Origin of the sequence: Natronorubrum texcoconense, from assembly GCF_900100335.1 — an archaeon.
In the GTDB taxonomy this organism is placed as follows: Archaea; Halobacteriota; Halobacteria; order Halobacteriales; family Natrialbaceae; genus Natronorubrum; species Natronorubrum texcoconense.
Genome location: NZ_FNFE01000001.1, coordinates 507,008 through 733,936 on the forward strand (window position 1 = coordinate 507,008; position 226,929 = coordinate 733,936).

The 226,929-nt window shown below is 64.1% G+C and carries 214 protein-coding genes, 1 tRNA gene and 2 pseudogenes (2 of these 217 only partly in view); 109 read left to right on the forward strand and 108 right to left on the reverse strand.

Features of this window, described 5'->3' with window-relative positions:
- The 3 genes from aspS to BLT08_RS02420 form a co-directional block, all read right to left on the reverse strand.
- Nucleotides 1-154, reverse strand: the 5' end (the start) of a protein-coding gene (gene aspS / locus BLT08_RS02410; RefSeq protein WP_090303187.1) for an aspartate--tRNA(Asn) ligase. Its footprint begins 1,151 nt before the window's first position; only the first 154 of its 1,305 coding nucleotides appear in the window; the start codon lies at nt 152-154; its stop codon lies off the left edge, out of view.
- 66 nt (nt 155-220) lie between these two features.
- Nucleotides 221-592 carry a type II toxin-antitoxin system VapC family toxin gene (locus tag BLT08_RS02415; RefSeq protein WP_006090448.1) on the reverse strand — a complete coding sequence of 124 codons (372 nt, stop codon included), beginning with the start codon at nt 590-592 and terminating at the stop codon, nt 221-223.
- On the reverse strand, nt 593-841 hold the full coding sequence (locus tag BLT08_RS02420; RefSeq protein WP_090303188.1) for an antitoxin VapB family protein: 249 nt from the start codon (nt 839-841) through the stop codon (nt 593-595). It lies immediately after the preceding gene.
- 93 nt (nt 842-934) lie between these two features.
- Here BLT08_RS02420 and BLT08_RS02425 point away from each other — a divergent pair, with 93 nt between their 5' ends.
- Nucleotides 935-1,720 (forward strand): SIR2 family NAD-dependent protein deacylase, encoded by a 786-nt coding sequence (locus BLT08_RS02425; protein ID WP_090303189.1) that lies wholly within the window; start codon nt 935-937, stop codon nt 1,718-1,720.
- A 9-nt stretch (nt 1,721-1,729) separates the two neighbouring features.
- On the opposite strand, the gene BLT08_RS02430 is transcribed toward BLT08_RS02425, so the two are convergent.
- Nucleotides 1,730-2,434 (reverse strand): phosphoglycerol geranylgeranyltransferase, encoded by a 705-nt coding sequence (locus tag BLT08_RS02430; RefSeq protein WP_090303190.1) that lies wholly within the window; start codon nt 2,432-2,434, stop codon nt 1,730-1,732.
- A 498-nt stretch (nt 2,435-2,932) separates the two neighbouring features.
- On the reverse strand, nt 2,933-3,862 hold the full coding sequence (locus tag BLT08_RS02435; RefSeq protein ID WP_090303191.1) for a branched-chain amino acid transaminase: 930 nt from the start codon (nt 3,860-3,862) through the stop codon (nt 2,933-2,935).
- 241 nt (nt 3,863-4,103) lie between these two features.
- On the opposite strand from BLT08_RS02435, the gene BLT08_RS02440 reads away from it, so the two are divergent.
- Together BLT08_RS02440 and BLT08_RS02445 are read left to right on the forward strand one after the other, a co-directional pair.
- Nucleotides 4,104-5,333 carry a beta-propeller fold lactonase family protein gene (locus BLT08_RS02440; protein ID WP_090303912.1) on the forward strand — a complete coding sequence of 410 codons (1,230 nt, stop codon included), beginning with the start codon at nt 4,104-4,106 and terminating at the stop codon, nt 5,331-5,333.
- Between the two features lie 3 nt (nt 5,334-5,336).
- Nucleotides 5,337-7,379 carry a copper resistance CopC/CopD family protein gene (locus BLT08_RS02445; RefSeq protein ID WP_090303192.1) on the forward strand — a complete coding sequence of 681 codons (2,043 nt, stop codon included), beginning with the start codon at nt 5,337-5,339 and terminating at the stop codon, nt 7,377-7,379.
- Between the two features lie 105 nt (nt 7,380-7,484).
- Here BLT08_RS02445 and BLT08_RS02450 read toward each other — a convergent pair whose 3' ends face one another.
- Complete coding sequence (locus BLT08_RS02450; RefSeq protein WP_090303193.1) at nt 7,485-8,018, reverse strand: winged helix-turn-helix transcriptional regulator; 534 nt, start codon at nt 8,016-8,018, stop codon at nt 7,485-7,487.
- Between the two features lie 214 nt (nt 8,019-8,232).
- Between BLT08_RS02450 and BLT08_RS02455 the strand changes: the two genes are divergently transcribed.
- The gene (locus BLT08_RS02455; RefSeq protein WP_090303194.1) at nt 8,233-8,601 is read left to right on the forward strand and encodes a DUF7471 family protein; all 369 of its coding nucleotides are present in this window, start codon (nt 8,233-8,235) and stop codon (nt 8,599-8,601) included.
- 24 nt (nt 8,602-8,625) lie between these two features.
- Here the strand turns inward: BLT08_RS02455 and ribB are convergent, their stop codons facing one another.
- The 4 genes from ribB to BLT08_RS02475 form a co-directional block, all read right to left on the reverse strand.
- Nucleotides 8,626-9,339, reverse strand: coding sequence for a 3,4-dihydroxy-2-butanone-4-phosphate synthase (ribB, locus tag BLT08_RS02460; protein ID WP_090303195.1), 714 nt, complete (start codon nt 9,337-9,339; stop codon nt 8,626-8,628).
- A complete protein-coding gene (locus BLT08_RS02465) occupies nt 9,336-10,043 on the reverse strand; it encodes a DUF120 domain-containing protein (RefSeq protein WP_090303196.1) in 708 nt (235 codons plus the stop codon). Before BLT08_RS02465 ends, ribB begins: the two co-directional genes overlap by 4 nt.
- Before the next feature lie 176 nt (nt 10,044-10,219).
- Nucleotides 10,220-11,524 (reverse strand): acyl-CoA thioester hydrolase/BAAT C-terminal domain-containing protein, encoded by a 1,305-nt coding sequence (locus tag BLT08_RS02470; protein WP_090303197.1) that lies wholly within the window; start codon nt 11,522-11,524, stop codon nt 10,220-10,222.
- Between the two features lie 90 nt (nt 11,525-11,614).
- Nucleotides 11,615-12,409: a histidine kinase gene (locus BLT08_RS02475; RefSeq protein ID WP_090303198.1), complete on the reverse strand. Its 795-nt coding sequence runs from the start codon at nt 12,407-12,409 to the stop codon at nt 11,615-11,617.
- Between the two features lie 287 nt (nt 12,410-12,696).
- On the opposite strand from BLT08_RS02475, the gene BLT08_RS02480 reads away from it, so the two are divergent.
- On the forward strand, nt 12,697-13,809 hold the full coding sequence (locus tag BLT08_RS02480) for a glutamate-cysteine ligase family protein (RefSeq protein WP_090303199.1): 1,113 nt from the start codon (nt 12,697-12,699) through the stop codon (nt 13,807-13,809).
- Between the two features lie 59 nt (nt 13,810-13,868).
- Here BLT08_RS02480 and twy1 read toward each other — a convergent pair whose 3' ends face one another.
- The 6 genes from twy1 to BLT08_RS02510 form a co-directional block, all read right to left on the reverse strand.
- Nucleotides 13,869-14,900, reverse strand: coding sequence for a 4-demethylwyosine synthase TYW1 (twy1, locus tag BLT08_RS02485; protein WP_090303200.1), 1,032 nt, complete (start codon nt 14,898-14,900; stop codon nt 13,869-13,871).
- Nucleotides 14,901-14,983: 83 nt separating this feature from the next.
- Nucleotides 14,984-16,204 (reverse strand): outer membrane protein assembly factor BamB family protein, encoded by a 1,221-nt coding sequence (locus tag BLT08_RS02490; protein ID WP_090303201.1) that lies wholly within the window; start codon nt 16,202-16,204, stop codon nt 14,984-14,986.
- A 136-nt stretch (nt 16,205-16,340) separates the two neighbouring features.
- Nucleotides 16,341-16,628, reverse strand: coding sequence for a hypothetical protein (locus BLT08_RS02495; protein WP_090303202.1), 288 nt, complete (start codon nt 16,626-16,628; stop codon nt 16,341-16,343).
- Between the two features lie 122 nt (nt 16,629-16,750).
- A complete protein-coding gene (locus tag BLT08_RS02500; protein ID WP_090303203.1) occupies nt 16,751-17,437 on the reverse strand; it encodes an HAD-IIB family hydrolase in 687 nt (228 codons plus the stop codon).
- Between the two features lie 123 nt (nt 17,438-17,560).
- On the reverse strand, nt 17,561-17,761 hold the full coding sequence (locus BLT08_RS02505) for a hypothetical protein (protein WP_090303204.1): 201 nt from the start codon (nt 17,759-17,761) through the stop codon (nt 17,561-17,563).
- A gap of 156 nt (nt 17,762-17,917) precedes the next feature.
- Nucleotides 17,918-18,343 (reverse strand): hypothetical protein, encoded by a 426-nt coding sequence (locus tag BLT08_RS02510; protein WP_090303205.1) that lies wholly within the window; start codon nt 18,341-18,343, stop codon nt 17,918-17,920.
- A gap of 181 nt (nt 18,344-18,524) precedes the next feature.
- Between BLT08_RS02510 and BLT08_RS02515 the strand changes: the two genes are divergently transcribed.
- A complete protein-coding gene (locus BLT08_RS02515) occupies nt 18,525-19,085 on the forward strand; it encodes a universal stress protein (RefSeq protein WP_090303206.1) in 561 nt (186 codons plus the stop codon).
- A gap of 138 nt (nt 19,086-19,223) precedes the next feature.
- Here the strand turns inward: BLT08_RS02515 and BLT08_RS02520 are convergent, their stop codons facing one another.
- Both BLT08_RS02520 and glpK read right to left on the reverse strand, forming a co-directional pair.
- On the reverse strand, nt 19,224-20,186 hold the full coding sequence (locus BLT08_RS02520) for a DUF7973 family transport facilitator (protein WP_090303207.1): 963 nt from the start codon (nt 20,184-20,186) through the stop codon (nt 19,224-19,226).
- Entirely contained in the window at nt 20,187-21,731 is a 1,545-nt protein-coding gene (glpK, locus tag BLT08_RS02525; protein WP_090303208.1) for a glycerol kinase GlpK, read from the reverse strand.
- Nucleotides 21,732-22,037: 306 nt separating this feature from the next.
- Here glpK and glpA point away from each other — a divergent pair, with 306 nt between their 5' ends.
- From glpA to BLT08_RS02545, 4 genes are all read left to right on the forward strand, one after another.
- Nucleotides 22,038-23,786, forward strand: coding sequence for an anaerobic glycerol-3-phosphate dehydrogenase subunit GlpA (gene glpA / locus BLT08_RS02530; RefSeq protein ID WP_090303209.1), 1,749 nt, complete (start codon nt 22,038-22,040; stop codon nt 23,784-23,786).
- 1 nt (nt 23,787) lies between these two features.
- Nucleotides 23,788-25,086 (forward strand): glycerol-3-phosphate dehydrogenase subunit GlpB, encoded by a 1,299-nt coding sequence (gene glpB / locus BLT08_RS02535; protein ID WP_090303210.1) that lies wholly within the window; start codon nt 23,788-23,790, stop codon nt 25,084-25,086.
- A 136-nt stretch (nt 25,087-25,222) separates the two neighbouring features.
- Nucleotides 25,223-26,563 carry an anaerobic glycerol-3-phosphate dehydrogenase subunit C gene (locus BLT08_RS02540; protein ID WP_175529241.1) on the forward strand — a complete coding sequence of 447 codons (1,341 nt, stop codon included), beginning with the start codon at nt 25,223-25,225 and terminating at the stop codon, nt 26,561-26,563.
- A gap of 2 nt (nt 26,564-26,565) precedes the next feature.
- Nucleotides 26,566-27,786, forward strand: a complete 1,221-nt coding sequence (locus BLT08_RS02545) for a Cdc6/Cdc18 family protein (RefSeq protein ID WP_090303212.1) — start codon at nt 26,566-26,568, stop codon at nt 27,784-27,786.
- Between the two features lie 451 nt (nt 27,787-28,237).
- Here BLT08_RS02545 and BLT08_RS02550 read toward each other — a convergent pair whose 3' ends face one another.
- On the reverse strand, nt 28,238-31,210 hold the full coding sequence (locus BLT08_RS02550; protein WP_090303213.1) for an oligosaccharyl transferase, archaeosortase A system-associated: 2,973 nt from the start codon (nt 31,208-31,210) through the stop codon (nt 28,238-28,240).
- A 183-nt stretch (nt 31,211-31,393) separates the two neighbouring features.
- Between BLT08_RS02550 and aglG the strand changes: the two genes are divergently transcribed.
- Together aglG and BLT08_RS02560 are read left to right on the forward strand one after the other, a co-directional pair.
- The gene (gene aglG, locus BLT08_RS02555; protein ID WP_090303214.1) at nt 31,394-32,353 is read left to right on the forward strand and encodes a glucosyl-dolichyl phosphate glucuronosyltransferase; all 960 of its coding nucleotides are present in this window, start codon (nt 31,394-31,396) and stop codon (nt 32,351-32,353) included.
- A gap of 140 nt (nt 32,354-32,493) precedes the next feature.
- The gene (locus BLT08_RS02560) at nt 32,494-33,441 is read left to right on the forward strand and encodes a glycosyltransferase (RefSeq protein WP_090303215.1); all 948 of its coding nucleotides are present in this window, start codon (nt 32,494-32,496) and stop codon (nt 33,439-33,441) included.
- Between the two features lie 11 nt (nt 33,442-33,452).
- Here the strand turns inward: BLT08_RS02560 and BLT08_RS02565 are convergent, their stop codons facing one another.
- From BLT08_RS02565 to BLT08_RS22425, 3 genes are all read right to left on the reverse strand, one after another.
- Nucleotides 33,453-34,571: a glycosyltransferase gene (locus BLT08_RS02565; protein WP_090303216.1), complete on the reverse strand. Its 1,119-nt coding sequence runs from the start codon at nt 34,569-34,571 to the stop codon at nt 33,453-33,455.
- Nucleotides 34,572-34,616: 45 nt separating this feature from the next.
- Nucleotides 34,617-35,546 (reverse strand): hypothetical protein, encoded by a 930-nt coding sequence (locus BLT08_RS02570; protein ID WP_139171255.1) that lies wholly within the window; start codon nt 35,544-35,546, stop codon nt 34,617-34,619.
- Nucleotides 35,547-35,883: 337 nt separating this feature from the next.
- Entirely contained in the window at nt 35,884-36,669 is a 786-nt protein-coding gene (locus BLT08_RS22425; protein ID WP_139171256.1) for a hypothetical protein, read from the reverse strand.
- A 309-nt stretch (nt 36,670-36,978) separates the two neighbouring features.
- Between BLT08_RS22425 and BLT08_RS02575 the strand changes: the two genes are divergently transcribed.
- From BLT08_RS02575 to BLT08_RS02590, 4 genes are all read left to right on the forward strand, one after another.
- Nucleotides 36,979-38,106: an alkaline phosphatase family protein gene (locus tag BLT08_RS02575; protein WP_139171257.1), complete on the forward strand. Its 1,128-nt coding sequence runs from the start codon at nt 36,979-36,981 to the stop codon at nt 38,104-38,106.
- Between the two features lie 116 nt (nt 38,107-38,222).
- A complete protein-coding gene (locus BLT08_RS02580) occupies nt 38,223-39,665 on the forward strand; it encodes a flippase (RefSeq protein WP_090303219.1) in 1,443 nt (480 codons plus the stop codon).
- Nucleotides 39,666-39,732: 67 nt separating this feature from the next.
- Nucleotides 39,733-40,467: a UTP--glucose-1-phosphate uridylyltransferase AglF gene (aglF, locus tag BLT08_RS02585; RefSeq protein WP_090303220.1), complete on the forward strand. Its 735-nt coding sequence runs from the start codon at nt 39,733-39,735 to the stop codon at nt 40,465-40,467.
- A 60-nt stretch (nt 40,468-40,527) separates the two neighbouring features.
- Nucleotides 40,528-41,511 (forward strand): GDP-mannose 4,6-dehydratase, encoded by a 984-nt coding sequence (locus BLT08_RS02590; RefSeq protein WP_090303221.1) that lies wholly within the window; start codon nt 40,528-40,530, stop codon nt 41,509-41,511.
- Nucleotides 41,512-41,552: 41 nt separating this feature from the next.
- On the opposite strand, the gene BLT08_RS02595 is transcribed toward BLT08_RS02590, so the two are convergent.
- The gene (locus BLT08_RS02595) at nt 41,553-42,098 is read right to left on the reverse strand and encodes a CDP-2,3-bis-(O-geranylgeranyl)-sn-glycerol synthase (RefSeq protein ID WP_090303222.1); all 546 of its coding nucleotides are present in this window, start codon (nt 42,096-42,098) and stop codon (nt 41,553-41,555) included.
- Nucleotides 42,099-42,336: 238 nt separating this feature from the next.
- On the opposite strand from BLT08_RS02595, the gene BLT08_RS02600 reads away from it, so the two are divergent.
- Together BLT08_RS02600 and gdhB are read left to right on the forward strand one after the other, a co-directional pair.
- Nucleotides 42,337-43,515 (forward strand): M24 family metallopeptidase, encoded by a 1,179-nt coding sequence (locus tag BLT08_RS02600; RefSeq protein WP_090303223.1) that lies wholly within the window; start codon nt 42,337-42,339, stop codon nt 43,513-43,515.
- Nucleotides 43,516-43,544: 29 nt separating this feature from the next.
- A complete protein-coding gene (gdhB, locus tag BLT08_RS02605) occupies nt 43,545-44,831 on the forward strand; it encodes a glutamate dehydrogenase GdhB (protein ID WP_090303224.1) in 1,287 nt (428 codons plus the stop codon).
- Nucleotides 44,832-44,899: 68 nt separating this feature from the next.
- On the opposite strand, the gene BLT08_RS02610 is transcribed toward gdhB, so the two are convergent.
- The 3 genes from BLT08_RS02610 to BLT08_RS02620 all read right to left on the reverse strand — a co-directional run bounded on the left by BLT08_RS02610 (nt 44,900) and on the right by BLT08_RS02620 (nt 49,605).
- Entirely contained in the window at nt 44,900-45,280 is a 381-nt protein-coding gene (locus BLT08_RS02610; protein WP_090303225.1) for a VOC family protein, read from the reverse strand.
- 123 nt (nt 45,281-45,403) lie between these two features.
- Nucleotides 45,404-48,619 carry an FAD-binding and (Fe-S)-binding domain-containing protein gene (locus BLT08_RS02615; protein ID WP_090303226.1) on the reverse strand — a complete coding sequence of 1,072 codons (3,216 nt, stop codon included), beginning with the start codon at nt 48,617-48,619 and terminating at the stop codon, nt 45,404-45,406.
- An 8-nt stretch (nt 48,620-48,627) separates the two neighbouring features.
- Nucleotides 48,628-49,605 (reverse strand): NAD(P)-dependent oxidoreductase, encoded by a 978-nt coding sequence (locus tag BLT08_RS02620; protein WP_090303227.1) that lies wholly within the window; start codon nt 49,603-49,605, stop codon nt 48,628-48,630.
- A 148-nt stretch (nt 49,606-49,753) separates the two neighbouring features.
- Here BLT08_RS02620 and BLT08_RS02625 point away from each other — a divergent pair, with 148 nt between their 5' ends.
- Together BLT08_RS02625 and ilvA are read left to right on the forward strand one after the other, a co-directional pair.
- Complete coding sequence (locus BLT08_RS02625; protein ID WP_090303228.1) at nt 49,754-51,112, forward strand: amidohydrolase; 1,359 nt, start codon at nt 49,754-49,756, stop codon at nt 51,110-51,112.
- Entirely contained in the window at nt 51,109-52,365 is a 1,257-nt protein-coding gene (ilvA, locus tag BLT08_RS02630) for a threonine ammonia-lyase (protein ID WP_090303229.1), read from the forward strand. The genes BLT08_RS02625 and ilvA overlap by 4 nt, the downstream gene beginning before the upstream one ends.
- 84 nt (nt 52,366-52,449) lie before the next feature.
- Here ilvA and BLT08_RS02635 read toward each other — a convergent pair whose 3' ends face one another.
- The 8 genes from BLT08_RS02635 to BLT08_RS02670 form a co-directional block, all read right to left on the reverse strand.
- Nucleotides 52,450-52,878, reverse strand: a complete 429-nt coding sequence (locus BLT08_RS02635; RefSeq protein WP_245724135.1) for an ester cyclase — start codon at nt 52,876-52,878, stop codon at nt 52,450-52,452.
- Between the two features lie 123 nt (nt 52,879-53,001).
- Complete coding sequence (locus BLT08_RS02640) at nt 53,002-54,360, reverse strand: aminotransferase class III-fold pyridoxal phosphate-dependent enzyme (RefSeq protein WP_090303231.1); 1,359 nt, start codon at nt 54,358-54,360, stop codon at nt 53,002-53,004.
- 212 nt (nt 54,361-54,572) lie between these two features.
- Nucleotides 54,573-55,433, reverse strand: a complete 861-nt coding sequence (locus BLT08_RS02645; protein WP_139171258.1) for a hypothetical protein — start codon at nt 55,431-55,433, stop codon at nt 54,573-54,575.
- A 248-nt stretch (nt 55,434-55,681) separates the two neighbouring features.
- The gene (locus BLT08_RS02650) at nt 55,682-57,364 is read right to left on the reverse strand and encodes a BCCT family transporter (RefSeq protein WP_090303233.1); all 1,683 of its coding nucleotides are present in this window, start codon (nt 57,362-57,364) and stop codon (nt 55,682-55,684) included.
- A 510-nt stretch (nt 57,365-57,874) separates the two neighbouring features.
- Nucleotides 57,875-58,522: a DUF8102 family protein gene (locus BLT08_RS02655; RefSeq protein ID WP_090303234.1), complete on the reverse strand. Its 648-nt coding sequence runs from the start codon at nt 58,520-58,522 to the stop codon at nt 57,875-57,877.
- Nucleotides 58,523-58,782: 260 nt separating this feature from the next.
- On the reverse strand, nt 58,783-60,063 hold the full coding sequence (locus BLT08_RS02660; RefSeq protein ID WP_090303235.1) for an amidohydrolase: 1,281 nt from the start codon (nt 60,061-60,063) through the stop codon (nt 58,783-58,785).
- Between the two features lie 272 nt (nt 60,064-60,335).
- The gene (locus BLT08_RS02665; protein WP_090303236.1) at nt 60,336-60,725 is read right to left on the reverse strand and encodes a Rid family detoxifying hydrolase; all 390 of its coding nucleotides are present in this window, start codon (nt 60,723-60,725) and stop codon (nt 60,336-60,338) included.
- Nucleotides 60,726-60,783: 58 nt separating this feature from the next.
- Complete coding sequence (locus BLT08_RS02670; protein WP_090303237.1) at nt 60,784-62,154, reverse strand: aspartate aminotransferase family protein; 1,371 nt, start codon at nt 62,152-62,154, stop codon at nt 60,784-60,786.
- 173 nt (nt 62,155-62,327) lie between these two features.
- On the opposite strand from BLT08_RS02670, the gene BLT08_RS02675 reads away from it, so the two are divergent.
- The 4 genes from BLT08_RS02675 (at nt 62,328) to BLT08_RS02690 (ending at nt 65,040) form a co-directional block, all read left to right on the forward strand.
- Nucleotides 62,328-63,176, forward strand: a complete 849-nt coding sequence (locus BLT08_RS02675; RefSeq protein WP_090303238.1) for a proline dehydrogenase family protein — start codon at nt 62,328-62,330, stop codon at nt 63,174-63,176.
- A 39-nt stretch (nt 63,177-63,215) separates the two neighbouring features.
- The gene (locus tag BLT08_RS02680; RefSeq protein ID WP_090303239.1) at nt 63,216-63,950 is read left to right on the forward strand and encodes a DUF502 domain-containing protein; all 735 of its coding nucleotides are present in this window, start codon (nt 63,216-63,218) and stop codon (nt 63,948-63,950) included.
- Nucleotides 63,951-64,022: 72 nt separating this feature from the next.
- A complete protein-coding gene (locus BLT08_RS02685) occupies nt 64,023-64,331 on the forward strand; it encodes a hypothetical protein (RefSeq protein WP_175529219.1) in 309 nt (102 codons plus the stop codon).
- A gap of 154 nt (nt 64,332-64,485) precedes the next feature.
- Nucleotides 64,486-65,040, forward strand: a complete 555-nt coding sequence (locus BLT08_RS02690) for a dihydrofolate reductase family protein (RefSeq protein WP_090303241.1) — start codon at nt 64,486-64,488, stop codon at nt 65,038-65,040.
- A 207-nt stretch (nt 65,041-65,247) separates the two neighbouring features.
- Here BLT08_RS02690 and BLT08_RS02695 read toward each other — a convergent pair whose 3' ends face one another.
- The 4 genes from BLT08_RS02695 to BLT08_RS02710 all read right to left on the reverse strand — a co-directional run bounded on the left by BLT08_RS02695 (nt 65,248) and on the right by BLT08_RS02710 (nt 67,655).
- Nucleotides 65,248-65,730, reverse strand: a complete 483-nt coding sequence (locus BLT08_RS02695) for a hypothetical protein (protein WP_245724136.1) — start codon at nt 65,728-65,730, stop codon at nt 65,248-65,250.
- 116 nt (nt 65,731-65,846) lie between these two features.
- Nucleotides 65,847-67,040 (reverse strand): threonine synthase, encoded by a 1,194-nt coding sequence (locus tag BLT08_RS02700; protein WP_090303242.1) that lies wholly within the window; start codon nt 67,038-67,040, stop codon nt 65,847-65,849.
- Nucleotides 67,041-67,254: 214 nt separating this feature from the next.
- Nucleotides 67,255-67,431, reverse strand: coding sequence for a 50S ribosomal protein L37e (locus BLT08_RS02705; RefSeq protein WP_006090391.1), 177 nt, complete (start codon nt 67,429-67,431; stop codon nt 67,255-67,257).
- Nucleotides 67,428-67,655, reverse strand: a complete 228-nt coding sequence (locus tag BLT08_RS02710; RefSeq protein ID WP_006090390.1) for an LSM domain-containing protein — start codon at nt 67,653-67,655, stop codon at nt 67,428-67,430. Before BLT08_RS02710 ends, BLT08_RS02705 begins: the two co-directional genes overlap by 4 nt.
- Before the next feature lie 199 nt (nt 67,656-67,854).
- On the opposite strand from BLT08_RS02710, the gene BLT08_RS02715 reads away from it, so the two are divergent.
- Nucleotides 67,855-68,157 (forward strand): hypothetical protein, encoded by a 303-nt coding sequence (locus BLT08_RS02715; protein ID WP_090303243.1) that lies wholly within the window; start codon nt 67,855-67,857, stop codon nt 68,155-68,157.
- Nucleotides 68,158-68,223: 66 nt separating this feature from the next.
- Nucleotides 68,224-69,186: a zinc-dependent metalloprotease gene (locus BLT08_RS02720; protein ID WP_090303914.1), complete on the forward strand. Its 963-nt coding sequence runs from the start codon at nt 68,224-68,226 to the stop codon at nt 69,184-69,186.
- A gap of 147 nt (nt 69,187-69,333) precedes the next feature.
- Here the strand turns inward: BLT08_RS02720 and BLT08_RS02725 are convergent, their stop codons facing one another.
- Both BLT08_RS02725 and BLT08_RS02730 read right to left on the reverse strand, forming a co-directional pair.
- Nucleotides 69,334-69,600, reverse strand: a complete 267-nt coding sequence (locus tag BLT08_RS02725; RefSeq protein ID WP_090303244.1) for a hypothetical protein — start codon at nt 69,598-69,600, stop codon at nt 69,334-69,336.
- The gene (locus BLT08_RS02730; RefSeq protein ID WP_090303915.1) at nt 69,597-70,001 is read right to left on the reverse strand and encodes a nuclear transport factor 2 family protein; all 405 of its coding nucleotides are present in this window, start codon (nt 69,999-70,001) and stop codon (nt 69,597-69,599) included. Before BLT08_RS02730 ends, BLT08_RS02725 begins: the two co-directional genes overlap by 4 nt.
- Before the next feature lie 232 nt (nt 70,002-70,233).
- Between BLT08_RS02730 and BLT08_RS02735 the strand changes: the two genes are divergently transcribed.
- A complete protein-coding gene (locus tag BLT08_RS02735) occupies nt 70,234-71,016 on the forward strand; it encodes an SRPBCC family protein (protein WP_090303916.1) in 783 nt (260 codons plus the stop codon).
- A gap of 84 nt (nt 71,017-71,100) precedes the next feature.
- Here the strand turns inward: BLT08_RS02735 and BLT08_RS02740 are convergent, their stop codons facing one another.
- Nucleotides 71,101-72,222 (reverse strand): mechanosensitive ion channel family protein, encoded by a 1,122-nt coding sequence (locus BLT08_RS02740; RefSeq protein WP_090303245.1) that lies wholly within the window; start codon nt 72,220-72,222, stop codon nt 71,101-71,103.
- A gap of 92 nt (nt 72,223-72,314) precedes the next feature.
- Nucleotides 72,315-72,866 (reverse strand): hypothetical protein, encoded by a 552-nt coding sequence (locus BLT08_RS02745; RefSeq protein WP_090303246.1) that lies wholly within the window; start codon nt 72,864-72,866, stop codon nt 72,315-72,317.
- Between the two features lie 148 nt (nt 72,867-73,014).
- Between BLT08_RS02745 and BLT08_RS02750 the strand changes: the two genes are divergently transcribed.
- A complete protein-coding gene (locus BLT08_RS02750) occupies nt 73,015-73,290 on the forward strand; it encodes a hypothetical protein (protein WP_090303247.1) in 276 nt (91 codons plus the stop codon).
- Nucleotides 73,291-73,318: 28 nt separating this feature from the next.
- On the opposite strand, the gene BLT08_RS02755 is transcribed toward BLT08_RS02750, so the two are convergent.
- Nucleotides 73,319-73,894, reverse strand: coding sequence for an SPW repeat domain-containing protein (locus tag BLT08_RS02755; protein WP_090303248.1), 576 nt, complete (start codon nt 73,892-73,894; stop codon nt 73,319-73,321).
- Nucleotides 73,895-74,098: 204 nt separating this feature from the next.
- Between BLT08_RS02755 and BLT08_RS02760 the strand changes: the two genes are divergently transcribed.
- Complete coding sequence (locus tag BLT08_RS02760) at nt 74,099-76,843, forward strand: AAA domain-containing protein (RefSeq protein ID WP_090303249.1); 2,745 nt, start codon at nt 74,099-74,101, stop codon at nt 76,841-76,843.
- Nucleotides 76,844-76,925: 82 nt separating this feature from the next.
- Nucleotides 76,926-77,768: a phosphatase PAP2 family protein gene (locus BLT08_RS02765; protein WP_090303250.1), complete on the forward strand. Its 843-nt coding sequence runs from the start codon at nt 76,926-76,928 to the stop codon at nt 77,766-77,768.
- A gap of 191 nt (nt 77,769-77,959) precedes the next feature.
- On the opposite strand, the gene BLT08_RS02770 is transcribed toward BLT08_RS02765, so the two are convergent.
- Together BLT08_RS02770 and BLT08_RS02775 are read right to left on the reverse strand one after the other, a co-directional pair.
- A complete protein-coding gene (locus BLT08_RS02770) occupies nt 77,960-78,946 on the reverse strand; it encodes an AIR synthase family protein (protein WP_090303251.1) in 987 nt (328 codons plus the stop codon).
- A gap of 331 nt (nt 78,947-79,277) precedes the next feature.
- Nucleotides 79,278-79,934: a ribonuclease HI family protein gene (locus BLT08_RS02775; RefSeq protein WP_090303917.1), complete on the reverse strand. Its 657-nt coding sequence runs from the start codon at nt 79,932-79,934 to the stop codon at nt 79,278-79,280.
- A 256-nt stretch (nt 79,935-80,190) separates the two neighbouring features.
- Between BLT08_RS02775 and BLT08_RS22430 the strand changes: the two genes are divergently transcribed.
- Nucleotides 80,191-80,439, forward strand: a complete 249-nt coding sequence (locus BLT08_RS22430) for a hypothetical protein (RefSeq protein WP_139171259.1) — start codon at nt 80,191-80,193, stop codon at nt 80,437-80,439.
- 339 nt (nt 80,440-80,778) lie between these two features.
- Here BLT08_RS22430 and BLT08_RS02780 read toward each other — a convergent pair whose 3' ends face one another.
- Both BLT08_RS02780 and BLT08_RS02785 read right to left on the reverse strand, forming a co-directional pair.
- On the reverse strand, nt 80,779-81,783 hold the full coding sequence (locus BLT08_RS02780; protein WP_090303252.1) for a TIGR04024 family LLM class F420-dependent oxidoreductase: 1,005 nt from the start codon (nt 81,781-81,783) through the stop codon (nt 80,779-80,781).
- 93 nt (nt 81,784-81,876) lie between these two features.
- A complete protein-coding gene (locus BLT08_RS02785; RefSeq protein WP_090303253.1) occupies nt 81,877-82,653 on the reverse strand; it encodes an SDR family NAD(P)-dependent oxidoreductase in 777 nt (258 codons plus the stop codon).
- Between the two features lie 197 nt (nt 82,654-82,850).
- Here BLT08_RS02785 and BLT08_RS02790 point away from each other — a divergent pair, with 197 nt between their 5' ends.
- The 3 genes from BLT08_RS02790 (at nt 82,851) to BLT08_RS02800 (ending at nt 85,523) form a co-directional block, all read left to right on the forward strand.
- Nucleotides 82,851-84,068 carry a lactate 2-monooxygenase gene (locus tag BLT08_RS02790; protein WP_090303254.1) on the forward strand — a complete coding sequence of 406 codons (1,218 nt, stop codon included), beginning with the start codon at nt 82,851-82,853 and terminating at the stop codon, nt 84,066-84,068.
- The gene (locus BLT08_RS02795) at nt 84,065-84,802 is read left to right on the forward strand and encodes an HAD family hydrolase (protein ID WP_090303255.1); all 738 of its coding nucleotides are present in this window, start codon (nt 84,065-84,067) and stop codon (nt 84,800-84,802) included. The genes BLT08_RS02790 and BLT08_RS02795 overlap by 4 nt, the downstream gene beginning before the upstream one ends.
- Nucleotides 84,803-84,890: 88 nt before the next feature.
- Nucleotides 84,891-85,523 carry a TetR/AcrR family transcriptional regulator gene (locus tag BLT08_RS02800; protein ID WP_090303256.1) on the forward strand — a complete coding sequence of 211 codons (633 nt, stop codon included), beginning with the start codon at nt 84,891-84,893 and terminating at the stop codon, nt 85,521-85,523.
- An 81-nt stretch (nt 85,524-85,604) separates the two neighbouring features.
- Here the strand turns inward: BLT08_RS02800 and BLT08_RS02805 are convergent, their stop codons facing one another.
- Both BLT08_RS02805 and BLT08_RS02810 read right to left on the reverse strand, forming a co-directional pair.
- Nucleotides 85,605-86,465 (reverse strand): M14 family metallopeptidase, encoded by an 861-nt coding sequence (locus tag BLT08_RS02805; protein ID WP_090303257.1) that lies wholly within the window; start codon nt 86,463-86,465, stop codon nt 85,605-85,607.
- Between the two features lie 91 nt (nt 86,466-86,556).
- Nucleotides 86,557-87,855, reverse strand: a complete 1,299-nt coding sequence (locus BLT08_RS02810) for an MFS transporter (protein ID WP_175529242.1) — start codon at nt 87,853-87,855, stop codon at nt 86,557-86,559.
- Between the two features lie 519 nt (nt 87,856-88,374).
- On the opposite strand from BLT08_RS02810, the gene BLT08_RS02815 reads away from it, so the two are divergent.
- Entirely contained in the window at nt 88,375-89,436 is a 1,062-nt protein-coding gene (locus BLT08_RS02815) for a phosphotransferase family protein (protein WP_090303258.1), read from the forward strand.
- A gap of 704 nt (nt 89,437-90,140) precedes the next feature.
- Here BLT08_RS02815 and BLT08_RS23315 read toward each other — a convergent pair.
- Nucleotides 90,141-90,340: pseudogene (locus BLT08_RS23315) on the reverse strand (IS5/IS1182 family transposase); the annotation flags it as partial.
- Nucleotides 90,341-90,691: 351 nt separating this feature from the next.
- On the opposite strand from BLT08_RS23315, the gene BLT08_RS02830 reads away from it, so the two are divergent.
- Both BLT08_RS02830 and BLT08_RS02835 read left to right on the forward strand, forming a co-directional pair.
- On the forward strand, nt 90,692-92,650 hold the full coding sequence (locus BLT08_RS02830) for a 3-hydroxyacyl-CoA dehydrogenase/enoyl-CoA hydratase family protein (RefSeq protein WP_090303260.1): 1,959 nt from the start codon (nt 90,692-90,694) through the stop codon (nt 92,648-92,650).
- Nucleotides 92,651-93,127 carry a PaaI family thioesterase gene (locus BLT08_RS02835; RefSeq protein ID WP_090303261.1) on the forward strand — a complete coding sequence of 159 codons (477 nt, stop codon included), beginning with the start codon at nt 92,651-92,653 and terminating at the stop codon, nt 93,125-93,127. It abuts the gene before it with no gap.
- A 58-nt stretch (nt 93,128-93,185) separates the two neighbouring features.
- Here BLT08_RS02835 and BLT08_RS02840 read toward each other — a convergent pair whose 3' ends face one another.
- The 5 genes from BLT08_RS02840 to BLT08_RS02860 form a co-directional block, all read right to left on the reverse strand.
- On the reverse strand, nt 93,186-93,710 hold the full coding sequence (locus BLT08_RS02840; RefSeq protein ID WP_090303262.1) for a winged helix-turn-helix domain-containing protein: 525 nt from the start codon (nt 93,708-93,710) through the stop codon (nt 93,186-93,188).
- 834 nt (nt 93,711-94,544) lie between these two features.
- Nucleotides 94,545-95,003 carry a MaoC family dehydratase gene (locus tag BLT08_RS02845; RefSeq protein ID WP_090303263.1) on the reverse strand — a complete coding sequence of 153 codons (459 nt, stop codon included), beginning with the start codon at nt 95,001-95,003 and terminating at the stop codon, nt 94,545-94,547.
- A gap of 127 nt (nt 95,004-95,130) precedes the next feature.
- A complete protein-coding gene (gene paaK, locus BLT08_RS02850; RefSeq protein WP_090303264.1) occupies nt 95,131-96,417 on the reverse strand; it encodes a phenylacetate--CoA ligase PaaK in 1,287 nt (428 codons plus the stop codon).
- Nucleotides 96,418-96,642: 225 nt separating this feature from the next.
- On the reverse strand, nt 96,643-97,233 hold the full coding sequence (locus BLT08_RS02855) for a GNAT family N-acetyltransferase (protein ID WP_090303265.1): 591 nt from the start codon (nt 97,231-97,233) through the stop codon (nt 96,643-96,645).
- A gap of 149 nt (nt 97,234-97,382) precedes the next feature.
- Entirely contained in the window at nt 97,383-97,778 is a 396-nt protein-coding gene (locus BLT08_RS02860; protein ID WP_090303266.1) for a universal stress protein, read from the reverse strand.
- Between the two features lie 497 nt (nt 97,779-98,275).
- On the opposite strand from BLT08_RS02860, the pseudogene BLT08_RS02865 reads away from it, so the two are divergent.
- The 4 genes and pseudogenes from BLT08_RS02865 (at nt 98,276) to BLT08_RS02880 (ending at nt 102,939) form a co-directional block, all read left to right on the forward strand.
- A pseudogene (locus tag BLT08_RS02865) lies at nt 98,276-99,427 on the forward strand (ABC transporter substrate-binding protein).
- A 31-nt stretch (nt 99,428-99,458) separates the two neighbouring features.
- Nucleotides 99,459-101,420, forward strand: coding sequence for an ABC transporter permease (locus BLT08_RS02870; RefSeq protein ID WP_090303267.1), 1,962 nt, complete (start codon nt 99,459-99,461; stop codon nt 101,418-101,420).
- Nucleotides 101,420-102,220 carry an ABC transporter ATP-binding protein gene (locus BLT08_RS02875; protein ID WP_090303268.1) on the forward strand — a complete coding sequence of 267 codons (801 nt, stop codon included), beginning with the start codon at nt 101,420-101,422 and terminating at the stop codon, nt 102,218-102,220. The genes BLT08_RS02870 and BLT08_RS02875 overlap by 1 nt, the downstream gene beginning before the upstream one ends.
- Nucleotides 102,217-102,939, forward strand: coding sequence for an ABC transporter ATP-binding protein (locus tag BLT08_RS02880; RefSeq protein WP_090303269.1), 723 nt, complete (start codon nt 102,217-102,219; stop codon nt 102,937-102,939). Before BLT08_RS02875 ends, BLT08_RS02880 begins: the two co-directional genes overlap by 4 nt.
- Nucleotides 102,940-102,961: 22 nt before the next feature.
- Here BLT08_RS02880 and BLT08_RS02885 read toward each other — a convergent pair whose 3' ends face one another.
- Together BLT08_RS02885 and BLT08_RS02890 are read right to left on the reverse strand one after the other, a co-directional pair.
- Complete coding sequence (locus BLT08_RS02885; RefSeq protein WP_090303270.1) at nt 102,962-103,354, reverse strand: PaaI family thioesterase; 393 nt, start codon at nt 103,352-103,354, stop codon at nt 102,962-102,964.
- Between the two features lie 48 nt (nt 103,355-103,402).
- Nucleotides 103,403-104,041 (reverse strand): helix-turn-helix domain-containing protein, encoded by a 639-nt coding sequence (locus BLT08_RS02890; RefSeq protein ID WP_090303271.1) that lies wholly within the window; start codon nt 104,039-104,041, stop codon nt 103,403-103,405.
- Nucleotides 104,042-104,141: 100 nt separating this feature from the next.
- Between BLT08_RS02890 and paaA the strand changes: the two genes are divergently transcribed.
- The 10 genes from paaA to BLT08_RS02930 all read left to right on the forward strand — a co-directional run bounded on the left by paaA (nt 104,142) and on the right by BLT08_RS02930 (nt 111,496).
- Nucleotides 104,142-105,083, forward strand: coding sequence for a 1,2-phenylacetyl-CoA epoxidase subunit PaaA (paaA, locus tag BLT08_RS02895; RefSeq protein WP_090303272.1), 942 nt, complete (start codon nt 104,142-104,144; stop codon nt 105,081-105,083).
- A 2-nt stretch (nt 105,084-105,085) separates the two neighbouring features.
- Nucleotides 105,086-105,403: a 1,2-phenylacetyl-CoA epoxidase subunit PaaB gene (paaB, locus tag BLT08_RS02900; protein ID WP_090303273.1), complete on the forward strand. Its 318-nt coding sequence runs from the start codon at nt 105,086-105,088 to the stop codon at nt 105,401-105,403.
- On the forward strand, nt 105,403-106,275 hold the full coding sequence (gene paaC, locus BLT08_RS02905) for a 1,2-phenylacetyl-CoA epoxidase subunit PaaC (RefSeq protein ID WP_090303274.1): 873 nt from the start codon (nt 105,403-105,405) through the stop codon (nt 106,273-106,275). Before paaB ends, paaC begins: the two co-directional genes overlap by 1 nt.
- 5 nt (nt 106,276-106,280) lie before the next feature.
- Nucleotides 106,281-106,697 carry a 1,2-phenylacetyl-CoA epoxidase subunit PaaD gene (gene paaD / locus BLT08_RS02910; RefSeq protein ID WP_090303275.1) on the forward strand — a complete coding sequence of 139 codons (417 nt, stop codon included), beginning with the start codon at nt 106,281-106,283 and terminating at the stop codon, nt 106,695-106,697.
- Entirely contained in the window at nt 106,694-106,864 is a 171-nt protein-coding gene (paaE, locus tag BLT08_RS22830) for a 1,2-phenylacetyl-CoA epoxidase subunit PaaE (RefSeq protein WP_175529220.1), read from the forward strand. Before paaD ends, paaE begins: the two co-directional genes overlap by 4 nt.
- 225 nt (nt 106,865-107,089) lie before the next feature.
- Nucleotides 107,090-108,370 carry a phenylacetate--CoA ligase PaaK gene (gene paaK / locus BLT08_RS02915; protein WP_090303919.1) on the forward strand — a complete coding sequence of 427 codons (1,281 nt, stop codon included), beginning with the start codon at nt 107,090-107,092 and terminating at the stop codon, nt 108,368-108,370.
- A gap of 77 nt (nt 108,371-108,447) precedes the next feature.
- Nucleotides 108,448-108,834 carry a PaaI family thioesterase gene (locus BLT08_RS02920; protein ID WP_090303276.1) on the forward strand — a complete coding sequence of 129 codons (387 nt, stop codon included), beginning with the start codon at nt 108,448-108,450 and terminating at the stop codon, nt 108,832-108,834.
- Between the two features lie 194 nt (nt 108,835-109,028).
- Nucleotides 109,029-109,190 (forward strand): hypothetical protein, encoded by a 162-nt coding sequence (locus BLT08_RS22835; RefSeq protein WP_175529221.1) that lies wholly within the window; start codon nt 109,029-109,031, stop codon nt 109,188-109,190.
- Nucleotides 109,191-109,280: 90 nt separating this feature from the next.
- On the forward strand, nt 109,281-110,429 hold the full coding sequence (gene pdhA / locus BLT08_RS02925) for a pyruvate dehydrogenase (acetyl-transferring) E1 component subunit alpha (RefSeq protein ID WP_090303277.1): 1,149 nt from the start codon (nt 109,281-109,283) through the stop codon (nt 110,427-110,429).
- Complete coding sequence (locus tag BLT08_RS02930) at nt 110,426-111,496, forward strand: alpha-ketoacid dehydrogenase subunit beta (protein WP_090303278.1); 1,071 nt, start codon at nt 110,426-110,428, stop codon at nt 111,494-111,496. Before pdhA ends, BLT08_RS02930 begins: the two co-directional genes overlap by 4 nt.
- Nucleotides 111,497-111,545: 49 nt before the next feature.
- On the opposite strand, the gene BLT08_RS02935 is transcribed toward BLT08_RS02930, so the two are convergent.
- Together BLT08_RS02935 and BLT08_RS02940 are read right to left on the reverse strand one after the other, a co-directional pair.
- Nucleotides 111,546-112,562: an LLM class flavin-dependent oxidoreductase gene (locus BLT08_RS02935; protein WP_090303279.1), complete on the reverse strand. Its 1,017-nt coding sequence runs from the start codon at nt 112,560-112,562 to the stop codon at nt 111,546-111,548.
- A gap of 399 nt (nt 112,563-112,961) precedes the next feature.
- Nucleotides 112,962-114,236, reverse strand: coding sequence for a M24 family metallopeptidase (locus BLT08_RS02940; protein ID WP_090303280.1), 1,275 nt, complete (start codon nt 114,234-114,236; stop codon nt 112,962-112,964).
- Nucleotides 114,237-114,332: 96 nt separating this feature from the next.
- On the opposite strand from BLT08_RS02940, the gene BLT08_RS22840 reads away from it, so the two are divergent.
- Nucleotides 114,333-114,509 (forward strand): DUF8027 family protein, encoded by a 177-nt coding sequence (locus BLT08_RS22840; protein ID WP_175529222.1) that lies wholly within the window; start codon nt 114,333-114,335, stop codon nt 114,507-114,509.
- 268 nt (nt 114,510-114,777) lie between these two features.
- Here BLT08_RS22840 and BLT08_RS02945 read toward each other — a convergent pair whose 3' ends face one another.
- The 4 genes from BLT08_RS02945 to BLT08_RS02960 form a co-directional block, all read right to left on the reverse strand.
- A complete protein-coding gene (locus tag BLT08_RS02945) occupies nt 114,778-116,808 on the reverse strand; it encodes a primary-amine oxidase (protein WP_090303281.1) in 2,031 nt (676 codons plus the stop codon).
- A gap of 116 nt (nt 116,809-116,924) precedes the next feature.
- Complete coding sequence (locus tag BLT08_RS02950; protein ID WP_090303282.1) at nt 116,925-117,890, reverse strand: NAD-dependent epimerase/dehydratase family protein; 966 nt, start codon at nt 117,888-117,890, stop codon at nt 116,925-116,927.
- A 95-nt stretch (nt 117,891-117,985) separates the two neighbouring features.
- A complete protein-coding gene (locus BLT08_RS02955) occupies nt 117,986-119,683 on the reverse strand; it encodes a thiamine pyrophosphate-binding protein (protein WP_090303283.1) in 1,698 nt (565 codons plus the stop codon).
- Nucleotides 119,680-120,006, reverse strand: a complete 327-nt coding sequence (locus BLT08_RS02960; protein WP_090303284.1) for an EthD family reductase — start codon at nt 120,004-120,006, stop codon at nt 119,680-119,682. Before BLT08_RS02960 ends, BLT08_RS02955 begins: the two co-directional genes overlap by 4 nt.
- 118 nt (nt 120,007-120,124) lie before the next feature.
- On the opposite strand from BLT08_RS02960, the gene BLT08_RS02965 reads away from it, so the two are divergent.
- From BLT08_RS02965 to BLT08_RS02980, 4 genes are all read left to right on the forward strand, one after another.
- Entirely contained in the window at nt 120,125-120,598 is a 474-nt protein-coding gene (locus BLT08_RS02965) for a VOC family protein (RefSeq protein WP_090303285.1), read from the forward strand.
- 113 nt (nt 120,599-120,711) lie between these two features.
- Nucleotides 120,712-121,428 (forward strand): EthD domain-containing protein, encoded by a 717-nt coding sequence (locus BLT08_RS02970; RefSeq protein WP_090303286.1) that lies wholly within the window; start codon nt 120,712-120,714, stop codon nt 121,426-121,428.
- A 5-nt stretch (nt 121,429-121,433) separates the two neighbouring features.
- The gene (locus BLT08_RS02975; RefSeq protein ID WP_090303287.1) at nt 121,434-122,033 is read left to right on the forward strand and encodes an HD domain-containing protein; all 600 of its coding nucleotides are present in this window, start codon (nt 121,434-121,436) and stop codon (nt 122,031-122,033) included.
- A 119-nt stretch (nt 122,034-122,152) separates the two neighbouring features.
- Nucleotides 122,153-122,920 (forward strand): IclR family transcriptional regulator, encoded by a 768-nt coding sequence (locus BLT08_RS02980; RefSeq protein WP_090303288.1) that lies wholly within the window; start codon nt 122,153-122,155, stop codon nt 122,918-122,920.
- A gap of 353 nt (nt 122,921-123,273) precedes the next feature.
- Here the strand turns inward: BLT08_RS02980 and BLT08_RS02985 are convergent, their stop codons facing one another.
- Together BLT08_RS02985 and BLT08_RS02990 are read right to left on the reverse strand one after the other, a co-directional pair.
- On the reverse strand, nt 123,274-124,143 hold the full coding sequence (locus BLT08_RS02985) for an amidohydrolase family protein (RefSeq protein ID WP_090303289.1): 870 nt from the start codon (nt 124,141-124,143) through the stop codon (nt 123,274-123,276).
- Between the two features lie 554 nt (nt 124,144-124,697).
- Nucleotides 124,698-127,511 (reverse strand): ATP-dependent helicase, encoded by a 2,814-nt coding sequence (locus tag BLT08_RS02990; protein WP_090303290.1) that lies wholly within the window; start codon nt 127,509-127,511, stop codon nt 124,698-124,700.
- Nucleotides 127,512-127,794: 283 nt separating this feature from the next.
- On the opposite strand from BLT08_RS02990, the gene BLT08_RS02995 reads away from it, so the two are divergent.
- Nucleotides 127,795-128,664 (forward strand): hypothetical protein, encoded by an 870-nt coding sequence (locus BLT08_RS02995; protein ID WP_245724137.1) that lies wholly within the window; start codon nt 127,795-127,797, stop codon nt 128,662-128,664.
- 6 nt (nt 128,665-128,670) lie between these two features.
- On the opposite strand, the gene BLT08_RS03000 is transcribed toward BLT08_RS02995, so the two are convergent.
- Nucleotides 128,671-129,747, reverse strand: a complete 1,077-nt coding sequence (locus tag BLT08_RS03000) for a zinc-dependent alcohol dehydrogenase family protein (protein ID WP_090303291.1) — start codon at nt 129,745-129,747, stop codon at nt 128,671-128,673.
- 113 nt (nt 129,748-129,860) lie between these two features.
- Here BLT08_RS03000 and BLT08_RS03005 point away from each other — a divergent pair, with 113 nt between their 5' ends.
- From BLT08_RS03005 to BLT08_RS03015, 3 genes are all read left to right on the forward strand, one after another.
- A complete protein-coding gene (locus BLT08_RS03005) occupies nt 129,861-130,595 on the forward strand; it encodes an MBL fold metallo-hydrolase (RefSeq protein WP_090303292.1) in 735 nt (244 codons plus the stop codon).
- A gap of 222 nt (nt 130,596-130,817) precedes the next feature.
- A complete protein-coding gene (locus BLT08_RS03010; protein ID WP_090303293.1) occupies nt 130,818-133,925 on the forward strand; it encodes an efflux RND transporter permease subunit in 3,108 nt (1,035 codons plus the stop codon).
- A 6-nt stretch (nt 133,926-133,931) separates the two neighbouring features.
- Complete coding sequence (locus BLT08_RS03015) at nt 133,932-134,693, forward strand: TrmB family transcriptional regulator (RefSeq protein ID WP_090303294.1); 762 nt, start codon at nt 133,932-133,934, stop codon at nt 134,691-134,693.
- 21 nt (nt 134,694-134,714) lie between these two features.
- Here BLT08_RS03015 and BLT08_RS03020 read toward each other — a convergent pair whose 3' ends face one another.
- Both BLT08_RS03020 and BLT08_RS03025 read right to left on the reverse strand, forming a co-directional pair.
- Entirely contained in the window at nt 134,715-135,782 is a 1,068-nt protein-coding gene (locus tag BLT08_RS03020) for an mRNA surveillance protein pelota (protein WP_090303295.1), read from the reverse strand.
- A 102-nt stretch (nt 135,783-135,884) separates the two neighbouring features.
- Nucleotides 135,885-136,856, reverse strand: coding sequence for an N-acetylmuramoyl-L-alanine amidase (locus BLT08_RS03025; RefSeq protein ID WP_090303296.1), 972 nt, complete (start codon nt 136,854-136,856; stop codon nt 135,885-135,887).
- A gap of 251 nt (nt 136,857-137,107) precedes the next feature.
- On the opposite strand from BLT08_RS03025, the gene BLT08_RS03030 reads away from it, so the two are divergent.
- Nucleotides 137,108-137,647, forward strand: a complete 540-nt coding sequence (locus BLT08_RS03030; RefSeq protein ID WP_090303920.1) for a hypothetical protein — start codon at nt 137,108-137,110, stop codon at nt 137,645-137,647.
- A gap of 93 nt (nt 137,648-137,740) precedes the next feature.
- Here the strand turns inward: BLT08_RS03030 and BLT08_RS03035 are convergent, their stop codons facing one another.
- Complete coding sequence (locus tag BLT08_RS03035) at nt 137,741-138,034, reverse strand: hypothetical protein (RefSeq protein WP_090303297.1); 294 nt, start codon at nt 138,032-138,034, stop codon at nt 137,741-137,743.
- A 324-nt stretch (nt 138,035-138,358) separates the two neighbouring features.
- On the opposite strand from BLT08_RS03035, the gene BLT08_RS03040 reads away from it, so the two are divergent.
- The 3 genes from BLT08_RS03040 to BLT08_RS03050 all read left to right on the forward strand — a co-directional run bounded on the left by BLT08_RS03040 (nt 138,359) and on the right by BLT08_RS03050 (nt 140,968).
- A complete protein-coding gene (locus tag BLT08_RS03040; RefSeq protein WP_090303298.1) occupies nt 138,359-138,673 on the forward strand; it encodes a DUF8134 family protein in 315 nt (104 codons plus the stop codon).
- 105 nt (nt 138,674-138,778) lie between these two features.
- Entirely contained in the window at nt 138,779-140,557 is a 1,779-nt protein-coding gene (locus BLT08_RS03045) for a nitrite/sulfite reductase (RefSeq protein ID WP_090303299.1), read from the forward strand.
- Nucleotides 140,558-140,686: 129 nt separating this feature from the next.
- The gene (locus BLT08_RS03050) at nt 140,687-140,968 is read left to right on the forward strand and encodes a DUF6360 family protein (protein ID WP_090303300.1); all 282 of its coding nucleotides are present in this window, start codon (nt 140,687-140,689) and stop codon (nt 140,966-140,968) included.
- A 107-nt stretch (nt 140,969-141,075) separates the two neighbouring features.
- Here BLT08_RS03050 and BLT08_RS03055 read toward each other — a convergent pair whose 3' ends face one another.
- Complete coding sequence (locus BLT08_RS03055; RefSeq protein WP_090303301.1) at nt 141,076-141,897, reverse strand: class I SAM-dependent methyltransferase; 822 nt, start codon at nt 141,895-141,897, stop codon at nt 141,076-141,078.
- 273 nt (nt 141,898-142,170) lie between these two features.
- The gene (rqcH, locus tag BLT08_RS03060) at nt 142,171-144,348 is read right to left on the reverse strand and encodes a ribosome rescue protein RqcH (protein ID WP_090303302.1); all 2,178 of its coding nucleotides are present in this window, start codon (nt 144,346-144,348) and stop codon (nt 142,171-142,173) included.
- Between the two features lie 198 nt (nt 144,349-144,546).
- Between rqcH and BLT08_RS03065 the strand changes: the two genes are divergently transcribed.
- Entirely contained in the window at nt 144,547-145,185 is a 639-nt protein-coding gene (locus BLT08_RS03065) for a hypothetical protein (RefSeq protein ID WP_090303303.1), read from the forward strand.
- Between the two features lie 68 nt (nt 145,186-145,253).
- Here BLT08_RS03065 and BLT08_RS03070 read toward each other — a convergent pair whose 3' ends face one another.
- The 4 genes from BLT08_RS03070 to BLT08_RS03085 all read right to left on the reverse strand — a co-directional run bounded on the left by BLT08_RS03070 (nt 145,254) and on the right by BLT08_RS03085 (nt 149,501).
- The gene (locus BLT08_RS03070; protein WP_090303304.1) at nt 145,254-145,676 is read right to left on the reverse strand and encodes a nucleoside 2-deoxyribosyltransferase; all 423 of its coding nucleotides are present in this window, start codon (nt 145,674-145,676) and stop codon (nt 145,254-145,256) included.
- Between the two features lie 178 nt (nt 145,677-145,854).
- Nucleotides 145,855-146,622 (reverse strand): TenA family protein, encoded by a 768-nt coding sequence (locus BLT08_RS03075; RefSeq protein WP_090303305.1) that lies wholly within the window; start codon nt 146,620-146,622, stop codon nt 145,855-145,857.
- Nucleotides 146,619-147,278, reverse strand: a complete 660-nt coding sequence (tenA, locus tag BLT08_RS03080; RefSeq protein ID WP_090303306.1) for a thiaminase II — start codon at nt 147,276-147,278, stop codon at nt 146,619-146,621. The genes BLT08_RS03075 and tenA overlap by 4 nt, the downstream gene beginning before the upstream one ends.
- A gap of 555 nt (nt 147,279-147,833) precedes the next feature.
- On the reverse strand, nt 147,834-149,501 hold the full coding sequence (locus BLT08_RS03085) for a tRNA uridine(34) 5-carboxymethylaminomethyl modification radical SAM/GNAT enzyme Elp3 (RefSeq protein ID WP_090303921.1): 1,668 nt from the start codon (nt 149,499-149,501) through the stop codon (nt 147,834-147,836).
- 171 nt (nt 149,502-149,672) lie between these two features.
- On the opposite strand from BLT08_RS03085, the gene BLT08_RS03090 reads away from it, so the two are divergent.
- Nucleotides 149,673-150,107 carry a hypothetical protein gene (locus BLT08_RS03090; RefSeq protein WP_090303922.1) on the forward strand — a complete coding sequence of 145 codons (435 nt, stop codon included), beginning with the start codon at nt 149,673-149,675 and terminating at the stop codon, nt 150,105-150,107.
- 42 nt (nt 150,108-150,149) lie between these two features.
- On the opposite strand, the gene BLT08_RS03095 is transcribed toward BLT08_RS03090, so the two are convergent.
- The 4 genes from BLT08_RS03095 to BLT08_RS03110 form a co-directional block, all read right to left on the reverse strand.
- Nucleotides 150,150-150,641 (reverse strand): DUF411 domain-containing protein, encoded by a 492-nt coding sequence (locus BLT08_RS03095; RefSeq protein WP_090303307.1) that lies wholly within the window; start codon nt 150,639-150,641, stop codon nt 150,150-150,152.
- A gap of 43 nt (nt 150,642-150,684) precedes the next feature.
- Nucleotides 150,685-151,179, reverse strand: coding sequence for an SHOCT domain-containing protein (locus BLT08_RS03100; RefSeq protein ID WP_090303308.1), 495 nt, complete (start codon nt 151,177-151,179; stop codon nt 150,685-150,687).
- Nucleotides 151,180-151,289: 110 nt separating this feature from the next.
- The gene (locus tag BLT08_RS03105; RefSeq protein WP_090303309.1) at nt 151,290-153,500 is read right to left on the reverse strand and encodes a DHH family phosphoesterase; all 2,211 of its coding nucleotides are present in this window, start codon (nt 153,498-153,500) and stop codon (nt 151,290-151,292) included.
- A gap of 80 nt (nt 153,501-153,580) precedes the next feature.
- Complete coding sequence (locus tag BLT08_RS03110; protein ID WP_090303310.1) at nt 153,581-153,844, reverse strand: hypothetical protein; 264 nt, start codon at nt 153,842-153,844, stop codon at nt 153,581-153,583.
- 152 nt (nt 153,845-153,996) lie between these two features.
- Here BLT08_RS03110 and BLT08_RS03115 point away from each other — a divergent pair, with 152 nt between their 5' ends.
- The gene (locus tag BLT08_RS03115) at nt 153,997-154,725 is read left to right on the forward strand and encodes a metal-dependent hydrolase (RefSeq protein ID WP_090303311.1); all 729 of its coding nucleotides are present in this window, start codon (nt 153,997-153,999) and stop codon (nt 154,723-154,725) included.
- A gap of 88 nt (nt 154,726-154,813) precedes the next feature.
- On the opposite strand, the gene BLT08_RS03120 is transcribed toward BLT08_RS03115, so the two are convergent.
- A complete protein-coding gene (locus BLT08_RS03120; RefSeq protein ID WP_090303312.1) occupies nt 154,814-155,317 on the reverse strand; it encodes a response regulator in 504 nt (167 codons plus the stop codon).
- A 311-nt stretch (nt 155,318-155,628) separates the two neighbouring features.
- On the opposite strand from BLT08_RS03120, the gene BLT08_RS03125 reads away from it, so the two are divergent.
- From BLT08_RS03125 to BLT08_RS03155, 6 genes are all read left to right on the forward strand, one after another.
- Nucleotides 155,629-156,024 carry an OsmC family protein gene (locus tag BLT08_RS03125; protein ID WP_090303313.1) on the forward strand — a complete coding sequence of 132 codons (396 nt, stop codon included), beginning with the start codon at nt 155,629-155,631 and terminating at the stop codon, nt 156,022-156,024.
- A 127-nt stretch (nt 156,025-156,151) separates the two neighbouring features.
- A complete protein-coding gene (locus tag BLT08_RS03130) occupies nt 156,152-157,201 on the forward strand; it encodes a ComEC/Rec2 family competence protein (RefSeq protein WP_090303314.1) in 1,050 nt (349 codons plus the stop codon).
- Nucleotides 157,198-157,470: a DUF3006 family protein gene (locus BLT08_RS03135; RefSeq protein WP_090303315.1), complete on the forward strand. Its 273-nt coding sequence runs from the start codon at nt 157,198-157,200 to the stop codon at nt 157,468-157,470. The genes BLT08_RS03130 and BLT08_RS03135 overlap by 4 nt, the downstream gene beginning before the upstream one ends.
- Before the next feature lie 354 nt (nt 157,471-157,824).
- Entirely contained in the window at nt 157,825-158,325 is a 501-nt protein-coding gene (locus tag BLT08_RS03145) for a gamma carbonic anhydrase family protein (RefSeq protein WP_090303317.1), read from the forward strand.
- Nucleotides 158,326-158,397: 72 nt separating this feature from the next.
- A complete protein-coding gene (locus BLT08_RS03150) occupies nt 158,398-158,862 on the forward strand; it encodes a DUF5799 family protein (RefSeq protein ID WP_090303318.1) in 465 nt (154 codons plus the stop codon).
- A gap of 126 nt (nt 158,863-158,988) precedes the next feature.
- Complete coding sequence (locus BLT08_RS03155) at nt 158,989-159,279, forward strand: DUF7545 family protein (protein WP_090303319.1); 291 nt, start codon at nt 158,989-158,991, stop codon at nt 159,277-159,279.
- Between the two features lie 121 nt (nt 159,280-159,400).
- On the opposite strand, the gene BLT08_RS03160 is transcribed toward BLT08_RS03155, so the two are convergent.
- The gene (locus tag BLT08_RS03160) at nt 159,401-163,558 is read right to left on the reverse strand and encodes a DUF7282 domain-containing protein (protein ID WP_090303320.1); all 4,158 of its coding nucleotides are present in this window, start codon (nt 163,556-163,558) and stop codon (nt 159,401-159,403) included.
- Between the two features lie 515 nt (nt 163,559-164,073).
- Between BLT08_RS03160 and BLT08_RS03165 the strand changes: the two genes are divergently transcribed.
- From BLT08_RS03165 to BLT08_RS03175, 3 genes are read left to right on the forward strand one after another with little or no spacing between them, the layout of a single operon-like run.
- Nucleotides 164,074-164,661 (forward strand): biotin transporter BioY, encoded by a 588-nt coding sequence (locus tag BLT08_RS03165; protein WP_090303321.1) that lies wholly within the window; start codon nt 164,074-164,076, stop codon nt 164,659-164,661.
- Nucleotides 164,662-164,674: 13 nt separating this feature from the next.
- Complete coding sequence (locus BLT08_RS03170; protein WP_090303322.1) at nt 164,675-165,379, forward strand: energy-coupling factor ABC transporter ATP-binding protein; 705 nt, start codon at nt 164,675-164,677, stop codon at nt 165,377-165,379.
- A 36-nt stretch (nt 165,380-165,415) separates the two neighbouring features.
- Nucleotides 165,416-166,120, forward strand: coding sequence for an energy-coupling factor transporter transmembrane component T family protein (locus BLT08_RS03175; RefSeq protein ID WP_090303323.1), 705 nt, complete (start codon nt 165,416-165,418; stop codon nt 166,118-166,120).
- A 21-nt stretch (nt 166,121-166,141) separates the two neighbouring features.
- Here BLT08_RS03175 and BLT08_RS03180 read toward each other — a convergent pair whose 3' ends face one another.
- The 3 genes from BLT08_RS03180 to BLT08_RS03190 form a co-directional block, all read right to left on the reverse strand.
- The gene (locus BLT08_RS03180) at nt 166,142-167,590 is read right to left on the reverse strand and encodes an FAD-dependent oxidoreductase (protein WP_090303324.1); all 1,449 of its coding nucleotides are present in this window, start codon (nt 167,588-167,590) and stop codon (nt 166,142-166,144) included.
- Nucleotides 167,591-167,609: 19 nt separating this feature from the next.
- Nucleotides 167,610-167,867 (reverse strand): MarR family transcriptional regulator, encoded by a 258-nt coding sequence (locus BLT08_RS03185; RefSeq protein WP_090303325.1) that lies wholly within the window; start codon nt 167,865-167,867, stop codon nt 167,610-167,612.
- Nucleotides 167,868-168,081: 214 nt separating this feature from the next.
- A complete protein-coding gene (locus BLT08_RS03190) occupies nt 168,082-168,780 on the reverse strand; it encodes a class I SAM-dependent methyltransferase (RefSeq protein WP_090303326.1) in 699 nt (232 codons plus the stop codon).
- A 185-nt stretch (nt 168,781-168,965) separates the two neighbouring features.
- Here BLT08_RS03190 and BLT08_RS03195 point away from each other — a divergent pair, with 185 nt between their 5' ends.
- Nucleotides 168,966-169,745: a 4-phosphopantoate--beta-alanine ligase gene (locus BLT08_RS03195; protein WP_090303327.1), complete on the forward strand. Its 780-nt coding sequence runs from the start codon at nt 168,966-168,968 to the stop codon at nt 169,743-169,745.
- Nucleotides 169,746-169,762: 17 nt separating this feature from the next.
- Here BLT08_RS03195 and BLT08_RS03200 read toward each other — a convergent pair whose 3' ends face one another.
- Complete coding sequence (locus tag BLT08_RS03200; protein WP_090303328.1) at nt 169,763-170,419, reverse strand: hypothetical protein; 657 nt, start codon at nt 170,417-170,419, stop codon at nt 169,763-169,765.
- Between the two features lie 130 nt (nt 170,420-170,549).
- On the opposite strand from BLT08_RS03200, the gene BLT08_RS03205 reads away from it, so the two are divergent.
- The 4 genes from BLT08_RS03205 (at nt 170,550) to BLT08_RS03220 (ending at nt 174,430) form a co-directional block, all read left to right on the forward strand.
- On the forward strand, nt 170,550-170,837 hold the full coding sequence (locus tag BLT08_RS03205) for a HalOD1 output domain-containing protein (RefSeq protein ID WP_090303329.1): 288 nt from the start codon (nt 170,550-170,552) through the stop codon (nt 170,835-170,837).
- An 89-nt stretch (nt 170,838-170,926) separates the two neighbouring features.
- Nucleotides 170,927-171,907: a tyrosine--tRNA ligase gene (locus BLT08_RS03210; protein WP_090303330.1), complete on the forward strand. Its 981-nt coding sequence runs from the start codon at nt 170,927-170,929 to the stop codon at nt 171,905-171,907.
- Between the two features lie 158 nt (nt 171,908-172,065).
- A complete protein-coding gene (locus BLT08_RS03215; protein WP_090303331.1) occupies nt 172,066-173,205 on the forward strand; it encodes an acyl-CoA dehydrogenase family protein in 1,140 nt (379 codons plus the stop codon).
- Between the two features lie 280 nt (nt 173,206-173,485).
- Nucleotides 173,486-174,430 (forward strand): biotin--[acetyl-CoA-carboxylase] ligase, encoded by a 945-nt coding sequence (locus BLT08_RS03220; RefSeq protein WP_090303332.1) that lies wholly within the window; start codon nt 173,486-173,488, stop codon nt 174,428-174,430.
- Between the two features lie 31 nt (nt 174,431-174,461).
- Here the strand turns inward: BLT08_RS03220 and BLT08_RS03225 are convergent, their stop codons facing one another.
- A complete protein-coding gene (locus BLT08_RS03225; protein ID WP_090303333.1) occupies nt 174,462-174,938 on the reverse strand; it encodes a universal stress protein in 477 nt (158 codons plus the stop codon).
- Nucleotides 174,939-175,045: 107 nt separating this feature from the next.
- The gene (locus tag BLT08_RS03230; RefSeq protein WP_090303334.1) at nt 175,046-176,068 is read right to left on the reverse strand and encodes an amidohydrolase family protein; all 1,023 of its coding nucleotides are present in this window, start codon (nt 176,066-176,068) and stop codon (nt 175,046-175,048) included.
- 142 nt (nt 176,069-176,210) lie between these two features.
- Here BLT08_RS03230 and BLT08_RS03235 point away from each other — a divergent pair, with 142 nt between their 5' ends.
- Complete coding sequence (locus BLT08_RS03235) at nt 176,211-176,672, forward strand: SRPBCC domain-containing protein (RefSeq protein ID WP_090303335.1); 462 nt, start codon at nt 176,211-176,213, stop codon at nt 176,670-176,672.
- A gap of 3 nt (nt 176,673-176,675) precedes the next feature.
- Here BLT08_RS03235 and BLT08_RS03240 read toward each other — a convergent pair whose 3' ends face one another.
- Nucleotides 176,676-177,329 (reverse strand): HAD family hydrolase, encoded by a 654-nt coding sequence (locus BLT08_RS03240; protein WP_090303336.1) that lies wholly within the window; start codon nt 177,327-177,329, stop codon nt 176,676-176,678.
- 497 nt (nt 177,330-177,826) lie between these two features.
- Here BLT08_RS03240 and BLT08_RS03245 point away from each other — a divergent pair, with 497 nt between their 5' ends.
- Complete coding sequence (locus BLT08_RS03245; RefSeq protein WP_090303337.1) at nt 177,827-178,432, forward strand: DUF6735 family protein; 606 nt, start codon at nt 177,827-177,829, stop codon at nt 178,430-178,432.
- Here BLT08_RS03245 and BLT08_RS03250 read toward each other — a convergent pair whose 3' ends face one another.
- Nucleotides 178,433-180,214 (reverse strand): MutS-related protein, encoded by a 1,782-nt coding sequence (locus tag BLT08_RS03250; RefSeq protein ID WP_090303923.1) that lies wholly within the window; start codon nt 180,212-180,214, stop codon nt 178,433-178,435.
- A gap of 381 nt (nt 180,215-180,595) precedes the next feature.
- Between BLT08_RS03250 and purF the strand changes: the two genes are divergently transcribed.
- Nucleotides 180,596-182,068 (forward strand): amidophosphoribosyltransferase, encoded by a 1,473-nt coding sequence (gene purF, locus BLT08_RS03255; RefSeq protein ID WP_090303338.1) that lies wholly within the window; start codon nt 180,596-180,598, stop codon nt 182,066-182,068.
- A 143-nt stretch (nt 182,069-182,211) separates the two neighbouring features.
- Here the strand turns inward: purF and BLT08_RS03260 are convergent, their stop codons facing one another.
- On the reverse strand, nt 182,212-182,775 hold the full coding sequence (locus BLT08_RS03260; RefSeq protein ID WP_090303339.1) for a DUF420 domain-containing protein: 564 nt from the start codon (nt 182,773-182,775) through the stop codon (nt 182,212-182,214).
- A 233-nt stretch (nt 182,776-183,008) separates the two neighbouring features.
- Nucleotides 183,009-183,093, reverse strand: a tRNA-Leu gene (locus BLT08_RS03265).
- A 147-nt stretch (nt 183,094-183,240) separates the two neighbouring features.
- On the opposite strand from BLT08_RS03265, the gene BLT08_RS03270 reads away from it, so the two are divergent.
- The 4 genes from BLT08_RS03270 to BLT08_RS03285 all read left to right on the forward strand — a co-directional run bounded on the left by BLT08_RS03270 (nt 183,241) and on the right by BLT08_RS03285 (nt 188,794).
- A complete protein-coding gene (locus tag BLT08_RS03270) occupies nt 183,241-183,774 on the forward strand; it encodes a helix-turn-helix domain-containing protein (RefSeq protein ID WP_090303340.1) in 534 nt (177 codons plus the stop codon).
- Between the two features lie 163 nt (nt 183,775-183,937).
- Entirely contained in the window at nt 183,938-185,185 is a 1,248-nt protein-coding gene (locus BLT08_RS03275) for an alanyl-tRNA editing protein (RefSeq protein WP_090303341.1), read from the forward strand.
- Between the two features lie 81 nt (nt 185,186-185,266).
- Entirely contained in the window at nt 185,267-186,499 is a 1,233-nt protein-coding gene (locus tag BLT08_RS03280; RefSeq protein ID WP_090303342.1) for a mandelate racemase/muconate lactonizing enzyme family protein, read from the forward strand.
- 177 nt (nt 186,500-186,676) lie between these two features.
- The gene (locus tag BLT08_RS03285) at nt 186,677-188,794 is read left to right on the forward strand and encodes an alpha-amylase family glycosyl hydrolase (protein ID WP_090303343.1); all 2,118 of its coding nucleotides are present in this window, start codon (nt 186,677-186,679) and stop codon (nt 188,792-188,794) included.
- A 103-nt stretch (nt 188,795-188,897) separates the two neighbouring features.
- Here BLT08_RS03285 and BLT08_RS03290 read toward each other — a convergent pair whose 3' ends face one another.
- From BLT08_RS03290 to BLT08_RS03300, 3 genes are read right to left on the reverse strand one after another with little or no spacing between them, the layout of a single operon-like run.
- The gene (locus BLT08_RS03290) at nt 188,898-189,791 is read right to left on the reverse strand and encodes a sugar ABC transporter permease (RefSeq protein WP_090303344.1); all 894 of its coding nucleotides are present in this window, start codon (nt 189,789-189,791) and stop codon (nt 188,898-188,900) included.
- 2 nt (nt 189,792-189,793) lie between these two features.
- Nucleotides 189,794-190,816 (reverse strand): carbohydrate ABC transporter permease, encoded by a 1,023-nt coding sequence (locus BLT08_RS03295; RefSeq protein ID WP_090303345.1) that lies wholly within the window; start codon nt 190,814-190,816, stop codon nt 189,794-189,796.
- A gap of 9 nt (nt 190,817-190,825) precedes the next feature.
- On the reverse strand, nt 190,826-192,028 hold the full coding sequence (locus BLT08_RS03300) for a substrate-binding domain-containing protein (protein WP_090303346.1): 1,203 nt from the start codon (nt 192,026-192,028) through the stop codon (nt 190,826-190,828).
- Between the two features lie 317 nt (nt 192,029-192,345).
- Between BLT08_RS03300 and BLT08_RS03305 the strand changes: the two genes are divergently transcribed.
- The gene (locus BLT08_RS03305; RefSeq protein WP_090303347.1) at nt 192,346-193,485 is read left to right on the forward strand and encodes an ABC transporter ATP-binding protein; all 1,140 of its coding nucleotides are present in this window, start codon (nt 192,346-192,348) and stop codon (nt 193,483-193,485) included.
- Nucleotides 193,486-193,658: 173 nt separating this feature from the next.
- On the opposite strand, the gene BLT08_RS03310 is transcribed toward BLT08_RS03305, so the two are convergent.
- Nucleotides 193,659-195,701 carry a DUF7997 domain-containing protein gene (locus BLT08_RS03310; protein ID WP_090303348.1) on the reverse strand — a complete coding sequence of 681 codons (2,043 nt, stop codon included), beginning with the start codon at nt 195,699-195,701 and terminating at the stop codon, nt 193,659-193,661.
- A gap of 215 nt (nt 195,702-195,916) precedes the next feature.
- Between BLT08_RS03310 and BLT08_RS03315 the strand changes: the two genes are divergently transcribed.
- The 6 genes from BLT08_RS03315 to BLT08_RS03340 all read left to right on the forward strand — a co-directional run bounded on the left by BLT08_RS03315 (nt 195,917) and on the right by BLT08_RS03340 (nt 203,799).
- On the forward strand, nt 195,917-196,975 hold the full coding sequence (locus BLT08_RS03315) for a TrmB family transcriptional regulator (RefSeq protein WP_090303349.1): 1,059 nt from the start codon (nt 195,917-195,919) through the stop codon (nt 196,973-196,975).
- A 107-nt stretch (nt 196,976-197,082) separates the two neighbouring features.
- On the forward strand, nt 197,083-197,736 hold the full coding sequence (locus BLT08_RS03320) for a bifunctional 4-hydroxy-2-oxoglutarate aldolase/2-dehydro-3-deoxy-phosphogluconate aldolase (protein ID WP_090303350.1): 654 nt from the start codon (nt 197,083-197,085) through the stop codon (nt 197,734-197,736).
- Between the two features lie 235 nt (nt 197,737-197,971).
- Nucleotides 197,972-199,039, forward strand: a complete 1,068-nt coding sequence (locus tag BLT08_RS03325) for a glucose 1-dehydrogenase (RefSeq protein WP_090303351.1) — start codon at nt 197,972-197,974, stop codon at nt 199,037-199,039.
- 108 nt (nt 199,040-199,147) lie between these two features.
- Nucleotides 199,148-200,386, forward strand: coding sequence for a mandelate racemase/muconate lactonizing enzyme family protein (locus BLT08_RS03330; protein WP_090303352.1), 1,239 nt, complete (start codon nt 199,148-199,150; stop codon nt 200,384-200,386).
- A 224-nt stretch (nt 200,387-200,610) separates the two neighbouring features.
- A complete protein-coding gene (locus tag BLT08_RS03335; protein WP_090303353.1) occupies nt 200,611-201,729 on the forward strand; it encodes a S1C family serine protease in 1,119 nt (372 codons plus the stop codon).
- 114 nt (nt 201,730-201,843) lie between these two features.
- Complete coding sequence (locus BLT08_RS03340; protein WP_090303354.1) at nt 201,844-203,799, forward strand: MEDS domain-containing protein; 1,956 nt, start codon at nt 201,844-201,846, stop codon at nt 203,797-203,799.
- 212 nt (nt 203,800-204,011) lie between these two features.
- Here the strand turns inward: BLT08_RS03340 and BLT08_RS03345 are convergent, their stop codons facing one another.
- Nucleotides 204,012-204,215: a hypothetical protein gene (locus tag BLT08_RS03345; RefSeq protein WP_090303924.1), complete on the reverse strand. Its 204-nt coding sequence runs from the start codon at nt 204,213-204,215 to the stop codon at nt 204,012-204,014.
- A gap of 127 nt (nt 204,216-204,342) precedes the next feature.
- Here BLT08_RS03345 and BLT08_RS03350 point away from each other — a divergent pair, with 127 nt between their 5' ends.
- A complete protein-coding gene (locus BLT08_RS03350) occupies nt 204,343-204,516 on the forward strand; it encodes a protein translocase SEC61 complex subunit gamma (RefSeq protein ID WP_006090494.1) in 174 nt (57 codons plus the stop codon).
- Nucleotides 204,516-204,953 carry a transcription elongation factor Spt5 gene (locus BLT08_RS03355; RefSeq protein WP_004217006.1) on the forward strand — a complete coding sequence of 146 codons (438 nt, stop codon included), beginning with the start codon at nt 204,516-204,518 and terminating at the stop codon, nt 204,951-204,953. Before BLT08_RS03350 ends, BLT08_RS03355 begins: the two co-directional genes overlap by 1 nt.
- An 851-nt stretch (nt 204,954-205,804) precedes the next feature.
- Here the strand turns inward: BLT08_RS03355 and BLT08_RS03365 are convergent.
- Nucleotides 205,805-206,092, reverse strand: coding sequence for a DUF7565 family protein (locus BLT08_RS03365; protein WP_090303356.1), 288 nt, complete (start codon nt 206,090-206,092; stop codon nt 205,805-205,807).
- 122 nt (nt 206,093-206,214) lie between these two features.
- Here BLT08_RS03365 and BLT08_RS22845 point away from each other — a divergent pair, with 122 nt between their 5' ends.
- Together BLT08_RS22845 and BLT08_RS03375 are read left to right on the forward strand one after the other, a co-directional pair.
- Complete coding sequence (locus tag BLT08_RS22845) at nt 206,215-206,643, forward strand: hypothetical protein (RefSeq protein WP_175529224.1); 429 nt, start codon at nt 206,215-206,217, stop codon at nt 206,641-206,643.
- Between the two features lie 25 nt (nt 206,644-206,668).
- The gene (locus tag BLT08_RS03375) at nt 206,669-207,439 is read left to right on the forward strand and encodes a PHP-associated domain-containing protein (protein ID WP_090303357.1); all 771 of its coding nucleotides are present in this window, start codon (nt 206,669-206,671) and stop codon (nt 207,437-207,439) included.
- Nucleotides 207,440-207,534: 95 nt separating this feature from the next.
- Here the strand turns inward: BLT08_RS03375 and BLT08_RS22850 are convergent, their stop codons facing one another.
- Nucleotides 207,535-207,693, reverse strand: a complete 159-nt coding sequence (locus BLT08_RS22850) for a hypothetical protein (protein ID WP_175529225.1) — start codon at nt 207,691-207,693, stop codon at nt 207,535-207,537.
- A gap of 140 nt (nt 207,694-207,833) precedes the next feature.
- On the opposite strand from BLT08_RS22850, the gene BLT08_RS03380 reads away from it, so the two are divergent.
- Nucleotides 207,834-208,040, forward strand: coding sequence for a dodecin family protein (locus BLT08_RS03380; RefSeq protein ID WP_090303358.1), 207 nt, complete (start codon nt 207,834-207,836; stop codon nt 208,038-208,040).
- Nucleotides 208,041-208,069: 29 nt separating this feature from the next.
- On the opposite strand, the gene BLT08_RS03385 is transcribed toward BLT08_RS03380, so the two are convergent.
- From BLT08_RS03385 to BLT08_RS03395, 3 genes are read right to left on the reverse strand one after another with little or no spacing between them, the layout of a single operon-like run.
- On the reverse strand, nt 208,070-208,549 hold the full coding sequence (locus BLT08_RS03385; RefSeq protein ID WP_090303359.1) for a Mut7-C RNAse domain-containing protein: 480 nt from the start codon (nt 208,547-208,549) through the stop codon (nt 208,070-208,072).
- Between the two features lie 32 nt (nt 208,550-208,581).
- Nucleotides 208,582-210,333 (reverse strand): DNA polymerase/3'-5' exonuclease PolX, encoded by a 1,752-nt coding sequence (polX, locus tag BLT08_RS03390; protein ID WP_090303360.1) that lies wholly within the window; start codon nt 210,331-210,333, stop codon nt 208,582-208,584.
- Nucleotides 210,333-210,770, reverse strand: a complete 438-nt coding sequence (locus BLT08_RS03395) for a DUF5788 family protein (protein ID WP_090303361.1) — start codon at nt 210,768-210,770, stop codon at nt 210,333-210,335. The genes polX and BLT08_RS03395 overlap by 1 nt, the downstream gene beginning before the upstream one ends.
- A 276-nt stretch (nt 210,771-211,046) precedes the next feature.
- Here BLT08_RS03395 and BLT08_RS03400 point away from each other — a divergent pair, with 276 nt between their 5' ends.
- Together BLT08_RS03400 and BLT08_RS03405 are read left to right on the forward strand one after the other, a co-directional pair.
- The gene (locus BLT08_RS03400) at nt 211,047-211,976 is read left to right on the forward strand and encodes a rhomboid family intramembrane serine protease (RefSeq protein ID WP_090303362.1); all 930 of its coding nucleotides are present in this window, start codon (nt 211,047-211,049) and stop codon (nt 211,974-211,976) included.
- A gap of 83 nt (nt 211,977-212,059) precedes the next feature.
- A complete protein-coding gene (locus tag BLT08_RS03405) occupies nt 212,060-212,857 on the forward strand; it encodes an endonuclease V (RefSeq protein ID WP_090303363.1) in 798 nt (265 codons plus the stop codon).
- A 34-nt stretch (nt 212,858-212,891) separates the two neighbouring features.
- Here the strand turns inward: BLT08_RS03405 and BLT08_RS03410 are convergent, their stop codons facing one another.
- Nucleotides 212,892-213,788, reverse strand: a complete 897-nt coding sequence (locus BLT08_RS03410) for a universal stress protein (RefSeq protein WP_090303364.1) — start codon at nt 213,786-213,788, stop codon at nt 212,892-212,894.
- A 322-nt stretch (nt 213,789-214,110) separates the two neighbouring features.
- On the opposite strand from BLT08_RS03410, the gene BLT08_RS03415 reads away from it, so the two are divergent.
- Together BLT08_RS03415 and BLT08_RS03420 are read left to right on the forward strand one after the other, a co-directional pair.
- On the forward strand, nt 214,111-215,160 hold the full coding sequence (locus BLT08_RS03415; protein ID WP_090303365.1) for an SDR family oxidoreductase: 1,050 nt from the start codon (nt 214,111-214,113) through the stop codon (nt 215,158-215,160).
- A 60-nt stretch (nt 215,161-215,220) separates the two neighbouring features.
- Entirely contained in the window at nt 215,221-215,781 is a 561-nt protein-coding gene (locus tag BLT08_RS03420) for a DUF8108 domain-containing protein (RefSeq protein WP_090303366.1), read from the forward strand.
- Between the two features lie 91 nt (nt 215,782-215,872).
- Here BLT08_RS03420 and BLT08_RS03425 read toward each other — a convergent pair whose 3' ends face one another.
- A complete protein-coding gene (locus BLT08_RS03425) occupies nt 215,873-216,145 on the reverse strand; it encodes an Lrp/AsnC family transcriptional regulator (protein WP_090303367.1) in 273 nt (90 codons plus the stop codon).
- Between the two features lie 196 nt (nt 216,146-216,341).
- Nucleotides 216,342-218,249 carry an SLC13 family permease gene (locus BLT08_RS03430; RefSeq protein WP_090303368.1) on the reverse strand — a complete coding sequence of 636 codons (1,908 nt, stop codon included), beginning with the start codon at nt 218,247-218,249 and terminating at the stop codon, nt 216,342-216,344.
- Between the two features lie 224 nt (nt 218,250-218,473).
- Between BLT08_RS03430 and BLT08_RS03435 the strand changes: the two genes are divergently transcribed.
- The 3 genes from BLT08_RS03435 to BLT08_RS03445 all read left to right on the forward strand — a co-directional run bounded on the left by BLT08_RS03435 (nt 218,474) and on the right by BLT08_RS03445 (nt 220,724).
- Nucleotides 218,474-218,848, forward strand: coding sequence for a tautomerase family protein (locus tag BLT08_RS03435; RefSeq protein ID WP_090303369.1), 375 nt, complete (start codon nt 218,474-218,476; stop codon nt 218,846-218,848).
- Nucleotides 218,849-218,956: 108 nt separating this feature from the next.
- Nucleotides 218,957-220,153: an MFS transporter gene (locus BLT08_RS03440; RefSeq protein WP_090303370.1), complete on the forward strand. Its 1,197-nt coding sequence runs from the start codon at nt 218,957-218,959 to the stop codon at nt 220,151-220,153.
- 103 nt (nt 220,154-220,256) lie between these two features.
- On the forward strand, nt 220,257-220,724 hold the full coding sequence (locus BLT08_RS03445) for a universal stress protein (protein WP_090303371.1): 468 nt from the start codon (nt 220,257-220,259) through the stop codon (nt 220,722-220,724).
- A 32-nt stretch (nt 220,725-220,756) separates the two neighbouring features.
- Here the strand turns inward: BLT08_RS03445 and BLT08_RS03450 are convergent, their stop codons facing one another.
- Nucleotides 220,757-221,518, reverse strand: coding sequence for a DUF7847 domain-containing protein (locus tag BLT08_RS03450; RefSeq protein ID WP_090303372.1), 762 nt, complete (start codon nt 221,516-221,518; stop codon nt 220,757-220,759).
- A 157-nt stretch (nt 221,519-221,675) separates the two neighbouring features.
- Here BLT08_RS03450 and BLT08_RS03455 point away from each other — a divergent pair, with 157 nt between their 5' ends.
- The gene (locus BLT08_RS03455; RefSeq protein WP_245724138.1) at nt 221,676-222,710 is read left to right on the forward strand and encodes an O-antigen ligase family protein; all 1,035 of its coding nucleotides are present in this window, start codon (nt 221,676-221,678) and stop codon (nt 222,708-222,710) included.
- Entirely contained in the window at nt 222,707-223,063 is a 357-nt protein-coding gene (locus BLT08_RS23320) for a hypothetical protein (RefSeq protein ID WP_245724139.1), read from the forward strand. Before BLT08_RS03455 ends, BLT08_RS23320 begins: the two co-directional genes overlap by 4 nt.
- Before the next feature lie 26 nt (nt 223,064-223,089).
- Here the strand turns inward: BLT08_RS23320 and BLT08_RS03460 are convergent, their stop codons facing one another.
- The 3 genes from BLT08_RS03460 to BLT08_RS03470 all read right to left on the reverse strand — a co-directional run.
- Entirely contained in the window at nt 223,090-224,319 is a 1,230-nt protein-coding gene (locus BLT08_RS03460; RefSeq protein WP_090303373.1) for an ArsA family ATPase, read from the reverse strand.
- 64 nt (nt 224,320-224,383) lie between these two features.
- A complete protein-coding gene (locus BLT08_RS03465) occupies nt 224,384-225,799 on the reverse strand; it encodes a glycosyltransferase family 2 protein (protein WP_090303374.1) in 1,416 nt (471 codons plus the stop codon).
- Between the two features lie 472 nt (nt 225,800-226,271).
- On the reverse strand, nt 226,272-226,929 hold the 3' portion of the coding sequence (locus tag BLT08_RS03470) for a pyridoxal phosphate-dependent aminotransferase (protein WP_090303375.1). The gene runs 443 nt beyond the window's last position; 658 of the gene's 1,101 nt are visible here — the last part of the coding sequence; the start codon falls outside the window, past its right edge; it ends in the stop codon at nt 226,272-226,274.

A 226,929-nucleotide genomic window follows, 5' to 3' on the forward strand; every position in this document is an offset into this window, starting at 1 on the left:
TGTCGTCTTTCTCGAACTTGACCTGGATCTTGCCGGAGTTGTCTCGGAGAATCAGGAAGGCAATTCCGCCAAGGTCTCGGATCTCGTGAACCCAGCCGGCGACGGTCGCGTCGTCGCCCGGCTCGGCGTCGGCAGTGTAAATTCTGTCCTGCATACCCACCGATTCCGGTCGCCGGAACTTAAGCGCAATCGTTCGAGTCCGACTGAACGCTAGCGGAATTCAGTAGGGTGTTACCGAGGCACTCGTCCGCTGAAACTCGTCGACGTTCCTCGTGACGACGGCTTTATTCGCCTCGAGCGCTGTCGCTGCAATCATTACGTCGATGGCACCGATCTGTTCTCCCTGTTTGCGGAGCACTCGTTGTTCTTTCATTGCTCGCCGTGACTCGGTAAGCCCGTATGGAAGAACGTCCACTCGTTGAACGATCGTCTCGAACCGTTCTCGATCGGTGTTCGAGAGTCCGAACCCAACTTCCGAAACGGTAAGCGTAGATACCGACGCCTCTTGCCAACTGAATTCGTCCAGTTTTGCGATCGCAGCGGCGTCTTCTGCAAAGAGATCTATGAGAAAACAGCTGTCCAACAGAACCATTTACTGGTCCTCGTCAGCTCGTTCGCCGCTACCGAACCGGTTATTCACATCTTCTCGGAACTCGTTCGAACGTGTCCGAACGTTCTCGAGTTCGTCTTCATCGACGAGTCCGATTAGCTCTCGAAGCGGATTCGTATCGTCCTCAACGAGCAGACGGTCGATTGCATCACTGAAGCTTTCGCCGTCCCGCTTTTCTCTGTTGAGCCGCCGGTACGTTTCGTCCTTGAGGCTCACTGTCTTACTCCCCATCTGTGTATCTACATTTTTCATTCTATGCATATGTGTTTTTCGCAGATCATCACCACCATAACGAGTTTTGAGCCTGCAGTCCGACCATCCGATATGGACGACCTCGAGCGACTCGCCGACGATATCCGCGATGCAGAGACCGTCGTCGCCTTCACCGGTGCGGGGATCTCCGAACCGTCCGGCGTCCCGACGTTTCGCGGCGACGACGGCGTCTGGGACAAGTTCGACGAGGGCCAGTTCACCTACGGCCGGTTCCGGCGCGATCCGGAGGGGTTCTGGAACGATCGCGTCGAACTTCAACGGGTGATGTTCGACGGGGAGTACGAGCCCAACGCGGCCCACGAGGCGCTGGCCGCGATGGGACGGGACGGCTATCTCGAGGCGATCCTTACCCAGAACACGGACGGATTACACGGTGAGGCTGCGGAATCGGTGGGCGATGAGTCCGCCGCCGAGGAGGCGGACGAAACGACCATCCTCGAACTCCACGGCAACTCCCAGCGAGTACGCTGCATCGACTGTGGAAAACGCGTGGACGGCGATCCGATCTTCGAGCGCGCAGCCGACGGGGAACGCCCGCCGACCTGCGACTGCGGCGGCGTCTACAAACCCGACGTCGTCCTCTTCGGCGAGCAACTGCCCGGCGCGGTCATTCAGCGCGCCCGATCGCTCGCCCGCGAGAGCGACGTCTTCCTCGCCATCGGCTCTTCGCTGGTGGTAGAACCCGCCGCGTCGCTGCCCCGACTCGCCGCGTCGTCGGGCGCAACCGTCGGGATCGTCAACCTCGAGTCGACGCCGGTCGACGGTTCGGCGGACGTGATCGTCCGCGAGGACGTAACGGACGTGCTGCCGGCGATTCGGGACCTCGTCGAGAAGTAACGCCCGTCCTCAGGCGTCGTTCGCCGCCGCGACCGTCTCGCGGACGGCCTCGACGCCCTCGTCGTGGGCGAGATCGCCGACGACGATCACGTCGGCGTACTGGGCCATCGTCGCGGCCGAGTCGTAGTCGTGGATGCCGCCGCCGTAGAACAGCGTCGCCTCCTCGGTCGCTTCGCCTGCCGCCTCGACGATTTTCTCATCGCCGAACATCCCGGAGTACTCGACGTAGACGATCTCCTGGCCGAACATCCGTTCGGCGATCTGGGCGTAGGCGGCGACGTCGTCGGCGTCGAGATCGCAGTCGGCCTCGGTGTACGTCGCGACGTCGGCGTCGGGGTTCATCACGATGTAGGCCTCGGTCCAGGTTCGATCCCAGTCGAGACCGTTATCGAGTCGGACCCACTCCTTGTGTGCGCCCGTGATCCAGAACGGCGAGCCGGCGTTGAAGACGGACGGGATGAGATACCCCTCGAGCGCCCGGTTGTCGATGACGACGTCGGGACTCGAAGGTTCCTGGTAGAGCGGCACGTCGTGTTCGGCGCAGGCGTCGACGACGGCCTCCATGTTCTCCTCGGTGATGCCCATGGTGCCGCCGACTTCGATCGCGTCGGTGCCGGTCGCACAGAGATCGCCGTAGGTGACGCCCTCGGGGAGTTCCTTGTCGGGATCGATCTTGAGAATGTGGTTCCAATCGTCCCAGGGGCAGGTAGTCATACCCGTCGTTTCCCGACAACCGGCAAAAACGCTACGAAAGCGACGGGTAGCTGAAATCGGGTTCGTGGATGGAATCAGGTGCGACTCGAGAGTGCGACGATGAGAGTTCCAGCGGACAGTAGAGTGGCCCTCTGTACCACAAGAGTTATCCATATTTGTTGGTGGTCTATAACAGATGATGGGAAAAGGGACAAGCAAAGAAGCGTTAGTCGTTATCCTTGGCTCCGTACTATTCCTCATCTCGTTGTATTTGGCAGACAGTAGAGCCGTCCAACTGACGCTTGTTGCTGCGGTTGCTGTTCTTGTCCCCATATTTCTTGCTGAGCGACGAAGACAGTCTGAGAGTGATATGTGAGTCAATTTCGGACCGCTCAACTCGCGTAGCAAGCGAGCGACGCGTTCGCCGAGAACAGCCGCCAACGAAGCGCAGTTCGAGATCCACTCGAGAGTCATCGTCGAAAGAGCCGAGATACCGGTACTAACGACCGAACTGTCAGCTCAGACGTACTCGAACCACTCGTCGTAGGCGTCGGTTCGGCGCTCGACGACGTCGAAGAACCGCTGCTGGATGTCCTCGGTGACGGGGCCGCGGGAGCCGTCGCCGATGACGACGTTGTCGACCTTCCGGATGGGCGTGACCTCGGCCGCGGAGCCGGTGAAGAACAGTTCGTCGGCCGTGTTGAGTTCGCCGCGGGAGATCGAGACGCTGTCGTGGACCGTGTAGCCGAGATCCTCCGCGATCTCGATCACGGTGTCGCGGGTGATGCCGTCGAGGATGGACTCCGAGAGTCCGGGCGTGTGGATCTCGCCGTCGCGCACGAGGAAGATGTTCTCGCCGGGGCCTTCCGCAACGTTGCCCTCCTTGTTCAGGACGATGGCCTCCGCGTAGCCGTTGCGGCGGGCTTCCTCGCCCGCGAGCATGCTGTTGACGTAGAGGCCCGTCGTCTTCGCGTTCGTCGGAATCTGGCTCGAGGCGTGCTTGCGCCACGAGGAGATCATCACGTCGATCCCTTCCTCGAGCGCCTCCTCGCCGAGGTACGCGCCCCACGGCCAGACCGCAATGGCGGTGCGGGTCGGACAGTCCTTCGGACTGACGCCGAGGGAGTTGTAGCCGTAGAACGCGACGGGGCGGATGTAACAGGACTCGAGATCCTGACTCGTGATGAGTTCCTTCGTCGCCTCGGTGAGTTCCTCGACGGTGTAGTCGATGTCCATCTCGTAGGGCTTTGCCGACTGGAAGAGCCGTTCTAAGTGCTCTTCCCAGCGGAAGATAGCCGGCCCTTCCTCGGTGTCGTAACACCGGGCACCCTCGAAGACGCCGCTGCCGTAGTGAAGTCCATGGGTCAACACGTGGACCTGGGCGTCGTCCCAGTCGACGAACTCGCCGTCCATCCAGATCGTGTCGACGTCCATCTCATCGAATCCCATGGTCGAGAGTGTTGAACACCACCGTACTAAGTGTTCGCGATTTCCGTAACGGAAGCGGCCGATGAGATCGAAGTGGGATGGCTCTCGCGTCTGCTGTGATCGATTGATCGATCGATACTCGCCGACCGGCGTAGTATCCGACCGGACAGTGCGAGAACCATCGAATTTCCACGTCCCTTAGTAACACGGTTTCGGCTGCCGTACCAAAATGGGCTATACGATCGCGGCCATTCGATCGCGTATGGACGGTTCACTCGATCGACGACGCTTCGTACAGGTAGTTGCCGGCAGTTCCGCGATCGCTCTCGCCGGCTGCGTCGGGGGAGACGATGACGGCGGTGACGACGGTACCGACGACGAGTCGAACGGCGACGAATCGAACGGTGAGGGAAGCGAAGAGCTCATTTACGCGTTCGCACCGAACACGATCGCGATCATCGATCCGGAGGAGGGCGAGGTCGTCGACGAGATTACCGACGGACTCGACGACGAGGGATGGGGCGATCCGCGGATCACGGCCGACTACAGCGAGATCTACGTCATCCGGGAGTCGCCGTCTCAGGTGCTCGTCATCGACACCGAAACCCGTGAGATCGTCGACGAGATCGACGTCGGACCAGATCCGACGCACATGTACCACCCGAACGACGACGAGATGTGGGCCCACAGCGACGACGAGGGGACGTTCTACGTCATCGACACCGACTCCCACGACGTCACGGAGATCGTCCAGTCCGGCCTCGAGAACGAGGGCCACGGCAAACTGCTCTACCACGAGGACTTCGGCGAGATGGGGTACGCGACGAACGTCAACGACCCCGCGGCGCTGATCATCGATCTCGAGGCGTACGAACGGACGGACTACGTCGAACTCGAGAACGAGGACGAGGGAACCCATTACAAGGCCTACGCGCCCGAGACGGGACTCGCGTACTTCGAGCACGGCGACGCGACCGCCGTGGTCGACACCGAGGACGACGAGGTCGTCGAGTACCTCGACTTCGCGGGCGGCATGTACCTCTCCCCGGACGAGCAGGTTCTCGGCGTCCTCGACGGCAACAGCATCCGGTTCCTCGACGCGACGAGCGACGAGAGCGACGAACTCGGTGTCGTCGACGTCGACGAGGGGCCGGACGCCCTCCGCTATCACGAGGCCGAAGACGGCACGCTCTACGCGTTTACCGCCCACACGCAGACCGATCAGGCGTCGATCATCGACGTCGACGCGCTCGAGATCGTCGAGACGGTCGACGTCGGCTACATCGAACGCCCCGAGGATGCACCGTTCCTCCACCGGTCCGGCGTCGCCGGCGGCGGCTACTTCATCACCCCCGCTGACGAGGACGGTACTGTCGCGATCGTCGACATGGAAGCCCAGGAACTCGTCGAACACGTCGAAGTCGAGGAAGGCGTCGACACGGTGCAGTTTGTCGGCGACTCCGGCGGCGGATACACCGGAAACCTTCGCTAACCGATGGAGACGACATCGTCGGTCGACGGCGACGGTCCGCTCTCTCGGAAGTCCCTACTCGCGTCTGTGCTCGTCGTACTCGTCGTGATGGCGCTCGCGATCGGACTCGTCGCGACCCCGGTTGCGGCCCACGCCTACCTGAGCGACTCCGACCCCGGAAACGGCGAACAGCTCGACGACGTCCCCGAGGAGGTCACCCTCTCCTTCTCGGGAGACGGCGTCGTCAACGCCGATATCGTCGTCGAGGGGCCGGACGGTGAGCCGGTCTCGAGCGAGCCCGAGATCGACGACGAGGACAACCAGATCGTCCGCGTGCCGATCGACGACGCCGACGGCGAGGATGGGATGTACACCGTCGACTGGGAGGTCCTCGCCGACGACGGCCACACCACCTCCGGCTCGTTCTTTTTCGCCGTCGGCGACGAACCGCTCGATCGCGACGCCGTTCTCGAGGCCTACGAAGAGGGAGGCGAGGGCGATGAGGACGAGTCGGTCCCGCCGCTCGAAGCGGGAGCGAAGGCGCTGTTGCTCGTCGGCGTCGCCGGCCTGATCGGGATTCCGGCGGTCGCGGCCGTCGCCGTCGGTCCGGCGGTCGCTCGAGCGGACGCGACACAGCGAGAACTGATCGACGGACGGATCGGCACGCTCCTCGCCGGCGCCGCCGGACTCACGGTTCTGGGCTCGATCGCGCTCGGACTCGCTCGGAGCACGGCACTCGGGCCGCTCTCGACCGAGACGATCGCCCAGTTCACGGAGACGCCGCTCGGGGAGGCCTGGCTCGTGCAAGTGGCTCTCGCCGTCGGCGTCGCCGGGATCGTCGCGGCGCTGGCTCGCGGGCGGCTCCCGCGACGCGGAGCGCTGGCCGGAACGCTCGTCGGGGCGCTGGCCGTCGCGGGAACGATCGCGTGGACGAGTCACTCCGCGACCGCGATCGATCGAGTGAACGGCACTATCGTGGATTTCGCCCACATCGCCGGCGCCGGCCTCTGGGTCGGCGGGCTGGCCGTCCTCGCGTTCGTCGTCGTGCCGACGGTTCGGAACGCACACCCCGAGGACCGTCCCGTCTTGCTCGCGGGGACGATCCGGCGGTTCTCGATCCTCGCGCTCGTCGGCGTCACGTTCGTCGTCGGGACGGGGTTCGTCCTGGCGTCGTGGCACGTCCCGACCGCCAGCGGCCTCACGGACACGTTCTACGGCCTCGTTCTGGCCGCGAAACTCCTCCTCGTCGTCGCCGCGCTCGCGCTCGGCGGCCTCACCCGATACGTTCTCCTGGGTCGACTCGAGTCATCTCCGCCGACGGACGCCGTCGACGGTTCGCGCCCGGCAAGTACGGACGGCGGAAGCGACGGGAGCGGCCGGCAGCTGACGGTCACGCGGATCGCTCGAGCCGTCCGGCTCGAGGTCACGCTGCTAGTCGTCGTCCTGTTGCTCTCGGGGCTGCTCACGTCCGCCCCGACGGCCGCGGTCGCGGGTGCGGGCGGCGACGAACCGATCGAAGCGACCATCGAGTACGAGTACGACGACGTGCTCGTCGACGTGTCGGCGCTCCCGGCCGCCAACGAGTCGACCGACGAGTCGTTCGAGCTTCGAGCGAACGAGCCGATCGTCTTCGAGGTCGCCTTCCTCGAGAACGGCTCACCGGTCGACTCCGAACAGCCAGTTCGGCTGCTGGCGAGCGGCGGGGACGGCACGGAGATCGAAGTCGAACTCGAGGAGACCGACGACGGCACCTACGCGACGGTCCAGCCGCTTCCCGACGCGGGCGAGTGGGAGCTTCGCGTCACCGGTTCACCCGGCGGCTCCTACGTCAGCGAGTGGATCGATGCGACCGCGCTTCCCGCGGACGAGCACGCCGACCACGACGACGGTGCGGAGGAGCACGACCACGCGGACCACGATCACGATGGAGACGGTCACGACCACGGCTCCGCTGACGAGGCGTCGCCGTTTCAAACGCTGCTCGAGTTCGGTGCCGTCGCGACCGTGGTCGCCGGTTCGCTCGCGGTCGCCGTCGAAGGGCTCCAACTTCGGCGTAGAAACAGCTGAAACAGCAGCGGTCCGTTCACCTCAGTCGAAAATCGCCGTTCGCCGCTCCTTCCGATTCGACCGTTGGGACCGCTCGATTCGAATTGTCGATGTCGAGTCCGACGGCTACGTCTGTCCCGAGCTCGACGTCCCCTCGAGCAACCCGTCGACGAGTCGGGTGAACCGATCGACGAGTCGGTCGGGAACCGTCGGAGTCACGTCCGAGAGCAGCGGCGCGGTTCGCTCCGGATTCGCGAGCGAGAGCGTGACGCGATTGCGCTCGTCGTAGGTTTTGTCGACGATCTCGCGTTCGACCAGGTGATCGAGGTGGTACTCGAGCGTGCTCCTGGCGATCCCGAGGTCGTCGGCGACCGTCGCGGGCCGACACGGCTCGTGTTCGATCAGGTAGACGACGAGCTCTCGGACCGTTTCGCGGCGGAACAGCGCGAGCGCACCGCGCTCCCACGCGTCGTATGCTGGCGGGTAGTAGTGCGTCTGGCCGTGGCATTCCTCGCGAACGAGGTCGCCAGCGTCGATCAATCGACGGATGTGATACTGAATCTGTCCCGGCGCGTACGCCGACTCCCTGACGAGTTCGTTGAAGTGGATGCCGGCGTTCGATCGGACGTGGGCCCTGATTTGGTCTCGAGTATCGCTCATGGGAATCGATCTGTCTCCGCGTTCACCGCTCGTATGACCGAACGATGGCTGCTACCACCGACTAGCGCTGGGAACCTGATAACGGCTTTTGATCGTTCCCAACAGATAAGAACCGACATATGACCCGTCCCGTCGGATCGAACGGGGCCCGCGAGCGGGAGACGGAGCCGACCGAAGCACATAGGTAGCTCACATGCCATGTAGCGTCGTGTAGATGGATCACACGAGTCCCTTCGACATCCCGTGGCTGGATCCGCAGCTGGCCCCGGTGTTACTCGCCGTGCTCGTCCTCGCCGTCGTCGGGACGACGATCCTCTTTTGCTGTGGCGTCGTCGCCTACTCGCGGCGACGGTCGATGCGTTATCTGCTGATCACGGTCGTGCTCGGACTCCTCGCGCTCCGATCGGTCGTCGGACTCGGAACGGCCTTCGGACTCGTCCCGATGACGATACACCACCTCGTCGAACACGGGCTCGACTTTACGATCGCCGTGCTCATCCTGTACGCAGTCTACCGAAGCGGCCCGACGAATGGTACTGAAACGGAGACTGAACGGACGACGTCCGACCTGGACGGCGATTGAGCCGCAGTCCGATCCACAGCTCCGCTACCCGAGTCGCTCGAGGACGTCGCTGCCCTCGAGATAGCGAAAGTCGTGGCGATCCGCGTAGGCGCGGGCGTCGACGGGGGTCAGCGCCTCGCCGGTTTCGTCGTCCAACATCTCGCAGACGACGACGGCGGGCGAGAGGTCGGCGGCTTCGGCGAGGGCGACGCCAAGTTCGGTGTGGCCCTCGCGCTGGGCGACGAGATCGGGCGCGGCCTTGAGCAGGTGGACGTGCCCAGGCACGCGGAACTCCGCCGCGAAGTCGGTCTCCTCCGGTGCGCCTGCAGCCGCGCCCAGCGCCCGGATCGTCAGCGACCGATCGTTGTCCGTGATCCCGGTGTAGGTATCCCGGTGGTTGACCGTCAGCGAGAACGACGAGCGCTCGTCGTAGCCGAGTTCGTGGTCGCCGCTCGCGGGGTGGTCGACCTCGTCGGTGTAGAACGGGAGGTCGAACGCCTCGGCGAGATCGTGGCCGAGGGCGACGCAGACGAGGCCGCCGGCATCGTTTCGCAGGCGAGCGACCGCCTCGGGCGTGACGCTATCGGCGTGGTAGATCAGATCCGTCTCGCCCTCGCGATCGGCCGCGTCGTGAACGAGCACGGGTTCGCCGGCCCGGAGCGAGTCGAGGGCGTCTTCGACCGAGTCGGCCGTCGCCGTCGAACCAGTTCCGTCACCCCCGCCGGCGTTCGGTCGCGTTCCGGCGTGGTGGCCGGTCATCGTCGATCACCCACGTAGACCGTGACGTGATCCTCATCGTCGAGATCGAGCGTCTCGCGCAGTTTCTCGGGCGCGATGACCTCGAGCTGGTCCTCGTCGTGGTGAGTTCGCTCGGGTGCGATGATGTGGGCGTCCTCGTAGCGCTCGCCTTCGGCCGTTTCGATCGTCGCCCGGTGACAGACTGCCGGGCCGTAGGTGCGCTCGTCGTCCTCCCAGCCGTCGATCGGGACCGGCTCGAGCGAGGCGAGAGCGCTGCGTCGGCGGACGCTGTCCTCCCGCAGGTCGACGTTCAGGGTGCCGGGGAACGGCTCGTAACCGAGTCGTTCCTCGAACTGCCGCATATAGCCCGACAGCGAGATGTAGTGACGGCCCTCGCCCATCCCGCTGGTGACGGTGCCGTCGAGTTCGATCTCCGAGTCCGTCTCGAAGATGCGACGGTAGTCCTCGTACTCGGCGTGGAGTGCGCGCTCGCCCTCGTCGGTGATTGCCACCCACTGGCCGTCGCTGACGGTATCGCGCTCGAGGAGGTCGGCACTCTCGAGGCGCTGAAGCCGTCGCGAGGCGGTCTGGTTCGACGCATTCAGTCGTTCTGCGAGGTGAGAACAGGAGATCTTGACGTCGCCCTCGAGGCCGCCCTCGAGCGCGAGCAGTTTGAGCACGGCGAGTTCGTCGTGCCCGACGGCAGACTCGGCTGACACTGACATACCGAAGGCTATGGGACAGCTACCTAAAAGCATACCGAATGTGGTATGCATAACAGAACTGTGATGGAGTTGGCGAGCGTTTATCGCCGGTACCACACGGTTGGGGAGTCGAGGCAAAAAGCCACCGGTGGCTCCCGCTGTAGGAATACGGTCAGTCGAATGTCGAGGGCAGAGACTCATCTAATGGTCGAAAACGCCTCCAGAACGTGCGGCCAGTGTTCGTGGGCCGCCCGTGCGTTCCCGGCTAACGATCCGCCGAATTCCTCCGCTGTCGTCCCCCTAACCGGCCGGTACGGCGGATAGATCCCGTGACCCGCCGTCTCGTAGACGAGATGCTCGAACGAGCGACGGCCCTGCGATTCGAACCGTTCGACCGCGGTCTCGTGGAGTCGTGCGGTCGGCCACAGTTCGTCGTCGCCGCCAGAGACCAACACGACGTTACCGTCGATCCGCTCGACGGGAATCGTGGCGGCGTCGATCGTCTCCGCACTCGCGGCCTCGAGCGATTCGACGAAAAATTCCCGTCCGGACAGCCCCTCCTCGGTCACACCGTCGTGGTACGGAACGTACGGTATCGGCTCGCCGCCCAGCGACCACGACGACGTTTCGGGCGGGTCGGTTACGGTGGCCCCACCCTCCCAGACCAGCCCGCTGCCGACGATCGAAACGACCGGACCGATCGCGTCGAACTGACTGCCGGCGAGCAGTGCGAGTTCGCCCCCCTTCGACATCCCGATCACGCCGACCCGATCGCCGATCACCCCGTCGCGATCGAGGAGCCACTCGGCCGCCGTTTCGACGTACTCGAGCGGAATCTCGACGAGATCGTCCGGAAGCCCCCCAGCTCCGAAGTACTGCAGTGCGAACGCCGTATATCTCCGCTGAGCGAGCTGTAACGCGTGGTCGATCAGCGGCCGACCGTCGGAGCCGTGCAGGACGAGGATGCCGGGCCCACCGTCGCCGTCGAGCGGCTCGAACACGTCGCCGACCAACTCGGCGTGGTCGGGCTCCGCGGCCGCTTCGGGGTCCGGATGCCGTCGGCGCAGTTCGGTCGAGCCGAACCGCTCGTCCTCGGTCCCGACGCTGTAGGTCAGTCGTTCCTCGCCCGAGGGCAGATACTCCCAGAACGACTCGTAGCTACACTGGATCAGTGCGACCGGGATCGGCACGTCGAGGTCCGCCGGCACGTGGCCGTCGACGACCCTCGCGCTCGACAGATCGAGCCGGCCCTCACCGTCGGTCTCGAGCGTCGAAATCGCATCAGAACCGCCCTCCGGCCACTCGAGAGTTACCTCGAGTTCTGTCGTCGCGGAGAGCCCGTCGACCGTCAGGTCGAACGGCTCGTCGGGCCGGACTTCCTGGGGGTGGTCGAACGCGATGCCGTCGTCCGAATCGTCTCCGCAACAGCCGGCGACGCCCGCTGCGAGAGCAGTTCCGAGAGTCGCGACGGTCCGTCGCCGACTGTAGCTCCGATCTCGCATCTTCCGTTCGTGTTCACACTACCCACAGATGTCACCGTAAAACCAGGTGTGCGAGCCCATCGACGGCCGGGACGTTTCGGTCGACGACTGTCACAGGTCGCGGCCGATGGCCTCGTCGATCGTCGCGACACGGTCCGGGTCTGTGGTCCAGAAGCCCTCCCAGACTCGAGGCTCGGTCTCGAGACAGACCAGCGCGGTCGCTTCGACGTCGGGGGCTGCCCTATCAGGATCGAGCTCGTCGGGCCGGTAGACGACGAACCAGGCGTCTCGGTACACCGGCTCCGTTCCGCTGCGGACGGTGACGTCGAGATCGACCGTCGTTCCGTCGTCGACGCCGTAGACGTAAACGTCGACGTCGGTCGCACTGAGCGTGTCGTAAACTTCGCGAGTACCCACCTCGTCGTCGATCCTCGAGAGTCGCTGAAACGAACTGCGCAACGTTCCCCGACCTGCAGCCCACGCGAGCTGCTCGATGTACCGGGAGACGAGGATCAACAACAGCTTCTCCTTGTGCGCCAGCGGGTAGCCGCGCAGACGCAAACGCGTGTCCTCGAGGGCCGCCAGCACGTCCGGGAACTCGATCTCGCCGAGCCCGCGCGCACCGGTCACGAACAGATCCGAGTTGATCGCCAGAATCGATTCGTAGAGTTCCATCATCCGCGAGGCGGCGACGGGAACGCCGTCCTCGAGTAACACGACGATATCGCCGTCGACGGCGTCGAACTCGTCCGCGACCGAGTCGGGGACGGTTGTCTCGACGTCGATCGACTGCGTCTCGAACGTCTCCGCGAGCATGACCTCGAGCGGACCGGGCCCGTCGGCGCTGAGAACGGCGATCGTCACGGCCGCAGGATCGGCATCCTCGATAAACGGTCGAAGCGTCACTGTCCACCGTTCTGCAGTATCGATGATAACCGTTATTGCTGCTGTGAGGACGATCCGTAAGCTGTGAATTCGATAAACTCAACTTTATTTCCGATTAGTGTGCGATCTGGAACATAAAGTCAAATAAATCGCTATTATGGGTAGATATATGAGGTATAAGCAAAGCTGCGAAAAGTTCTTGTTTCCATATGGTGCATGTGGTCGTATGACACGATATCAGGACCCCGCGGCGAAACGATTCGACTCGAGCCACAGCACGCACACGTCGCCGGCACACCGAGATCACCGTGTTGACACCCGAACCTGAACGAATACGGCGGAGCGTCGAGGTCGAATACTGGGTCATCGACGACGACGGGCGGCTGGTCGAACCCGGCCCACTCGTCGACGCCTCACCGGGAGCCGAACGGGAGTTCGTCGAACCGTTGCTCGAGATCAAGACGACGCCCTGTGAAACCTCGACGGAGCTGCGAGAGGAGCTGTTCGACAGGATCGGCGCCGTCCTCGAGCGAGCCGACGAGCTCGGCAGAGGACTCGTTCCGCTCGGCACGCCGATCGCCTTCGATGAGATTCGGGAGCTCCCGAGTGACAGAACGCAGATTCAAAACCGCGTCGTCGGCGAAAACTTCGAATACGCACGCCACTGTGCGGGGACGCACGTGCACGTCGAACAACAACCCGGCTGTGAAATCGACCAGTTGAACACCCTCATCGCACTCGATCCTGCGCTGGCGCTGCTCAACTCGTCGCCATATTTCCGAGGTCAACCGCTCGCCACCGGAGCGCGCTCGAAGCTGTACCGCTGGCTGGCCTACGACGACGTCCCACACCAGGGCTGGCTGTGGTCGTACGTCGACGACGCAGACGAGTGGAACCGCCGACTCGAGCGCCGATACGAGGAGTTCGTGACCGGAGCCACCGACGCGGGTGTCGCCCGCCAGGCCGTCGAGGCGAACTTCGATCCCGAGAGCGCGATCTGGACGCCCGTCCAGCTCCGCGAGGAGTTCTCGACCGTCGAGTGGCGCTCACCCGACAGCGCCCTGCCGAGTCAGATCGTCCGGCTGGCCAATCGGATGGCCGACCTCGCCGAACGACTCGGCGATTCCGACGTCCGTATCGAGGGCAAAACCGGCGACGTGCGGGAGGAGACGTTCGTGCTCCCCGAGTTCGATGCCGTCCTCGAATACGTCAACCAGGCGATCCGAGACGGGATCGAATCGGCCGCCGTTCGGTCGTACCTCGAGCGGATGGGGTTCGACGTCGACGCCTACGAGCCGATCGCTCACGAGTTCGAAGGGCGGGAGATAACGAGTGCGGACACAGCGCGGGCGCTCCGACTCGAGTACGCGACGCGACTCGAACAGGACGTGCGGCGGGCGACGCCGCTCAGTAGCGATTGATCGGAAGCCGTCGGCGAACCGGTCCGGTCCCGGCTTCGCGGCCGGGAGGACGGATTCGTTCAGTCGCCGGTGACCGGGTCGCGCTCCCAGAACTCGCTGTCCTTCTTCAGTTTCGGCACCCAGGTGTCTCTCGTCTTCGAGAGCAAGGCGACGCGGGAGGCCGGCACCTCCTTCACTTCCGTGAACTCGGGCATGTACTCCCCGATACGCTCGGTGAACTCGACAACCTCTTCGTGGTCGGGCATCGCCGAGCGGTCGAGTCGGCCCCGCGAGTGGCCGACGTGCATGTACGCCTTCATCTCGATAAAGTCCGGATCGGCCTGCTGGTAGAAGCCGGCGTACCAGTCGGGATGGTGCATGTTCTCGCCCTTGACGAGCGTCGTTCGGAGCACGGTTCGGGTTTCGTCCTTCTCGGCGAGGACGTCCATCGTCTCGAGGAGTTTCTCCCAGGCGTCGTCTTCCATCGCGCCGACGACGTTGTCGAAGGTGTGGCGTTCGGGGGCGTCGACGCTGACGTACAACTGCGTGGGATCGCACTCCCGGAGCACCTCGGGTCGGGTACCGTTGGAGACGAGGAAGGTCGTGATGTCGCGGTCGTGGAACGCGTCGATGAGTTCCGGCAGGTAGGGGTAGAGCGACGGTTCGCCGTCGAGCGAGATCGCGACGTGGCGCGGCTCCATCGACTGCTCGAACACCTCCCGGGGCACCTCGTCGTTGCCGCCGAAGCCGGAGAGGAGTCGCTTCTGGAGTTTCAACGAGGCGTCGACGACCGCCTCGGGGTCGTCCCACTCGACGTCGTCCATCTCGTAGGAGTGGCCCTGGTGGTCGCGCCAGCAGAAGACGCAGCGTTCGTTACACCGAACGACCGGCGTCATCTGGATGCAGCGGTGGGACTCGATCCCGTAGTAGATGTTCTTGTAGCACTTGCCCTCGCCGCGCAAGGCGTTGGCCGTCCAGCCGCAGGTCTGGGCGGCCGTGTGGTTCTCGCTGTGGTAGTCGGGACTCGAGACCTGCATCGGGCCGCCGTCGTCGCCCTCGTCGGTGTCGGCGTCGGTCCCGGCGTCGACGCCCGTCTCGGCGGAATCGCTCATGTTGCCCTCGCTTGAACGGGGGCGGACAAAAGGCGTGTGGTGTAGGTCGCCGGTGGGCCCGCGTGATCCGAGTGAGGGAGTCGTCACTCGAGGACGACCACGCCCGCTCTCGTTCCGAGGACGATGACGTCGTCGACGAGCGCGAGCGGATGCCCGGCGGAGGCGCCATCGGTTTCGATTTCCCAGCGGACGTCGCCCGTTTCGACATCGAGTGCGAACAGGTGTCCGGTCTCGGTCGCCGACTCGCTTGGGTGGCCCCCGCCCGTGTAGATTACTCCGTTAGCGACGGCGGGCGGGCCGACCGGTTCGGGAACGGTCGTCTCCCAGTGGAGATCACCGGTCTCGAGGTCGAACGATGCGACGGTACTTTCGTCGAGTTCGTCCGACCTGTTGTCGTAGCCGGTGGCGAGCAGGCGATTCCCGACTATCGCGGGAGTCGGAACGAACGGTTCGAACGGACGGCTCCAGATCGTCCCCCGTGACGAGAGTGATCTCACGGGAGCCCCGTGCCGGAAGTCTTCGTCGAACCCGCCCAGAGCGATCGTTCCGTCGACGACCGCAGGCTCCAAGGGACGGATGTGCGAATCGTACCCGTCGAGGGGGATCATCGATCGCTCGCTCGGGCGAGAGGCACCCTCCAGATCGAGCAGCCGATGTGACTGTACCGTCGTCCAGTGAAGCGTGCCGTCAGCGAGTGCGAGCGTCCCATCCCGACCCTCACCGTCGACGGTCCATCGGCGGTCACCGGTGTCTGCGTGCAGGCCGTGTAGATCTCCGTCGGCCGTGTAGTAGACCGTTCCCTCGGTCTCGAGAAACGACCGAATCCGGCTGTTGTCGGCCACTTCGTGCCGCCACACCACGTCGCCCGTTTCGGCATCTAGGGCCACGAGCGCCTCGTTGTTGGCGACGTAACACCGACCGTCGATCACGGCGAGAAAAACGACGCTCTCGTCGTCGTCCCAGCGAAGGTCCCCGTCCTCGAGCCGTCGGGCTTCGAGACCGGTACGTCCACCAGCGAAGACGACGCCGTCGGCGACGACAATACTGGTGGTGGCGTTATCCCCTGCGGCCCACCGTTCGCTCGGCTCGTCCCGCGTCGGTTGCGCCGTGGTGGAGACCAGATCGTTAGCGAACGAGCGACTCGAGCGGATCCACTCGCCGGCGTCCGGTTCGTACGACGCAGCAACGCGGCGGTCAGCCGGCGACGTGTCGTCGGACTCGCCGATGGAGAGCCGATCCGTACACCCGGCGACGCCGCTCGCGACGGCGATGGCGACCAGTGCTCGACGGCGCGTAGCGGGCATACGCTCGTCGACTCGAGGAGTGAAAATAGATCTTCCGTTGTCACGTAACTTCCGGGTGAGATCCGATCTGGGCGGTACGGACGTCCGATCGGAGTCTCGAGTCCGTCTCGGAGAAGACGCGGCTCGTCTCGATCCGCTACTCGAGCAACTCGCCCGGTTCGGCCGGCTCCTCGTCCTCGGTCGACACCTCCCGCTCGAAGCCGTAGAGCACGAGCCCGGTGTTGGCGGTCATGATGACGCCGGTCATCGGCGCCGTCGGTACGAACAGGTACAGTCCGATGCCGACCGCGAAGGGAGCCGCCACGATGGCGGCCCACAGTCGCGGCCTCGAGAACTCGACCCGGCTCGCGTCCCAGTGGGCCACGGCGAAGAGCGCGACCGTCGTCACGAGTCCGAAGACGGCGACGAGCGTGTCTGTGACCATACGTGACGGTTCGGCGGCCGAAAGAAAAGCGTTCTGAGTGACACGGCTGAGTACGCTCGAACTGTCGTCTCAGAGGCGACGGATCGCTCGAGTGGGTCTTCTGCAGTGGCGGCTACTGCAGCTTATCCAGTCCAGTGTCCCCCAACCCGCTCGAGCACCGCCAGCGTCCCGTCGGCGTGACTCTCCTCGAGAACTTCGTCGGCTGCGGCCTTCGCCGTCTCGTCGGCGTTCGCCACGGCGAAACTCCGACCGACGGCCTGGAACGTCGAGACGTCGTTGACCGAGTCGCCGACGGCGACGCACGCCTCGAGGTCGAAACCGACGTGCTCGGCGATCGTCTCGAGCCCGTCGCCCTTGTTCGGCGTCGTGTCCTTGACGTGGTAAGCGTAGCCGGTGTCGATCACCTCGAGGCCGTGCTCGGCGGCGATCTCGCGCAGCGGGCCGACGGGCTGGTCCAAGTTGACCGCGACCTCGGTCTCGCGCCAGCGGTTGACGGTGTTTTCGGCACCCCAGCCGGGGGAGTAGCCGGCAGCGCGGTAGTCCTCGACGACGGCCTGGGCGGCCTCGCGGTCGGCGGTGAAGAAGACATCGTCGCCGGTGTAGACGACGCCGCCGTTCTCGGCGACGACGAGTTCCGGAATCCCGATGAAGTGACAGAGCGCAACCGGATAGGGAAACGCCTTCCCGGTGGCGATCACGACGGGGGCGTCCCAGTCGCGGAGCGGATCGAAGATGCGCGGGTCGATCCCCCAGCCGTCGGGGCGGGTGAGCGTGCCGTCGATGTCGAGGGCGAGCGGTGGGGCGGTCATAGCTGGCTGTTGGCGAGTGCGAATAAAGATGCTGTGACCGACGGCGAGCAGCCGCTCTCTGTAGGCCGGCGTCTCGCAGTCATCGACTCGTTGGCGACGGTTCGCTTCGCCTCCGCGTAAGGCTCAGTAGTCCGGCCCGAATCGGTTGATTGCGACCGTCACCGCGAGAAACGTCACCGCCGTGAGGACGCCGCCGAGCACGGCCGCGAGGACTCGAGCCTCTAGCGCCCCGTCGGCGACGAAAAACAGGACGGGAATCATGATCGCGAGAACGAGCAGGAGGTTTCGACCGTCGCGTCTCGCGAGCTCGAGCTGGCTAAACATATGATTCAAAGGCAATTACTCTCGTAAATCAGTTGTGGTCGGTCCAGCACGCAGCGGAACCAGCGGTGACGACAGCCGAGTTCGAACCGTGGCGAGTCCGCACGTCCAACCCGTGGTGGGCTCACCCATCCGAGCGGATCGAAGTCAGCAGACTGCTCAAGCGCGGGGGAACGCCTTCGAGAATGCGACGTACGAGACGGCCAGCCCGATCCCGCCCGCAACCAGTCCGGGTGTCGAATTCCCGCTTCCGACCATGACGACGGCCGCCGCAACCGAACTGAATATCAGGGCGCCGCCGGCCGCACCGTGGTGAAACTGCGGCGACCCCTGGTCCCCGACGAGCGGCTCGCGCTCGTCGGCGGGACGGGAGAGGGTAACTCGATAGGGGATGACGAAGCGAACCCCGATACCCAGGGCGGCCGCGACGACGGCGCTGAACTCGACGTTGTTCGTCAGCACCATCGTCACGAAAAAGAACCCGAAGGTGAGCGCCATCGCGATCCACTTGCTCCACCGATCCGCCCGCTGCATGCGTTCGGCAAACTCCAGCTCGGACGGCGACTGCGATTCGGATTCCGACATGTGCCGGAGAAGGTGAGTCCACCCACATAATTGTTCTCGACCGGGGTCGGAGTTTCGGCCGAACGCTCGAGTTTCGCCTCGAGAGCCGATCTTTCCGTAAGGGCGCTTGCAATACACCCCCCAAGCTCTAATGCGCTGGTGCTGGTAGGAAGCGTCCCGAGAGTCCGCTTGGGGACGAACCATGTACACCGATATCCTCTTTCCGACCGACGGGAGCAGTGGCGCTAGCGCGGCGATCGAGCACGCGAGGGACCTTGCAGAGCGGTACGACGCGACCGTCCACGTACTGCACGTCGTCAACTCGTCGTACGTCGGCTATACGGGCGGCGATGGCGCCGAACGGTCGCCGTCCGGGATGCTCGGCGGACGCTCCGACGAGACGCGGTCCGGAATGCTCGGCGGGGATTCCGACGAGACGCGATCTGGAATGCTCGGCGGCGATCACGAAGAGCTCCGCGACGAAATTCGGGAGCGGGCGATCGAGATCGTCGAGGAGGTAGAGAGACAGTTCGAGGGAGTCGACACGGAAGGGATCATCCACGTCGGCGATCCCTATCAGGTCATCCTCGCGTACGCCGACCACGCGGATATCGATCTCGTCGTCATGGGGACCCACGGTAGACGGGGTGTCGATCGGTACCTGCTCGGGAGCGTGACGGAGAAGGTCGTTCGGATGTCCGACGTCCCCGTCGTTACGGTTCGAGACGACGCCGAGCCGCCGAAGAGCGAAGGGGCTACCTGACGGGGATCGATCGGGTCGACTTCGGCCCGAAAATAGCCGATGGCGACGGTAGCGCGATCGCGTCTGCGACCGCCAACACGGGGTCGCGCGTACTGGAAAATCGAAAAGAGCGAGCCGCCGGTGTGGGCGGTGTCGCTATCAGAGGCCGAACGTTGGCCAGATAGACGCGTCGAAGACGCCGACTGCGACCAGCAGGGTCGCGAGCAGCCCCGAGGCCGCGATACCGAACGCCGGCGGGTCGACGTGTGTCTTGCCGTGTGCGTAGAAGACACGGTTACAGACCTCGCCCATGAGCGCTCCGAAGACGCCGAAACCGAGCGCGAAGAGCATCACGATGGGCTCGCCCATGCCGGCCGAGAGCGCGCCGAACGCACCGACGGATCCGGGGAGCGTGATGTGATGGGTCACCGGGAAGTTGTCGACGCCGCAGTTGAGGAACACCAGACTGGCCGCACTGATACCGAACACCAGTACGGGACTCTCCGTGACGAGGAAGACGAAACCACCGATGAGACCGCCGATGATCCCGATCGACGCGACGCCGCTCCACTTGTACTGCCACGGCAGCCAGATTCCGGGCGCGTTCTCCTCGTCGCGCTCGGCCGGGCTCATGTCGAAGATGTTGTTCCCGTAGACTTCGCCGATGATGTCGTAGCCGAAGACGACGCGGTGGACGAGCGCCGAGACAAACACTATCAGCGCAATGTTGTCAGTTCCGAACCCGACGTAGTTGAGCAGTTCGGTGGCCGCAAACCCGAAGATGCCGAAAATCGCCCCGACGGCCAGTACGTCGATACGGTGTGTGCCGAGTGCACTGGCGATATCTTTTCCGTCGTCGAGTTCCGGATACCCCTGCTTTGCCGCGTACGCCGCTGCGGCCGCACCGCCGGCGAAGGCGATGTGTGGGCCGAAGATCGGCCCGAATCCGATTGCACCGGTGATCTCGTCTCCGGCGCCGGCGAACGCTGCCGCCTCACCGGCGATGACCATGAAACCGGTGAAGACGAACGCCGGCAGGGCACCGATCGCCGCACCGAAGGCTCCGCCGGCCAGGGCGGCCATCCAGAACACCGGATCGCCCAACGCGGTCTCGAGTACCATCTATTCGCTCCCTCCGTCGCGAGCCCAGTCGAGCGATCGGTCGACCGCGGTCTGCCAGCGGGCGTACTGCTCGTCGGCCTGGTCGCTGTCCATCTTCGGATCGAACTCGCGGTCGATCTGCCAGTTGTCGCGCAGGCTGTCGACGTCGTCCCAGTAGCCGACGGCCAGTCCGGCTGCGTACGCCGAGCCGAGCGCCGTCGTCTCGTCGACGACAGGGCGGACGATCTCCGAGCCGATGATGTCGGACTGAAGCTGACAGAGGTAGTTGTTCTTGACCGCGCCGCCGTCGACTTTCAGACTCGTCATGTCGATCCCCGAGTCGGCCTCCATCGCTTCGGCGACGTCGCGCGTCTGGTAGGCGATCGACTCGAGGGTCGCCCGGACGATGTGCTCTTTGCGCGTGCCGCGGGTCATCCCGACGATGGTTCCGCGTGCGCGCTGGTCCCAGTGAGGCGCGCCGAGTCCCGTGAACGCGGGGACGACGTAGACGCCGTCGGTCGAGTCGACGCTCCGGGCTAGTTCCGCCGTCTCCGCCGGATCGTCGATCAGCGTCAGATCCTCGAGCCACTCGATCGCCGCGCCGGTGATGAAGATCGCCCCTTCCAGCGCGTACTGGACGTCTTCGCCGGATTTCTGGAAACCGATCGTCGTCAGCAGCCCGTGGTCGCTCTCGACGGCCTCGTTGCCGGTGTTCATCAGGAAGAACGAGCCCGTCCCGTAGGTGTTCTTCGCGTCGCCGGCGTCGAAACAGGTCTGTCCGAACAGGGCCGCCTGCTGATCACCGAGCGCGCCCGCAACCGGAATTTCGGCCTCGAGGAAGCCCTCCGGGTCGGTCGTGCCGTAGGTGTCGTCGTCGCTCGAGGGCCGAACCTCCGGCAGCATCGCTTCCGGCACGTTGAACTCGTCGAGGAGTTCGTCGTCCCACTCGAGGTCGTGGATGTTGTACAGCATCGTGCGCGAGGCGTTCGTGACCTCGGTGATGTGGTTGCCCGTGAGGTTGTAGATGAGCCACGTGTCGATCGTTCCGAAGAGCACCTCGCCCTTCTCGGCGCGGTCCTGGATATCCTCGGGCCGCGAGCGCTCGAGTTTGATCGGATCGGCGTTGTCGAGCAGCCATTCCGCTTTCGTCGCGGAGAAGTAGGCGTCGGCCTCGAGACCGGTTTTCTCGCGGATGGTGCCGACCAGCCCGTCTTCCTCGAGCTCCTCGACGCGGTCGGTCGTTCGTCGATCCTGCCAGACGATGGCGTTGTGGACCGGGCGTCCGGAGTCGGCGTCCCACAGCAGCGTCGTTTCGCGCTGGTTGGTGACGCCGATGGCCTCGAGTTGGTCGGGGCTGATGCCCGCCTGCCCGAGCGCCTGCGTGATGACGCTTTTCGTGTTCTCCCAGATCTCCATCGGGTCGTGTTCGACCCATCCGGGTTCCGGATAAATCTGTTCGTGTTTTTCGTATGCGTTCGCGACGACCTGCCCACCGTGATCGAACACGATGAAACGCGTCCCAGTCGTCCCTTGATCTACCGCACCGACGTAGGTATTATCTGTCACTGGTAGTCACCCCTTGTGCTGTCCACGCGAGTTTACTGGTGGTCGCGTGATACTGGTAAACAATATCCACTATCATCATAAATGTTACTGCAAGCATAATATTGTATTCATAATAATATCATCATACCCCCGGTTTCGTTGTTCGTACGAGACACTACGACCCAGCAATAAGCGACTAAACGCGGTTTCCGATCGTAGCCACTCCATAATCCATGATAACATTCCACAATCTCTGACAGTTGTTACGGGCGTTAGCCGACCGTCGATAAAATAAAGAGTAGGGGGGCCTAGTGTACGAACGAAGGGATGGCAGACCACACCGAGGTTCTCGTTCTCGGGGGCGGTTCGACGGGCTGTGGTATCGCCAGGGATCTGGCGATGCGCGGGCTCGACGTAACCCTCGTCGAACGAGGAAACCTAACAGACGGGACGACTGGCCGCATGCACGGTCTCTTACACAGCGGCGGCCGATACGCCGTGTCGGATCAGGCCAGTGCGACCGAGTGTATCGAAGAGAACGAGATCCTCCGGGATATCGCGGGCCACTGCGTCGAGATGACTGGCGGCCTGTTCGTCCAGCGTCCGGAGGACTCGGACGACTACTTCCGAGAAAAGCTCAAGGGCTGTCGGGACTGTGGAATCCCCGCGCGCGTTCTCTCGGGTCGGGAAGCCCGCGAGGTCGAACCCTATCTCGCGACAGACGTCAAACGCGCGATCGAGGTCCCCGACGGCGCGGTCGATCCGTTCCGACTCTGCGTCGCGAACGCGCTCGACGCGGAGAACCACGGCGCACGCGTCGAGACCCACGCCGAAGTGGTGGACCTCCTGCGCGACGGTGACGACATCTACGGCGTCGAGGTGCGCCACGAGTCGGGTCCGGGCAAACGGACGCACAACGCCGCCGGAACGACCGAGGAGATCACCGCCGAGTACGTCGTCAACGCGACGGGCGCGTGGGCCGGCCAGATCGGCGCGATGGCGGATCTCGAGGTCGAGGTTCGCCCCTCCAAGGGCGTCATGACGATCATGAACGTCCGGCAGGTCGACACCGTGATCAACCGCTGCAAGCCGAAGGGTGACGCCGATATCGTCGTCCCACACGAGACGACGGCGATCCTCGGCACGACGGACGAGGAGGTCTCCGATCCGGACGACTACCCCGAAGAGCGGTGGGAGGTCGATCAGATGATCGATACCCTCTCGGAGCTCGTTCCGATCCTCGAGGAAGCGAGAACGATCCGCTCGTTCTGGGGCGTCCGTCCGCTGTACGAGCCGCCGGGAACCGGCACGCAGGACCCGACGGACATCACGCGGGACTTCTTCCTGCTCGATCACGACGACCGCGACGGCGTCTCGGGGATGTCCAGCATCGTCGGCGGGAAGTTCACGACCTACCGGGCGATGGCCGAGGAGATTTCGAACCACGTCTGCGACAAGCTGGGCGTGAACGCCTCCTGTGCGACGGCCGACGAGCCGTTGCCCGGCAGCGAGAATATCGAGACGCTCGAGGCCGGGATGGACGACTTCGGCCTCAGATCGCCGGTCGCCCGCCGAAGCAAACAGCGACTCGGCAGTCGGGCGAGCGACGTCCTGAATACGAACGAAGCGAACCCCGTTATCTGCCAGTGTGAGGGCGTCACGCGCGCGGAAGTTCAGGATGCCATCTGCCAGTCCGGCTCGGACCTGAACGCGGTCCGCATCCGAACCCGGGCCTCGATGGGCAACTGTCAGGGGGGCTTTTGCTGTGCGAACATGGCGAACGAGCTCCACCCCGAGTACGACGAGGCGACGGTTCGCGCGTCGCTCGACGAACTCTTTCAGGAGCGCTGGAAGGGCGAACGCCACGCCCTCTGGGGCGAACAGCTCTCGCAAGCGATGCTCAACTACGCCCTGCACGCGACGACGATGAACCGGGACCGAGATCCGGCGAACGAAGACGACCCGAACGCACTCGAGTACGAGGCGTTCGACAGCGGTCGACCGACAGCGGAGCCGCGCACCGACGGCGGCCGCGGCGAGCCTCGAGAGCGAGGCAGTGGCCGAGGTGATCGGTGAGATGGCGATCGAAGACGACGTGCTCGTCATCGGCGGCGGACTCGCCGGCGCGACGGCCGCACTCGCGGCCGCGGAACGGGACGTCCGAGTCCGACTCGTCACGTACAAACAGAGCACGCTGCGCCACGCGAGCGGACTAATCGACGTTCTCGGGTACACGCCGGAGGGGGAGGGCCCGATCGTCGATCCCTACGAGGCACTCGAGGCCCTCCCCGAGGGCCATCCCTACGAGCGCGTCGGCAGCGAGGCCGTCCGCGAGGCGCTCGCTTTCTTCGACGAGATCGCAGGCGACGCGTACGCGGGGTCGCACACGGAGGCGAACGCGCTCGTCCCGACCCACGGCGGCACCGTCAAGCCGACCGCGCGATACCCCGTTTCCACGGCCGACGGATTGGCGAGCGACGCTCGAGACACCTTACTCGTCGGATTCGAGACGCTGACGGATTTCGAAGCGCCGCTCGCAGCGGAGCACCTCGCAGCCGCCGGCGCGCCGTTTTCGGCCCGCGGCGTCACCGTCTCGTTCCCCGGAATCGTCCGGGACGACGCGAAGGTGACCCGGTACGCCCACCTGCTCGATCACGACGAGACGGTGGCGACGGACGACGGTGAGACCGGTGCGCGGGAGGCCCTCGCGACGATGGTACGCGATTCCCTCGAGGACGAATCTCGCGTCGGCTTCCCCGCAATTTTGGGCGACGAGCACGCCGCCGAGGTGCGAGCCGACCTCGCGGACGCACTCGGCGTCGACGTCTTCGAGGTCCCGATGGGACCGCCGAGCCTGCCGGGGATGCGACTCGAGGATCTGTTGTACGACGCACTCGAGGACGCGGGCGTCCGAACGGCGTCCGGCGTACCGGTGATCGGATACGAGACGGAAGGCGAGTCAGGCGACGAGACCCGTATCGACCACGTCGTCGTCGACCGCCACGGAGCTGAGATTCCCTACCGCGCCGACCAGTACGTCCTCGCGACGGGTGGACTGGTCGGGAAGGGCGTCCGCTCCGAGCGCGAGCGGGTGTTCGAACCGATTTTCGACTGTCACGTCCCCCACGCCGAGGACCGCTACGATTGGTTCGTCGACGACGTCTTCGGAGAGCAGCCGTACGCGCGTTTCGGCCTTCCAGCCGACCGCGAGTTACGGCCGCTCGATGCCGACGACGAACCGGAGTTTTTGAACCTACGCGCAGCCGGCGCCGTGTTAGGGGGCTACGACTTCGCGGCCGAGAAATCCGGTGCCGGCGTCTCCCTCGCGACGGGCTACGTCGCGGGGACGCGAGCCGGCGAGGAGGGTGGCAAATGACCGACTCGAGACCGGTGCGTCGATCGACCGATTCGAGTACGACCGGGCGACCGACCGATTTGAGTACGACCGGGCGACCGACCGGCTCGAGCGACCGTTCCGACAGCGACCGACGGACTGTGGTGATCTCGACTTCATGAGCGACGCAGAACAACCGACCGACGACCACGTACCGGGCGACGACGAGTTCGAACCGATCCAGGTGTTCCCCGAGGCCGAGGAGATGGACCTCCGTCCGGGTGCGGACAACTGCTACAAGTGCTCGACCTGCGACACCAACTGTCCCGTCGCGGAGGTCGACGACGAGTTCCCCGGCCCGAAGTTCCAGGGACCCGAACAGTGGCGACTCAAACGCCAGGACGATCACGACATCGACGACTCGGTGATGAAGTGTTCGAACTGCATGCGCTGTGACAGCGCCTGCCCTTCCGAGGTTCCCCTCTCGCAGATGCACAACACCGCGCGAGGGGAGTACGTCGAGGAGAACATGGACAAACTCTCCCGCGAGTACATCCGAAACCGAATCCTCGCGAACTACCGCCGTCTCGCGCCGCTCGCGGCGACGTTCCCCCGCACCGCAAACTTCGTGATGGGCCTCTCCGTGACGAAGTGGCTCGGCGAGAAGACGCTCGGAATCACGAGCGAGCGGGAGTTCCCCGAGTTCGCCACGGAAACGTTCCGAAAGTGGTGGACGAAACGCGGTGGCGCGAAAGTCGAAAACCCCGACAAACGCATCGCCTACTTCCACGGCTGCTACTCGAACTACAACACCCCCGAAGTCGGGAAGGCGCTGGTCCGCGTCTACGAGCACTTCGGCTACGAGGTCATGGTCCCCGATCAGTCCTGTTCGGGGACGCCGATGTTCGCCAACGGCATGCTCGAGGACGCTCGCCGGGCCGCCGAGACGAACGTCAGCGAACTCGGCGCTGCACTCGAGGACGGCGCGGACATCATCGCCTCCTGTAGCTCCTGTTCGATGTCGCTGCGACAGGAGTACCCCGAACTGTTCGACTTCGAGGGAACGGAAGACGTCGCCGAGAACACCTGGGACGCCATCGAGTACCTCCGGGTCCACGAGGACCTCGAGGCGGAACTCGAGGGCACTTCCGTCGAGGGAGCGGACTTCGCTTACCACGCACCGTGTCATTCACGTAACCAGGGCCTCGATGGCCAGACGATAGAAGTGGTAGACGCAATCGACGGCATCGACGCACACGACGTCGGCGACTCCTGTTCGGGGATCTCCGGCACCTACGGCTGGAAGGAAGAGAACTACGAGACGTCGATGAAGATCGGCGAGGAGATGTTCGACCACATGGAGGAGGCGGACGCCGAGACCGGGCTCACGGAGTGTCCGACCTGCTCGATGCAGATGGGTCACGGCACCGGCTACGAGATCAAACACACGCTCGAGGTGCTCGAGTCGGCGCTTCTCGGCACGGCGCTCGAATCGCCCCAAGGATCACGGGAGACATAGGAATGGATCTGGATGAACGCATCGCTCGACGGCGATCAGCGAGACAGGGGCGATCGGTCGTCGTCGACCGAACCGATCTCAGCCCGGTCGTCCACCGGTCGGATCCGGTGGGCCGCGGTCCCGTTTTGGAGCAGTTACTCGACGTGCTCGAGCCGGTGTTCGACGGCGAGTTGCCGTCGCCGATCGCGGTGGTCGGCCCGGCGGGGTCGGGAACCTCGGCTATCGTCACCGCGCTGTTCGGCGCGCTGAACGAACGGCTCAGCGAGTCGACCAGAGCGATCGGTACGACGACGCGTGCGGGCAGCACCGAACCGGTGACGTGGTTCGTCTACGTCGACGGGCGACGCGTCGAGAGCGCCTTCGCCTTCTACCGGGCTGTCCTGTCGGTGATTTCGACGGAGCCGGTTCCCGAGAGCGGCGTCGGCACCGACGAGTTACGCGAACGACTCGGGGAACGAGTCGCCCGACCGGACCGCCGCGCAGTCGTCGCGATCGATCACCACGACGAGCCAGAGACGCTCTCTTACGACCGCGTTTGCGAACTGCTCGAACCGCTGTCCGACAGCGTGTCGACCGTCGCCGTCGGCCAGCGCGCCCCCGACGACTGGTCGGACGACCACCCAACCGTCCCCGTGCCGGCGTACCGCCACCACGAACTCGTCGACGTGATCACCGACCGCGCCTCGACGGGTCTCGCGGCCGGGGTGCTCGACCACGAACCCATTCGCGAGGTGGCGATGTGGGCGGACGGCAACGCCCACGACGCGCTCGCGGCGCTGTTCGGAGCCGCCGTTCTCGCGACCGCGGACGGCAGCGAACGGATCGAGACCGAACACCTCGAGACGGCTCGAGCCGACGTCCCCGACGACGGCGTCCACCTGGATCGCGTGCTCGCACTGTCGGAAACCCGACAGCGGGTCCTGTTGGACCTCGTCGCCGTCGACTCGACCGATCGTCCCATCCGCGAGGTCGCGGCGGAGATCGCCGACCGCTCCTCGCTGACCGCGGGGACGGTCAAACGGTTCCTCTACGAACTCGCGGATCGAGGCGTCATCGAACGAGTTCCCCTCCCTGCAAACGGGAGCGGGCGGCGCCCCAGTTCCGTCGTCCCGCGATTTCCGACGATCGCGTTCCGTGCGCTGGGCCCGGTGAGAGACGATGACGACGCCGACGAGACCGGTGAGGGGAGTGTGGCCAGCGAGTCCGGTAGCGAAACGCGCTGACTCGAGTCTGTACTCGAGATCGTCGGTGTAACCGACGAGCGAGACGGCACCCGCACCGACGCCGAAGCTGGCGCCGACGTCGAAGTTGACGCCGACGGTTTCCGCGTCGACCACGGGCGAGAACGCCTCGCCGGTGAGCAGTCCGACCACGCCGTCGACGAACTCGCTCAACACGCCGGTCACGTACTCTTACTGGCCGAGAATGTGGAGGGAGAAGCTCCGAGACGTCCGGGACGACGTCGGCCGACCCATCAAGAAGTCCCCGAGAGAAACGACGAGATGCTCCCGCATCGATCGAGGTATTCCGTACGGGTCGAAAAGCATTCGTGCTCCGTAGGTACCTGCACCGAGCCAGTGACTCCGACCGACGCCACGGCTCTTGGTGAGTAAGTTGTAGAGAAAATCACTCGAGCGTCTCCGAAGGAACCGTCGTTAGCGGGACGGGAGACGATTACTCGTCTTCAGTCTCGGCGCCGTCCGCGTCTCCTTCAGCATCGTCTTCATCACCGTTTTCGTCGTCTGCGTCGCCGTTCTCGTCATCGGTGTCACCGTTTTCGTCGTCTGCGTCGCCGTTCTCGTCATCGGCGTCACCGTTTTCCTCTTCGTCACCCGCGTCCGGGTCCTCGAGTTCGACCTGCTCGAGGTCGACGGTGACGGTGTCGCCCTGGACCACTGCGGTCTCGGGAACCTCGGTCTGTCCCTCGAAGCCGTCCTCGCCCGGTTCGCCGACGGTCACGGTGTACTCGCCGTCGATCGCTTCGACGCTACTGTCCGTGTAGCCGTCATCGACGCCGAGTTCGTCGTTGGTGGCGTACGGGACGGTCAGCTCGAAGGTGCCATCGTCGGCGACGTCGGCCGTCTGTTCGTAGGTGAACGTTCGGCCGGGTTCGGTCTCGAGTTCAACCTCGGCCGTCACCGTCGCGTTGTCCGCGAGCACGTTCTCCTCGTCGTCGACTTCGCCGGTGATCGTCGCACCCTCGACGCGCTCGTACGTTTTAACCGTCGAGAGGAGATCGGCGTCCCACATCGGAATGCCGAGCGACTGGTCGACCATGTTGTTCTCGCGGGTCTGCGCTAAGCTCTCGGCGATTTGTTCCGTTTGCTCGCCCCAGCCGGTCTCGAATTCGTTGCCCCCGCCACTGGCGGCGACGAGATCGTTGTACTCCGAGATGGACATCGAGTAGTGGGGCGTGAGCCGGTCGCCGGTCTGCATCGAGCCGACGAACGCGTAGTCGTCGTTCTCGTGGACCAGCCGGTAGTGTTCCATCCCGTCCGCATCGTCGTGATACAGCGAGGCCATCGTGGTGTCGTAGTAGTTCTCGTTCGGCGCCGGGAGGTTCTGTTCCTCGCCGCCGACCTGGTACTCGCTCGTCTCGTAGTAGTGATCGTAGTCAGGGCCGGACCACTGGGTGATCGCGCTGAATTTCGCGCCGGCCATCTCGTGGTCGATCATCACGTAGCGCATCTCCTCGTGAGTCGCGTCTTCGGCCATGCCCTCGAGTTCCTCGTTCGAGTGGTCCTCAGGCGACTCGCCTGCGGCGATCGAATCGAGGATCAGTTCGGCGCGTTCCTCGGAGTCGGCGGTCAGGTACGCCGAGGACGAACGGGCGTTCTGCTGGAACGGGTTCGAGTGGGGAATCCGCTCGGCCTGGGTCGTTATCAGGTGGCCGTAGTCCCACCACGACATCACGCCGTAGGTCCCTTCGGGATAGTCGTAATCCCCGCCGTCGGGATACTCGTACGTGCCGAAGTAGTCGAGTTGGTCGGCGTTCTCTGCGTCACCCCAGTTGCCGGGTTCGGGGGTGTTGTTGGCCATCCAGTGGTTCGCCTCCTCCCAGGTCATCGCTTCGTCGGACGGCCCGACGTGTGCGCCGCGGTCCCACGTCGTCGAGTTGCCGGCCGCCATCGGCGGCAGCAGCGGAGCGAACAGCAGCAAGACGACCATGATGAGGACGATCACCTGATAGGTTTCGATTCCCCGAAGCGTGTCGACGCCGCCTCTGATATCGAGGTCGAAGATGCGGATCACGTCGGCAACGAAGACGGCGTTGACGACGGCGACCGCCAGCACGAGGTAGTAGGCGAACCGGATCTGCGTCGCGGCCATGCTGATCAGGAACAGCGACCAGACGACGATCAGCGTGTACTCGGTGCGGTACTCGCGGCCGAGGAACGGTCTGGCGACGAGAAGGCCGAGTCCCGCGAGCATGGTGTAGAACGCCGCACCGAACTCGTTGAAGACGTGGCTGGTGAAGTCGGCCGGTTGTCGGGCTTCCGATATTGTTTGATCGGTAGCACCGCCTCCAAATGGGAGAACACGACGTGATGCGTTGTCAACGATAGTCGAGAACAGATCGGGCAGTATGGCCCACATCACAACGAACGCGACGGCGATGAGGCCCGCAATTGCTCCCGGATAATAACGGCGATCGATATCGTGTGCGTTCCACTGTCGGGCGAGCCACGCCATAAACACACACCCGCCGGCGACGAGTGCGGCACTGACGGGTTGGAGATAACTGAAACTCGTCGTACTTGTTCCGGGTTCCTCGATTAATAACGTCGCACCGATAGCAGTCACTCCGAGACTGATTGCGCCTACAAACGCGATGTGATCGGGTGAAACGTTGCGAACGTAGTCGAGACACAACTGAACGGTGAAGAAAATTGCTAATATCCCGATCAGTACGACTGCTGGTGGCCAAACCCAGATGTAGAGGATTAGTGCAACGCCAGCGAGAACGCTGTATAGCGTGGGCTCTCGAAGTCCATCCCAATCTCTGTCGGCGACGAGTTCGTAAATCGGCTGCTCGCGTTCGGCGACTCGCAGCGCGAGCATCATCGCGAGGACGGCGAACGCCATGAACAGGACCTCGGCGACGTGGTGCTGGAGTTGGCCGGCGGTCGTCCGCGAGAAGAACTGACCTGGAGCGAGTGCGAGCAGGAGTATCGCGACGATACCGCCAATCGTTCCGCCCAGCCGGCGACCGATGAAGAACACCGGAATGGCTACAAGCGCGGCCATCGCTGGAACAGTTAGCAGGGAAACGAGATACAGGGTTTCAGTCGACGGATCACCGAGTCCGACGATCATCGCGATGGTGACGATAATCTGGTCGAACAGCGTTCCGAACTGGCCGACGTATCGGCCAGTTGGGAACCCGGTGAATATCTCGAACGGCATCGTATTCGGGTAGTTCTCCGAGGTCCACTCGACCGTTCGCCAGTGGTACCACGAGTCGACGGCCGCCAGCGCGGGCGTCCCGTCGTCGGTGATAAAATTCTCGTAGGACTGCGCCCGCGTCCAGAACATAAACAGCATCACAGCTCCGAGAACGGGGATGTGATACCAGTCGGTCCACGTCTCGAGGAAGGATGGTGACGTCTCGCTCTCCCCCTCGACGTGTTCGGTATCTGTACTCATTAGGTTCCACCAGACACAAGTCAAGAATAAGCCTTGCCATCTACGGCCCGGGTTTTGATATCCAGGGTCGTAACGGCCACGTAGGGCTGAATTTCGTCAATAGTGAACGGAGACTGAATACGGTGAACCTGTGAGTCAGCCGAAGGAAAAGGCTTATTCGCCGTTCACGGCAATCGAATCCCGATGAAGGTCTCCGTCGTCATCTGCACCTACGCGATGGAACGCTACGACGTGTTCTCCGAGTGTGTCGACAGCGTCCTCGAGCAAACGTACGACCCGCTCGAGATCGTCATCGTGGTCGACGGAAACGAACCCGTCTTCGAACGCGTCCGTGGCGATTACGGAGACCTCGAGGACGTCGTGTTGCACTGCAACGACGAGAATCAGGGAATTTCGTACAGTCGGACTCGTGGAGCCGAAATCGCGACCGGCGATGTCGTTGCGTTCATCGACGACGACGCCGTTGCTGAACCTGATTGGGTGGCGGAACTGGCTCGAGTGTACGAGGAAAGCGACGCGATCGCCGTCGGCGGTCACGCGAAGCCGGACTGGGTGACGAAGAAACCGGACTTCTTCCCCGAGGAGTTCTATTGGCTCGTCGGCTGTGACGAACGCGGAATGGGTGAGCATATGGAAGAGCTACGGAACACGTACGGCTCGAACATTTCCTATCGTCGTGACGTCTTTCTGAACGTCGGCGGCTACGACGAGAACACCGGTCGGAAGGGTGATCGACACATCCAGGCTCACGAGGCACCCGTCTGTATCCGAATGGCCAACAAGTACGGCAAGGGTGTGATATACAACACTGATGCAGTGGTAAACCACAAGCTGTTCGACTACCGCGGGGAGTTCCGGTGGTTGGTGTTTCGGTCGTTCTGGCAGGGCTACTCGAAACGAATTATGGATCTGTTGCTGCCCGAGGCTTCGGGGGACAAGAACGACTATTTGAAGCAGTTGATGCTCGAGTTCGTTCCGGATCGAGTTGGGGAACTTGTTCGTGAGCCCTCGAGTGCCAAGGCGAAACAACTGGTAACGATCTTCGTCTTCACCGCGGCGGTCGGCTTCGGCTACCTGTATGGACTGCTCGATGTGAATCGGTCGGAGTTAACCGCCGATCGTGAGGTCTCGACAGGGTCCTGACGACAGCAAGTTAGTCGGTTCGTGCTTGACTTTCGAAACCAGCGTTCTACTCCCAGCTACGACAGCGGTTCGAGCAATCCTTCAGAAGATATCGAACGAAGGGTATAACCGACTTCCGCGAGAATCTGACTCACAATCGAATGGGGACCGTCGATAACCTCCGGGTGTTGCATCTGGTGACTGCGAGGGAGGTGTTTTTCGACCAACAGATCGAGACCCTCGAAGAGAAAGGCGTTGACTGCACTGTTTGCGTTGTTCCCGGCGCCGAACAGATCGACGGCGATATGGCCAGTCGCCGCGGCGTCAAGGAGTACCTGCAGTTTTTCCCTCGCGTTCGTCGTGAGTTGCGTCGTGGAGAGTACGACCTGATTCATGCGAACTACGGACTGACTGCCCCTTATGCGATTACGCAATTTCGACTGCCCGTCGTGTTGACGCTGTGGGGATCAGACGTCGTGGGATTCGATGGCTTGGTAACGAAGGCGTGCGCATGGCGATGCGACGCCATTACCGTTCGCAGCGAGGAGATGCGCAAACTGCTCGGACGCGACGCGCATATCCTCCCGAGCGGCATCGACCTCGAGCGATTCCGACCGATCGATCAGCGGACGGCTCGAGAGCACGTCGGATGGGACCTGGAGGGTACTCACGTGCTGTTTCCGTACTCGCCGGAGTACGAACGGAAGAACTTCCCGCTGGCCGAGCGGGTCGTCGAGCGAGCCGAAACCGAACTCGGTCAGCAGGTTTCACTGCAGACGATTTCTGGGGTCCCACACGAAGCAGTCGTCTATTACATGAACGCGGCAGACGTACTGATGTTAACCTCCGATCACGAGGGGTCACCAAACACCGTCAAGGAGGCGATGGCATGTAACCTGCCCGTGGTCTCGACTGCGGTCGGGGACGTTCGCGAACGCTTAGATGGCGTCTCGCCGTCACGTATTGGGACCTCTGAGAAGCAACTTGTCGACGGACTGATCGAGGTTATTCGCGCGGATAATCGGTCGAACGGACGTGACGCCGTCCGCAAGGTGAGTTGGGATCGAATCGGAGATCGAATTCTCGAGCTTTATCAAAGCGTTCTCTAGTCCGCTCACTACTAATTCCGTCGAGACACATCCGTGAGAACTCGTTCGTATCGATCCAGAAGTCGGTCGAAGGCGTAGTGGTCAATCATATGTCGTCGACCACCGAATCCGAGTCGCTCACACACTGATGTATCCACCGCAAGCTGTTCGATGGCCTCGACGAGCGCGTTCATCGAGCCGGCGTGGATGCCCACCGGTTCGTCGATGAGGATCCCATCCAACGTATGGTGTAACGAGACGACGGGCGTTGCATAGCGCCACGCTTCGAGGAACACGTTCGGAAACCCCTCATAATCGGACGTGTTGACGAGTGCGATCGCATCACGATAGTGGTCGTGAATCTCGTCGGGGTCGACGAACCCGAGGAAGTCGAGATTCGAGAGCGTTCGAGCGTCGGCCGCGATCTTCTTGGAGTAGTCCGGATGATCATTATCGGGGGGGCCAATCATCCGAAACTGGATCTCAGGGAGTTGGCGCGCAAGCGCAAGAAACCGTTCAGGACGTTTCTGATCGGGGTCCATCGATCCCACCCAGAGAACATGCTCCCGATCGGCGTGTGCAATAAGTTCGGACTCGGGTGGGACATCGTACCCATTCGGGATGATGGGTGCATCGATGCCGTGCTCCTCGGACAGCAGTTGCTGTTGATGGCTCGTCTGCGCGACGACCGTGTCTGCCGACCGCATCGCCCTGATGTACGGGTATCTGAGTACCCCTCGACTCTCGAGGAGCGCTGGATCGACGTTTGAGTCGTTGGCAACCGCGTAGACGAACCCACCCCCCGACATGCACGCGTAAGAAGCAGTTGCCATACAGAGGAAGTCGTTTCCGCGGACGTAGTAGACATCCGCGTCAATCGATCTAAGCCCGCGAACCGTCTGAATCAACTTGAACGGGGCACGGGAAACACCACGAACGTCTGGAATCGCACAGAAAACATCGATACCGTCAACTGTCTTACGCTGGGTTGAACCATACTTGAGTGTGAGAACCGACACGTCGTATCCTCGGTCTCGAAGTGCGGTTGCAAGCATGTACTGCTGACGTTCTGCTCCACCAACGCCAGATTCGATACGTGAATTGAAATACGAATGGATTGTGTCAGAAACGAAGCAAATCCCCTCACTCATTTTCTCGTTGTGGTAGTGTTCGACAGCCGGTGGTTCGTTCGAGCGCTATTTGTAACCAAGTGCCTGAAGACGTTCATCCATGTCGATCTCGTCCATTGGTTTCCTATCCGGAGTCGGTGGGGAGTAGGTTTCCTTATCAATCGAGGTTGTCTGATACCATGGGACGACGCGAAGACAGTCGAGTGGAACATTTGGGTGGGCGTAAACCCCCCACTCTCCGAACGCGTTTGCGTGGTCTGCAGAGATCATGACCGTCTCCGCCTCGAAATTCTCGAGAAGGAGTTCAAGGTCATCAAGCACATATCTGAGGTTCTCGATATAAGCAGCCCAGAGACGGTCTGTATCGAGAGAACCGTTTCTAGCTTTTTTCCAGAGTGATTTTTGAACGTCAAATGGCTCATCCGCCGTCTGCTCCGGGTCGACAACCGGGTCCGGGATGCTAGGGAAGTGTGGCTGCATATAATGGACGATACAACGGTCGAACTCGCCTCGGTGCTCTCTCCCGACCCTAATTGCAGCATCCGTGACTGGTCGCGGCGGAATTGTGTGTTTCATCTCGTCCCAGCCATACTGCCAGACAGAATCGAGGCAGAAAAGGTCTGTCTCTTCAAGAAAATCGTCAGCAAAATGATTTGCTGTCACATACGCAGTGGCATCCATTTCATCAGCATACTGTTCAGTAAACGTTCGTTCCATCCACTGGTACGATGCAGAGCCAACAGAACGAAGCGTCCCCGGTTGATCCAGAAACGAATACTCCGCTTCTACCTCTTGTATCGCATCAACACGGGCAGAATCTAAAACAACGAGGAGATCCCACTCTTTTTCAAAGATATTCTCACCGTCAGGTTTCAGCGGTTCCAGTCGACGGAGCATCCCGACATAAAACTCGTAGCCGCTCTCCCGTAGCCCGATTGTTACCCCATCACGCCTGATCCGCGTCTTCGAGTGAGACATCCATTCGAGGAGAGACATCGTATAGACCTCAGGCGAAGCAATATTATATATTTTGTTTCGAACGTGATCGCTGGGTCCCTGTTACAAGAGAGATATTATAATGAGTTCATCATGAGTGGAAAAATAGCTGTGAAAACGTTTATGGGACAATACCCAACCAACAGGGGCGTCGATGACAACGGCAATTAAAAGACATAGATATCAGCATCTCACCCGGACAGCACGGCTGGAGTGAGAGGTCAGGATTACACCGACTGAGTTACTCGAGGTCCTTAGGTACCGTTGATTGACTACTCTCTTTCCTCAAGCCCTCTCGGCACAGATCACGAGTTATTGTCCAACTATCGTAGCCTCGTTATTTACTGGCTGGCTCAAGCGTCAATATATCTGGATGAGTCGCGAGTTCATCGTTTGGAAGTTGTCCGGTTTCGACGTACCGGTCACGTATTAGCTGCCAGTGTTCATGTCGAGATTTTACCCTGACTGGGATTTGATTGATTTTTTGAACTTGGGCAATTGTGAATCGGTGTCGCCCATCATGAAGAATCAACTCACCATCTCTACCAATATCTATTGAGACTTCATGAAGTGACGGTGGCCAATACCGGTGAATCGTTCGTATCGTCGGATCCTCTTCGTGTTGGTTTCGCAGCTCAGCTTGCGTTCGATATCCGTGAGCGGCTATCTGATCGTACAGTTGTTCTAGTCGAACGAGTCGTGCCTCAAAATCAGCGATGTTCTCACAGCCCCATTTATATTCTCCGCGTTGTAAATCCCTTTCAACTCTCCTATAAAAATCAGTATTTTTCCATTCTGTACCTTCGACGAAATGGTCAACAAAGGCCGTATAGAGATCATATTCGGCTAACGGTTGAACATGCTTGTCCCATGAACCAGAAACAATTTCCGAGATGGCGTTTGAGTAAGCAAAACACTCTCGACCAGAAGTTGTTAATTTAGTGTTTATCTGTTGAGGGTTAATGGCAAGAAGCTGAAATGGATCAATTCGAGCGGTGTGATGACGATCGCTCACATACCACGTCATCGCTCGAGCATAGAGTCGAACTATCGGTGGGGAAACATCAAACATCACCCGATCTGGAACAACCGTCTTTACAGTAGATTTAATTACTGAAGACATCTCGAAGAGGCTATACAAGATGATGCAAGCGGGGCGAATATATCTATCGAACCCGCGCTAGTAATCGAGCAAACGTTCTCAACAACCGAATTGTATTACCAACATTTGTAGTGGGAAAACGCTCACAGTAAATGCTACTGTTATGCACGTAGATACATACATGATTATAGAGCACGACCGACGCCGATAGAGTGGCAGATAGTTACTTTAAAATCCAATAATATCATTGTTGGCGCGTGAATAAAAGAGCACAGTAACCCACGACCACAATCGAAAGTGGCATTATATGCCGTTGGAACTAGACCAGTAATGAATTCGGGATACTATAGAGACATATTCACGAAAGCTGCAAAGGACCCGATTGCAGCAGTAAACTTTGCAAAACGGGTGTTGAAAAACGGGTATTACGACCGCAAGTACGAGCGGTATCGTCGTCGGGAGGGGATTTCACTCCAGTATGATACCGTCCACGAGCTGGTGAACAACGAGGAGTTTGTCCTGGTGATTCTCGACTCGTGTCGGTACGACTATTTCCGTGATGAGTACCCCGCGTATCTCTCCGGCGACCTCTCTCAAGTGTGGAGTGCCGGTAACCGGACCCCGAAATGGACGCCCAATCTGTGGACTGAGTCGTACGACCTGACGTATCTGAGTACAATGTCGTACCCGACAACGAAAGCAGCGTACCGGAAGAAACGGATCACGTTCGATCCGTACGAGACGTTCGAGAACGTGATCCGGATCGACGGCCACGATGATCCGTTGCTCTCGAACACTCCCCCAGAGATCGTCACGGATATTGCGTTGCAGTACTTTGCCAGTGTCGATCCGGATCCGATTAGAGCCGTTCTTCACTACTCGTTGCCACACAGACCGTACGTTGGTGCTACCAAAATTCTCCCCTGGCGAGTGGACGTCGCTTCGGCTTTGTCAGTCTTCGAAGAACATCGAAGTGACGATGACGTGCCCTCCGAAGAACTCTCGAATCGAGAGACAGTGTTCGGCGAAGAACTACTGGAGTATGACGTGACCGAAGCGGAGTTCGAAGAAATGGATGCAGAACGATACGAGGTGCGTCAACGAATCGACGATGGCCACCTCTCAGACGACGAGCTACGTGTTGCATACCGTGATAATCTTCGAGCGGTCTTAGCGGAAGTAACAAGACTGGTCGGATACCTGGACTGCCCAGTCGTGATTTCGGCAGACCACGGTGAGCATCTCGGCGAACACAGCGACGAGCTCCCACGATACAATCATCCAAACAGGACCCATCCGGTTCTCCGTGAAGTGCCGTGGTTTGAGGTTGGTCCAGAGTCGAAAGGTAACGAAGCCCTATCCTCACTCGAGAAATTGCCGGAACTCGTTCCGGACGAGAACCGAGAGCCAACAGCCGAAGCCGTAGACAAACGGTTGCGAGCGTTGGGCTATCGTTGAGCAGCAGATATTATCCGTCGATCTGGGTTGTGATAACGAAATCGATAAAGTGGTCTGTCGCACCACCAACCGGAACGCCTAACTGAGAGACGAGCGCCACTTGTGCGTAACACACGATGCGAATCGGACAAACCTCCATAATTTTCTTTATTTCGAAGCTTGGCGTCTCTGCACTCGGTTTTGTCGCCACGATTGTGTTCATTCGTCTTCTCGGTGAGGATATCTACGGCTTCTTTGTGGTAACACTTGCGCTAGTTTCCTGGCTCGGGATCGTAAAGAGTGTCGGGTTCGGTGAAGCGATCGTTAAGCGCATGAGCGAGGACGAAGAACCCGATGCGTACCTCGCTGCCGGGACAACGATCAAAGTGGTTCTGACAACGATCGTTGTAATCGGAGTGTTCGTGCTTCGTGACTACGTAAACGAGTACATCGGTCAACCGGTGGCTGAGTTGGTTATTCTCCTGGTGATCATCACCATCTTCAGCGATCTCGTCGACTCTGCACTGAAAGGAACACACAGGGTCCACGTGTATGCACCACTGAAAACGGTAATGGAAGGGACACGAAGCGTTGCAATGATCGCGTTTGTGCTCCTTGGGTGGGGCCTCACCGGAATGCTCCTCGGGTATGCAGTTGGAACAGCGGTGGTCGCGGCGCTCGGCCTCGCGATCGTACAACCCAACGTCGTCATTCCACGGCGACACCACATCGTTCGGCTGTTCGACTTCGCGAAGTACTCCTGGCTCGGAAATATGCAAAAGAAGACGTTTAGTGACATGGATCTTCTCATTCTCGCGCTGTTCGTCCCAGCCAATCTCACGGGTATCTATGCCGTTGCGTACTCGCTGTCGAAGTTTCTCGAGGTGTTCGGCAGTGCGATAAGCACGACGCTCTTTCCGGAGATGAGCAAGCTTTCGACGGAGGATGATACGAAACTGATCAACACCCTCACCAACGACGCGCTTACGTTCGCTGGACTGTTTCTGATCCCAGGAATCGTCGGTGCAACGCTGCTCGGTGATCGATTGTTACTCGTTTACGGACCCGGGTTAGACATCGGTGCGCACGTGCTCGTCATTCTGCTCATCGCCGTCCTCGTGTACACATATGCGAGACAGCTGCTCACAACGCTCAACGCAATCGATCGGCCTGATCTCGCCTTTCGGGCGAACGGGGCGTTCATCGTCGCAAACGTCGTTCTGAATTTTACACTGATCTATTCGATTGGATGGGTTGGCGCAGCGATTGCGACGACGCTGTCAGCCACTGTGGGGTTCAGCCTCGGGTTGTACTACGCCGATCAACTCCTCGACGTTCGACTCCCGTACAACGAGGTTGGCCGTCAGTGGATCGCTGCCGTACTCATGGGCATCGTCGTGTACGCCGCTCGAGAACTCGGCGAAGCAAATCCGATCGCGGCGTACAACGAGGTGTTTGTCGTTCTGCTCGTCGGCCTCGGAGCGATAGTATACTTCGCGGTATTACTCACGATTTCGAGTCGACTCCGCACAGCAGTGTCAGACAACCTCCCCTTCGATGTTCCGCTCGTCTACAATTGATGAAAGGTCACCGCCGGTCGTGGGCAACTACCAACATATATACTTGATCGGAATAATGGCTCTAGCCATGCAAGCAGTCGTCTTAGCAGCCGGAAAGGGCACCCGCCTCGAGCCCCTCACCGACGACAAACCCAAGGCGCTCGTCGAGGTCGACGACAAGCCACTGATCGAGGACGTCTTCGATAACCTCCTCGAGATCGGCGTCACCGAACTGGTCGTCGTCGTGGGGCACATGAAAGAACAGATTATCGAACGCTACGGCGACGAGTACGAGGGTGCCCCGATCACTTACGCCCACCAGCGGGAACAGCTCGGACTCGCCCACGCAATCCTCCAGGCCGAGCCCCACATCGACGACGATTTCGTGCTCATGCTCGGGGACAACGTCTTCCGAGGTAATCTCGGCGATGTCATTAACCGCCAGCAGGAGGATCGCGCCGATGCAGCCTTCCTCGTCGAAGAGGTGCCCTACGAGGAGGCCTCCCGGTACGGGGTACTCGACACGAACGAGTACGGCGAAATCGTCGAGGTCGTCGAGAAGCCCGAGGAGCCGCCGTCGAATCTCGTGATGACCGGCTTCTACACGTTCACGCCGGCGATTTTCCACGCCTGCCATCTCGTGCAGCCGTCCGACCGTGGCGAGTACGAACTCCCGGACGCGATCGACCTGCTAATTCAGTCCGGCCGCACGATCGATGCGATCCGGATGGACGGCTGGCGGATCGACGTGGGCTATCCGGAGGATCGCGAGACGGCAGAAGAGCGTATTCAGAACCCAGCGGAAGCGACTCCAGAACAGTAGGAACGGGTCGATCTGAGAGACTCCGAAACGCACTAACGAATCCTCCCCGTTAGGGCCGATATGAACGTCCTCGTAACGGGTGGTGCAGGGTTTATCGGCTCTCACATCGCCGAGGGACTCCTCGAGTCGGGCCACGACGTGGTTGCACTCGATATTCTCGATCCGTACTACGATCTCGGAATCAAAGAACGGAACATCGAGCGGTGTCGCGAACTCGGAGACGAACGCTACGAGTGTATCGAGGGATCCATTACGGACGAGGAACTGGTCCGCGACGTCGTCGCGGGTCACGATATCGAGTTTATCTATCACCAGGCAGCGCAGGCGGGGGTTCGAACCAGCGTTGAGAACCCCAAGAAGCCACACGAGATCAACACGACCGGACTCCTGAATCTCCTACTCGCGGCCGACGATCACGGTGTCGAACGATTCGTCAACGCGTCGTCCTCCTCGGTCTACGGAGAAGTCGAGTACCTCCCGTACGACGAGGACCACCAGAACGTCCCGCAGAGCCCCTACGGCGTAACCAAACTCGCGGCCGAACACTACTGCCGGGTCTGGGACGATGTCTACGACCTCTCGACGGTCAGCCTGCGATATTTCACCGTGTACGGGCCTCGAATGCGACCGAACATGGCGATAACGAACTTTACCTCACGCTGTCTGAACGGCGAACCGCCCGTGATCTACGGCGACGGCCAACAGACTCGCGACTTTACCTACATCGACGACATCGTCGAGGCGAACCTCTCGCTGCTCGAGACCGACGCGGCCGATGGAGCGGTCATGAACGTCGGCTCGACGGGGACCATTACGATCGAAGAGCTCGCCGAGTACATCGTCGACGAGACCGGCGCCGACGTCGGTCTCGAGTATTCCGACCCCAAAGAGGCGGACGCGCGCCACACCCACGCCGACGTATCGAAAGCCGGCGAACTGATCGACTACGAACCGTCGAGAGATATCCGCGAGGGGGTCTCACAGTTCGTCGATTGGTACCGAGAGAACCGCGACTGGTACGAGCCGCTCGTCCTGAACTCGTAGACCGATTCAAGAGCGATCCGCTGAGCGAAACTCGAGTTCCCTCACCAGGGCTCGTTCTTCAGTCCCAGTTTGTAGGCGATCATGTTCGTCGTCACGTGCAGGATCGGCGTCAGCACCACCACGACGGCGATGACCTCCCACGTGAACACGTCGAAGAACCACTCGCTCGCCAGTAGCGCGGTCAGGGGTAGCGAGACCACGACGAAATCGAGCTGATCGAGTCCGGGGAACATCGCCCCGCGCTGACGACCGGTGCGGCGTTTCAGAAACGATGCGAGGATGTCGCCGAGCATCGCCCCGGCCGCGAGACCGAGCGCGGCGAGCGGCGTAAATTCGGGAACCTCCACGCCGGTCGCGGAACTAACGTCGCCGGCGAAGAGACTCAGAAATCCGGCGAGCGCGAGACCGGCGACGATCCCGGCGGCGGTGCCGCGCCAGGTCTTACCGTCGCCCAGCATACGTTTGTCGCCCCACGTTCGGCCGCCGTCGATTGGCCGCCCGCCGCCGGCCAGCACCGCGGCGTTGTTGGGCACGTACGCGGGTAACATCGCCCAGAACGCGATCACGATCGTCTCGAGTATTGCCATATCCGCGGGAACGAACCCCCGTGTCTTAACCGCCGGTGGTTCGGCGCGAAGAGCTGACGACTGCAAACTCGGAGTGCTGGTCGCCGCTCGATGTGCCCCGAGCCGTCGCCTCACACCGTTGTCCCCGATTACTCGGCCACTCGAGCATCTATCTAACCTGTAAACAGTATCTGTATCTACTATACACGAAAAACTTTTAGCACTCCTGATCGATCCTCCTCGTAGAGACCCTGTTATCATGTCACGAGAAGTCTTCGACGAGGCGGAGTACGAACGCCGGGTCAGTCGGGCGAAAGAGCGGTTGCACGAGGCTGATCTCGACGCGATCGTCGTCTCCGATCCGGCCAACATGAACTACCTGACGGGGTACGACGGCTGGTCGTTCTACGTCCACCAGGCCGTGGTGGTCACGACCGAGCGGGACGAACCGGTCTGGGTCGGCCGCGAGATGGACGCGGGCGGCGCGCGGGCGACGACACATCTCTCCGAGGAGAGCATCCTGTCCTACAGCGACGACCACGTTCACTCGCCGTACGATCTCCACCCGATGGACTACGTCGCGGGCGTCCTGGAAGATCTCGAGGTCGCGGACGGACGCGTCGGCCTCGAGATGGACGCCGCCTACTTCACCGCGAAATCCTACACTCGCCTCCAACAGAACCTCCCCGACGCCGAGTTCGAGGACGCGACCTTACTGGTCGGCTGGGTCCGAATCAAGAAGTCCGAGCAGGAACTCGAGTACATGCGTCAGGCCGCCCGCATCTCGGAGAACGCGATGCAAGCCGGCATCGACGCGATCGGCGAGGGCGTGCCGGAGTACGAGGCCGCAGCCGCGATTTACGACGCGCTCATCAACGGCACCGACGAGTACGGCGGCGACTACCCCTCGATCGTCCCGCTGATGCCATCGGGCGATCACACGGACACGCCTCACCTGACCTGGACCGACCGCCCGTTCGAGGACGGCGATCCGGTCATAATCGAACTCTCGGGCTGTCGCCACCGCTATCACTCGCCGCTGGCGCGGACGACGTTCGTCGGCGACCCGCCCGACGTACTCGAGGAGACCGCCGATATCGTCGTCGAGGGCATCGAAGCCGCGCTCGACGTCGTCGAACCGGGTGTCACCTGCGAATCCGTCGAGAAGGCCTGGCGCGACACCATCGCCCAGTACGGCCTCGAGAAGGAGGACCGAATCGGCTACTCGATGGGGCTGGGCTACCCACCGGACTGGGGCGAGCACACGGCGAGCATCCGGCCCGGCGACGAGACCGTCCTCGAGGAGAACATGACGTTCCACATGATCCCCGGCATCTGGACCGAGGAGGTCGGCATGGAGATCAGCGAGACGTTCCACGTGACGAGCAGCGGCGCGGAGACGCTGGCCGACTTCCCCCGGAAGCTGTTTACGGCGTAACGACAATTCACGTCCACACCCAATCGACAATGTCTACGACACCAACGCAGCAGGAAGCCGAACCCGAAGAACAGTACGACTCGGCGCTCGTCACCGCTCGGCGCCAACTCGAGCGCGCGGCGACCCACGTCGACGTCGACGAAGGCGTCATCGAGCGGCTGAAACACCCGACGAAGGTCCAGCAGGTCTCGGTTCCGCTCGAGCGAGACGACGGCGAGGTCGAGGTCTTCACGGGCTACCGCGCCCAGCACGACGACGTCCGCGGGCCGTACAAGGGCGGCCTGCGCTATCACCCCGAGGTCACCGCCGAAGAGTGCACCGGGCTCTCGATGTGGATGACCTGGAAGTGTGCCGTAATGGACCTCCCCTTCGGGGGCGGGAAAGGCGGCATCGCCATCGATCCCAAGTCGCTCTCCGCGGACGAGACCGAGCGGCTCACCCGTCGCTTCGCCGAGGAGATCCGTGACGTCGTCGGGCCGACCAAGGACGTTCCGGCACCCGACATGGGCACCGACGCACAGACGATGGCCTGGTTCATGGACGCCTACTCGATGCAACAGGGCGAGACTATCCCCGGCGTCGTCACCGGCAAACCGCCAGTTATTGGCGGCTCATACGGTCGCGAAGAGGCCCCCGGACGCTCGACCGCGATCGCCGCGCGGGAAGCGATTCAGTACGAGGGCCACGAGGTCTCCGAGACGACCGTCGCAGTCCAGGGCTTCGGCAGCGTCGGCGCGAACGCCGCGCGCCTGCTCGAGGACTGGGGCGCGACCGTCGTCGCCGTCTCTGACGTCAACGGCGCGCTCTACGATCCCGACGGACTCGCGACGCACGAGATTCCGACCCACGACGAGGAGGCCGAAGCCGTCCTCGAGCAGGACGCCCCGCAAACGATTTCCAACGAGGACGTCCTCGAACTCGACGTCGACGTGCTGATCCCGGCCGCCGTCGGCAACGTCATCACCGCTGACAACGCGGACGCCATCGAGGCCGACATCGTCGTCGAAGGTGCGAACGGGCCGACCACGTTCGCCGCGGATACGATCCTCGAGGAACGCGACGTGACGGTCATCCCCGACATCCTCGCCAACGCCGGCGGTGTGACAGTGAGCTACTTCGAGTGGCTGCAGGACATCAACCGCCGTCAGTGGACCTTAGAGGAGGTCAACGAGGAACTCGAGGACAAGATGCTCTCCGCCTGGGCGGACGTCCGCGACGAGGTCGAAGCGAAGGAGCTAACCTGGCGCGATGCCGCCTATGTCGTTGCGCTCTCGCGAATCGCCGAAGCGAAGGCGACGCGCGGACTCTGGCCGTAGCGAACGGGGGTCGCACTCGCGATTCTCACGCGGCGAAGGCACCGATCCCGACGGCGTCTTCCGACCGTTCAGTCGTCGTAGCGCCCGATCTCGACGAGGTTTCCGTCGGGATCACGGAAGTACACCGACGTGATCGGTCCGACGGCGCCCGTACGGTCAACTGGTCCCATGATGATCTCGATATCCTGCTCACGAAGGTGACGTTCGACGTCCTCGATGGGTGTCTCAGTGATCAGACAAAAATCGCCACCGCCGGGCGTCGGTTCCTGCGCAACGGGTTCGACGTCGTTGTCGATCGGATGGAGATTGATCTTCTGTTCGCCGAAGCGCAGCGCCTTGCGGTCGTCACCGAACGTGACGACTTCGGCTCCCACGTTCTCGTAGAACTCGCACGTCGCCTCGACGTCTTCGACGGTGAGGACGAAGTGATCGATACCGGTGAGCTTCATCGCTGCTGTCCTCGCGTGGCTTGTCGTCGTTCCATGGATCGCCCTTCGTCGCCCCTCGAAAAATAACCCGCTGTCGGCCGACGATCGCGCCGGAACGACACGGATCAGCCGTCGCAGCAGTCGCTACGCCGACAGGGACGCAGCCACCTTCTCGATCGGGTGCGGCGGCTCGTCACAGCCGTCGTACTCCGAGAGCTGGGACCGACAGGACGCACCCGGTGCGACGACCGTCTCGCCGTCGCTCGCTTCGACTTGATCGAACAGCACCTCGCCGATCTTCCGGCTCAGCGAGTAGTGTTCGGCCTCGTAGCCGAAGGAGCCGGCCATCCCACAGCAACCGGAATCGAGCGCGTCGACCTCGTAGCCGACGGCCTCGAGCACCGTCGCCGCGTGGCCGTCCTTCTTCGTCGCCTTCTGGTGGCAGTGGCCGTGGTAGGTCAGCCGTTCTCCGAGTTCGTCGTCCCCGGTCGGCAGTCCGCCGGCCAGATCGAACCGATCGAGATACTCGAGTACGCCGTAGGTGTTCGCCGCGATTAGTTCCACGTCGGGCCCCGAAAGCAGATCCAGATAGTCCGACTGGAACATGACGGCGTCGGAAGGTTCTACGAGGACGACCTCCCAGCCGTCCTCGAGTTCGGGCGCGAGGGCGTCGACGTTGGTCCGAGCGCGCTCCCGCGACAGATCGAGAAAGCCCTTCGAGTGCGCCGGCCGTCCAGTTGACGTCACGCCATCGGGAATCTGAACGTGGACGCCCGCGGTCTCGAGCACCTGTACCGTCGCCTTCCCGGCCCGCGGGTGGTTGTAGTTCGTGTAGGTGTCGGGGAAGAGCAACACCTTCCGGTCGGCCTCGGCTTCCGAGATCTTCGGGCCGCGCGTTGCGAACCAGTCCTCGAAACTCTCGCTGGCGAACGCGGGGAGATCGCGCTCGCGGGCGATACCGACCGTCTTCTCGGCGATAATATCAGAACCCGGCAGCGAGGCCATCCAGTTCGACACCGGCGCGAGCGCGGAGCCGACGGCGTTCAGCCGGTCGACGTTCGCAAAGAGCTTATCGCGGAGGCTCGAGCCGTTCTCCTGATGATTTGCGTGCTCTACTTCCGCTTTGAGCTTCGCCATGTCGACCTCGCTCGGGCAGTCCCGCGCACAGCCCTTGCAGCCGATGCAGAGGTCCATGATCTCCGCTAAGAACTCCTCGTCGGTGGCCTCGGTCTCGAGTTCGCCGTTCATCGCGCTTCGGAGCATGTTCGCCCGGCCGCGGGTGCTCAAACTCTCCTCCTCGGCCGCGCGGAACGTCGGACACATCACGCCGCCGGTCGTCTCCTGATCGCCGCGACAGCCGCCGCAGCCGTGACAGAGTTCGGCCATGCCTTGGAATCCGTTCTCGTTGTCCCACTCGAGAGCGGGCTCGAACCCAGCGTCAAATTCGTAGTCGGGGTCGAACCGCAGATTCTCGGTCATACTGTGGTCGCCGCAGACGTTCCCCGGATTCAGCAGCCAGTCCGGATCGAAGACCGTCTTCAGCTCACGGAACAGCTCCCAGACGTCGTCGCCGTACAGCTTGTGGTTCCACTGGGTTCGGGCACGGCCGTCGCCGTGCTCGCCCGAAACGCTGCCGCCGTACCGGACGACGAGATCCGTCACGTCGTTAGCCAGCGACTCGAACTCCTCGAGCCCCGTCTCCGTCTTCGTGTCGACCAGCGGGCGCATGTGCATACAGCCCGGCCCCGCGTGGGCGTAGAAGCTGGCGAAGGTGTCGTACTCCTCGAGGACTTCCTGGAAGTCCGCGACGTAGTCCGCGAGGTTCTCGGTCGGAACCGCCGTGTCCTCGATGAACGAGATGTGTTTGGCGTCCGAGGTTCGCGAGAGCAGGATCGGCGCCGCGCTCTTGCGGAGCTTCCAGAGTTCGGCGACGCCTTCGGGATCGTGGGCCTCGAGGGCGTCGAATGCGCGGACGGGGTCGTCGGCGGTGACATCTCCCTCGTCGTCCGCGTCTTCCGCGTCGGCCGTTGGATCCGGCACGTCCTCGTCGGGCAACCGATCGGCCAGCAGCTCCGCGACCTGCTCGCGACCGTGATCATCGTCCTCGGCGTAGAACTCGACGAGCAGCGCGGTTTCGGTGCCCGCGGGGAGCCGGTCGACGAGCTCGGCGAACTCTTCCGTTCTCGAGGCGAGGTCGATCAGGGTGTCGTCGATGGCTTCGATCGCCGCCGGGTCGAAGTTCCGGACGATCGTGTCGACGTCGGCCATCGCCTCGAGCAAGTCGTGGTAGGTCAGCAGGACGACGGACGTCGTTTCGGGGACGGGCTCGAGGGAGACGCAAGCTTCCGTCACCACGCCGAGGGTGCCCTCGCTGCCGGCGAAGACCCGCGCGAGGTTGACGGTCGCCTCGGGGTCGGGTTCGCTCTCGTCGTCGATCGTCACCGACTCGGCGGTGTTCTCGTCGAACGCCTCGGGCACCCCGTAGGCCTCCGCAACCAGTCGATCGAGGTTGTAGCCCGAGACGTTGCGCTTGAGTTGCGGGAACACCTCGCTGATCGCGTCGGCTTCTTCATCGATTACGCAGCGCAGGCCCTCGTAGATGCGCTCGAGGAGGTCTCCGTCCGGATCCGCCGTCTCGCGAAGTTCCCGGACCGTCACCTCGCCGAAGCGCTCGACGGAGCCGTCGGCGAGGACGACCTCGCAGGCCTCGACGTAGGCGTCGGTCTTCCCGTACTGTAGGGAGTGGGCCCCCGTCGAGTTGTTCCCGATCGCGCCGCCGATGGTGCTACGATTCCCGGCGGCGGGGTCCGGCGCGAACTTCAACTCGTGAGCTGCGAGTTCGTCGTTCAGATCGGCCAGCACCGCGCCGGCCTCGACACTGGCTCGCTGGGTGTCCGGGTTGACCTCGAGTACGTCGCCCATATGCGTCGTGAAGTCGAGGACGACGGCCTCGTTGACTGCCTGTCCGGCGAGGCTCGTCCCGCCGCCCCGCGGCAGGACCGGAATTTCGTTCTCCGCACAGTACTCGACGACGCTCGCGACGTCCGCCGTCGAGCGCGGCAGTACGACCCCGATCGGAGTCATCTCGTAGGCGCTCGCGTCGGTCGCGTACAGTTGTCGAGAGTAGTCGTCGAACCGGACCTCGCCGTCGATTCGCTCCTGCAGGGCGGAGACGAGTTCGGGCCGGTCGACGTCGCCGCCGACGTAGTCGTAGGCGGCCCGGGCATCCGCCGCTGGGTCACCCTCGCGCGGGTCGTCCGGCGGTCCCAGATGGGTCTCGTCCGAGGTCGACGTCTGGTCGCTGTGGTCGGTCGTCGAGGGCGAGTCGTCGGTCGCGGACGGCGGATTATCGGTGGACATCGGTCTCGTCAGTTCGACTCCGGCCGGTAGACGGCGTTCTCGAGGTCGCTACCCGTCCCCTCGTCGAGCACACCGACGTTGTGCGCGACGATGTCGGCCAGCCGATCCCAGTGTTTCGGCGTGTGGCCGCCCGTGTGAGGCGTGATGAGGCAGTTCTCGAGGTCCCAGAGCTCGTGATCGTTGGGCAACGGTTCGGGCTCGGTGACGTCGAGCGCCGCGCCGCGGATGCCGTTGAACTGCAGCGCCGCGACGAGCGCGTCGGTGTCGATGATGCCGCCCCGGGCCGCGTTAACGATAACTGCATTCGGCGGGAGCGTCGCCAGCGCGTCCTCGTCGACGAGGTTGCGCGTCAGATCGTTCAGCGGACAGGCGAGGACGACGTACTCGCTGCGCGAGAAGGCCTCGTGGATGTCCGCCTCCTCGAAGCTCAGCACCTCGTCGGTCGGCCCGCCCTTCTCGGGCGTGTAACGGATGCCGATCGTCTCGACGTCGAAGCCCTCGAGTCGCTGGACGATCTCCTGACCGATCGAGCCGAGGCCGACGACGGTGACCGTGCTGTCGGTGAACTCGTGGGACTGGAAGTGACGCCACTCGCCGTTTTGCTTGCGCCGCCAGCCCTCGTGGAGATTTCTGGCGAAGACGAGCATGTTAGCGATCGACTGCTCGGCGATGCCGGGTGCGTGGATGCCGCCCGCGTTGGTGACGGCCACGCCGTGGTCGGCCAGGGCGTCCATCGGCACGTGGTCGGTCCCGGCGAACGTACACGCGAACAGTTCGAGTCGGTCGGCGGCCTCGAGGAGGTCCTCCTCGATCGTGATACCGGTGACGACCCGCGCTTTCGGGACGAGTTCGCGCTCCTCTTCGGGCGTCCGCGCGAGCGCGACGGTGTGGTCGGGGAGCCGTTCGCGAAGCGTCTCGGCGTACGATTCCATCGACAGCCCTTCCGTTCCCTCTCGAAGAACGACGACGTCTGGATTCGTGCTCATAGTGGTGAATGTGTGCGCTATCGCGGCCTATCGCCGCTGTAACGCAGCTATACTCTACGGTTGTCATCGTCTCTCTTATCCTTTTTGTGTAGTCGGCGTCAACACTCATTGTGTATAATTAAGTCACTGGGGCGCGTCAGTGACTGGCATGAACGAGCCGATACGGGACCGCCTCGTTTCCCTCCGCCGCAGTTTGCACCGCCACCCCGAGCCGGCGTGGCGCGAGTTCTACACGACCGCACGGATCGTCGAGGAGATCCGAGCCATCGGCGTCGACGAACTGGCCGTCGGCCCGGACGCATACGATCCCGCGGATCGGATGGCCGTCCCCGAAGACCACCGACTCGCGTCGTGGGCCAAACGGGCGCGCGAACGCGGTATCGATCCCGACCTGTTCGATCGGATGGCCGGCGGCAACACCGGCGCCGTCGCCGTCATCGATCGCGGCGAGGGTCCTGCGATCGGACTGCGGGTCGACATCGACGCGCTGTTCATCGAGGAGTCGGACGAGAGGGGACACGACCCGGCCGACGAGGGCTTTCGTTCGGAGATCGATGGCGCGATGCACGCCTGCGGCCACGACGTCCACATGACCTGGGGGTTGGCCGTCCTCGAGGCCATCAAAGAGAGCAACTTCGCGGGCCGACTCGTCGTGTTCTTCCAGCCCGCAGAGGAGACCAGCGGCGGCGGCTGTCCGATGGCCAAGAGCGATTTCGCCGCCGATCTCGACTATCTCCTCGCGGCCCACGTCGGACTCGACCATCCGACGGGCGAGGTCGTGGCCGGGATCGAGAAGCCGCTCGCGATGGCCCACATCGACGCGACCATCCACGGAACCTCCGCACACGCCGGGAAGGCCCCCAACGAGGGCGACAATGCGATGCACGCGATGGGAACCACGATCGTCAACGCCTACGGCATCCCCCGACACGCCGACGGAATGACCCGGGTGAACATCGGCTACGCCGAGGCCGGCTCCGCGAGCAACGTCATCGCCGAGGAGGCCCACATGGAGGCCGAAGCCCGCGGCGAGACCACCGAGCTGATGGAGTACATGACCGACGAACTCGAGCGAACGGTCAACTCGGCCGCGACGATGCACGGCTGTCGGGCCGACGTCGAGGTGGTCAGCAAATCGCCGCGAGCCGACAGCGACCCCGAACTGCAGGCCCTCGTTAGCGAGGTCGCAAGCGGCGTCCGCGGGATCGATCACGTCGTTCCCGCCGCCGACTTCGGTGCGAGCGAGGACGCCACGTTCCTGATGGAACGCGTCCAGCAGGACGGCGGGCTGGCGACGTACCTGATCGTCGGCACCGATCATCCGACGAGCCATCACACGCCGACGTTCGACGTGGACGAAGACAGCCTCGAGCACGGCGTCGACGTCCTCGTCGAGACGATCCGGGAACTCGAGCGCGCACATCCGGTCCCACACGTCGAAGCCCCGGCGGACGTCGAGCGTCCGGTAGACGTCGAGGGCCCGGCGGACGCGGAGGGCGGTGAATGAGCCGGGATCGCGAGACTGAGCCCGCGCTCGTCAGCCTCGAGGACGTCGAGGACGCCCGCGACCGGATCGACGATGTCGTCCACCGGACGCCGCTCGACACCTCGAGCACGTTCGCCGAGCTGAGCGGCGCCGCGTCGGTCGGGCTCAAACTCGAGAACGTCCAGCGGACGGGCTCGTTCAAGATCCGGGGCGCGTACAACACGATGGCCCAGCTATCCGACGAGGAGCGCGACGGTGGCGTCATCTCATCGAGTGCGGGCAACCACGCCCAGGGCGTCGCGCTGGCCGGTCAGCTGCTCGATATCGAGACGACGATCGTGGTGCCCGAAGTCACGCCCGCCGCGAAGATCGAGGCCACCCGCGGCTACGGCGCCGAGGTCGTCGTCGAGGGCGAGATCTACGAACGGTCCTACGAGTACGCCCTCGAACGGGCCGAGGAGACCGGCGAGACGTTCGTTCACCCCTTCGACGATCCGGCGATCATCGCCGGCCAGGGAACGATCGGTCTCGAGTTGCTCGAGCAGTATTCGGCGCTCGACACCGTCCTCGTGGCGATCGGCGGCGGCGGGCTGATTTCTGGTATCGGGACGGTTCTCAAGGCCCGTGATCCGGATACTCGCGTGATCGGGGTCCAGCCCGAAGGCGCGTACCACGCGAAACCGTCGCTCGAGAACGACGAGATTCGGGAACTCGAGGACGTCGACACCGTTGCGGAGGGCATCGCTGATACGCGGCTGCTCGAGACCACGTTCCTGAACGCTCGCGAGGTCGTCGACGACGTGGTGAGCGTCAGCGACCGCGAGATCGCGACCGCCGTGACGTTGCTCGCCGAGCGCGCGAAGACCGTTGCCGAGAGCGCGGGGGCCGCACCCCTGGCGGCCGCGTTGTCGGATTCGGTTGCCCTGGACCTCGAGGGCAACCACGTCGGCGTCGTCGTTTCGGGGGGTAACGTCAACCTCTCCGAACACGCCGAACTGACCCGAACCGGGCTCCACGAACTCGAGCGATACGCTGAGGCCCGGTTGGCCGTTGCAGGCTGGCCGACGACCGTCGGTGAGGTCGTGGAGACTGTGGAATCGGAAGGGGCTGAACTGGATGTCCTCGAGCGCGCGCGTCGGGGTCCCGACGACGAGCCGAACCGAGTTCCCGTGACGATTGGGCTCGAGGGAAGTGGACGGGAGCATCTTGCAGGGGTGCTCGAAGCGCTGTCGGACGTAGACGGCGTCTCGGTCCTCGAACACTCGCTCGCGTAAGGATCGATTGGCTGCTGGCTACCGGCGCTCGACTGCGGCGCCAACGCGATTCGAGGAGAACGTAACGAAAGCGGGGAATCGCGCTCAGAACGGGCGTTGGTCGACCAGTCCAAGCTGTCGCATAAAGCCGAGCGCGTCGTCGTTGACCCATCGTTCGACGAGTTTGCCGTCCTCGACACGGTCGAACATCGCGCCGGTGACGTCGATTCGGTTCCCCGTCGGTTCGACTCCGAGCAGTTCTCGCTCGTGGGTGCCGGTGGTCCGGAACCGAGTCGCGACGATGTCGTCGTCCTCGATCATCTGCTCGACGGCCATCTCGAAATCCGAGACGGCGCCGCGGAAGTTCTCGACGAGCCAGCGGTAGTCTTCGGGTCCGCGGACCGAGTCTTCGATCATCGGATTTCGGTAGACGAATTCGTCGGCGACGAGCGCATCGATCGCGTCGAAATCACCGCCGTTCCAGACGTCTTCGATGTCCTGTCGGACGGTCTCCATCGGTGTTCGTGAGGGCACTGATATTCACCGGAGTGGTACACGCTCACAGGGAGCATAACCCTTTGCGCCCGCTCCTGATAGGTCTGAAAACGGCACTATATGGGTCGGAACGAAACTGCGGTCCCCCCGACTTCCGATCGATTACGCTCGAACCGTCGCGCCCGCGGCGTCGATCGCCTCGAGGAAGATGCCGATCCCGAGTTCGATCTCGCGTTCGCTCGAGTCCAGCGGCGGGAGGAGTCGAATCGTCTTCTTCCCGCAGCCGAGGGTGAGCATGCCGCGTTTCAGCGACTCTTTGACCACGGCAGCCCGTCGCTCGGGCGTATCGAAGGTCACCGCGAGCATCAGCCCCTTCCCGCGGACGTCCTGGACGTACTCGGGCGAGTCGTCGCGCAGCAGTTCCTTCGCCTGCTCCCCGCGCTGGGTTGCGTTGTCGAGCAGGTCGTGTTCCTGAATGGCCTCGAGGGTGAACGTCCCCATCATCGATCCCAGGAGATCGCCGCCGCCGAACGTCGAGCCGAGTCGGTTCTTTTCGCTGGGGAAGATCTCGGAGCGCGAAATCGTCGCGCCGACGCGGAGCGCCTTCGCGGCGGAGATGACGTCGGGCTCGATGGGGTAGTGATCCGAAGCCCAGATTTCGCCGGTGCGGCCGACGCCGGACTGGATCTCGTCGACGACTAGCGGGATGTCGTACTCGTCGGTGACGTCCGCGATCTCCTGCATGAACGCCTCGCTGGGGAAGCGGTAGCCGCCGACGCCCTGAATGGGCTCGAGGGTGAGGAAGGCGATCTCGTCGGGGTTGATGTGGCCGCCTTCGGGCGACAGGGAGTTTCGAAGCTGCGAGCCGGCGCCGGTGAAGAAGCCGCAGTCGCAGGTGCTCGCGTCACAGCCGCGATCGGCACAGAACGGGATCGTCTCGATCCCGTCGATCTGTGGGTAGTGACGCGTGTAGACCTCCTTCGATTTCGTGATCGAGAGCGTTCCGAACGTACGACCGTGGAAACTCCCCGAAAACGCAACACCGTACTTCGACGGCGCACGGTAGTCGTTGGTGATCTTCATCGCGTTCTCCATCGCCTCCGCGCCGGAGTTCGAGAGGAAAACCGTGTCCATATCGTACTGGCTCGAGACCTCGACGAGTTTGTCCATGAGGTGACTCGAGCCCGGCACGTCCGACTCCTCGGGGGTCGGGCCAGCGCCGAAGTACATGTCTTGGCCGGCGATCTTCATCGGCTCGACGAGGTCGAACTCCCGAAGCTTGTCGGTGAGCTTCGGGTTGTTGTAGCCGAGGGGTGCAGCGCCGATATGGCAGGTGAAATCGAGCAGTACGTTGCCGTCGACGTCGGTCACGAACGGGCCGTCGGCCTCTCGGGTCACGTCCCAGACGAACTCGTGAGAGTACTCGCTCGGTGCCGCGTTCGCGCCGTGGAACTCGACCCACTCCTGGGCGTTGGGGCCGGGGAAGGCATCCACGTTCGGTTCCGCTGTATCCCTATCCATACACAGATAATGTGTACGTCATACATTAAATGTTGTTATCGGTTCGCAATAATAACAGCGGCAAACAGTTGCAGGGTTGGTCATCGCGGCGAAAACCGGCCCGCTGTGCTTCGAGTTGCGTTGTGCGTTCGGTTGGAAAAACGACAGGCTGGTTCAGACGCAATTCTCGACTCCGGCCGGGACAGAAGGTGGGTTATTGGTGTCGCTCAGTCTCAATCGGTTTCAACCGTTGGGCAAGGTCTGCTCGGGCATGTATACCCGTGGTCATCGAGATCGAACGTTTTCGTCTCGGCCGTTACTTCTCGGTTTCCGGTATCGGTAAATGCCTCGAATGTGACGGACCCAACCGCATTATCTGGCACCTGAAACCGCATGTTGTGGTAGCCGAAGCCCACCGAATCGTCATCCGAGGTAGACCAACCATCGTTGAACACCACCTCCCCAGTACTTTCGTCTTGAAGAACGTTGTGACTCGATGCTCGCGCAACTGTATACAGAAACGCGGGCACGCCGAGTTTCGGATAGAGCACCGAGCCACCGGCGACGAGGACGTCCCCGAGAGCCGAAAACGCGTCCTCATTGTCTCCGCTCGGGGATGCAGAACCATCGGGATTTGTCTTCCCGCTATCAATATTCGAGGAAGAGTCGGGCTGTGGGTCGGGAACGACGGAATCGTCGACGCTCCACCGGAAGCCAAACGTTTTTACGTAATCTGCATCGCCGCGGGAGCCCCCCGTGCCGTGAGCTTCGTGTAAGCCGGCGAGGTCGAAAGAGTAGGTGACACAGTCGTTGCAGTTGGAACTCGTCCATCCTCTGTAGCCGACGGACAGACTGGTTTCTCCTTCGATCCTCCGTTCGTGGGGACGATAGTAGTAATCGATTTCTTCGGATGTACTGTCGCAGTCCGTGTATTCACCGTTGTTGAGGTCGGGACAGTCAGAGCTCGCTTTTACAGTTCCGCTGAGGCCGAGAACGGACGTCCCGATGACTGCGGTCGTACCAATCGAGCGAAGCACTTCTCGTCGGTCGAAGGCTCGACTCTTGTCGAGCATGTTCAGATTTTCTGAACTCATCAACTATACTTTAACTCATCTTCTATATAAATATTCCCGTGGCTAATTTATAATTGATATAAAAGCGCAATCAACCGTTGGAAATAGTTACCAGTTAATGAGATAGTGTCGTAGAAGTCAACTGTTCGATATCATTAGACATGAATCCCCGTACTGATCTCCGGACGGAATTTTCGAAGAGGTAGTGAAAGAAATCAAACGACGTCACAGTCGACGCAGGTCGAACAATGAAGAGAGCCGCGACCGGATCAGTCGTCGTCGCCAGGTTCGGCGGCCGGCGACGGCTCGTCATCGGACTGGCCTCGAGCCGAGCCGAAGATGACCGTCTTCTCCTGGAGCAAGACGCGGCCTCGCGAGCCGCTGAAGTCCTTGACCAGACAGAGCACGGCGAGGAAACAGACGATCGCGAACGGCGCGCCCGTGATGATGACTGCGTCCTGCAGGGCGCCGGCACCACCCTCACCGCCGAGGATCATGAGGATCGCGGCGGTCAGACCGAGGACGATCCCCCAGAAGAGGCGGTTGATGGTGGACGGGGACGCCTTGCCGCCGGTGGTCATCATCGAGACGGCGAGCGTCGAGGAGTCCGCCGAGGTGACGAAGAACGTCGTCACGATGACCATGAAGCCGAGTATCAGAATCGAACCGATCGGCACTGTAAACTCGACGACCAGCAGGTCCAGCGTGAGTGAGAGCGCGTCGAACAGAATGAACCCGGATACTTCTGGACCGGGGCCCCCTGGTGCGATCACTTCACTGAAGTCGGCGAGGCCTGTGTGTTGTGCCCATACCGCAGTACCGCCGACGAACGTGAACCACGGGACGGTCGCTGCTGACGTCGCGACGATACCGGTAAACGCGACTTCGCGGATGGTTCGCCCCTTCGAGATACGGGCGATGAACAGCCCCGCGAACGGAGACCACGAGAGCGCCCAGGCCCAGTAGAAGACGGTCCAGTCTTCGACCCAGCCGGTGGCACCCTCCTCGCCGGCACCGGTGTAGAGGCTCATCGAGACGAAGTCGCTGATCATTCCGCCCATCGCCTGCGAGCCGAGCAACAGAAGGAACATCGTCGGCCCCACGATGAACGTCGCGATCATGATCACGACGAACAGCCCCATATTAAAGTTCGACAGTCGCCGGATCCCCTTGTCGACCCCGAGCACCATCGAGATCGTAAACAGGATCGTCATGGTCGTCACCACGATCAGGATGCCGGCGTCGCCCATGTCGATTCCCCACTGGTAATCGAGACCGGAGATGAACTGGCTACCGATGAACCCCAGCGAGGTCGCGACCCCACCGATCGTCGCGAAGACGGCGAGGATGTCGATCACCTTGGCGGCCGGGCCGTCGAGGTTCTCCTTCCCGAGAATCGGCGTGAGCGCCGAGGACACCCGCAACGGGACGTTATCGTAGTTGTACGCGAAGTAGCCGATCGCGATGCCCATGATGGTAAACACCGCGAGCTGGGGCAGTGCCCAGTGGAACAGCGTTTGCTGAATCGCGTACGTCATCGCCGCGCTGGATTCGGCTTCGACGCCGAACAGGGGGTTCGGATCGGCGTAGTAGAACAGCCCCTCCGTTGGCCCCCAGAACACGACACCCGCGGCGAACCCGGCCGAGTACAGCATCGTGAAAAACGAGAAGAAGCTGTACTCGGGATCCTCGTCCCCCATCTTGATCTTCCCCCACGGACCGACGATCAGGAACAACAGGAAGACGACGATCAGGAAGACGATCACCAGCAGCGCCCAGTTCATGTAGCCGACCATCTGCTCCTGGACGGTTCCGATTCCGTCAGCGACGAAGTCCCGATCGATGAAGAATGCGACGATCACCCCGACCGTCAACAACGCACCGAACGCGAAGACGATCGGATCGAGCTCGTCGAAGAACCGATCGACTGCCCCCTTCTCGTCGCTGCTCATGCACTCTCACCCCCGGACCTCGAGCAACTGGTTACCGATTGCACACACCGTCCCCGTGTTGCATCTACCATGCTTCGCGATAGCATACCGGACCAATTGTCAGTCTCTCGCATAAACATTTCCTTTTTGTATCTAACATACACAGATTACGTTTATTGGATGGGTCTGTTACGGAGAGCCTCAACGATATGCTATACCGCCCGATTGTTTTATTATACTCTCCCTACTCCACAATCATGGTATATAACTCGAAGGTACGCCAGAGTCATAAATCGATAGCCATGGAATACACACGTTTGCGTGAAAGTGTAGATACACTGACCGTATCACATACTGTAGTCACTACGGACGACAGGAGTGAGCCGAGTGGATCGAAACGAGAGCACCCAAGCGGACGGCGTGGTGCTCGAGCCAGCAATCGGGCAGCGACGGAAAATCGAAGGGTGAACCGAGACCGAAACGCTCCTCGATGTCTTCGGCTCGAGTCGACGTCACGCCGTCATAGGACAGTCAGTTCGTGAGTTCCTCGAGTTTCCGCTCGCGCTCTGCAGCGCTCTCGCTGACCTGACTGGTGTACTCGTCGACGCGGTCTTTGATCTCCTCGCGGGCCGACTCGGGCGAGAACTCGTCGGACATGGTCAGGAGGCGCACGAACGCACGGAGTTCCTCGTCGGTAAGCTGAGCGAACTCCTCGTTCTCGAGTTTCTCGACGACTTCGTCGACGTCGATCTGGCCGACCGGTTCGACGTTGAACTCGACGTTGACCATCCGGTAGTTCGAACCGGCGAGGCGCTGTTCGGCCTGGCCGACGCCCTCCGAGAGCATGTCCTTGAACGGCGTGTGGTAGCCGATCGTCCCGAGGTGCAGAAAGGCGAGCATATCGGTGATCCCCTGCGTGTAGGCGTCGCGTTCGTCGTCGTCGGGATCGAAGACGGTCTTGCGGTCTCGCTCTTCCATGTACTCGAACAGAATGCTGAAATCGAGAACCGCGTTTCGGACGCGGCGGCGAATCCGGTTCCGTTTCTGCTTTTTCGAGTGGTCGGTGTAGTCCGTCTTTCGCCCGAGGAGGAAGTCGCGATCGGAGGGCGTGAGAATACCGCGCGGTCGATCGGCATCGGCTGCCGTCTCTAAGGACGCCGGCACGTCATCCTGACTCATACTGGGTACACGAGCATCCCGCGAATTAACTTTTCTGATTCGTCAAACATGTGTTTTGAAAGACAGTTTTGCGATCGGGAATCGAAATTGCGGTACACGAATACTGTATGCCGGACGAACGACCTTCACAGTCAGATACTACGGTGCACACGACGTCCACTCGTGCAATCGAGAGCCGCGGGGCACACCTGTGCGGCCGGTAACCGCGGCACGCACTACGCGCAGCCGAGAGTCGCGGGGTACACGAGGTACAGATACGATCAGGGTCGTCGACGGGCGCACTCGAGGACGGCGTCGGTCAACACCGAGACGCCGATGTCGAGGCTCTCCTCGTCGATATCGAAGGTGGGCGTCTGGTGGTTGGTCGGGTGGTCCGTTCCGACGAGGACGTACGAGGCGAGTCCGCCGGACTCCTGGACGCGTTCCATCAGGTAGGTCGCGTCCTCGCTCGCGCCGAGATCGGCGGTCTCGATGACTTCGTGGACGCCGGTGGATCGCCGCGCGACCTCGCCGACGAGATCCCGCAGCGCGGGGTCACTGTCGACGCTCGGCGACTCGCTGATCATCCGCGGAGTCACGTCACAGTCGTGCATCTCCGCGGCGGCGTAGCAGACGCGCTCGAGTTCCGTTCGCGTGTACTCCATCAGCGCGGTCGTCTCCCCGCGGACCTCGCCTTCGATGGTGATCTCCTCGGCGATGACGTTGCTCGCGGTGCCGCCCTCGATGCAGCCGAAATTCACGCGGGTCATCCCCTCGTCGTGGCGCGGAATCGCGTAGGCGTTCTGAATCGCGGTCGCGACCGCCTGCATCGCGTTGGCTCCCTCGTTGGGGGCCTTCCCCGCGTGTGCGCTCGCGCCCTCGAACGTCACCGTGATGTGAGCCATCGCGAGCGGCTTCTCGACCCCGGCGACGACGGACCCCGTCGGATGATCGAGCCCCAAATGCACGGCGAGCAGGTAGTCGACGTCGTCGAGATACCCCCCTTCGGCCATCGCCTTGCCGCCGCCCGAAATCTCCTCGGCGGGCTGGAAAAACACCGTAAACGTCCCCGAAAACTCGCTCGCCGCGACCGCCTCGAGCGTCCCGAGCGCCATCGCGACGTGGGCGTCGTGACCGCAGGCGTGCATGTAGCCGTCGTGCTCCGAGCGAAAGCTCTCGTCGGCCGGCCGGTGGCCGGGTTCGTCGGACTCGCTGATCGCGGTGGCGTCCATGTCGACGCGCAGGCCGACCGACGGCCCCTCGCCGCGCTCGAGGACGGCCACGACGCCGGTGTGTCCGTCGGCCGTCTGCTCCAGTACATCCTCGCGAACGCCGGCCTCGCGGGCACGCTCGAGCCAGGGCTCGATCGCCGCCGCGTCGGGGACGGCCATCCGCGCATCGGTCGCGAGACAGTCTCGGCCGATCGCGATCTCGTCGACGCCGATCCGCTCGAGTTCTTCGACGATCCGCCCGGTCGTCCGGAACTCCCGCCAGCCGGGTTCGGGGTAGCGGTGGAACTCCCGCCGGAGGTCGGTCAACCTGTTTCGCACGTCGTAGGCCATTCTTGCCGGTTGTAAGCGGGGGAGCTACTTAACCGTGGCCGATACCGGGAGGAGCGACGCGCTGCCGGTCGAGCGTTCGACTTAGCGGCTACGAGGTAACGGCGACGTCGCAGTCCGCTCGGGTGCGGAACAAAGTGAATCGTGTACGGGGCCAAAGTGAACCGGGCGATTGGAGTACGGGACGAAACGAATCGGTGAATCGAAAAGGGGGCAGAATCACCGTCGTCACCGCCGGCGATTCGATCGTCGAACTATCCTGGTTCGGCTGGACGCTATCCGAGGTACGCGATCGCGTCCAGCTCGACGCGAACGTCCTCGGGCAGCCGCGAGACCTCCACGCAGACGCGTGCCGGTGGTTCCGCGCCGAACTTTGCGCCGTAGGCCTCGTTGACCGCGTCGTAGTCCTCGAGGTCGGTCAGGTAGACGGTGACTTTGACGACGTCCTCGAGGCCGTCGCCGCCGGCTTCGTCGACCACGCTCTCGATATTCTCGAGGACCCGGTCGGTCTGCTCTCGAATATCGCCGTCGACGACCTCGCCGGTCTCGGGATCGACGGGGCCGTAGCCGGAGACGTACAGCGTGTCGCCGGCCCGGACGCCCTGCGAGTAGGGGTTGTCGTTGCTCGGTGCGCCGTCGGTTTCGATGGAGTTGGTGTCGGACATGTCAGTCGAATCGGTTTCAGAAGGGAATCGAGGGGGTGGTCGTGGGTCAGTTCGGTCGTTACGCGTCGTCGACTGCGTGTTCGATGCCGTCGACGATGACGTCCAGCGCCGTCTCCGCGAGGTCGTGGGTGAGCACGAGCGGCGGGATGCAGCGCAGGATGTTGCCGTGGCGGCCGGCCGTCCAGACGAGGACGCCGTGTTCGAAGCAGTACTGCTGGATGTCGTCGACGAGGTCGCCGTCGGGCTTTCCGTCGCTGTCGACGAACTCCGCACCGATGAACAGCCCCTTCCCACGGATCTGGCCGAGTCGGTCGGTCTCGTCGGCGGCTTCCTGCAGGCGACCCTGGATGTACTCGCCGAGCTCGCGGGCGTGGGCGAGCAGCTCGTGCTCCTGAATGTACTCGATTGCGCGGGTGCCGGCGCGCATAGCGACGACGTGGCCGCGGTAGGTGCCGGCGTGGTCGCCCGATCCCCACGTGTCGAGTTCCTCCTTGTACATCGTCGCGGAGAGCGGGAAGCCGACGCCGCCCAGCGCCTTTGCGGAGGTCATCACGTCAGGCGTGACGCCCTCCCAGTCGCAGGCCCACCACTCGCCGGTGCGGCCGAGTCCGCTCTGGATCTCGTCGAAAATGAGGACGATATCGTTTTCGTCCGCGATGTCGCGCACGCCCTGAAGGAACCCCTTCGGCGGCGTGACGATGCCGCCCTCGCCCTGAATCGGTTCGACGATGATGCCGGCCGGATTCGCGAGGCCGCCGTAGGGGTCCTCGACGATGGCCTTGAGCTCCTCGAGCGCGTGATCGACCGCTTCCTGTGGCGACTTGTCCTGGCGGAACGGGTACGGGTACGGCGCGTGGACGACGTCCGAAAGCAGCGGCGTGTAGTGGCCCTTGAACTTCTTGTTCCCGGTGACGCTCATCGCGCCGGTCGTCGCGCCGTGGTAGGCGCCGCGGAACGCGATCAGGCCGTCGCCGCCCGTGTTGTACTTCGCCAGCTTGATCGACGCTTCGACCGCGTCGCTGCCAGTCGGGCCGCCGAAGACGACCCGGTTGTTCCCCTGCATGCCGGCCGGCGCGATCTCGTCGAGCTTCTCGATCAGCTCGAGTCGCGCTTCCGTCGGGAAGTCCACGGTGTGGACGAACTTGTCGGCCTGCTCGTGGACGGCCTCCAAGACGTAGGGGTTCGAGTGACCGACGTTGAGCACGCCGATCCCGGCGAACATGTCGATGTAGGTGTTGCCGTCGGCGTCGCGAACCGTCGCGCCTTTCCCTTCCTCGAAGGCGATCGGGATGTCGTTGGGGTAGGCGACCGCGCTGCTGTCGATGTCCTCCTGTTTCTCGAGCAGCGCTCTCGTGTTCGGTCCGGGAACGGAGTCGACGTTCGGTGCGTCATCGAAGTGGATGTCGTCGATCGGCGGTCCTGCCGTCATACGTGACCTCAGGTGAAACAGATATTAATATCTTGTCCACAGTATCCATACAGAGCATATACAGATTTTGAACACACTGGTAGCGAGGTCGATCGGGAGCGATCCGCCGCGATGAGACGAACGGGCCGTTCGGCATACAAACTACCTTAGGACTGGCAGTCCAATTGGGGAACATGATCCCGCCGATCGCGAACCGCTTCGTCGCCGGGGAATCCCCCGCGCAGGCGCTCGATCACGTCCGGCAACTCAACGGTCGCAACGTTCGGGCGATCGTCAACCTGCTGGGCGAACACTACGACGACCGCCCGCCCGTCCGCTCGGACGCCGCGGAGTACCGGGCGCTGGCCGGCGATATCGCCAATTCGAATCTCGACGCCACGATCTCGATCAAGCCCTCCCAACTCGGGCTCAACCTCGGCGAGGACGTCTTCCGCGAGGAACTCGAGGAGGTCGTCGCGGCGGCGGCCGACCACGGCGTCTTCGTCTGGATCGACATGGAGGACCACACGACGACCGACGTGACGCTCGACGCGTTCGAGGACCTCGCTCGCGAGTACGGGAGCGACGACGAGTACCGGGTCGGCGTCTGCGTGCAGGCGAATCTGAAACGCACCCGCGCGGACGTCGAACGGCTCGCGGACGTGCCCGGGAAGGTCCGATTCGTCAAGGGAGCGTACAACGAACCCGACGATATCTCGTACTCGAGTTCGGCACGGGTCAACCACGAGTACGAGGCGCTGCTCGAGTACACGTTCGAACACTACGATCGCGGAATCGCGGTCGGCAGCCACGATCCGGCGATGATCGATCGCGCGATCGACCTCCACGAGGAACACGGCACCGAGTTCGAGATTCAGATGCTCATGGGCGTCCGCACCGACGCCCAGTACGAACTCGCCGCGGAGTATCCGGTCTACCAGTACGTCCCCTACGGCGACCGGTGGAAGTCGTACATGTACCGTCGCCTCACCGAACGGAAGGAAAACGTCTGGTTCGCCCTCCGCGCCATTCTCGGACGCTAAAGGGAAGGGCTCATAATCCCCTAGTGTGAGTTGGAGTACATGGCTTCGTGGAAGCGGGATTTTGCGAGCGGGCTCATCGTCCTCGGCCCGATTCTCGTCACCCTCTACGTAATTTACTGGCTCTACGGGCTCGTCGCCGGGCTCACTCCCGGGCTCATCCTCGAGGCGGAAGCCCTCGAGCCGCTGATCCCGGGCGACGGCGGGCAGGCCCAGCAGACTCGGGAACAGCTCGCGCAGTTTCTTCGCGTCGTCGTCGCCCTGACCGTCTTCACCATTCTCACCTTCTCCGTCGGCTACCTCATGCGGACGACCGTCGGCGGCCTCGTCGAACGCGTCGTCGACAACGTCGCGAATCGCGTCCCCGTGATGCGAGTCGTCTACAACGCCTCGAAGATGGCCGCTGAAACGGCCTTCGGCGAGCAGGACTCCCTCCAAAAACCCGTCAAACTCGAGACCTGGAACGGGCTGCGGATGACGGCGTTCAAGACCGGAAAAGTCACCGACGACGGACGCGAAGTGCTGTTCCTCCCGACCTCGCCGAACATCACCACCGGGTTCGTCATCGAGGTCGAATCCGACCGGATCACCGAACTCGACGAGGACGTCGAGGACGCCCTCACTCGCGTGCTGAGCGCCGGATTCGGCGACGCGAACCGAAATCGCGGGATGGAGGCCGGCGTCTCGATCGACGTCGTCGACGAGGCGAAAGCCGGCTCGCTCGAGGAGTCGAAAAAGGGAGCAAACGACGGCGCAACCGCCGGAAACGACGATTGACGGCAACACCGACGTAGCAGCTGTCGATCGCGGTACACTTATCAGTCGGACGGCTGTCATCCCCCAATAGCAATGTTTCCAGTAGCCTCCACCGAATCGATATTCAGCGGCGATATGAACCCGCTCACGCGCGCCTATCGAGACGTCGTCATCTACGACGAGGCCGGCGCCGACGCCGAACCGCTCTATGAGGGACCGATCGTCGTTCACGGAAACGGCTGGCTCGAACTCGAGGGCGGTCGACTCCTCTCACCGAGTGCGGTCCACCACATCGACATCTACGACGATATCGATGAAAGTGGGGACCGAAACGCCGACAAGCGGAACACGGACAACGACGCCGGAGACGACTATCGGACCAGTCGGTTCAGTCCTCGCTGACGGTCAGTGGTTACCAGTAGTCGGTAATTCGGTTTCGGTGTTGGGAGTTACACACCTTCTGTGTCTGAGCGGCGAGTATACGTGTGGTGTGCGACGGCCCAGTGCTAGTCGCTCTTTATACCGGCAGAACGCTTGCTACATCTCGGTTGTACCGATGAAGACCCAATACTACACAGCAACGAGCATCAACGGATATCTCGCCGACGAAGATCACTCGCTCGAGTGGCTCTTCCAGTTCGGAGATATCGGCGAGATCGAGGGTGTACAGGACGACTACCCGCAGTTCATAGAGCAGGTCGGTGCCGTGGCGATGGGCTCGACGACCTACGAGTGGCTCTTCGAGCAGGAAAACCTACTGGACAACCCGGAAAACTGGCCGTACGATGTCCCGGCGTGGGTGTTCAGCAGTCGGGAGTTGCCGGCGGTCGATGATGTGGACATCCGCTTCGTGCGGGGAGACGTTGCGCCAATCCACGCGGACATGGTAGCGGCCGCAGGCGAGAATAACGTCTGGCTCGTCGGTGGCGGTGACCTCGTCGGACAGTTCCACGACCACGGTTTACTCGACGAGATCATCCTCACCGTCGCTCCCGTTACGCTCGCTTCGGGTGCGCCACTATTGCCACGCACGATCGCTACCCCGCCACTGAAATTAGTTAATGTACAACAGTATGGCGATGTTTTTGCGGTTCTAACCTACGAGGTGTAACGGCCCAGTTCGCGCTCTTTAAAGGAGACAGTCAGCAGACCGATCTCGGCAGAACGTAGTTTCAAACTGTTGGCTCTGTTGACCTCCCTCAGATGACGAGTTCTAGTCGTGCTGAATACAACGCGCGACTGTTGCCCGACATCTGGCTCGATTTACGACGCTAGCGATCGTCCAGTACAGACGAGTGAATTATCAATTGGCTTGTAATCATCTTGCATACCAAACGATGGTTCCCACGATGTACCCAACCGTTCCGACGAAGATTGCAAACAGGAAACCAGATTTAACGCCGCGTTCGATCCCACCGATCAATTCCGCATCTGCAGAACTATACGCGTACCCCAACACTCGAGGGTACGAATACCGAGAGGTTGTTCCCCAGTCACCGGTGAGATAGCCTACGAGCGGGGGAAAAACGTACCACCAGAGGGCGAACAGCCACAGCGAACCGATAGTCGGTACGAGACCCGCCCTCACTACTCCTCCTGTAATAGCGATTCCGAGCGCCACTCCGATCCAGCCAAGAGAAAAGCCAACATCTAGCAGTTCGACGACAAACCCACCGGAGAAGAGCAGCAAAAGCGCGATCACCGCGAGTAGAAGAAGACCTCCTCTCCGACTTTCCCCGATAACGTGCGGCCAGAAGCGGTCAAAATCACTCGTCATCATAATACTAACTGTGGTTGTCACTAATGGTCTTTTTCCAGACGGTGGTTAGCTCAAATCTCACCTGTCCACCCTCGAATCGAGTTTCGGAGCGCAGTGAACCGTAGCCGGACGGCCACTCGAGCGCCCCGCAACCGTCGCTACACGCCCTGACTCATCAGGTGACTGCGCAACACGTCGCCTTCCTTGTTCCCCGAGGCGGTGTTGACGATGACGACCGTCTCGCTCCCGTCGAACTCGCCGCGCTCGGCGAGTTCCCAGACGCCGCTGGCCGCCGCGGCCGGACTCGGGGCCATCTCGAGGCCCTCGTGCTGGGCCACCTGCACCGCGGCCTCGAGGATGTCCCGGTCCTCGGTGGCGACGGCGCCCCCGTCGGTCTCGCGAAGCGCCTCGAGTACCCGCCCGCTCGCTGGCGGATCCGAAATCTCGATCTCGCCGCAGATCGTGTCCGGCGTTTCGACCGGTTCGTGTTCGTCACGGTCGTTCTCGAACGCGTCGACGATCGGCGCACAGCCGTCGGCCTGCGCGGCGTACAGTCCGGGGAGATCCTCGATTAAGCCGAGTTCCCGGAGCTCCGTCGCGGCCTTGTACGCGCCGACGAGGCCGACGCCGACGCCGGTCGGGTAGACGACGACGTCGGGCACGTCCCACTCGAGGCCCTCCACGATTTCGTAGAGCGTCGTCTTGGCGCCCTCGTGGCGATACGGCGTGACGAACGACTGCACGGAGTACCAGTCCTCGTTTTCGGCCAGCCCCTCCTCGAACGCGCCGACGGCGTCGTCGTACCGGCCGCCGACGACGTTCATGTCGCCGCCGTGGACGTTGATCATCGCCTTGTTCGAGAAACTCGAGCGCGAGGGGACGTAGGAGTGTGACTCGAGTCCCGCTCGGCCGGCGTACGCGGCGGCCGCCTGTCCACCGTTGCCCGTCGTGGCGAGCGCGACGTCGCTCGCGCCGTGCTGGCTGGCGGCCGTCAGGGCGACCGACTGGCCGCGATCGGTCGTCGACCCCGTCGGATTCCGCCCCTCGTCCTTGATCAGGAGCCGTTCGACGCCCAGTTCGTCGGCCAGGTCGGGACAGTCGACTAACGCCGTCGCGCCCTCGTTCGTCGTCACCGCGGACTCACGCGTGAACGGGAGCAGTTCCTCGTAGCGCCACAGCGAATCGAACGGCCGGGCGGCGAGCGTCTCCCGATCCAGATCGATCGCGTCGTAGTCGTAGGTCGCGTCGAGCAATCCATCGCAGTCGGGACAGGTGTGGTACTCCGCCGCGGCGTCGAAGGAAGCCCCGCAGTCGACACAGTCGAGGCCGGCAAAAGCGTCCGTCGTCTTCATACGTGGGTGTTCGCGTCCCGGGACTTGTAGCCACTGAAAGGCGATCCGCGTTCGTCCGGGGGTTAGCTGTGCTCACTCGGTGTGGAGCACACCGAACGCCGCGTTCGAGTTCCGCCGATCGCAGACGCCGACGGTCGAAAATCGACAATCGGGACTCGGCAGTGGGAACTCGAGGTCGGTGGAAACAGAAGCGAAGACGGCAGAAACGCCGCGGTCAGTTGTCGCCGGTCTTCTTCTGCCACTCGTAGCTGCGGCGTTTGGCGGATTTGCCGAAGCCACAGGACGAGCAGACTTTCTTCTTCGTGTGATACGATTTCTCTCCGCAGCGACGGCACTTCGTGTGTGTCGTCGTGTTCTTCTTTCCTTGGCTCGGGGTTCCTGCGCCAGTCATGGAGTGATCGAAACGACGTTATCGCCGCGTATAATGGTTGTGTCTTCGGCCGGCGTCTCTGCGTCCACTTCGCCCTCGAGGGGGATCGTCACGTCCTCGAGCACGAGATTCATGTGCTGATCGTAGCCAGCGAGGTCGCCGTCGTACTCGTCGCCACTCTTGAGTCGTACCGTGACACGTTCGCCGAGCGACGCCTCGAGGACATCCAGCGGTCGTCCACTCATACGAAAGAGCGCAGGTGATGGACACTTAATCGTACCGGTCCTGACTCCATCGAACCCCATTTCAGGGGCGACTAGACCTTCCGTTCCGACCGTGTTGTGAGCGACTGTACTGACCCACGACAACTTTGCGCACACAGTACGGTTCCGATCTGTGACGCCCAGCAAACAGTATAAGTGTCCACTCGTTGAATACCGACGCATGGGAAACACCAAATTCACCCTCATCGAGTTGCATCTTGACGGCGACACCCAGTTCGGTCTGGGCGCCCTCGACACCGCACTGCCGTTCGGGTCCACCGAGGAGTCGGCGGAGACAGCCGAGTACGAGACCGAAACCGAGGCGGAGGACGAAGCCGAGGAAGACGGCTCGGGCGGCAAGGCTATCGGCGCAATCGTCGCGCTCGTCTTGCTCGTCGCCGCCGGCGTCGCCGCCAAGAAGTTCCGCGGCGACGACGAACCCGAACTCGAGGAGGAAGAGCAGCCGGACGTCATCGTTAACTAACCCGACCGATCGCCATCGATCCGACCCGGCCGAACGCTTTTGCGCGTGCTTCCCGTACCGACGAACGTGAACCTCTATCGTAGCGCCCGGGCCGTTGCCGGGGCGTCCGGTGACGACGTAATCGACTGGCAGTCGGCCGCCGACGCCGCGAAGGCGGTGACCGATCCCGGCTCGCTCGAGCTCGAGCCGGGCGAGCGCGAGGCCTACGCGCGCGACGTTCGGGACGCGCGGGAGGCCGTGCGAACGGTGGCGGACGTCGAGTTCGACGTCCCCGACACCGTCGAGATCCAGAACCGCCACCACTGGATCGACGCCAACATCGCGACGTTCGAACGCGTCATGGGCACCCTCGAGAACCAGTTTCAGACCGGCGCCTTCCCCGGCGTCGCCCGGACCGTCAACACGGGGACGATGACCGTCCTCCTCGCCTTCCTCGGGCGGAACGTGCTCGGCCAGTACGACCCGCTCCTCCTCGCGGAGAACCCCGAAGAGAGCCACGCGCTGTACTTCGTCCGCCCGAACATCCTCAGCGCCGCCGAGAAGCTCGACGTCGACGCCGACCGGTTCCGCCGCTGGATCGCCTTCCACGAGGTCACCCACGCCGCGGAGTTCGGCGCCGCACCGTGGCTGTCGGACCACCTCGAGTCGCGCATGGAAGACGGTATCGCTGCCCTCTCTGACGGCTCGTTCGACCGGAACGCGTTCCGCGACCTCGACGCCGCGATGACCGTCGTCGAGGGCTACGCGGAGCTCCTGATGGACCACGCCTTCGACGACGAGTACGAAGACCTGCGCCGGAAACTCGATGCCCGCCGCCAGGGTCGCGGCCCGCTCCAGAAGCTGTTCCGCCGGCTGCTCGGGCTGGGGCTCAAGGAGCGACAGTACGAGCGCGGAAAGCACTTCTTCGAGACGGTCGTCACGGGCCACGGTCTCGAGACCGCGACGCTGGTCTGGGAAGGCCCCGAGATGCTGCCGACGCAGGACGAACTCGACGATCCGACGCTCTGGCTCCAGCGGATCGATCGATAGCCAGTCGGTTCCGATCTCGAGAGCAGTATCTGAGCAGTTGGTTCGGTAGACGCCGATTCGAGTCGATCTAGAGGGTGATTTGCACAGTTGCGTCTGTTCCGAGCGCCGGACGCGGGAGCATAACTGGCGTCACGTGGCGAGTGTCGGTCACTCGAGGATCCACAGCATGTACCAGAGCAACGCGCCGCCGGCGACGATGCCAACGATCGAGGCCAGTCCGACGGCGGCCAGCGAGGCACCACCTTGTAACGCCATCGTGCCGCCGGAGAGTCCGACGAGCAGGACGAACACCGCTTTGAGTCGGGCGGAGGGACTCGTGAATCCGTTCGACTCAGCGTGGCCGCGCTCGTCCGGGTCGCGGCTGGAACCGCGCCTCCCGTCTCTGCGGGGGCCACGTCCCGAACTGCGGCTCATAGTTCGCCGGCCGTGCTGACGTGCATCGTGGCGAACTGCCACTCGTGCTCGTCCGCCTGTGTTTGTTCCTCCTCGGGCCGGACCAACGTCCCGCTCCAGCGCGTCTCGAACCGGCGGCGCTCGCCGCTCTCGGTGTCCGTCCAGGCCATCGTCACCTCGTCGGCGAACGTGGCAGCCCCGTCTCGATCCGTCACGGTAAGGGATCGGCTTTCGACAGTCCACTCCGCCGTCGTCTCGGTCTGTTCCTGCAGCGCCTCGCTCACCTCGTCGTCGCCGAACAGCACCTCGCTGATGCCGAACTTCGCCGTCGACTCGTCGGCGAGGAAGTACGGCTCGAGGGGATCGCCGTTCCGGAGTGCGTCGTAGTAGTCGCGGACGACGGATTCGGGACCTTCGTTCATGGGCGTACCGTCGGCGTCGTCGCCCAAAGGCCCACCGGACGCAGACGCAGGTCGCGACTCGACGGAACGGTAGTCCGATGCGTTGCAGGTGCAGCGCGAACATCCAATTGACGGGTAGTCCGGAGTACCTACCGGAGCCAAGAGACATGTCAGCCACTACTATCCGACGTCGCCTACGAGATGCATCGATCAGCACCGAATGCGAACGCCAGCGATCGATCTTTTCCACCCGATGACCACGGAAACCGGAACATTCGACATCGACGAACTATCGGAGTCGGAGTGGGAGTCGTCCGACCGGTCCTCGCAGACGAACGTCGGCCGGTTCGAACGGGCGGTCTCCGCCGTCGTTGGCGGCGCACTCGTGTGGCGCGGCCTCCGGCGCCGGTCGCTCGGCACGGCGCTCGCCGGGGGTGCGCTGGTCTCTCGCGGCATCAGCGGTCACAGTCGGCTCTATCGCCGACTCGGCATCGATACCGCCACGGATCACGGAGGACTGGCCGTCGATTCGACGACCGATAGACCGACGATCAAACGCTCAGTGACGGTCGGCAAACCGGCCGACGAACTCGAGGCGTTCTGGCGCGATCCGGAGCAGTTGAGCCGCATCGTCGGCGAGTACGCCGACGTCTCCCCGACGATGGGGGACGGGGATCATCACCGCTGGCAGGTCTCTCTCCCCGCCGGTCGACGGCTCGAGTGGCAGACGCGACTCGTCGAGGAACGCTCCGGCGAACGCCTGCAGTGGGAAACGGTGGGGGGAGCACCGATATCCTACGAGGCGACGATCCGATTCCAGCCGGCACCCAACGACCACGGGACGGAGGTCACGCTCGAGATTCGGTTCGACCCGCCGGGCGGGACGCTCAGTGACGGCGCAATGAAGCGCCTCGGGATCGTTCCGGAGAGTCTCGCGGGCACCGTCCTCGACCGGTTCAAGAGCCTCGCGGAGACCGGGGAAATACCGTCGCTCGAGACGAACCCCTCCAACCGCGGAAAGGGAGACCACCTCTGAGCTCATACGGTCTGCTGTAAGTCGTTACCGGAGCGACTGCGAGCCGTCCTGCGGTCGCTCCGGAAAAAGTTACAGCCAACCGTATCAGTCGGTCGGCCGTTCCTCCGGCCGGCCGAACCGCTCTGACCGGCCGCGGTCGGCAGGTCGTTCTTCCGGGCGCTCGAGCGACCACCCCGACTCGGGGCTGCGTTCGCGCGGCTGGCTGGTGTCGGTGTCGCTATCGGCATCGGCTTCTCGACCGGCATCAGCGCCGCGGTCGACTCCGGATCCGCGCTCGAGTGACGGCTCGCGCGCCGGCGAATCCACGTCCACCCCAATCCGACCGCTCGTCTCGTCGAAGACGTGGTGGGTGTGTGGATAGGCGATTTCGACGTCCTCGTCTTCGAAAGCGTCCCAGGCTCGTCGGTGGATCGCGGACCGGACTTTCAACGGAAGGTAAGGCGCTTCGATCCAGCACTTGCAGTCGATCAGGATGCCGTGATCGGCGAACTCGCGGACGAACGCCTTCGGCCCCGCCGGAAACTTCGACCGGCCGACGCGGATCGGCGGGCCGCCGCCGATGACGCCGTCGACGTCCCGAGCGGCGCGCTCGAGCAGTTCACACGCCCGATCGAGATCGCCCTCGTAGGTCACGCAAACCTCGAGCGAGAGTCTGCTGCGCTCGTCCTCGGCGGAGAGGTTTCGGACGTCGCGCTCGCGCATCGTTTCGTTGGGGATGACCAGAAACGAGTTCTCGAGGGTGTAGACCCGCGTGTAGCCCAGCGTGATGTCGTCGACGTAGCCGCGTTCCTCGCGGTCGACGAGTTCGATCATGTCGCCGACCTCGTAGGGGCGGTGGACGAGGATGAAGAGCCCGCTGATGTAGCTACGGCCGACGGGAGCCAACACCGCGCCGAGGACGAGCGAGATGACGGTAAACGAGAGGAAGACGTTCTGGGGCCGGAAGCCGAGCAGACCGGCGATGGGGACGAACGCGTAGGCGACGACGGCGATGCGAGCGCCCAGCAGGACCGCGTTGGCGGTCGACGGCCGGAGCACTCGCTCCTCGAGTCGCGGCCGGAGCCGCTCGGAGAGCAGTCTCGAGCCGAACCACGCGGCGATCACCGCGAAAATCGCGAGCAGCCAGGAGACGTCCACGATATCGGCAACGCTGCCGATGATGGCAACGTCGCCCGGGGCGGAGAGCGACAGTGGGAGTGGCGACACTACCGCCCCTATCGTCGGCGGCTGAAAAAGGACGAGCGTGGCAGCAGCCGGGTTACTCCGGCGACTGGTCACGACCTACCGTGACGACGCGCTCACATGAAGCCGCGATCGACTTCGTCGGTCTCGATCAGATCCTCGAGTTCGGCGCCCAGCAACTCGTCGGCCTCCTCGAACCGGTCGCCGAGCTCCTCGAGCTGATCGGGCCGGTCGTACTGGTCGTACTCCATCGGCCCGAACGCGGGGCTCTCGATGGCTTCCATCACGTCGTCGAAGAGATCCTGCGGCCGGGTCGGGGCGTCCGCGTGGGTCTGAAGGACGGTCTCGAGGCGCTTCGAGACCGTCTCGACCTGGTCTTCGTCCTCCGGCGGCGACTGGACGGCGAAGCGGCCGCCCGCGTCCTCTCTGGGGAGGAACGAGCCGATTTCGTCGTCCAGGTTGCGGGCGACCCGCGTGCCGACCCCGCGGACCTCGAATGGATTCTTCGCGTAGGTCTTCAGGAAGAAGACGCCGGCGCGTGGATGCGCGAGGTACATGTCCTCACCGACGCCGCCGGCTCGATCGCCGGCGACCGCACGCCACCCTTCGGGATCGACGTTCCGCTCCGTGACGTCCTCGAGTACGTCTTGCCACTCGCGAATCCGCATACGCGACCAATGTGGCGCGGACAGAATGAACGTATCGGTCGTGACGAACGATGCCGGCCGACCGACACGTCACCGTCGAAACTGGGCCAAATCGAACCAAAAGGAATAGGATGGTTCCCCCGACAGAGTGGGTAACCGACGTTTGACCATGTCCGTCAGCCGACCACTCTCGTTCGTCGAACTGTTTCGGGCCACGCCAGCGACGAGTGCGCTTCTCGCGCTCGGTCCGCTTGGGCTGGCAGTCGGGCAGCTCGCGAACGGCTACGTCAACGGCGTCTCTCCGGCCGTTTCGGTCGGGTTCGCCGCGGTCATGGTCGCGTTCGCCGTCGTCGCGATGCGCCACCACGCCGCCGAGTATCGGTTGCGGCGGCTCGAGGCCGAGGCGGACGGCGACCGCGAATCGGCGCTCGGCTCGACGCGGTGATCGGCGGGCGGTCAGTGTTCCATCGGTTTTAGGCGCGCGAGGACTCGGTCGCAACGCGCCGTGCGTCCCGAGCGTCGTACGCGTTGTAGCCGGCCAGCGCCGCGATGAGCAGTCCGGAGCCGAGCGTGCTCCAGAACGGACTCGTGGTTAGCCCCAGTCCCGCCTGCATCTCGAGGAGCGCGGGCGAGACGATCAACCAGATTCCCAGCAGCGCGACCAGCCCCGAGACGCCGACGCTGAGCGGGATGTCGTTGACGACGCGGTAGTAGTTGTAGCCGGCCGCGAGGAAGACGACGCTGCCGACGAGGACGTTGTTCCAGAACGCCGCCTGCGAGACGTCGTAGAGGGCGACGACCGAGAGGACGACCCACGCACCGATGACGGCGACGATCGCGCTGATAACCGAGACTTTGCGCCGCCGTTCCTCGTTCGCGATCTGCGTGGCGTCGTCGCGCGGGTCGCGGCCGGGATCGTCACGGTCGCCGGCGCCGGTTCCGGAGTCGACGTCGTCGGCCGGCGCCTCCCCGCGCTCCTCGCGTCCGATTCCGCCGTCGGTTCCGCTCGCCGTCTCCGGATTGCGGTCGTTGCTGTTGGAGTCACTCATTGGTACTCCCGGCTTCCGCGCCGCCATCAAAAAACGACGACGACCGTTCCGTCACGCGATGGAGACACTCGTCGGTAACCGATCGTTACGATAGTTCGGACTGCTGAATTGAGCAGCTCACTGACGATCGGTGTCGCTCCGTTTCGAACGATGAATCATACGCGACCGATAGCGTTTTTGACGCCTCGCTCCTGACGAACACTCGTGCACGTACGCGGAACCGTCGCGGGCGACGTCGAAGTGAAGTCGGTATCGACGAGCTACGGCGAGAGCGACCTCGCCGAAGTGCCGCTGCGACTCGAGCGCGACGGCGACGAATCGACGCAATCGGAACCCGTGTCTCGAGACGCCGCGGGCCAGCCCGACAACGCCGACGGCCACGAGACCACGACGGTGACGCTCTGGAACAAGTGGACGGAGTCGGCGGAGTACTTAGAGCCCGGGCTGGAACTACTCGTCACGAACGCCGAGGAGAAGGAGTACCGGGGCGAGACGCAGTACTCGACGACGGGCGACTCCTACGTCGTCGTCGAGCCGACCTTTCTGGTGAACGTGACGTCGATCCGCAACTGGGTCGAATGTCCCCGGCTGTACTTCCTGAACAAGCTCTCCGGGGTGCCGCTGAACTACCCCGTCGTGAAGGGGACGCTGGTCCACGAGGTCTTCGGCGACCTCCTCCGCGGGCGAGAGTTGGCGGAGTCCATCGACGCCCGCGTCGATGAACGCGGCCTCGAACTCGGCTTGCTCGGCGAAACGGCCGAATCCGTCACCGAGGACGTTCGGGAGAACGCGAAAGCGATCGAGGGCTGGCTCGAGCAGGGCCGCCTGACCGAGGAAGATAGCTGGCGATCCGAGCAGTTGCTCATCAGCGAGACGTTCGGCATCCGCGGTCGCGCGGACGCTATCCGACGGGGCGCGCCGGTCGAACTCAAGACGGGGAAGAACCTCAAGAAGGAGCCACGCTTCAAGGACAAGGTGCAGGCCGCCTGCTACGCGCTCTTGCTCGAGGAACACGGCGGGAGCGTCGACACCGGCACCCTGCTCTACACCAAGAACTCCGCGCTCGACAGGAACGAGGAGACCGGCGACCTCACCCCCGCGAAGGACTTCTCGATGGGCGACGGCCTGCTGAAGTTCGTCGTTCGGCTGCGCAATGAACTCGCGGCCATGGAGATCAAAGGCGAGATCCCGACGGGGTACGAGGGCTCGGCGAAGTGCGAGTACTGCTTCGAGCAGGACACCTGTATGGTCGTCTCGGGCCGACTCGACCAGGAGTCCAAGGCCGGCCAGATCGGACAGGCCCTCCCCGAGGAGGAACGCGAGTACTTCGACCGGTTCTACCGCGCCATCGAGGAGGAACGACGGGAGGTCCATCGCGAGTACGCTAAACTCTGGGAACAAGAGGCTCAGGAACGGGCCGACGACGACCGCGCGCTGATCGACCTCGAGTTCGTCGAGAAACGCCCGCTCGAGGGCGGCCGCTGGGAACTGCGAGCGCGTCGAACGAGCGGCGCAAACTCGAAGATTCGGGAGGGCGACTTCGTGCTGGCGAGCGACGGTCACCCGGTCCGCGGGAGTTCGGAGCTCGCGATAATCGAGCGATTGGACGAGGAGGTCGTGCTGACGGCCGACGAGCCGGTCGAAGTGACGCGGCTGGACGTCTACCCCTCCGAACTGACGACCGATCGGCTGCTCGCCGCGATGCACGACGCGCTTTTGAAGGGCGACGAACGTCGCAAGGACATCCTGTTCGGCCGTGCCGATCCGGAGTTCGAAGATCCCGAAGAGACGTTTATCGACAACAACGCGGCCCAGAACGAGGCCGTCACGAAGGCCGTCGGCGCGCGGGACTGCGCGCTGATCCACGGCCCGCCCGGCACCGGGAAGACCTACACCATCGCTCGCGCCATCCGCGCGATGGTCGAACGCGGCGAGCGCGTGCTACTTTCGGCGTTTACGAATCGCGCGGTGGATAACGCCCTCGAGGCTTTGCTCGAGCAACTCGAGGAGCACGGTGAGATCGAAACGGACCGCGTAGTCCGCGTGGGTTCCGAAAGCGGCGTTCGAGATGACATGCAACCGTATCGGCTCGAGCGCTCGGGCGACCCCGAAAAGCGCCTCGCCGAACTGCAGAACGCGCAGGTGGTCGCCGCGACGACGGCGACCTGCGGCTCGCGGGTGATGAAAGAGCAAGCGTTCGACGTCGCACTGGTCGACGAGGCCGCCCAGCTCACGGAGCCGGGGACCTGCGCGGCGATCAACCTCGCCGAGCGGTTCGTCCTCGTCGGCGACCACGAACAGCTGCCGCCGGTCGTCCGCGCCGAGAACGATCTCACCGAGTCGCTGTTCGAGCGTCTGGTCGACCTCCACCCCGACGCGGGCGTGATGCTCGATCGGCAGTACCGGATGAACCAGCGCATTCAGGCCTTCGCCTCGCGGGAGTTCTACGACGGCGAACTACGTCCGGCGGAGCCCGAGGTCGCGGCGCGGACGCTCGACGACCTCGCGGGCGTCTCCCGCGCCGAGTTGCCCGCCGATCTCCGTGATCCCGTCGCGTTCGTCGACGTCGAGGGCACCGGCAGTCAGTACACCGACAGCGAGGAGGCAGCGCGGATCGCCGACCTCGTCGACACCTACGCGGCGGCGGGCGTCGAGCGCAGCGATATCGGCGTCATCGCCCCCTTCCGCGCGCAGGTGTCCGAAATCACGAGTCACGTTCCCGACGACGTCGCCGTCGACACCGTCGACCGCTTCCAGGGCTCGAGTCAGGAGATCATCATCGTCTCGTTTACCGCGACGGGAACGCTCGAGGGACCGATCTTCGAGGACTATCGGCGAATCAACGTTGCCTTGACTCGACCGAAACGCGCGCTTGTACTCGTCGGCGACTCGGCCGCGCTGGCGTCGGATCCGGTATACGAGCGGATGCTCGAGTGGGCCCGCGGATAGCGGAAACGGCATCGGGAACGCCGTCTCGATCTCGACCTGGTAGTGGCAGGGTATTTACCGTTCCCCGACAGAACTGAGCGTAATGCGACTCGAGGAGGAGAGCGCGGTCGTCCGCGACGCGATTTCGGCCGAGTACGCCGATCTCGTCGTCGCCGTCACCGAACTCGGCAGTCCGACGACGCTCATGGTGATCCTCGCAGTCCTGTTCTGGTGTGGCAGCCGCCGCCGGAGCGCGCTCGTGATCAGCTACGGCGTCGCCGGGCTCGGCTTTATTCTGGCCCTCGAGACGCTGCTCGGACTCCCACGGCCGCCGGAATCGGTCTATCTCACGTCGATAGACGTCGAGGGGTACGGCTTCCCGAGCGGTCACGCCTTCGCGTCGGTCGTCGTCTACGGCGGACTCGTCTCGGCGTACGACCGACTGCGAGATCCGGTCGCACTTTTGGGTGCCGGAGCGCTCGTCGTCGCCGTCTCGCTCTCACGGGTCGTCCTCGGCGTCCACTACCTCGGCGACGTGGTCGTCGGTGCGATACTCGGCGTCGCCTTCGTCACCGCGATGAGCCGCGTCAGCCGCGGCATGCCGACGGTCGGCTTCGCGGTCGCCCTCGCCCTCGCGATTCCCGCCGTCTACGTCACCGGCGCGGCCGCGTACGCAGTTCTCGCGCTCGGCGCGGCCATCGGCGGGCTACTCACCACGGGTTGGATCGATCGGCTGCCGCGGCTTCGGTCCCGACTCGAGGGGGCCGTACTCGTCGCCGTCGGTATCACGGTCATCGTCGCCCTTCGGATCGTCGAAACGATCGTCGACGTCACGCCCCTCCTCGTCGCCCTCTACGCGGTGCTCGTGGCGTGGATCGTGTTCGCCCCCGCGCTCGTCGACCGAGTCGGAGGGACGATCCTCGGATCACCAGGGGCGGATTCGTAAGACTGCGTCGGGTTACACGCCGTGGACGACGTTTCGGACGCGTTCGAGACGGGAAGCGGGATACTTGTGGCACCGGACGCGACGAACACGCTGTTCGTCGATCGATGAACGGGTATCGGACCGACGGGGGCGGTACCCCGGAGTGACCACGACCCCATCAGTTTCGCTCGTTCGCCCCGTCACCGCAACCGTCAGTTTTCGCTATCGGCTGCCGCCCAGAGCGGGTAGAGATCGTCTTCGACGGGATCGGTAATCGACTCCCCGTCGAGGACGAGTTCGAACGTTCCCTGGTGAACCGTTCCGATCTCGGCTCCCTCGAGCCCCGCGTCCGCGAGCGCCGCGAGGCAGTCGTCGACCGTGTCGCTCGGAACGGTCGCGAGCAGTGCTCCAGAGCCGAAGATCCGAAGCGGATCGATGTCGGCCGCCTCGCACAGCCGTCTCGTCTCGTCGCGAACCGGAACGGCCTCGCGATCGATCTCGAGTCGAACGCCCGAGGCGCGGGCGACCTCGAGGGCACCGGCCGCGACGCCGCCCTCCGTCGGATCGTGCATCGCGGTCGCGTACTCGCGGATCGCGCGAGCGTCGGGGGCGACGCTGATCTCCTCGACGAACGTCCGGGCGCGCTCGCAGGTCTCCTCGTCGATCCCGAGTTCGTCGCCGAAATCGGCCGCGAGAATAGCCGTTCCCTCGATCCCTGCAGCCTTCGTCAGAAGAACGCTGTCGCCGGGTTCGGCCCCGCCCGTCGGGACGAACGCCTCGGCCGTCCCCATCGCCGTCAGCGAGAGGATCGGTCGCTCGAGTTGATCGACGTACTCCGAGTGGCCGCCGACGATCGACGCGCCGACATCCCGCGCGGCGGCGTCGAGGTCGCGCGTGATCGCCTCGAGGTCGGTCTCCTCGTTGGGGAGCATGATCACGGCGGTCAGCCAGCGCGGATCGGCGCCGGAGGCCGCGACGTCGTTGCAGGCGACGGGGACGGCCAAGGTGCCGACCCCCTCCGCCGCGAGCGAGATCGGGTCGGAGCTGACGACGAGCGTCTCGTCTCCCTCGGAGAGTGCGATCGCGGCGGCGTCCTCGCCGTCCGCCGGTCCCTGCAGGACCGTCTCGTCGTCGGCCGCCGTTCCCGTGCGGCCGAAGACGTGTGCGAGCAGGTCGTCCGGACTCACCTTACCGGGCATACCACGAACTGGGAGGATCTGCGGTTTGTAGCTGTCGGGCCGTCGGCGTCAGTTTGCTCACCCGATGGTGGTACGTCGGTCCTTCGTTCGGTAGGGGTGACAGCGTTACCGCCACGATCGATCGGACCACGTGCGGTGGCGCGCGCTGGCTCGTGGTGAGTGTACAGCGAACCACGAGCGAAGTCGTGTGAGGGATGAGCGAGCGACCCCGGAGCGAGCGAATCGGTTGGGGAGGACGTGGAAACCACAGCCGCCAGCGCGAACAATACGCCTGGCATCGCTGTCCGCAACCGATTGAGTCGACTGTTCCATTCGCGTATACCGTGTTCACCTACGACCCGGGCCCGAAGGCCGCGATGTCGGCTCCCACCGTCGCCAGTGCGTCGGCGGGGTTCGGGTCGCTGTCAGCCAGATGCGTGTACCGGTGTTCGGGGATGCTCGAGAGCGCCGTCGTCACGGCCTCGCTGTAGGTCTCGACGCCCGGTTCCGTCGGGTCGTCGCCGCCCCAGACGTCTCGGATGACCGTCATCGAATCGATGCGGACCTCCACCCTGCGTGGCTCGTACCGAGCCAACAGCTCGGCGAGCCCGAGTTGGAGGGCGACGTACTCGGCGGTGTTGTTCCCCGCCCGGGAGCCGACCGGTCGGCCGAGACGGGCGAGCTGGTCCCCCGAAGCGTCCACGATGACAGCGCCCGCCCCCGCGGGACCGGGGCTCCCGCGTGAACTGCCGTCGACGTAGAGCACGAACGCGTCGCTCGTCGACTCGGGGACGGGTGGCCGACTGAGTCCAGATTCGAGCAGGCTCTCGAGCGCGCGACGCAGTTCGGCCGGGGTGGTTTCGGGATCGAATAGGCCGCCGTAGCCGGGGACGGCGTCGTCGACGGCGTCGGTGGCGGCCGCCACCTCGTAACCGACGCCCGCGAGCACCTCGTCGACGAGCGTGGCGAGCGGCGAGCGGTGTTCGGCCGGGAGCGGGTCGTCAGTCACGTCACTTCTCCTCCCGGGCTTCGGTTCCAGGAACTCACACTCTCGTTCCCGGGTGATCTCGTCGGCTTGTCGCACCACTGCATATCGGATCTCGGGGGTCGAGCGGGATAATTCCTTCAGGTGGTGTTAAGAAGAGGATGCTGGATATAGAGCAGTAGTGTAGCACAACGACCCTGTTTGTTTCGATCCGACAGCGATGAACTATATACTCACTACACCAGAGTACTTTTGCACCCTCAGGTTAGAATTTTCACATATGGTCGAAAGTACTTCTGAGACGGAGAACCCTCTTTCTCCTATTCGCCGAATTTTTGTCGCAGTACTCACGATAGCGGGCCTCGCTGGACTCTATTTCGCAGTTGGTGTTCTTTTTGTCGGAAGTGGTCTGGTGGATATTCTGCTTGGTTTCGTTGGGTTGGTGGTTGCAAGTTCTGCCGCCTACTGGATTTTTCACCGCTATACTACTTTGAAAAACTCCAAGAGAGACACTGCGTATGCGGAATGAGACTCCTGCACTGGCGGATCACTAATCCTCGCGAATCTCGTCTCAGTCTATACCACATCTGTGCCCGGTGTTCAGTACACTCATTCGACTATCTACCAGCCCTAACAAATCGGCTACTCTCCAATAAGCCCCCTCGAGTGAACGCGAGAGTCAGTTCGCTCGTCGACTATCGAACCCGTGTTACCGGCTACGGAGAGGTATCGTATTCGAGCTAGCCGTTACACACCGCCCGAGCCGTTTTCACGACGACGGCGACAACCGCTGCGTACGTGCCGACGCGGCTGAGCCTGTCACGGGCGAACTGCCGATTCCGGCGTTAGGGGACTCCCAATTCCGGCGCTAGGACGCGTCGGGTGCGACGGCTTCCATCGTCTGCTTGACCGTCTCCTCGTCGGCGCCTCGCGGGAAACTGATCGCGATCGAATCGAGGCCGTCGACATTCTCGTAGGCCTCGAGTTGCTCGCGCGTCTCTTCCGGCGTCCCGAACGCACAGAGGTCGTCGAGAACGCTTTCGCCGACCAATTCGAGCGCGTGCTCGCGGTCGCCGTCCTGCCACGCGTCGTGGATCTCGGACGCCTCGTCGTAGCCCTGACGCTCGAGGGCGTCGCGGTAGAACGTACCCATCCCGCCGATGTAGAAGCCGATGTGCTGGCGCGTGAGTTCGCGCGCTCGATCGGCGTCCTCGAGCGCACAGCAGGTCACGCCGGTCGTGACGTGGACGTCGTCGGGATCGCGGTCGCCGAGTTCCGCGCCGCGCTCGATGTCCTCGAGGCGGTCGGCCATCCCCTCGGGCGTGAGCATGATGCCGTGCCAGCCGTCGGCGAAGCGGCCGGCGAGTTCGACGGCCTTCGGTCCCATCCCGGTGACCTCGATCGGCGGGGACGGCTCCGGGGCCTCACAGCGCAGCCGGAAACCCGAGAGCTGAAAGTCGTCGCCGTCGTAGTTGACCGGCTCTCCGGAGAGCACCTCGCGGACGATTTCGACGGTTTCGCGAGTTCGTCGAAGCGGGTTGCCGTACTCCATCCCGTGCCAGTTCTCGATCACGACGGGGCCGCTCGGACCGAGTCCGAGGCGGAACCGGCCGTCGGAGACCTCCTGCATCGTCGCGGCCGTCTGGCCCAGCAGGGCCGGCGAGCGCGAGTAGGTGTTGAGGATGCTCGAGCCGATATCGATCGACTCGGTCCGTTCGGCCATCGCGGTCAGGACGACCACGCCGTCTCGGCCCCACGTCTCGGGCAGCCAGGCGCAGTCGTAGCCACCCTCCTCCGCCAGCGTGGTGTAGTCGACGATCGAATCGACGGTCGGTTGGGCCGCGACCGGGAGGTGAACGTCTCTGTCTGTCATCGTCTTTCATAGACGAAACGCGGCCTTTTGGGTGTATGGGAACCGGTGGCGACGGAACGAGCGTTGTTTCGGGCTCGAGGCTCCTTTCGGCGCTCAGACGTCGCGCTCTTCGCTGATCTGCGGGACGCCCTGGACGGTGATCGTCTCGCCGACGACGTACGACGAGGCGGGGCTGGCGAGGAACTGCGTCACGTCGGCGATCTCGTCGACGGTCCCGATCCGCCGGGCGACTTCTTCGCGGTCGATGTTGTCGGCGGAGACGCCCATCTGGCTTTCGACGCCGGGCGTGGCGACGAAGCCGGGAGCGATGCAGTTGACGCGGACACCCTCGTCCGCCCACTCGTAGGAGAGCGTCGTGGTGAGATTGATGACCCCCGCCTTCGAAGCGCCGTAGGGACTCATCAGCGGCGAACCGCGCTGGCCGGCGACGCTCGCGAAGTTGACGACGGTTCCGCCGTCGTCCTTGAGGTACTCTGCGGCGGCGTGCGTGCAGTTGTAGGTTCCGTGGAGGTTGATGTCGACGATGGTCTTCCAGCCGTTCTCCGAGACGTCGTCGAAGTCGGCCATGAACGACGCGCCGGCGTTGTTGACCAGCACGTCCAGCCCGCCGAACTCCTCGACGGTCGCCTCGACGAGCGCCTCGACGGCCTCGCGCTCGGTCACGTCGCACTCGATCGCCAGCGCCTCGCCGGGACTGTCGCTCGCGTTGATCTCCTCGGCGACGGGGTCGACGTTCTCCTGTTCGCGCGAGCAGACGACGACGTCGACGCCGTCGGCGGCGAAGCGTTTGGCGATGCCGCGGCCAATTCCGCTCGAGGAGCCGGTGATAATAGCGACGTCGCCGTCGACGCTGAACTGTGCGGTACTCATGCGCGGTCACCTACGCGCAGCCGGTGAATGGTTACCATTGTTAGATCCATTCGGATGTATGTAGACACTGTTAATAAATGTGGGCACGAGTACCGTAGTCCGTAGCGTTAAGTGAGTGGCAACCGCTGGCACAGATACACAGACGGCGACGGTCCTGGATCGATTATCGACGTCGACGGACCGTCGACGAGCTATCCATGACAGAGGACAACCCAGCGGACACCACACAGTACGGGCCGAAGCGACAACAGGACGTGTATCGCAAGGGCATGCTCGAGGGGCAACCCCCCGAGTTCCCGGTCGCCTACGAGGAACTGTACGAACGCGCCCGCGAGGAACTGAGCGACGAGGCATTCGCCTACGTCGCCGGCGGTGCAGGCTCGGAGTCGACGGTACGAGCCAACGACCGAGCGTTCGACGACTGGCAGATCGTTCCCCGGATGATGCGGGACGTCTCGAGTCGCGACCTCTCGATCGAACTCTTCGGCCACGAGTATCCGGCCCCGGTCATGCTGGCGCCGATCGGCGTTCAGGGCATTCTCCACGGCGAGGCCGAACTCGCCGTCGCCCGCGCGGCCGGCGAGTTCGGGATTCCGATGGTCCTCAGCTCGGTCTCCTCGTACACGTTCGAGGAGGTCGCCGAGGAATTGGGCGACAGTCCCGGCTGGTTCCAGCTCTACTGGAGTTCCGATCGGGATGTCGCGGCCAGCTTCCTCGAGCGCGCCGAAGCGGCGGGCTACGAGGCCGTCGTCGCTACTCTCGACACGCCGAAGATGGGGTGGCGCGAGCGCGACATCGAACTCGGCTACCTCCCCTTTCTGCAGGGCCAGGGCCTCAAAAACTACTTCGAGGACCCTGCTTTCTGCGAGCGACTCGAGGGCGACGATCCGTGGGCTGACCCCGAGGCGTCGATCGAATCCTGGAGCGAGTGTTTCGGCGACGCCTCGCTCACCTGGGACGACCTCGAGTGGTTGGACGAACAGACCGACCTACCGGTCCTCGTCAAGGGCATCCTTCATCCTGAGGACGCCCGCAAGGCAGTCGAACGCGGCGTCGACGGCCTGATCGTCTCGAACCACGGCGGTCGGCAGGTCGACGGCGCGATTCCCGCACTCGAAGCGCTGCCGGACGTGGTCGACGCCGTCGACGACGCGACCGACGACGGCGAGGACGTCCCCGTTCTCTTCGACAGTGGAATCCGCCGCGGGAGCGACGTCTTCCGCGCCGTCGCGCTCGGCGCCGACGCGGTGTTGCTGGGACGGCCGTACGCCCTGGGGCTGGGCATCGGCGGCGAGGACGGCGTTCGCGCGGTCCTCGAGAACCTGCTCGCCGACGTCGACCTGACGGTCGGGCTCTCGGGCTGTGCGAGCATCGACGAGGTCGACCGCTCGAACGTACGGAGGGCAGACCGGTGAGTGGCAGTAACCGTGACAGCGGCGACGCTGACGGAAGTAGCACAGCGTGGGACGCCGTCTTCTGGGACATCGGCGGGGTCATCCTCGAACTCGAGTCCGTCCAGGCCGCCCACGCCGCCTTCGTCGAAGAGTTGGTCGAGGACCACGACCTCGAGCCGTCGGTCGAGGAGGCCGTCGACACGTGGCGAACGGCCGTCGGAACCCACTTTCGCGAGCGCGAGGGGACCGAGTTCCAGTCGGCCCGCGAGGCCTACGCGGTGGGTGTCGAGGCGCTCGTCGGCGAGAACCTCCCGCGCGAGCGGTGGGAGCCCGATTTCGAGCGACACGTCGAGTCGTCGATCGAACCGATTCCGGGCGCGGTCGAGACGATTGAGGAACTCTCTCGGCGCGATATCCACGTCGGCGTCGTGAGCGACGTGGACGACGACGCGGGCAAGGAGATGCTCGAGCGCTTCGGCGTCCGCGAACAGTTCGACTCGATCACGACATCCGAGGAGGTAGGGCGGACGAAACCCGACCCCGCGATGTTCGAGACCGCGCTCGCAAAGGCCGGCGCCGCACCCGAGCGGTCGCTGATGATCGGCGACCGCTACGACCACGACGTGAAAGGTGCCGACGAGATGGGCATCCACGGCGTCGCCTTCGGGGCCGAAGACGGGCCGGCCGTCGCCTATCGAATCGACTCGCCCGAGGAGGTGCTCGGGATCGTCGAGCGCGAGCAGCCGGGCGGCTGAGGGACGTACTCGGAACGGAATTCGACTCGAGACGGCGGCGACCGATACCCAAACCCTTTTTTGGATATTTTGCGACGGAAGAGATAATATGGGGGCCAACGCCGACGGTGAACCCGTCGACACCGAGGAGGCGATCATGCAAGCCACGTACCGTGCGCTCTGCAAACACGGCTACGCGAACCTGACGATGCAAGCGATCGCCGACGAGTTCGACAAGACGAAAGGCGTCCTCCACTACCACTACGACACGAAGGAGGCCCTGCTCGTCGCGTTTCTCGAGTATCTGCTCTCGGCGTTCGAGCAGAACATCGCCGTCGAGGGCCGCGGCGACCCCGACGAGCGCCTCGAGGCCCTGATCGACACGCTGCTGTTCGGCCCGCCCGAACGCGGAACGTTCGACCACTGGGAGCTGACGACCGCGATGCTCGAGGTTCGCACGGAGGCTCCGCACAACGACGAGTTCCGCCGGCAGTTGAGCCGCAACTACGAGCGCGTCGAGGCGACCGTGATCGCGATCGTCGAGGACGGGATCGAACGGGGCGTCTTCCGCGACGTCGATCCGGAGCAGGTCGCGACGCTGCTGTTAGCCAGTATCAACGGCTCGCGAATCTATCAGGTAACTCTCGAGCGCGACGACGTCGCGGAGATCACTCGAGCGAGTCTTCGGGCGATCCTCCGGGAGTGGCTCTATCGGTCCGATTCGACCGACGACACCCACTGAGGAACGGCGAGCGGTTCGGCGTGCTGTACGCCGATCTATGGCTCGGCGCTACGTCGATGCGGTTTGCGTGACTCGCCGGCGCTACTCGGAATCGCGCGGTTCTCGGTCCGCACCGATCCAGCTCTCCGTGACGTCCTCGAGCGACTCGCCGATCTTCCGTCCCTGGTAGCCGAAGATGTCTTCCGCGCCGTCAGCGGACATGATGATCGGCCAAAACGGCTCGTCTGCGGTCAGCTCCTCCCCGTCGACGGTCGCGTAGACGGTCCCCTCCGGAACGCGTTCGAAATTTTCGACGTGTAACTCGTAGGACTCCCCGTCGGGTTTCGGAACGGGCTCGCCCATGTGGAAGAAGTCCGGATCGGCGTCGGGTGGCTCGTCGGGAAGCGCGTCCACCCGTTGGAGGAACGCGCGAGCCTGGTATTCGGCCGAATCGGCCGCGTCATCGGAGTCGTCCGCGGCGAGTTCGATCTCGACGGTGAAGCCACACGTCGTGATCGTGTGCTCGTTCACCCCCCAGTGGTCGACGACGTGCGGAACGGGGAGCTCCGAGGCGAGTTCGAACTCGCGCTCCTGAGCGCTGTGCACGAGCGCGAACGGCGTCGGCTCGGCCTCGGTACCGTGCAGCGAGAGCGTCGTCCGGCCGTCGACGAACTCGCAGAGCCGGGCGGCGATGCGTTCCTCCCGGTCGCCGTCCGGGTCGCCGGGGAACACGCGGTTGAGATCCGAGTCGAGGTAGCGTTCGCCGGCCTCGATAGCCGCCGGATTGGCGAGGACGAACGCGACGCCACGCTGCAGGTCGAGGTCGGCCTCGCGCAGGCGGCGCACCGCCCGGATGCCGCTCATCTCGTCGCCGTGGACGCCGGCGACGACCACGACCTCGGGATCCCCCGGCCCTCGAAACGTCACGTCTAGCGGACCGAAACCCTCGTCTGTTGTACTCATTCTGGCCTCGGCCGCAGTAGTCGATCTGCGGAAAAGACGACGGTGCTTGCATCTGTCGGAAAGTCGGATACCGTTTCGAATGCCGGACCGATCAATCGGCGTGCTCGGACGTTCGACCCGACGCGCGTGCGGACTCCTCCAGCGCCTGCAGGTTCGGGAGGAATCGGCCCGTCTCCCGGTAGACGCCGCCGAGCAGGATCGCGCCGGCGACGACGGGGAGGATCGCACAGGCGACGTAGATCGGCCAGAAGCCGAACAGTTCGACGAGCGGGAGGGAGACGATCGGGCCGAGTCCGCCGCCGATATCACCGAGGACGTTGTTCGTCCCGACCGCACGCCCCATCCGCTCGTCGGGGGTGAGATCGGCGAGCAGCGCCATCAGGGGACCGCTGGTGCCGCCCTGTCCGGCGCCGATCAGCAGACACGCAACCGTGAGCGTGACGACCGAGTCGGCCATCGCGAGCATGATGAAGCCGACGAACGACGTGCCGAGAAACACCAGCAGCGTCGGAATCCGTGACTCCGTCCGGTCGCTGACGTAGCCGCCGAGGAACATGAAGACGCCGGCGGCGACGACCGTGACGGCCATGAAGATCCCCGACGACGCCTGCGCGTCGAAGCCGAAGACGCTGAGATCGTTCCGGTCGAGAAAGAGCACCAGCGTCGCGAACAGCGCGCCGATGTAGGCGAACAGCACAGCGAAGTTCACCAGCCCGACGGTCAGCGCCGGAACGCTCGTATCGACGTCCCACGGCGAGACCGAGCGGTGTTCGTCGCCCTCGATGTGGGTCTCCGGGATCGTCGCGTAGGCGATCACGCTCGCGAGAACGGCGAACAGCGTCGCGACGACGAACGCCGAGACCGTCCCCGAGAGCTCGCTGATGAGCCCGCCGATGACGACGCCGCACGGGAATCCGAAGAGGACGCCGCCGCGGATGAGTCCCATGTTCGCGCCGCGCGAACTCCCGTCGCTGACGTCGGATGCGATCGTGTACGCGGTCGCGAAGACGGCCGCGCTGCCGACGCCCCAGATGATCCTCGAGCCGAGGAACCACGCCGCGGGAACGTCCGGGAGGAACCACAGTTCGGGCCGTGCCGAGATCATGGCGACGACGTAGCCGAACGTCGCGACGGACTGGACGATCATCCCGGCGACGAACGGTTTGCGCGTCCCGACGCGGTCGACGAGCACGCCGGCCGGCGCGTTCGCGAACAGCCGAGAGAACCGGTTCGCGCTGAGGATGAGTCCGACGAGAAACGGCGAGATGCCGAGGACGATGCCGAGGTTCGGCAGAATCGGGAAGATCACGCCGCCGCCGAAGCCGACGAAGAACGTACTGAGGATAACCGCGCCGATTACGACCGAGTGACTCGTCTCCGCGCCGCTCACGGCGTCTCGCAGTCGCCGAACGGGGTTTTTCGAGCCCACGGCGCTACGACCCGCGTCCGTCGGTTTCGTTCGCTCGGTCAGCGAGACCTCGACGATCGGTCGGCCTCGAGTTGCTGGGGCCGTCGCTGTGTTTCTTCGCCACTTGACTAACCAGTTAGTCAGTTCCGCTCAAAAGGGTTTGGGATGACGATGGTCGTGTGCAGAGCACTCACTGAACACTCGTTCGTCCGACCGGCCGAAGCTGTCAGTGCCTCAACTGCGGATCGTCACCGAGGCCAGGCTGTACGCGCCAGCCTGACGCGTCGCGGTCGACACGGAGACGGTCGAAGCAGCCGTACGACAGCGGCAACTCGCACGAGAAAATTGGCACCAGCTAATATCCCAACGATGTTAGACTAAATTACACCCAAAACTACTTTCGTTAAGCAGAGAAGTAATGGTACCGTACACCATCAGTACGAACCAGCGTTCGAGAGACGACACCACAGTCGTCCGATCGGACGGAGTTCACCAGCCACTATGAGCGATACCTACTACGAACGTCTCGTCGACGAGGACGCGCTCGCCGCGCACCTCGAGGAGCATCTCGGTGAGGCGGACGACTACGACGTCGAGCGGCACCAGGAAGGGCATTCGAACGAAACGCTGTTCGTCACGTGGGGTGACCGCGAACTGGTCATCCGCCGGCCGCCGCCGGGCGAGACAGCCGACACGGCCCACGACGTCATCCGGGAGTACAGCGTGATGAACGCGGTCGCCGACACCGACGTTCCGGTTCCCACCCCGGTGCTCGCCTGCGAGGATCACGACATTATCGGCAGCGACTTCTACGTCATGGATCGACTCGAGGGCGACGTGCTCCGGGAAGGTGAACCGGAGCGGTTCGCCGACCCCGACCAGCGTGAGCGGATCGGCGAGGAACTCGTCGACACGCTGGCGAAGATCCACCGACTCGACTACGAGGAGATCGGTCTCGGCGAGTTCGGCCGGCCCGCCGGCTACACGCAACGGCAGGTCGACCGCTGGGGCAAACAGCTCTCGTGGGCGTTCGAAGTCACCGAAGACGAGCGGGAAGTTCCCGTCCTCCACGAGGTCGGCGACTGGCTCCGGGACAACGTGCCCGAGGGACACCCGCACACGCTCGTCCACGGGGATTACAAGCTCGACAACGTCATGTTCGCACCGGGCACGCCGCCCGAACTGATCGCCGTCTTCGACTGGGAGATGTCCACCCTCGGCGACCCGCGCGCCGATCTGGGCTGGATGCTCTCCTACTGGCGCGACGCCAAGGATCCCGAGCCGTCGATTCCCGAACTCACCACCCGCTTTATGGAGCGAGAGGGGTACTCCAGCCGAGCCGAACTCGTCGCGCGCTGGGAGGAGCTTACCGGACTCGAGTTCGAGCACGAGCGGTTCTACCGCACGCTCGCCGTCTACAAGCTGGCCGGTCTCGGCGAGATGTTCTTCCGCCGGTATCTCGAGGGCAACAGCGACAACCCGATGTATCCGAAGATGGAGGAGCGCGTGCCCGCGCTGGCCGATCGTGCGAAGCGGATCATCGACGGCGACGAGCCGCTGTAACGGGTTTTCGATCGAATACCTTGCTTTCGCGTTACGGCCGACTCCACTCGAGCGATCACAGCGAACGCAGTTGGCGCGCTGAACCGCGACCTCGTCGCGGTTCGAATCGCGAGGGATGAGCGAGTGAAACGAGCGAATCGGTTGGGGAGGGCGTGGCAATCCCTAGTGGCCAGGTTGGCTTTGTTGAAATCCTCTTTTTTGGTTACCTGAATTCATGAAACTACTGCTCACTACACATGCGAATGGATCAGTAACCTCCAGCAGACCTATAGTGGTGAAATACTAATGTTAGGTCGACAATATTGGAATAGAACATGACTGAAAGTATCATACAGGGACTGAAGTCCCAAAGCTACGCAGTACAAATACTGGTTATTGGTGTGATTTTTGCCCCAATCGGATTTGGATTAGGGTATCTATTGGGGCCTTCGATAGGCTTCTCGGAACTTGAAGGCGGGATAATTGGCCTGCTGGCAATTCATACATCGGTTATTTGGTTCTGGGTTACGCGCCAAGCGCAGGCAAGCACTTCACCCGCGTGAACTGGTTCTATCAAGCAGACCGATCTACGTCTCGTCTTCACTGTTCGCTTTCGTACTTATGAATTTAACTTGATAAATGGCTTAGTCTGCAAACTGCGGTCTCCTATGGTGGTTATACTCAATTTCTCGCGGTACCAGCTTGTTCTGTACTGATCGGTGGAAGGTTCGATCGAGATTATGGACGATACACGAAAAGCAAGTTCACGAAACGGCTTCCACCAGTGCCGTGAACGGATGAACGCACCGTACGTACGCTCGAGTCGAGCGTTCACCGTATCGCTCTGATTCCGTTGAGCGTAGCGGTCAGCATCCAATCGAACGTACCGCGCTTTCTGGAGTGAGGAGAATTCAGGGACTTTCACGTCCTCCCCGGCCGACTCGCACGCTTACGGGTCGCCCTTCCCCGTCTACTCCTCACGCGATATCGCCGGCTGACCTCACTTTCGTTCGGCAGCCGATAGCGCGTGCCACCGCAGATCGACTTTCAGCACACGATATGTACAGGATGTCAATACCATTCCGTTCATTCTACCAGAGTCCGCTCATTCTGATTAGCATCCGTTACAATATTGGGGGAATAGACTCGAGCCGCCGTTACCGAAGTTCATCCCAACCCCGAAACACCGTACGCGCGGAACAACCGGAAACAACGTGCTTAACATTGCTAATTCGCTGTCGGTGGTATTAAGACGATTCCGGTAGATCACACGACCATGTCACTGGACAGCATCGACCGCGTCGCCGTGCTTGGCGCGGGCAACATGGGGCACGGGATCACCGAAGTGACCGCGATGGCCGGCTACGATGTCACGATGCGTGACATCAAAGACGAGTTCGTCGAGGACGGCTACGAATCGATCGCCTGGAGCCTCGAGAAACTCGAGGAGAAGGAACTGATCGACGAGTCCGCCGACGAGGTTCTCGACCGGATCGAGACGACGACCGACCTCGAGGCGGCCGTTTCCGACGCCGACCTCGTCATCGAGGCCGCGCCGGAGAACCTCGACCTGAAACACGACATCTTCAGCGACCTCGAGGCGTACTGCGACGAGGAGACGCTGCTCGCGACGAACACCTCGAGTCTGCCGATCTCGGACATCGCGGAGGCCGTCGACACGCCCGAGCGCGTGCTCGGTCTGCACTTCTTCAACCCGCCGGTCAAGATGGATCTCGTCGAGGTCATCTACGGCGAGGACACCAGCGATGAAGCGGCCGAAGCCGGCTACGAGTGGGTCGAGTCGATCGACAAGACGCCGATCTACGTCCGCAAGGACGTCCGCGGCTTCGTCGTCAACACCATCGTCGGCCCCTTCGGCGGCGAACCCGCGTTCATGGTCTCGGAGGGCGAGGCGACGATCCGAGAAGCCGACGCCACGATGTCCCACGAGCGCGGCTACCCGATGGGGCCGTTCGAACTCGCCGACCTCACCGGCATCGACGTCGGCTACCACGTCCGCAAGGAGGGCGGCAGCCCGATCCCGCCGATCACGGAGGAGAAGGTCGAGGCCGAGGAGCTCGGCCAGAAGACCGGCAAAGGCTTCTACGACTACGAGGACGGCGACGGCGCCGACTACCAGCCCGACGACGTCGACGACTTCGACTGGCTGCGCGTCGAAGCGCGCATGATCAACCGCGCGGCCTTCCTCGTCGGCGAGGGCGTCGCCACGCCCGAAGAGGTCGATACGGGCGTCCAGCTCGGGCTCGGCTTCCCCGAGGGCATCTGCCGACGAGGGGATAAGATCGGTCTCGACAAGGTTCTCGAAAAACTCGAGACCCTGTATGAGGAGACCGGCTCCGACCGCTTCGAGCCCCACCCGTACCTCGAGGAACTCGTCGAGGAGGGCAAGACCGGGGAAGACGCCGGCGAAGGCTTCTACGAGTACGACGGCGACGACGGCGGACTCGACTCCTATCACGACCTCAACGCGGAACTCGAGGACGGCGTGCTGCGAGTCGAACTCGACCGGCCGTCCCGTATGAACGCGCTCTCGGGCGACCTGCTCTCCGAGATCGACGACCTGTTCTCGTCGGTCGACACCGACGAGGTTCGGTGTGCGGTAATCGAGGGTGCGGGCGACCGCGCGTTCAGCGCCGGTGCGGATATCTCCGGCTTTAGCGGCGTCGAACCGACCGACCTGATGGACGTCACGCCGGCCTTCGAGACGGTCAACGACTTCCCGCGGCCCGTCGTCGCGAAAGTCGACGGCTACTGTCTCGGCGCCGGACTCGAACTCGCACTGGCCTGCGATCTGCGACTTGCGACGGAGCGCTCGGAGTTCGGCGCTCCAGAGATCAATCTTGGCCTGATCCCCGGCGGCGGCGGTACGCAGCGACTCCTCCGGGTCCTCGGCGAGACTCGCGCGAAAGAGATGGTCTTCCGGGGCGAGCACATCGACGCCGACCGCGCCGAAGACTGGGGCCTGATCAACCGATCCGTCGACCGCGAAGCGTTCGACGAGACCGTCGACGAGTTCGTCGACGACCTCCGCAACGGCCCGCCGATCGGCCTCGAGATCGCCAAGAAGGTCATGAACGAGGGCGAAGACGCGAGCCTCGAGGCCGCCCTGACCATGGAGAGCCAGGGCTTCGGGCTCCTGACCAGCACGGACGACGTGCTCGAGGGGACCATGGCCTTCGCCGAGGACCGCGAGCCCGAGTTCGAAGGCGAATAAATGTCTCCGGAATCTGAACCGGAGCCGAAAGCGGATCCGTCGACCGACTGGCCCGAGTGGGCGTCGTTCGTCGAGCGCCACGGCTATCTGTCGTGGCTCGACATCAGCGTCGACCAACTCGAGGACGGGACGGCCGTCCTGACCATCGACCACGACGAAGAGTTCGAGAATCCGGTCGGAAACGACGGCTACAATCCGGTCCACGGCGGCATCGTCGCGACCCTGATCGATACCGCCAGCGCGTTCGCGCTACGGACGACCTTCGAAAAGCCGAGTCAAGCACGCCTGACGACGACCGATCTCAACGTCTCGTATCTTCGCCCGGCGACGGGTAACCTCCGCGCCGAAGCGTCCGTAGTGCGGGCCGGCGGGACGACCGGTGTCACCGAGGTCTCCGTCACCGGCGCCGACGGCGAGGCGGCCGTCGGTCGGACCACGTATCGACTGTTTCGAGACGTGGACGAGAACGAGACGTAACCGACCCGGATCCCGGGCGTTCCCTTTCGGTGACGATGCTCGAGCGCGACGGGTCGTCCTATTCGGACTGTTCTTCTCGTAGCCCCTCGTAGATTCGCGGATCCGTCCGGAACTTCAACACGTTGTGGACCGACGAGTTTCGGATGTTCGCGATCACGTCGCCGTGTTCCTTGTAGCAGTTGTGGATCCACTTCGAAATCTGTTCGGAGCCGCGGAACATCATGACGGTTTTCCACTGATACTCGCCGTCGGAGAGGAAGAAAAACAGGGTGTGTTTGTCCTCTTTGATGTGTATCATCGCGTCTCGCCAGCTGTCGGCGAAGTGTTCGGTGTTGAACTTGAACTCGAACAGCGCGAAGGTGTAGTACTCTTCGTTGGGGATAATCGCCTCGCGAAAGACGCCTTCGTCGCGCATTCGGCGGATCGATTCGCTAACGGTAACGTGCGAGACGTCGATGTCGTACTCTGACTTGAGCACGCTCGTCAGCTCCCGCGAGGAGAGCTGTGGATCGTCCGAGAGCTCACACAAAATGGCGATATCGCGGTCTTTGAAGTCCCAGTTCGGCGATTTGTCGTCGGTCATGCTATCGTCTCCATCTGTAATCTCTGAGTGTGCAGTCGTTCAATCCAGACCGTCTGAGAACCGATCGCCGCAGGCGGCCGGTCCCGGTCGTGGTTCTACCCGTGTCACATCCCCGATTGGATTTCCATTGTAAAGTTGTTTTGGATGGATTTCGAGGAGTCTGTCGGACCCTCCGATACCACCTTCTCGTAGAATATTCTCGATCATATATGTGTTTTCGTAGTGAGTAGTACCCTATACACTAAGAAAGCAGTCAGTTATCTACATCTCGACTTCTATGGTGCCATGTGCTCGAACCGTCCGTGGCCATACAGTGTGGACCATTTTCCGACACATGGGAATCAAATGGGTGTTTGGTGGATGAGTTTGGACTCTTAGCCACCAACCTACTCGACACGTGGTTCTTTACGCCGAATTAACCACTCGGTTTCGTTCGCTATCTCACGGATTCACCTTCTCTCTGGGCGAATATGCGATTTTCTAACTATCTCGGCCCTATCGAAGTACTAGATATTATAATACTCTGTACATTTGGTAATTATGGGTTAACGATGTCATCAAGCGAACGTCTACCAGCCAGGACATAATATGTTATTGATGGAAAGCCGAGCCGCGGAGCGAGAAGGTATCCGCGTCCCTTACCCGATGCAACTGCCTCGAGTGCTCACTCGTCCAATCGAACTGATCGTGAAATCGTCGGTTGTGAACAATCGTCGTGGAAGTACGAGGCGAAAGCCCGCCCGAGAGGGCGGGGAAGATAGCACGGTCGGATAGACCGTACCGATGGCTCTCCCGGACCGTGACCGCACGGCCTCGTCGGTCACGTCGCGTGTGTCACTCCTTTCGCTTGATGAGGAACTTCATGTCGCCCTGGAAGACGACGGTATCGTCCTGATTCGTCATTTCGGTGTCGAGGACGACGATACCCGCCTCGTCGTGGTCGACGTCTTTCGTCTCGCTGACCTCCATCTCGAGCGAGATCGTATCACCGATGTACACCGGATTCGGGAGGTCCATGTAGTTCATGCCCAGGAACGCGTACGCCGTGCGCTCGACGATCCCGGATCGGTAAACGAAGCCGGTCGCGTGGACGAACGTCATCGGACCGTGGGCGATTCGGCCGTCGAAGGGGCCCTCCTCCGCGTACTCCTTGTTCGTGTGCAGTTCCGTCCAGTCGCCGGCCAGCGCCGAGTGCATGACGAAATCCGATTCGGTGACGGTTCGGCCGACGCTCTGGAACTCTTGACCCGCTTCGAAGTCTTCGAAGTGATGTGGCTCGTAGCTGTATGCCATATGTGGACATCCCAATCACGGTACAAATAGTTTACTTCGACGACGAGAACCGGAGATCCGGCGCAGGATTGATGACGCGTCTCCGTTCGAACCGGGTGCGAACACCACTCTCCGACCGTCGTCGCGACTACCGGTGGTCGTAGACGCGTTTTACCTTCCCGACTTCCGTCCGTTCGATGCTGTCCGGATCGACGATGTTCAGTTCGTCCGGCGTAAACGAGAGGACGTTCGACAGGCGGGTGAGGATGCGATCGCGAAGGTCCTCGACGTCGCCGTCGAACTCGGGTTCGCGTTCGATCGTGAGCTCGAGGGTGTCCAGGTTGTTCTCGCGATCGAGGTCGATGCGGTAGTAGGGGGCAACGGCGTCGAACTCGAGGACCACGTCTTCGATCTCGCTGGGGTAGAGGTTGACGCCGCGGACGATCAACAGGTCGTCGGCGCGGCCGGTAACGTTGTCCATCCGGACCATCGTTCGCCCGCACTCACACTCGTCGGTGGTCAGCGTCGTGAGGTCGCCGGTGCGGTACCGAAGCGCTGGCAGCGCCTCCTTCGTGAGCGTGGTTAACACGAGTTCGCCCTCTTCGCCTTCGGGACGCACCTCGCCGGTCTGGGGGTCGATCACTTCGGGGTAGAAGTGATCCTCCCAGATGTGCAGGCCGTCCTGAGCTTCGTGGCACTCGTTGGAGACCCCGGGGCCGATGATCTCCGACAGCCCGTAGATGTCGATCCCCGTGACGTTGAGACGCTCCTCGATCTCCTCGCGCATCGGATCGGTACAGGGTTCGGCGCCGAAGATCACCGTCGACACCGGGAGCTCTTCGATGTCGATACCCATCTCCTCGGCCGTCTCCGCGAGGTACAGCGAGTACGACGGCGTACAGGTGAGGACGTCGCTCTCTAAGTCCTGCAACAGCTCCACCTGCCGCTGAGTCTGCCCACCGCCGATCGGGATCACCGTCGCGCCGAGTTCTTCGATCCCGTAGTGGAGCCCGAGCCCACCCGTGAACAGGCCGTATCCGTAGCCGTTCTGGACGGTATCCCCCGGCTCGACTCCGGACGCGGCGAGACAGCGAGCGACGACTTCGCTCCACACGTCCAGATCACCCTCGGTGTAGGAGACGATTTTCGGCTTGCCGGTCGTCCCCGAGGAAGCGTGAATCCGCCGAAGTTCGTCGTCGTCCACGGCGAACAGGCCGTCCGGGTACTCGGCGCGGAAATCCTCTTTCGTGGTAAACGGTAGCTTGTCGATATCGTCGACCGTCTGTACGTCTTCGGGCTCGACGCCCGCCGCGTCGAGCGCCTCGCGGTAGTAGTCGACGTTCTCGTAGGCGTGGCGCACCGTTTCACGGAGTCGTTCGTTCTGCAGCTCCCGAATCTCCGTTCGAGGGGCTGTCTCTATCTGCTTATAACTCATCCTCACTCAACAATCCGAAGGGGCCCGATAAAAATCATGGGGTATGCACACGTGTCACTGACTAACATCGTGGGTGATACAACGCGGGCGGTCGAGCGCTCGCTGTCGGTTCCGAGAGGCACGACCATCGTCACTCAGCCGTATACAACTGCCCGAACCCGACTACAGCGGTGCTGCCCGAAGAATCTCCCTTCGAAGCGATGTTCACCATCGCGTTGCCGTCGATCAAGTCGGTCGCTCCGCGGGAGGCAACTGAACCGTCTCGACGATCGGTTCGTCGAACGGGAGCCGCATTCGGAGATCGTTCCCGTTGCGCTCGACCGTCTCGAATCCCATTCGGCGGTAGACGTGGACGGCTCGTTCGTTCGCCGCATCGACGTCCAACACGAGCGCCTCGTGTCCGGCGTCGGCGGCGACAGCGATAACGTGCCGACAGAGTTCGCTCCCGATTCCGCGATCGTGAAAGGCCGGATCCACGAACACGACGAACTGGGGCTCGAGGCTCGAGCGCGGCGAGTACGCCGCGTGGCCGATAACGCGGCCCCCGTGGACGGCGACGACGGTGAAGCCCCGCTCGAGTAGCCGCTCGAGCCAGTCTTCGATCCGAGCGCGCGTGGCCGGCGGGATCCCCATCGAACGGTGGCGCTGGGGGTAGTCGACGTACATGGAAACGAGATCCTCGAACCGCGAAGCCGAGTACGGTTCGACGAGGACGGGGTCACCGCGTTTATCGATAAACCGGGGACAGCGAGGCGGACACCCCTCGGTTCCCGTACAGTTCGTCGGATCCCACGCGGAGCAGGTGTCGGTCGTCATGAGCGGTCACACTCGAACGATGGTGTCGAGACCACATTACGGTCGACCCGTGTATTTACAGCAGTTATAAGCGACGAGGCACTGGTCGCTCGTGGGGGTCGAGACCGTACCGGCAACGGTCGCCCACGCTCGAGGTGCCCAGTCAACCGTTACTCGTCCGGACTGACGGTGACGACCGGCCTGTTGGTTCCGAGAATAACCGACTGGGTGACGCTCCCGAAGACGACTTTTCCCGTCGGCGACCGTTTACGCCCGGAGAGACAGAGCATGTCGACGTCCAGTTCGTCGGCTGCCGCGATCAACTCCGGTGCTGGGTCGCCGCTCGCTTCGTAGTACTCGTAGTCGATACCGCGTTCGTCGAACGCCGCGGCCGCGTGGCGAACGCCGTTGAGTTGCGGTATCGACCGTCCTTCGGGGTTGTTCTGAAACACGTGCACGAGTATCGCCGTAACCTCGTCGTTCGCCCCCGGAAGCGATTCGATCATCGACGCCTGTGCCATCGCCCGGTCTTTGTCGGTTTCGACCCCGACCAGTATCCGATACATAGAACGGCAATTGTGGACGTTCCACATAACGTTGCGGTCTCGTTCCCACACACTGGGCCGTTGCAGCGGTATCGAAGCCGGACACCGGCGGGCGCAGTTGCACTCGAAAGCGGCGTCAGCGTCCGCAGTCTGTCGAGGGTACACTCGTGCAAGCCGTCTGAACGACCGTCACGAGAACCAGTTCGCCGGGCGTGAACTAGACCTTCTCGCCGGACGCGTCCGAGCGGGGTCAGTCGTTCTGTTAGAATTCATACGGTACGTGGCGAACCAGTGGATACGGACAGCTGTACACCGATGGAAGGTCCGTATATCGCCGAGACGTACTTATAAAACCGCCATAAACCGGGGTCGATTTTTATAGTCGGGTGTAATCTACTGAAGGTATGACTCGAGGTGGCAAGTCACAGGGGCGTAGACGTGATATTCTCAAGGCGATTACCGCCGGTGGGGTCGCCGGAATCACCGGGTTAGCCGGCTGTGTCGGCGATCCGGACGAGATGGGGAACGGCGACGACGACGACTTCGATACGGTGCAGTTCGGAGTCCTCGAGCCGTTTACAGGGGAGTTCGCCGACCTCGCGGAAGAACGACATCAGGGGACCGAACTCGCGATCTAGGAGATCAACGAGAGCGACGAGTACGAGTTCACGATCGAGTACGACGACTACGACACGCAACTCGACCCGGCGACGGCGACCCAGCGGGCCGAGCAGGCGGTCCAATCCGACGGAGCGCAGTTCATCACCGGCTGCATCTCGAGTTCGGCCGCACTCGCGATCAACGACTTCGCACTGGAGAACGAGGTGCTATACACGCCCGGCGCGGCGGACACCTCGATCACGGGCTCGAACTGTAACGAATACGTGTTCAGGTTCGAGACGAGCACGGCACAGATCGCGGAAGTGATGGCCCAGTGGACCGCCGACGAACTTGGCGATCAGATCGTCTACCACATCGCGGACTACGCCTACGGCGAGTCGGTGCTGAACGAGGTCGAGACCCGAATGGAGTCGATCAGCGACGATTACGAACAGGTCGGTGTCACGCGCTCCGATCCGGGATCGACGGACTTCGAGGCGTTCATCAGCCAGATCGCGGACGTTAGCGACGAGGCTGACGCGCTAGTCGTCGGGATGACGGGAGCCGACCTCGGCATCTTTCTCTCGCAGGCCGGCGCACGCGGATTACAGGACGAGATTCCGATCGTGACGACGACCGGTTCGTTCCGAGCCGTCCGGGCGGGCGCCGGCGAGGGTGCCTACAACACCTACAGCGGCGTTCGGTACATTCCAGAGATCGAAACCGGCGACAATCAGGAGTTCGTCGAGGCCTACGAATCCGAGTACGACGATCCGCCGGACAACTTCTCGCGCGTCGGCTACGAATCGATCCGGATGGTCGCCAACGGCATTCGCGAGGCTGGGTCGCGAAATCCGTCGACGGTCGCGGAGACCCTCTCGGGGATGGAACACGACACGATCTTCGGCCCGAACGAGTTCCGCGAGTGCGATCAGCAGGCGATGAACCCGGTCTGGATGGGCGAGTGCGTCGAACCGGATTCAGGTGAACTCGCCGACGTCGAACTCCTCGAGGAACTGTCCGGTGAAGAGGCCGCACCCGACTGTGAGGACACGGGCTGTGAACTGTAATACGAGTGTCTGTTCCTCGATTCGGTAACCTATGATAGGCTCACTCTCACAGGCACTGTTCGACGGGTTGACGATCGGCGTCGTGTACGTGCTGTTGGCCGCCGGACTCTCCGTCATTTTCGGCGTCATGCACGTCATCAACTTCGCTCACGGCGAACTGTTCGCGCTGGGTGCGTACTTCGCACTGGCGTTAGTCGTTCCGTTCGGTGGAACGGCGTTTTTCGTCGCACTGTTCGTCGCGCCGCTGCTCGTCGGCATCGTCGGCGTCGCGATCGAACGATACACCGTGCGGCCGCTGTACGGGCGAAACCCGCTATATCACATCCTGCTCACGTTCGGACTGGTACTGGTGATAAACGACCTGATCTACCTGGTCTGGGGGCCGGGGAGCGTCAGTCTGCCGCGGCCGGCGGTCCTCACGGGGACGATCGACATCCTCGGAATCAACGCGAGCGTGTACAACACGTTCATCATCGTCTTCGGTGGCGCGATGGCGCTCGCCGTCTGGGCGACCCTCGAGTACACGAAGTACGGGCTGATCATCCGCGCCGGCTCGCAGGATCGCCAGATGGTCCGCAATCTCGGAATCGACATTGACCGCTACTATTCGCTCGTGTTCGGCATGGGTGCGGCGCTCGCCGCCTTCGCCGGGATCATCCTCGGTGGCTACCAGACTGTCAGCCCCGAGATGGGGATGTCGGTCATTATTCCGGCGTTCGTCATCGTCGTCCTCGGCGGACTGGGGAGCTTCAAGGGTGCCGTCGTCGGCGGTCTCGCCGTCGGCATCATCCAGACGCTGTTACGCCATTACGCACCGATCTTCGAAGGGCTGGTGATATTCCTGCTGATGATCGCCGTCCTCCTCTTCCGGCCCCGCGGACTGTTCGGCGTCGAAACGGAAGAGGAAGGTGGCGACTTACTGACCGGCACCGACGGCGGACTCCTCGACAATCGGACCCGCAAACGGCTCGGACTCGCCATGGTAGCCCTGTTAGCGCTGGTTCCCCTCGGTGCGGGGACGCTGTACTCGACGTACGCCGTCACGCTCATGATCGAGATCATCATCTGGGGGCTGTTCGCGCTCAGCCTGGACTTCGTCATGGGCTACACGGGACTGGTGTCGCTCGGTCACGCTCTGTTCTACGGGCTCGGCGCCTACGCCGTCGCGATCACGCTGTTACACGTAAGCCAGTCCGCGTTCGTCGCGATCGCCCTCGCGATACTCATCTCCGCGGCCATCGCGTGGTTCGTCGGCTTCCTCTCGATCCGGGTCGGCGGCGTCTACTTCGCGATGATCACGCTCGCGTTCGCGGAGCTGTTCTACAACATGCTGTACCGGCTCGACATCACCGGCGGCTCCGAGGGGCTGTTCGGCATCTCGACGTACTACGGCCTCGCCGGAATCGGCATCGATCTCGGCGACATCGGGTTGTTCGTCGGTCCGGTGGCGCTGACCGGTCAGTCGCTGTTCTACTACATCGCACTGGGAGCGCTCGTCGCGTCGTTCCTGCTCACTCGCCGGATGCTCAACTCGCCGTTCGGCTCCGTGCTCAAATCCATCCGCGAGAACGAACAGCGGGCCACGTTCATCGGCTACGAGACGACCATCTACAAGCGACGCGCGTTCGTGATCAGCGGGGCGCTGGCCGGTCTGGCCGGCGGACTCTTCACGCTCAACTCGGGCTACGCGACGCCCTCGTTCGCCTACTGGCTCCACTCCGGTGAGGTGATCGTGATGGTCATCCTCGGCGGGATGGGAACGCTGTACGGACCGATCATCGGCGCGGGCGTCTTCTTCGGCTTAGAGGAGATCCTCACCGGCTTTACCGGCCGCTGGCGGCTGGTCCTCGGGACGATCTTCGTCCTGTTCGTGATCTTCCTCCCGCGCGGGCTGGTCTCGCTGCCGGCCCAACTCGCCCCGTACGTAACGGGTGGCTCCGGTCCCGGTCCGGAGCCAGCGGCGGACGAATCGGGCGTTAAGGGTGACGACTAATGGCCATGGAAACCACCGAAACGAATCAACGAACCGTCGGAGAAACGATCCTCGAGACGGACAACCTGGTCAAGAAATTCGGCCAGTTCACCGCGACGGATCGAATCAATCTGACGGTCGAACGCGGCGAGTTCCGAAGCATCATCGGACCGAACGGCGCCGGCAAGACCACGCTGTTCAACCTCATTACCGGCGCACTGCCCGCCACCGACGGCGCGGTGTACTTCGACGGCGAGGATATTACGACCCTCTCGCCGTCGGAGCGCGTTCGCCGCGGCATCGGCCGCTCGTTCCAGATCTCGAATATCTTCGGCGGGCTCACCGTCCGCGAGAACATCAGGCTGGCCTCCCAGTCGATCGATCGCGACCGGTACAACTTCGTCGAATCGCTGTTCAAACCGACCGACCGGTACGACCAGATGAACGAACGAACCGATCGCATCCTCGAGCGGATCGGACTCGAGGACGTCGCCGACGAGACGGCGGATGCACTTCCCTACGGTGACAAGCGACGCCTCGAGATCGGCGTCGTTCTCGCGACCGAACCCGAACTCGTCCTGTTCGACGAACCGACGGCGGGCATGAGCGTCGAGGAAACGCAGGCGACGATCGAGCTGATCGAAGAGGTGCTGGTCGATCAGACGCTGTTGCTCATCGAACACGACATCGAACTCGTCATGGAACTCTCGGACCGCATCACCGTATTGAACCGGGGCGAGATCCTCGCCGAGGGAACGCCCGACGAAATCGCCGCGGACGGGGACGTCCAGGACGCCTACCTCGGGGGGATGATGGAATGAGCGCACTGCCGCTGCTCGAGGTCGAAGGGATCTACTCGGGCTACGGCGAGACGCAGGTCCTGCGAGACCTGTCGCTGTCGGTTGGCGAGGGCGAGATCGTCTCGCTCGTCGGCCGCAACGGGGCGGGCAAGACGACGACGCTTCGAACCATCATGGGGATTCTCACGCCGACGAGCGGCCGCGTCACCTACCGCGACGAGGATATTTCGACCCTCGAGGCCACGGAAACGGCGAAGAAGGGGCTCGCATTCGTTCCGGAAGAACGCCAGATCTTCCCGGAGCTGACCGTCCGCGAGAACCTCGAACTCGCCGCCCACGGCGGCGCGCCGGACGTCGACTCGCTCTCGGTTGGCGAGGCGCTCGAGATGTTCGAGAACCTGCAAGCGCGGGCGACCAACGCCGGATCGTCGCTGTCGGGCGGCGAACAGCAGATGCTCGCGATCGCTCGCGCCCTCGTCGGCGGCGCCGATCTCATCCTGCTCGACGAACCGACCGAGGGGCTCGCTCCCTACATCGTCCAGGACGTGATGGATATCATCAACGAGCTCAACGACCGGGGAATCACCGTCTTACTGGTCGAACAGAACGTCCACGTCTGTCTCGAGCTCGCCGACCGCAACTACGTCATCAATCAGGGCGAGGTCGTCTACGAAGGCACTTCCGAGGAGCTGCGAGCGGACGAGGAGATCCTCGACAAGTACCTCGGCGTCACGGCCTGAACGCGAACAAATTTTCCGCGATTCAGGGCTTGTACACCCGTCCGCGGAAGGTCGCGATCCGGTCGTCGTCCTCGTCGGTGACGACGACTTCGTACTCGGCGGTTCGCGTGCCGCCGTGGGTTTCCTCGGCCGTCGCGGTTAGCACGGTCCCCACCTCGACGGCCTCGAGGTACGAAACGTTCGTCTCGAGCGCGACTGCCGTCTCTCCGTCGGCGTTCGAGGCGGCGGCGAACGCCGCGTCGGCGAGCGAGTAGATCGCCCCGCCGTGGGGCGTTCCGTGAAAGTTCGTTAGCGCTTCGGTGAGTTCGAGTCGGGTACTCGCCGCCCCCGACTCGAGCGAGACGAGGTCGATCCCGAGCGTGTCGCAGTAGGCGTCGCTCTCGATACGCTGGCGAACGGCGTCTGTGTCTGCCATACGGCACCACACCACATCAAGGATCAAGTATGTAGCGAAGCCAGAACCTCAACTGAATATCTGCTGGAACAGCGCCGCCTCGCCGCGTCGGAGTCGCTCGAGAAACGCCGATTTGCTGATCCCGAGTTCGTCGGCGACCGCCTCCGAGGTGGTCTCCCGCGGAATCGAGAAGTAGCCCAGTTCGAGGGCTGCACGGATGCACTCCTCCTGGGCCGGCGTGAGGTCCCACCGATGGCTGGGCGATTCTTTCGCTTCGGACTGTAAGGGATAGACGCGCTCGAGTTTGACGCCGACGGTTTCGCCGGCCGCCTCCATGACGCCCTTGAGGACGTCGCGACCGACGACCGCGCCGAAGATCATCGCGGCGCCGTCGCGATATCGAAGCGTCTCCACGATGAGGCCGCCGTCGATCAGCCGGTGGACGACGCAAGGCTCCTTCGAGAGACAGCGATACCGGTAGCGACCGTCGGTCCTCGAGACGTGCAGGTACGAGATTCGGTCGTCGTCGTCCAGGACGCGAGTGAGTTCCTCGCTCTTGGGCGACCCGAACTGGAGCAGATCGTAGCCGTCGCTGCGGTGTTGTGGCGGCTGGGCACCGACCTCGACGTCGACCGCTCGAGTCGCGTCCGAAAGCGGGCAATCGTCGTTCTGAACGCGGAATTCGACCGCGAGACATTCGTCGATCATGCGGGACGTATGGGCTCCGTTACCAGCCACCAATATATAAAACCTCGTTATATGGCGGTCAATTTCTAAGGGTGTATACAGCGTTCATTCGGATGAAACGATGGACCTGGACACAGTCAAAGATCGAGCGGGGCCGCGGGAGTTTAGCCCCGCCGACGACCTCCCCGAGGAGTACCGGAAGGCGGCGACCCGGATGATCGAATTCCACGCGAACAGCGAGATCATGGGCGCGTACCTGGAGCGTCCGTTCATCCGGCAGGCGCCGAGTATCGATCGAAAGCTGGCGTGCTCCGCGAAGGTCCAAGACGAGATCGGCCACGGACAGTTGCTCTACCGCGCCGCGGAGTCCCTCGGCGTCAAGACCCGAGAGGAGATGCTGGACGACCTCGCGAACGGCGACGGCAAGTTCCTGAACTGCTTTCACTACGAGATGACCGACTGGGTCGAGACGCCGATGATCGCCTTCTTCGTCGACGGCGCGGCGATGCGCCGACAGGCGACGCTTCGCCGGACGAGCTGGGAGCCCTACGCCCACGCGATGGACAAAGTGTGTTTCGAGGAAGGGTTCCACGTCAAACACGGCGAGGACATCCTCCGCGAGCTCATGTCGGGCTCGAAGAAAGAACAGGAGCTGACACAGGCGGCCTTCGAGGAGTGGTGGCCCCGCATCATCCAGTTCTTCGGCCCGACCGACGACAAGAGCACCCACCACGACTTCGCGGCCTCGGTGGGGCTCAAACAGCAGTCCAACGACCAACTGCGCAACGCCTTCCTCGATCAATACATCCCGAAGGCGCGGAGTTACGGCCTCGAGATTCCCGACGAACCGCGCATCCGCGAACTGGACGACGGCACCTACGAGGTCGAAGAGGGCGACCTCGACTGGGACGAGTTCTTCACGATCGCGAAGAACGACTACGAGCCCGGCGTGGGTCAGATCAACGGTCGCAAGGCTGCCCAGGAGGCCGTCCAATGGGTCCGCGACACGATCGAAAGCGACGCCACCGCCGCCGGCGGCCACGCGCCGCAGGCGGCCGACTGATCATGATCTGGGAAGTGTTCCGTCAGGAGAAGACCGGCCAGTATCACACCCACTGCGGTAACGTCCACGCCCCGGACCGCGAGATGGCGAAGCAGTTCGCCGCAATCCAGCACGGCCGACGCAAGCCGACTAACAGCCTCTGGGTCGTCCCCAGAGACGAGGTCGGTGAGATCGATGCCGAAGACGTCGCGTTCGGCGGGACGACCGACAAGGCCTACCGCTGGGCGACGACGTACAAGACGACCGGCGAGGACGCCCGCGAGGTCGTCGAATCCGAAGACGAACAGGCGACCGCCGAGCGACAACGAGGTGACGACTGATGGCGACGAGCCTCGAGAACCCCGACGAACTGGACGAGCGCGAGCGGAGGGCCCTCGAGACGCTGCTGAAACGGCTGGCCGACGACGAGTTCGTGCTGGCCGAGCGCTACACGGAGTGGCAGGTCCGCGCGCCGACGCTCGAGTCCGACCTCGCGCTAGCGAACAACGCCCAGGACGAACTCGGCCACGCCCGCCTGTGGTACGACGTCCTCGGCGACATCGGTTTCGAGGAGCGAGAACTGGTCTACGAGCGCGATCCGGCCGACTTCCGGCACAGCACGCTCGTCGAACGGCCCTTCGAAGATGGCGACTGGGCCGACGCCGTCCTTCGGTCGTACCTGTACGACGCCGCCGAGGAGATCCGGCTCGAGTCCCTCGTCGACTCCACCCACCCGAAGATCGCCGACCGCGTTGGCAAGATTCGAAGCGAGGAGGCGTACCACTTAGAGCACGCCCAGAACTGGCTCGAGCGGCTCGCCGACGGCGACGAAGGCCACGAGCGCCTGCAGGACGCGCTCGACAGGCTGTTCCCGTACGCGTTCACCCTGTTCGAACCGGTCGATCCGGATGTCGAGGAAGATATCGTCGATCTCGGCCTTCGCGACGCGACCCTCGAGGAGATGGGCGAGGAGTGGCTCTCGATCGTCGTGCCGTACCTCGAGTCGCTCGATCTCGAGCTACCGGCAGACGGCCGCGTGGGCGACGGTACCGACGAGTTCGAGTTCGAAGTAACCGAGGAGATGCTCCCCGAGGAGCGCGGTCGTGACGGAACCCACACCGACGCGTGGTTCGACCTCTACGACGAGTTCACCCGCACCTACCGCGAACTCGGGCGAACCGAGACGACCAGAATCATGGACAAACCAGAGTAATCGTAATGAGTAGCAATATTCCGGACGACACCGACGCCACGCCCTGTGCGTACACCGACTACCGCGAGGGCGAGACGAACGACGACCTTCCCGCGACCGGCGACGACGCGACCGGCCTCGCGGCCGACGTGTGGGACGCCCTCTACGGGATCGAAGACCCCGAGATGCCGATCAGTATCGTCGATCTCGGCCTGATCTACGGCGTCAGCGTCGACGACGGCGTCGCGAGCGTCGACATGACGCTCACCTACTCGGGGTGTCCCGCTCGAGACATGCTCACGGAAGACGTCGAAGACGCGGTCGCCGCAGTCGACGGCGTCGACGACGCCGAGTTGCGACTCGTCTGGAGTCCGGAGTGGACCGTCGAGATGGTGACCGAACGGGGCAAAGACGACCTGCGAGAGTTCGGGCTCAGCATATGAGACGGGACCTCGATCCGAGCGTCACGACCAGCGGGGAGACGACGGGTGCCGAGTGTCCCTACTGCGAGTCGACCGACACCGTCCGCGAGCATCCGAAGGGACCGTCGCTCTGCCGGTCGATGCACTACTGCAATAGCTGCGACCAACCGTTCGAAAAGTTCGAGTGAGCCGTTCGCGGTCTCGGTCCAGTCGCTCGGCACGTTCGCGCTCCAGGTCGCTCGGCGAGTGGTCCCCCAGGTCCGTCGCCCGCTCGAGCGATCGAGAGCGTCGTCCGCACCGTTTGTTCCGGGCCACTCGATCCCGTAGCGTGCCGTCGACAACCGATGCTGACGGCCGAGTCGTCGAAAAACCAAATTCTTTGGTACTCGATACCGTCCCTCGAGTACGGGCACATGGCAGACACTACCCAGTACAGGTCTCGAGACGAACTGCGGGAGTTGCAGTCGGATCGGCTTCGTGACACCGTCGAGTACGCCTTCGATAACGTGCCGTTCTACCGGCAAGCCCTCGACGACGCCGGAATCTCCCCCGCGGACGTCGACTCGATCGATGACATCCGGTCCCTGCCGTTTACGACGAAAGCCGACTTCCGCGAGACGTATCCCGACGGCCTGTTCGCCGTCGACGACGACGAACTCCGGCGGATCCACGCCTCCTCGGGGACCACCGGCAAGCCGAAAATCGTCTCCTACACCGAAGGAGACCTCGAACTGTGGAACGAGGTAATGGCTCGTTCGATGGCCGCGGCGGGACTCGATGCGAGCGACACGGTACAGAACGCCTACGGCTACGGCCTGTTTACGGGCGGCCTCGGTTTTCACGGCGGCGCCGAGGAACTCGGCGCGACGGTGATTCCGACCGGGAGCGGCGACACGCAGCGGCAGGTCGAACTCGCACGCGACCTCGAGAGCGACGCGCTCGCGTGTACGCCGTCCTACGCCCTGTACTTCGCCGAGACGGCCGCGGAGATGGGCGTCGACCCGCGCGAACTGCCGCTCTCGACGGTGCTGTACGGGGCCGAGCCCTGCACCGAACCGATGCGCGAGGCGATCGAGGACCGACTCGGCGTCAGGGGGTACGAGAACTACGGCCTCTCCGAACTGATCGGCCCCGGCGTCGCCGTCGAGTGCGAGGTCCAGGCCGGCATGCACGTCTGGGAGGATCACTTCTACCCCGAGGTGATCGATCCGCAGACCGGCGAGCCGGTTCCCGAGGGCGAGGAGGGCGAACTCGTTCTGACGTCGCTGACGAAGGAAGCCCTGCCGGTGCTTCGGTACCGCACCGGCGACCTCACGACGCTCACGCGGGAACCGTGCGACTGCGGTCGATCGATGGCCCGCATGGACGGCGTCACCGGCCGCGCCGACGATCTGCTGATCGTCCGCGGCGTCAACCTGTATCCGAGTCAGATCGAGGCCGTGATCCTCGAGTTCGATGCTATCGCTCCCTACTACCGCATCGACCTCGATCGCGAGAACGACCTGGACACCCTCGAGTTGGCCGTGGAACTCGTCGAGGCGTTCGACGGCGACGTCGACCGACTTCGCGACGAGGTTCTCGAGCGGTTACAGAGCACCCTGTCGATTACGCCAGACGAACTCGAACTGGTCGAGTACGGGACGATCGAGCGCACGGAAGTCGGGAAGGTAAAACGCGTCTACGACCACCGCTGATCGAGCGTTCGAGCCGGAGCGACGGTCGTTCGCTCGCCCTAGTACTTTTATTACGACTCGTGGGAAACGAGTCACGCATGGACACCGAAGCGTTCTTCGAAGGCATGCCGTTCGCATCCCTGCTCGGAATCGACGTCACCGACTGCGCCGACGGCCACGCCGAGGGTCGCCTCGAGATGACCGAGGAGCTCTCCTGGAACGAGGACCGGTTGATGGCCCACGGCGGCGTCACGTTCACGCTGGCGGACACCGTCGGGGGCGCGGCGCTGGTTTCGGAGGTCGACCAGCCAGTTCCGACGATCGATATGCGGATCGACTATCTCAGCGCCGGCACCGGCGACCTCTACGCGGAGGCCGACGTCGTTCGCTGCGGCAGCGACGTCGGCGTGGTCGACGTGGACGTCTACGCTGAAGACGACGAGACGCTGATCGCGGACGCACGCGGCGTGTACAAGACGGGATAGCTCGCATCGGCGTATTCTCGCGGTCGCTCGACCGAAAGCGACGCGTCGAACGACCGCTGAATGTCGCTCCAAATTCCCGATCCTCGAAGACGGTCCGCGAATCAATTCTCGTCGATCGGTTTCGTCCAGCCCCCATCCGACAGCCGCCATGTCTCGCGCAACTATTAAGTGTCATCTCCACGATTGTATACGATATGGCAACCGCCAGTCGGCAGGAAGGACGCGCCGTGACCGAGCGACTCCGACATCTCGTCACCGATTTCAGCGCGACATTCCCAATTACGTTCAACCTGGCGGCCGACGCACCGATGCGAGGCGACACACGCGCTCGCGTCGGTCACACGCTCTGGTCCTGACTCGCGGGCGTCGTTCTCACCGACCCCCGGGTCACCCAGACCGACCGTGGTACCGCACGACGACCAGCCGCCGGTCCACTACCACCATCAATGAGCACACAAGAAGACGTAGACGCGAGTAAGGCGAACGAACTCGCACGAACCGACGACGAACCGATTCGGATTCTCGACGCGGACGGGAACGTCCTGCCGAACGCGTCGGTGCCCGACCTCTCGGCCGAGGAACTCCGCTCGATGTACGAAGACATCGCGCTCGCGCGCCGATTCGACGAGCGGGCGATCAGCCTCCAGCGACAGGGACGGATCGCGACCTACGCGCCGATGACGGGACAGGAAGGCGCACAGGTCGCGACGGGGTACGCCCTCGAGGAGCGAGACTGGCTGTTCCCCACCTACCGGGAACACGCGGCTAAGTACGTCCACGGGATGTCCCTCGAGTCGCTGTTGAAGCCGCTTCGCGGCCACCGCGACGGCTACGCGATTCCGGACGACGTCAACGTCCTGCCGGAGTACATCCCGATCGCGACGCAGTTGCCACAGGCCGTGGGGATGGCGTGGGGCCACCAGCTACAGGGTCGGGTCGAGGAGGCCGTGCTGTGTCACTTCGGCGACGGAGCGACCTCCGAAGGCGACTTCCACGAAGGGCTGAACTTCGCGGGCGTGTTCGACGTGCCCGCGGTGTTCGTCTGCAACAACAACCAGTGGGCGATCTCGGTCCCCCGCGAGCGCCAGACGGCGAGCGAGACGTTAGCCCAGAAGGCACAGGCCTACGGAATCGAGGGCGTTCGCGTCGACGGACTGGACCCGCTGGCTACGTACGAAGTCACGCGAGCGGCCCTCCGGAAGGCGAAAGAGCCGACCGACGGCGAGCGACGACCGACGCTCATCGAGGCGGTGCAGTACCGCTACGGGGCGCACACGACCGCCGACGACCCGTCGGTCTATCGCGAGGACGACGAGGGCGACGCGTGGCGCGAGAAGGATCCGCTCGAGCGCCTGCGAAACTACCTGTACTCGGAGGGAATCCTCGACGACGAACGCGACGGCGAGATCACCGAGCGCGTGGAGACCAAAATCGACGACGCGATCGCCGCGGCCGAGTCGGCCGAGTCAGACCCCGATAGTCTCTTCGAACACGTCTACGACGAACCGCCGGCGCGACTCCGCGAGCAGCGCGAGGAACTGAACGCGCTCCGAGAAAAGTACGGCGACGACGCGTTCTCCGAGGTGTTAGAATGAGTTCGGCCAGCTCCGCCGAGTCGGACGAGGATGGCTCCGGCCAATCCACCGAATCCACTGGATCCGGCGAATCCACCGAGTCCGGCGATGAGCGTCTCACACTCGTCGAAGCGGTTTGCGATGGGCTCTACACGGAGATGTCGGCGGACGACCGCGTCGTCGTCCTGGGCGAGGACGTCGGCAAGAACGGCGGCGTCTTCCGCGCCACCGAGGGCCTCTACGAGGCGTTCGGCGATGATCGGGTCGTCGACACGCCGCTAGCGGAGTCCGGGATCGTCGGCACGGGGATCGGGCTGGCGCTGTCCGGCATGCGGCCGGTCGCGGAGATACAGTTCATGGGCTTTTCGTATCCCGCGTTCGATCAACTCGTCAGTCACGCCGCCCGATTTCGGAGCCGGAGCCACGGCGCGTACACGGTGCCGATGGTAGTCCGGATGCCCTACGGCGGTGGGATTCGAGCGCCGGAACACCACTCCGAGTCCAAGGAGGCGTTCTTCGCCCACGAACCCGGACTGAAAGTCGTCGCCCCGAGCACGCCGTCCGACGCGAAGGGGCTGCTCACCGCGGCGATCCGGGATCCCGATCCGGTCGTCTTCCTCGAGCCCAAACTGATCTACCGCGCGTTTCGGGAGGCCGTCCCGACGGGCTCCTACGAGGTCCCGCTGAGCGACGCCGCGATCAGGCGGGAAGGGAGCGACGTCACGGTGTACGCGTGGGGCGCGATGACCCGGCCGGCGCTCATCGCCGCGGACAACGTCGCCGACGAGTACGGCGTCGACGTCGAACTCGTCGACCTGCGGACGCTGTCGCCGCTGGACGTCGAGACCATCGTCGATTCTTTCGAAAAGACCGGCCGGGCCGTGATCGTCCACGAGGGGCCGAAGACCGGCGGCCTCGGCGCCGAAGTGGCGGCGACGATCCAGGAGCGCGCGGTCCTCTACCAGGAGGCGCCGATCAAGCGGGTGACTGGCTTCGACGCGCCGGTCCCGCTGCACTCGCTGGAGGACTTCTATCTGCCCCAGGCGGTCCGTATTCAGGACGGCATCCTCGAGACCGTCGCGTTCTGACGGCTCGCGTTACAGTCGCACCATCCGAAACGACTCGAGTCTCCGCTCGTCACCGAAGCTGCGGGGCGACTTCGTCGCCGAGTTGGTGGACGCAGTCGATCATCTCCTCGGTGCCGACGCCCGGATGATAGGTTCGAAAGATGAAGTGGATATCGTCGCCGAGCGCGTCGCGATAGCGCTCGAGTTCGTCGGCCACCTGCGCCGGCGTGCCGAAGATCGCCTGCTCTTTTAGTTCGGCCTTGCGTTCGTCCTCGAGTTCGTCGACGGCCTCGCCCGAGAAGATCTCCGCGTAGCGTCGTTGAATGTAGAAGTAGCCGTCCCGCATCGTCTCCCAGGCGTCCTCGCGGGAGTCGCCCACCCAGCCGTGCTGGAGGACGTAGATCGTGAAGTCGTCGTCCCCGTCCGCGAGGCCCTCCTCCTCGCGGACCCAGCGGATGTCCTCGACGCGCTTGCGGACGCCCTCTACCGAGAGCGACGACGGGGCACACCAGCCGTCCGCCGTTCGCGCGGCACGTCGAACGGCGGGTTTCGCGCCGCCGCCGAGCATAATCGGCACCGACTCGTCGGTCGGTTTCGGCGTGATCGAGACGTCCGGAGGGACGTCGTGAATCGAAGACTCGTAGTCGAGGTCGCCCTCGCTCCAGCCGGCCCGAAGGAAGGGGACGAGATCCTCGAGTCGGTCGGCTCGTTCGTCCCGCGGAACCCCGAAGACGTCGAACTCCCGCGGGTTCGAGCCGATCGCGAGCCCCAGCGTCAGTCGGCCGTCGGCAAGCAGGTCGACGGTCGCGGCGTCCTCCGCGAGCCTGATGGGGTTGTACAACGGCCCGAGCGCGACGCAGCTGCCGATCTCGAGATCGGTCGTCTCGGCGGCCATCGCCCCCAGCGTCGGCATCGTCGCCGAGAGGTAGCCGTCGTCGGCGAAGTGGTGTTCGGACACCCACGCGCTGTCGAGCCCCGCGGCCTCGATCTCGCGGGTCAGCGTCAGTATCTCGTCGTAGATCTCGCTCGCCTCGCGGTCGTCGTCGGGCCGCTGCTGGGCGGTGAACAGGCCCGTCCCGAGTTTCATACTCCTATCATCCAGTGTGACCGGCTTAATTGTTGGTGCCTCGGCTAGTCGTCGTATGCTTATTTGGATCCGATCGTTGTTTCGTCGTTGCGACCACTACGAAAGCCCCTGGCACGCTCGACTCCCCGGGGCTTGCTGCGGTCCTCGCTTCGCTGCGGTCCTTACTGCGCCCGGGAGGGATCGACTGTACCAGCCCCTTTCATTCCCACCCGTGTCGGCTGACCGGTCTGGCCACCGCGGGCGGGAATGAAAGGGGCTGACTCGCTCGAGGAACCCGGCCGACGTAAGCACGCGACCGAAGGGAGCGCGCGCAACGAGGCCTGGGAGTCGAGCGAGTCAGGGGCTTTCGTGGTGTTCGTAATGGACGCAACACCGTTTGAAGTGCCTCGAGTCGAGCGATCAGTGATCGATAACCGTAATCTCCTCAACCGGCCACTGGCTGAGGATCTCGACGCCGTTCTCGCGGACGACGACCATCTCCTCGACGCGGACGCCCTGTCGACCGGCGGGTTCCTGGGTCTCGACGGCCATCGTCATCCCCTCCTCGATCTCGATGGGGTGATCGGGCGAGAGGCCGCGCCAGATGAGCGGGACCTCGTACAGCTGGAGCCCGAGCCCGTGGGCCCAGTGGTTCGTGGTCATCTGCCAGTGGTCGTCGGCGCCGTAGTAGTCGGCGTGTTCGCCCTCCATATCCGGGAACGCTCGTGCGATTTCGTCGGTCGTCGCACCGGGTTCGATGCGCTCGAGGACGTCGTAAAGGTTGTCTCGAGCCGTCTCGTAGGCCTCCCGCTGCTCCTGGGTCGGCTCGCCCATCGAGAACGTGCGGTAATAACACGATCGGTAGCCGAGGTAGCCGATGTTGTAGAAGTCGGCGTAGACCAGATCCCCCGGACGGATCGCCCGATCGGTGGTGTTGGCCTGGTGTTTGGGCCACGTGTTCGGCCCGGCGGTGAGGTAGCCGCCGCCGACGAACGCGCCGTGACGCCACAGTTCGCGGACCGCCTCGCCCCAGACTTCGGTCTCGCGCATCCCCGGCTTCGCGGCGTCTTTGATCGTCTGGAAGCCCGCCTCGCAGATCGACGCGACCATCCGCAGACACTCGATCTCGTCGTCGGTCTTGATCTTGCGGGCATCTTCCATGACCGCGTTGCAGGTCTCGACGTCGGTCTCGAGGCCCTGGTCCTCGAGCGCGGCGAGCAGCCCTCGGTTGCCGACGTCGACGCCGAGCGTCTCGTCGGCGACGCCGTAGTCGTCCATCGCCTCGGCGATGCCCTCGGCCATCGTCGAGAGCAGGAAGTCGCGGGCCGAATTCCGGCCGGACGCTCGCGGAACGTTTCCGAGCCCGGGGCAGGCGTAGCGGATGTCGTGCAGCCAGGGACAGTTGAACCGCTGGTTGCTCGCGTGGTCGGCGGTGTCCCAGTGAACGATGTCGCCGCTCTCAGTGAGGAGGGTGTAGTGGTCCGCGCCGCTCCCGCCGGTCATCGCCAGCCCCGTCACGTAGCGGATGTTGGGATCCGAGACGAAGAGCATCGCACTGAGGTCCGTCTCCCGGAGGCGCTCGAGCGCTCGTTCCTTGCGCTCATCTCGGAGTCGCTGCGTGTCGATCCGTTGCTCCCAGTCGACGGCCTGCGTGCCGCGCGTGCCTTCCATGAACTCCCGCTCGTAGAACGTCATGTACTGACGTATCACTGCAGCCCACTAAATCGTACCGCTGGCGGTGACCGGCGACGGACACCGGAGTATAAGGGATATCGCGTGCTACAGATACACATGCCTATCCCCGGCTACGATCCCGAAGACATCGACGAACAACTCGAGTCGCGTCTGGACGACGGCGAGATCGAACGGAAGCTGACCGATTCGGAACTCGAGGCCTACCGCGACGGCGACGCGAACCTGATCGACTTCCTCGACGAGGAGGAGATCGAAGGGATTCTCGGTCGCTAGTAGCGTAGACGCCTGGCGCGAGACGTACGTGAGCGGACGAGTGCTCGAGTGGAGGAAATGAGTGAACAGGGCGTTCTACAGTCGCTGGCAACGGTGAGAGCCACGTCCTCCCCAGCCGATTCGTTCGCTCGCTGCGCTCGCTCACTCATCCCTCGCGTGGCGTCGAGCGGCGACTCACTGATCGTTCGTCGCCGCTCAGCACGCGCCACCACGTATGGACGAACGTCCGAACTGAGAAACGTGACCAAATCGGACAGTCCGCCGACGATCAGTCGTCGTCCGCGTCCGCCTCGCAGCCGCCGTGACCGTGACCCGGCACGTCCTGGCCCTCGATCGCGTGCTGGGGCGGGACGTCGATCGCCGGACTCTCGTCGAAGAAGTTGGCCGGCTGGAGTTTGAAGCTGTAGACCTGCACCGGGAGGATCGGCCAGTCCTCGGGTCGCGTCACGTGGTTCACGCCGAGCGTGTACCAGCAGACTAGGTCTTCCTCCTCGAGGTCGCGATCCTGCTCGGTCCAGGCCGGCAGCCCAGCACCGCCCGGGTGCTGGTTCGGGTACCGGCCCGACGGGTACCGCTCGTCCTCGCGGAACGGCGTCGCCCACAGGTGATATTTGATAAATCCGGATCGTTTCATCACGCTCGAGTCGGACTGCATCGCCGCTTCCACGTTGTCGCCGGGCACGAGCCGATACCCCGTCGGTTTCCCGAGGCCGTTCGCCGCGGTCGGGTTCTCGATCTGCCAGTAGCGACCCTTGAGCGAATCGATCAGGTCCTTCGCCTCTCCCTCGCTCGTCAGTTTCTCGCGCTTCGCGTAGAAGGCGTTGCCGCCGGGGTTGTGCGTTCGATCGTCGGCCTCGCCCATCGGATCGAAGCCGCCCGGCCCCGACGGCACTTGTTGATTTTCGACGCGGTAGAGCGAGTTCGGGCCGTCGTCGACGTTCAGGTCGAGCCGGAAGTTGAAGAAGTGCTGGTGGATCGGCCCCGTCAGCTGCGGGGCGACGAGTTCGCCGTAGCCCGACGGATCCTCGTCAGGACCGACCGCGGAGACGCTGTCGATTCCCGTCAGGCGGACCTCGACCTCGATCGAGGCGTCCTGGTAGAAGTACCAGTTGAAGATGTAGTCGTAGTTGCCCACGGCGGCGACGAACGAGACGACGAGGCGACGTCGCCGCCGGACCTCGTCGCTTCCCGTCCGCCAGTCGCTGCGCTCCCAGAGCGTGCCGTTGTCCTCCTCGTGGAGGCAGATGGCGTTCTCGAGCACGTTCGGATCGCCCGCCGCGGTGTTCATCACGGCGTCCCAGTAGTGCATGTGGCCGAGGCAGTCACAGCCGTTCGTCAGCGATTTCGCGAGCCGGCCGATGTTGTACTCGCCGACGTCCATCGCGTTCTTGAACCGATCGTTGATATCGGTCGTGCCGTAGGGGACCGACATCTCGGCGCAGGAGGCTCGGTCGATAATCGAGCGGATCTCGCCGTCGTCCTCGTAGCCGATATCGTAGAGAACGAGCCCCTCGCGCTGGGTCCAGCCCACGCGCATGTGCCAGCCCTGCCACTCGAGTTTCCGGCCGTCGACGCTCCAGCTCGGTCCGTCGGGCTGATCGACGTTGTATGGGGCCAGATCGTCGCGAAGGTCGACGTCGTTCTCGCGATAGGCCATCTCCTTCGGCGGCAGCGGTTCGTCCTCGTCCGGCGGCCCGTAGTCGACGACCTTCACCACTTCCATCCGATCGAGGTCGACGAACGTGTGAATGCCCGTCAGCGGCTTCGCGTATCCCTCGTCGCCGGTCTCCTCACTCGGGCGGAGGAAGGACAGGCCGTGGGCCAGCCGCTTCGACCGATCTACATCTTCGGGGACGAACTCGTGGCCGACCGACCACGGGTCGACCATCGCCCGGTCGGTGTTCTCGACGCCGCGTCGCTCGACGGCTTCCTGCCACTCCGCGTTGGCCTTCACCGCCTCCTCGCAGGCGATAAACTCCTCGATCGCGATCGACGGCTGGGCGCCCTCGACGTGCTCCCACGAAACGACGGACTCCGCCTCGAGCGAGACGACCGCCTCGATCGTCTTCCGGTCGGTGCCGTTCCTGACGACGATTCGGGCTCGACGATCGGGAACGTCGCCGCCGGCGTCGTACGCTGCGAGCGCCTCTTTCGAAGGTTCGGCCAGTTCGATTTTGATGCAGAGGCTCTCCGAACCGACGTCGCGTTCGTCGGTCAGAATCTCGTACGCCGTCTCGATCTCTTCGGGCTCGAGCGGATCGAGCGGGTGGTCGGCCTCGGCAATGGTTTCCGTTGCCATGGTACAATCCTGCACAGTCTGGTATAAGAAACTTCCCGGCGGTGACAGTTGCTCGAGCCTGCCGTTCAGCTCAACCGGCCAGAGTGACCTGGTCGGGCCTGACGGCGGACCCGACGCTACACCGGCTCGAGCCCGTGTTCCTCCCGTAACACGTTGATGTACTTCCGGAAGCCGGACTCGAGGTCGTACTGGGCCTCGTAGCCCAGATCTTCCTGGGCCTTCGTCATGTCGAGGTTCTGCGTCCAGGGGAGTTCCCCCTCGTCGGAGACGTCGATGTCGGCGTCGGGAAGCACGCTCTCGACAGTCTCGGCGGCCTCGCGGACGGTCGCGAGCACGCCGCGGACGTTGTAGACCCGCTGGGTCAGGTCCGATTCGGGCGTGAACGCCGCTTTCCGGAACGCCTGCGCGATGTCCTCGACGTGTTGCCAGTCGATCGCTTGATCGCCGTATTCGACGCTGTAGGGCTCGCCGAGCGCGGGCTTCTCGATGATGTTCGCCAGAAAGGCCGAGCCGCCGGTCTCGCGGTAGGGCCCGTAGGCGACCGTCGGCCGCAGCGCGACGTGGTCGAGGCCGTAGTCCTCGTGGTAGACTCGCGCTTGGTGTTCGTTGTACTCTTTCGTCGCGCCGTAGAGCGTGTCGGGGTAGACGAGTTCCGTCTCGTCGACCCACTCCGCGTCGTAGTTGTGCGGCGGAGCGTAGGCCGCCGCCGAGGAGGCCCACGCGACGCGCTCGACCTGATCGTCGAGCGTGCGTGCGGCCTCGAAGACGTTGTTCGTCCCCAAAATGTTCACGTCGGCCGCCGCGCGCGGGTTCTCGCGTGCGGTCGTCGTCAACAGCGCCGCGAGGTGGACGATGTGCGTCGTCCCCGTCTCCTTGACCGCGCGGATCACGTCGGTCGGCTCGGCAACGTCGCCGCGTCGCACCTCGGTCTCGTCGGCGACGCCGAGTTTCTCGAGGATCTCGGTGTCCGTCGAGAGGTCGTAGGCCACGACGTCGTGGCCGTGTTCCAGCAGGTCCTGTACGACGTAGGAGCCGATGAAGCCGGTTCCGCCGGTTACCAGCACCGTCGTTTCGTCGGTCATGTGATCCTCGTATTCGGTTCGGTCATGTATAGATTGGTGATCGTTCGAGTCGTTCGATTCGATTCGTTTCCGTCTGGCCCCTCAATTGGAACTCGTTACTCATGCAATCCCCCGATCGATTCGTAGAACGAGGAGGCTAGCGTGGCTGCCATATCCTCCTCGCGGTCGATCCGGACGTCGATCACGTGGGGCACGTCGGCCACCTTGCCGTCCTCGAGCGCCTCGGCGAACTCGTCGGGTTCGGTCACGCGCGTGCCGACGGCGCCGAAGGCCTCGGCGACTTTGACGAAGTCCGTATCGTGGAACTCGACGCCGGCGATATCGCCGTCTTCGTGTTGCATCTGTCGGACCATCCCGAGACTGGTGTCGTTGAGGACGACGAACGTCGGCGCGACGCCGTACTCGACGGCGGTCTCGACGCTGTTCATCGTCATCGAGAACCCGCCGTCGCCGGCGACCGCGATCACGTCCTTCTCGGTGGTCAGCGCCGCCGACACCGCCGCCGGGTTCGCCCAGCCCATCCCGCCGACGCCGCCGCTTCCGAAGTAGGTCCGCACCGCGGGCGTCTGGAGGTAGTACAGCAGCCAGAACCGGTTGTTTCCGGAGTCGGCGGTAACGATCGTGTCTTCGTCGACGACCGACTCGATCACCTTCGCCGCGCGCTGTGGTTTGATCGGGGCCGAATCGTCCGCGCACTCGGATGCGGTGAACCACTCTCGGGCGTTCGCCGCCCGCTCTTTCGCCCAGTCGTTCGCCCCCTCGCCGGCGTCGGCGAGCGCGGCCAGGCTCTCCGTCGCGTCGCCGATGAGGCCCACGTCCGCGGGGTAGACCCAGCCGGCGTTGCGGGTGTCGACGTCCGCGTGGATGATCGTCTGCTCGTCCGGCCGGATAAACTCCGGTGCCTGCCAGTTGGTATCCATCGGATTCAACCGGCAGCCGACGACGAGCAGCGTATCGGCCTCGCTGACGACCTGGTTCGCCCCTTCGTGGCCGAACGAGCCGATGACGCCGCCGGCGCGCTCGTCGGTCTCGGGGTAGGTCGATTTGCCGAGATAGGAGGTGACGACGACGCAATCGTAGGCATCGGCGACCGTCGCGAGTTCGTCGTAGGCCCGTGCAGCATGGACGCCATTCCCCGAGACGATCACCGGGCGTTCGGCGGCCTCGAGAGCTTCGACGGCCGTTACGACGTCCGTCGCCGCCGGCGCAGCGTCCCACGTCCGCGTCTGCTCGCGCGCGTCCCACGCGGTCGGCGTCGGATCGTCGGGAACGTCGTCGGTGATCGCGCCTCCGTCGAGGATGATCGCCGTCGGGCCGGGACGGCCGGCGACGGCGTGTTTGAACGCCAGTTGCGTCGATCGAAGGGTTTCGATCGGCGTGCGCGGGAACCACCACTCCTTGGAGACGCCGTCGAGGATCGAAGGGAGGCTGAACCCGCCGTAATCGCCTCTGGCCTGCTGGTACGGGGCCAGCGTCGAGTACTCGCCGCGCTCGGAGGCCTCGGTGAGGACGACCATCGGCGACGACGACAGCCGCGCCTCCATCTGACCGATCATCCCGAGGCTGCCGATCCACGGTCCCTGGCCCATGAGGACGCCCGGCGTCCCGGTGAGTCGGCCGTGCATCTCGGCCATGACGCTCGCCTCGCGTTCGTCGCGCGGCCGGACGAGCGTCACCGCCGAATCGGGGAGGTCCTCGAGCAGTTCGATCACCCGACCGCCCGGGTAGCCGAAGACGTATTCGACGCCGAGTTCCTCGAGCGTGTCGACGAGTGCGGACGCAGTGGTCGTCATTCGTCAGTAGCGTCCACGTGTACCGTTTCTTTGACGACCATTCGCGGCCCGGCGCCGGGATCGGTGAACTCGGCTGCGTCGTCCATGACCTCCTGACCCACGTCGGACTCGAACGCGTCGTTCAGCGCCCGTCCGTCCTCGAACGTGAGCTCGAGCACGCCGTCGTACTCGGCGTCGTCGGGGTTCACCGGTACTGACGTGCTGTACCGTTTCAGGCCGGGCAGGTCGCGGGCGATATCGGCGTGATCGCCCTGCCACCGCTCGGCGAACTCCTCGTGGCTGTACTCGTCGCTCCGGACGAGAAACTCGACCAGTTTTGTCATGCAACGCCACTGTTGGGTTCCGCCGACTTTGTTCTATCGGTGCGGTGTGTCCACAGCAGTCGCGGTGATTGTGTACGCGCACCAAACAGCTATGTGTGCGGATCGAGGTATCTGCGGTATGTCCGTGTCCGAGATGCCTGCGATGCGCGTCGATCACGTCGGCATCGCCGTCGAGTCGATCGACGACGCCGAAGCGCTGTTGTTCGTGCTCGGTTGCGAGAAGATCCACGAGGAGTCCAGTGAGTACGGGGCGTTCACCTGGGCGACGTACGTCCTCGGGGACGCCTCCCGACTCGAGCTCATCGCCCCCGAGGACGGTTCGGAGTCGTTCCTGACGGACTTCCTCGAGCGGCAGGGGCCCGGGCTCCACCACGTCACGCTCGAGGTCGCGGATCTCGAGCGAGCGGTCGACGTGCTCGAGGCGCACGACGTTCCCGTCGCCGACTACGCCGAGTTCGAGCACTGGAGTGAGGCGTTCGTTCCGCCGTCGAACCCGACGGGCGCGTTGTTCCAGTTGATGGAGTACTATGACGGCTACGCGGACTACCGCGAGGCTGGAACGCGGCTATTCGTACACGACGAGCCGCTCTGACTGCACTGGGGTTGACGGACCCGTCTAACACCGGCAGCCAGAAGCGCAGTAGCGGCCTGCCGGGTGATCACAGCCCTCATCATTTATTGTACTGTGCGAAAAACACGCTCGTGATGTACAAACACGTGGCCCTACTGGTCCGTCAGGACGGCCTGTCTCACGAAGAGTTCGTCGAGCACTGGCAGACCGAACACACCCCGATCGCCCGCGAGATCGAGGGCGTCGTTCGCTATCAACAGGTGCTGCCGACCGAACCGGACCACGCGGAGTTCGACGGGATCGCGGAGCTCTACTTCGAGGACCTCGAGGCCCTCCACGACGCGCTCGGCAGCGAAGGGTCGCGGGACTACGACCCCGAGAAGGGGAAAGCCAAGGAAGCCCGCGAGGACGTCGACAACTTCCTCGCGATCGAGGAACGACCCCGGTTTATCGGCGAGGAAATCGTCCAAAAGGACGAGGTCGACGGCGATACGGACGGGCTCTACAAGCATTCGGCGTTTCTCGTCCGACAGGAGGGGATGAACCACGAGGAGTTCGTCGACTATTGGCAGACCAATCACACGCCGATCGCTCGCGAAATCGAGGGCGTCGTGAAGTACAACACGATCCTGCCGACCGATCCCGAACACGCGGAGTTCGACGGCGTCGCCGAACTCTACTTCGAGGACATAGAGAAGCTGTACGACGCGCTCGGCGGCGAAGGCTCCCGGGACTACGATCCCGAGAGAGGCAAGGCGAAGGAGGCCCGCGAGGACGTGGACAACTTCCTCGCGATCGACGAACGGCCGCGTCTTATCGGTCGGGAACGCCTCGTCACGGACGAGCGCTGATCGCCATGTCGGAGCCAGATTTCGATTTCGACGGACAGGTCCGCGACGCGTTTCCGGAACTCGAGGAGATCGAGGACGGCGACCTTCGCGAACGCGTCGTCGAGGCGTGGGTTCTTGCCCTGGAACGCGGCGGCTGGCGGGACGTCGAGGACATCCCCTACGCCTGGAACATCCACGAGGTCTCGAACATCGAACACGTCCGCGGCGTCACCCGCATCGCCCTCGAGTCAGCCCGCGAGCAACGGGAGTTTCACGGCGCCGACCCGGATGTCGACACGATCGCCGCCGCGTGTCTCCTCCACGACGTGGGCAAGTGCTACGAGTACCCCGCCTTCGTAGACGACGAACTGCTCGCAGCGCCCGACCCGACCTACGTCAGCGAGGAGATTCCCCACTCCATCTCCGGCTACGCGCTCGCCCACGAGGTCGGCTGTCCGCTACCCGTCCAGCGCGCGATTCCGCACTTTCTCGGCGAAGTACCGAAACGGACGCTCGAGGCCGAACTCGTCAAGAGCGCGAACTCCGCCTCGTCGAACGCCATCACGGAGGCGACGATGGGGATCACGCTACAGGAGTGGGTCGAGGAGTACTCCCAGACCTCGTAACCGGGTCGGCCGTGAGACAGCGCCGAAATCCGGTATCGGGTTCGAACGATACGAACGAAATCACGGACCGTTCGAATAGCGGGAACAGGCTTTTGTCAGTTCTTCCCGAATGTGCACACATGGCAAGCGACTCGCGACACAGGCCGGTCGAAACCGTCGAAACCGCCTTCGACATCGTCGACGTGGTCAAAGCGGCCGACGGTGCAAGGATCACCGAGATCGCCGCCGAACTCGAACTGGCGAAGAGTACGGTTCACCGCCACGCGAAGACCCTCGAGGCGCGGGGACTGCTCGTCCAGGAGGGCGATACTTACCGTATCAGCACGTGGTTCCTCGATTACGGGATCCACGTTCGCAACCGTCACCGACTGTACGACGTCGCCAGACCGAAAGTCGACGAACTCGCCGCCGAAACCGACGAGAAGGTCTGGTGCGTGATCGAAGAGCACGGCGTGGGCGTCCACATCTACGGTGCCCAAGGGCGACACTCCGTGAAAACCCACGCTCGGATCGGCCAGCGGACGCACCTCCACCAGTTCGCCGCGGGGAAGGCGATTCTCGCACACCTCCCCGACGAACGAATCGAGCGGATTCTCGACGACTACGGCCTTTCCGCACAGACGGATCGGACGATCACCGATCGCGACGAACTCCGCGAGCACCTCGAGACGATCCGCGAACGAGGGTACGCGTTCAACCGCGAGGAGTCGGTGATCGGCGTCCACGCCGTCGGCGCGCCAGTCAGAAACGAGTCGGGCACCGCGATCGGCGCGATCAGCGTCGCCGGTCCCGCAAATCGGCTGCGCGGCGATCTGATGACCGAGGACCTCCCCGATCTGCTGCTCGGCGCGACGAATGAAGTCGAAGTCAATCTCGCCCACTCGTAAATCGGATCGAGGCTCGCGCTCGAACGGCTCTTCGTTCGAGCTGTTCGAACACCGATGAGACTGGCTCACCGTTCGCGTTCGACTTCGATTCGAATAGTTGGACGTGAGCGTCCGAACGTTCGAGTATCCCACGAATGACCGCTATCGAGGGGAGCGAGTGAGACGGTATCGAGACGAAGCGATCCGCCTTGGCTATTACAAATGTACCTCTGTAATTCGCTCTCTGTGTGCGAGAAGAGGAGGAACAATCATGTACAATGGTGGCGGAAAGCGCGGCGGATACCGTTTCGATCCGTTCCCATAGCTCGAACGGAGCGTGAAAGACGGTCGGGTCCGAACGACCGATCGACGGCTTACAACTCGAGGAACTCCTCGGCGGTCTCCCAGAGGATTTTGCGCTGAATCGACTCGTCGAAGTCGAGTTCGGCGAACTGCTCGAGCCACGGTTCGGGCTCGAGCATGGGGTAGTCGGTTCCGAACATAACCTTGTCCGAGAGGAGCGTCTGGGCGTACTGGAGCACCTGGTCGTCGATATATCTCGGCATCCAGCCGGAGAGATCCATGTAGACGTTGCCCTTCTGTTGGCAGATCGCGAGCTGTTCTTTCTCCCAGGGGTAGGCGGGGTGGGCGATGAGAATCTTGAGGTCCGGGTGTTCGGCCGCCACGTCGTCGATCAACATCGGATTCCCGTACTTGATCTTCAACCCGCGGCCGCCCGGCGAACACGCCCCGAGCGTCGAGTTGCCCCCGTGGAAGACGACGGGAACCCCGAGATCCTCGATGGTCTCCCAGAGCTCCTCGTGTTCGGGGTCGGACGGGTCGAACCCCTGGGCGATCTGCTGGAACTTGAACCCGGAGAGATCTAGGTCGTCGACGCAGCGAACCGCCTCCTCGACGCAGTCGTCTTTGAGTGGGTCGACGGAGCCGAAGCCGACGAAGAAGTCGGCGTACTCGTCGCGAACCTCGGCGACGTAGTCGTTCGGAACGGGCGGATTTCCGGTGTTCGTTTCCGCGTCCCAGCCGAGCAAGACGGCGCGGCCGACGCCGGCGTCCCGATACTCCTCGAGCATGTGCTCGTACGTGTCCGGCTCGAGGTCGGCACCGAACCGGTCGGCCGCGTCTTTCATCATCTGCCCGCCCGCATCGTGGAGGAACTCGCTCGTCGGCTGGTGGGCGTGCATATCGATTGCGCGCGGCTCGTCGAGTACGGTGGGTGTTCCCATGGTACGAGCGATGGGATGACACTATATGTATTTTCGTCCGCAGAACGCCGATCTCGTTCGCGCCGGTCCCTGAACAATCACATTCAAAACTTTTTCGACTAATTACCAGTTATCACATACGTCCGGGAAGATATCGTCGCTATTTTCCGTAGAGGGAAATCCCGACCTCTGGATGCAGTTTAACGGTGGTTGAGGAAATTTTCCGATTTGTTCTTCTGGGTTGTTGACCGAACTCCCCGAAGAAGGAAATTGGGTTCCTTGACGCTTACATGGGGCACTTTATCCGTTTGGATGGATCCCGCGCGATATTAGAAAGTAACTATATATGTTGTTTAAAACTCATTCACTTATAGATGTCATGTCGCTCTCTGTAGGTACTGTTCCGCGCTACACCAACCTGGGAGATCCGACCAGTCGGCGGGATGAATCGGACCGCGGTAGCCGACCGTCGACGGACGAACGATCGCCGTCGAACGACTGCGCGTAGAATCGATGAAGTCGTCGCTTGCGGCGCCGATACCAGTCGGCACAGAGCGACCGACTTGAGCCGATTCTCACTCCGACGAGAGTCCGCGCAGTGACTCCTCGCCGATTTCGTCGAGCACGTGCTCGTGAAACGCCTGTAAGGCGGCGCTCTCGTCCTCCGCGAGGACGACATCGCTGGCCGAGAGGGTGGCCAATCCGAACGCCCGCGGCGTCGGCGAGTCCAGCAGTTGGCGTTCGAGCGCGATGTTGCCGGCGTCGAGCGCGTCAACGAAGGCCTCGATCTCCCGCACGTCGAGTTTGTCCTCGAGAATCTCCCGATAGGTCTCTTCGATGACCGCGAACTCCTCGAGATCCTCGGCGAAGCCGAGCAGCATCTCGCTCGAGACCTGCTGTTGGCTCGCGGACTTCTCGTAGCCCTTGTAGCGTTTGAGGATCATCAGCGACCGCGTCGCGTTGATCCGGAAGTACCGCTGGAGGAGGTCGGTGCCCGAAAGGGCGGCCCGAAGATCCTCGCGCACCTGTTCGGGCTCGAGGTCGTCGACGATTCCCTCGATGTCGACCTTCCGGTTGAGCGGCATCGAGAGGACGAAGCCGTTGTCGGCGACGGCGACGCGGACGTTGGCGGTCGCCTCCTGAGCGCAGCGGTAGGCCAGCAGCCGCGAGAGGCCGTCGTTGAACTGCCGGCCGTACAGCGAGTGCACGTAGTAGTGGCGCTCGTACTCGTCGCGGTCGCGGACGACCTCGATAGCGAGTCGCTCGTCGGTGCTGACGCTCTCCGCGCCCGCGTAGCGGAACTGGTGTTCGAACAGCCGCGCGATCGCCCGCACGCTGTCGTCGTCCAGCGGGAACTCCCGGAGCCAGGCGCGGACCCGCGGCGGCCCACCCTCCTCGAAGTGAGCGAGGAGTTCGCCCTGAAATTCGAGGATCTCGCGACCCAGGTCGTACGACAACGGCAGCCGTTCGGAGTACCACGAGGGAACGGTCGGCCGCGCGCTCGTGCGGTCGACGTACACCTTCGAGCCGCGACGGTAGCGGTACTCGAAGTGGTCCCCGCCGAGGACGAAGACGTCCCCCTTCTCGAGCGTGTCGAGGTAGCTCTCGTCCAGCTGGCCGACCCACTCGTTGCTCCCGCGCGTGGAGACGTCGCAGGTAAACGAGTCCGGAATGGTCCCGATGTTGGTCATGTAGATGACCCGCGCCAGCCGGCCCCGTTTGCCGATCAGCGTCTCGCCGACGGGGTACTCCTCGTAGTGGTGCTCGCCGTCGGGCGGGTCGTTTGCGTCGCGCCAGATCTTCGCGTAGACGTTGCGATCTTCGAGGCCGGCGTACTCGGCCGTGAGGTACCGCATCAGCGACTCGTACTCCTCGTCGGTGTAGTTCCGGTAGGGGTAGGCACGGCGCAGGATGGCCTTCAGGTCGGACTCGGGACGGATATCCGCGATGGCCATCCCGTAGACGTGCTGGGCGGCGACGTCTTGGGCGTTCTCGGGGATCGAGACGGAGTCGACGAACCCCTCCTCGGCCTTCTTGAGCATGACCGCACACTCGAGCAGTTCGTCCCGATCCAGCGCGATGACTCGTCCCGTCACGGTCTGACCGACGCGGTGGCCCGCTCGCCCGACGCGCTGGAGGAGGGAGGCGACTGATTTGGGCGAACCCACCTGAACCACGAGATCGACGTGGGGCATGTCGATCCCCAGTTCGAGGCTCGTCGAGGTCGTCACCACGTCGAGGTCGCCGTCTTTCAACCGGCCCTCGATATCCTGTCGAACCTCCTTCGAGAGGCTGCCGTGGTGACAGCCGGAGTTTCCCTCGTCGTAGGCGTCGAACTCCTCGCGGAGGTTGTGAAGGACTCGCTCCGCGCCGGAGCGCGTGTTCGTGAAGACGATCGTGTTCGTGTGCGCTTGGATGTGCTCGTGGAGCATCCGATAGAACCGCTGCTGGACGACCTCGCGGGACGTGTTGATCAGATCGTCGGTGGGACACTCGAGTCGCATGTCGAACTCTCGAGCGAAGCGGGCGTCGACGATGTCGTACGGGCGGGAGTCTCCGATGGGTTCGTCTTGTCCAACGAGGAACTCTGCGACCTGCGAGAGCGGTTCGATCGTCGCCGAACAGCCGATTCGGGTGATCTCACCCTCGGCCAGCGCCTCGAGTCGCTCGAGGCTCACCGACAGGTGCGTGCCGCGTTTCCCCGCCGCCAGCGAGTGGATCTCGTCGACGATGACGTACTCCACCGTGCGAAGCTTCTCGCGGAACTTGGGGGAGTTGAGCAGGATGGCGAGCGTCTCGGGGGTCGTGTTGAGGATGTGGGGCGTCTCCTCGAGCATCTTCTGGCGGTCGTAGGAGGAGGTGTCGCCGTGGCGGATGGCGTGGCGAATCTCGCCCATCGCCGTGTCGTCGTCGCGCTCGGCGACGATTTCCTCGATGCCCTCGAGCGGAACCTCGAGGTTCCGGTGGATGTCGTTGGCGAGCGATTTGAGGGGAGAGACGTAGAGGCAGTAGACGGCGTTCTCGAGGCTGTCGGAAGCGTCTTGGTCCCGGGCAGACGGCTCTCGTTCGTCAACGTCGGGAGACTCGCGGTTCCGTCTGTAGAGTTCGTTGATGATCGCACAGAAGGAACTGAGCGTTTTCCCCGACCCGGTCGGCGCACAGACCAACGTGTTCGTTCCGTCGTGGATTTTCGGGATCGCGCCCCGCTGTGGCGGCGTGAAAAAGCCCTCGTTCTCGGGAACGAACTCACCGAACTCCTCGAGCCACCACTCCTGAACCGCGGGCTCTAAGAGATCGAAGACGTTGCGGTCCTCGATGGTGACGGACGCCGGATCGAAGGGGAGGTCGTCGTCGGCGACCGGCAATTCGAGGCCGTCGTTCCCGCTCATTGTGGTCGACTCGGAGGGCGGGAGGGAAGAGGGTTTGCCCACCGGAGTGAAAGTGAACGGAGGCGATTCGATCGATCGAATTCCGTCGACGGAACGGGTGTCCCTGCACGCGCAAGCCGTTCGTATTTATTGTCGACTGTCAACCAAGCGAAGCGCAGGATGACGTGAGGCTGCGGCACACGATTTGCGAGGAGCGATCGAGCCACCGAACTGCGTCGTCGAACACGCTATGAGCCGACTGACACGTCGTACGCTACTCTGCGGAATTTCGCTTTCGGTCGGAGTGGGAGCCCTCTCCGTCGGTACGCGGGAGAGTCGGTTGTTCGCTTCGGATTCTGATTCCGGGTCGGGCGTCGATGACGACGCGTTCGATCCGGCGACCGACGGGTTCGGATTCGACAACTACTCGACGCCGCCCGTCGCTCCCGATCCGACCGCGTTCGTTTCCGAAAGCGCTCTTCAGGAGTCCCTGTCGGCGTCCTGGGAGACGGCGCTCGGCGACCGACTGTCGCTCCCCGCGAGTGCCACCCCCGAGAGCCAGATTCGAACGGTCGCCGAACGGCTCTACGCGAACGCCAACCGACTGTTCGGTACGAAGGGATACTGCTACGGGATGGCGATGGCAGCGCAGTGGTACTTCGAGGAGCCGAGCGCCCGTCCCGTCGACCGCGAATCGACCAGCGAGATCGAACACGTCAACGATCCGCTCGAGGATCGAGATTCCTCGCCCGTGCGGGACGATATCGAGCGATTCCATCGAAGCCAGTTCACCGACCTCGAGTCGTGGCTCCGACGGCGAGTGCTGCTTCGGCCCGAGTGGATCGACTACCGATCGCAGGCCGACGAGATTCGCGAGGCGATCGACGAGTACGGCTCGGCGGGCCTGACGATCTCCGGCGAGAACGTACTCGAGGCCCACTACGTGCTGCTCTACGATTACGACGTGAGTGAGACCGGGATCACGTTCGCCGCGTACGATCCGAACGACACCGCGGACGAGTACGCGAACAGAAGCGACTCGCGGACCGTCGGCATCGATACGACCAGCGACGAACCGCTGCTGGGATCCTACGAAGGGACGTACGATCGGTTCCTGTTCGATCGAACGGACCGAGCCGTCAGCACCCGGATCAGAGCGGATCAGGACCGCTAGCTCGCGTCACAGCTCCGTCACGACCTCGACGCCGCGCGTGTCGTACTCGCTCATCGCCGCGAGTCGGTCGGAGACGTCCTCGAGCGTGACGCGATTCGTGACCAGCCGTTCGGGCTCGAGCGCACCCGAGTCGATCATCCGCAGCAGCTCGTCGTACCGCGACGGCGGCATGCCTCGAGAGCCGACGACGGTGACGTCCCAGCGGGTCATCTCGTCGATCGGCAGCGACACCTCGCCCTTTTCGGCGGCCGTCGTCAGCCCGATCTGGACGTGCGTGCCGCGGATACGGAGACAGTCGACGCTGTTGCGGCAGGTTTCGGCGCGCCCGAGTGCGTCGACGGAAACGTGCGCTCCCCCATCGGTGATCGACTCGATTACGATGGGGACGCCCGGCTCGCCCGCGTCTTCGCGTGCCGCTGCGTTCACCGTCTCCTCGGCTCCGAGATCTGTCGCCATCGCGAGCGGCTCGTCGCGAACGTCGACCGCAATCACGCGGGCACCGAGTGCGGTCGCGATCTGAACGGCGGCCAGTCCCAGGCCGCCACAGCCGTGGACGGCTACCCAGTCGCCGGCGTCGATGTCGGCCCGATGGGCGAGCGCGTGGAACGCGGTCACGTACCGACAGCCGAGCGCGGCGACCGCCTCCGCGGAGACGTCCGCCGGAAGCGTTGCGGTATTGAAATCGGCGTGGGGAACGTGAACCTGTTCGGCGAACGCGCCGGGAACGCTCGATTCGAACCCCAGCGCGTAGCCGTCCTCGCAGACGTTCCCGTGACCGTTCCGGCACTGATAGCACGACCCCTCGCCCAGATTGAACGGCACCGCGACGCGGTCGCCTTCCTCGAGCGTGTCGACTCGCTCGCCGACTCGAGCGACCCGTCCCGCCGGCTCGTGGCCGAGGATCTGCCCCAGCGGCACCTGATCGTCGGCCCACTCGCCGTGGCCCTGCCAGGCGTGCCAGTCGCTCCGACAAATGCCGCAGGCTTCGACGTCGACGACGACCCCGTGGGGGGCCAGTTCGGGCGGGTCGACGGACTCGATCGACAGCGGTTCGCCGTAGGCCTCGAGTACTGCAGCGCGCATATCGTGGCTGTCGTGGGGTGACGAGTTAAGATATCCGGCACGCGAGTCGCCGGCTGACCGACCCGACGCTCCAAGAGGGTACGCTTATCGGCCAGGCCGTGTGAGTGTCTGGTATGCGAGTCACCTTTCTCGGAAGCGGCAGCGCGATGCCGACGGGGGAACGATTCCAGACGGGAATTCTCGTCCAGGAGGGCGGCCGAACGCTGCTCGTCGACTGCGGGTCGGGCGTCCTCCACCGGCTCCAGCAGTCCGGCGTCGGCTACGAGAACGTCTCGACCGTCCTCCTCACGCACCACCACCTGGATCACGTCGCCGACCTGCTCCCGCTGATGAAAGCCCGCTGGCTCGCCGGCGAGGAACACCTCGAGATCGTCGGCCCGCAGGGAACGAAATCCCTGCTCGACGACTTACTCGAGGTCCACGAGTACATGCAGGGGAAACTCGACCTGCAGGTTCGCGAGGTCGTCCCCGGCGAGTTCTCCGTGGCGGGGTTCGACGTCTCGGCCTACGAAACCCGCCACTCGCTGCCGTGTCTGGCCTATCGGTTCGGCGATCTGTTCACCTTCAGCGGCGACAGCGAGGCCTTCGCCGGCCTGGCGAACTTCGCCGAGGGGTCGGCGATTCTGGTCCACGACTGCTCGTTCCCCGACGACGTCGACGTCTCGAACCACCCGACACCGGAGACCCTCGGCAAGGCGTTGGCCGGCCGGGAGATCGGCCGCGTCTACCTGACCCACCTCTATCCCCACACCGACGGTCGTCACGACGAGATGCTCGAGTCGATCGCGACGCAGTACGACGGCGACGTGCGATTCGCCGAGGATCTCACGACGATCTCGGTCGAGTAGCTAGCTGACAATTAGCATACGGCTACGAATTTGGACGCGTTCGGTACTATCCTCTCCGATTCCGGATAAAGATTGACGCTCGGTCACTCATAGATGTTCTTTCGTGAGAATAATACACATGCTGACACTCGTATCCGAACAGGTATATAGCGGGAGTTTGTAGGATCGTAACAACAGAATGGTCCCCTGTACCCAGGCGGCGAATTTCGAAGAGGTGAGCGGATGAGTCTCCCGAATCGACTCGCGGATATCGTGACGACTCACTCCAAGATCGTCATTCTCGCCCTGTTGCTGACGACGGCGCTCGTCGGTGCGGGAATGCCGATGGTCGACGACGACTCGTCGCTCGATCAGTTCGAGAGCGAGTCGGACGAAGCCCAGGCGCTCGAGGATATCGACGAGCGGTTCGAGTCCGAAGGTGACGAGAATACGACGTCAGTGCAAGTGATAGCCAGGGGCGATAACGTCCTCACGCAGGAGTCGCTGATCGACTCACTGGAGTTCCAACAGGAGATCCACGCGAACGAGTCGATCAACGCGACGCTCGTCGAGAACGACTCGATCACCGGCGTCGAGAACATCCTCGCGATCACGGCGATCAGTCAAGAGCAGGCCGCTGAGCTCGAAGCGCAGGGCGCCGAACTCGAGGAACGTGAAGCCGCACTCGAGGAACGGCGCGGCGCGCTCGAGGACGGACTTAACGAGACGATCGAACTCCACAACCAGTACGAGGCCCAGCTCGCAGCCGGCGACGAGGGCGGCGCCGCGGAGACCGAAGCCGAAATCGAGGCCACCGTCGAGGGCGCAGCCGAGGCAGCCGAACTCGACGACGAGCAGACTGCCGAGTACGAGGAGATGGTCGAACAGGCTCGCGGCATCGAATCAGAGCGAATCGAGATTCGCGAAGAGACGGACAACTACGAAGAGGATCCGGAATATCAGGAGCTGACCGAGAGCTTCGAAGACGTCTACGCCGGCGCGACGTTCGGCGTCCTCGAGGACGAGTACGACGAACTCGAGGCGGACTCCGAGCAGTTCCAGGAAGAACAGGCGGCACTCCAGGAGAACGATGGCGACCAGCCGTCGCTCGACGAGCAGATCGAAGCCCTCGAAGCGCTCGACGACGACGAGTTCGAGGAGCTCCTGACCGACACGCTCGACGACGACGGGAACAACGACGCTGCAGCACTCGGCTTCATGGCGTCGTCGTACGACCCCGGATCGACCCAGGCCGACGCCCGCATGACGATGGTCATGCAGCAGATGGACGGCGACGCGATGGAGATGGGCGGTGACACCGGCGGGGTTCTCGAGAGCCAACTCGACCTTCGTGAGCTTGCTAACCAGCAAGATCAGGAGTACATGGTCTTCGGTATCGGCATCATTACCGACGAAATCGACCGTTCGATGGGCGACAGCCTCGCCATCGTCGGCCCACTCGCGCTGTTGTTCGTCGTCGTCGCGCTGGTCGTCGCCTACCGGGACCCGCTCGACATCGCGTTAGGGGTCGCCGGAATCGGTGCCGTATTGGTCTGGACGTTCGGCTTCATGGGCTGGGCCGGCATCGCGTTCAACCAGATGATGATCGCGGTGCCCGTGTTGCTGATCGGGCTCTCTATCGACTACGCGATACACGTCTTCATGCGCCACCGGGAACAACGCGAGGCCGACGGTGTCTCGAGCACCGTCCGCGGTTCGATGACGATCGCACTCGCCGGCGTCGGCGTCGCCCTCGTCTGGGTGACCGCGACGACCGCGATCGGGTTCCTCGCGAATCTGGTCAGTCCCATCGGTCCCATTCGGGAGTTCGGCGTCATCAGTTCGTTCGGAATCCTCGCCGCGCTGATCATCTTCGGCGCGTTGATCCCGGCCCTCAAAGTCGAGATCGATTCCCTCCTCGAGTCGCGCGGAATGAGTCGTCGAAAGCGCGCGTTCGGGACCGGCGAGGGACGGTTCACCAACGTCCTCACGCTGGGGTCGACCGCGGCGCGAAAGATCCCGGTGATCGTCCTGATCGCCGCGCTGTTGCTCACCGCCGGCGGCGTCTACGGCGCGACGCAGGTCGACACGAGCTTCGACGAGGAGGACTTCCTCGCGGAGAGCCCGCCAGCTTGGACCGAACACCTGCCGGGCGGGATGGCCCCCGGTGAGTACCAGGCCGCAGACGACCTCGAGTTCGTCAACCAGAACTTCCAGCGCGAGGACACGCAGGCCCAGATACTCGTCGAGGGAGATATAACGGACGACGACGCCTTACAGCGGTTATCGGACGCCCAGGACGAAGCCGCAGAGAGCAGCACCGTCTACACGCTTCCGAACAGCGAGGCGGACGTGCAGGGGCCGATCTCGGTGATGGAGGAGACGGCCGCACAGAACGAGTCGTTCAACGAGTCGTATCAGGCTGCGACCGACAGCGATGGCATCCCCAACGAGAACCTCGACGAACTGTACGACGAACTGTTCGAAGCCAACGAGGACGCTGCGAGTACCGTCCTCCACCGAACGGACGAGGGCAACTACGAGTCGGCCCGGCTGATCATCTCGACGCAGGGTGACGCCAGCTTCGGCGACACGACCGACGAGATGCGCGAAATCGCCGGCACCATCGACGTCGACGGAACCGGCGATCAGCGTAGCCTGAACGCCGGCGACGGCGAACTCAACGCCATCGCGACCGGCGATCCGATCGTCAGCTACATCGTCGAACAGGACCTGCTCGATACGGTCCTCCAGAGTCTGATGATCACGCTCGTGGCCGTCTTCGGCTTCCTGACGGCGGCCTACTGGCTGACCGGCAACAGCGCGACGCTCGGGACGGTAACCCTGCTCCCGGTCGCGTTCGCCGTCAGCTGGATCCTGGGGACGATGCACCTCCTCGACATGCCCTTCAACGTGTTGACGGGGATGATCACCAGCCTCACCATCGGACTGGGCGTCGCCTACAGCATCCACGTCAGCGCGCGGTACACGCTCGAACTCGAGCGCCAGGGCAACGTCTGGTCGGCGATGCACACGACCGTCACGGGAACTGGCGGTGCGCTGCTCGGCAGTGCGGCGACGACGATCGGCGGCTTCGGGACGCTCGCCTTCGCCATCCTGCCGGTGCTCCGACAGTTCGGAATCATCACCGGGCTGACGATCGCGTACTCGTTCCTCGCGAGCGTGATCGTCCTGCCGACACTGCTGGTGCTCTGGACGCGGTACTTCGGTCCGGACGTTTCCTTCGAGACGTCGGGGTCGATTGCCGGGACGCCGACCGCGAGCGACGGGGGCACCGAGCAACAGACCGAAACCGAAATAGCGGACGACGCCAGAGACGAGGGAGAGTGACCATCCGTGACTGACGACGAGAGCGAGGCCGTCGACGCGTTCGAACGACTCGGGCTCACCAGCTACGAGGCGAAGGTGTTCATCGCCTTACACCGACTGGGGTCCGGAACCGCCCGGGATGTCGCCGACGTCACCGACGTGCCTCGCTCGCAGGTGTACAGCGTCGCCGAGAGCCTCGAGGAACGAAGCTTGCTCGAGGTCCAGCAGTCGAGCCCGATCCGCTACCGACCGGTCAGCATCGAGGAGGCCCGGAACACGCTCGAAAAGCGGTTCGAACGCGAGCAGGAACGGGCGTTCGATTACGTCGAGGGGGTCAAAGAGGAGTCGGCGACGGAGGAGACACAGGAGGACCTCTGGACCGTCCGCAGTCGCGATCGGGTCGACAGCCGGGTCGTCGATCTGCTCTCGCAGGCCGACGATCGGATCATCTTCGGCACGCGGCTGCCGACGTTCGTCACGGAGTCGATCGAACGGACCATTCGGGAGCGAGCAGCCGCCGGCGTCTCGGTCATCGTCATCAGTCGAACCGACGAGATTCGGGACCGGTTCGCCGCTATCGACGGTGTCGAGACCGAGACACCACCCGACTTTCGCGAGAGCGACGAGCGATCCGGACGGATCGTCGTCGTCGACGGGGAGAGCATTCTGCTGAGCGTGGTCGACGACGACGGGAGCGAGACCGCGATCTGGAGCTCCGACTCGCTGTTCGCGTCCGTGCTGATCCAGTTGATCGAAGCGAGCGACCAGTTGCGACCCGACTCGGACTGACGGATCGTCCGTCTGTCGCTGTTACTCGAGTCGGTACCGTAACAGCGCCGCGATACCGCCGAGATTCGAGAGCTGCTGGCCGGGCGGAAATTCGCTCGAGAAGACCGTCACGTCGCCGCCTTTCTGTTCGGTCGTGCGGACGATGTCGTCGACGCTGATAGCCCACTCGCCGTCGGGGCCGCGTTCTTTCTGCAACCGGTCGTCGAGGACGAGCAGGCGTTCGATCGCGCCGAACTCGGCGGCCTGCTTTACCTGGTCGGGGCCGTAGGCGGCTTTCGCGCCCTCGGCCATGCGTCGGGTGAGTTCGTCGATGTACTCGGCCTCGCTCTCGATGCGGGTCTCCTGCTGGACGTCCGCGACGGCGCCGCGTTTGAGCACCTCGTGGACGCCGCGGTCGCCGACGCTGGCCGTATCGACCATCGTAATTCTCTCGGCGACCTCGGGCTCGTTGTTTTCGATGTACTTTTTCGCGTCCTGTTTCGTAAAGCCGGGGCCGGCGAGGATGATCGCGTCCACGTCCTGACGTTTGAGGACGTCCGCGAGCTCAGAGAACAGCTCCGAGCGGCCGCGGCTGTACTCGCCTTTCCCGGTCGTGCCGGTGATCGTCGCGCGCTCCTCGGTGCCGTACTGGGCGACCGTGTGAACGTGGGCCTGTCCCTCCTCGACGGTAGCGATGGCGACGTCCGGGTTCTCGGTGGCCTCCTCGGCTTCCTCGAGCCGAGCCTTCTGATCCGGCTTGAACCGCTTCTCGATCGAGAGCTCTTCGCGCTCCTCGACGTTCAGCGTGTGGTGAAAGCCCAACTGGTCCTCGCGCGAGCAGGCGACGATCTCGCCGCCGACCCGAAGCCGGTTGGCGAACTTGTGGAACTCGATGTCGTCGACGGCGATGGCGACCCACATCGGCTCGCGCTCGCCGCCCGTATCGCGCATCTGGTCGTCGTTGCGCTGAATCCGCCGGGTCGTGTCGCCCGCGACGCGGTCGCCGGGCTCGAGGACGTACTGCAGGTGCCAGAGGTCGTCGACGCTCTCGGGGACGACGGTGACCCGTTCGCGCCCGCCCTCGACCTGCTCCCGGTCTTTGATCTGCATACCCGGCCCTTCTCGAGGGGTCGGTAAGTGCGTGACGGATCCGACGGTAGCGCGAGCGTCTTCGGATCGAAATTCGGAGAGGAATCAGCGAATCGGGGCCGTTCAGGCGTGTGTGAGATAGTTTTCGGAGCACCAGACCCACTCGTTGGCCGACGGCACGTACAGGCCCCACCAGGTGATGTCGTCACACTGTTCGGGACCGTTCATGATCTCGGCTTGGGTTCCCTCCGAGAGCGTCAGCACGACGTCGTCGTTGAGACACGGCTGCTCGCGACCGTTGAGATCAGTCGTCGTGACGACGTTGTCGCCCATTTCGAACGTGCCGCCACCACCATCACCGCCGCCGTCGCTGTCGCGGACGAGGTCCGCAAAGTGAGCCATATCCCAGTCGGGGTACGGACAGGTTCGGCCGCCGTGGTGGAAGCTGCTACAGTCACCGTCCGGAACGTGCGTGTGGCCGATGATCCCGCCGGGTTCGTTCTGAATGCAGGTGTTACTCGTGTAGAACTCGAGGGGGATGTCGTGCATGTCGGCGATACAGCGGACGAGGTCCGCCGAGGACTCGTAGCACGCGTCGGTGATGCCGTTGTCGTCGAACCACTCGTGTTCGATGCCGATCGATCGGTGGTTGGCGATGTATCGGGCGTGCCAGGCCGCGCGATCGTGGTGGACGAGTTGATCGACGTGGCCAGCTGAGGGTCCCTCAGTCCAGTCGTAGTTCTTCACGAGGTAGTGGGAGCTCACACCCGAGTTCGAACTGGTCAACGTGTTCAACGCGCCCTGATAGGCGCCTGCGGTCACGTGGATGACGATCCAGTCGATGCCGTGGTCTCGCGAACTGTGATTCGCCGCCTCGACCCATCGGTCCGCGGCGTCACATTCGGTGTGTGATGCCGTTACTCGGCCGGACTGAGTACCGAGAAGCGTTCCGGTTCCCGCGGCAACACCGGTCGCCTGCAGGAACCGCCGTCGTTTCCACCGTCCATCGTCGCCGTCAGTCCGTGCCGTTTGGGAGCGATCGGTTCGGTTCTCGTCCGATGCTGCTGTGTCACGTCCAGCGCAATTGAGACACATGACAGCGTGTGCCACGCCCCGTGTAATAACAGACGGCCATAGTATCGTAACTAGCATGCTAGAGATATTGTATTAATTTATATCGAATGGAAATAATTGTCAGTTGGTCTCGGACGCTATCTGGACGGTATCGGTCCATCCCTCGAGGAAGATTCGTCTGCAGTTCGTATCGGGCTTCGCTACAGTCACGATTGGTACTGAATGGCATAGTTAGGGACGCACGGTATCTCCATAGGGAGACAATGGAGTGTATGAAACTCGCACACGTCCAGCTCTTCGAAGACTTCGGCACGCGCTCGCTCGCGGTTCACGCAGTCATGGTCCTCGCGTTCGTCAACGCAGTCCTCGCGGGACTGTTTATTCAAGGCGAGATCGGCCTCATCTCGTTCGTCGCCCTGCTCAACTTCACTGCGGGGCTGTGGGTCGCTCACTCGATTCACTCGCTGGGTAACGTCTCGAGCGACGACGAGTACGACGGCATCCTCAACGAGTTGCTGGACCGCGACACGAGCACCAACACCGACGTCTCCGGGTCCGGATTCGATACGGGCCGCTTCGGCCGCCTGCTCGCCCTCATCGCGGCCGTAACGGCGGTCTCGCTGCTGACCTCCGCACAGGTCCTCGAGGGTTCGATCTTCCCAATCGCGATCGTCGCCGTCGGGGCCGTCGCCGTCGTGACGGCGATTATCGGCTTCCTGATCGCGGTGGGTGCGTCCTACGACGAGAGCCAGCAACGCTGGACCGACCGGATCGACGCGAACGCGGAGACCGACGGCGGCGAGGACAACTGATCACGACCTCGTCCCTCGCCAACGGAGAACTCGACGAACGGCCGTCGAAACGAAGCGATCCGAAAAAGAACGACCCGAAGCCGCGCGATCCGTTCAGTCGACGAGATCCTCGAGTTTCCCCTTCGTCTTGTCCACGGCGGTTTCGAACGCTTCCTCGATCTCCTCGACGGAGCGTTCGACGAGTCGAACGCGCTCTTTCGGGACGCGCCGCACCACGTCGTTGCCGTCCTCGTCGGTGCCGTAGGCGAACAGCCAGTGACCTTGGAAGTAGGCGATGTGGTCGTTGTCGACGGTCGCTCGCTCGAGGTCGCCGGTTGCGGTTTCGTAGACGATCGTCGCCTTGCCCAGTTCGAGATCGGTTTCCGTGTCGGTGTCCAGTTCGACCATGGTCGACGCGTCTACCGTCGGCGGTGTAGGCCTGGGCCCGGCACGTGCAGCCCAGTTCAGCCGAGACGGATGGACTCGCCGTCGAATCGTTCCCGAATCGCCTCCTGACTCGGCGACTTCGCTCGGTCCAGCGTCGACTGTGCTAGTCGGGAACTGTGCCAGCCGGCGACCGACCCTGTTCCAGAAAATTCTGCCGCTATCTCGGACTGATCGGTCGGGAAAATCACGGCCTAGTCGGTCGGTTTCAGCCTCGCCCCGAACCGCCGCATCGGTAAGCATTGCCCTGTTCGACGGATGAAGACCCGTCGCGGTCCAACGGAGCGTATGACGATCGCACTGCGAACGCTCGACGACGGCGCGTGGATCAGCGTCAACGACAGCCGGCAGGTGAGCGTGAGCGACGTCTGGACGCTCTCTCGAGGCGTATTCTGTGACTGCGAACCCGCGTACGTCCTGCTCGAAGGCTTCGTCGACGTCGGCGTCGACGGCTCGATCGTGACCGCGGACGCCGTCGGCCAGTGTCTCGACTGCGGCACCCGCGACTCGATCGATCGGTTACCCATCGGGCAAATCGTCGACGGCGAGTTCGAACCGTACGGCCCCGAAGGCGTCCAGTCGCTCGTGGAACCCGGGCGCTAAGACGGCGGTAATCGATACTGGCAAAGGCAACCGGAATCGGTGAGAACCGGGGCAAACTGACGACAGACGGGGGGGCTTATACATCCCCACCATACAACGGATCCAATGCCTACTGACGTCGAGCAGTGGAAGGACGAACTCTACGGCACCGATATCCGGGCCGAAATCGAGCACTTCGCCGAGAACGGCTGGGAGTCGATTCCGGACGACGAACAGGACGCCTGGTTCGAGCGGTTCAAGTGGTACGGCCTGTACCACCAGCGAGCCGGTCAGGAGTCGTACTTCATGATGCGGATCGGTCCGCCGGGGGGCGTCCTCGAGCCCGGACAGTTCCGACGCATCGTCGAAATCGCGGACGAGTTCTCCCGCGGGCCCGCGACAAACCCCGAGTTCGGCAACGGCTGGCTCGACGTGACGACCCGACAGGCGATCCAACTCCACTGGATTCGTCTCGAGGACGTCCCCGAAATTTTCGAGCAGCTAGAGGACGTCGGCCTCTCGACGGTCCAGGCTTGCGGTGACTCCTGGCGGAACATCGTCGGCTGTCCGGTCGCCGGCAAGGACAAACACGAGCACGTCGACGCCGACGCGCTCGCGACCGACCTCCACGACACGTTCAAGGAGAACGAGGCGCACTCGAACCTTCCTCGGAAGTGGAAGGTCTCGGTAACGGGCTGCGACGAGGGCTGCGGCCAGGGTGACATCAACGATCTGGCGTTCGAGCCCGCCGAGAAGGAGATCGACGGCGAGTCGGTAACCGGCTACAACGTCCGCGTCGGCGGCGGCCTCTCGCGCAACGAGCCGCGGTTCGCCCGGAACATCGACGTTTTCGCCACGCCGGAGCAGGCCGTCGAGGTCGCGGGCGGCATCTCGGCGCTGTTCCGCGATCACGGCGACCGCGAGAACCGATACAACGCGCGAATCAAGTTCCTCGTCGACGAGTGGGGCCCCGAAAAGCTTCGCGAGACGCTCCAGGAGGAGTACATCGACTTCGAACTCGAGACCGCGGGCGAGGACCTCCGGGACTCCTACTCCTACAACGCGGGCGAGGCCGACGGCAAACACGACCACGTCGGCGTCCACGAGCAGGTCGACGGCAACTACTACGTCGGGCTGAACGTGCTGGTCGGCCGGATCGGCGTCGACGACGGCTACGCGCTCGCGGACGCGGCGGAGGAACACGGCTCGGGCGAGGTTCGACTCACCCAGCGTCAGAACATCATCCTCACCGACGTGGCCGAGGAGAACGTCGACGACCTGCGCGCGGAACCGGTGCTCGAGGACTACAGCCCGGACCCGCACCCGTTCCAGCGCGGCTCCATCGCCTGTACGGGGACCGAGTTCTGCTCGCTCTCGATCGTCGAGACGAAGAATCGCCAGGTTCGCTACGGCCGCTGGCTAACCGAGAACGTCACCCTCCCCGAGGGCGTCGAGAACTTCCACATCCACCTGTCGGGCTGTACGGCCTCCTGTGCCCAGCCACAGATCGCCGACGTCTCGCTGCGCGGCATGAAGACGCGCAAGAACGGCGAACCGGTCGAGGCGCTCGACATCGGCCTCGGCGGCGGCCTCGGCGAAGAGCCACAGTTCGCCTCGTGGGTCACCGAGCGCGTCCCGGCGGACGAGGTCCCCGGCGCGATCGCGAACCTGCTCGAGAACTTCGCGGAAGCGCGCGACAGCGACGAACAGAGCTTCCGGGAGTTCGTCGCCGACCGCGACGACGAGGAACTCGCCGACCTGATCGAACCCGAGGAGACGAACTACGAGGACCCGTTCATGCACAACACGAAGCGAACGTGGTACCCCTACGCCGAGGAGGACGGCCTCGACGAGAGTCCCGCTCCCGCTCGTGCGGACGGGACGCCGATCCCGTCGGACGACTGAGCCTCGCAACGCCGAACCGGGCTACTGCGTTCTGCGGTACTGCGGTCCCCTTTTCGAACGCGCTGTACTGATTGCTTCGGCAGTGCCGGTCTCGAGTCGCCTAAGTGCGTTCGACCGCTCCGTTCCAGTATGACCGACCGACTGATGAAAGTCAACGCCTACACGACGCTCGACCTCGTCGATGCCGTCGCCAAGGGACAGGAGTTCGAAACCGAAGCGTTCGCCGTCGCGAACGCGACCTCCGACAAGAAGGTCCCCGACTGCGTCCGACTGCAGTTCGAACTCGACAACATGACCGAAGAACACCTTCCCGCTCACATGGAAGAACTCGAGTTGACACCGGAGCAGGCGCGAACGCTCGCGGCCGACCTCGAGAAGCACGCGGATCGCGTCGAGAATCACGACCAGTAGCCGGATCCAGTAGGTCGGGTCGACGTCCAGAAAACCGGTGCACTGCGTATCGAGGTACACCGTCTCGGAGCGGAGAAGCGTCGGCGGATCGGCTGCACCGCACCTGCTCACGTTCGAGTCGCGACGGTCTGCAGGTACTGGTTCTCGACGATCGCCGTCCCGTCCGTTGCACGGTTGTAGCGTTCGAAGACGTCGCCGAGATCGTTACGGAGACGCTCCCGTTCGTCCGCATCGAGCGTCTCGAGCGCCCGGATCGTCGGGCCGAAGTACGTGCTGAATACGTCCACCGCGTGATCGATCGATCGGTAGTACTGCAGTGCAGTCCGTCGGTTACTGTCGATCGTTCGCGTGTCCGCTCCGAGTAGTTCGTCGAGCCCCTCGTCAGTACCCCAACGGAGGGGCGACTGGACGCCGGGCGGTGGCGGAACGTACCGAGCGTGCGTGGCGAACCAGTCCCCGCTCCAGCCGTCGGGAATCGGACCTGCCAGGCCGATCCTGCCGCCGGGTTTGCACACCCGGAGCAACTCACGTGCGGCCCGCTCCTGGTCGGGCGCAAACTGCACGCCGTACACCGAAAGGATCACGTCGAAGCTGTCGTCGGGGAAGGGCAGATCCTGTGCGTCGCCGACCCGAAAGTCGATCTCCTGTCCGTTGGCCCGTGCGCGGGTCTTCGCCCGCTCGATCAACTCGGGGACGTAGTCGAGACCCGTAACGTCGCAGTATCGACGCTCCGCGACCAGCGCCGCCGTACCGCTTCCACACGCCACGTCCAGGACCCGTTCCCCGGGATGGGGGTCGACGGCTTCGCACAGCGTCTCGGCCATGACGACGTTTTGCCGGGAGATCTCGTTGAAATCGCCGCTGGCCCACGTCTCTCGTTGCCCTTTCGTAATGCTGTCGTAGTCGGCCGAATCCGTGTCGTCGGTCATCTCGAGTGCCTCGTGTGATACGGACCGTTGTAAGTCAGTTCCGGTGCAACCGCGACCGTTCTGCGGTTGCACCGGTAAACCGTTACAACGGACCGTATGAGTCGTCGGTTTTCGCGGCCCGGTCGCTCAACGGTTAGAGAGGACGCCGGACCGCATATACATTGTGTGTCATTATCAAACATGGACTGGTCGGATCGCTATCTCTTTTCGGCGTCCGGAGTCACTCACTCACGTCGATCTAACGACCTAAAAACCCCATCGGGGAGCCGACGATCAGTCGTCTTTGATCCGGCTCCCGCCCGGCGGCATGAAGTGTTGAATGCGGTCCGGACTGGCGATTTTCCGGACGAACGACTCGTCCTCGAACTCCTCGCGGAATCGTCGATAGATCCGCTTGGCCGCGTCGGCCTGCGCGTAGCGACCGGGCTCGAGTTCGATCGTCGTCGCCGCCCGATCGACGACGGCCGAGGGCGGCCCGCCGATGACGCGGGTGTACGGCTCACACTGGATGCCGACCGCGACGCCGACCGGCGTATCGTCGTAGTAGGTTCGATCGCCGCGAATCGCGAAGCCGCCTTTCTCGAGGTACTCGCCGCTCTCCGGCGTCTTGGTGACCTGGTCGGAGTCCACGGCGTAGACGTCGCCCGCGTAGCGACCGTCCTTCCAGACCGACGCGTAGGAGACGGCGAACTGCGCGGCCTCTTCGATGCTCGTCTCGGGCAGTTCGATATCCGAGGAGGACGCCTCGCTCGGATCCGTGGCCTTCAGGACGGTGACGGGGCCGCCGTGGGCCTGGGTGTGGAGGACTTTGTCGCCCGGCTCGAGGTACTTCTTCACTAACTCCTCGTTCTGATCGGCGTTGCGTCCGCCGATCACGAGGTAGCCGTCGCTGGTGTGGAACCAGCGGAACCGGTCGTACCAGGGTTCGTTCTCGCGGACCGGAACGGAGGGCATCGAGAGCCAGTCTCGATCCTCGTTCTCCTCCTCGTCCGCGTCGTCTCCCTCGTCCTCACCGTCGTCGGCTTCCCACTGGTCGCGACGGCGCTTGGCTTCCTCGAGGTCCTTTCGGGTGTTCTCGATGGCCGAAAGCGCCCCTTCCTTTTTCTCCTCGACGGCTTTGGCCTCGGTGTAGAGTCGGTCGGCGTTCTGCTCGACGCCCTGGGTGGTCTCGAGGTCGACGTAGTCGCCATCGACCTCGACCGTCACGATCCCCTCGCTGCCGTCGACGTCGATGACCGCCTCCGCGGCTTCGATCCCCTGCTCCGCGCCGGCCTCGAAGCGCTCCTCGATCTCGTCCCAGGGCCGGTCCTGGGCGCGCGCCTCTTGGATCGTCGAGAGAATGTCGTCGACCAGGCCGTACTCGGCGTACAGCGACTCGGCCTGCTCGCGAAGCATGTCGGCCTCCTGCTCGAAGCCCTCGATCGCCCCCTCTTGTTGCTCGATGATGCGCTTCTGTTTGGCGATCTCCTCCTCGAAGTCGGGACGCTGGTCGGTCGGATCCGGCTCGCCTTCCTCCTCGAGTTCGAGCCGGAAGAAGTAGTCGTCGAGCGCGCTCAGATAGGAGTCGTACGGCTCCGAAGCCAGTTCGACGTGTTCCTCGAGCGGGAACGGCGTCGCGTCGACGACGCGGTCCGGACTCGAGTCGCCGCCGTCCCCGTCGTTCTCCTCGCCGTCCTCGCTGCCGTCGCCGTCCTCGCTCTCGTCCGCGAAGTAGAGTCGCGGATCGAAGTTACTGTTTCGCAGATCGAGCGCCAGCCGTTCGATCGCCTCGTAGAGTCGGTCGTAGACGTCCTCGCCGGCGTCGCTGATGTCCATCGCCTTCTCGACGCCCGCGCGGGTACAGATCTCCTCGGCGTAGAGGCCGCCGAAGTTGAGCTGGGTCGCCAGCGTTCGGACGACGTCGGTGTCCGACTCCTCCATCTCGTAGTCGAACGCCTCCTGGGAGACCGTCAGCGGGTTCGTTCGGCTGTCCGGGAACTCGTAGCGCGAGCCCGGGACGACCGTCCTCGACTTCAAGCGGACCGTCTCGAGGCAGTCGATCACTTCGTACTCGCCGTCGGTGACGGCGACGTTCCCCTGCCCGAACAGTTCGACGATAATCCGAGTGGTGCCGTCCTCGCGCTCGAAGGTGAACTCGAGGATACGGTCGAACTCGAACTGCTCGACGCCGGCGAAGTCGGCCCCAGAGAGACGGTTTCGGAGCATCATCGCGAACTGCGGCGGTCGGCCCGGGGCGTCCGGCACGCGCTCGGGGGCGACCGTGTGGGCGCGTTTGACCTCGCCCACCTCGATGATGAGTTCGAGGCGGCCGCGATCGAAGTCCCGCATCTTGAGTCGCACGAGATCGTCGCCGTAGAGATAGGCCTTGTCGAGCTTCGCTCCCTCGTAGGCCCCGAGTTCCCCGACGAGGGCGGCGAGGTCGACGCTCGTAAGCTCCCGCTTTGGATCCATATCGTAACTGCCCGGCGCTGTCAAAAAGGCGTGTCGCTCCGTCGCGGCGACGGCGAGGGTGAAACGGGACCGACAGTCGGAAAGGCTAATCCGGACCGACCCCCTTCGTGACCGTATGAGCGACACTGTCGACGCCCGACGAAAGCGGGCTGGGTGGCGCATCCAGCAGCGCGAACAGGACAGCGGAGGTCGCCACCCATGAGCCAGCCAGACGACCGCCCGTGGAAGAAGGTCTCCCGGTTCCCCACGTTCGTCGACCACTTAGAGGACGAGGGCGCGTTTTCCGTCAGAGAAATCGTCGCGAACCTCGACGTCGACATCCCCGTCGACGGCATCGTCTACCACGACCGGGGCATCCGCGCGCCGGGCTACGACGCGACGTTCATCCACGAGCCGTCCCGAAGTCGACCCGCGTTCAGCGTCGAAGTCGACACGGTCGGCCCGCGAAACACCTGGGCGGTGTTCGACGCCCAACTCGGCTGGGATCTCTACCTCCTACAGGCCGACGGCGTGGCGGCGCTCGCCTGGGTGAGCGACGAGGAGTACAAGACCGAGGAGGCGACGATGTTCGAAACGAAACACGACGCGCTCGCCGCGGGTCGATTCTCATTCGGCGTCTTTCTCTACTCGGGCAGCGACTGGGAGGAGCGCGTCGACCGAATCGAGCGAACCGACGCGCCGGCGTATCTCAAGCGCGACGACGGCACGCCGGTGATCCCGCAGAGCCCCTCGGAGTTCTACGAGTACATCGGCTCGAGCGCGACCGAGTTGCGCCAGAGTGGCGGCAACGCACCGCCGTATCTCGGAATCCTCGAGGTCGAGGTTACGATCGACTGACTGATCGGGTCCGAATTTTCGCCTCTCGAGTGCTCTGGAAGCGCAGGTAGCGACGGCGGGCGCGGTGACTACCGGTGTTGCTCGAGAAACGCCTCGAGTTCCGACTCGACGTCCGCGGGCGTCTCGTACTCGAGGACGCTGACCGCGTCGCTGCCGCGAATCATCGCGGAGAGGTCGTGGTCCGCCGCGGGACGGTACAGACAGAGCACGGGCGTCTCCCCCTCGACCGCCCTCGCGATCTCGTAGCCGACGCCGAGGCTGGGCGTCGACACCTCCGCGACGAGACAGTCGGCCCGGCGGAGCCAGGCGACGTCCTGATCGTGAATGTCGGCGTCGGAGAGCCCCTCTTCTTCCTCTTTCGCTTCGATGTCTTCCACCCCGACGTGTTCGGTGAGGACCGTGCCGTGTCGCTCGATGATCTCGACCAGCTCCGCGTACAGGTCGACGTCGGACCGACCGCCGCGGATGGAGCCGCTGAAGAAGACGTCCATACTGTGCCCCTGTCGTCCACTGGACTATCAGTATTGTCACACGGATCCGGTGCTCGAGTTCGTTCTCGGCGGCGGTCGAGAACGCATCTCGCTTCTCATACGGAGTACTGTAACGATTTACCGGCGCAACCGCGATCCGGGCGGCGGTTGCGCCGGAAATGACTTACAGTAAACCGTATCAGTCGTCGAAGCCGTTGCCCGCGTCCTCGTACGCTGCGTCGAAGAACGCGACCTCGAGGTCGACCGTTCGCCGGAACAGCGATTCGACTCGAGCCTGCCGCCGCGGCGATAGCTCGGGACCGACGGCGTCGAGTTGGCCGCGGAGCCAGTCGACGAACTCGCGAAAGTCCGCGGTCGCGTGGAGATCGATCCATTCGGCGTAGTAAAACGGGAGATCGGCGCCCGCGCTCGGCGGGCCGTCGGCGTCGGGGTCCGCGTGCGTCTCGACGGCAGCGACGGCCCACTGCTCGTAGATCCACTCGGCGGGAACCAGCACGGCGAGCGTCTCCGCGTAGCCGCCCTCGCGGGACGCCCGGCCGAGCAGATCGATAAACGCCGCGGTGGGTTCGGCCAGCTGCGGATCGGTTCGGCGCGAGTCGGGCACCTCGAGCGCGTCGAACGAGCGCACGAAGTAGTCGTCCTCGTCGTCGGTGATCGTCTCGAGGAACTCGACGAGCGGTCGTTTCGCAGCCATATCGGGGGCCTGCCCGACCGCACGGCCGAAGACGCTGACGAGGTCGTTGACGAAGGCGTAGTCCTGAACGAGGTAGTCGGCGAAGGCGTCGGTGGATAGCGTCCCGGCACCGAGTTCGTCCGTGAACGGGTGTTCGACCGCATCGGTCCAGGCAGGTTCCGACTGCTCGCGGAGCCAGTCGGTGAATCGGGCCTCGTCGGTTTCGTCGGCGCTGACTGCGTACTCCGCGTACGTCTCGAACGGTTCAGTCACAGCTCCCACCCCTCGAGCGTGTACGCCATCTCCCAGAATCGATACTCGAGTTTGGCGCTCGTCAGAAACGCCTCTCGCATGGCGTCGTGTTCGCCGGGGTACGTTTCCGCACAGTGATCGACGAACTCCCGACACCACGCCGTCGCCTCGCGGAACTCCTCACTCGTGTACATCTCGATGAACGGCGTGTACCGGTGTTCTTCGTCGGCAAGTTCCGCCATGTGCTCGGCGACGTCGAGGTAGCCCTGCATGCAGGGGTACAGCGCCGCCGCGATTTCGGCGATCGACCCTTCGTAAGCGGTTCGCACGAGAAAGTTCGTGTAGGCGACGCAGGTCGGCGCCTTCTCAACGGACTCGAGTTCCGCTTGGCTGATTCCGTAGTCAGCCGCGAACTCCCGGTGGAGATCCATCTCGTGGTCGAGTACCTCGTGGGCGACGCCCAGCAGGTGGGTCATCGTCTCCTCGTCGCGAGCTTTCGAGCCCGCGATCGAGAACAGCCGCGCGTAATCGAGCAGGTAGCGATAATCCTGTTTCACCCAGTGGCGGAACGCCGCCTCGTCTACCGTCCCCGCCGCGAGTTCGCGGACGAACGGGTGGTCTTTCTGTGCCGTCCAGATGTGCTCGCCATCCGAGAGCAGTTGGTCGCTGAAAGCCATCTCGGTTCGAGACTGAGGACCGCCACCGTATTATAACGCACTAGTACAACTCGCTGTTATTCGCACGGACTCGGCGTCCGTCGGTCGCGGCCAGGGGACGGTCGAGACCAGTCGCTCGTGCGAAACGTGCCTGTCGTTGCTGCAACCTGTCCGGCGAACACGAAAGAGCACGCCGTGATAGTTCGTTCGGTGGGGACGAACGCGTTGGGGAGCTACATCGGCGTGCTGAGAGGCAACTCGGTGTGCCGTTGTCGGTCTGGGGGAACGGACAACGGTGCCGACGAACGTCGGCGTTCGATAAACGCTACCTGAGCCATTATAAATTTTCCCTATTTCGGATAATATTTAACCAACTCCGAACAGGAGTCACGCTGTTGTCGTTCCGTCGGAGCTCCGGTGAGCGACACCCTACCCTGGAAATAGCGCCACTGAGAGCACCAGCGCGGATCTTCGACGGCGCACCAGCGAACGGTCCGAACCCGTCCCCTCGAGCGGCGACGCTGCAGACTAAACTGAACACGATTCCGAAACGCGTTTTCGAACCGCAAGAATCGGTCAGAGCCGTTTGCTGACGTACGGGCCGTCCTGGTGGTAGCCGAGTTTCTCCCGGTAGTACTCTCGAGCGCCGATACCCGAAATCACGCTGACCTTGTCGTAGCCGGCGTCTGCGGCGAGCGCTTCGGCTCGCTCCATCAGCCGACGGCCGTAGCCTTTGTGCTGGTGCTGGTCCGTCTCCCCCTCCTCGCCCATGGCGACCTCGGTGCCGTAGACGTGGAGTTCGCGGACGAGCGCGGCGTTCTCGAGCTCCGGGCGCACCGGGTCGTTCGGGAACCGCAGCCGACAGAAGCCGATCAGCAGGTCCTGCTCGAAGTCCTCGAACGAGATGAAGTGCTCCGTGCCGCCGCAGGCGTCGTAGGTCAGCACGTCGAGTTCGATCTGGTCGGGTTCCTCGTCGTTCATCCCGGCCTCGCGACAGCGGATGCAGTCGCACGACCAGCCGTGCTCGTCCATGCGTTGTCGGGCGAGCTGTCGAAGGTTGGACTTCCAGACGCCGGCGTCGATGTAGTCCGCCGGGATGTCCCGCTGGACGCGCTGGAGGCGCGTATACCGCGGGATCATGTCCTTGATCTCGGCGACGAGGTCGGCGGCTTCCTCGTTGTCGAGCGGGTCGTACTCCCCTTTGTGCCACCAGTCGTAGGTCGCCGTCCCGCGGACGATGAGCGTCGGATAGATCTTCAGGAAGTCCGGCTTCCACTGTTCCTGCTCGAAGATTCGCCGGAAGTCCTCGAGACACATCTCCTTCGACATGCCGGGCTGGCCGGGCATCATGTGGAAGCCGACCTTGAACGCCGAATCCCGGAGGCGCTGGTTGGCCTCGATCGACGCCTGCGCGCCGTGGCCGCGGTGCATCTCCCGGTTGATGCGCTCGTAGGTCGTCTGGACGCCGACCTCGACTTTCGTCCCGCCGAGGTCGAGCATGCGGTCGATCTGCTCCGGGTCGCACCAGTCGGGTTTGGTCTCGAACGTCGTCCCGATATTGCGGATATCGTTCGTCTCGTTCTCGGCGATGACGTCCTCGAGATACTGCCACTCGTACTCCTCGGGGTCCTGTGCGAAGCTGACGCCTTCGGCGGGTTCGGGCTGCTTGTCGACGTCGAAATCGTTCATCGCCTCGAGTGCGCGTTTGACGAACCACTCCTGGTAGTCGTGGCTGCGGGCGGTCATCGTCCCGCCCATCAGGATCAACTCGACTTTGTCGACGGGGTGGCCGATCTCGCGCAGTTGCTCGAGTCGCAGCGTGACCTGCCCGTAGGGATCGTAGTCGTTCTGCACGCCGCGTGCGGCGGCGGGTTCGTCGCCCGTGTAGCTTTGGGAACTCGAGAACTCCGAGTCCGGGCCGCCGGGACAGTAGAGACACTTCCCGTGGGGACAGCGCTCGGGCGAGGTCATGATCGCGACCGGCGAGACGCCGGAGGCCGTCCGAACCGGCTTGCGCTGGAGGACCGCCTCGAGCTCCTCGCGGCGCTCCTGGGGCGCGTAGTCGAGAATCTCGGAGTTCTTGGGTACCTTCGGTGCCGAGAACTCAGAGCAGGTCTCGAGTTTGGCTTTTTCGACCTCGTCGCGTTCGATCTCGCCCGCGAGAATCCGCTCGACGAGCGTCGCACAGACCTGCTCGAAGGCGTCGGTCTCGGTCGGATCGGAGTCGGGCGTCTCGGTACTCACTACACTGATTTGGACGGTCGCGGCGAATAAGCGTGTCGGAGTCGGGACCCCCATGCGACGGTCTCGACGGTTCGAACGGGACTGTACACCCGACGTGTGATCGGTGGCATCCGTCGCAGCCCGACCGACAATGCGTACGGTTTTTTCGCTCTCGTTCCCTACGTCCGTCCGATGCACGAGGTCGAGGTTTCGTCCGTCGTTCTCCCCGCCGCGCCGGAGTTATTGGAACAGCTGTCACCGCGGGCGATTCTCGAGTCCGCCGAAATCTACGAGATTCTCGAGGCGAGCGCCGACGGGACGGAGTTTTCGGTCTCGGTGGAAGAAGACGAGATGACCGTCGCGTTCACCGAACTCGAGGACGGCTACGAGTACACGTTCGTCGACGGCGGGGGAACGTTCGAAGAGCGTTACTCGAGACTCACCGTCGAGGGCGGGTCGGAGACGCGCGTCACGGCCGTGACGCGCTACTCCTTTCAGTCCCGGTGGTCGTTCGTCCTGAACCGCCTCGGCGCCGGCACGGTCACGACGGAACTCGAGACGACCATCTACAATCTCGTCCAGCGGACGTACGCCGACGAGTCGGACGCGGAACCGCACGACGCGTAGCTGGGAGTGATCAAAAACGCTCGGAACCGACCGAACCCGCCCTCAAACCGTCGTGAACTCGGACACCGCCGATTCGTCGAACGCGTAGATCTGCAACGGCTCGTCGCCCGGCGGTCCCATTCCCGGCGAGTGCTGGGGCATTCCGGGAGCCGTGAGCCCGTCGACGTCGGGTTCGTTCTCGAACAGTTCCTCGACCGCCTCGAGCGGCACGTGCCCCTCCACGAGGTAGTCGCCGAACTCGAGGGTGTGACAGCTCTCCGCGTCGGCCGGTACGCCGAGATCGCGTTTCACCGCGTCGAGATCGTCCGTCGCCTCGACCCGAACGTCGATACCGTTCGTCTCGAGGTAGTCGACGTACTCCGAGCAGCAGCCACACGAGGGGTCGTGGTGCTGGGTAACCGTATCGACGGGAAGCGAACCGGACCACGCCCAGTCGTTGGCGTCGCTTGAACCGCCGAGATCGAAGCAGCCGGCGACTCCGGCGAGCGCGAGCGTCGCTCCCGATGCACATAGCGTTCGTCGCGTGATGGTCATGGTCGGCCGTAGCGAGTCGACCGTAATAGGACGTCCGGTTGGCTCAGGTCTCGTACTCGGGTGTCCGGTCGCGGTCTCGGTCCCGCGCGCTCGCTTCCCGACCGCGTCGTCGCTGATCGGCGGCCTCGATCGTCTCCGTCTCGAGGAGTCGGTCGAGTTTCTGCTCGAACTGGTCGTCGGTGAGTTCGCCCGCCGCGTAGCGTTCGCGGAGGGTCTCGAGGGCGTCGCCGGGCGTGGACTCGGCACGATTCGGCTTCGCGTCGGCGGCCGTCGACTCGTCGCTCGAAGCCTCCTCGCTCGTCCCCCACCAGTCGTCCCAGGAGTCGTCGCCCCACCAGTCGTCCCACCACTCCGCGCGGTCCGCTTCGTCGCCGTACAGGAGGGCGACGAGGGGAACGACGACGATGTAGCCGACGAGCAAGACCGCCAGCCACCACGACTGTCCGGTGAACATCGCCGCGAGCCAGAGACCGGTGACGATCATCGCCGTGATCTCGGTGATGTTCTCACGGACGCGGGTCGCAGGATCGTCGCTCATGCGTATTGATACACCTGCTGAACCGAAAGCTGTTTCCACTGAACGGCGTCGCCACTATGCGAGTAGAGCGGTGTGGAGGAGCGGGACTGACGCGTGTCCGGCGTGGTCGGTTACGCGAGGGTCTCGCCGAGTGCCTCGAGTGCGGCGTCGCGAACGGCGTCGCGTTCGCCCGGCAGGAACTCGACGTGGCCGTCCTGCCCGCCGACGACGCTGACGCCGGCGTTCGGTGCCGCTGCGGCGATTGCGTCACCGAGGTCGCGGACGTTCAGCGCCGCGTTCGCTCGAACGTGCAGTTCGTCGTCGCCGACGCCGAGGGTGACGAACGGTTCGTCGTGTTCCTCGCGCTGGCGTCGGTGGAGCGCGTCGAGCAACAGCGTCGTCGTCGGGAAGTTGTAGCGGTGGGTGAACGCGTCGGTGTCGAGGACGGCGACGGTGACGCCGTCGACGGTCTCGGTGGTCAGGTTCTCCCGGGCCGTCTCGAGTTCGGTCTCGAGTTTCGCGCGGAACTGTTCGGAGACGTGGGCCGCGAGGTCGCCGTCTCGCGGCGTCGAATCGCCGTCGGCGAACAGCAGGTCGATCACGAGTTCGCGCTTGTCCTTGTACGACTGGTAGTAGGCCTCGAGCGCGACGGCTTCGCGGCGCTCGGAGATGCCGGTCTCGTCGTAGCCGGCCTCGGTCGCGAGGTCGACGTACGCCTCGGGGGCGTTCTCCCAGTAGCTGACGGCGGGGAGGTGGACGAGGTCGTCACGGACGTCGTCGTTGACGTGGGCGGCGACGTTCGCCGCGAGTGCGGTCGACGTGAGGTCGGCGACGTCGACGCCGGCGAGCGAGGGCGCGACGGCGATCGAGACCGCGTCGGTGATCTCGTCGTCGGCGCGACTGTCGTCGATGACGATCGTCTCAGCGTCGTACAGCGAGAGCAGATCGTAGCCGTCGACGGACTCCTCGGTCGAGCCGGCGTCGACGAGGAGTACGAGCGGCAGTTGCTCGCCGTGGCGGTCGCGAGCCTCGAGCATCGAGGTAACGTCGTTGGTGGCGGCGTCCATGTCGTAGACGCGGCCGTCGAGCGGGCGGCGCTCGAAGTAGTGGTACTCCGCGTCCTCGCGGGTGTGTTTCTCGCGGATCAGCGGAAGCACGGCGCGCTCGATGGCGGCGCCGGCGACGTAGCCGTCGGCGGTCGCGCCGTGGCGCACGACGATCGGTCGGGCCTCCATGACGGCGCGGCGGATCGCGGTCGCGGCGTCGACGAGATCGTCCTCGACGGCCGAGACGGCGTCGTGGTCGGCCAGCAGGGAGACGTCGGCCGGGCGGGCCTCGGACTCGATCGCGTCCTCGAGGCGCTCGCGGATGGTCTCGCCGTCCTCGCCGTCGAGGATCTCGAGCGTCTCGGTTTCGACCTGAAGGTCGCCGTGGTGGCGCTCGACCTCGCCCTCTAAGGCGACGACGTCGTCGATCTCGACGGCGGGGTAGGCGCGGACGCCGGCCTCCTCGAACGCCGCACACTCGACCGTCGCGGTCTCGTCGCGCAGTTCGAAGACGGTCGGACCGCTGGTCTGGCGGACGCCGGTGATCTCGCCCTCGAGTCGGACGACGGTGCCGACCTGGTCGTCGATGGCGTCGATCGTCGTTCGGTTGAGCGCCGGTTCGGCTTCGGGTTCGGCGTCGGCGGCGTCGTCCGTTGCCGGCGTCGACGCGGCGGCGCTCTCGGTCGCGACGGAGCCGCTGGCGCTGCCGGCGGCGACGGTTTCGGACGCGTTCGGCGCGCCGGATCCGTCGGACGGTCCGGAGTCGTCGACGGCCGTCTGCAGGTCGCCGGCTTCGACGTCGGCGTCGTCGGCCGACCCGCCGGCTGCGGCGGTGTCCTCGCCGGACGTGTCCGCGGAGCCGGCGTCGTCGGTCGAATCGCCGTCGCCGGTCGACTCGCTCCGGTCGTCCTCGAGGTCCTCGGGGAGCACCTCGTCGTCGCCGGTGTCGATCAGCTTGCCGCGGAACTCGCGTTCGCGCTGACGGATCGACCAGCCGAGGTCGACGTTCCCGTTGTCTCGGACGCTGAGGACCTGGACGTAGACGTCGTCGCCGGGTTCCCAGTCGAGACTCTCGAGTCGTTGATCTAGTTCGCTTCTATGCAACAGGCCGGTGACGTGGTCTCCGATGTCGACGAAGACACCGAAGTCGGCGTAGCCGTCGACGGTGCCCCGGTAGTAGCGTCCGGGGGAGAGTGCTGAGGCCGAACTGCCTCGAAATTCGAAGACAGCATCCTCCTCGTGACTCTTGCAGATCTCGCCGTCAACGGGTGTGCCACAGATGATACAGTTACCCATCTACTCGAACCAAGCAGTTTCGCCCTAAAACGGTTGTCGAAATGCGCTCGGCGCGAGAATCACTACGCGCGGCCCGTTCGTTACTCGAAAACCGGTGAATCGTCCTCGAGCGCCTCGATATCGCTCGCGATCTTCCGAACGTCTTCGGGAAAGAGTGACACTTGCACTTCGTTTCCGTCCGCATCCTCGAAAACGAGTTTGACGCGCTTGTCGCCGAACTCTCGAGCCTCGGCCTCGTCGACCTCGAACAGTTTAACCGTCGCCGACTTGTTCGTCGGGCCGACGTTCTTGATCGACCCCTCGTTCAACTCAACCATGAACTCGTCGAGATTCAGCGTGAGCATACGCGGTCGTACGGACCGGGGGTAGAAAACGACACGGCATCGTCGCCGTCGGTTACGAATCGGGTCATCGAATCGAGAGAGCGAACCGGCGGGCCGTCGGAACGAACGCTCGGCCAGTTTTAAGGTGAATTCGACCGAACCGACGACGTGCTATGCAGGTCACCTGGCACGGCCACTCGACGTGGCACGTCACCGTAGGGGAGACGGAGCTATTGATCGACCCGTTCTTCGACAATCCGAAGACGGATCTCGAGCCGTCGGATATCGACGCGCCCGACTACGTGTTGCTCACGCACGGCCACGCCGACCACATCGCCCACGCCGGCGAGTTCGCCGAGGCGACGCTGGTCGCGACGCCGGAGCTCGTCTCCTACTGCGAGGAGGAGTTCGGCTTCGAAGACGCCGTCGGCGGCATGGGCATGAACCTCGGCGGCACCGTCGAGTGTGGGGACGCGTACGTCACCATGGTCCGTGCCGACCACACGAACGGCATCATGACCGAAAACGGAAAAAGCGGCGGGATGCCCGCGGGCTTCGTCATCTCGGATACGAAGCCGACGCAAGTGAACGACGAGGAGTCGACGACCATCTACAACGCCGGCGACACCTCGCTGATGTCCGAGATGCGCGACGTCATCGGCGCCTATCTCGAGCCCGACGCGGCCATCGTTCCGATCGGCGATCACTTCACGATGGGGCCACAGCAGGCCGCCATCGCCGTCGACTGGCTCGACGTCGACTACGCGTTCCCGCAGCACTACGACACCTTCCCGCCGATTGAACAGGATCCCGAGACGTTCGAGAGCGAGGTTGCGGCGACGGGCAGCGACGCCGAGGTCGTCGTGCTCGAGGCCGACGAACCGTTCGAGATCGACTCCTAGGCGGTCGAGAGGGGCGGCTCGCTTTTTTAGTCCGAAACGGGAAGTTCTCCGTCCGACTAGCGCGCGAGAATGAGAGAACGCGAGAGAATTACTGCGGTATCGGCGGTAGTTGTACCTGGTTGCACCAGAACTGCTCGACCGATTTCGCGAGCGGACCGAATTCGTCGGAGTCGTCCGGCTTCGTCAGGTAGGCGTTCGCCCGAGCATCGTAACAGCGTTCGATGTCTTCGGTGGCGTCGGAGTTCGTGAGCATAATCACGGGAAGCGGTCTGAGCCGGGGGTCGGCTCTGATCGCCTCGAGAACCGAACACCCGTCGCGTCCCGGTAGATTCAGATCGACGAGGGCGAAATCGGGAAGCGTCGCTCCCTCGGAATCGACTCGTCGAGCGAGGAGGTCGATAGCGTCGTCACCATCTCTTACGGGGTGGAGAACGATATCAGCGTCTCCCGCTTCGAACGCTTCCCGGACGAGACGAATATCATCGGGGTTATCTTCGACGAGAAGGATTTCGACCGGTGCATCGGGGTTATCTTCGACGAGAAGGATTTCGACCGGTGCATCGGAGTCCTTCAGGTAGCTGTAGTCAGACATGGGTAGATCACGAGTGTGGGTTCACTGATGCGTCCGTGACCGTTACACGACCATTCTTCGGCGGACTCCCTCGAAAGGGAGACGCATAGGGCTAACTCTCTCGTTACAGGTGATTGGAACTACACACTCATAAGAGGGAGTTTAACCCGGATCGTCAAACAATCCGACGGAAGTCGGTTCGCGAAGAGCCTCATTCAGCGGCGTCGCCAGAAACCACAGCCCCGCAAACGGCCCGATTCCTCTCAAACGAACGGACGGTACCGTTCCGGAGAGCAACGTTTACACCGCAGGCTGTGGACGTCTCGAGTGCTATGGCGAAACAGGTCACTACCGTCTCCGAGGAGGGGTTCAGTGCGACGAACGAGATCCGCGATTTCGAGACGACCATCGACGCGACCGGCGAGGAAGCACCCGACACGCTCGAGGCTCTGCTGGCCACCTATGCGTCCTGTTACGTCCCCGCACTGCGGGTCGGCGGCGAACAGCGCGGCGCCGGGGATCTCGGTCGGGTCGAAATCGAGACGAGCGGCGACCTCAACGACGACGACAAACTCGAGTCGGTGTCCTTCGACATCCGCGTGGAAGCCGACGTCGACGACGAAACCGGCGAGAAGGTCGTCGAGCGTGCGTTCGAACTCTGTAAGGTTCACGACGCGCTGAAGTCGGAGCTACACGCCGAGACGAGTTTCGAAGGCGGCGCGTTCTGAGCGTCGATCGGGTATCGAGATCGATCGACGCGTGACGACGGCCGGCGACGAACGTGTTTATTTTCACGACTGTTATCGGCTCTAGACGGTCCAAACCCACATATCCGCTGGCGTGTTCGGGACGTGTATGCGATGGCGACGCCGGTTGGCGATCGTGATGGTTGCTGGACTACTCGTCCTCTCCGGCTGTGTCGGCGGGTTCGGCGTGAGTGACGACCCCGAAGACGCTGCCAGTGGCGACGACGCCGTCGACGGCGAACTCGAGATTCACCACATCGACGTCGGACAGGCCGACGCAACGCTGCTCGTTACGCCGGCTGGCGAGACGATACTGATCGACACGGGTGACTGGCGACAGGACGGCCAGGGTGTGATCGACTATCTCGAGAGCGAAGATATCGATCGGGTCGACCACCTCGTCGCGACCCACGCCCACGCGGACCACATCGGCGGCCACGCGGCCGTCATCGAGCACTTCGAGGAGCACGGCGAGGGCGTCGGTGCAGCCTACGACTCGGGCGTCGCCCACACGAGCCAGACGTACGAGAGCTACCTCGACGCCGTCGAGGCGTACGAGATCCGGCTCTTCGAGGTCAGCGAAGGTTCGACGCTGCCCCTCGAAGATGGCGCCGTCGAGGCGACCGTGCGGAACCCGCCCGACGATGGTGGGGACGGACTCCATTTCAACAGCGTCGCGCTCAGCGTCGAGTTCGGCGAGTTCACGTACTTGACGACCGGTGACGCCGAGCGAAACGCCGAACAGCGGATGGTCGACGCACACGGCGACGACCTCGCGGCCGACGTCTATCAGGCCGGCCACCACGGCTCCTCGACCTCATCTACCGATCCGTTCCTCGACCGCGTCGATCCGGACATCGCAGTCGTCTCGAGCGCACTCGAGTCCCAGTACGGACACCCACACGACGAGGTGCTCGAGTCGTTCGCCGACCGCGATATCGTGACGTACTGGACGGCCGTCCACGGTGACATCGTCCTCACGACCGACGGGACCGACGCCTCGGTGACGGCCGAGCACGACGAACCGACGGATCCGGAGACGCTGCTCGAGCGAAAGCACGAACCGGAGTCCGACTCCGTATCGGCATCATTGCACCCGCCACAGCCATCGGCGGAGGCGGGAGTTGATACGCCGTCCGCACCTACTGGTAGCCTATGACCGAGACCGACACTGCGGTCGTCGACCGAATCGTCGACGGGAAGACGGCCGTGCTCCTGCTCGAGGCGGGCGACACCGTCGTCGACGAGCGGACGATGGCGGTCGAGTCGCTGCCCGAGGACGGCCAGCACGAAGGAGCCGTCTTCGACGTGGTACTCGAGGACGACGAACTCCGGGAGCTAACGTATCGGCCGTCGGTGGAACGGGAACGACGAGAGAGCGCACAGGAGCGATTCGACCGGCTCTCGGAGCGGCTTCCCGACGAATGAGGTGAGCGCCCGCTCGCTGTGCTGTGGGTCACGTATGGAGAGAGGTGGAAGGAAGGTGGTGGGGTGGAAACCCCAACTGGTGGTTCGGGGTGCGTGGGATGACACGACGACGGATCGCCGTCAGTCGGAGGGACGGATGTCCGCCGTCGACTGGTACTTTCACGGACGATGCATTAGCCGTACTGCCAAATTATGTTGGCACTCCACTGTGGAAGAGTGTCACGGCACACGTACTGGCTCGCGGAGGGCGGCGAACCTGCTGACGTGCCGGGTTCACCGACGAGCGAGAGAGCGAGCGCGAACCGCTCGGGTTCGATGGGCAGGTTCAAGACGTTGCTCGCGTCAGCCACAGGCATGTTACGATCGTTCGACGGGATGGAACCACAGATCGCCGACTCGGCGTACGTCGACGAGGCCGCAGTCGTCATCGGGAACGTCGTCGTCGAAGCCGACGCGAGCGTCTGGCCGAACACGACGCTGCGGGGCGATCACGGCCGGATCGTCGTCGGCGAAGGCGCGAACGTCCAGGACAACGCCGTCCTCCACGAGGACGCCGAACTCGAGCCCTACTCGACGGTCGGTCACAGCGCGATCGTCCACGATGCGACCGTGGGCGAGCGCGCGCTGGTCGGCATGAACGCGGTCGTCCTCGACGGCTCACACGTCGGCGAGGGGGCGGTCGTCGCGGCCGGCAGCGTCGTCACCGAAGACACCGAGATCCCGCCGTCGACGCTCGTCGCCGGCGCGCCCGCCGAACCGAAGACCGAGATCGACGATCCGCGACTCGAGCGGACGGCCGATCGGTACGTGGAACTCTCGAGGAAGTACGCGGAGACGTCCGAACGCCTCGATTGACTCCCGACTCGCGGCCGATTCGATCCGCGAGCGATGAAAACCCTGATAGCACCACCGTCCCAACCAGTGTGTATGAGTGACAGCCCGTGGACGGACCGGATCGTCGGCGCGCGAATGACCGTCGATCAGGAGTTCACCTCGCGGATCGTGGAGTCGCAGTTTTCCAGCCAGCAGTGGAGTCTGATCATGACCGCGACGGAGTTCGAGATCGAACACCCCGACGATCCCGACCGGGCACGTATCGTCGCCAACACCGAGAAGGTCGAGCAGATCATCCCCGAACTCGAGAACGTCGGCGCCGGGATGGGGATGGGCGGACAGCCACAGGGACGACAGGGCGGCTCCTCGAGCGGCGGGGTTCTCGGCTCGATCAAGGGTGCGCTCGGATTGGGTGGCGGCGACGGCGGCGACTCCCACGCCGAACAAGAGCGTGCAGCCGAACAACTCACGCAGGAGTACGCCGACGAGTTGCAGTCACATCTCGAGTCGAACGGCCGCTGGGACTCCGTTCGACAGGCTGCAGCGACGGAGGAGTAGAAACGGAGCGACCGTTCGGCGGGGAGGCGTCGACGTGGGCTATCGTCACACAGCTTACGGACACCTCGATTCGACGCGCCGATGCAAGCCACAGCACCTTTACGGACGCCACGCCTCGGTAGCGGTATGACAGACGACATCGAGACGACGACGTTCGAGATCACCGCCGACGACGACAGCACCGACGACGTAACCATCCCGTCCGGACTCGTCGATCTCGTCGCCGAGGGCGACCAGTCCGACGCCGAAACGATCGGTGACATCACCCTCCTCTCCTTCGCCAGCCGCGCCCACCACATCGTCCACCACGGAGAGGGCGCGGACGAGGAACTCGAGGCCCAGGAAGCTCGCATCATGGATCTGTTCGAGGAGCGATTCGGCGTGACCTACGGCGAAGCGACCGGCCACCAGCACTAATCGCGGTTCGAACTGCGAGCGACGACTCAGACGAATACGTTTTCCGCGAAAGTCGATCGACCGATAGCGCGTCGTCCGCTTCAGGATTCGCTCGAGACGGGGTTGCCGTTGGTCGCGTCGGCTACGCCGCAGCCTCCGCCGGTTCCGCACCCGAATCGGGGGCCGATTCCTCTGGCTCCTCGGGAGTCTCAGGATCCTCGGGCTGCTGATCGGCCGGTTCGTCGTCCTCGTCGTCGTCCGTCTCAGGGACGCCCTCGTCGGGCTCGTCACCCGAATCGTCCGTCTCGTCCGCGTCCGTGGGCGGTTCCTCGGTCTGTGGTTCATCAGCGGGCGTCTCGTCCTCGAGCGGTCCGTCGGCCGGTGCCTCGTTCTCGAGCGGTTCCTCGGTTGGCGTCTCATCATCGAGCGATCCGTCGATTGGCGCTTCGTCGGCAGGCGCGTCAGCTGGGTCTTCTTCGACCGGGTCGTCAACAGGTTCGTCCGCTGATTCCGCCTCCGCTGGCTCGTCGGTCTCCTCGGTCGCTTCGTCCGCTGATTCCGCCTCCGCTGGCTCGTCGGTCTCCTCGGTCGCTTCGTCCTCGAGGCCGGTCTCGTCGGCCGCCTCGATCGTCACCGTCGTCTCGGCGGTTTCGTTCTCGCTCGAGACTGTAACCGTGTACTCGCCGGGCTCGAGATCGTCGGTTTCAGCCGTCAGCGTCGTCTCTTCGACGGCGCCGGGCTCGAGTGATACCTCCGTCGTATCGACGGTCTCGCCGTCGAGCGCCAGTTCGATCTCCTGGCTGTCTTCCGCCTCGCCGACGTTCTCGAGTTCGGCGCCGACCTCGAGCGTCTCGCCCTGCTCGACGGGGTCGTTCGTTTCCGTGATCGCGACCGAGAATTCGGCGTCCTCCGTGGGATCGATCTCGCCTGCGGTCTCCGTCGCGGCGGGTTCGACTGCGTCGTCCTCGTAGTCGTAGTTACTCATGTCGACCGCCCAGACGAGTCGCTCGTCGTCGGTCTCGGGCGTCCACTGGACGGTGAACTCGTTCGTTCCGGGCGCGAGTTCGTCGACCGGCTCGTCCTCGGTCGTACCCTCGAGGAACTCGCTGCCGACGATCAGTTCGGCGTCGTTCGGGTTCTCGTAGCCGAAGGTGACGTCAATTCCGTCGTCGGTCGGCTCCGTCTCCTCGACGGTGAGGTCGGGCAAGTCAGGTCGGACCTCCTCGATGCACTCGCTCGCGTCGGGGTTCGGATGATCGATCGACCCCGGGATCGCATCGGGTGAGGCAAAGCCGGTGATCGCGGTTCCGAAGTTACCTTCGGGGACCGTCACGGTCGCGCCGTCGGCCGTCTCCTCGACGGCGAACTCCTCGCCGGTCTCGTAGGTGATCGTTCCCTCGAACGGCGCCTCGACGTCCTCGCCGACCGTGATCGCGTACTCGCCCATCGTGTTCCCGAAGCCGCCAGATTCGTAGAACCCGGTGGCGACGATGATCGTGTCGCCGTCCTCGAACGAGCCCGTCACTTCGGCCTGGGAGCAGTCGACGAACGTCGCCTCGAACGTCTCCCCGTCGTCGACCGTGTACTCGATCGTCTCGCTCGCGAGGACGCCGTCCGCGTCGGCATCGGCCCCGTCGCCGTCGACGTCAGTTTCCGTCTCCGTCGTCTCCGCGGCCGATTCGACCGCAACCTCGAGCGTCGCGTTCTCCTCGAGCGGCGGCTCGAGATCGAGCGACTCGAGTTCGACGATCTCGTTGCCCTCGACGGTCTCGCTCGCCGCGCGCTGCTCGCCGTCCGCGTCGGTGACGGTGAGTTGGTAGTCCACGTCGGCGCTCGCCTCCTCGACGGTCAGCGTCTCGCCGTCACCCGTCTGGTCGCTCACGTTGAGCGTCGCCTCCGGCTCCGGGGCCGGCGGTTCGTCCGCGAGCGTGTACTCGATCGATTCCGTCGCGAGTTCCGCGTCGCCATCGCCGACGACGCTCACGTCGACAGTCGTGGACGCCTCGATCGGCGGCTCGAGGGTCAGTTCGAGCTCCGTCTGCGTCTCGTTCGCCTCGAACTGCTCGCTCTCGACCTGTTCGCCGTCGTATGCCGCAGCGACGGTGAAGTCGGTATCCGCGCTCGCTTCGTCCACGATGAGCGTTTCGCCGTCACCCTCCTGATCGCTGACCGCGAGAGTCGCTTCGGGATCAACTGGGTCGTCGGGCTCGCCCGGATCGTCGGGAGCGTCGACCGTCACGAGCGCCGTATCGAGCACCGGTGCGCCGCCCTCGGTGACGTACGGCTCGTCCTCTTCGCCGTCCGAGGCTGCGTACTGGAACGACTCGTCGTCGGTCGTCTCGTGGTGGGCTACCGCGACGAGGGGCTGCTCCCCATCGATCGGTTCCTCGAGGTCGATCTCGACGTCGGTGTGCTCACCGCTCTCGAGGTAGCTCGAGACCCCGACCACGCCGTTCGGATCGGCCGCGGTGTCGCCGGCGTAGATCGCCACGAACCCGCCCTCGGAGAGTTCGACGCTGTCGACGCTGACGCGCTCGCCGTCGCTGTCCTGGTCACTGAACGCGATCGACGCCTCGCCCTCGAGTTCGTCGACCGTCTCGATCTGCTGCTCGATCTCGATCTCGACGTACTGACTGATCTCGGTCGGGTCGTCGATCCCCTCCTGAACCGCGTACGCCGTCGCATCACTTGCGGTCTCTTGGATCAGAATCTGCAACTGCGTGATGCTGATCTGCTGGTACTGTATCACCTGTGCCGTCTGCTGGCAGGCGGCGCTAGCCGCGAACTGGATCTGCTGGACCGTTGCCTCCTGATGTTGCATCAACACGCCGCTCGCGCTCCCGCTCGCGAGGACCTGAACCTGCGTGACGTCGACGATCTGCGTCTGGATTACGGCACCCTCGCCGGCACCGAACGCGGCAGCCTGAACCTGTTCGACCTCGACGACCTGCTGTTGGATCGCGCCCTCGATCGCGCCTTCGGCCGCACCGACGGCGGCGTACTGGATTTGCGTGATCGAGATCTCCTGTTGCTGGACGAGCACGCCGCCGGCGGCACCGTCAGCCGCGGCCTGGATCTGCTCGACGGACGCCTCCTGACTCTGAGCGATCGCTCCCGTCGCCGCACCGACGGAGGCCTCCTGGATCTGCGTGATCGAGATGCGCTGGACCTGCTCGACGGTGATCGTCTGGACCTGTTTCAGCGCTCCCGCGCTCGCTCCGCGCGCCGCGGACTGGGTCTGCTCGACGGTGACCTCCTGTTGCTGGACGAGCGCTCCCTTCGCGCCGCCCGTCGCGGCCTTCTGGATCTGTTTGATGTCGACGCGCTGGTATTGCTCGACGTCGACGTCTTGGGTCTGCTCGAGTGCCTCCTGGGTCGATCCCTCGAGCGCGCCGGCCGACGCGCCCGCCGCGGCGTGCTGGACGTGCTCGAGCGTCACCTGCTGGCGCTGGTCGACGGTTATCTGCTGGTACTGCTCGAGGGCACCGTAGGCCGCACCCTGTGCGGCCTCCTGGATCTTCGGCGTCTCGTCGATCCCCTGTGCGCCGGCCTCGAACGCGGCGCCGGCCGCAGCGCCTTGCGCTGCGACCTGAATCTGCTCGACCTCGACGCGCTGTTCCTGGGCGAGCGCACCGTGGGTCGCACCCCACGTCGCGGCTTGCATCTGGCTCGCTTCGACCGTCTGGTACTGAGCGAGCGCCCCGTCGGTCGCGCCGCCCACGGCGTACTGAATCTGCTCGGCCTCGACCTGCTGTGACTGCATCAGCGAGCCGTGGACCGCACCTTTCGTCGCCTCCTGAATCTGCTCGACCTCGGCTTCCTGGTGCTGCGTGACTGACTCGCTAGCCCCGTCGATCGCCGTCGCTCGCTGCTCCTGGGTCACGTTGACGCCCTGGGACTGGGCCAGTTCGATCCCCTCGTCGATGCCGGCTTCGACGCCGTCTGCTTGTGCTTGGGCGAGCGTCACCTGCGCATCCGCCTCGCCGACGGCAGCGTCCGACTCACCGTCCGGATTCTCCCCGTCCGCGCTGGCGGTGTCCGCGGTCGCCGTCGTCGGCTCCATCGCGACCAACTCGAGTGACTCGCTCGCGTCCGCGTCGTCGACGTCCGATCCACCGTTCGCCTCGGCCTCGTCACCGGTGTCGATCTCGGTCGTTTCGCCGTCCGAATCGCCGGGGCCCTCCTGTCCGGCGTCGAACGGAGCGATAGTGCCCCCGAGCAGCGGCAACGCCATCACACTGGTTATCATCAGGAACGCGACGAGCAGCGTCGCGGCGACCGCAGCACGTCCCTTGTTCATGTCTCGACTCCCCGCTCGGTGGCCGTCGCGGACCGCTGCCGCAGGTCGTGATTTCCGCACCGTCGGCTCTCTCCGTCGTCTCCTCGACCGTTACCGCTGACGGCGACAGTCGATCGATGACCGTCTCCCCACCCACAGGTCGGCTGCCGGTCGCGGCTCTTCCCCTGACGCCCACTATCGAATGTCATACTCACAGATCGCATCAGTTCTCAGTCATCGGGCCGAACGAGCGCTTAAGCTACGCCGGTCGTTTCAGTTAGTACCGAGAGACAATCGACCATTACGGTCCTCGAGACCGCCGAACTCGCGGGGGCGATCGAGTGGCTGGACTGCGATGGTTCGCTCGCGATTGGTACCGGCTGGCGGACTCGAGAGTACGGGCCCGTGACAGGAACGCTCCGTTTTGTGCCGTTCTCACGCTACCGGCATCGCTACCAGACGGTCGATATGACGGCGAACTGTCGGACACCTCGGAAACCGAAGTGTTGAACTGGGTTTACGAGAGAGTCGGTGCCATGGAAACGGAAGGGAGCTCGGTGGAGCTCGTAGATGGGGACGTCGTCCGGCAGTTCGCCCGGGCAGCGGTGCTCGCGGCGCTACTCGGGGCAGTAGCGCCCGTGGCAATACCGCTCCCGCTATCGCCGGCACCGCTCACGTTGCAGGTACTGTTCGTCTTTCTCGCCGGTCTCGTGTTGGGGCCCGTCTGGGGATCGGTGTCGATGCTGCTCTATCTCACCGCCGGGGCGATCGGCATTCCGGTCTTCGCGGGGTGGGAAGCCGGTCTCGGAACGCTGTTCGGCCCGACGGGCGGCTACCTCTGGTCGTACCCCGTCGCCGCGGCGCTGATCGGGGCCGTCGTTCACCGCGGAACCGATCTCCGCGATCCGGCCGCAGTCCCTCTGCCGATCGTCGTCGTGGCCCTCGTGATGGGGACGATCGTCATCTACGGCATGGGGACGGGCTACGCCGCTTGGCTGCTCGAACTCGAGGCCTGGGAGGCGATCGCCGGCTTCGCGCTCCCGTTTATCCCCGGCGAACTGCTCAAGATGGCCGCCGCGATCGCCATCGTCCAGAGCGGCCGAATCGAGCCGATTCAGTCGTGATCGAGGGGACGAAATGATCGACTTTCGCTCCGTCTCGTACGCCTTCGACGACGTCTCCGTCCTCGAGGACGTTTCGCTCTCGATCGCGGACGGGGAGTTCGTCGTCCTCGCGGGTGCCAACGGCAGCGGGAAGACGACGCTGTTGCGCCACTGCAACGGGCTCCTGACCCCGGACTCGGGCACCGTTCTCGTCAACGAAACGCCCGTTTCGGACGATCTCATCGCCGCGCGCTCGAGCGTCGGCATGGTGTTCCAGCACCCGCGCGACCAGTTCGTCGCCGCGACGATCGGCGCCGACGTCGCCTTCGGTCCCGAGAACCTCGGCCTCGAGCGCGAAGAGATCGATCGACGGGTCGGCGCCTCTCTCGAGGCGGTCAACCTGGCCGGTCGCGAAGACGAGCGCATCGACCAGCTTTCGGGCGGCGAACAGTCCCGCGTGGCTATCGCCGGCGCGCTCGCGATGGAGCCCACCCACCTCGTTCTCGACGAACCGTTCACCGGACTCGACGATCCGGCGCGACGGTCCGTCCTCTCGCGCCTCGAGGCCCTCGTCGCCGACGGCACCGGCATCCTCCTCGCGACCCACGACCTGCGGGACGTCGTCGGTCTGGCCGACCGCATCGTCGCCATGCGCGACGGTCGCGTCGTCGTCGACGATTCGCCCGAGGACGCGCTCGAGGACCTCGCGGGACTCGAGGTTCGCGTGCCGGACACCTGATCGAACGTATCCTCGACAGCGCTCACGCACCCAACGATGCTCACCTACGACCCCGACGACACGCTCGCCCACCGGCTCGATCCCCGCTCGAAGCTGGGCGTCCAGATCGGGTTCGCCGCGACCGCGCTGGCCCACACCGGCTCGAGAGCGCTGCTGATCCTCTCCGTCATCGCTGCGCTGATCCTGCTCGCCGCTCGCGTCTCGGTGCTCAGAGCGCTCTACGCGTATCGGTTCGCACTGGTCTTTCTCGGGCTCGCGCCGCTGCTCGCGGGGCTGACCCTCGGCTCGCCGTGGTTCGACCTCGGGGACGCGGAGACCTCCGCCCGCGCGAGCTACCGAGTCCTCCTCATCCTGCTCGTCAGCGCGGCGTACGTCCGCTCGACGCCGATTCGCGCGTCTCGAGCCGCGATCCAGCGGACGATCCCCGGCAAGCCCGGCCAGTTGCTCGGCGTGGGCGTCTCGCTCATCTTCCGGTTCCTCCCCGTGTTGCAGGCCGATATCCGGACGATTCGGGACGCGATGGCCGCACGACTCGGCGACGAACGCGGCGTCGTCGACCGCGCGAGCACGATCGGACTGCTCGGCCTCACGCGTGCGTTCGACCGGGCGGATCGACTCGCGCTCGCCATGCAGGCGCGCTGTTTCGCCTGGAATCCGACGCTTCCCCACCTCTCGTTTTCGCGACTGGACTACCCCGTTCTCGCGCTGGCCGTCGTGCTCGTGCTCTCGGCGCTGCTCTGAGCGATCTGCGTCGAATCGGGGTCACCGGAGTTTCCCGGCGAGCACCTTCGCCGCGACGAGCACCGGATCCCACGTCGTGTTGAACGGCGGCGCGTACGCGAGATCGTAGTTCTCCAGTTCGAAGACGGTCGCTTCGGCCTCGAGCGCACCGACGACCGCGTGGCTCCGGTGGACCGCGCCCTCGCCGTACTCGCTGACGAGGCTCGCGCCGAGCACGCGTCCGGAGTCCCGGTCTGCGGTCAGCGTGACGGTGACGGTGCCGCCCTCGGGATAGTAGCCCGCGCGCGATTTCGCGTCGACCGTCTCGGTGACCGGCTCGAACCCGGCCTCGAGCGCGTCGTCGTGATCCAAAATGCCGGTGCGCGCGGCCTCGACCTCGAACGCCTTGACGGCCGCCGTCCCGGCGACGTCGCCCCCTTCGGTGGGCTGTCCGGCGACCGTCTGGCCGACTGCACGGCCGTGACGGTTCGCAGTGAGCGCCAGCGGAACGTAGACTGGGTCGCCCGTGACGGTGTGTGTCGCCTCGGCGCAGTCTCCCGCCGCGTAGACGTCCGGAACGTTCGTCTCGCAATAGTCGTCCGTCGCGACCGCCCCCGTTGGCCCGAGTTCGACCCCGGCGGCTTCGGCGAGGTCGGTCCGCGGTCGAACGCCGGTTCCGACCAGCACCATCTCGACATCGACTCGCTCGTCGGCGGTGACGACGGTCTCGACGGCGCCGGCCTCGTCTGCGTCCCCGCCCTGGACGGCACCTCCGCCCTCGAGAGCTGCGACTTCGCTCTCGAGATACACGGTTACGTCCTGCTCCCGCAGGTGATCGGCGACCGCTTCGCTCGTCGCCTCGCTGAAGCCCGTCAGCACGCGGTCGCCGCGCTGGAACAGGTGCACTTCGAAGCCGTTCGCGGCCAGCGCTTCGGCCATCTCGAGGCCGATGTAGCCGCCGCCGACGATGCCGACGGGGCCGGTACAGTCCTCGAGATACTGACAGGCCGGGCCGCGGTCCGGCTGCTGGAACGACTCGCCGTCGCGCGCTCGAGCGACGTACTCCCGGAGTTCCTTCCCGTCGCTCATCGAGCCGAGGGTGTAGACGCCCTCGCGGTCGATGCCGTCGATCGGCGGGACGACCGCCTCGGCACCGGTGGCGAGCAGCAGGTGATCGTAGGACTGGACGACGCTCCCCGACTCGCTCTCGGCCGTGACTGTCCGCTCGTCGGGATCGATCGCGACGACCTCGTGGCCCGTCCGGAGGTCGATGTCGCGTTCCTCCCGGAACTCTTCGGGCGTGACCGAGACGAGCGCTTCGAGCGACTGGATCTCCCCTTTGACGTAGTATGGCAAGCCGCAGGCGCCGTAGGAGACCCACTCCCCCTTCTCGAAGACGACGACCTCGAGGTCGGGGTCGTCGCGCTTCGCTTTGCTGGCCGCGGACATGCCCGCAGCGTCACCGCCGACGACGACGAATGTGTCCGTCATTGGCTGAAGTACACCGCCATCAGTTGGACGGTGTTCCGACTTGCTCGCCCGTTTCCGTCAGCGAGTACACTGATTGGCGTGCGTCCCTGAACGAGACCTGGTCTTCGACCAGCCCGCCCTCTTTCAGTCGGGAGAGGCCGAACCGAGCGGTCCGGCGCGGCAACATCGTCTCGTCGGCGATCTCGCCCTGGGTTAGCGAGCCGTTGTACTCGAGCACTTTGAACACCAGTTTCGCGCTCGGCGGGAGGTCGGATAACGTCTCCAAAGGTGGTTCCATTGCTTGGGCTTTCGACTCGACTACGTGTAAACCATTGCCTGCTCGTGCACGTCTCGCACACATCCGGACGCGTTCCCGAAATCGTCGCGACGAACGCCGAACCACCGGCGGACCTCGGTCGCGGAGAGTGGCCTCGAGCGACGTGCGGGTTCGAACGGGGCCCAACTGGGGTATCTCGGTCTCCGACGAGCGCGTTTCGACAGCGCCGGGTCCGTCAATCGGCGTCGCGTTTCTCGCACACGACGGTGTACGTGGTCCCGTGCATGTAGGTGTCGACGATCTCGCTCCGCTCGAAGACGGCCTCGAGCGATGCCGCGACGTCACCGTCGGGGTTCCAGTTCGCGTACCAGCGCAAGAACCGCCGGAGGACCGGGTTCAGGACTCGAGCGGGGCCGTCGGGGATCGGTCTGATATCGAAGACGACGAACGTCGCGTCGGGGATCAACGACCGGTAGACGGTCTCGACCGTCCGCGGAATATCGGGCATGACGGCGAGCGAGAGCGTCGCGAGCGCCGCGTCGAACGGCTCCTCGAACTCGGCCGTCGTCGCGTCGGCGCGACGAACGTCGACGTTCTCCCAGCCGTGGGCGTCGATCCGGGCTCGCGCTTTTTCGATCATCACCGGGCTGTAGTCGACGGCGACGAGTTCGCCGGACTCGCCGATATCGTCGCGGAGGCGCTCGAAGTTGACGCCCGGCCCGCAGCCGATCTCCAGGACGCGGTCGCCCGGCCGGAGGTCCAACCGATCGATCGCAGCTTCGCGCATCGGTTCGAAGTCCCGTTCGCTCATCTCGTACCAGTCGCTCCAGCGATTCCAGACGGTGCGACTGCGCTCGAGGTGGGCCGCGTGCGCTTCGTCGACTGAACCTGAGCCGCCGGTCGCTGGATCTCGTTCCCGGGGGTCCGTGGCCATGGTAGCAGTTGCGACGGTAGCTGCGAGTAACTACACACGAAATCTATCGTGTCTTTATTACATGTACTCCGGGGAGCCGAGCCGGCGGTCGTCCGGACGCCGCTCTTTTACGCCTGATTCCTGTTCGACTCGCGAGTATTCGACGGATCGGTCTGTTTTTTATCGGCCGAATCCAGTGATCGATCGTGACCGAGTACGACACCGTCTCCGCCGACGTCGAGCACGAAGACGAGATACCGGAGGATCACCCCAGATACCAGGACCTGCTGACGCGCCACCGGATCGAGAAGGGTGTCGAGAAGGGCATCACGCACCTACAGGGGATGCACGCCGAAGGCCGGGGGAGCGCGTTCGACTACCTGTTGGGCGAGGAGACGATTCCCAGCGCGGACGCGGCCGAGCGGGCGGCCGCGGCTCACCTCCTGCTGGCCGACCATCCGGTGCTCTCGATCAACGGCAACGTCGCCGCGCTGGTTCCGGGCGAGATGGCCGAGCTGGCGGCGGCGACCGGCGCCGACCTCGAGGTCAACCTCTTCAATCGCACGCCCGAGCGGATCGGGGAGATCGCGGCGCATCTGCGCGATCACGGCGCCGAGGATGTCAAAGGGCTCGAGGCCGACGCGCGGATTCCGAACCTCGACCACCAGCGCGCGAAGGTCGACGAGGACGGGATCTACGCCGCCGACGTCGTGCTCGTCCCGCTCGAGGACGGCGACCGCGCCGAGGCGTTGGACGAGATGGGGAAGACCGAGATCGTGATCGACCTGAACCCCCTCTCGCGGTCGCCGCGGGTCGCCGAGGTGCCGATCGTGGACAACATCATCCGCGCCGTACCGAACATGACCGAGCACGCCCGCGAGCTGGCCGACGTCGACGAGGCGGAACTGCAGCGGGTTATCGACGAGTTCGATCGAGAGGCGGCGCTCGAGGAGGCGGAAGAGCGGATTCGGTCGGGTGAGCTCTGACTCGTCGCCGAACGGAGTTAGAATCTGTCGGTCACCGTCGGCGAGACGGCGTCGCGACCGTCGTCGCGATCGATGACGCGATTGCGTTCGTTGTCGAAGACGGGGAGTTTCGATTTGAGCGCGGCGACGGCTTCTTCGACCTGATAGTACGAGACCGAGAGGTACTCGCTCGCCCGGCGCGTGAACGAGTCGTCGACCTCGTAGTCGATGCCGTCGGAGCCGTTGAGACACTCCTCGTCGTAGTTGATAAGCCAGCGGCGGGCGAGTTCGACGCCCTTCTCGGCGTCGTAGCCGCGGGCGACGTAGTGTTTGTAGGGGTGGCGAATCCACGAACACTCCCAGTGGGCGTAGACGTCGACCTTCTCGGCGTTTTCGACCTCGTGGAGGACGACGTGCAGTTGCATGTCGGCCAGCGGCGACGCTCGCCAGACCCACGACCCCTCGGAGGTATTCCCGTCGGTGCGGACCTTCAGCGACGAGATCGGGTTGCGCGAGAAGCCGAGTTCGGCGAGAATCTCCTCGAGGCGTTCCTCGGAGCAGTGAGTCGTCAGCGCGTACTCGTCGGCCGTGGTGTGGCTGACGGCGTAGCCGTCGAAGCTTCCGGAGATCAGGTAGTGGATCTGCGGCCACGTACTTCGGCGGACGGCGTTGACGAAGTCCTCTCTGTAGCCCATCGAAGGAGATACGAGACTCACCCGAAAGGATGTTCGGCAGGCATATGCGAAATCCCCGAACGAGGGAGGGACGGCCATGCTACCGCCGGTAGTACTGTTACACTGCTCGCCGTACTCCCTTCGGTTACTGATGACCGAGTGGATCGATCCGCCGGACGACGATGTCGTCGCCCGTCTGGAGCTCGATACGACGCAGGAAGCACCGGAGATTCGGCTCGTCGAGATCGTCGCCGACCTCGAGAGCGTCCCCGAGACCGAACTCGACCCGATCTACAACAGTATCGACGACGTGGTCGACTCGCTCCTGTCGTCGCCGCCGTCTTCGACCGCGAACGCGGAGCTCGAGTTCACTTACGAGGGGTACCGAATTCACGTCAAACAGGGTGGAACCGCCGTCTTTCGGGACGCGACCGTCTGACGGCTCCGTCTGAAATCGCATCTTCAGGATCCGAGGACCGCCCGGACGATTCATCGGGTATAAATTCCTCCTCCCGCTTCAGTCCACACATGGATACCTACGACCTGATTATGCGAAACGCCGAGGAGGTCGTCACCGACGAGGAGGTGCGCGAACTCGCCGCCGACCCCGCCGGCAAGCGCGCCTACGTCGGCTACGAGCCCTCCGGCGTGCTCCATCTCGGGCACCTGCTGACGGCGAACAAACTCATCGACCTCCAGGATGCCGGGATGGAGGTCGTCGTCCTGCTCGCCGACGTCCACGCCTACCTCAACGGGAAGGGAAGCTTCGAGGAGATCCGTGACACCGCCGAGCAGATGAAAGCCCAGTTCGTCGCCTACGGGCTCGACGAGGACACCACCGAGTTCGTCTACGGCTCCGAGTACCAGCTCGAGGAGGAGTACACCCTCGATTTACACGAACTCGAGCTGTCGACGACGCTCAACCGCGCCCAGCGCGCGATGGCCGAGATTCAGGGCGGCGAGACCGCGAAGGTCAGCCACGTCGTCTACCCGCTGATGCAGTGTCTGGACATCGAGTACCTCGACCTCGATCTCGCCGTCGGCGGACTGGATCAGCGCAAGGTCCACATGCTCGCCCGCGAGGAACTGCCCGAACTCGGCTACGATGTCCGGCCCGCGCTCCACACGCCCATCGTCGCCGACCTCACCAGCGGCGAGGGGAAGATGTCCTCGAGCGAGGGGGTCACCATCTCGATGGAGGACTCGACGGCGGAGCTCGAGGAGAAAGTCAACTCGGCGTTCTGCCCCCCAACACGGGATCCCGAGGGCGACCTCGAGAACCCCGTCCTCGAACTCTTCGAGTACCACGTCTTCCCGCGCTTCGAGGAAGTCGTCGTCGAACGCCCCGAGAAGTACGGCGGCGATCTGACCTACGAAGCCTACGAGGCTCTGGCCGCGGACCTCGAGTCGGGCGAACTCCACCCCGCCGACGCGAAGGGGACGCTCGCGACCTACCTCGACGAACTGATCGCGCCGGGGCGGGAGAAACTGCTCGAGATTCGAGACTGATCGGTCGGCCGGCTAACCGAGCGACGATCGACTAACCGCTTGACTGACCGATCTACCGATCGATCTACTGATCGACCGACTGGGCCGCTCTTTGTTGCACCGCCGGCATGTCAGAACTTCGGCGATGGGTTGAGGCTCGTTCGACGTGAGAAGAAGGTATGTCGTTTCATCTCACACCGGAGCAGGAAGCCATCCGCGACGCGGTCGGCGAGTTCGGCGCCGAGGAGATCCGGCCGGTCGCGGCGGAGTACGAAGCTGAACAGCGGTATCCCGCGGGTCTGCTTTCGGACGCGGCCGACCTCGACCTCGTCGCACCCCACGTGCCGGAGGCGTACGGCGGGGCCGGAATGGACGCGATTTCGACGGCCATCGTCACCGAGCAGTTGTGGCGCGCCGATCCCGGCGTCGGCGGCTCGATCGCTGCGGCCGATTTCGGGACTGGGATGCTTCTCGAGTACGGCGACGAGTGGATGTGCGAGGAGTGGCTGCCACGGATTACGGCCGGAGAGACGCCCATTGCGACCGGAATTTCGGAACCCGCACACGGCTCGAACGTGGCCGGGATGGAGACCCGTGCTGAGAGGGATGGGGACGAGTGGGTCATCAACGGCCAGAAGATGTGGATCACGAACGGCACCGTGGCGGACGTGGCGATCATCATGGCCAAGACCTCGCCGGAGCGGGGCCACGGCGGGATCACCGCGTTTCTCACGCCGACCGACGTCGACGGCTACGACGCGACGCGAATTGACAACAAGCTGGGTATCAAAGCGCAGGACACCGCCGAGATCGTGCTCGACGACCTTCGCGTTCCGGAGGAAAACGTCGTCGGCGAGGTCGATAAAGGGTTCTACCAGTTAATGGAGTTCTTCGCACCCGCTCGAGTCGACGTCGCCGCGCAGGCGACCGGGGTAGCCCAGGCGGCGCTCGAGGAGGCGGTCTCGTACGCAAATGAGCGCGAGCAGTTCGATCGGAAAATTTCGGAGTTTCAGGCGATCCGCCACAAAATCGCCGAGATGGCGACGAGCGTGGAGGCCGGCCGGTCGTTGGCGTATCGCGCGGCGGCGAGCCTCGAGTCGGGCGACACCGATCGGGCGACGCGACTCGCGTCGATGGCGAAGCTGTTCGCGAGCGAGCGCGCCGTCGAGGTCACCGACGACGCGCTGCAGGTTCACGGGGGCGCGGGCTACGTCACGGACCATCCGGTCGAGCGGTTCTACCGGGACGCCCGCGTCACGAAGATCTACGACGGCACGAGCGAGATTCAGAAGGGGATCATCGCCGATCAGTTGCTCTAGGCGAGGCTATCCGTCGTCCGTTTCTGCAAGCGTACTGGTGACGCAGATACGCTGCTCGCGCTGGCAGCGACGATTGCCACGCCCTCCCCAACCGATTCGCTCAGTCGCTATGCTCCCTCACTCATCCCTCGCGCAATTTTGAACGGCGTCTCACTCGGCCCGTCGCTCGCTTCGCTCGCGACTCGTTTTCGTTCGCCGCCGTTCAGCGCGCGCCACCGCACGTGGTTCGATTGGCTTCGGATCCCGCCGATTCAAGTACGAGCGCGCCCCTCTCGAGTGTATGACCACGAACGAGACGCGACGGTCGATCCTCGAGGCGCTCGCAGAGGGGCCGGTGTCGGGCCCGCAACTGGCCGAGTCGCTCGACGTCTCGCGGGCGGCCGTCTGGAAGCAGATCGACGCGCTCCGGGACGCCGGCTTCGAGATCGAGAGCGGGCCGACGGGCTACGAACTGGCCGCGGTGACGGCGTACAACGGGCCCGCCGTGGAGTACGAACTCGAGGCCCCGTTCTCGATCGAGTACCACGACTCGATCGGGAGCACGAACGATCGCGCACGCGAGTTGGCGTCCGAGGGAATGACCGACGTCGTCGTGCTCGCGGACGAACAGGTCGGCGGCCGGGGACGGCTCGAGCGCGAGTGGTCGGCGCCGTCGGGCGGGGTCTGGCTGAGCCTCGTCACGCGGCCCGACATCGCCCCCGCACAGGCGCCGCTGTACACGCTCGCGGCGTCGGTCGCGACGGCGCGTGCGGCCCGCGAAGCGGGCGTCGACGCGCGAATCAAGTGGCCCAACGACGTGGTCGTCCCGGTTGGCGACGAGGGCGAGTACCGGAAGCTGGCGGGCATTCTCACGGAGATGGAGGGCCAGATGGACCGGGTGGACTGGATCGCCGCCGGGATCGGCGTCAACGCGAACATCGACGCCGACGCGCTTCCCGAGGGTGCGACGAGTATTCGTGCCGAAGCGGGCGACGTCGACCGCCGACGGTTCGTCCAGCGGCTGTTAGAGGAGTTCGACCGCTACCGAGGGGATCTCGAGGCCGTCGTCCCGGCCTGGCGCGATCTGGCGCTGACGCTCGGCCAACGAGTACGAGTCGAGCGGGCGACGGGCGAGATCGTCGGGGAAGCCGTCGACGTCACCGAATCGGGCGCGCTCGTGATCGAGACCGAGGACGGTCGGGAGACGGTCGCGGCTGGCGACTGCGAACACTTACGGCCGGTCTGATCAGTTCCCGCCAAAGCTGAGAGGCGGTCGGTCACTCGGCGGCGAGCTGTTTTTCGTCCGTCCGCTCCTCCGGTTCCGGCATGTTGACCCGGACGGTCAACACCGGAACCGGCGCGTGACGAACGACGCGTTCCGTGACGCTGCCGAGTAAGAGTCGATCGATGCCGCCGCGACCGTGGGTTCCCATGACGACGAGGTCGCACTCGTCGGGCTGGGCGTGCTCGACGATGACCCGGCTCGGAGACCCCTCGAGCACCCTCGTTTCGACCTCGACGTCGGCCGGTGCGAGTTCCTCGACCCGCTTGACGGCCGCCTCGCCCTCCTCGCGAAGCGCACCGGTAATGCCGTCCAGAGGCGTTTCCATCGGCAGGCCGCCGTAGCCGGCCACGCTGACGACGTAGATCGCCCGAACCGTCGCGTCGTGGGCCTGCGCCAGATCGAACGCGTACTCGAGGGCGCGTTCGACCTCCGACGACCCGTCGGTCGGAACGAGGATACAGTCGTACATGCTATATGTGAACGTTTAGCACCCAATGGTATAATAACGTTGTTGTCGTGTTCCGGAACTGTCACACGTGCGAGGGAGACCGTCGATCGTATCACGGAGTGACGCGTTCAGCCCTCGAAAACGACCTCGCGCACGTCGTCGACGCCGGCTCGACGAACCACGGCCCGAACGGGGTCGCGAGCGCCCGAGAGATTGTCCGAGTCGCCGTCGAGAACTAACAGCCGTGCTTTCAGACCGGGATCGACCAGTCCGTACTCGAGTCCGGCGATCTCCGCGCCGTTGATCGTCGCCATCCGGAGGATTTCGTCGGCCGAGAGCTCGGATAGTTTGGCGAGGAACTCCATCTCTCGAAACATCGACGGCGAGTTGAGCATCACGTTGTCCGTGCCGAGCGCGAGCGTCGTCCGCTCGTTCAGTTCCGAATACGGCGAGAGCCCGACGTCCGTCACGAGATTCGAACGGGGACAGACCGCGATCGGCACCTCCTGATCCGCGATTCGCTCGAGGTGGTCCGACTCGGGGTGGACGACGTGGACTAAAAAGTCGGGCTCGAGGTCCAGCGCGGGGTGGATATCGCTCGCGTCCACTTCGCCCGCGTGGATGCCGAAGGGTTTGCCAGCCTCCCGCGTTGCCGCCCGTTCCTCGCCGAACTCGGCGTCGTTGGCTCCACTGGCGCCGTAGCCGTCGCCCGCGTGCATCGCGTCGATGGAGCCACGGCCGAAGGTGACGGTGTCGATCTCGAGGCCCTCCACTGCGGCCTCGAGCTGTCGGACGCCCTCGACGTCGCCCTCGCGGAACTCGAGACAGGCCGCGGTGCCGGCTCGCTGCATGAACCGGAGGGATCGACGCATGGCGTCGACGAGTTCGTCGCTCGATGCCTGCCGAAGTAAGCGGTGTTTCAGCCCGTCCGGCGGGGCGACGAGTTCCTCGAGCGAGAGCCCGCGCCCGGCCTCCTTGGCGATCGAGTCGCCGATGTGCGTGTGGGCGTTGACGAACGCTGGACAGATGATATCCGAACTGTCAACTGAGGCTTCCTCGACCGCCTCGATCCGACCGTCGTCGCCGATCACGATTCGTCCCTCCACCGGCTCAAAGTCGCGGCCCCGGAGGACGATCCCCGTTCGTTCCATACCACTGTGTTCGCACTGTGCGCCTTCAACGGTTCGGGGTCGAACGATCGGGAGTCAGCGACGGCCGGTTGATCGATACGTCTCTCACGTACCGGACTGAGACGGCAACACAGGCATATCCCTCGAGCGCATCCGTGCTAGCATGAACCAAATCGAGGTGTTCGAAGAGATCGACGCCCCGCCGGAGGTCGTCTGGGACGTCCTCCTCGAGTTCGAGAGCTACCCCGAGTGGAACCCGTTCGTCCGAGCGATCGAGGGCGAACCGACCGAGGGTGAACGGCTCCGGGTGCGGATCGATCCGCCGAACTCCCGCGGAATGACGTTCAAGCCGGAGGTCGTCGCCGTCGAGGAGAACCGACGACTCGTCTGGCTCGGCCGACTGGTGGTTCCGTTCGCCTTCGACGGCTACCACGAGTTCCACTTGGAGCCGATCGATGCTGGTGAGCCGAGTGGAGCGAGGCGAACGCGGCTGCTCCACCGCGAGACGTTCCGCGGCGCGCTCGTCCCGTTACTGTTAGATCAGGAGTCCCTCGAGGCCGGGTTCGCGGCGATGAACGCCGCGGTCAAAAAGCGCGCCGAGGCGCGGGTCGAAGCGACGAAGTGAGGCTCACAACAGGTCCGGAATCGCGTCGAGTCCCGCTATCTCGTACGTCGGCGCTCGCTCGAGGTCGTACCCCTCGCGGTGGGCCCGTCGGATGAAGGCCACGTCGATACCCGCGGCTTCGGCGGCCTGAATATCCACCCAACTGTCACCCACGTACAGCGCGTTCTCGGTGCCGAGTTCCTCGAGCGCGAGCGCGAGGTAGTACGGGGTCGGCTTCTTCCGATCGATCCCCTGGACGGTCGGCTCGCGGCCGTACCACTCGTCGAACCAGTCGAGGTCGTAGTGGTCGACGATGTTGCCGATCGTCTCGTGTTGGTTGTTGCTGACGATGGCGGTGGCCGCCCCGAGATCCGTGAGCGCGTCGATATCGTCGTACAGGCGTTTTCGGCCGGCTTCGATCTCCTCGAGTTGGGCCTCGATCGCCGCGTACTCCCGCACCGTCCAGAGCTCGTGGGGGTCGACGCCGTGTGCGTCCGCGATATCGTGCAGCGAGTCGACGCTCGGCCCCAGCAGGGTGCGAACGTGGTCGTCGGACGGGTCGGTCACGCCGACGTTCCCGAAGGCGTCGTACATCGCGTCGACCAGTACCGCTCGATCCGTCGGTGTCGTCAGTACGCCGTCGTTGTCGAAGACGACCGCGTCGTATTCCGTGGCCATCGATTTCGTCTGCACGTAGGAGCCCCGAGGATTTCGGCGTTGCGCTCGCCGCCCGTCCTTCGTGAGCGTTCCGTCGGGACGGGCCCTCGATCATCGATCACGGTGCATATGCAACCTCGCCGCTCACTTGCCGCGGTTCGCTACTACCGTCACTGTGAGCATTCTCGAGCGACTCAGCGATTCGCTGCCGATCGGTACTGGAGGCGTCGACTATCAGTGTCCGTCGTGTGGACACGTCTTCGACGCGGCGGGCGAGCGCTGCCCGGAGTGCGGCGAACTCGACGTTCGCGAACGGAGTAGTCCGAAGTTCAGAACGGAGTAGTGATCGTCGCTCGAATCGTCGTTCGGGAGCGACACTGCTTTTAGGAGCGTCGTCGGCGTCCGGTCCGCAGGTTCAAGTACTGAGAGGCGGCCAGCACCGTCGATGGACTCCCTGATCACCGTCCCCTACTCGAGGAACGCACACGGCCAGCCACGCTTTCCGCTCCGGGTGAACGATGGGCCATAGGGCGCTCGTCGCCTACCGGCGACCCGACCGGCGCTACGACGTCCGCTACAGCCACTGGGGCGGCGACGGCGTCAGCCTCGGCGAACGGATCACCGCCGAAACGCCGCTCGCCGACGGCGCGGTCAACCCGGACCTGCTCGCGAACGCGATCGATCGCGAACAGGTTCTTACGGCCCATCTCGATCCCTGCATCTACGAGGTGCTGTACCTCGTTTCCCCGGGGGCTGACTACCGAGTGTCGGCCTATCGGGTCTGCTGGCTCGAGTGGGGCGACGGCCGCGAAGACGGCCGCGGCGCGATCGTCGCCGTCGCGGACGACGCCGCCGACCGGCGGGTCCGAACGTGGTTTCGCGCGACTAAAACGGCGCTCGCCGACATGATCGAGATGGGAGCGCTCTCGCGCCGTGCGGCCCAGGCCTACCTCGAGGCGCGCGTCTGCGAGGACGAGAACGGTACGGTCTACACGTACGGGGCGTCGGAGGGAGACGACTCGTCGTACACGCCGACGCCGGACCGCTGGCTCGGAGACGAGCGGGTTCGAGAGGGCAATCGAGACCACCGCGAAAACGACGACGACGCTGGCGACCACCCCTGATCAGTCGATCTCGCTCCAGCGGGCGTCGGCCAACGTGCGCTGGACGACGTCGTTACCGACGGCCTCCGCCAGCGTCTCGAAGCCGGCCCGCTCGCCCCGGTTGTCCGCGTTGGCGACGAGCCGCGAGACGATGAACTCCGGCGTCGACCGCCCGACGGTGTCGAACCGCGGCTGGTAGTCGACCAGCAACTCGAGGTCGGGATTCAGTCCCTCCGCGAAGATGCCGTCCACGCGGGCTTCCGGCGGGAGCGGCTCCAGATCGTCCGCGAGGTGGGTAACGAACACGCCGAGGGCGTCGCGTTCGACGGAGAGGGTGACGAGCCCGTGGAGCAGGTCCGCCGCGCTGCCCGGTTCGGTGATCGCCTCGAACTCGTCGACCAGCATCAGCGTGCGTCCGCCGGCGGACAGCGGCGGCACGATCGAGCGCAGCGTCGACTCGAGGACGCCGGCGTTGAAACTCGCGTGCCGCCGGTGGAAGACCAGCGAGTCGACCGGCGTCACCTCGGCCCGGTCGGCGGGGACGGGCAGCCCCATCGTCGCCAGCAACACGACCTGACAGAGCGTCTCGAGTAGGGTCGTCTTCCCGCCGCTGTTCGCCCCGGTGAGGACGGAGACGCGCTGCTGGCCGGGAACTGCGTTCACGCTCGCCGGGACCTCGGTCACGCCGTGTTCGCCGAGGGCGTAGGTGACGGGTTGGACGCCCTCCTCGTCGGCCGCGGCGAGCGTGAGGTTACGCGCGTTGACGACGGAGACGGCTGCGTCCTGTCCGTCGATAAAGGACGGTCGCGTACAGTCGTACGCGAGCGCGAACCGCGCCAGCGAGAGGTGGAGGGCGATATCGTCGACCGCCGAGACGGCCTGGTCGGTCGCGTCGCGAGTCTCCTCGAGCGTCTCCTCCAGATCGCTCGCGACCGTCTCCTCGCGCTCGTCGATCGCCGCGGTGAGGTCAGTTCGGAGGGTTCGGAGCGTGGCTCCGACGAAGTCCGTCGCGTCCGTCGCGTCCGTCGGCATCGCCTCGCGAACCTGATCGATCGTGACCTCGGTCTCGGACAGGAGGTGGTCCTCGAAGGACTCCCGGAACTGGCCGACGTCTCGGACGCCGTCGGCTCGTAGTTCGTCGATCAACTCGAGGGCGTTCGCGTCCATATCCTCGATCGTCCCGAGCGCCCCGCGCAGTCGATCGAGTTCGTCGTCGGCACCCGCACGGACTCGCCCGCGATCGCCGTCGAGCGCTGCGAGGGCGCCGGCCGCCTCCGCGAGTCGATCGGGTTCGAGGTCGGCGATCGTTTCGAACGGGCCGGAGTCGACGCCGGCCTCGAGCAGGGCCAGCGCGGCCTCGACGGCCGCGTGTTCGCTCTCGTCGCGTTCGTCGTAGTTGGTGTAGGCCTCGAGGACGGCCTCCCGATCGCTTTCCGACAGGGCAGCCCAGGCGTCGCGGGCCGCGAGGACGTCGTCCAGTCGGTCCTCCATCGCGTCGCGGGACGTCAGCGGCGTCAGCACGCGGATTCGATCGGCCGCGCGCCGGGTGACCGCGTGGTCGACCGCCAGATCGAGCAGTTCCTTGTACGCCGAGCGCGCGTCGCTCGTCGCCAGCACCTCCATCCCGTCGCCGCCCGTCGCGCGTCGCAGGATTCGCGTCGCTCGACCGCGGGCGAGTCCGGCGTCCGAGAGCGCGCGCACGTCGCCGCTCTCGATCGCCCGAATCGCGCGTTCGTTCCCCAACTCCTCGACTAACGTCGCCCGCGTCTTCGGCCCGACGCCCCAGTACTCCTCGAGTCGCATGTGTTCTGGACTCGAGCCAACCGTCTTGAACACTGTGTCATCGCCTCGCGAGGAGCCGTCGGTCGTCGCCGTCGTGGCTCGACCGCCGACCGCTGGTTCGGGCGGATGATTCCTGTTCATCCACCCGGTGTGTTCACGTTCATGCTGACTATTCCCGACGAGCGACGGTTCGCCGGACGGATCACCCCGCTCAGCCGAGCCGGTCGGCCCACGTCGGGCTACGGACGCTCTCGGTCGCCTTGTAGAAAAGTATGCACGATACTGTATATTAGCACACACCGACCGCCGCGGGTGGGGCACAAACACGGGGATTTTTATCTACTCGGGCGCCTACTCACTTCCATGACTGATGGGCGGGGCGAGACTCCCCGGCGAACAGGAATGACCGAGAAGTGTGGCGTCGTCGGCGTCTCACTGAGCGGTCGAGACGCGGCACGACCGTTGTACTACGCGCTCTACGCACTCCAGCATCGCGGCCAGGAGTCCGCGGGGATCGTCACGCACGACGGCTTTCAACAGCACAGCCACGTCGAGATGGGACTCGTTGGCGACGTCTTCGACGAGGACGACCTCGACGTGCTCAACGGCGCAGCAGGGATCGGCCACGTTCGGTACCCTACCGCGGGGTCCGTCGACTCCTCCTGTGCCCAGCCCTTCTCCGTCTCGTTCAAAAGCGGCTCGCTCGGCCTGAGCCACAACGGCAACCTCGTCAACGCCGACGAGATCAGGGACGAACTCGCCGCCACGGGCCACGCCTTCACCAGCGACGGCGACACCGAGGTCATCGCCCACGACCTCGCGCGCAACCTGCTCGAGGAGGACCTCGTGCGCGCCGTCAAGCACACGATGCAGCGCATCCACGGCTCCTACTCGCTGACGATCAGCCACGACGATACGATTCTCGGCGTGCGCGACCCGCAGGGCAATCGGCCGCTCTGCATCGGGAAACTCGACGACGGCTACATTCTCGCCTCCGAATCGGCGGCGATAGACACGCTCGACGGTGAACTCGTCCGGGACGTTCGTCCGGGCGAACTCGTCGTCCTGCAGAAAGACGGCCAGGGATTCGACTCCTACCAGCTGATCGAGAAGGAGAACACCGCCCACTGCTTCTTCGAACACGTCTACTTCGCGCGACCCGACAGCGTCATCGACGAGACGCTGGTCTACGAGGCGCGCCGAAATCTCGGTCGCAAGCTCTGGGAGGAAAGCGGCGTCGAGAGCGACGTCGTGATGCCGGTGCCCGACTCCGGTCGCGCGTTCGCGGCCGGCTACGCCGACGCGGCGACCGAAACCACCGCCAACGGCGAGCTCCGGGAGGAGGAAGACGACGGCGTCGAGTTCGCGGAGGGGCTGATGAAGAACCGGTACGTCGGCCGGACGTTCATTATGCCGACTCAGGACGAGCGCGAACGGGCGGTACGACTCAAGCTCAACCCGATCAAATCGACCATCGAGGGCAAGACCGTCACGGTCATCGACGACAGTATCGTCCGCGGGACCACCTCGACGCAGCTCGTCCAACTGCTCAAGGACTGCGGGGCCGAGGCGGTCCACGTCCGAATCGGCGCGCCGGAGATCGTCGCGCCGTGTTACATGGGGATCAACATGGCCACCCGCGAGGAGCTGATCGCCTCGGACAAGACGACCGAGGAGATCCGCGACACGATCAACGCTGACAGCCTCGCGTACCTCTCGACCGACGCGGTCGCGGAGGTGCTCGAGAAGGACCGTCTCGATCTCTGTCTCGGCTGCGTGACCGGCGAGTACCCCTACGATATCGACGGCGAGGAAACTGACCGCGACGTCACCCGTCCGGAACTCGGCGGGCAAGCGCTCCACGCCGACGACTAAACCGTTCGGCTCGAGCACGACGATCCGTTTCTATCCCCACGAGACTGCCGGGGGCGATCGGTCGCAGTAGACAGTTCGACGATGACGGACGGCTCTCGGTCGGTCCGTCTCGTCGCTCGTCCCGAAAGCGCTTCTCGAGCGAGTCAGTACGTGACGTGTAACAGGATATAAACGACGATTCCCAGCGAGAACGAGATCAGCCACAGACTCGCTGCGACTCGGCCGAAGCGAGCGTGGTTAGTCTGGTACAGTTCCTCGACGGGATAGGCGAACGCGAGCAACAGCGCGTAGTAGACCAGCGGCACGCAGACGACCGCGAGGAAGATGTGGATCGCGAGGACCGGGAGGTAGACGAACTGATAGACCGCGTCGGGACCCGGGAAGGGCTGCGGGCCGCCGGTCGCGACCAGCCGGTAGAGATAGAGCGTGAGGAAGGCTGCGAACAGGCCGAACGACGCCAGCATTGCGACGCGGTGTCTGTCGACGTTCCCGCGACGGATAGCCCGCCAGCCGAGCGTGATCGTCCCAATCGCCGTCGCACTGATGAGGACGTTGACGTGCGGAATCAGATCGAGGATCCACTCGGGCGCTGCCGGAACCGTCGAGGACGGAATCCGGCCGCCCGCTGCGGCGAAGACGACCGCGAGCGAGACGACGCTCAAAACTGCCGTGAGGGAGGTGACGCGTTCTCGAGGGACGTACTCCATATCTGGCCGTTCGGCCGCGGAAGGAAAGCGGTTACTGTCCGGGCTCGAGATCGATCGACTGACTCCGCTGACGGGAGTCGGTCGGTGTTCGCACTGCTCGAGTACGTGTGTACCTAGCTCTGTAGCACAGCGCTTTCGCTGTGGAGTGTAGTTTCGTCAGAAGTTATGCGTGGGTGATGTCCTCGGAGGAGATCACCTGCATCGTGTATGGTGGAGCTCATCCACCCATGCGATGCGTGGGACCGGATTTGAACCGGCGGACCCCTACGGGACAGCGCCCTCAACGCTGCGCCGTTGGCCTGGCTTGGCTACCCACGCTCGCTGTGTCTTTGTCTTTCTGCACTCAATCGTATCCAGTGTGATTATAAAAGCCCTTTCCTTTGTAGGCGCGCCTGCGGCGAGGTCACACGGGACTGACCCGTACCGAGGCGGTGATTTAAAATGCGACAGTTGCCAAAGGATACCATGGCTAAGTATTCGACCGGGTCCTCGTCCGGAGGCGGTGGGACGAACTGCGAACTCTGCGGGGCCGAGAGCAACAGGCTCCGGCTCGCGACCGTCGCCGGGGCCGAACTCGAGGTCTGTCCCGACTGCGCACCGCACGACGACAACCAACAGGAGTCGAGTTCGCGGAACCAGCGACGCAGTTCCCAGGACAGCGGTGGAAGCGCCTCGAGCGACGGCCCCAGCCGCAAGCAGAAGGCGGCCCAGAACGTCGCCAAGGCGAACCCGGTCTGGGACGGCGACTCCGAACACTGGGAGAAAGAGGGGACGAACTACGACGACGACCCGCTCCCCTATCTCGTCGCGAACTACGGCGAGGAGCTGGTCGAAGCGCGCCAGGAGGCCGGGCTCCAGCGCGACGAACTGGCGGACGAACTCGGCGCGCCCGAGAAGGATCTGCTCGCCGTCGAACAGGGACGGGCGACGCAGGCCGGCGTCGGCGGCGGCCTAATCGAAGCGCTCGAGGAACGCCTGGACGTGACGCTCGCGGAGTGACGACGTACCTGTAGACGACACGATTGCGGCCGACGAGATCGACCGCGGATAACGACACGACTGCGGGTGACGGCACGACCGGCAGTGCATCCCGATCGAACGCGACGCGGGCGGGCGATCCTCGGCAAGCAGACTTTTCATGGCGGACGACGGAGTTCACCCAATGACCGGGCAACGGGCGGCTCGAGAGCCGTACACGACGCGGTTCGAAACCGAGGTGACGTCCATCGACGGCCGTAACGTCTGGCTCGAGACGAGCTACTTCTACGGCGAGAGCGGCGGGCAGCCGGCCGACCGCGGGACGATCGGCGGCATCGAGGTCGCGGACGTTCGGTACGACGACGGCGAACACGTCCACGTTCTCGCCGAGGAGCCGTCGTTCCGGGTCGGCAAGCGCGTGCTGTGTTCGATCGACTGGTCGTTTCGCATGTACTGCATGCGCGCCCACACCGCCAGTCACGTGCTCTACGGCGCCGGCAGACGGCTCCTCGAGGACCTCGGCTACGGCGGCTTCGACATCAGCGAGGAGAAGGTCCGGGTCGACCTCGAGACGAGCACGGCGCTCGACGACGAGACGCTGCTCGAACTGGATACGCTCGTCAATCGGGTGGTCTGGGAGTCTCGGCCGGTGACGTGGGACGATATCCCCGTCGCGGACGCCCGAGAGCGCGAGGCTATCGCGTTCAACGAGGCGACCGAGGAAGGGGCTTTCCAGAAGGGGCGTCTCCGAATCGTGACGATCGGAGGCGAGAACGATAACGGAACCGCCAACGGACTCGTTCGCAGGGACGGCGGCTCGAGCGACCCGTGGGACGTCGCAGCCTGTGGGGGAACCCACGTCCGCAACACGCGGGAGGTCGGCCCCGTGACCGTTCTCGGCCGGTCGAACCCCGGTAAGGGGTTGACGCGAGTCGAACTCGCGGTCGGCCCGCGTGCCATCGATCGCCGCGAAACGGAAAAGCGCGTGGCGCTCTCCTCGCGACGGGCGCTCGGCGTCCCCCTCGAGGACGTCGGGGACGAACTCGCCAGATTGGACGACGAGCGCGACGAACTCGCCGCCGAGGTTCGGTCGCTGCACCGAGAACTCGTCGAAACGGACCTCGAGCGAGCGAAGCCGTTCGAACGGGGCGGACTCGAGTGGGTCGCGACGACGGTCGCGGAGGTCGATGTGAACGACGCGGGTGAGATCGCGAGCGCCGCTGCGGGCGATCTCGCCGATGTCGTCGTGATCGCTGGAGATACCGGGTCGTCGTACGCCGTCGTAGCTGCCAGCGGATCGTGTTCCGCCGAGACTGTGATCGGCGACCTAACCGACGAGTTCGGCGGCGGTGGCGGCGGCTCTGCGGCGCTGGCAAAGGCGGGTGGGTTCGACGCGACGCCGGCGGAGGTCGTTGCGAGCCTGACGGAGTAGCGAGCCACGCGACTGTTCGAAATCTCTCGAGGGTGAAAACGCCGACCCGAGTTATTACTGACCCGCGAGCGACCACCTCCTATGGGAGTCGATTACTCACAGCTTCGCGATCCGAACGCCGAGTACACGATGCGCGATCTCTCGGCGGAAACGATGCAGGTCACTCGAGAGCGCGGTGGCGGCCGCGACGTCGAGATCACGGACGTTCAGACGACGATGATCGACGGCAACTTCCCGTGGACGCTCGTCCGAATCTACACGGACGCGGGTATCGTCGGCACCGGCGAAGCCTACTGGGGCGCAGGCGCGCCCGAACTGATCGAACGGATGACGCCCTTCCTGCAAGGCGAGAACCCCCTCGATATCGACCGACTCACCGAGCACCTCGTCCAGAAGATGTCCGGCGAGGGCTCGATCGGCGGCATCACGATAACGGCGATCTCGGGGATCGAGGTTGCGCTGCACGATCTTGCTGGGAAGATCCTCGAGCTTCCCGCGTACCAATTGATGGGCGGGAAGTACCGCGACGAGGTCCGGGTCTACTGTGACTGTCACACCGAAGACGAGGCGGATCCGACGGCCTGTGCCGACGAGGCCGAGCGGGTCGTCGAAGACCTGGGCTACGACGCGCTGAAGTTCGACCTGGACGTGCCGTCGGGCCACGAGAAAGACCGAGCCAATCGCCACCTCCGGGAGCCGGAGATCGACCACAAGGTGAGCATCGTCGAGGCGGTCACGGAGGCCGTCGGCCACCGCGCCGACGTGGCGTTCGACTGCCACTGGACGTTCTCCGGCGGCAGTGCGAAGCGACTCGCGAAGGCGCTCGAGCCCTACGACGTCTGGTGGCTCGAGGACCCCGTGCCGCCGGAGAACCACGACGTCCAGCGCGAAATTACCCAGTCGACGACGACGCCGATCGCGGCGGGCGAGAACGTCTATCGCAAGCACGGCCAGCGCCGCCTGATCGAGAATCAGGCAGTGGACATCATCGCGCCGGACATGCCGAAGGTCGGCGGGATGCGCGAGACGGCGAAGATCGCGGACAAAGCCGACATGTACTACATGCCGGTGGCGATGCACAACGTCTCCTCGCCGGTCGCGACCGTCGCGAGCGCCCACGTCGGTGCTGCCATCCCGAACTCGCTGGCCGTCGAGTACCACTCCTACGAACTCGGCTGGTGGGAGGATCTGGTCGAAGAGGACGTCATCGAAGACGGCTACATCGAGGTTCCTGAAGAGCCGGGTCTCGGTGTCACACTCGATATGGACGTCGTTGCGGAGCGGATGGTTGACGGTGAGGAGTTGTTTGACTGAGCGAAGCGAAGTCAAACTCGCTGAGCGCTGCTCAGCGTTTCGAGTTTGACGAAGCTTGGTCTCTCTCGAGCCAGAGAGACCCCTCCACAATTGTCGACGACAAGCTTCAGCACGAATTGTAGGAGTGATGAAGTAGTACACCATATATTTACATCGATACTCGCCAATAGCCGAATCGTGACTTGGAACAGCGATCTCGAGCGCCGGGACCGACGAATTGTCACCGACGGCGGAACTCCCGACCACGAGACCGAGTTCGTGAGCGGGGACGGCTCACACCACCCCGGTCCGCCGCGGTTCGTCACCGTCGGGGACGGCATCGTGAACCCGAACGGCCGAGAGATGGAGACGCGCGACGACCTCGCGCCGTGGAATCCCAACGGAGACGAGGCCTACGAGTGGTACCTCGTCGATTCGCCGGAGGGATCGACCGCCGAGCCGACCGACGAACCGATCGCCGAGTTCGAACCGGACGTGCCGGGCGTTTACACGCTCGCCCTCGAGGCACCCGACGGAACCCATCGGTTGACGGTTCGTGCCTTCCCCGAGGCGGACGACGACGCGCCCCGGCCGCGGATCGAACTGGATGCGGTACTCGAGGACGATCGGATCGTCCTGTCGCCGACGGCGACCTGTGTCGGCGACGAGCCGTCCGTCGAGTACTACGTCGACGATCGGGACGCAGACGTCCTCGAGTCGGACGGTACGATTCCGATCGATGCCGTGGACGAACCGGTCCGAATCTACGCCGTCGCCGTGGCCGAGCGCCGCTCCGTCCCGGACGCGATCGAACTGGTACCCGACGAGGAAACCGGGTCGGTTCGCGTCGAGCACCCCTTCGAACCGCCGGCCTGGGTTCCGAACTCGATCGTCTACGAGATCTTTACCCGACGGTTTCCCGATCAGGACGAGCCGACGTTCGAGACCATCGCGGACCGGCTCGACCACCTCGAGCGCCTCGGCGTCGGCGTCCTCTGGCTGACGCCGTTTCTCGAGGCCGAGAGCGGGTTCGGGACGCCGATGGCGGGGGGTGGACCCCACGGCTACAACACGCGGGACTACTTCACGGTGGATCCGGATCTCGGGACGATGGCCGACTTCGAGGCGCTGGTCGACGCCTGCCACGACCGCGGGATCAGGGTCGTCTTCGACCTCGTTATCAACCACACCGCGGATACGCACCCGTTCTACGAGGCCGCGGTCGACGACTCCCATCCCGAGCACGAGCGCTACCGCGACTGGTACCGGTGGGAGGAGTTCGAGGCGCGCGATCCGGACACCTACTTCGGCTGGGACGGGATCCCAAATCTCGACTACGGAAACCCCGAGGTTCGGGAGTACCTGCTCTCAGTCGTCGATTTCTGGGCCGAACGAGTCGACGGCATTCGGGCCGACGTCGCGTGGGGCGTCCCGCTGACGTTCTGGACAGAGGTCCACGACCGCGTGACGAGCGCCGACGGCGAGTTCTTCCTGTTAGACGAGACCCTGCCCTCCGACGTCGAGATGGGCGGCGGCCGATTCCACATGCACCACGACGACGTCCTCCACGACACGCTCGAGCGGTTGGGCGAGCGGTTCGGGTCTGCCGAGTCGACCGCGGCCGCCGCTACTGGCGAGACGGACGTCGCCGAAGCCGTCCCTGTAGACGACGAGACCACCGATACACCGGCGGACGACGAAGAAGACGCCGTCGCCGACGAGTTCGTAGATCGAGCCGCACACCTGGACACGTCGACCGCCGACGCCGTTCTCGACGCGCTCGAGGATCGCGATCGGCGCGGCCCCCATCCGGACTCGGAGTGGTTGCTGTACGTTGAGAACCACGATACTGACCGGTATCTCTCCGAGTACGGTCGGGAGGCACAGCGCGCGGCGGCCGCTGCGACGTTCACCCTCCCCGGGTCGCCGATGTGCTACTACGGCCAGGAGACCGGCGTCCGCGGTCGGCGCGAGCCGATGAACTGGGGCGCGTTCGACGAGCCCCTGCTCGCGTACTACGAACGGCTGTTCGAGATTCGCCGCGAGGAGCCCGCGCTACAGACCGACGCGAGCCTCGGGCGAATCGACTACGAGTCGGAGACGGATGCCATGGTGGCGTTTGCCCGGCTTGCGCCCGAGGAGGACCGGCGAGTCGTCGTCGCGATTCACTTCGGCGACGGATCGGCGACGGTGGCGGTTGAGGAGTCGGTCGGTGAAACGGACCTGCTGACCGGCGAGTCGGTCGTCGATTCGGCGGCCGGCGACATCGTCGTGGACAGCGTGGTCGTTCTCGAGAGCGAGTCGGTGGACGACTGATACCGTCGACTGCGGGCCAGTATCGACGGACGAACGATACCGCCTCGTCGTCACACCGGCAGTCGGAGACGGAAGGGAAGTGGAAGAGAATCGATTTGAGGCTTCAGCCTTCCATCCCGCCGAAGGAGAGGCCGCTCTCGACGTAGCTCTGGGCGAAGAAGTAGATGAGCGCGACCGGGAGCGCGAACAGGATCGCGAACGCCGCGAACTCCGTCCACGGCGTGGAGTGACGGCTCCCGGTGGCCAGCCCGTAGAGTTCGATCGAGAGGGTCTCGTTCCCCGGTGAGAGCAGCGTCTGTGCGACGATGAACTCGTTCCAGCCCGCGAGGAACGCGAACACGAGGACGACGGCGAGCCCCGGTTTGGCGAGCGGGAGGATGATCTCGCGCATCACCTGCCACTGGCTCGCGCCGTCGACGATCGCCGCCTCCTCGTAGGAGACCGGGATGTTGTCCATGAACAGCTTCAACAGCCACGTGTTGAACGGGATCGCCCCGCCGGCGTAGAACAGCCCGAGCACGAGCAGGTTGTTGTTGACCCCGAACTCGACGAACAGGGCGTAGAGCGCGACGAGAACCGCGATCGAGAGCCCCGCACCGACCTGCGTGAACAGGACGTAGCCGTAGAGGACGTTACTCTTGCCGATGAACTTTCGGCGCGAGAGCGCGTACGCGCCGGGAACGGCGAGCGTGATGGTCACGCTGACCGTGACGAAGACCACCACGAGGCTGTTCTGAAGTGCACTCCAGAACCGATCGCCGCCGAGGACGGTTCGGTAGGCCTCGAGGTTGTACCCCGTCGGATCGGCGAACACGCCGTCGGACGTAAGCAGCGTGCTTCCCCCGGAGAGGGAGGCGGTGACCACCCAGTAGACCGGGAACATCAACACGAGCAGTATCGAGACGGCGAACCCGGTCGCGAGCGCCGTTTTCGCGACGTCTTCGGGTGTTCGACGGCCGGCTTTCAGATCGACGATCGCGTTGTAGAGTCCTTTCATCGTTATGCTGCACCCTCCGCGATGTTCGTTTTCTTCACCGCGAGGAGCATGAACATCCCAATGATGATGATCGCGATGGTCATGATCGAAGAGGCCAGCGCGAACTGGTTCTCGATGATCGCCTCACGGTAGCCGTACACCAGAATGAGTTCGTTCTGGCGGGCCGGACCACCCTGGTTCAACACCCACGGGATGAGGAAGTTCTGGAACGACGTCGCGGCCGTCAGGATCGACGCGAAGATGACGGGACCCTTGATCGACGGGAACGTCACGTTGACGAACCGATGGAAGAAGCCCGCACCGTCGACTTTCGCCGCGTCCTGGAGCTCTCCGGGGACGTCCTGCAGCGCACTCACGATGATGATGACCATGAAGGGGTACGCAAGCCAGACCTCCGTCGTCACGTACGCCGCGAACGCTGTCCACCGACTCGAGAGGAACCCGACGGGAACGTCGGCCAGTAAGAACTGCGGCGCGTTGACCGTCGTGAAGAAGACGATCGTATCGACGAGGCCTGCGACCGAGGTGACGGCACCGTTGTACATCGACAGAAACTCGTTCATCGGTCCGAACCGCGCCCCGCTGAACATCGCCCGCCAGACGCTGATCGTGAAGATCGGCGGGAACCCCATCGGAATGATGACGATCGCCCGCATGTAGCGTTTGCCTTTAACCCGCTCGTGGGTCAGGACCATAGCGAGACCGATGGCGAGAATCACCTTGAGCACGAGGCTCAGGGCCAGATAGAGCCAGGTGATGGACATCGAGTTCCAGAACTGCCAGTCGGTGAGCAGTTCGACGTAGTTGTCGAACCCGACGACCGACGTCTCGCCGCTGACGACCGAGCCGGCGGTCGTCGCATCGGTCAGCGAGATGTAGATCAGCATCGCGATCGGGTAGATCATGAACATCGAGAACAGCAACAGCCCGGGGGCCACGAGGAGCCACCCGATGAGGTCTCTGGTCTCGAGATTCAGATCGTCGACGAGCTCCGTTGTCGACCGTCCGGAGGGAAAGACACCCATTGTTTGTCGTCAGTCCCAGCTGTCGCGAATCTCGTCGGCTGCCGTTTCGAACGCGTCGGCCGCCGATTCGCTCCCGGAGAAGAGCTGATCGAGCGCGTCTTCCATCGGGGCCCAGACCGAGTCCATCTTCGCGTCGGCCGGCATCGGGACGCCCATGTCGACGGTCTCACTGAACGCGCCGACCGTCTCGCCGAGTTCGTCGCTGCCGACGTGATCGTTGTGGACGGGGATCATGCCGTTGTCCGCGTTCGTCGTGATCACGTCGTCGTTGGTCGTGTACCACTCGGCGAACTCGACGACGGACTCGAGCGTTCCCTCGTCGGCTTCCTCGCCCTCGGTCGTGAAGTACCAGAGCGGAATGCCGGTCAGCGGCGTCGGCTCGCCGCCGTCGGGAAGCGGCAGCGGAGCGACGCCCAGATCGAGGTCGGCGTACTCGCCGGTCATCCACGGGCCGTTGATCGTAAACGGCGCGTTGCCGTCGCCGAACGTCGCCTCGTGGGCTTCGTTGTCCGACGCGGCAGGCGTGTACGGATAGAGCGACTGTTCGATGAACTCCCCGCCCTCGATTACGGCGTCCGAATCGACGCCCAGCTCGTCCGCCTCCTCGTCGAACAGCAGGCCGTCGAACGCCTGCAGGTACGCGCTCATGAAGTAGACGTCCGTCGGCGGGTAGGCGAGACCGTACGTCCCCTCGCCGTCGGGGTCGTGGTAGTCTTCCATGATCTCCTCCATCTCGTCGATCGTTTCCGGCGGCTCCTCGACCATCTCCCGGTTGTACATCAGCGTCACGGTCTCCGCCGCGTACGGGAGTCCGTAGACGTTCCCCTCCCACTGGACCGCCTCGGCCGCCGCTTCGGAGTAGGTGTCCTCGAGATTCAGGTCGATGTCGTCGGTCGCGTCGTACAGGTAGCCTTCGTCGTGGTAGAGCCCGATCCAGTCGTGGGCCCAGGTGAACCCGACGGGACCCTCGCCGGCGGGGAGCGCGGTCTCCAGCTGTTCTTCCATCTCGTTGACGGAGTTCGAGCCGAGGTCGTGGCCGGTCTCCTCGTTGAACTCCGCTAAGAAGTCGTTGAAATCCTCGGCCTCCGCGTCCTGGAACTCGTGCCAGAGTACCTCCGGATCGTCGCCAGTGAACAGCCCCCCGATACAGCCCGCGAGCGTCGTTGCTGCGGCCGTTCCACCGATTCCCTTCAGGATTGATCTGCGGTTCATTGTCATGCCTCAATCAGTGATGTATTATGTATTCACATATTTAATAGTTGTGGGTACAGATCGTCTCGGTTCCATCGAATCACCGTTTTTGAATTATTAATCATATTTATGCGTAATGATGCCACACAAGCGCTCCGTTACCCAAAATTCCGTGAGATCGTGGTGTACCGAACGAATTATTCGGCTCCAGTGTGCGTTTCTTCCACGGAATAACTGTAACGTACCGACACCGATCCTTCGAAAATAGATGAAATAGTACACCACAAATTCCGATTATTGAGAAAGGGTTTTGTAGACGGTCGCCAAACCGTTTCTGTATGGCACGTGTTAGCGTCGACTCGCTCCGCAAGACGTACGACCGCGGCTCGATCGTCGCCGTCGACGATCTGAACCTCGATATCGAAGACGGCGAGTTCATCACCGTCGTCGGTCCGTCCGGTTGCGGAAAGACGACGACGCTCCGAATGTTGGCCGGCCTCGAGGAGCCCTCCGGGGGGACGATCACGATCGGGGACGAGGACGTCACGGACGTCCACGCGAAGAACCGGGACGTCGCGATGGTGTTCCAGAACTACGCGCTCTACCCACACAAGACCGTCTTCGAGAACATGGAGTTCGGACTCCGGATGAGCACCGACCTCGAGGAAGCCGAACGCGAACGTCGCGTCGTCGAGGCCGCCGAAATGATGGGGATCGACGACCTGCTCGAGGACAAACCCGACGAACTTTCGGGCGGACAGAAACAGCGCGTCGCGCTCGGCCGAGCGATCGTCCGCGAGCCGGATCTCTTCCTCTTCGACGAGCCGCTTTCCAACCTCGACGCGAGCCTCCGGACGGAGATGCGCGCGGAGATTCAGCGCATCCAAAACGAGCTCGGAATCACCGCCGTCTACGTCACGCACGATCAGGAGGAGGCGATGACGATGGGCGATCGGATGGTCATCCTCAACCACGGCGTCCTCCAGCAGACCGGGCCGCCGACGGAGGTCTACGAGAACCCGGTCAACCGATTCGTCGGCGGCTTCGTCGGTTCGCCGTCGATGAACTTCGTCGACGTCGACGTCGAACGCGACGGCGATCGGGTCCGGCTGCTCGGTCCCGGAGGCGGGTTCCAGTTCGATCTCTCGGCGGCGTACGTCGACCGACACGCCGGGGAGCTCTCGGCCGACCGATACACGCTGGGGATCCGACCCGAGAACGTCTCGGTCGCCGATGGAAGGGCCGACAACACGGTCCGAACCACCGTCGAGGTCGTCGAACCCGTCGGCTCGGACAACTATCTCCACGTCGACGTCGCCGATGACTTCATCGTCCGAGTCGAGTCGACGATCACCCCCGAGACCGGGGATCAGGTGACGCTGACGTTCTCGGAGTCCGATCTCCACCTGTTCGATCGAGATAGCGGCATCGATATCTTCGGGACCGAGACCGAACCGCCGGAAGCGCCGGCCCAGTAGCGGGTTTCCACACGTTCGGACGATCGAACGGGACATACTCGAGTTCGAACTGCGCTCGGTTTCCGTACTGTCGGTACCGATTCCGTTCCGACCGACCGTCGACGACGAGCCGATGCTGTGGCTGTACGCGTTTTCGACGACCGAAAAGTAGCGGTCCGACTGTTTCGCCGCCGTTACTCGTGGCTGATTGCCTTCCCGCTCGCGTCGGCAGTTGACGATTCGATGGTCTCGGTCGTCTCGAGCGCGCTGGCGGTCGCAAGGCGGATCGCGTGCGGCCAACCGAGCGGCGTCGCGCTGTCCGGCGTTCCGTCGTCGAACAACTGCTCCGGAAGATACGCTCCGGGTCGTCGGAGTGGACCGTCGGGTGCGACCAGCGCCAGTAACGTTCGAGCGCGGTCGTCGAACTCGGCGGCTCGGCCGTGGCCGCTCGCGGAAAGCAGCTCGCGGAGTTCGACGGCTGCGTGTGCACCCCACGCGGTCGTCACCGTCCAGATCTTCGCGTCCGTCTGTTCCCGGACCCGCCAGGGATCGTTCTCGAAGCGCGCCAGCCCCTCGATCGGCCCCTCGGGGTCGCGATAGAGCCCGTCGAGCGTCGTCTCGAGGTGGGAGACGAGCCGATCGAGCCGATCGTCGTCGACGGCTGCGACCGCGTCGTACTCGTGGTGTGCCGACGCGAGCGCGAGCGTACTCCCGTCGAGGCGGTCGTCGAGGTCGTCCCCGTCGAGGCGCATCGCGTAGCAGCCGCGGTCTGCCACCCACAGGTCGTCGAGCGCCTCGTAGACGCGAGTCGCCTGCGATCTCGCGTGGGCCGCGACGTCCTCGTCGACCGGCGCTCGAGCGGTCGCGGCGTAGGCCTCGAGGAACGTCGCCGTCGTGTGCGTAAACCGCCCGGTCATGTTCTCCCACGCGTTCTGGACGCGTTCGGGCAGGCCGTCGTCGGCGAGGGTTGCGTCCATCCCCTCGAGGGCCGACGTCAGCGTCTCGTGAACTCGCTCGTCGCCGGCGTCGACGCGCCGGAGGTAGGTCGCGAGAAACGCCGCGACGCTCGCGGTCTGGTCGGCTTGGTAGTCCGCGGTGTTCGCCTCCTCGAGTCGACCGTTCGCCCAGCCCGGGGCGAGTCGGCCGTTGTACGGCCAGACGCGGTGGGGCCACGTCCCGTCGGCTCGCTGCGTGTCGGCGTAGAAGCGCGCGCTGGCTTCGTGCCACGCCTCGAGACCGAGCCCCGTCCGCTCGTCGGCGTCGAGGAGGAACCGGGAGATTTCGGCGTCGTCGCGGAACCAGGTGTAGCCGTAGCCGCCGGAGTAGCGGTAGAAGGGGTCGAACTCGGGGCCGGCGATCCGCGCGCCCGTCGACGACCGCAGGAGACAGAGCGCCCGCAGATCCGCGAACCCGCGGTCGATTCCGGACGCCGCGTCCGGAAGCCGGTCGCGGGCTTGACTGTGGCCCGCGTCGACGATCGACTCGCGGTCGCCGTGAGCCATCGCGTTCGATCGCACGCGCTCGAGCGCGTCGGCGCGATCGGACGTCTCCGTCAGGAGCGTCGCGACGGTCGCGCTCGGTGCGGAGCCGGTCAGTTCGAACTCGACCATCGTGATCGGGCTGAGTCGGGCCTCCTCGTACCGGTCGTCGTCCTCGGAGCGCGGAAACGCCGCGGGCTCCGGCTCGAGTAGCTCCTCGAATCGCTCGGGGACCTGTCCCGAGACGGAGATATCGGTCGACGCGGCGACGAAGTCGCGCTCGCTGTCGTGGTAGATCTCGACGGCGTCGCCGTGCCAGAGTTGGCCGATTCGGCTCGCCCGTCCCTCGGGGGCGAACCCGAAACAGGCCGTGATCGAGGCGTCGGTGTCGGTCGTTGCGTCGTCGAGCACGAAGTGGGTCGTGTGACCTCGCCCCACCGCGAGATCGTATTGAATACAGCTGTAGCCGGCGACCTCGTGGACGGTTTCGACGACCGCCGTGTCTTCGATGTAGCGCTGGTCTCCGTCGTCGAACCAGTGTGTTTCGCCGTCCAGCGCGAGGCCGAATCGGGAGCGTTCGATGCCGGCAACGCCGGAGAGCGGGTAGGAGTAGTCGCTGATCGATCCGTCGGGCGCGACGTGGACGAGTCTGTCGTCGAGACCGGAGAACAGCCCCGTCGTCGAGCGTCGCTCCCCGGGAAACCGCCGAGGATCGCCCTGAGATCGCTTAAAGTCGTTGAGGGCGCCGTGTAATTCCATCGTACGTTCGGTTGGTGCCCGCCCCATTAAATCTTGTTGAAAAATGTGTTCCTACTTTTCAGGCAAGATCGAAGACGCGTCCGGAGCGTCGACGGTCGAAAATTTGGGCCCGGCGGGACGGATCGTCGCAGCTACGACGGCCTGCGAACGGCATCGGGTCCCGGTGATCGGGAATCTTTTAGCGTAACCGGACAATTGTGAACTACTGAGTATACATGGATACCGACGACCTCGGCGACCTGCTCTCGCAGTTCGGCCTGTCAGCGAAGGAGATCGACACCTATCTCGCGATACTCGATCACGGCGAGTCGAAGGCGAGCACGATCGCCGACGCTGCGGACGTCTCCAAGCGGTACGTCTACAGCATCAGCGAGGAACTCGAGGATCGCGGCTTCGTCGAGGTCGACGACCACGCCGTCCCGACCGTTATTCGCCCCGTCCAGCCAGAGACGGTCGTCGGACGACTCACCGACAGCGTCGAAGCGATCGAGCCGGAGTTACAGTCGCGGTACACGACGACCGAACGGACGGGCGAACAGTTCGAGGTGATCAAATCCCGCCAGACGGTGCTCAAGCGGATCGAAGAGCTGTTGGCCGCCGCGGAGACGGAGGTCACGCTCTCGCTGCCCGTCGAGATACTGCCCCAGATCCGCTCGACGCTCGAGGAGACCGTCGATCGGGGCGTCCTGGTCTTGCTTCTGTTAGGGGGCACCGACGACGATCAGGACATCGCCTCGCTGGCCGGAACGGCGAGTACGGTCCGCACGTGGGACGCGCTCGTGCCGACGATGCTCACGGTCGACGCCCAGCACGGCCTGCTCGCCCCCAGCCAGCTGCTGACGAGTTCGACGAGCGAGACGAAGGCGATCAGCATCTCGCAGCCACAGCTCACACCCGTTTTCGCCGGCTCCTTTCTCGCGAACTACTGGCCGACCGCCGAGGAACGCTACGTGAGCGCGCCTGGAGAGCTCCCGCGGACGTTCGACGGATTCCGCAACGCGGTCTTCCAGATGGCTCTCCACCGAGCCACGGACAACCGGATCGAGGCGACGGTGACGGGAACGCCCGTGGGGGATCGAGACCTTCCGTCGACGCTCTCCGGCGAAGTCGTCGCCGTTCGGCAGAGTCTCGTCCGCCCCGTCTCGTCGACGGTGCCGATCGAGAACGCCTTCGAACTCGACGTCGACGGCGAGCGCTACACGATCGGCGGCACCGGCGCGTTCCTCGAGGATTTCGAGGCCGAATCGGTTACCGTCCGCCCGCTCGAGGAGTGAGAAACCGGGCAGGCCGGTTTTTCACCTGTGAGTAAATCTCTTGAGTCGGGGGCGTGAACGTCTCGTCGTGATGGACAGCCACTGCCACACAGCGGGAGGGATCGCCGGTGTCTGAACGCCAGTCGGTCAGAGACCGACTCGTCGAGAGCGGCGTCATCGCCGTGCTCCGCGGAATCGACGAGGATCAGATCGTTCCGGTCGCGCGAGCGATTCACGAGGGAGGCGTCGACGCGCTCGAGGTCACCGCGGACGGGACGCGTGTGAGCGAACGGATCGCCGCCGTCGACCGTGAACTCGGTGACACTGACGCGATCGTCGGCGCGGGGACCGTCCTCGACGCGCCGACGGCGCAGTCGGTGATCGACGCGGGCGCCGAATTCGTCGTCTCGCCGAACACCGACGTCGAGACTGTCAGACTTTGTAACCGACAGGGCGTGCTCTCGGCACCGGGAGTCATGACGCCGACCGAAGCCGTCACGGCGCTCGAGGCCGGCGCGGACGTGCTCAAACTGTTCCCGGCCTCGACCGTCGGGCCGGGTCACATCGGCGCGATTCGAGGCCCGCTCGGCGACGTCGACGTGATTCCGACCGGCGGCATTTCACCGGCGAACGTCGAGTCGTACTTCGACGCCGGCGCGGTCGCCGTCGGTGCCGGTAGCGCGCTCATCGACTACGACGCGATCGCCGACGACGATATGGACCGCGTTCGGGAGAGCGCCGCCGAGTTCGTCGAGACCGTCGAATCCGTCCGAAGCGACTGATCGCTGCCCGCGTTCGCAATTTTCCGTCGACCGTGAAAAACTCGTTAGCGGTGCAGAGTTCCGTTTCGACGGGTGCGGACGTCCGTTTCGATCTCCCGTGCATCGAGCGACAGCCATCGGTATGCGGAGCGAAAACTCTTCGAAAACCGATAGTTACTGACGGTGGCCGAGCGCCGTTCAAATATTTACTACGAATTGGGTAAACTTTTTGCGGGCGGGGGTTCTCTGGTGAGCCATGAAAGCGATCGCTGTCGAACCCGGGGCCGGTACGCCCGTCCTCGTCGAAAAACCCCGTCCCGACCCGAAGCCCGGCGAAGCGCTCGTTCGCACGCTTCGCGTCGGCGTCGACGGGACCGACCACGAAGTCATCGCGGGCCACCACGGAAACCTTCCCGACGGCGCGGATCGACTCGTACTCGGCCACGAGGCCGTCGGCATCGTCGAGGACGCGAACGGGACCGATCTCGAGGAAGGCGAGTTCGTCGTCCCGACCGTTCGGCGTGCACCGAACGGGACCAACGAGTACTTCGAGCGCGGCGAGCCCGACATGGCTCCCGAGGGGAAGTACGTCGAGCGAGGAATCGTCGACGGACACGGATTCATGGCGGAGTACTTCACCAGTCCCGCGGAGTATCTCGTGCCGATTCCCGAACGGCTCGCCCCGCTCGGATTTCTGGTCGAGCCGATCAGCATCAGCGAGAAGGCCATCGAGCACGCTATCGCTTCCCGGTCGGCGTTCGACTGGGAACCGGAGTCGGCGATCGTGCTCGGAAACGGCTCGCTCGGACTCATCACGCTCGCGATGTTCGAGGAGGTACTCGAGATCGACCGGACCTACTGTCTCGGCCGGCGGGACCGACCGCATCCGACGATCGACCTCATCGACGAACTCGGCGCGACGTACGTCGACTCGCGCGAGACGCCCGTGCCGGAGATTCCCGACGTGTACGAGTCGATCGACCTCGTCTACGAGGCGACGGGCCACGCGAAACACGCCTTCGAGACGGTCGACGCGCTCGCGCCGAACGGCGTCGGCGTCCTGCTCGGCGTCCCCGAACCCTGGGAGTTCGAGGTCGACGGCGGTCGCCTCCACCGGGAACTCGTCCTCCACAACAAGGCGCTGCTGGGGACCGTCAACTCCCACCGCGGCCACTTCGAGGCCGCGATCGATACGCTCTCGCAGCTTCCGACGTGGTTCACCGACGAGTTCGTCACCGGCGTCCACGGGCTCGAGGAGTTCGAACGCGCGTTCGACACCGGCGACGACGTAGTGAAGACCGCCGTCGAGTTTAGCCGTCTCTGAGCACGGCTCGAGTTCGCGGCCACGATCCTGTTTTACCCCTGACTCGATGCCGTTGCTGTCGATCAATGAATGGAAACAATTACTATTATCGAAGTAAGTATTTGTGCTATGGGAGTCGATTACACGCAGCTTCACGATCCGAACGCCGAGTACACGATGCGCGACCTCTCGGCGGAGACGATGAACGTCACCCGCGAACGAGGCGGGGGCCGAGACGTCCAGATCACGGACATCCAGACGACGATGATCGACGGCAACTTCCCGTGGACGCTCGTGCGAATTTACACCGACGCGGGCATCGTTGGGACCGGCGAGGCCTATTGGGGTGCGGGCGCGCCAGAATTGATCGAGCGCATGGCCCCCTTCCTGCGTGGCGAGAACCCGCTCGACATCGATCGACTCACGGAGCACCTCGTCCAGAAGATGTCCGGCGAGGGCTCGATCGGCGGCGTCACGGTGACGGCGATTTCGGGCATCGAGGTCGCCCTCCACGATCTAGCGGGCAAGATCCTCGAGGTACCGGCCTACCAGCTGCTGGGCGGGAAGTACCGCGACGAGGTTCGGGTCTACTGCGACTGTCACACCGAAGACGAGGCGGATCCGATAGCCTGTGCCGACGAGGCCGAACGCGTCGTCGAAGAGCTCGGGTACGACGCGCTGAAGTTCGATCTGGACGTGCCGTCGGGCCACGAGAAGGATCGTGCGAACCGTCACCTTCGCGGCCCCGAGATCGAGCACAAGGCCTCGATCGTCGAAGCCATCACCGAACGCGTCGGATCGCGCGCCGACGTCGCGTTCGACTGCCACTGGACGTTCTCGGGTGGCAGCGCGAAACGGCTTGCGAAGCGTCTCGAGGAGTACGATATCTGGTGGCTCGAGGACCCCGTGCCGCCGGAGAACCACGACGTCCAGCGGGAGGTCACCCAGTCGACCACGACGCCGATCACCGTCGGGGAGAACGTCTACCGGAAACACGGCCAGCGCCGGCTGCTCGAGGAGCAGGCCGTCGATATCATCGCGCCGGATATGCCGAAGGTCGGCGGGATGCGCGAAACCCGAAAGATCGCCGATCTGGCGGATATGTACTACGTGCCCGTGGCGATGCACAACGTCGCCTCGCCCGTCGCGACGATGGCCAGTGCCCACGTGGGCGCGGCGATTCCGAACTCGTTGGCCGTCGAGTACCACTCCTACGAACTCGGCTGGTGGGAGGATCTGGTCCAAGAGGACGTCATCGAGGACGGCTACATCGAGATTCCCGAGAAACCGGGCCTCGGCGTGACCCTCGACATGGACGTGGTTGCGGAGCGGATGGTCGACGGTGAGGAGTTGTTTGATGAATCGTGAGATTCATCAAACTCGCTGAGCGCTGCTCAGCGTTGTTTGACTGAGCGAAGCGAAGTCAAATTCACAGAGCTTCGCTCTGGGTAATTCGACGCGGCGTGAGCCGCGTCGGGCTCGTGAATCACCGATGTGCCCCGTCGAACCCGATCGGAACGCGAGAACGCTTCCACCCTCGAGATGGCGCTGCCGGGACGTGTTTTATTGTCCTCCTCGAGGTGAATCTGGGTATGTCGCCAGACGAACGGCCCGTCAGCCGTCGCCGGGTACTGGGGCTGAGTGCCGGTGTCGCGACCGCAACCGGTTTCGGGAGCGTCGTGAGCGCGAGTGCCGGTACACAGGAGACTGAGGACGACGACGAGCCGGACGGAGCCACCGACGCCGACGTGGGGGGACGGTACGCGGAGATTTACCAGGAGGCGATCGACGACGTCGTGCTCATCACCGTCCCCGGGGCCGGCGAGCCCGGTCAGGAGACGCCCGGCGGACTCGGCTCCGGGTTCGTGGTCGACGACTACGTCGTGACGAACCACCACGTCGTCGGCGGCTCCGACGAGGTCGAACTCCAATTTCGGGACGAACAGTGGCGAGCGGGGGACGTCGTCGGAACGGACGTCCACAGCGACCTCGCCGTCCTCGAGGTCGACGACCTTCCTGACGGCCCCGACGGGCTCGAGTTCGCGACCGACGGGCCGACGATCGGGGCCGAAGTCCTCGCCCTCGGCAACCCGCTCGGGCTCGATGCGTCGATCTCACAGGGAATCGTCAGCGGGATCGACCGGTCGCTCCCGAGCCCGACGGGGTTCTCGATCCCGGCGGCGATCCAGACCGACGCCCCGGTCAACCCGGGTAACAGCGGCGGTCCGCTCGTGGACCTCGACGGCGAGGTCGTCGGCGTCGTCTTCGCCGGCGCGGGCCAGACGATCGGGTTCGCCATCTCCGCCGCGCTCGCGAATCGCGTCGTCCCCGCACTCGTCGAGGATGGCACGTACGAACATCCCTACATGGGCGTCACCGTCACGCCCGTCGGACCGCAGATCGCCGAGGCGAACGATCTCGAGGAGCCACGGGGCGTGTTGATCACCGAAACCATCCCGAACGGGCCCGCCGAGGACGTCCTCCAGCCGGCGACCGGCGCCACGACGGTCGGCGGGACGGCCGTCCCCGTCGGCGGCGACGTGATCGTGGCCATCGGCGACGAGGAGATCCCCAATCAGGACCGGCTCTCGTCGGTGCTCGCGCTCGAGACCTCTCCTGACGAGACGATCCCGGTCGAGATCATCCGCGACGGGGAGCGCGGAATCGTCGAGTTGACCCTCGAGTCGCGGCCGGACGTCGACGCGCCGTGATCTCGCTTCGGCGGCGGCCACGTGGCCGTCCAGTATGCAGGTCCTTGCCACGTTTGACCGTCGAGCTTTTACCTCCGGAAGCGATTCCTATGATAACCGATTCTTGGGAACCTCATGAGCAAACCTACCCACTCCATCTCCGACGACGTTCTCGGTCTCGAGCGGCCGCTCGATGCGCTACAGACCAGTCCCGACTTTCGTGGCCCGGTCGAGCCGCTGGACGGAAACTTTTGTAACGACCACTTCGCGTTGATCTACGAATCCAGCGACGATCAGTTCGCGGCCGTGGCTCCGTTCATCCGCCAGGGGATCGAACGCGGCGAACACTGTCTGTACGTCGTCGACGAGAACGACGTAGCCGACGTCGAGGCGGCGCTTCGGGACAGGGGTGTCGACGTCGACGCCGCCCTCGAGTCCGGTGCGTTAGCCTTCGAGACGACCCAGAGCACCTACCTTCGCGACGATCAGTTCGACGCCGACGAGATGATCTCCGTCTACGAGGAGGTCATCCGGGAGACGACCGAGGAGTACGAGGCGTTCCGACTGGCTGCCGACATGTCGTGGATCCTCGAGGCCGACGTGTCGGTCGAGGAGTGTATGACCTACGAGAGCAAGGTCAACGAACTCTTCGACGAGGAGGACGCCGTCGCAGTCTGTCAGTACGACCGCGAGGCGTTCCCGCAGGAGGTCCTCTGCGACGTCGTACGGGTCCACCCCCACCTCATCTACGACAACACTGTCTGTCACAACTTCTACTACATTCCGCCCGTCGAGTTTTGCGACACTACCCAGCCGACCCACGAGCTCGATCGCATGCTCGGTACGCTGATCGACAGAACGAGGGCGAAAGCCGAGCTCCGAGAGCGCGAACGGTACCTCCAGCGCCAGAACGATATCACGGCGGATCCGGGGAAATCGTTCGAGGAGAAGTTACAGGCCCTCTTCGAGTTGGGCTGTGAGCGGTTCGACCTCGAACTCGGCGTGATGGCCCGCGTCGACGTCGAGGAGAACTGGTTCGAGGTCGAACACGTCAGCGATGATCACGAACACTTCAAACCCGGCGTCGAACTGCCGCTATCGGAGACGTACTGTACGGCCGCGACCGAGATCAGGGCGGCTGGAAGCGTCTCCGACCCCGAGGCGGAAGGCTACGACGATATCTTCGTCTACGACGAGTTCGACCTTCGCGCGTACCTCGGTACCTATCTCGACGTCGACGGCGGGACCGACAGGACGTTTTTCTTCGTCAGTTCCGACCCGTGTACCGACAGCTTCTCCGACGACGAACACGCCTTCCTCCGGTCGATGGGCCAGTGGGTGACGTACGAACTCGAGGAGAATCAACGCGAGCGCGAACTCGAGCGAACCGTCGACCGACTCGAGACGTCGAACGAACGGCTCGAGCAATTCGCCTACGCCGCCAGCCACGACCTCCAGGAGCCCCTGCGGATGGTCTCGAGCTACCTCCAGTTGCTCGACGCTCGCGGCGCCGATCTCACCGAGGAGAACCAGGAGTTCCTCGAGTTCGCCGTCGACGGCGCCGACCGGATGCGCGACATGATCGACGGACTCCTCGAGTACTCGCGTATCGAGACGCGCGGCGCGCCGCTCGAGCCGATCGAACTTGACGCCGTCCTCGATGACGTCCGCGGGGACCTGCGATTCCAGCTCGCCAGCAGCGACGCGGAGCTCGCGGTGGCGTCGCTGCCGCGCGTGGAAGGCGACGGCAACCAGCTTCGGCAGCTATTCCAGAACCTCCTGGCGAACGCGATCAAGTACTCGGGCGACGAGCCGCCACGGATCGAGATCGCTGCCGACCGAGCCGGCGCCACGTGGACGATTTCGGTCCGCGACGAGGGGATCGGCATCGATCCCGACGAGCAGGACCGAATTTTCGACATTTTTGACCGGCTACACAGTCGCGAGACCTACGACGGAGCGGGGATCGGGCTCGCGCTCTGTGAGCGAATCGCCGAGCGACACGGCGGCGAGATTTGGGTCGACTCCGAACCCGGCGAGGGGGCGACGTTCTCAGTGACGCTGCCGGCGGTGAGCGCCGACAAGAACTGACCCAGTGATTGAGTCCGAAGACGGCTATCGGACGAACTCTCGTGGGAGTTGCAGGCGTCGGTGCAGTTCGAGCCAACCACGGGGGCCGTTTTGGGCGGTATCGCAGAACTGGCTACCTGCAGAGCCGATCCCGACGGGACATTGTGGGAAATTTGGGGTGTTCGTCGAATACGACGTAGAAACGGGTATGACGGCGGTGCAGTCGCTGGCCGTTAGCTGTCCGCGTCAGCGTCCTCGGCGTCTTCGAGATCCTCGAGTTCCTCCTCCTCTTCGCGAGGCGCGTTCTGCGTCCCGAGGTCGTCGTCTCCGGCATCGACCTGGTCGGGGTCTTGGTCGACGCGCTCGAGTTCGTCCTCGATCTCTGCCTCTCGTTCCGCCTCGTACTCGTTCGCTCGGTCTGCGTCGTCTTCAGCCATGATCGTGGGTTCGGCCTCGAGCGGTTTGTTCGTCGGGCCGTCGCCTGCAACGTCGACCCGTTCGCGAGCCGAATCGTCGTCGGACACGAAAGACAGATAAAAGACGCCCCAGTGTGAACAGACAGACATGGACGTTCCGTACGACCTGACCTCGTACGTTCGGGTGTTGAAGATGGCAACGACACCCACGACTGAGGAGTTCCTTCAGGTATCGAAGATCGCCGGCGCAGGGATCCTGCTCATCGGGCTGATGGGCTTCCTCATCGGAGGCATCATGCTCGTGCTGACTGGTGGTCTCTGATGGGGATCTTCGCAGTCAAGACGACGGCGAGTCAAGAGCGCACCGTAGCAGACATGATCATCAACCGCGAGGAGCCGGAGATTCACGCCGCCCTCGCACCCGATTCGCTGACCTCCTACGTGATGGTGGAAGCCGAGGGCAACGCGGTCTTGAACCGCGTCCTCGAGGACATTCCCCACGCCCGGAGCATCGTGCCCGGCGAATCCGACATCTCGGAGGTCGAGCACTTCCTCTCGCCCAAGCCGGACGTCGAGGGGATCGCGGAGGGCGACATCGTCGAACTCATCGCTGGCCCGTTCAAGGGCGAGAAGGCCCAGGTCCAGCGCATCGACGAGGGCAAGGATCAGGTGACCGTCGAACTGTACGAGGCGACGGTTCCGATCCCGGTGACGGTTCGCGGCGACCAGATCCGTGTGCTGGACAGTGACGAGCGCTAACACGCTCGTCAAGCAGTCAGCGCGGCGAGGCCGCGCTGAATATTCCGACGAACGATAGTGAGTCGGTTCGCTCGGCGCGAAGCGCCGAGAGAGTTTTATACTAAATTTTGCAAGGAGCGGTGAGCGAACGCCGTGAGCGAATCCGACGCAGTAAAATTTAGGAGTGCGACGGTTCCGATCCCGGTGACGGTTCGCGGCGACCAGATCCGTGTGCTGGACAGTGACGAGCGCTAACACGCTCGTCAAGCAGTCAGCGCGGCGAGGCCGCGCTGAATATTCCGACGAACGGTAGTGAGTCGGTCCACTCGGCGCAAAGCACCGAAAGACGAGCGAAGCGGGTGCCTCGAAAAGCGAACGGGGATGGACGACCCGTGAGCGAGTAGGGTGGGGAGGGGACTCACTGCTCTACGGGTAGCTCGTTGCAGTCCTCAGAGAGGAACAGCAGTATTGGTCGAATGTCCTCGAACTGAGGGCCTCTCTCGACGCAATTCGTACTGGGTGTCCATTCGATAAACCCGTAGTCGTCTAATTTGGGGAGGTGGCAGTGTTGGTACTCAATGCTACTTGTATCGATTGGAAAACCCTCTGTTATCGGTACCTCTGTTTGCGAATTCTTCTCGACCAACGCGAATAACAGGCGTCGCCGTTTTTCATCCGCTAACGCATCAAATATCTTGTTTGTTATATGACTCATTTGGGGATAGTGGTACAACCGTATACATAAGACGACCCTCAGTTCCCACAGCGCTGGAGTACCCGCGTGAAGTCAAGTTGCTCGGTTTCCCCTGTGGCTGAACCGCTGCCGAGCGGAGCACAGCACACCTACTCGCTGTCCAACGAACCTGCGCCCGCTATCGCTTGAGTTCTGTGGCGATCGCCTGCATGTTCGCGACGTCTTCGATCTCCTCGAGCAGTTCCTCGCGGTTACGGACGTCTTCAGAGTTCGCGCCGTAGGCGCGAACGTACTCGGCGCGACTGTGCTCGGTAAAGGCGTGTCGGATCGCGAGGTAGCCGTCGGGGACGACGGTGCCACAGACCTTACACTCCCGTCGCTCGTGTTCCGTCGCCTGATGGACGACGGTCGATTCGACGTCCTCGAACACCGCTCCGCAGCCGTCGATTCCGCATTCCCAGGCCATTCACTCTCACTGAAACTATCGAGCGGCCGCCCTAATGATCCTTTCGCAGCCAGGACTGCTGGCCGACGTCCATCGCGACCTGCATACGATAGGGCTTCGATAAGTCGGCTCCTAGAGGGTGTATGCCCGCGACGAACCGCTCGAAACTGTCTTCTTTCGACGCCGACCGCGTCCGCCGTGCCGTCCAGCAGACTGTCTCCGGCCCGCTCTACTCGTTTTGTGAGTACGACACGGAGTCGTTTCGGCCGCTCTACATCGACGATCGAACGATCGCGCTGTACGACAGCAGCGACGAGATGCTCGAACACTTCGAGCGGATTCACACCCACGTCCACATGGACTTCATGCAGATCGAACTCTTCCGAAACACGCTGTTTCCGACCGCAGAACGGGTCGAATACATCGCCACGTCGATGGACGTTCTGAAGCTATTACGGGTCTACGTGGGCGACGAAGCACTTCTCCTCGCACTCGCGCCCGACGAGCCTGTCGAGCCGATCGTCGCCGTTATCAAGGAGACCGTCGGCTGGCCGCGGAATCAGAATTCATAACCCGGCGGTCTCGAAAGGGGCTCTCGTGAGCGAGGGTACCGCTGTGGAGACTCGAGTCGACTGTCACGTGAAGGTGCTCGACGAGTCGGTCGTCGAACGAGCGATCGCCGCCGGTCTCGACGTCATCGTCTACGCACCACACTTCACCCGATTACCGGAGATTCGGCGCCGAGCGAACCGCTTCTCGAGCGAGGACCTGCTGGTCGTCCCCGCACGGGAGGTGTTCACCGGCTCGTGGCGCGATCGAAAACACGTCCTGGCGATCGGTCTCGAGGAGCCGGTGCCGGATTTCATCCCGCTCGAGGCCGCGATGGCGGAGTTCGAGCGACAGGGAGCGGCCGTGTTGGCACCGCACCCGGAGTTCGCAACGGTGAGCCTCACCGAGGCGGATCTCCGCCAGTATCGAGACGCTATCGACGCGGTCGAGATCTTCAACCCGAAACATCTCCCGTCGCACAACCGACGGGCGCGCGAGCTGGCAGACCTGTTCGAACTCCCGCCGTTTACGTCGTCGTACGCCCACCTCACGAGCACGGTCGGCGTCGCCTACACCGCGTTCGAAGCCGAGATCGGTTCCGAGGCCGACCTCGTGAGCGCGCTCGTGGACGGCGTTCCCCGACGTGTCGCCCACCAGACCGGCCGGCAGCGATGGCGGACGACCGCGAGCGAACTCGCCCATCTCTGTTATGAAAACACCTGGGAGAAAGTCGATCGGCTCTTCCTCTCGGGAACCGAGCCGACGCATCCGAATCACATCGCCTACGACGGTCGGTTCGACGACGTCTCCGTCTACTGATACTGTCGGACAGAAGTCAATGAAGAGAATTCGCCGGATGGGAGCGGCGAATTTTCACAATAGTTCTGTCCGACAGTATGAGCGGCCGATTCCGACTACTGCTCCTCCTCGAGGGCGTCCGCGATTCGCTCGAGTTGCACTCCGACGTAACACAGCGCCTGCGTCTGCATGATCGCGGGGTCGTCGCTCCACTCGTTGGTGATGTACGCCGCCTGTTTTCCCGCTCGGTCGAGGTGTTCGTTGGTACTCGACATAGACGCCGGAGGGTTCACCGTCGAAACCTGAAACGGTTTGGGTCAGTCGGATATTCGGTCCGTGATCGGGTAGACGATCCGAAGACAGCATTCTCACGCCCAACGACTACCTTGTTCCGTGCTGTCTTTCCTCGTAGGCTATGGGAGAAACAGTCAAAGTCATCACACTGACCGGGAACTCGACAGAGTCGTGGGAAGACGCCGCACAGAACGCGATCGACGACGCGGATCAGACGCTCGAGAACATCACCGGCGTCGAGGTCGAATCGCAGACGGCCGAGGTCGAGGGCGGGTCGATCGAGGAGTATCGGACGACCCTCGACGTCGCGTTCGTGCTGAACAGATAACCGCATCACGGCGCAGAGACCACGAGGATTCAGTTCCCGTCCGTGGTCGACTCTCCGGCGGTTCCGTCTATTTTCGCCAGCGTGTCCGCGACCCGATCCCAGTGGCTCCCTCGCCAGAAGTGCTGGGCACACGCCCGACAGCGCCAGACGTCGATATCCGCGGGATCGGGTGCGTAATCGGGCGTCGACGCCGTCCGATCGACGGCCTCGAGCGATCCGTTGCACCGGCTGCAGAACGCGGGTTCGTCGGCCAGCGTCAGCGCTAGCCCCGCGTCCGCGAGTTCCGCCAGTTGGGTCTCGACCTCGCGTGACTCGAGCAGGATCGAATCGTTCGCCCGGCCCGCGAGTGCGACGTCTCTCGTGACGAGCGTCCGGTCTTCGGCTCGAGCGATCTCGAGCAACGCGTCGTCGGCTTCGACCCCGCGGTCGCCGGCGTAGACGGTGTCGTGGTTGCACATCCGCAGATAGGAAACTACCCCGCCGCACATGACGTCGAGGAGCAAGCACATGTGATGGGAGTCAGTGCCGAAGCGGTCGCCGATCAGTGCAGGAACTCGCGCAGGTCCTCGAGGTCCCACGTGTTGATCACGTCGGCAGGCTCGGCCCAGCCCCGGCGGGCGGTGTGGACGCCCCAGCGCATGTACTCGAGCGTTGCCGGCTGGTGGGCGTCGGTGTTGATCGAGATGGGTGCGCCCTCCTTGAGGGCGGCCTGTACGGCGCTCCCCCAGAGGTCGAGCCGGCGCGGGTTGGCGTTGATCTCGAGGGCGGTATCATGTTCCGCGGCGGCCGCTCCGAGTCGTCGCGCGTCGAACTCCAGTCCGGAGCGCTCGTTGAGCAGGCGGCCGCTGGGATGGCCCAGCACGTCGACGGCGGGGTTCTCGATCGCGCGGACGAGCCGTTCGGTGGCCGTCTCGGCGTCCTGATCGAGCGCGCTGTGGGGCGAGGCGACGATCACGTCCAGCGCCTCGATCACCTCCTCGGTGAGGCCGATCTCGCCGTCGGCGTCGACGTTGGCTTCGATGCCGGCGAGGATCTCGATCTCGCTCGCGGCGGCGACCTCTCGGATCCCCTCGACCTGCTCGAGGATTTCGGTGGCCGAGAGCCCCATCCCGCCGACGATTCCGGGGCCCTCAGCGTGATCAGCGACGCCGTAGAACTCGTAGCCCAACTCCGCGGCGGCGTCGACCATCGCCTCGATGCTCGTGTTGCCGTCGGACCACTCGGTGTGGGTGTGCAGATCCCCGCGGATATCCTCTCGAGTGACGAGGTCGGGCAACTCGCCGTTTTCGGCGGCGGCGATCTCGCCCCGATCCTCGCGGAGTTCCGGCGGAATCCACGGCAGGCCGAGGGCTTCGTACATCCCCTCCTCCGTCTCGCCGGCTACTCGCTCGCCGACGCGCTGGTCGGATTCGGGGTCGTCGACGTTACTTACGTCGAACGCGCCGTACTCGTTTAACTTCATGTCGCGGGCGATCGCGTAGTTGCGAAGCCGGACGTTGTGGTCCTTGCTTCCCGTGAAGTACTGCAGCGCGGAGCCGAACTCCTCTGGGACGACCACGCGAAGATCCACGCGGATCTCGCCGACGCGGATGCTCGCCTTCTCGGGGCCGGACTCAATCTCGCTGTCGACGGAGTCCCAATCGACGAACGCCTCGATGACGTCTTCGCTCCGCTCGGTCGCGACGAGGGCGTCTACGTCACCGATCGTCTCCCGCCAGCGCCGGATCGAGCCGGCGACCTCGCAGCGCTCGACGGCTTCGAGCCCCTCGAGAAACACGAGCACGTCGTCCGCGAGCGGACGGGCCTCGCCCAGCAGTTGGCGCTGGCCGACCTCGCGAGCGAACTCGATTCCTTCGCGGATGTTCTCTTCGGTTTTCGGGCCGAATCCTTTGATTTCCTGGATCTCGCCGGCCTCGGCGGCTTCCTCGAGGTCGTCTAACGTCTGCACGCCGAGTTCGCGGTAAAGTTTCCCCGCCGTCTTCGGACCGACGCCTTCGATTCTGGTGATGTCGGCGATGTCGATCGGCAGCTCCTCGCGGAGTTCCTCGAGTTCCTCGATCTGCCCCGTCTCGACGTACTCGACGACTTTCGACGCGATGGCGTCGCCGACGCCGTCGATCTCCTCGAGAATCTCCTCGTCGCCCGCCGCGACCCGATCCCCGATCGGCACGGGGTGGGCCTGGATGTTCTCGGCCGCGCGTCGGTACGCGCGCGGTTTGTACTCGACGCCGTCGGCTGCGAGCAGGTCTGCGAACTCCTCGAAGCGGCCGGCGATTTCGGCGTTGGTCACCATTATCGTCCCCCCCGACTGCCGGCGTCGTCGTCGCCGAGGGCCTGCTTCAGGAACGACATCCAGCGCTTTCGATCGGCTGCCTGCTGGGCCTTTTGCTCGCGCTCGAGGTCGGTCGGGCCGAGGCTCTCCAAGGCGTTCAGCGCCCGATCGATCCCAATGATGCTCTGGGCGAGGTCCTCGCCTTCCGCGCGGGAGATGTCTTCTTCCTCGATGGCCTCGAGGCGATCGTTCCGTTCGCGGCGCAGGTTCTTCTTCGCCTGCTCGACGCGGTCGCGCTCGCCGGCCGGGACCGTCTCGCGGCGCTTGATCTCGAAGACGAACGTCCGGAGGTCGATCGCCTCGCCCTGGACGGTGATCGTCTCGGGGATGTCCGCGCCGACGGTCGCGCCATCGCGCTCGACGCGCTCGAGCAGCTGCTTGCGCTCGTATGCTTGCACGCCTCGATATCCGGGTTGGGTGGGCAAAAATGTACAGTTCGTCCCTGCTGGGGTGGGCCGCCGCCACGTTTCGACCGCCCTCGAACCGATCGGATTCGACGGTGTTCGGTCGAGCGAACGATTCGGACGGTCTTCAAGCTGGGACTGATAGCCCGGTCGAACTGTTAGGGATGGAAAACTGTCGCGAGCGCGGATGTAAGCCCGCCATTCGCGCCGCGATTCAGCGTGAGGGACGAACCCCAAATCCCTTAGCGGTGCCACACATACCCCCGGTCAATGGCGAAGTGCGACGTGTGTGGGAAAGACGAAAGCATGCCCTACAACTGTCGGCACTGCGGGGGCACCTACTGTGGTGAACACCGACTGCCGGAGAACCACGACTGTACGGGGCTCCAGAACTGGAACGACCCCGACGGGGTCTTCGACAGCGGGTTCGACGACTCCGTAAACGGCGGTGGAAGCAAATCGAAGGCCTCGAGTCTCACCGATAAACTCCCCATCAACACCGGCGCGGGCGGGCCGCTCGCGTACTTCCGCGGGAACATGACCTACACGCTGCTGGCGCTGATGTGGATCACGTTCCTCGCGCAGCTAATCACGCAGGCCGTCGCCGGTCCGCGCGTCGCTCAGGACCTGTTCGTCCTCTCCTCGTGGAACGTCGAGTACGTCTGGACGTGGGTCACCTCGACCTTTGCACACGGCGGCTTCATGCACATCGTGTTCAACAGCATCGTGATATTCTTCTTCGGACCGCTCGTCGAGCGCTACGTCGGTTCGCTGAAGTTGGCCATCCTGTTCGTCGTGAGCGGCGCCCTCGCCGGCCTCGGACAGATCGGTATCTCGATGGCGCAGGGAGATCCCTCGAGCGTTCTCGGGGCCAGCGGGGCCGCGCTCGCGATCCTGGGCGTCATCACGATCTTGAACCCGAACCTCCGAGTCTACCTGTTCTTCATGATCCCGATGCCGCTGTGGATACTGACGGCCGGTTTCGCGATCCTCAGCCTCGGCTTCATCGGCGGCGGCGCGGCGGGCGCGTTCAACATCGCCCACGCGGCACACCTGATCGGCCTCGTCATCGGACTGGCTTACGGCGAGTACATCAAACGAACCCAGAACGTTCGCGCGCCGAGCCAACTCCAACTCGGCGGCGGCGGTCCCGGCGGACCGGGCGGGCCGGGTGGTCCCGGCGGCCGACGACGGTTCTAATCGCCCGTCGCTCGCCGAACCGCTTGAGCACCCCCTCGCAACCCAGGCACTGATTTTCACCCACTGCCAACTCGTCACTATCGATGACTCCACCTCGTCCGGATCTCGCTCCCGACGGCTCGCTCGAGCGCGACGACATGGAAGCCCTCCAGCGCGAAATCGCCGACGCCGCGGTCTTCGAGGACGACTTTTCGTTCGACCCGGGGGCACTGTCGAACCCGCTCGCGACGGCCTCGAGCCCCGACGACCCGCCGATCGTCGCGGGCGTCGACCAGTCCTTCCTCACGAACGCCGAAGGCGACCAGGACCGCGCGCTGAGCGCCGTCGTCGCGATGCAAGGCGGCGAGGTGATCGAGCGCGTCCACGCGGTGACGCCGCTCGAGATCCCCTACATCCCCGGCCTGCTCGCGTTCCGCGAGGGCGGACCGATCCTTGAGGCGCTCGAGGCACTCTCAGTCGCTCCCGATCTATTTCTCTTCGACGGCAGCGGCCGCATTCACTTCCGACAGGCCGGTATCGCGACTCACATGGGCGTTATCCGGGACGTGCCAGCCGTCGGCGTCGCGAAGAGCCTGCTCTGTGGCACGCCGCGCGGGGAGACGGAGAACCTCCCAGCGGGTACTCGAGTCCCCATCGAGGCCAACTCGCGGGTCGACTGTCCCGACGGCAGCCTGATCGGCTACGCGGTCCAGACGCGCCAATATGACTCACCGGATCGGTACATCAACCCGCTGTACGTCAGCCCCGGCCACCGCGTCGGTCCCGAAACTGCGGCCGATATCGCGCTCGCACTCGCTTCGTCGTACAAACTTCCCGAACCCGTCCGACTGGCCGACAGCTACGCGGACGAGGCGAAACGAGAAGTCTACGAGACGTCCTGAGCGGCAAATGAGGAGATCGGTGCGGCGGCAATCGCTATGATGGGGTCAAGAGCTGTCGAATCTGGGTGAGCACCGACCCGCCGACGGTGTCTCCGTCGCGGGCTAGAATGACCGTCTTGTCGGTCTGGCGAGTGACCGTCCGCGGAATCGTCCCGACGAGCCGACGCTGAATGACGCCCTGACGCGTCGCACCGAACACGACGACGTCGTGATCGGCGGCGATATCGAGTAGTTCCGTCGCGACGTCGGTGCCGGCGTGGGTCGTCGCCTCCGTCCGAACGGGTGGTCCCGGCGCCTCCTCGAGAGCGGCCCGCGCCTGCTCGATGTACTCGCCGGCCGCGCTCGAATCCGTCTCCCTGTCGACGACCGACGCCAGGTGGACGGTCGCATCGTTTCGCGCGGCGATCGCGGTCGCGACGTGGACCGCCGGACGGACGTGCGGGCCGCCCGCGACCGGAACCAGGATCGAGTCGACGCCGTTCGCCTCGTGACCGATGCGTTCGACGTAGAGGTCACACGGCGCGCGTTCGATGAGTCGATCGATCGTCGTCCCGAGAACGGCGTCGGTTCGGCTTCCACGCGCCTCCCAGCCGGCGACGAGTGCCCGCGCGTCGGTCTGTTCGACCGCCGCGAGGATGCCCTCGGAGACCGAGTGACTGACGACCTGTGCATCGTCGACGGTGACGTCGTCGGGTGCGACGGCAATCGCTCTATCCAACAACTCTCGACTGTTTCCCGCGTACTGATCGATGATCGTCTCGTCCGAGTAGACGGAAAACGGCGAGTCGTGTGATTTGACGACGACCGAGACGATTTTAATGGGACTCTCGCTCGCGCGAGCGAGATCACCGGCCGTTCGGACCAACTGTTCAACGCGGTCGGGGTTGCCGACCGCGACCAGTACCGGTTGGGTCGCTGCCGAGGTGCTCATACGTGGTAAATAGTACCACGATAGTGAATAGCTCTCGGTTAGCGCTCGAGAACGTCACCGGTGCTGATGGATACTCTCGTCGATTCGTCGGTCGAGATCGGCCAATAAAACTGGTGTCGGCGGATAGCCATCGACCCGATCATCGATCGCGCGTTGTCGCCACAGCGACGGACCGCTCCGGTACCAGTCGCTACAGTGCTCGAGCCACACGCCCCCGGCGTGACGGCGCACTTACTCGCCAAACCGAATCGTAGAAACCGAACAGTACGTTCAGCGCGACAAACCGTCGATACTTAGGTATCGTCTCTCGAACCCGTCACGTATGGCCACCGCTGAGGACGTCGAGGAAGCCGACGATGGGGCGGACGGCACCGTCGTCGAGGAGGATCGCGAGGCCGAATCGACTACGACCGAGACCGACGCGACCGATCGCACGTCGTCTGAAACCGCCACTGACGACCGTACAGCGTCCGGAACGACCACGGACGACCGCACCGTATCCGAGACCACAACCGACGAGACGAGCGATCAGGACCGCTACGCGCGCAAGAAGAGCGTCCTGATCACGGGCTGTTCGTCGGGGATCGGGCGGGCGACCGCCGAGGCGTTCCTCGCCAACGACTGGCAGGTCTTTGCGACGGCGCGAAATCCGGACGACATCACGGCGCTCGAGGACGCCGGCTGTACGACCTTCGCGCTGGACGTCACCGATCCCGACCAGGTCGCCCGGGCGGTCGAACGGGTCGTCGACGACGCCGGTGCGATCGATTGCGTCGTCAACAACGCCGGCTACGCCCAGATGGGACCGATGGAGGACATCTCGACGTCGGATCTCCACCGTCAGTTCGACGTCAACGTCTACGGCCCGCACCGACTCGTTCGCGCGGCGTTACCCCACATGCGCGCTCAGGGCGCCGGCCGAATCATCAACGTCTCGAGCGTCGTCGGTCGGATCTCGTTCCCCGGCTCGGGCGCGTACGCGGGCTCGAAACACGCCCTCGAGGCGATGAGCGACTCGCTGCGTGCGGAGGTCGAGGAGTTCGGCATCGACGTCACCGTGATCGAACCCGGGCCGGTCGAGACGAACTTCACCGATCGCGTCGACGAGGAACTGCCGGAGAGCGAGCGTACGCCGGCCTACGAGACGCTGTACGAACTGTACGACGAGATGCAACTGATCGGCGGCGGCAGCGGGGGGCCGTTCGCCTCCGAGCCGAAAGACGTCGCGCGGGCGATTCTCGAGTCTGCGACGGCGCCCGAGCCGCCGGCCCGATACCCGGTCGGCCCGCTCGCTCAGTACGGCGTCTACGCACGATTCCTGCCGGACGCCCTCCGCGACGCGGGCTACCGGCTGCTCCGAAAACTGGTTTGAACCACCGGCCGATTCGTTCGGAACGCTTACACGACCGGCTCTCGAACGTCGATCACTGTAATGTCCAACAGCCGATCGAATGCGGTCGAACTCGCGGATCGAGTTTCGGCGCTCCTGTACGGCGTCGCCGGCTGGCTCCTCGTCGGGTTCGGACTGCTGTTCGGGCTGGTCGGGGCCGGGAACATCGTCGCCGGCGCGACACAGGGGGCCGTAGTCGGATACGCGTTGCTGGCGGTGCTCTGGCTCGTCGCCTCGTTCGTGCTCGTCGCCTTCGGCATCTTCGTCAATCCGGAAATGCGACGGCGGTTGGACCGTCGGCACTCGCCGTCGGCGTTCGGCCGCGTTCGGTCGGTCGATCGACGGGTCGTCCGCTCCGACGAGGACTGCGACGAACGCTGTGTCGCCTGTGACTCTCGCGTCGAGCGGGGACTGGTTCGGCGCTATCGAGAGGAGTACGCGCTCGCGGGGCTGCCGGTCTACACGCGGAAAGTGGACTACAACTACTACTGTCTCGAGTGTGCGACGGCGGAACTGTCGGATGAGTCGGCAGCCAGCGACGGCAGTCGGGACGTCGAACGCGGTCGTCGAACCGCGGACGACCGCCATCTCGAGCGACGATAATCGGGATCGTTGCTATGGGACGACCGGATTCGGTCGCTCGAGGGGCGGTCAGTCGGCGGGGTTCGGTTGCCGGTGTCGGTCTGCGGGAGCGTCAGCGGGGGTCGTCTGCCGGTCGGTGTCGGTCTGCGGGAGCGTCAGCGGGGGTCGTCTGCCGGTCGGTGTCGGTCTCGACGAGCGTGTACACCCCACCAGTGCACTGACGGATATGCCCGGCTCGCTGGAGGGACCGACAGCGGCGCTCGACGGTTACCGGATGCGTCTCGAGGGCCGTCGCGAGATCGGCGATCGTCGCCGGACTGGACGCCTCGAGCGCCTCGAGGATCGCATCTGCCTGCGTTCGTTCTGGGGTGTCGTGGTCTGGCATACCGTCTCATCCATCACGTATTCGGCGGAGCGTATCAACCGGACACCCGGTTCCCAGCCAGTCGGAACGTGGTTTCCGTTGGTAATTGAGAGTGTGCAGTCCGACGAGAGAGCACGTTCAGTATGTCGCCGCTCGATGGGGTCTTACGGCCGAAACCGGTCGTTCGGCCGAACGGTCTCGAGATCGTCGTCGCGCGTTACGAGCCCCAGGCCTCGACGAACTCGGTCGGCAGCGTCGTGAGGTCGATTCCCCAGGCGATCGGCAGCCAGAAGAGCGCGACGAGCGTGATCAGGATGATTCCGATCACGTTGAGGCCGATGCCGACGCGGGCCATCTGGGGGAGCGTGATGTAGCCGCTGCCGAAGACGATCGCGTTCGGCGGCGTCGCGACCGGCAGCATGAACGCGAACGAAGCCGCGGTCGCGCCGGCGATCATCAGTCCGAAGGGGTGGACGCCGATGCCGACCGCGACGCCGGCCAGAATGGGCATCAACATCGCCGTCGTCGCCGTGTTCGAGGTGACCTCCGTCAGGAAGACGGTCAACAGCACCACCGAAAACAGGATGAGGATCATCGAGACGCCCTCGAGCAAGGCGAGCTGTTCGCCGATCCAGGCGGCGAGACCGGTGTCACCGAAGCCGGCGGCGATGGCGAGTCCGCCGCCGAACAGGAGAATTACGCCCCACGGGATGTCGACGGCGTTGCTCCAGTCGAGCAGGAACGTGTGCTCGCCGTCTTCGGTCGTCGTCGGCAGCGTAAAGAGGACCATCGCGCCGGCGATGGCGACGATGGTGTCCACGTCCTCCGGAACCGGAAGGAGGCCGAACTGATCGACCAGACTCGCGCCGATCCAGGAGAGGGCCATTCCGACGAAAACGACCAACACCATGCGCTCTTGCGAAGACATCGATCCAAGCTCCTCGAGTTGTCGGTCGATCGTGTCGGCCCCGATCGGCAGTTCGTCGAACTCCGGCGACATCGCCAGCCGGGTCACGTAGAGGTAGACGGTGACGAGTCCGACGATCGAGATGGGGACGCCGTAGAGCATCCACTCGGCGAAGCCGATGGTCTCGCCGAAGAGTTCGCCTGCTTGCCCCGCAAAGAGGATGTTCGGCGGCGTACCGATGAGCGTGCCGACGCCGCCGACGGACGCCCCGTAGGCGATACAGAGCATCAGCGCCACGCCGAACGAGAAGTTCCCCTGGCTGGTGTCGATATCGAGGTTCGTCTCCTCGACCAGATCCGCGGTCTGGTAGATCACCGCCAGCGCGATGGGGACCATCATCATCACGGTCGCGCTGTTCGAGACCCACATCGAGAGGAACGCCGTCGCGAGCATGAACCCGAGGATGAGCCGCGAGGGTTCCGTGCCCACGGCGCTGATCGTCCGCAGCGCGATCCGTCGGTGGAGCCCCCACCGCTGCATCGCCATCGCGAGGAAGAAGCCGCCCATAAAGAGGAAGATCAGCGGATCGGCGTACGACGGCGTCGTGTCCTCGACGGGCAGACCGCCGGTCAGCGGGAACAGGACGATCGGGAGCAACGAGGTCGCCGGGATCGGGATCGCCTCCGACATCCACCAGGCGGCGACCCACGCCGTGACAGCGGCGACCGCTTGTCCCTCGGGAGTCAGCCCCTCCGGCGTCGGCGAGAAGAAGATCAGGGCGAACAGCAGCGGACCGAGACCGAACCCGATCTTCTGGCGGAGCTTGTACTCGCCGCCGACGTCGAACGGGGATTCGTCGTCTCCATTACCGCCATCGTCACCGCCGTTCCCGCCGTTACCACCGCCGGTACTCCCGACATCTCCGCGTCCGGCTGCCGTCTCGCTACCGTCGGTACCGCCGTCGACGTCGCGGTCCTGACCGTCCCCCGCGGTCTCGCCGAGGTCGTGACCGCCGTCCGCGAAGGCCTTCCGCGCGAGGCGTCGTTCCTCCTCGGAGAGACCGTCCAGGTCTTCGACGATCGCGGGGCCGTCGAGCGTGAGGTACGCCTTCGTCTGCTCGTTGAGCCGCCACAGGTACGCCCACAGTCGCTGCGTGGCCGTTCGAACGCGGTTCGAGAGCTGGTCCGTCAGTCCGTCGTCGGGCTTTGAGTTGGCCATGTGATTCCTTCGGTGTCAGCGCGCAGTTCGGTCTCGTCAGCGGGACTCGGCGTTCACGGGTCGCTTGCTCGAGCCGTCCAATAAGTAACCAGCAAGTAGCACCCGTTTCCGCACGCTCGAGCGTCGATAAGATCCGATTACGGGCACACGATCCGATAGGTGGGCCACTCGAAGGACGGACGAATCGCCGGAATTCACAAGCCGACGCCCCACCAAATCGGGGTATGCCGCTGTTACAGTTCGACACGACGCTGTCGCTATCGGCTGCCGAGAAAACGGCGCTTGCGGACCGAGTAACGGAACTGTACACCGACGAGATGGCGACGACCGCGGGTCACGTCGCCGTGACGATCCGCGACCGCGAGTCGGCCGACCTCCATCTCGGTCGCGCGGTGGACGGGCCGCTCCTCTTTCTCGACGCCGAAATCCGGCAGGGTCGCCCGTTCGACCGCAAGCGCGCGTTCGCGCTCGAGACCATGGCCTACCTCGGCGAGACGTTCGACGTTCCCGACGAGAATATGAAGGTCGTTTTCACCGAGCACGCGGGCGAGAACATGATGGGCGTCGACCGCGTCGGTGGCGAGTGGGACGGCGAGTAAACGCCCAGTACCGGGAGAAAACGCGAGACGAGAGCAGGCTCACGAGCCGGAACGTCTCTCCGCCACCGGGACAGTAAAGCGCGTCCTCGAGAAAGGAGGCGACGGTCGATGGATCGGTCGTACTGGCGGACGGTCTCGCTCGTGTCGCTGTGGCAGGTGTCGGCGAGTATCTGTTACTACACCGTCTTCGCGGCGACGCCATTTTTCCGCGACGAGTTCGGGCTCTCCCGGTTCTCGGTGGGGTTCGTGGTGACGGCCCTGACGCTCGGCTACGCGGTCTGCCTCCTCCCCGTCGGCGCGCTGATCGACCGCTTCGGAGAGAAACGATCGCTGACGCTCGGACTCGTCGGACTGGCGGCCGGCGTCGTGATGGTCGCCGGCGCACCCACCTACGCCCTGTTGCTCGCGGCCGCCTTCTTCCTCGGCTCGATGTACGCCTCCGCGATTCCGGGGACGAACAAGGCGATCTACGACAGCATCGCCGCGGGCCGCCAGAACTTCGCGCTGGGAATCAAGCAGGTCGGCGTCACCGCCGGCAGCGGCATCAGCGCGCTGCTCGTAACCGGGTTGGCGGGCGTGCTCTTCTGGCAGGCCGGCTTCCTGATCGCCGCGGGCGTCGGGTTCGCCGTCGCCCTCCTCTTCGCGCTCCTCTACAGCGGCGCGGGCGACGGCGGCGCGGCGGAGTACCCCGACTTTCGGCGACTGTCGCGCAACCGACCCTATCGGGTGCTCGTCGCGGCGGGCTTCTTCCTCGGCGCGGCGCTGTTTACCACGACCGGCTACACCGTTCTCTACGTCGAGGAGGATATCGGCGCCTCCGTCGCCTTCGGCGGCGTGGTGCTCGCGCTGGTGCAGCTGTTCGGGAGCGTCGGTCGCGTCGTCACGGGCTGGCTGAGCGACAATCTGCCCGGCGACCCGCAGACGCGGATCGGGGCGATCCTGATCACTCAAGTCGTCGCAGGGGCCGCCCTGTTCGTCGTCGTCGCGGCGACCGACAGCGCGCTGAACGCCGCCATCGCGTTCTCCGCCCTCGGCTTCTTCGTGCTCGGAAACACCGGCATCTACTACTCCTACATGGCGACGCTGGTCACGGCCGACGAGATGGGTGGCGCGACCGCCGCCGGCCAACTCTCGCTCGTGATCGGCTCGGTCGTCGCTCCGCCGGCGTTCGGCTACCTCGCCGACACCGTCGGCTACCAAGGATCGTGGTGGCTACTCGCCGCCGGAATGGGACTCGCCGTCGGTCTCCTGCTGTACGCGGTTCGGCTCGAGCCCCCGATCGACGAGCCGGCGATGCAGGAGTAAGAGCGTCGGATTCGGCGGCGTGCGAGTCCATCCAAACCGAGCACGGAACGGCTCACCGAGAGTCGGAGGACGATTTTTGACTCCGGCGCTCGAAGTGACGGCCATGTACCGCATCCTGCTTCCGATCGACGATATCGAGGCTCGAGCGCGCGCACAGGTCGAATCGATCCTCGAGAACCCGGCCGCTGACGAGTGCACCGTCGACATCTTGTACGTTCACAGCGACGTCTCGGCGCCGGACGCTGAGTGGGCCGCCGGCGGGTTCTCCGAGACCTTCGCCGAGGAGATGGCGGAGAACGCTGCGGCCCGCCAGCGGCTTCCGAACGCAGTCGAAGTCGCAATCGACGTCCTCGAGTCGGGTGACGTCGACTGGTCGCTCCACGAGACGACGGGCGAACCAGCAGAAGCTATCCTCGAGTTCGCCGGGGAGGTCGGCAGCGACGTGATCGTCCTCGGCATCGGGACCGAGTCGCCGGTCGGCAAGGTCCTCTTCGGCAGCGTCGCGCAGGCGGTGATTCTCGCGAGCGATCGGCCGGTAACGGTCGTCCCGGAAGATCGATCGGAGTCGTAACTGGGACGCGGGAGCGGGCGCGTTCGTCTCCGCTACCAGTTTGCGTCGTCCCAGCGGTCGTCGTCGCGGTTAGTTCGCGTCCTGTCGTCGGTCGTCGTTCCCCACCCGTCGTTCTGGGTGTCGTCCTCGGATGTCGACGTCTCGTCGGTCGGCCGGTTCTCGAGGTAGACGCGAGCGAGGGCGAACTGGACGACGGGGCTGACGACCGCGGTCAGGAGAGCCGAGACGAGCAGGAACGTGAGGTAGAACTCACCATCGAGACCGGTGTACAGCACCGTGACGATCCCGACGCTACCGACGACGACGAGCGATGCGACGAAGATGCCGAACAGCTTCAGGAGGTTTCCTTTTGCCACTGACCAGCTCGTGCTGAGGCTCTCGAACGCGTCCTGATCGTCGATAACGCAGGCCGGAAACGCAAGGGAGAGGCGAACCGCGAGGTAGATTCCCGGGAGAATCAGAAAGATGAGTCCGATGGAAACCGCAATCACGTAGGCGATCCAGATCACGATCAGCGAGAGGTACCGCCCGAGGACGGTCGAGGAGGCTCGCCCGATATCCCCGGACTCCCCGGACGCTTCCTGCTTGCCGATCACGTGGACGAGCCCGTCGATGTAGGGCAAGAGGAGCCAGCCGACCAGCGTGAGCACGACTCCGGCGGGTCCGAGAATCTCGGCGCCGAGTTCGATCAAGCCGTACAGCAAGAACACGACCATCAGTATCGGATTTCGACGGAGCCACTCGATTCCGTCGCCGATCGACCCGATCACGCCTTTCCGCTGGAGGGACGGCATACATCAACCAAACTGAGATAACAGATAGGTGTTACTGTCTCGGCGTGAACTGGCGCGGGGTATCGAACGTCACGTCCGTATCAGTTTCGGTGCGGCGACTCACCCGCGGAGAACGACCGAAAGCAAGCCGTTGCTGGATACGGAACGGTCAGTACCGATGAGTGACTGGCGAGACACCGAGTATCTCTGGGGTCGATCGCCTGCTGATTCTCCGGCGGTTCCGCTACACTATCCGCTGATCGCCGTATTCGCGATCGTCGTAAGCATCGCACCGTCGACGTGGTATCTCTCGACGGACCAGGGGTATCTGCTCTCGGCCGTCGTACTCGCTGCTGTCGCCGTATATGGGGTGATGTTTACGAGCGTTCGGCTATCGACGGACCCCGCGTTTCTCGTTCTCTTCGGCGGGTACTGGCTCGGACTCGTGGCGCAGTATCGGTTCCACGCGCCGCAGACGGAACTGTTCTACGTCGCGCTCAGCGCGCCACTCGCCGTGTTCGCGACCGTGGTCGTCCTCCCTCGGTTCGTCGAGGGGCGACGGCAGACGTTCGCGATGGCCCTCACGCTGGCCGCGGTCGCCGTCGCTCTGGTCGGGGTACTGGTACTCTGGTGGGCCGGAACGGCTGACACCGATCTTCCCGACTTCGTCGGCGAGGAGGTCATGGGACTGTACGCGATCCGGACGGTCTCGGTGTTCAGCAACCCCAACCCGTACGGCTTTTTCATGATGATCGGCTGTCTGGCGGCGCTGTACACCGTACTCGTTCGCGGCGGACTCGTCTGGATCGCCGCGCTCGGCGTCTGCGTGCTCGGACTGATCATGAGCGAGGGCGATGCTGCACTCGCCGGCGCGAGCGTCGGCTTGGTCATCGTACTCGCCGGACGACATCGGTTGCTCTCGTTTCTGGGTATCGGTGCCGGCGTCGCCGTGCTGTACGCGGGGATCCGTATCGGTCACGTCTCCGAGGTGATGCAGACGACGCTGATGAGTCGCATCGAGATGTGGGTGCGTTCCGTGGAGCTACTCGCGGCCGACCCCCTGTGGGGGATCGGCTTTGCGGACGTCGGGTCGCGATCGGCATCGGGAGGGAGTTCCATCACTCGTCGATCTACCCGCCGCTCAGTTCGGACACCGGTACCAGTAGCGGCCCGCACAACTCGTACATCTATCCGCTGCTCAGCACGGGAGTGATCGCCGGGTCGCTGTACCTCGGCTCGCTGGTCTACGCGCTCGGTCGTGGGATCAGGGGACGCTGGACGGCCTGGAAGGGGTTCGTCGTCGGTACCGCCGCCGGGATCTACGTCTACATGGCCTTCGAGTCGCACTTTCTCGGTGGGCTGGGCGTCTCGTCGGTCGTGTTCGGCCTGTTCGTCGGCCTCATGTTGCTGACCGAACCCGAAGAATCCGCGAGGGAGTCACGGCCTACTACCGCTCGAGAGGCGTTCGTAAGTAGCCGACTCGCCCGCGCGCTCACTCGAGTTCGACAGCGGGCCGCCGAGCGCGACGGGACCGGTTCGCGTCGCGACTCGAGGCGGGAGGGGTAACCGATTCGGTCCCGCGACCCTGAGCGTTACCGGAGACAGGCCGCGACTACCTCGAGCATCTCCTCGCCGCGAACCTCCTCGGCGAACAGGGGAACCCGCCGGACGTCGGTGCCACGGAAGAGGTCCTGGGCCTCCGCGAGGGCTTTCTGCTGGACGTCCCAGCGCCGCTGGCAGAACTCGCAGTCGTCCAGATTCGGCTGGAGGAACTCGCCCTCGACGTCGTCGGTGACGTCCGAGAGGGGTTCCATCACGCGGTTGACGACGAGGGTGCCCACGGGAATGTCGAACTCGCGGAGCTGCTGGCGCAGGCGCTTGGACTCGAGGACGCTCATCTCCTCGGGCACCATGACGATCCGGAAGTCCGTCCGCGCGGGATCACGCAGCACCGCTCGGAGCCGTTCGATCCGGTCGCGCAGTTCGTCCAGATCGTCGAGGTCGTCCTCCTCGGGTGGCTCCTGCCCGCCGAACATCCCTTTCATGCCCTCGAGCATGCCGCTCATCCGCTTGCGGAACTTCAGGATTCGGCCCATCATCGTGTCCATCAGTTCGGGTAACTGCAGCAGCCGAAGGGTGTGCCCCGTCGGCGCCGTGTCGACGACCACGCGCTCGAATCGGGGGTCGTCCATGTACTCGAGGAGGAGCTGCATCGCGGCGGCCTCGTCGGCGCCGGGCATCGCGCCGCCGAAGATGGCGTCCATCGGGGACTCGCCGCCGAGCATGTCGCCGAGACCGCCCATGCCGCCCATTCCGCCGCTCGCCTCGCTCCCACCGAACGGACCCTGGGTACCGCCACCGAACGCGTCGTCCTCGGACCCGTCGTCACTGAACCCGTCCCCACCACCGCCACCCAGAAACGCGGCCTGACCGCGCTCCATCGCGGCCTCGGGATCGATCTCGGCCGCGTAGAGGGGGATATCGTCTCGGATCCGACCGGGTTCGGATGGCACCTCGGTTTCGAACGTATCGGAGAGGGAGTGTGCGGGGTCCGTCGAGACGACGAGCGTGCTGGTGCCGGCGCGGGCGCTGTCGAGGGCGGTCGCGGCGGCCATCGTCGTCTTTCCGACGCCGCCTTTCCCGCCGTAGAGGACGTAGTCGGGGCCGTCGATCGGCTCGTCGGACGGCTCCACGTCGATCGTTTCGCGTTCGTCGTCCGCGACGGAGTCCGTCGGCGTCACCTCGATGGTGTGTGCGCCGTCGTCACCGCTCGAAGCGTCCTCGGCCTCCTCGTCGACCGGCTCGACGTCGATTCCACTCATGCCAGCCGGTTCTCCGTCCCGACACGAGTATTCGTCGGTCTCTCGATTCGAATCCCTATGCCGGCTACTCTCGCCCTCGAGCGGCGTCGCCGATCGAAAGCGCCGTCGGCACCGCCAGTACCAGCAGAAAGAGCCCCTGCGTGATCGGGTTGACGACGATCGAGTAGCCCGCCTGATGCCAGCGGCTTCGGAAGGGGAGCGCGTCCCAGGCCGCACGGTAGGCCACCACGATCGAGTAGCTCCAGACGAGCGCGTTGAAGCCGACGAGCGAGAGGACGGGCACCGTAAGCGAGTTGATATCCACGCCCCCGCTGTACAGGAGTCCGACGAGCAGGGCAGCGGGAACGCCGACGACGGAGAGCAGCGCCAGCGCCTGTATCAGAACGAGCCCCGTCCAGAATCGGCTGTCCTCGAGGCCGGCCCACCCGCGAGCGAACAGATACCGGTACGGCTCGCGGGTCCACTGCCGTTTCCGGTCGACCCAGGCCTCGAGGGTCGGGGGACAGTGCGCTCGAGCGTACCGATCGATAATCCCGAGATCGTAGCCGCGACGGGAGGCCGCGATTCCGAGTGGCACGTCGCCGTCCGCCTCGCGCTGCCACCGATCCAGGTCGGCCAGCACGTGCGCTTCGGTGAAGTATCCGGCACCAAGGAGGTGGTACGGCCCCTTGCTCGATTTGTAGCACAGATCCGACCAGCCCGCACTCGCCATCGACTCGAGCAGCGGCAGGACGCCGTCGTCGGCGTTTCCGACCGTCCGCTTGGCCTGCACGATGTCGTACTCGTCGAGGCCGGCGACGGCGAGTTCGAACGTGTCGACGGGGAGCCGCGTGCCGGCCTCGAGGACGGTGACGACGTCGTCGTCCGCGAACGTCCGGGACTGGGTATCGTAGGCGTGCGTGAGCGCACCGGCTTTGGCCCGCGAGACGCCGGTTCCCGTGAAACACCACTCGTCGGGAGACCGATCGCTCGCCAGTGCATCGCGGTCGGTTTCGATCGTCACGACCTCGAGACCCGGCGGTCGATCGGCGCCGATTTCACCCTCGAGTTCCGGTGCGGCCGTTTCGCGAGGGTCGTACGCGACGATCACGCGCACGAGCGACACCGGATAGCTCTGGGACGCGAGGCTCTTGAGGGTCTCCCCAAGGAGGTCCCACTGATCGTGTTCGACTGATATGAGGACGTGCATCCGCGGGAGCTGCGTGGCGGGAAGTCGACAGCGGGGGCCGGAACCGTGCTCGAGGGCGGGTGCGACAGCGTTTCGATCGAGCGGCGGTGGCGGTTCGGAGCCGCCGTCGGCGCGGGCCTGGATTGGCCGTCGCTCACGCCGTCTGTTCGCCGTCTCGAGGGCGCGTCCGAGCGTCCGTTCGTCGACCTCGTTCGTCGGTCGACGGACGAACAGGCCGAGCAGCCCGCAGTTGACGAGGGCGTAGCATAACTGCGTCAGGACGAACGCGGCGACGACGGCCTCGAGCAGCATCTCCCTGCAACACTCTCGGCCGCTCGTATCTGTATTGCGGCCGGAGCGCGGGTGGCAGTCTCCGTCAATTGCTCACTACGTGTGTTTATTGTACGCTCGAGTGTGGACGTTCGATCGTGAAAATAAGCGTTCTGCAGTTACTGGCGGCGATGAGTTCCACGTCCTCCCCAACCGATTCGCTCGCTCCGCCATCTGCGAACTGCGCAAAGCGCCGTTCGCACGGTACGCGGAACCTCCGGTCCCGCGCTATCGCTCCCTCATCCCTCGCACGATACCGTCGGCCGGCCTCACTGTCGTTCGGCCGACCCACAGCGCGCGCCACCGCGCGTGGTCTGACTGGACCAAGCAATAATGCCTTCGTCTGTACTGACTGTTGCGGATACTGAACCAATCACTTACTGCGGTTTTTGCCAGAGCCGTTGGATCCTGAATCCGACACGGATTGCCGTCGGACTCGAGGTCGGCAGTCGAGTCAGTCGAAGTAGGTTGCCAGCCGCTCGGCCGCCTCCTCGACGCGCGGCGTGACGAGAGCGAATCGGAGCCACGCCGTTCGCGAGTCGCCGAACGCCTCGCCGGGCATGCCGGCGACGCCGGCCTCGTCGATCAATCGTTCGACGTTCTCGAGCGTCCCCGGATAGCCGTCGAAGCGGGCCATGACGTAGAACGAGCCCTTCGGCGTGGTGTACTCCGCACCTGCCGCGTCCAAGGCGTCGGTGAACGTCACGACGCGCTCGCGGAGCAGGTCGCGATTGGCTTCGTAGTAGTCCGGACCGGTCTCGCGCAGGGCCTGCAGGACCGCGTACTGGCCGGGACGGGTGGTCGCGACGTTGACCAGCATGTGCCGGCTCTTGGCGTTCTCGACGAGGTGCGGTGGAAAGATCGCGTACCCCACGCGCACGCCGGTGATCGCCATCGACTTCGAGTACGCGTTGGTGACGATCCGGTGGTCCGAATCGAACTCGAGCGCGCTCGAGAACTCCCCCGAGAGGTCGAAGTGATCGTACACCTCGTCGCTGACGAGGATCGCGTCGTACTCCTCCGCGACGGCGACGAGTTCCCGAACCGTCTCCTCCGGGTAAACCGCCCCGGTCGGGTTGTTCGGCGAGTTGACGACGATCGCCGCCGTCTCC

Coding starts and splice junctions, on each gene's coding strand:
- BLT08_RS03325 (WP_090303351.1), top strand. CDS start 197,972: ATGAAAGCGATCGCTGTCGAACCCGGGGCCGGTACGCCCGTCCTCGTC.
- BLT08_RS03165 (WP_090303321.1), top strand. CDS start 164,074: ATGGAAACGGAAGGGAGCTCGGTGGAGCTCGTAGATGGGGACGTCGTC.
- BLT08_RS22835 (WP_175529221.1), top strand. CDS start 109,029: ATGGCAACCGCCAGTCGGCAGGAAGGACGCGCCGTGACCGAGCGACTC.
- BLT08_RS03145 (WP_090303317.1), top strand. CDS start 157,825: ATGTTACGATCGTTCGACGGGATGGAACCACAGATCGCCGACTCGGCG.
- BLT08_RS02465 (WP_090303196.1), bottom strand. CDS start 10,043: ATGTCAGTGTCAGCCGAGTCTGCCGTCGGGCACGACGAACTCGCCGTG.
- BLT08_RS03270 (WP_090303340.1), top strand. CDS start 183,241: ATGGCTAAGTATTCGACCGGGTCCTCGTCCGGAGGCGGTGGGACGAAC.
- BLT08_RS02815 (WP_090303258.1), top strand. CDS start 88,375: ATGAGCGATACCTACTACGAACGTCTCGTCGACGAGGACGCGCTCGCC.
- BLT08_RS03415 (WP_090303365.1), top strand. CDS start 214,111: ATGGCCACCGCTGAGGACGTCGAGGAAGCCGACGATGGGGCGGACGGC.
- BLT08_RS02830 (WP_090303260.1), top strand. CDS start 90,692: ATGTCACTGGACAGCATCGACCGCGTCGCCGTGCTTGGCGCGGGCAAC.
- BLT08_RS02665 (WP_090303236.1), bottom strand. CDS start 60,725: ATGTCCGACACCAACTCCATCGAAACCGACGGCGCACCGAGCAACGAC.
- BLT08_RS03180 (WP_090303324.1), bottom strand. CDS start 167,590: ATGACGGACACATTCGTCGTCGTCGGCGGTGACGCTGCGGGCATGTCC.
- BLT08_RS02730 (WP_090303915.1), bottom strand. CDS start 70,001: ATGAACGAAGGTCCCGAATCCGTCGTCCGCGACTACTACGACGCACTC.
- BLT08_RS02610 (WP_090303225.1), bottom strand. CDS start 45,280: ATGAAGCTCACCGGTATCGATCACTTCGTCCTCACCGTCGAAGACGTC.
- BLT08_RS03420 (WP_090303366.1), top strand. CDS start 215,221: ATGTCCAACAGCCGATCGAATGCGGTCGAACTCGCGGATCGAGTTTCG.
- BLT08_RS03170 (WP_090303322.1), top strand. CDS start 164,675: ATGATCGACTTTCGCTCCGTCTCGTACGCCTTCGACGACGTCTCCGTC.
- BLT08_RS02965 (WP_090303285.1), top strand. CDS start 120,125: ATGTCCGTGTCCGAGATGCCTGCGATGCGCGTCGATCACGTCGGCATC.
- BLT08_RS02515 (WP_090303206.1), top strand. CDS start 18,525: ATGTACACCGATATCCTCTTTCCGACCGACGGGAGCAGTGGCGCTAGC.
- BLT08_RS02425 (WP_090303189.1), top strand. CDS start 935: ATGGACGACCTCGAGCGACTCGCCGACGATATCCGCGATGCAGAGACC.
- BLT08_RS02950 (WP_090303282.1), bottom strand. CDS start 117,890: ATGACCGACGAAACGACGGTGCTGGTAACCGGCGGAACCGGCTTCATC.
- pdhA (WP_090303277.1), top strand. CDS start 109,281: ATGAGCACACAAGAAGACGTAGACGCGAGTAAGGCGAACGAACTCGCA.
- BLT08_RS02715 (WP_090303243.1), top strand. CDS start 67,855: ATGGGAAACACCAAATTCACCCTCATCGAGTTGCATCTTGACGGCGAC.
- BLT08_RS03115 (WP_090303311.1), top strand. CDS start 153,997: ATGCAGGTCACCTGGCACGGCCACTCGACGTGGCACGTCACCGTAGGG.
- BLT08_RS02590 (WP_090303221.1), top strand. CDS start 40,528: ATGAACGTCCTCGTAACGGGTGGTGCAGGGTTTATCGGCTCTCACATC.
- BLT08_RS03280 (WP_090303342.1), top strand. CDS start 185,267: ATGGGAGTCGATTACTCACAGCTTCGCGATCCGAACGCCGAGTACACG.
- BLT08_RS03355 (WP_004217006.1), top strand. CDS start 204,516: ATGGGGATCTTCGCAGTCAAGACGACGGCGAGTCAAGAGCGCACCGTA.
- BLT08_RS02660 (WP_090303235.1), bottom strand. CDS start 60,063: ATGGCCTACGACGTGCGAAACAGGTTGACCGACCTCCGGCGGGAGTTC.
- BLT08_RS02930 (WP_090303278.1), top strand. CDS start 110,426: ATGAGTTCGGCCAGCTCCGCCGAGTCGGACGAGGATGGCTCCGGCCAA.
- BLT08_RS02645 (WP_139171258.1), bottom strand. CDS start 55,433: ATGAGTTCAGAAAATCTGAACATGCTCGACAAGAGTCGAGCCTTCGAC.
- BLT08_RS03020 (WP_090303295.1), bottom strand. CDS start 135,782: ATGCAGATCAAAGACCGGGAGCAGGTCGAGGGCGGGCGCGAACGGGTC.
- BLT08_RS03335 (WP_090303353.1), top strand. CDS start 200,611: ATGTCGCCAGACGAACGGCCCGTCAGCCGTCGCCGGGTACTGGGGCTG.
- BLT08_RS02975 (WP_090303287.1), top strand. CDS start 121,434: ATGTCGGAGCCAGATTTCGATTTCGACGGACAGGTCCGCGACGCGTTT.
- BLT08_RS02440 (WP_090303912.1), top strand. CDS start 4,104: ATGGACGGTTCACTCGATCGACGACGCTTCGTACAGGTAGTTGCCGGC.
- BLT08_RS02960 (WP_090303284.1), bottom strand. CDS start 120,006: ATGACAAAACTGGTCGAGTTTCTCGTCCGGAGCGACGAGTACAGCCAC.
- BLT08_RS03340 (WP_090303354.1), top strand. CDS start 201,844: ATGAGCAAACCTACCCACTCCATCTCCGACGACGTTCTCGGTCTCGAG.
- BLT08_RS02935 (WP_090303279.1), bottom strand. CDS start 112,562: ATGAAACTCGGGACGGGCCTGTTCACCGCCCAGCAGCGGCCCGACGAC.
- BLT08_RS02980 (WP_090303288.1), top strand. CDS start 122,153: ATGGCAAGCGACTCGCGACACAGGCCGGTCGAAACCGTCGAAACCGCC.
- BLT08_RS03385 (WP_090303359.1), bottom strand. CDS start 208,549: ATGTGCTTGCTCCTCGACGTCATGTGCGGCGGGGTAGTTTCCTATCTG.
- BLT08_RS02495 (WP_090303202.1), bottom strand. CDS start 16,628: ATGGTCACAGACACGCTCGTCGCCGTCTTCGGACTCGTGACGACGGTC.
- BLT08_RS02625 (WP_090303228.1), top strand. CDS start 49,754: ATGAACGAGCCGATACGGGACCGCCTCGTTTCCCTCCGCCGCAGTTTG.
- BLT08_RS02575 (WP_139171257.1), top strand. CDS start 36,979: ATGAATTCGGGATACTATAGAGACATATTCACGAAAGCTGCAAAGGAC.
- BLT08_RS03400 (WP_090303362.1), top strand. CDS start 211,047: ATGGCGAAGTGCGACGTGTGTGGGAAAGACGAAAGCATGCCCTACAAC.
- BLT08_RS02415 (WP_006090448.1), bottom strand. CDS start 592: ATGGTTCTGTTGGACAGCTGTTTTCTCATAGATCTCTTTGCAGAAGAC.
- BLT08_RS02885 (WP_090303270.1), bottom strand. CDS start 103,354: ATGGCAGACACAGACGCCGTTCGCCAGCGTATCGAGAGCGACGCCTAC.
- BLT08_RS22850 (WP_175529225.1), bottom strand. CDS start 207,693: ATGTCGAGTACCAACGAACACCTCGACCGAGCGGGAAAACAGGCGGCG.
- paaK (WP_090303264.1), bottom strand. CDS start 96,417: ATGAGTTATAAGCAGATAGAGACAGCCCCTCGAACGGAGATTCGGGAG.
- BLT08_RS02790 (WP_090303254.1), top strand. CDS start 82,851: ATGACAGAGGACAACCCAGCGGACACCACACAGTACGGGCCGAAGCGA.
- BLT08_RS02470 (WP_090303197.1), bottom strand. CDS start 11,524: ATGCGAGATCGGAGCTACAGTCGGCGACGGACCGTCGCGACTCTCGGA.
- rqcH (WP_090303302.1), bottom strand. CDS start 144,348: ATGGATCCAAAGCGGGAGCTTACGAGCGTCGACCTCGCCGCCCTCGTC.
- BLT08_RS22845 (WP_175529224.1), top strand. CDS start 206,215: ATGCCCGCGACGAACCGCTCGAAACTGTCTTCTTTCGACGCCGACCGC.
- BLT08_RS03435 (WP_090303369.1), top strand. CDS start 218,474: ATGCCGCTGTTACAGTTCGACACGACGCTGTCGCTATCGGCTGCCGAG.
- BLT08_RS02860 (WP_090303266.1), bottom strand. CDS start 97,778: ATGTATCGGATACTGGTCGGGGTCGAAACCGACAAAGACCGGGCGATG.
- BLT08_RS22425 (WP_139171256.1), bottom strand. CDS start 36,669: ATGTCTTCAGTAATTAAATCTACTGTAAAGACGGTTGTTCCAGATCGG.
- BLT08_RS02545 (WP_090303212.1), top strand. CDS start 26,566: ATGGATCTGGATGAACGCATCGCTCGACGGCGATCAGCGAGACAGGGG.
- BLT08_RS03345 (WP_090303924.1), bottom strand. CDS start 204,215: ATGGCTGAAGACGACGCAGACCGAGCGAACGAGTACGAGGCGGAACGA.
- BLT08_RS03230 (WP_090303334.1), bottom strand. CDS start 176,068: ATGGAACGAACGGGGATCGTCCTCCGGGGCCGCGACTTTGAGCCGGTG.
- BLT08_RS02705 (WP_006090391.1), bottom strand. CDS start 67,431: ATGACTGGCGCAGGAACCCCGAGCCAAGGAAAGAAGAACACGACGACA.
- BLT08_RS03130 (WP_090303314.1), top strand. CDS start 156,152: ATGCGATGGCGACGCCGGTTGGCGATCGTGATGGTTGCTGGACTACTC.
- BLT08_RS03215 (WP_090303331.1), top strand. CDS start 172,066: ATGTCGTTTCATCTCACACCGGAGCAGGAAGCCATCCGCGACGCGGTC.
- BLT08_RS02725 (WP_090303244.1), bottom strand. CDS start 69,600: ATGAGCCGCAGTTCGGGACGTGGCCCCCGCAGAGACGGGAGGCGCGGT.
- BLT08_RS03235 (WP_090303335.1), top strand. CDS start 176,211: ATGAACCAAATCGAGGTGTTCGAAGAGATCGACGCCCCGCCGGAGGTC.
- BLT08_RS02595 (WP_090303222.1), bottom strand. CDS start 42,098: ATGGCAATACTCGAGACGATCGTGATCGCGTTCTGGGCGATGTTACCC.
- paaK (WP_090303919.1), top strand. CDS start 107,090: ATGGCAGACACTACCCAGTACAGGTCTCGAGACGAACTGCGGGAGTTG.
- BLT08_RS02500 (WP_090303203.1), bottom strand. CDS start 17,437: ATGACCGCCCCACCGCTCGCCCTCGACATCGACGGCACGCTCACCCGC.
- paaE (WP_175529220.1), top strand. CDS start 106,694: ATGAGACGGGACCTCGATCCGAGCGTCACGACCAGCGGGGAGACGACG.
- BLT08_RS03125 (WP_090303313.1), top strand. CDS start 155,629: ATGGCGAAACAGGTCACTACCGTCTCCGAGGAGGGGTTCAGTGCGACG.
- BLT08_RS02745 (WP_090303246.1), bottom strand. CDS start 72,866: ATGCGGATTCGCGAGTGGCAAGACGTACTCGAGGACGTCACGGAGCGG.
- BLT08_RS03135 (WP_090303315.1), top strand. CDS start 157,198: ATGACCGAGACCGACACTGCGGTCGTCGACCGAATCGTCGACGGGAAG.
- BLT08_RS03105 (WP_090303309.1), bottom strand. CDS start 153,500: ATGGGTAACTGTATCATCTGTGGCACACCCGTTGACGGCGAGATCTGC.
- aglG (WP_090303214.1), top strand. CDS start 31,394: ATGAAGGTCTCCGTCGTCATCTGCACCTACGCGATGGAACGCTACGAC.
- BLT08_RS02955 (WP_090303283.1), bottom strand. CDS start 119,683: ATGACGACCACTGCGTCCGCACTCGTCGACACGCTCGAGGAACTCGGC.
- BLT08_RS02685 (WP_175529219.1), top strand. CDS start 64,023: ATGTTTCCAGTAGCCTCCACCGAATCGATATTCAGCGGCGATATGAAC.
- BLT08_RS02450 (WP_090303193.1), bottom strand. CDS start 8,018: ATGAGCGATACTCGAGACCAAATCAGGGCCCACGTCCGATCGAACGCC.
- BLT08_RS02445 (WP_090303192.1), top strand. CDS start 5,337: ATGGAGACGACATCGTCGGTCGACGGCGACGGTCCGCTCTCTCGGAAG.
- BLT08_RS03040 (WP_090303298.1), top strand. CDS start 138,359: ATGACGATCGCACTGCGAACGCTCGACGACGGCGCGTGGATCAGCGTC.
- BLT08_RS03205 (WP_090303329.1), top strand. CDS start 170,550: ATGACCGAGTGGATCGATCCGCCGGACGACGATGTCGTCGCCCGTCTG.
- BLT08_RS02835 (WP_090303261.1), top strand. CDS start 92,651: ATGTCTCCGGAATCTGAACCGGAGCCGAAAGCGGATCCGTCGACCGAC.
- BLT08_RS02420 (WP_090303188.1), bottom strand. CDS start 841: ATGGGGAGTAAGACAGTGAGCCTCAAGGACGAAACGTACCGGCGGCTC.
- BLT08_RS03310 (WP_090303348.1), bottom strand. CDS start 195,701: ATGGAATTACACGGCGCCCTCAACGACTTTAAGCGATCTCAGGGCGAT.
- BLT08_RS03250 (WP_090303923.1), bottom strand. CDS start 180,214: ATGCGACTCGAGGAGTACTGGGGCGTCGGGCCGAAGACGCGGGCGACG.
- BLT08_RS03245 (WP_090303337.1), top strand. CDS start 177,827: ATGGGCCATAGGGCGCTCGTCGCCTACCGGCGACCCGACCGGCGCTAC.
- BLT08_RS03185 (WP_090303325.1), bottom strand. CDS start 167,867: ATGGAACCACCTTTGGAGACGTTATCCGACCTCCCGCCGAGCGCGAAA.
- BLT08_RS02490 (WP_090303201.1), bottom strand. CDS start 16,204: ATGCCCGCTACGCGCCGTCGAGCACTGGTCGCCATCGCCGTCGCGAGC.
- BLT08_RS02940 (WP_090303280.1), bottom strand. CDS start 114,236: ATGACGTTCTACGAGCGGGAGTTCATGGAAGGCACGCGCGGCACGCAG.
- BLT08_RS03010 (WP_090303293.1), top strand. CDS start 130,818: ATGAGTCTCCCGAATCGACTCGCGGATATCGTGACGACTCACTCCAAG.
- glpA (WP_090303209.1), top strand. CDS start 22,038: ATGGCAGACCACACCGAGGTTCTCGTTCTCGGGGGCGGTTCGACGGGC.
- BLT08_RS02880 (WP_090303269.1), top strand. CDS start 102,217: ATGAGCGCACTGCCGCTGCTCGAGGTCGAAGGGATCTACTCGGGCTAC.
- BLT08_RS03220 (WP_090303332.1), top strand. CDS start 173,486: ATGACCACGAACGAGACGCGACGGTCGATCCTCGAGGCGCTCGCAGAG.
- gdhB (WP_090303224.1), top strand. CDS start 43,545: ATGTCTACGACACCAACGCAGCAGGAAGCCGAACCCGAAGAACAGTAC.
- BLT08_RS02675 (WP_090303238.1), top strand. CDS start 62,328: ATGATCCCGCCGATCGCGAACCGCTTCGTCGCCGGGGAATCCCCCGCG.
- BLT08_RS02510 (WP_090303205.1), bottom strand. CDS start 18,343: ATGTCGGAATCCGAATCGCAGTCGCCGTCCGAGCTGGAGTTTGCCGAA.
- twy1 (WP_090303200.1), bottom strand. CDS start 14,900: ATGAGCGATTCCGCCGAGACGGGCGTCGACGCCGGGACCGACGCCGAC.
- BLT08_RS02765 (WP_090303250.1), top strand. CDS start 76,926: ATGCGACTCGAGGAGGAGAGCGCGGTCGTCCGCGACGCGATTTCGGCC.
- BLT08_RS03295 (WP_090303345.1), bottom strand. CDS start 190,816: ATGGGTGTCTTTCCCTCCGGACGGTCGACAACGGAGCTCGTCGACGAT.
- aglF (WP_090303220.1), top strand. CDS start 39,733: ATGCAAGCAGTCGTCTTAGCAGCCGGAAAGGGCACCCGCCTCGAGCCC.
- BLT08_RS02435 (WP_090303191.1), bottom strand. CDS start 3,862: ATGGGATTCGATGAGATGGACGTCGACACGATCTGGATGGACGGCGAG.
- BLT08_RS22430 (WP_139171259.1), top strand. CDS start 80,191: ATGGTCGAAAGTACTTCTGAGACGGAGAACCCTCTTTCTCCTATTCGC.
- BLT08_RS03455 (WP_245724138.1), top strand. CDS start 221,676: ATGAGTGACTGGCGAGACACCGAGTATCTCTGGGGTCGATCGCCTGCT.
- BLT08_RS03315 (WP_090303349.1), top strand. CDS start 195,917: ATGGATACCGACGACCTCGGCGACCTGCTCTCGCAGTTCGGCCTGTCA.
- BLT08_RS02875 (WP_090303268.1), top strand. CDS start 101,420: ATGGCCATGGAAACCACCGAAACGAATCAACGAACCGTCGGAGAAACG.
- BLT08_RS02985 (WP_090303289.1), bottom strand. CDS start 124,143: ATGGGAACACCCACCGTACTCGACGAGCCGCGCGCAATCGATATGCAC.
- BLT08_RS02680 (WP_090303239.1), top strand. CDS start 63,216: ATGGCTTCGTGGAAGCGGGATTTTGCGAGCGGGCTCATCGTCCTCGGC.
- BLT08_RS02755 (WP_090303248.1), bottom strand. CDS start 73,894: ATGAGTGACTCCAACAGCAACGACCGCAATCCGGAGACGGCGAGCGGA.
- BLT08_RS02945 (WP_090303281.1), bottom strand. CDS start 116,808: ATGGCAACGGAAACCATTGCCGAGGCCGACCACCCGCTCGATCCGCTC.
- BLT08_RS03350 (WP_006090494.1), top strand. CDS start 204,343: ATGGACGTTCCGTACGACCTGACCTCGTACGTTCGGGTGTTGAAGATG.
- BLT08_RS03000 (WP_090303291.1), bottom strand. CDS start 129,747: ATGCGCGCTGCAGTACTCGAGGCCTACGGCGAACCGCTGTCGATCGAG.
- BLT08_RS03380 (WP_090303358.1), top strand. CDS start 207,834: ATGGGAGAAACAGTCAAAGTCATCACACTGACCGGGAACTCGACAGAG.
- paaB (WP_090303273.1), top strand. CDS start 105,086: ATGATCTGGGAAGTGTTCCGTCAGGAGAAGACCGGCCAGTATCACACC.
- paaD (WP_090303275.1), top strand. CDS start 106,281: ATGAGTAGCAATATTCCGGACGACACCGACGCCACGCCCTGTGCGTAC.
- BLT08_RS03225 (WP_090303333.1), bottom strand. CDS start 174,938: ATGTACGACTGTATCCTCGTTCCGACCGACGGGTCGTCGGAGGTCGAA.
- BLT08_RS03150 (WP_090303318.1), top strand. CDS start 158,398: ATGAGTGACAGCCCGTGGACGGACCGGATCGTCGGCGCGCGAATGACC.
- BLT08_RS02655 (WP_090303234.1), bottom strand. CDS start 58,522: ATGAGTCAGGATGACGTGCCGGCGTCCTTAGAGACGGCAGCCGATGCC.
- BLT08_RS03260 (WP_090303339.1), bottom strand. CDS start 182,775: ATGGAGTACGTCCCTCGAGAACGCGTCACCTCCCTCACGGCAGTTTTG.
- BLT08_RS03110 (WP_090303310.1), bottom strand. CDS start 153,844: ATGCTCACGCTGAATCTCGACGAGTTCATGGTTGAGTTGAACGAGGGG.
- BLT08_RS02520 (WP_090303207.1), bottom strand. CDS start 20,186: ATGGTACTCGAGACCGCGTTGGGCGATCCGGTGTTCTGGATGGCCGCC.
- paaA (WP_090303272.1), top strand. CDS start 104,142: ATGGACCTGGACACAGTCAAAGATCGAGCGGGGCCGCGGGAGTTTAGC.
- BLT08_RS03070 (WP_090303304.1), bottom strand. CDS start 145,676: ATGGACGTCTTCTTCAGCGGCTCCATCCGCGGCGGTCGGTCCGACGTC.
- BLT08_RS02690 (WP_090303241.1), top strand. CDS start 64,486: ATGAAGACCCAATACTACACAGCAACGAGCATCAACGGATATCTCGCC.
- BLT08_RS02640 (WP_090303231.1), bottom strand. CDS start 54,360: ATGGATAGGGATACAGCGGAACCGAACGTGGATGCCTTCCCCGGCCCC.
- paaC (WP_090303274.1), top strand. CDS start 105,403: ATGGCGACGAGCCTCGAGAACCCCGACGAACTGGACGAGCGCGAGCGG.
- BLT08_RS22840 (WP_175529222.1), top strand. CDS start 114,333: ATGCCTATCCCCGGCTACGATCCCGAAGACATCGACGAACAACTCGAG.
- BLT08_RS03300 (WP_090303346.1), bottom strand. CDS start 192,028: ATGAACCGCAGATCAATCCTGAAGGGAATCGGTGGAACGGCCGCAGCA.
- BLT08_RS02855 (WP_090303265.1), bottom strand. CDS start 97,233: ATGACGACCGACACCTGCTCCGCGTGGGATCCGACGAACTGTACGGGA.
- BLT08_RS03175 (WP_090303323.1), top strand. CDS start 165,416: ATGCTCACCTACGACCCCGACGACACGCTCGCCCACCGGCTCGATCCC.
- BLT08_RS03305 (WP_090303347.1), top strand. CDS start 192,346: ATGGCACGTGTTAGCGTCGACTCGCTCCGCAAGACGTACGACCGCGGC.
- BLT08_RS02700 (WP_090303242.1), bottom strand. CDS start 67,040: ATGAAGACGACGGACGCTTTTGCCGGCCTCGACTGTGTCGACTGCGGG.
- BLT08_RS02845 (WP_090303263.1), bottom strand. CDS start 95,003: ATGGCATACAGCTACGAGCCACATCACTTCGAAGACTTCGAAGCGGGT.
- BLT08_RS02615 (WP_090303226.1), bottom strand. CDS start 48,619: ATGTCCACCGATAATCCGCCGTCCGCGACCGACGACTCGCCCTCGACG.
- BLT08_RS03410 (WP_090303364.1), bottom strand. CDS start 213,788: ATGAGCACCTCGGCAGCGACCCAACCGGTACTGGTCGCGGTCGGCAAC.
- BLT08_RS02455 (WP_090303194.1), top strand. CDS start 8,233: ATGGATCACACGAGTCCCTTCGACATCCCGTGGCTGGATCCGCAGCTG.
- BLT08_RS03005 (WP_090303292.1), top strand. CDS start 129,861: ATGCGAGTCACCTTTCTCGGAAGCGGCAGCGCGATGCCGACGGGGGAA.
- ribB (WP_090303195.1), bottom strand. CDS start 9,339: ATGACCGGCCACCACGCCGGAACGCGACCGAACGCCGGCGGGGGTGAC.
- BLT08_RS02780 (WP_090303252.1), bottom strand. CDS start 81,783: ATGACAGACAGAGACGTTCACCTCCCGGTCGCGGCCCAACCGACCGTC.
- BLT08_RS03365 (WP_090303356.1), bottom strand. CDS start 206,092: ATGGCCTGGGAATGCGGAATCGACGGCTGCGGAGCGGTGTTCGAGGAC.
- BLT08_RS02580 (WP_090303219.1), top strand. CDS start 38,223: ATGCGAATCGGACAAACCTCCATAATTTTCTTTATTTCGAAGCTTGGC.
- BLT08_RS03465 (WP_090303374.1), bottom strand. CDS start 225,799: ATGCTGCTCGAGGCCGTCGTCGCCGCGTTCGTCCTGACGCAGTTATGC.
- BLT08_RS03330 (WP_090303352.1), top strand. CDS start 199,148: ATGGGAGTCGATTACACGCAGCTTCACGATCCGAACGCCGAGTACACG.
- BLT08_RS03025 (WP_090303296.1), bottom strand. CDS start 136,856: ATGTGTCTCAATTGCGCTGGACGTGACACAGCAGCATCGGACGAGAAC.
- BLT08_RS03050 (WP_090303300.1), top strand. CDS start 140,687: ATGACCGACCGACTGATGAAAGTCAACGCCTACACGACGCTCGACCTC.
- BLT08_RS02560 (WP_090303215.1), top strand. CDS start 32,494: ATGGGGACCGTCGATAACCTCCGGGTGTTGCATCTGGTGACTGCGAGG.
- BLT08_RS03090 (WP_090303922.1), top strand. CDS start 149,673: ATGCACGAGGTCGAGGTTTCGTCCGTCGTTCTCCCCGCCGCGCCGGAG.
- BLT08_RS02840 (WP_090303262.1), bottom strand. CDS start 93,710: ATGACCGACGACAAATCGCCGAACTGGGACTTCAAAGACCGCGATATC.
- glpB (WP_090303210.1), top strand. CDS start 23,788: ATGGCGATCGAAGACGACGTGCTCGTCATCGGCGGCGGACTCGCCGGC.
- BLT08_RS03055 (WP_090303301.1), bottom strand. CDS start 141,897: ATGACCGACGACACGGATTCGGCCGACTACGACAGCATTACGAAAGGG.
- BLT08_RS02770 (WP_090303251.1), bottom strand. CDS start 78,946: ATGCCCGGTAAGGTGAGTCCGGACGACCTGCTCGCACACGTCTTCGGC.
- BLT08_RS02570 (WP_139171255.1), bottom strand. CDS start 35,546: ATGTCTCTCCTCGAATGGATGTCTCACTCGAAGACGCGGATCAGGCGT.
- BLT08_RS03275 (WP_090303341.1), top strand. CDS start 183,938: ATGACCGGGCAACGGGCGGCTCGAGAGCCGTACACGACGCGGTTCGAA.
- BLT08_RS02600 (WP_090303223.1), top strand. CDS start 42,337: ATGTCACGAGAAGTCTTCGACGAGGCGGAGTACGAACGCCGGGTCAGT.
- BLT08_RS03445 (WP_090303371.1), top strand. CDS start 220,257: ATGTACCGCATCCTGCTTCCGATCGACGATATCGAGGCTCGAGCGCGC.
- BLT08_RS02970 (WP_090303286.1), top strand. CDS start 120,712: ATGTACAAACACGTGGCCCTACTGGTCCGTCAGGACGGCCTGTCTCAC.
- polX (WP_090303360.1), bottom strand. CDS start 210,333: ATGGTGACCAACGCCGAAATCGCCGGCCGCTTCGAGGAGTTCGCAGAC.
- BLT08_RS02565 (WP_090303216.1), bottom strand. CDS start 34,571: ATGAGTGAGGGGATTTGCTTCGTTTCTGACACAATCCATTCGTATTTC.
- BLT08_RS03290 (WP_090303344.1), bottom strand. CDS start 189,791: ATGAAAGGACTCTACAACGCGATCGTCGATCTGAAAGCCGGCCGTCGA.
- BLT08_RS02540 (WP_175529241.1), top strand. CDS start 25,223: ATGAGCGACGCAGAACAACCGACCGACGACCACGTACCGGGCGACGAC.
- BLT08_RS03450 (WP_090303372.1), bottom strand. CDS start 221,518: ATGCCGTCCCTCCAGCGGAAAGGCGTGATCGGGTCGATCGGCGACGGA.
- ilvA (WP_090303229.1), top strand. CDS start 51,109: ATGAGCCGGGATCGCGAGACTGAGCCCGCGCTCGTCAGCCTCGAGGAC.
- BLT08_RS02890 (WP_090303271.1), bottom strand. CDS start 104,041: ATGATCGACGAATGTCTCGCGGTCGAATTCCGCGTTCAGAACGACGAT.
- BLT08_RS03065 (WP_090303303.1), top strand. CDS start 144,547: ATGAGCCAGCCAGACGACCGCCCGTGGAAGAAGGTCTCCCGGTTCCCC.
- BLT08_RS02430 (WP_090303190.1), bottom strand. CDS start 2,434: ATGACTACCTGCCCCTGGGACGATTGGAACCACATTCTCAAGATCGAT.
- BLT08_RS02650 (WP_090303233.1), bottom strand. CDS start 57,364: ATGAGCAGCGACGAGAAGGGGGCAGTCGATCGGTTCTTCGACGAGCTC.
- BLT08_RS03190 (WP_090303326.1), bottom strand. CDS start 168,780: ATGGCCACGGACCCCCGGGAACGAGATCCAGCGACCGGCGGCTCAGGT.
- BLT08_RS02870 (WP_090303267.1), top strand. CDS start 99,459: ATGATAGGCTCACTCTCACAGGCACTGTTCGACGGGTTGACGATCGGC.
- tenA (WP_090303306.1), bottom strand. CDS start 147,278: ATGGCTTTCAGCGACCAACTGCTCTCGGATGGCGAGCACATCTGGACG.
- BLT08_RS02990 (WP_090303290.1), bottom strand. CDS start 127,511: ATGAGCGGGAACGACGGCCTCGAATTGCCGGTCGCCGACGACGACCTC.
- BLT08_RS03460 (WP_090303373.1), bottom strand. CDS start 224,319: ATGAGTGGAATCGACGTCGAGCCGGTCGACGAGGAGGCCGAGGACGCT.
- BLT08_RS03425 (WP_090303367.1), bottom strand. CDS start 216,145: ATGCCAGACCACGACACCCCAGAACGAACGCAGGCAGATGCGATCCTC.
- BLT08_RS02920 (WP_090303276.1), top strand. CDS start 108,448: ATGGACACCGAAGCGTTCTTCGAAGGCATGCCGTTCGCATCCCTGCTC.
- BLT08_RS02750 (WP_090303247.1), top strand. CDS start 73,015: ATGTCCGTCAGCCGACCACTCTCGTTCGTCGAACTGTTTCGGGCCACG.
- BLT08_RS02620 (WP_090303227.1), bottom strand. CDS start 49,605: ATGAGCACGAATCCAGACGTCGTCGTTCTTCGAGAGGGAACGGAAGGG.
- BLT08_RS03240 (WP_090303336.1), bottom strand. CDS start 177,329: ATGGCCACGGAATACGACGCGGTCGTCTTCGACAACGACGGCGTACTG.
- BLT08_RS03100 (WP_090303308.1), bottom strand. CDS start 151,179: ATGAGCGACGATCCTGCGACCCGCGTCCGTGAGAACATCACCGAGATC.
- BLT08_RS03210 (WP_090303330.1), top strand. CDS start 170,927: ATGGATACCTACGACCTGATTATGCGAAACGCCGAGGAGGTCGTCACC.
- BLT08_RS02710 (WP_006090390.1), bottom strand. CDS start 67,655: ATGAGTGGACGACCGCTGGATGTCCTCGAGGCGTCGCTCGGCGAACGT.
- BLT08_RS03045 (WP_090303299.1), top strand. CDS start 138,779: ATGCCTACTGACGTCGAGCAGTGGAAGGACGAACTCTACGGCACCGAT.
- BLT08_RS03035 (WP_090303297.1), bottom strand. CDS start 138,034: ATGGTCGAACTGGACACCGACACGGAAACCGATCTCGAACTGGGCAAG.
- BLT08_RS03030 (WP_090303920.1), top strand. CDS start 137,108: ATGAAACTCGCACACGTCCAGCTCTTCGAAGACTTCGGCACGCGCTCG.
- BLT08_RS03440 (WP_090303370.1), top strand. CDS start 218,957: ATGGATCGGTCGTACTGGCGGACGGTCTCGCTCGTGTCGCTGTGGCAG.
- BLT08_RS03120 (WP_090303312.1), bottom strand. CDS start 155,317: ATGTCTGACTACAGCTACCTGAAGGACTCCGATGCACCGGTCGAAATC.
- BLT08_RS02785 (WP_090303253.1), bottom strand. CDS start 82,653: ATGAGTACCGCACAGTTCAGCGTCGACGGCGACGTCGCTATTATCACC.
- purF (WP_090303338.1), top strand. CDS start 180,596: ATGACCGAGAAGTGTGGCGTCGTCGGCGTCTCACTGAGCGGTCGAGAC.
- BLT08_RS03155 (WP_090303319.1), top strand. CDS start 158,989: ATGACAGACGACATCGAGACGACGACGTTCGAGATCACCGCCGACGAC.
- BLT08_RS02550 (WP_090303213.1), bottom strand. CDS start 31,210: ATGAGTACAGATACCGAACACGTCGAGGGGGAGAGCGAGACGTCACCA.
- BLT08_RS03200 (WP_090303328.1), bottom strand. CDS start 170,419: ATGGGCTACAGAGAGGACTTCGTCAACGCCGTCCGCCGAAGTACGTGG.
- BLT08_RS03160 (WP_090303320.1), bottom strand. CDS start 163,558: ATGAACAAGGGACGTGCTGCGGTCGCCGCGACGCTGCTCGTCGCGTTC.
- BLT08_RS03405 (WP_090303363.1), top strand. CDS start 212,060: ATGACTCCACCTCGTCCGGATCTCGCTCCCGACGGCTCGCTCGAGCGC.
- BLT08_RS02670 (WP_090303237.1), bottom strand. CDS start 62,154: ATGACGGCAGGACCGCCGATCGACGACATCCACTTCGATGACGCACCG.
- BLT08_RS03095 (WP_090303307.1), bottom strand. CDS start 150,641: ATGACCATCACGCGACGAACGCTATGTGCATCGGGAGCGACGCTCGCG.
- BLT08_RS02505 (WP_090303204.1), bottom strand. CDS start 17,761: ATGTTTAGCCAGCTCGAGCTCGCGAGACGCGACGGTCGAAACCTCCTG.
- BLT08_RS02805 (WP_090303257.1), bottom strand. CDS start 86,465: ATGAGTACAACAGACGAGGGTTTCGGTCCGCTAGACGTGACGTTTCGA.
- BLT08_RS03430 (WP_090303368.1), bottom strand. CDS start 218,249: ATGGCCAACTCAAAGCCCGACGACGGACTGACGGACCAGCTCTCGAAC.
- BLT08_RS02735 (WP_090303916.1), top strand. CDS start 70,234: ATGACCACGGAAACCGGAACATTCGACATCGACGAACTATCGGAGTCG.
- BLT08_RS02800 (WP_090303256.1), top strand. CDS start 84,891: ATGGGGGCCAACGCCGACGGTGAACCCGTCGACACCGAGGAGGCGATC.